Here is a 228031-nt window from a genome sequence, read left to right on the forward strand (position 1 = left end):
CTGTTGCTCAGGACCAGGATGTTGGTCGGTCCGGGGGTGATCGAGGCGACGACGGCGAACAGCAGGAAGGGCGCGAGGGATTGCATGGACGGGCTCCTGTGGCGGGGGAGCCTTCATCCTGGCGGCGCACCGGGCCTCAGTCTGGAAGCTGGGTGCACTGCCTGCGGTAGGCCGCCGGAGTCATCCCGTAGGCGCGCCGGAACCAGCGGCCGAGATGGCTCTGGTCGGCGAAGCCGAGGGCGCTGGCGAGGTCCGCCGGTTGCCCGCCGACAGCGAGCATCTGCCGCGCCTTGGCCAGCCGCAACTGGACCAGGTAGGCGTAGGGTGGCAAGCCGTAGGCGGCCTTGAATGCACGGTTCAGGCGGAAGCGGTCGGTACCGCAGGCGCTGGCCAGCTCGTCCAGGCCGATGTCCTGGTAGAAGTGCGCATGCAGGTAGTCGCGGGCTTTCTGCGCCACCAGCGGCAGGCGCGGATCGAACGGCTTCGCCTCGCGCCAGCCGAGGTGCACGCGCAGCCGCTCCAGCACCAGCTCCAGGGCGGTCTGCCGCAGCAGTCGCAGCTCGCGGCCATGCAGGACGCGGAAGGCCTGGGCGATGGCCAGGGTCAGGCGCGGGTCTTCGGTGAGGTTGGCGTGGAAGCCGGGATCGCGGTCGCTGGGCGCGTCGTCGAAGGTCGCCCGCAGTTCGCGCCGCAACCAGTCCGGCTGCAGGTACAGCATCGAGTAGGTGAAGCCGCCGGCGATCGGCGCGCGGCCGTCGTGGATCTCCCCCGGCTCGACCAGGAATACCTGGCCGGCGGTGCTGTCGTGTCGGCGTCGGCGGCAGTTGAATTGCTGCACGCCGATCTCGGTGTAGCCGATCAGGTAGCTGTCGTGCCAATGCGGATCGTAGGCGTGGCCCTCGAAATGGGCGCGCAGGGTCTCGATCCCGGTCTCGGCGTCGCGGGCCAGGTCGATCCAGTCTCGGCTGCCCATCGTGCGTCAGGTCTTCCCACTCGTTGGTTTCGTCGTCGCGACTATAACGCGCCCGTCCCGGGGTTCTAGAAGATTCGTGCAGCCGGCTGCGCTCCTCCGGAGGCGGGAATTGATCGGCGTTTCTGGACAATCTATCCAGGCCGCCACGATTACTCCGCAAGGCCGCCCTCCCTAGACTGGGTTCTCCACTCACCGCAGGAGAAACACCCCATGGTCGACCACTCCATCAAAGGCAAGACCGTACTCGTCACCGGCGGCGCCAAGAACCTGGGTGGGCTGATCGCCCGCGATCTCGCCGCCCACGGCGCGAAGGCCATCGCCATCCACTACAACAGCGCCGCGAGCAAGGCCGACGCCGACGCCACCGTCGCCGCGCTGCAGGCAGCCGGGGCCAAGGCGGTAGCGCTGCAGGGCGATCTCACCAGCGCCGCGGCCATGGAAAAGCTGTTCGCCGACGCCATCGCCGCGGTGGGCAAGCCGGACATCGCCATCAACACCGTCGGCAAGGTGTTGAAGAAGCCTTTCACCGAGATCAGCGAGGCCGAATACGACGAGATGAGCGCGGTCAATGCCAAATCTGCGTTCTTCTTCCTGCGCGAAGCCGGCAAGCACGTCAACGACAACGGCAAGATCTGCACCCTGGTGACCTCCCTGCTTGGCGCCTATACCCCGTACTACGCCGCCTATGCCGGCACCAAGGCGCCGGTGGAGCACTTCACCCGCGCCGCCTCCAAGGAATTCGGCGCGCGCGGCATTTCGGTCACCGCGGTCGGCCCGGGTCCGATGGACACGCCCTTCTTCTATCCCGCCGAGGGCGCCGACGCGGTGGCCTACCACAAGACCGCAGCGGCGCTGTCGCCCTTCTCCAGGACCGGCCTGACCGACATCGAGGACGTGGTGCCGTTCATCCGCCACCTGGTCAGCGAAGGCTGGTGGATCACCGGCCAGACCATCCTCATCAACGGCGGCTACACCACCAAGTGACCCAGCGTCCCGGTCGCCGCCACGGCGACCGGCACCTGTCCGGGAAAGACCCCATGCACGTGACCCTGGTAATCGCCGGCGGGATCATCCTGCTCGGCCTGTTCCTGCTCTTCGGCGAACTCTGGGAGGCCGGACCGGCGCCCGCTGCCGGCCTGTTCCTGCCGACCTGGCTGGCCGTCGCGCTGGTCAACCTGTGGGTCGGCGTCCAGCACGCCGGCTACGGCTTGCGCGAAGAACTGCCGATCCTGCTGCTGGTCTTCCTGGTCCCGGCGGCAGTGGCCGGCGTGGCGATCTGGCTGGCGCCGCGCTAGGCGGCGGCGCTTCAGACGCGGAAACGCCCGACCAGCCGCGCCAGTTCCGAGGACAGCTCGGACAGCCGGCGGCTGGCCCCGGTACCCTGCTCCGAATGTTCCGCCGCCTGGGCGGAAAGCTCGCGCACCTCGCTGATGTTGCGGGCGATTTCGTCGATCACCCGGCTCTGCTCCTCGCAGGCCGAGGCGATCTGCGCGGCGAGGTCGTTGATCCGCCCCACCGCGTCGCCGGTGGCCGCCAGCACGCCGTCGACCCCGGCGGCGCGCTCGACGCTGTCGCGCGCCTTGAGGCTGCCCGACTGCATGGCCCGCACGGCGTTCTGCACCCCGGCCTGGAGGCGCTCGATGCGCGCCTGGATGTCCTTGGTCGAATCCTGGGTGCGCGCCGCCAGCGCCCGCACCTCGTCGGCCACCACGGCGAAACCGCGACCCTGCTCGCCGGCCCGCGCGGCCTCGATGGCGGCGTTGAGGGCAAGCAGGTTGGTCTGTTCGGCGATGCCCTTGATCACTGTCAGCACCGCGTCGATGCTGGCGGTTTCCTGGGCCAGTTGCTGGATGCTCTCGGAACTGCTCTCCACTTCCTGCGCCAACTGGCGGATCACCTCGATGGTCGCTTCCACCACGTTGGCGCCCTCGCGCGCCTGCCGGCGGGCGTCATGGGCCACCTGCGCGGCGCTCTGGGCGTTGCGCGCCACCTCGTGGACGGCGCTGCTCATCTGCGTCGCGGCGGTGCTGACCTGGTCCACCGACGCGTGCTCGCTGTTGATCAGACGATCGTTGGCAGCGGTCATGCCGGCCAGCGAACCGGCTGAATCGGCGACCTCGCCGGTGACCCGGCCGACCTCGCGGATCAGCGGCTGCAACTTGTCGAGGAAGGCGTTGAAGGCGCTACCGAGGCGGCCGGGCTCGTCGCGCGAAGTGACCTCCAGGCGCACGCGCAGGTCGCCATCGCCGTTGGCGATCTCTTCCAGGCGTTGCAGCAGGCGCTGCAACGGACGGGTCACCAGGCCGGGGAACACCAGCACCAGCGACAGGCACACCAGCAGGCCGAACGCCACCAGCGCCACCTGCTGCCAGCGGTGGCGCTCGCCCAGCGCGGAGGACGCCTCGCCGTCAGCGGCCGCGGCCGCCTCTTCCATCTCGTCGAGCTGGTTGATCACCTCGCGCATCGCCCCGAACTGGCGATCGCTGTCACCGTAGCTGAGCTGCGCCGCGGCGCTCGGATCGCTGGCCGCCAGGCTCAGCACCCGCGCCGAGGTCGCGCTCCAGAGGGCATAGCCGCGCTCGAACTCGGCGACCTTGGCCAGTTCCGCCTCGCCCGGCTGCATCGCCGCGTACTGGCGCACCCGATCCAGGGCCTGCTGCAGGTTTTCCGCGTGATCGTTCCTCAGGCCGGCGATCTGCTCGGCGTTCAGGAGGCTATCGAGCAGGCTGCGCTCGGCGACGAAGGCCTGGTAGAGATCGCGGTCGGCGTTGAGCAGCAGGGCGATGCCGGGGAGAAAACGCTTGCCCAGGCGCTGGTTGGATTCGTTCTGCTGGGCGATGCCATGCACGCCGAGCGCGCCCACCAGCAGCAGAAGCACCGCGAGCAGGAGGATCGGCAGGGCGATTTTCCTGCGGAACGATAGGTTAGCGAACCATTGCAGCATGCCGGCATCCTCGCTCGTGGCTTTCCAGGCTATCGGTCGCAGCACGACCGATCTTGAGCGACCGTACGTCCGTGCCAGTAGGAATCAGACTAGCAGGCGCAGGGTTTCGAACAGGCGCCGGTCATCCTTCTTCGCCGAGCGGGCGTGGCGGCGGATCACCTGCAGCAGGCACTCGACGAAGCATTGCGCCGGATTGCTGAGGGCGCCGCCGCGCCGGGTGATGATGCCCAGCCGCCGTGGCTCGAAGGTTTCCCGCAGCGCCAGCGGCACCACCCGGCCGAGCAACGGCGGGGCGGCGCCGATGATCGCCGGCACCCAGGTGCACATGTCGGCCTGCTCCACCAGGGTCTGCAGGATCGCCACGGAGTGCGCACGGACGATGCGCCGCTCGTCGATCAAGGCGCCGTGGCGCCAGAACAGCTCGCGCATCAGGGTGTCGTGGCCGTCGCCGGTGTAGTTCAACGCCCAATCCTGTTCCAGCAGTTCGTGGATCGAGCCGCAACCCGCCAGCGGATGCCCCTGGCGGACCAGCACCGCGGTGTCGTAGTCGAGCAGCTTCTCGCAGGCGAATTCCTGGGCCGCCTGGGCACCGTGCAGCGGGCCGATGGCGAAATCCATGCTGCCGTCGCGAAGCAATGGCTGGGCCACCGCCATCAGGCTTTCGAAAAGCTCCAGGCGCACCTCCGGCATGCGCTCGCGGAACACCTGCACCGCCTCCGAGAGGAAGGTCAGCGCCACCCAAGGCGTCACCCCGATGCACAGCCGGCCGCTGGCCTGGCCACGCAGGTGGTCGAGTTCGACCTGCGCGTGCTCCAGTTGCTTGAGCACCAGCCGGGCGTGGATCAGCAGCGCCTTGCCGTATTCGGTGAAGGTCAGGCCGCTGGGCGTGCGGACGAACAGCGGCAGATGCTGTTCGGTTTCCAGTTCGCGCAGCGCGCGGGTCACGGCCGCCTGGGAAATCCCCAGGGCGCGGGCGGCGGCGCGGATGCCGCCGGCGTCGGCACTGGCGACCAGGGCTTGCAACTGGTGGAGTTTCACGGGCTTACCGAGGTGACAACGAAAGGTTGTCATCATAGCCAAAGCGAGCCTCCCCGCCAGTCCCCCGCTTGCCTACCATCGGCTTCGACAACGCCCTACCGCCCACCGGTCGGAGCCCTTGAGGAGAACAAGAAGAATGACCGAACCTGCCGTCCTGCCCGCCATCGCGGCGCTGCGGGAAGAGATGGTTACCTTGCGCCGCCACATCCATGCCCACCCGGAGCTGGGTTTCGAGGAACGGCGAACCGCCGCGCTGGTCGCCGAATGCCTGGAGGCCTGGGGCTACCAGGTCAGCCGTGGGGTGGGTCGCACCGGCGTGGTCGGCACCCTGTGCCGCGGCGAGGGCCCCGCGCTGGGCCTGCGCGCCGACATGGACGCACTGCCGATCCAGGAAGCCACCGGCCTGCCCTACGCCAGCCAGGTGGACGGCGTGATGCACGCCTGCGGCCACGACGGCCACACCGCGATGCTCCTCGCCGCGGCCAGGCACCTGGTCGAGTCGCCGCACTGGCGCGGCACCCTGCAACTGATCTTCCAGCCTGCCGAAGAGGGCCTCGGCGGTGCCCGCGCGATGCTCGACGACGGGCTGCTGGAGCGCTTCCCCTGCGACGCCATCTTCGCCATGCACAACGTCCCGGGATACCCCGTCGGCCACCTGGGCTTCCATCCCGGCCCCTTCATGGCCTCGGCCGACACCGTGGTCATCCGCGTGATCGGCAGCGGCGGCCACGGCGCGGTGCCGCAGCGCACCGTCGACCCGGTGGTGGTCTGCTCCGCCATCGTGCTGGCCTTGCAGAGCATCGTCTCGCGCAACGTCGATCCGCAGGACACCGCGATCGTCAGCGTCGGCGCAATCCATGCCGGGACGGTCTCCAACGTGATCCCGGCCAGCGCCGAAATGATCCTCAGCGTCCGAGCCCTGACCGCGGAAACCCGTGCCCTGCTGGAGCGCCGCATCGGCGAACTGGCCCGCGGCCAGGCCGCCAGCTTCGGCGCGCGGGCGGAGGTCGACTACCGGCATTGCCATCCGGTGCTGGTCAACCATCCCGGGCAGACCGCGTTCGCTCGCGAGGTGGCCCGCGACTGGCTGGGCGAGGAATGCCTGATCGACGGACTGCGGCCGTTCACCGCCAGCGAGGATTTCGCCTTCATCCTCGAACGCTGCCCCGGCAGCTACCTGGTGATCGGCAACGGCCAGGGCGAGAGCGGCTGCCAGTTGCACAACCCCGGCTACGACTTCAACGACGACTGCCTGGCCGTCGGCGCCAGCTACTGGGTGCGGCTGGCCGAGCGCTTCCTGGCCTGAGCCAGGGTTTTCAACGGGCGCGCGGCCTGGCGCGCGCGGATCGACAGAGGACAACCACAATGACAAGAACCCTCGGCAGCATCGCCCTCTCCCTCCTCCTCGCCGCACCGGCCGGCGCCGCCGACTGGACCGGCAAGGTCCTGCGCCTGGGCGTCGACCCGACCTACCCGCCGCTCGAATACAAGCAGCCGGACGGCCGCCTGGCAGGCTTCGGCATCGAGATCGGCGAAGCCCTCTGCGCGGAGCTGCGAGCCCGCTGCGAATGGGTCGAAAGCAACTGGGACGGCATCATCCCGGCGCTGCTGTCGCGCAAGATCGACGCCATCGTCTCGTCGATGACCATCACGCCGAAACGCGCACAGCACATCGCCTTCACCGACCGCGTCTCCAACGCACCGAGCCGCCTGGTGGTACGCCGTGGCTCGGCGCTCCTGCCCGACGCCGAGAGCCTGCGCGGCAAGCGCGTGGGGGTCGGCCAGGGCTCCAACCAGGAGGCCTACGCCAAGGCCGAATGGGCCGCCAAGGGGGTGCGGGTCGTCTCCTACCAGAACCAGGACCAGGTCTACGCCGACCTCGTCATGGGCCGCCTCGACGCCTCGCTGCAAGGCGCGGTGCAGGCCAGCTACGGCTTCCTCGACAAGCCGGTCGGCAAGGATTTCGAACTGGCCGGAGCGGTGCTGGACGACCCTCGCTACTTCGGGGTCGGCGACGGCATCGGCCTGCGCAGGGAAGACGTGGCGCTGCGCGAGGACCTGAACAAGGCGCTGGCGACGATCCGCGCCAACGGGACCTACGCGCGAATCAACGCCCGCTACTTCGATTTCGACCTCTACGGCGCGCCCTGAACGGCGTCCGGCCGCTTTTCACCTCGACCGACAACAACAAGCAATGGAGAGTGAAATGTTCCTCGACGGCTTCGGCCCGCAGATACTCGCCGGCACCCTGGTGACCCTGAAACTGGCGCTGGGCTCCCTGCTCGGCGCCGTGCTCATCGGCCTCCTCGGCGCCAGCGCCAAGCTCGCCGCCAACCGCCCGCTGCGCGCCCTGGCCAGCGGCTATACGACGCTGATCCGCAGCGTCCCCGACCTGGTCATCATGCTGTTGCTGTTCTTCAGCCTGCAGATCCTCCTCAACCGCGTCACCGACGCCCTCGGCATCGGCCAGGTCGACATCGACCCGTTCGCCGCCGGCTGCGTCACCCTGGCGTTCATCTATGGCGCCTACTTCACGGAAACCTTCCGCGGCGCCTTCCAGGCGGTCCCGGCCGGCCAGGTCGAAGCCGCGCAAGCCTACGGCATGGGGCGCTGGCGAGTGTTCCGCCGGGTACTCCTGCCGCAGATGCTGCGCTACGCCCTGCCGGGCATCGGCAACAACTGGCAGGTGCTGGTCAAGTCCACCGCGCTGGTCTCGATCATCGGCCTCGGCGACCTGGTCAAGGCCACCCAGGACGCCGGCAAGGGCACCCTGCAGTTCTTCCACTTCACCCTGGTCTGCGGGCTGATCTACCTGGCCATCACCGCAATCTCCAACGCCGCGCTGCTGTGGCTGGAGCGGCGCAGCTCGCTGGGCGTCAGGAGGCCGCTGCCATGAACGCGGTACTCGACGAATACTGGCAGGCCTACCTGTGGACCGACGGCCTGCAACTGACCGGACTGGCGATGACCCTGTGGCTGCTGATCCTCGCCGTGGCGCTTGGCTTCCTGCTGGCCATCCCGCTGGCGGTGGCGCGAACCTGCGGCAACCCGCTGCTGCGCTACCCGGTCTGGCTCTACACCTACGTGTTCCGCGGCACCCCGCTGTACATCCAGTTGCTGTTCTTCTACACCGGCGTCTACAGCCTGAATGCCATACGCGCCCAGGACTTCCTCAACGCGTTCTTCCGCGACGGCTTCAACTGCACGGTGCTGGCCTTCGTCCTCAACACCTGCGCCTACATGACGGAAATCTTCGCCGGCGCGATCAGGAACACGCCCCACGGCGAAGTGGAAGCGGCGCGCGCCTACGGCATGGGCGGCTTCACCCTCTACCGGCGCATCGTCCTGCCCTCGGCGCTGCGCCGGGCACTGCCGTACTTCAGCAACGAAGTGATCCTGATGCTGCATTCCACCTCGGTGGCGTTCACCGCCACCGTGCCGGACCTGCTCAAGGTGGCCCGCGACGTCAATTCCGCCACCTATGCGCCGTTCCTGTCCTTCGGCATCGCCGGCGCGCTCTACGCCGGCACCGCCTTCCTGCTGATCTGGCTGTTCCGCCGCGGCGAGCTGCGCTGGCTGGCCTACCTCAGACCGCAAACCCACTGACCTCTCCCGGAGACACGCGCATGTACAGCCTGCAGGTCGAAGACATCCACAAGCGCTACGGCAGCCATGAGGTGCTCAGGGGCGTTTCGCTCAGGGCCGGCAAGGGAGACGTGATCAGCATCATCGGCTCCTCCGGCTCGGGCAAGAGCACCTTCCTGCGCTGCGTCAACTTCCTGGAAAAGCCCTGTGCCGGGCGCATCCGCGTCGGCGACGAGGAACTGCGCACCCGTCCCGGCGCCCTGGGCGAGCTGCGCGCCGCCGATCCCCGGCAGTTGCAGAGGATCCGCAGCCGGCTGGCGATGGTCTTCCAGCATTTCAACCTGTGGAGCCACCTGACGGTGCTGGAGAACGTGGTCGAGTGCCCGGTCAACGTCCTGAGAATGAACCGCGACGACGCCGTGGCCCGCGCGCGCCACTACCTGGCCAAGGTCGGCCTGGCGGAGAAGGTCGAACGGCAGTATCCCTGCGAACTCTCCGGCGGCCAGCAACAGCGCGTGGCGATCGCCCGCGCCCTGGCCATGGAGCCGCAGGTGATGCTGTTCGACGAACCGACCTCGGCGCTCGATCCGGAACTGGTCGGCGAAGTGCTGAAAGTCATGCAGCAGTTGGCCGAGGAAGGTCGCACCATGGTCCTGGTCACCCACGAGATGGCCTTCGCCCGCCAGGTTTCCAGCCATGTGATCTTCCTCCACCAGGGTGTGATCGAAGAGCAAGGGACGCCCGACCAGGTGTTCGGCGCGCCGCGCAGCGAGCGCCTGCGCCAGTTCCTCGCCGGCAACCTGAAATGAGCCCGGGGCTCAGCGCGACGGCGCGAGGAAACGCACGAAGACCAGCTCCGGATCGCCTTCGTCGAGGTTGTCGATCACCCCGCTCGGCTGGAATCCCTCGCGCTCCAGCAGGCGCCGCATCGGCAGGTTGGAGTGGTTGCGGGAAGTGAACAGGCGGTCGCCGCGACAGTCGTCCCGCGCCTGCCGCAGCAAGGCGCTGGCGATGCCGCGCCGGCGGTAGTCGGGAGCGACCGCCGCATCCTAGACGTTTTCACAGGTCAGGGCACATCGCCGCGGCGCATGATCTATAGTCGCCCGGATCAGCCCCAGAGGATGCCGGACATGCCCCGTTCGATCGTCATCGTCCACGGCTGGAGCGACGATTCGAAGTCGTTCCGCCGCCTCGCCGAGCAGCTGGAAGCCTGGTTCGGCAGCGCGCCGACGCAGATCCGCCTCGCCGACTGGATCTCCCTGCAGGACGACGTCACCTACGCCGACCTCGCCGCCGCCCTGGATCGCGCCTGGACCGCCCAGGGACTGTCGCGGGCACCGCGCACGGTGGACGTGGTGGTGCACAGTACCGGCGCCCTGGTGCTGCGCGACTGGCTGACCCGCCACTTCGACCCCGCCAGCGCGCCGGTCAAGCGCTTCCTGATGCTCGCCCCGGCCAACTTCGGCTCGCCGCTGGCGCACAAGGGACGCTCCTTCATCGGTCGCGTGCTGAAAGGCTGGAACCGCTTCGTCGGGCAGACCGGCACCCAGGTGCTGAAGGGACTGGAGCTGGGCTCGCCGTACTCCTGGCAACTCGCCGAGCGCGACCTGTTCGGCGCCGAGGCCTGGTACGGCGCCGGCCGCCTGCTCGCCACGGTACTGGTGGGCAATGTCGGCTACAGCGGCGTCGAAGCCATCGCCAACGAAGCCGGCGGCGACGGCACGGTGCGGATCGCCACGGCGAACCTCAACGCCTGCCGCCTGAGCCTCGAACTGGATGTCCGCCAGCGCGCCAGGCCTGGCTGGCGCCTGGAAGAATCGCGCGGCGAGATCGCCTTCGCCATCGTCGACGGCGAGAACCACGCCAGCGTGGCGCTGAAGGACCGCGGGCCGAAGAACCCGCGTACCCTGGAGCTGATCCGCGCCGCACTGGAGGTCGAGGACGCCGATTACCGGAGCAGCGGCGCAAGCTTCCCCTGGCAGCGCCGCATCGATCAGCTCGACCCCGGCATCGAGCGCCGCTCGCCGCGCTACCTGAACCTGGTCAGCCACGTCTGCGACGACCTCGACCAGGAGGTGCGCGACTACTTCATCCAGTTCTTCCGCAAGCTGAACAGCGACCGGCGTTTCGAGCAGCGCTTCTACGAGCAGGTCATCGCCGACGTCCATCCCTACGAGGACAACCCCGCCTACCGCTCGCTGTACCTGTCGATCGACTCCCTCGACGACCTGCTCGCCGGCTTCGCCGTGGACACCCTGTCGCTCAGCGTGTCGGCCCAGCCGCCGTTCGATCCGCCGCGCCAGCCGGTCGGCTATACCGCGGTGGGCCCCGGCGACAGCGAAGGCCTGGCAATTCCGCTGGCGCAGGTGCCGCGCTTCCTCGCCGCCCACCGCACCCTGCTGCTGCGCATCCGCCTGACGCGCCTGGTGGACAGCGGCGTATTCGTCTTCAGGAACCCCTGAATCGGCGCCCGGCCCCCCCGTTGGGCAGCCACCCAGGCCGGGCGCAGGCGATCACGGTTGGCCTTCGGGCCACTCGACCCGCTGCAATGGCGCGCCGCCGCGCCCGAGGCGATGGACGATGCCGCTGCCCCGGCGCAGATCGACCCGCACCAACCGCCCGCCTTCCTCTCCACGGCCGCTGAGAAGCAGGTTGTGGGCATCCAGGCGGAACAGCCGCTCGGGACGCTCGATGGGCAGCTCCAGGGTCCAGAGCAAGCTGCCGTCGGCAGACACCGAGCTGAGCAGCAGCTCGCTACGCTCGGCCAGGCTGCGCCGGTGCAGCACCAGCCAGTTGCCGTCGACTCGCCAGGGACGGCGCGCCAACCAGGAATCGCCGCCCGGCAGCGCCGAGGCATAGCGACGGTACAACGCCTCCTCGCGCGTCTGCTCGTCGCGCCGGCGACGGTACTCGGCATCCGCCGCCGCCTCCAGGTCGGCGACCCGTTCCCGCCAGGCATCGTGCGCAGCAATCCAGCGTCGCCGTTTCTGGCGGTAGGCGTCGCGCGCCGCAAGGAACGCACGGGTACTGGGAAAACGCTCCACGCGCTCGTCGAACTCTTCCGGCGGCTGCGGCTCGGGCGGCAGCGACGGACGCTGGCGCTGCCGCTCGGACGGTCGCTCGAGCAGCCGCTGCGGCTCTTCGGCAGCGGCTGGATCGGGCAGCAGGCCAGCCTGCAGAAAGGCCGCGTCGAGCAGCGGACGCAGTCGGTTCTCTGCCGGCGACCGCCAATCCAGGGTGCCCAGTGACAGGCGCTGGCGTCGCGCCCGTTGGTTCGCTGCCGGCAGCGCCTCGCCACGCTCCAGCGCGCGGGCCTCGTGATCGCTGGCGAGGATCAGCAGGCGTCCGTCGGGCAGGCGCGTCAGGCCCGGCGCCTGCCAAGCGATCCCGGCACTCGCCGGCGGCGGCGGGTCGCCGTGGAAATACCGCGCGGCATCGACTTCCGGAGCTTCGCGCAGAGCCAGGCTGTCGCCGTCGAGGAACCAGACGCGGCCGTCCAGCGCGAGCATCAGCAATCCGCCCCGGCCTTCGTCGTAGCGATAGGCGTCCTTCCCCCAGGGCGCCGACTTCAACGGCAGGCCGCCAGTGCGCCGCTCCAGCTCGTCGAACGCCAGCGCAGGGGCGGCGTCGCGCCGGTCGAGTACGTAGAGTTCGTTGCGCAGGAAGAACAGGTAGCGCGACGACTGGCCCAGCAGTTCGCCGGAACCCCAGTCGTCGCCGCGCTCGTTGTCGGCATCCAGGCGCGCGCTCCAGCGCAGGCTGCCGTCCTCGAGATCGACCACCTGGGCATAGCTGCGGCTGCTGCCGTGCACCACGCCGTTGTCCACTTCGTTGGCGCGATAGTCGTCGAGGGTGAACGCCAGGTAGGAATGGCCCTGTTCCTCGAAGACCAGTTGCGGCCCGCTGAACCCGGCCTCGTCGTACTGGCCGAGAATGAAATGGATGGCCACCGGCAAACCGACCAGCAGGCCCAGGCCGAGTACCGCCCAGAGGACGGCGAAAAGCGTCGCTCCCTTCTTCATGCAACTCCCATGCGTCCCGCGATCCTGGGACCGTCCCTCAACTGGCGACGGCATGAACGGCGCATTCTAGGGAGCCGCCGGCCTCGCTTCAAAGGCGGCAAGCGGCCATCAGTGGTCCATGCTCATGGGCTTTTCGCCCCCAGCAGGACGCCGAAACCGACCAGCAGGGCGCCGAAAAACTGGTCGATGCGCCGGCGGAAACGCAGGAGTCGGCCGCGCACCGCCGGGCTCGAGAGAAAGCAGGCGACCAGGCCGAACCAGGCCACGTGGGCGAGCGCGATGAAGGCCCCGTAGCCCAGTTGCGCCGGCAACGCGGTATGCGGATCGATCACCTGCATGAACAGGCTGACCACGAACAGGCAGGTCTTCGGATTGAGCGCATTGGTCAGGAAGCCGCTGCGCAACATCGCCCAGGACGAAACCCCGGCGCCGCCCGCCGCCTCCTCCGCCACCGTGTCCTCTCGCGCCAGCAGCATGCGCAGGCCGAGGAACACCAGGTAGGCGGCGCCCGCCAGCTTCAGCGCGGTGAACAGCGCCAGCGACTCGCGCACCAGCACGCCGACGCCGAGGATGCTGTAGCCGACATGTACCGTCACCCCCGCGCCGATGCCCAGCGCGGTGAGCAGGCCGGCGCGGCGGGAATACAGCAGGCTGTTGCGCGAGACCATGGCGAAATCGGCGCCGGGGCTGATCACTGCAAGCACGGTGATGGTCAGGAAAGCTAGCAACTCTGTCATGCCTGGAAGGCTCCAAGGTAGAATGGATGGCACAATCTACCGGTCTCCAGCGCCGATCGAGAACGATGAATACTGACAATCATGGTGAGGAAAACTCACCATTCAGGCGCCGCCGCCTGCCCTCGCTGAACGCCCTGCGCTGCTTCGAGGCCGCCGCCCGCCTGGAGAACTTTTCCCGTGCCGCCGAGGCCCTGTGCCTGACCCACGGCGCCATCAGCCGCGCCGTGCGGACCCTGGAGGAGGAACTCGGTTGTGCGCTCTTCGAACGCCGCGGCCAGCGGGTTTTCCTCAGCGAGGCCGGCAGGCGCCTGCTCGCCGGCACCGGCCCGGCCCTCGACCTGATCGAGCGCACCGGCGAGGCCCTGCGCGCGGAGGCCGGACCCACCGCGCTGGTGCTGTCCTGCGAACCGACCTTGCTGATGCGCTGGCTGATCCCGCGGATCGCCGGATTCATGCAGGAACAGCCACGACTGTCGATCCAGCTGGTCGCCGGCGGCGGGCCGTTCGCCTTCGGCCGCGGCATCGACCTGGCGATCCGCCGCAACGACTTCCCCTGGCCGCCCGGCAGCCATGCCCACTGGCTGTTCGACGAGCAGGTCGGGCCGGTCTGCCGGGCGAGCGACGTCGAACGGCATTTCCACCTCGATGCAGGACCGCCCGGGCTTCGCGCCGTCGCACCGCGCCTGCACACGGCGACCCGCCCGCAAGCCTGGAACACCTGGACCCGTCTCGCCGGACAGGCGCCGGCGACGACCGAAGGGCAGCGCTTCGAGCACTTCTACCTGAGCCTGCAGGCGGCCGGCGCCGGACTCGGCGTAGCCATCGGCCCCTGGCAACTGGTGCGCGACGATCTGTCCGCCGGCCTGCTGGCGGCGCCGCTGGGATTCCTCGCCGACGGCAGCAGCTATCACCTGCTGACCCCGCGACCGTTGCAGGCCGGAGAGCCTGCCACTCTGCTGCTGGAATGGCTGCGCCGCAGCGCGGCGGCCTGATGCGGCCCGCTCAGGGCCAGGCGCGCAGCGCCCGTTCGACCACCGCCAGCAGGCGCTCGCAAGGCACCCGGTCCTTGGCCTGCACGCTGAGGCCGAACAGCACGGTGGCATAGAAGGTCGCCAACTCCTCCACGTCGGTGTCCGCCGCCAGGTCGCCGTCAGCGATGCCGCGCCGCATGCGCTCACGGAACAGGCGGATCGACTCGCCGCGCTCGGCGCTCAACGCGTCCCGCACCGCCTCGCTTTCCGGGGTTCCGGTCAGCGCCGCGAGCACCACCAGGCAACCGCGCGGGAACTCGTCGGAACAGAAGCGCGCGACGGTCTCGCGGAGCAGCTCGGCCACGCCCTCGCGGGCGCTCGGCGCGCCATCGAGGACATCCCGGCGATAGCGGCCGTGCTGGCCGAGATAGTGGGCCAGGGCTTCGCGGAACAGCCCTTCCTTGCTGCCGAAGGCGGCGTACAGGCTGGGCGGCCTGATTTCCATCGCCTCGGTCAGGGCCGCCAGCGAAGCGCCTTCGTAGCCACGCACCCAGAACACGTCCATGGCTCGCTGCAGGGCGGTGTCCCTGTCGAATGCCCGTGGCCTGCCTCGCGTTGCCATCCTGACCTCCATTATTTGTATCGATCACTATAAATTTACTTGACGAGCGTTGCCGTCGCCATATTATTTAGCGACCGATACAGATATTCAAGCCATCTCCCTGCCGCCTTCGAAAGGAAAAGACCATGTCCAAATTGCTCCTCTCCCCGCTCGCCGTAGGCAACCTGGCCTTGCGCAACCGCATCGTCATGGCGCCGATGACCCGCTCCCGGGCGCAACAGCCGGGCGACGTGCCGACCGCCCTGAACGCTCTCTACTATGCGCAGCGCGCCGGCGCCGGGCTGATCGTCAGCGAGGGCACGCAGATTTCCCCCCTCGGCCAGGGCTACGCCTACACCCCCGGTATCTACAGCGAGGCGCAACTGGCCGGCTGGCGCCAGGTCACCGAGGCGGTGCACGCCGCCGGCGGACTGATCGCCGCGCAGCTCTGGCATGTCGGGCGCATGTCGCATCGCTCGCTGCAGGCCGGCGGCGAGGCGCCGATCGCGCCCTCGCCGATCCAGGCCAAGGCCCAGGTGTTCATCGCCGATGGCCAGGGCGGCGGATCCATGGCGCCGGCCGACGCGCCGCGGGAAATGACCCTGGAAGACATCCGCCGGGTCCGCGACGAATTCGTCCGCGCCGCGCGCAACGCGCTCGACGCCGGCTTCGACCTGGTCGAGCTGCATGGCGCCAATGGCTACCTGATCGACCAGTTCCTCGCCAGCGCCAGCAACCGGCGCAGCGATGCCTATGGCGGTAGCCTGGAGAACCGCGCGCGGTTCCTGCTGGAGATCGTCGACGCGCTGGTCGCCGCGGTCGGTGCCGAGCGCGTCGGCCTGCGCCTGTCGCCCTGGGGCACGATCAACGACATGCACGACGACGAGCCGGAAGCGATGACCCTTTACCTCGCCGAAGCCCTGCAGCGACGCGGCATCGCCTACCTGCACCTGGCCGAGTGGGAATGGAGTGGCGGCCCGGCCTACCCGCAAGGCTTCCGCGAGCGCCTGCGCGAACGCTTCCGCGCGCCGCTGATCGTCTGCGGCAACTACGACGCCGAGCGCGCCGAAGCGATACTCCAGGCCGGACTGGCCGACGCGGTGGCGATCGGCCGGCCGTTCATCGCCAACCCCGACCTGGTCGAGCGGATCCGTCTCGGCGCGCCGCTGGCCGAGGCCAACCAGGCGCGGTTCTACGGTGGCGACGCCGCCGGCTACACCGATTACCCGACCCTCGGCCAGTCCGCTACGGCCTGATTCCCTTCCCTCCCATGCATCGTTCCCGGGCGCGGCCACGGCTGCGCTCGCGGAGGAGTCTTGCCGTGCTATTGCCCATCCTCCTGCTGGCCGCCGCCGGCTTCACCATCCTGACCACCGAGTTCGTCATCGTCGGCCTGCTCCCGGCGCTTGCCGCAGACCTCCAGGTCAGCGTCGCCCAGGCCGGCCTGCTGGTCAGCCTGTTCGCCTTCAGCGTCGCCGCCTTCGGTCCGTTCCTCACCGCCGCACTGGCGGGCGTCGAACGCAAGCGGCTGTTCGTCGCCTGCCTGCTGCTGTTCGCCGCGGCCAATGCGCTGGCCGCCGTAGCCGGCGATATCTGGACGATGGCCGTGGCGCGCTTCGTCCCGGCCCTGGCGCTCCCGGTGTTCTGGGCCATGGCCAGCGAAACCGCCGCGCACCTGGCCGGCCCCTCGCGCGAAGGACGCGCCGTGGCGCTGGTGTTCTTCGGCATCGTCGCCGCCACCGTGCTCGGCATTCCCATCGGCACGCTGATCGCCGACGCCTGGGGTTGGCGCCTGGCATTCGCCGCACTCGCCGCGCTGGCCCTGGCCAAGGCGCTGCTGCTGGCCGCCTGGCTGCCGCGCATTCCCGGACGGCCGGGCGTCTCGCTGCGCAGCCAGGCGAGCGTGTTGCGCCAACCGCTGGTGCTCGGCCACCTGTTGCTGTCGCTGCTGGTCTTCACCGGCATGTTCACCCCCTACACCTACCTGGCCGACATCCTCCAGCGCCTGGCCGGCTTCAGCGGTTCGCTGGTCGGCTGGACGCTGATGGGCTTCGGCGCGGTAGGCCTGCTCGGCAACTGGCTCGGCGGGCGCCTGGTGGATCGCAGCCCGCTGGGCGCAACCCTGCTGTTCGTCCTGCTGATGGCGCTGGGCATGCTCGCCCTGGTGCCGACCCTCGGCAACGCCTGGCTGCTCGCCGCCACCCTGGCGACCTGGGGCGTGGCCCAGGCAGCACTGTTCATCGTCGGCCAGGTGCGGGTGATGAAGTCCGCGCCGCGGGCCCCGGCGTTCGCCGCCTCGCTGAACATCTCCGCCTGCAACGCCGGGATCGGCATCGGCGCCCTCGCCGGCAGCCGGGTGATCGACGGCAGCGGCCTGGCGCCGCTCGGCGAGGTCGGCGCGCTGGTCTGCCTGGCGGCGATGGCCGTGGCCCTGCTGCTGATGCTGGCGCCACGCCAAGCTGCCACCGAGCCGTCCCTCGGCGGCCACATCCCTCACTGACCCCACCAAGGAAGCACAACCATGATCCTCGATAGACTCTGCCGCGGCCTCCTGGCCGGCATCGCCCTGACCTTCTCCCTGGGCGGCTTCGCCGCCGAGGAATTCCCCGTCCCGAATGGCTTCGAAAGCGCCTACCGGGAAGTCGACGGCGTGAAGCTGCACTACGTGAAAGGCGGCCAGGGGCCGCTGGTGATGCTGGTGCACGGCTTCGGCCAGACCTGGTACGAATGGCACCAACTGATGCCGGAACTGGCCAAGCGCTTCACCGTGATCGCGCCGGACCTGCCCGGCCTCGGCCAGTCCGAGCCGCCGAAGACCGGCTATAGCGGCGAACAGGTCGCCGTCTACCTGCACAAGCTGGCCCGGCAATTCAGCCCGGATCGCCCGTTCGACCTGGTGGCCCATGACATCGGTATCTGGAACACCTACCCGATGGTGGTGAAGAACCAGGCCGACATCGCCCGCCTGGTGTACATGGAAGCGCCGATCCCGGACGCGCGGATCTACCGCTTCCCGGCCTTCACCGCCCAGGGCGAGTCGCTGGTCTGGCACTTCAGTTTCTTCGCCGCCGACGACCGCCTGGCGGAAACCCTGATCGCCGGCAAGGAGCGCTTCTTCCTCGAGCACTTCATCAAGTCCCATGCCAGCAACACCGAGGTGTTCAGCGAGCGCCTGCTGGACCTGTACGCCAGGTCGTACGCCAAGCCGCACAGCCTGAACGCCTCGTTCGAGTACTACCGCGCGTTGAACGAGAGCGTGCGGCAGAACGCCGAACTGGCGAAGACCCGCCTGCAGATGCCGACCATGACCCTCGCCGGCGGCGGCCACGGCGGCATGGGCACGTTCCAGCTGGAGCAGATGAAAGCCTATGCGGACGACGTCGAAGGCCATGTCCTGCCCGGCTGCGGCCACTGGCTGCCGGAAGAGTGCGCCGCGCCGATGAATCGCCTGGTGATCGACTTCCTCAGCCGCGGTCGCTGAGTCGTCCCGGTCCGGGCGATCAGAACTGCTCGCCCGGGCAGAACAGGCAGCGCAGCAGCAGGGTCATGAGCACGACAGCGCCGGAAACCAGCAGGTAAGGCAACGGGGAGAACAGGTCGTCCTGGTCCTTGCCATCGTGCTCACTACTCATGCTCTCACCTCGAGAATCGTCATGGCGGAAAAGACGCAGGATATGCACTTGCCGTCCTTGAAAGTGCACGGCGAAGTGTTCGAAGACTATAGAAACGAAGCGATCGAGTTCAATTACATCTGTGTCAGCTTGCTGTCGGCAAAACGTCAGCGGAAAGACAACGGAATATATTTCCCGATAATGCTTGCGGGGTCTGCCGCGCGCCGCCCCCAGGCTCTCCCAGCGTGAGGAATAGCCTCGGCGAAGGAAAAACCCACTTACAATGATCCCGACCCGGAATTATTCCGCCAAGTGGGCTCCGTTTCGGAAAAAAGCGACTCGCAGCACTGTTTCGGTGCAATAACGTCACATGTGAAAGTTTCGATTAAGTTTTCCGTTATCGATTATCCATAAATACGTTTGATCGCTCTCCGGACGTTTCATAGATTGCACGCCTTCACTCTCTGCGAGGCATTCCCGTGACGCATCCAGCGACCGTCTACAGCCTGTCCACCCGCCTGCTGCACTGGAGCATGGCGTTCTGTTTCATCGGCGCGATCGTGCTGGCCTATTTCGTCATCTGGGTGCTCGGCCATGACCACCCGCAGCGCCTGCCGGTACTCAACCTGCACTGGGTGCTGGGCCTGCTGGTCGGCCTGCTGCTGATCCCACGGATCGTCTCGCGGCTGCGCGGGCCGCGCCTGCCAGCGGTCCCCGGGACGCCGCTGGAGCACCGCCTGGCGCACTACGCGCACCTGTCGCTGTATGCCTTGATGCTGGTGATGCCGCTCACCGGCTACGTCGGCACCCGCCTGCCCACCGACTTCGGCCTGTTCGTGGTACCCAGCTTCAAGGACACCGCGCTGTTCGCCTGGATTTCGCAAACCTGGAACCTGAACTGGGAGGCGTTCGAGAAGCCCTTCGACGCCGTTCACCGCGTGGTCGGCCTGTGGCTGAGCACCTCGGTGGTGCTGCTCCATGCGCTCGCCGCCGGCTACCACCAGTGGGTCCGCCGCGACGGCACCCTGGAGCGCATGCTCGGCCGTCGCCAGCGCCGCTGAGCGGGGCCCTTCGTCGGCTCTCGCGGCGGATCGGCGACGATCTGCTATAGAGGTAGGGACACGCAGGGAAAACCTCGCCGCCCCGAGGCTCCTCCGTGGCAACCACAGGCGTCGCGCAGGTAGCCGGGTCGGCCTCCGACAGAGAGGAGCATGCCATGGCCAGCCTGCACTGCCAGCACCGCAGCTACACCATCACCGCCGATGTCGTCGAGCATCCGGGCATTCCCACGCCCTGGGCCGGCGGCTGCCACATCACCGATCCCGAAGGCCACACCAGCAAGCGCATCGCCCTGCCCGTGCGCTTCGCCTTCCTCGCCGACCTGGAAAACGCCCAGCGCGCCTCCATCGCCCACGGCAAATGGCTGGTGGACCAGCGCCTGGACCGCGGCAAGGCGCTGTTCTGAAGCGCACAACGAAAACGGCCCTCGCAAGGAGGGCCGTCGTTCATCGCGGCGCGGCTCAGGCGCTGCCGGCTTCAGCGGTTTCGCTGCGCCGTCGCGGCGGCGCGCCATGGCTGTCGTCGCCGGCCAGCGGCACTTCGTTGCCCTGGGCGTCGTACAGCTTGCCGTCGAGGAAATAGTCGCCTTCGTGCAGGGCGGCGATGTCCTGGTAGCGCAGGGTCCGCTCGCTGGCGGCGACGAACACCGACTGCTGGTCGGAGTTGCCGGCAGTGAAGTGGTTGAACGCCAGGTTGAGCAGGATCGCCATGATCGCCGAGGAACTGATGCCGGAATGGAAGATGGTGGCGAACCAACTGGGGAAGTGATCGTAGAACGTCGGCGCGGCGATCGGGATCATGCCGAAGCCGATCGAAGTGGCGACGATGATCAGGTTCATGTTGTTGCGGTAGTCCACCTTCGACAGGGTGCGGATGCCGCTGGCGGCGACCGTGCCGAACAACACGATGCCGGCGCCGCCGAGCACGGCGGTGGGCACCGCGGCGATCACCCGGCCCATCACCGGCAGCAGGCCGAGGATCACCAGGAACAACCCGCCGGTGGCGACCACGTAGCGGCTCTTGATCCCGGTCACCGCCACCAGGCCGACGTTCTGGGCGAAGGCGCTCTGGGTGAAGGAGCCGAAGATCGGCGCCAGCATGCTGGAGAACATGTCCGCGCGCAGGCCGTTGCCCAGGCGCCGCGAGTCGACCTTGGTGTCGATGATCTCGCCTACCGCGAGGATGTCCGCCGAGGTTTCCACCAGGGTCACCATGATCACGATGCACATCGAGATGATCGCGGCGACCTGGAAGGTCGGCATGCCGAAGTGGAACGGCGTGGGAAACGCCACCAGCGGGCCTTCGGTGACCTTGGAGAAGTCGGCCATGCCGAGGAACACCGCGATGACGGTGCCGATGACCATCGCCAGGAGGATCGACAGGCGCGAGATCGAGGCGCTGCCGAGCTTGCTCAGCAGCAGCACGATGACCAGGGTGATCGCCGCCAGGCCGATGTTGGCCATGCTGCCGAAGTCCGGCGCGTGGCTGTTGCCGCCCATCGCCCAGCGCGCGGCGACCGGCATCAGGGTCAGGCCGATGGTGGTGATGACGATGCCGGTCACCAGCGGCGGGAAGAATTTGGTGATGCGCGAAAAGATCGGCGTGATCAGCAACCCGATCAGCGAGGCCGCCATCACCGCGCCGAGCACTGCGGGAATGCCGCCGCTGCCACCGCTGCCGATGATCGCCACCATGGTCGCCACGCCAGCGAAGGACACCCCCTGGACCAGCGGCAACTGACAGCCGAAGAACGGCACGCCGAGGGTTTGCAGCAGGGTCGCCAGGCCGCCGGCGAACAGCGAAGCGGCGATCAGCAGGCCGATGTCGCCGGGCGCGAGGCCAGCGGCCTGGCCGAGGATCAGGGGGACCGCGACGATACCGCCATACATGGTCAGCACATGTTGCAGGCCGTAGGCCATGTTGGCGCCGACACCGAGGTTCTCGTCTTCAGGCCGTGGAACGGATGGAGTTCCGGAGGACGTCGTTTTCATGGTGCGCTGTTCTCGCTTTTATTGTTGTGCGCACACTGTAGACAATTCGATCCGAAAATATCCAGAAGAATGTATACAAAAATTCCAACAAATCTGTGACAGCGCTGCCGCCGTTCACCTCCGCTCGCGCGCTTATCCGCGCGCCAGACGGTTTCCTTCCTGCTGCACCATCCTCCCAGCCCCGACCAACGGCCATGGGCCCGCGCCGAAGGGCATTAACGATAGAAAGCCGCCCTCCATCCCGCCAGCGAGCTATCAGCAATTCTTCCGCGAAAAGTTGATGAAATTCACATTTCAGGAATTACGCCAGGACAGCCCGGAAAGCGCTCCTAGTCTGGCAGTCAGGCCGTGCCCGAGGCGACATTTCGGGCAATAGCGCCATGCCATCAACGGCTTATCGATCATCGCCTCACAAGGAACGGAGTCTCATGAGCAACAAGAACAATCTCAGATACGCACTCGGCGCCCTCGCCCTCTCGGTTTCCGCCGCATCCCTGGCGGCACCTTCGGAAGCGCAACAGTTCACCGAGTTCTGGACCCCCGGCAAACCCAACCCGTCGATCTGCAAATCGCCGTTGCTGGTCAGCACCCCGCTTGGCCTGCCGCGCTGCCTGCAAGCCAGCAACGTGGTCAAGCGCCTGCAGAAGCTGGAAGACATCGCCAGCCTCAACGACGGCAACCGCGCCGCCGCCACGCCGGGCTACCAGGCCTCCGTCGACTACGTGAAGCAGACCCTGCAGAAAGCCGGCTACAAGGTCAGCGTGCAGCCCTTCCCGTTCACCGCCTACTACCCGAAAGGCCCGGGTAGCCTGAGCGCCACCGTGCCGCAGCCGGTCACCTACGAATGGGAGAAGGATTTCACCTACCTGTCGCAGACCGAGGCAGGCGATGTCACCGCCAAGGTGGTCCCGGTGGACCTGTCCCTCGGCGCCGGCAACACCTCCACCAGCGGTTGCGAAGCGGAAGACTTCGCCAACTTCCCGGCCGGCTCGATCGCGCTGATCCAGCGCGGCACCTGCAACTTCGAGCAGAAGGCCGAGAACGCCGCGGCTGCCGGCGCCGCCGGGGTGATCATCTTCAACCAGGGCAACACCGACGACCGCAAGGGCCTGGAGAACGTCACCGTGGGCGAGTCGTACGAGGGCGGCATCCCGGTGATCTTCGCCACCTACGACAACGGCGTGGCCTGGTCGCAGACCCCGGACCTGCAGCTGCACCTGGTGGTCGACGTGGTACGCAAGAAGACCGAGACCTACAACGTGGTCGCCGAGACCCGTCGCGGCAACCCGAACAACGTGGTGATGGTCGGCGCGCACCTCGACTCGGTGTTCGAAGGCCCCGGTATCAACGACAACGGTTCGGGCAGCGCCGCCCAACTGGAGATGGCCGTGCTGCTGGCCAAGGCGCTGCCGGTCAACAAGGTGCGCTTCGCCTGGTGGGGCGCCGAGGAAGCCGGCCTGGTGGGCTCGACCCACTACGTGCAGAACCTCGCCCCGGAAGAGAAGAAGAAGATCAAGGCCTACCTGAACTTCGACATGATCGGCTCGCCGAACTTCGGCAACTTCATCTATGACGGCGACGGTTCCGACTTCGGCCTCCAGGGTCCGCCCGGCTCGGCCGCCATCGAGCGCCTGTTCGAAGCCTACTTCCGCCTGCGCGGCCAGCAATCGGAAGGCACCGAGATCGACTTCCGCTCCGACTACGCCGAGTTCTTCAACAGCGGCATCGCCTTCGGCGGCCTGTTCACTGGCGCCGAGGGCCTGAAGACCGAAGAGCAGGCGCAGAAGTACGGCGGCACCGCCGGCAAGGCCTACGACGAGTGCTACCACAGCAAGTGCGACGGCATCGCCAACATCAACCAGGACGCCCTGGAGATCCACAGCGACGCCATGGCCTTCGTGACCAGTTGGCTGTCGCTGTCGACCAAGGTGGTCGACGACGAGATCGCCGCCGCCGGGCAGAAAGCACAATCGCGGTCGCTGCAGATGCAGAAGAGCGCCAGCCAGATCGAACGCTGGGGTCACGACTTCATCAAGTAACCGCGACTACCCTGCGCCGGGCCGCCGGCGCAGGTTCCCCATCCAGGCCCGGCTCATCCACCGGGCCTTTTTTCATTGGCGCGCGATCACTCCACCGCTTCCAGCAGGGTCGCCACGCCCTGGCCGCCGGCGATGCACTGGGTGGCGATGGCATAGCGCCCGCCGGTGCGCCGCAGCAACGCGGCGGCCTTGCCGGTGATCCGCGCGCCGGTGGCGCCCAGCGGATGGCCGATGGCCAGGGCGCCGCCATCCAGGTTGATCCTGTCCATGTCCAGCCCCAGTTCGCGGATGCAGGCGATGGATTGGCTGGCGAAGGCCTCGTTGATCTCCACCAGGTCGATGTCGGCGATGCCCAGCCCGGCCCGTTGCAGGACCTTGCGCGTCGCCTGCACCGGACCCATGCCCATGATCTCCGGCGCACAACCGGCCACCGCCACCGCCTTGATCCGCGCCAGGATCGCCAGCCCGTGGCGGCGCGCGAATTCCTCGCTACAGACCAGCAGCGCGGCGCTGCCATCGGTGAGCGGCGACGAGGTGGCGGCGGTGACGCTGCCGCCGAACGCCGGCTTCAGTTGGGCCAGGCTCTCCAGGTTGGTACCCGGGCGGATGCAGCCATCCTCGGCGACCCGGCCGGCGGGGGTGTCGATGGCGACGATCTCCTCGCGCAGCAAGCCGGCCTCGCGCGCGGCGACTGCCTTGGCGTGGGAGCGTACGGCCATCTCTTCCTGCTCGACGCGGCTGACGGCGTAGCGCTCGGCGACATTCTCGGCGGTCTGCCCCATGCTCATGTATACCGCCGGATAGTCCTGCAGCAACGCGGGATTGGGCGACAGGTTGAAGCCGCCCATCGGTACCCGGGTCATCGACTCCACCCCGGCGGCGATGAAGGCCTCCCCGGCGCCCAGCAGGACTTGCCCGGCGGCGTAGTGGACAGCGCTCATGGACGAACCGCAGAAACGGTTGAGGGTCGCGCCGCCGAGGCTCTGCGGGAAGCCGGCGCGGAAACTGGCGATGCGCGCGATGTTCATGCCCTGTTCCGCCTCCGGATAGGCGCAGCCCATGACCACGTCCTCCAGCAGAACAGGGTCGAGATCGAGTTTCTCCACCAGGCCCTTGAGCACCGCGGCGGCCAGGTCATCCGGGCGGATATCGACCAGCGCGCCTTTCCTGGCGAAGTGGAACGGCGAACGGGCGTAACCGGCGATAACGACTGAAATCGGCGACATGAGGATATCTCCGTGAGATGGATTGGCTGGATCGCAGGAAGATATTACGCGCATAATATTTATTGAATGACACTCGAAATACAATTTGACCGAAAAAGCCGCAGGGCTCGCCGAAACGCCCTCAGACTTCGTTCAATTCACTGATATGCCGATACTCGGCCCCCAGCTCCCGGGCCAGGCGCTCGGCCTTGCCCAGGCGCAACGGGCCGCTTTCGAGGTCGATCAGCAGACTCGGGCAGGCAGCCTCCGGCAGCGCCGGCCAGTCGCGCAGGCGGCCGTCGGTAAGCACCAGCAGACGCTGATGCTCGGCGGGTTTCTGCCGCTGTCGGCGCGCCAGCCAGCCAGCGGCCTGGTGCAGGGCGTCGAGCAGCGGCGTACCGCCGCCGGCGCCCAGCTGGCGTAGCCAGTCCTGCAACTCCCGCGAAGCCTTCTGCCCCTGCCAGAGCCATTGCGCCTGCTGCCCCTGCCAGAGCCATTGCGCCTGCTGCCCGGTGGCGTGCAGCACGGCCAGGCGGACGCGCTGCCGATAGGCCTCCTCGAACAGCGTCGCCAACAACCCCTTGGCCTGGGCCAGGGCGCCGTACCGGCGGGTGCTGGCGGAAGCATCGACGATCACCAGCCAGAGTTCGCCCGGGCGCCGGCTGCGCGGCTGGCGAAGCAGGTCGCGGCGCTGTCGGGGACGTCCGCGCAGCAGGGTCGGCAACCATTGGATGGCGCCCTCCGCACCCTGGCTCAGGGCGCCGCCAAGACCGCCGCGCAGGGCTCCGGGTCTGCTCCTGGCATCCGCACCCATGACCGAGCGCGGGCGGATGCTCAGGGCTTTTTTGGCCAGCGCGGCAGCTCGCGGGCGGTCCCCATGGCCACCGGCCGAGCCGGCAATTCGCCCCACTGCCCTTCGCCGTCGCCGGCGCGCTCCGGGAGCGCGGCAGGGGCTGCGGGCGGTGGCGGTGGATTGGCCGCCGATGGCGGCGGGCTCGACTGGCGACGGCGATGCAGCAGGGCGAAATGTTCCACCGCATCGATGTCCTCCGCCTCGATCCGCTCGCCGCCGCGCCAGGCCGCATGGGCGCGCGCCGCGCGCAGCCAGACCAGGTCGGCGCGCAGGCCATCGACAGCCGCCTCGAAGCAGCGTCGGGCGATGCTGTCCAGCGCCGCATCGTCCAGGGGAATCCGCGCCAGCCGCCGGCGCGCCTCGGCGCAACGGCGGCGCAGGGTGTCCTGCTGGCCTTCCCAGTGTTCGACGAAGGCCTGCGGGTCGGCATCGAAGGCCAGCCGGCGACGGATGATCTCTGCCCGCTCGGCCGGCGGCGGCTGGGTGTCGAGGCGCACGTTGAGGCCGAAACGGTCGAGCAGTTGCGGGCGCAGTTCGCCCTCTTCCGGGTTCATCGTGCCGATCAGCACGAAACGCGCCGGATGCCGGTGGGAAATGCCATCGCGCTCGACCAGGTTGACGCCACTGGCGGCGACGTCGAGCAACAAATCCACCAGGTGGTCCGGCAGCAGGTTCACTTCGTCGACGTAGAGCACGCCGCCGTCGGCCTTGGCCAGCACGCCCGGGGAAAACCGCGCGCGACCTTCGCCGAGGGCGGCGTCCAGGTCGAGGCTGCCGACGATGCGCTCCTCGCTGGCGCCCAGCGGCAGGGTAACGAACTCGCCCGCCGGCAGCAGTTCGGCGACGCCCCGCGCCAGGGTCGACTTGGCCATTCCGCGCGGCCCCTCGATCAGTACCCCGCCGATCGCCGGATCGACCGCGGCCAGGCACAGCGCCAGCTTCAGTTCGTCGGCGGCGACCACGGCGGACAGGGGGTAATGCACGGTAGCGCTCATGGGGATTCCTGCGGCGGACGGACGGAAATACGGACCGCCAAGTCTATCAGGCCGGCGGCGCCGGTATCGAACCGTGAAACAGTCGTTGAACCGGCCGCCTCGCTTGCAGTAAGCTGGGGACTCGTTCACGGGAGAAACCCATGCCGCACACCCGCCATCCGCACCTGCACTCCAGCGCCTCGCGCCCTGGCCTGTCGTTGCGCGCGCGTGCGCCGCAGGCACCCCGTGCCGCGTATTTCTTCGGGTATTGGTTTAGCCACTCCGGCGCCTGATACCCCAACGGCGCCCACGGTATACGGGACGCCTACCCTGCACACGCAAACCCCCGGTCGGCTCCCCGACCGGGGGTTTTGTTTTTCCAGCCCGATTTTCCGGCCCACAAGGCCACAACCACAGACCAACGCACAGGACATCGATCATGACCGCATACCGCTACCGCACTGGCTACCCGCTCAACACCTGGCGATTTAGCGACGGCCGCCAGCCGCTCGCCAACCCACGACATTGCCGAACACCTCGATAGGGCACGACGCGCGCGGGATGCCCGCCGCCAGCCCAGGAAGCCAGACCATGAACTCATCCGTATCCGCACTGACCGCCCTTTCGCCGAACGCCCAGGCCGTCGCCCTGCCCAGCGCCACCGCCCGTACCGCCCTGGCACGCCTGCCCAGCCCGCTCGAACTCAAGGCTCGCCAGCCGTTGCCGCTGGAGCTGGCCAGCCAGGTCGCCGCCAGCCGCGACGCCATCCGCGCCATCCTCGACGGCGACGACCCACGCCTGCTGGTGGTAGTCGGTCCCTGTTCGATCCACGATCCCCGCTCCGCCCTCGAATACACCGAACGCCTCGCCGCGCTGAGCGACGAACTCGACGGCCAGTTGCTCCTGGTGATGCGCGCCTACGTGGAAAAGCCACGCACCACGGTGGGCTGGAAGGGCCTCGCCTACGACCCGCACCTGGATGGCAGCGACGACATGGCCGCCGGCCTGGCTCTGTCCCGGCAACTGATGCTGGACATGCTGCGCCTCGGCCTGCCGCTGGCCACCGAACTCCTGCAACCGCTGGCCGCCGGCTACTTCGACGACCTGCTGAGCTGGGCGGCGATCGGCGCGCGCACCAGCGAATCGCAGATCCACCGCGAGCTGGTCAGCGGCCTCGGCCTGCCGGTGGGCTTCAAGAACGGCACCGACGGCGGCGTCGGCATCGCCTGCGACGCGATCCGTTCGGCGGCCCACGGCCACCGCCATTTCGGCCTCGACCCGCACGGTCACCCGGCGCTGATCGAGACCCGCGGCAATCCGGACACCCATGTGGTGCTGCGCGGCGGCCGCCACGGTTCGAACTACGGCCCCGAGCAGGTGCAGGCCGTACGCCAGGCCCTGGAAAGCCAGGGCGTCGCCACGCGGATGATGATCGATTGCAGTCACGCCAACAGCGGCAAGAACCCGCTGAACCAGCCCGGCGTCCTCGCCAGCGTGCTGGACCAGCGCCTGGCCGGCGCCAGCGACCTGGTCGGGGTAATGCTGGAAAGCCACCTGTTCGACGGTTGCCAGGCGCTCGGCGGCGAACTGCGCTACGGCGTCTCGATCACCGACGGCTGCCTCGGCTGGGAAGGCACCGAGCGGATTCTCCGCGACGCCGCCCGGCGGCTCGCCGAGGGGCGCTGAAAGCGGCGCGAGCGGCCATGCCGCTCCGCTATTCCTCTTCGACGTCCAGCAGCAGGTTCTCCAGGGCCTCGCGATAGGCCCCCGGCTCCTGCCAGAGCCCACGCCGCTGCGCCTCCACCAGGCGCTCGGCCATGTCGCGCAAGGCTTGCGGATTGTGCTGGCGGACGAACTCGCGGGTCTCCGCGTCGAGCAGGTAGGCGTCGGCCAGCAGCGCGTACTGGTGGTCGTCGATCAGCTCGCTGGTGGCATCGAAGGCGCACAGGTAGTCCACCGTCGCCGCCAGTTCGAAGGCGCCCTTGTAGCCGTGGCGCTTCATCCCGGCGATCCACTTCGGATTCACCGCCCGCGCCCGCACCACCCGGTTGAGTTCTTCCTTGAGCGTGCGGATGCGCGGGTTGTCCGGCTGGCTGTGGTCGCCGTGGTAACTGGCCACCGGCGCGCCGCGCAGGGTTTCCACCGCCGCCAGCATGCCGCCCTGGAACTGGTAGTAGTCGTTGGAATCGAGCAGGTCGTGCTCGCGGTTGTCCTGGTTGTGCAGCACCGCCTGCAGGCGTTCCAGGCGCTGGGCGAAGCGTTCCCGCGCCGGCGTGCCGTCGTCGGCGGCACCGTAGGCGTAGCCGCCCCAGTTCAGGTAGACCTCGGCAAGGTCGGCGCGGGTCTCCCACAGCCGCTCTTCGATTGCGCCCTGCACGCCGGCGCCGTAGGCACCCGGCTTGGCGCCGAAGATCCGCCAGCCGGCCTGCCGGCGCGCCTCCGCCGGCGCCGTACCCTGCGCCTCGAGGCGCTGGCGTTCCAGGCGTACGCGAGCGGCCAGCGGGTTCAGCTCCTCCGCCTCGTCCAGCTCGGCGACCGCCTGCACCGCCGCATCGAACAGGCGGATCAGGTTGGCGAAGGCGTCGCGGAAGAACCCGGAGACCCGCAGCGTCACGTCGACCCGCGGGCGGTCCAGCAGGGAGACCGGGAGGATCTCGAAATCGGCGACGCGCTGGCTGCCGGCCTGCCAGACCGGTCGCACGCCGAGCAGGGCCAGGGCCTGGGCGATGTCGTCGCCGCCGGTGCGCATGGTCGCCGTGCCCCACACCGAGAGGCCGAGCTGGCGCAGGTGATCGCCATGTTCCTGCAGGTGACGCTCGAGCAGCAGGTTGGCCGACTGGAAGCCGATGCGCCAGGCGGTCGGGGTCGGCAGGTTGCGCACGTCCACCGAGAAGAAGTTGCGTCCGGTGGGCAGCACATCGAGTCGCCCGCGACTCGGCGCGCCGCTCGGACCGGCCGGTACGAAGCGCCCTTCGAGGGCTGCCAGCAGTCCGTCGATCTCGGCCGCGCCACAGGCGTCCAGGGTCGGTGCCACCTGTTCGCACAAGCCGCGCAACACCTCGCCGCTGGCACGCCAGGCGGCAGGCGGCGATTCGCCGCCCAGGCAGCGTTCTATCCAGTGCAACGCCAGCAATTCCAGGCGTTCGCGGGTATCCCCGAGAGTACGCCAGGGCTCCCCGCCCCGCTCTTCCAGGCAGGCCGGCCGCGCGCCCTGCCAGGCCTCGCCCATGTCGCAGGCCAGCGGATCGAAGCCCAGGCCAAGGTCGTCCGCCAGGCTCTTCAGCAACCCGGCGTTGGCGCCCTTGCCATCGCCGCGCGGAACCCGCAGCAGCGCCAGCAGGGTATCCAGGCGCAATCGCCCGCTCGGCGATTCGCCGAACACATGCAGGCCGTCGCGGATCTGCGACTCCTTCAGGTCGCAGAGATAGGCGTCCAGCTGCGGCAGCCAGCTGTCCGGATCGTCGCTGAGCTGCAAGCCGATCTCGCGGTCGAGACGGTTGTCGCGCAGGAGGACGAGAATCTCGCCGCGCAACTGTTCGGCGCGGCGCGGGTCGAGCAGCGAGGCATCGTAGAACTCGTCGGCCAGGCGCTCCAGGTCGCGCAACGGGCCGTAGCTCTCGGCGCGGGTCAGCGGCGGCATCAGGTGGTCGATGATCACCGCCTGGGTGCGGCGCTTGGCCTGGGCGCCCTCCCCCGGGTCGTTGACGATGAACGGATAGATGTTCGGCAGCGGACCGAGCAACGCGTCCGGCCAGCATTCGGCGGACAGGCCGACTCCCTTGCCCGGCAGCCATTCCAGGTTGCCGTGCTTGCCGACGTGCAGCAGGGCATCGGCGCGGTAGGCGTGGCGCAGCCAGAAGTAGAACGCCAGGTAGCCGTGCGGCGGCACCAGGTCGGGATCGTGGTAGATCGCTGCCGGATCGAGCTGATAGCCGCGCGCCGGCTGGATGCCGACGAAGGTCAAGCCATAGCGCAGGCCGGCGACCATCATCCGCCCGTCGCGGAACATCGGGTCCTGTTGCGGCTCGCCCCAGCGCGCCAGCACCGCCTGGCGATTGCGCTCCGGCAGGCGTGCGAAGCAGGCCAGGTAGTCGTCCAGCGCCAGGCTCTGGGCGCAGGGCCGTAGGTCGAGATGCTCCAGGTCGTTGCTGACGCCGCCGAGCAACTGGCGGATCAGCTCGGTTCCGCTGGCGGGCAGTCCGTCGACCGGGTAGCCCTGCTGGCGCAGGGCACGAAGGATGTTCAGCGCCGCGGCCGGGGTGTCCAGGCCGACGCCGTTGCCGATCCGGCCATCGCGGGTCGGGTAGTTGGCCAGCACCAGCGCCACCCGTTTTTCCGCGTTTGGCTTGCGCGCCAGCTCGGCCCAACGCCGCGCCAGTTCGGCGACGAAATCCATGCGCTCGTCGTCGGCGAGGTAGCAGACCACGTCGCTCTCGCTGCGTTCGCTGCGCCAGGCCAGGCCCTTGAAACTGATCGGCCGGGTGACGATACGTCCGTCCAGCTCCGGCAGCGCCACGTGCATGGCCAGGTCGCGCGGCCCCAGGCCTTGCGGGTTGTCCAGCCAGAGCGGGCGGTTGTCCAGCGAGCAGATCGCCTGCAACACCGGCACGTCGCGACGGAACGGACGCAACTCGGGCGCCTCCGGATTGGACTGGGCGAAACCGGTGGTATTGACGATCAGCGCGGCGTCGCTGCGCTCCAGCCAGTCTTCCACCTGCGCCAGGCAGGCGCTTTCCTTGAGGCTGGCCAGCGCGATCGGCAACGGGTTGAGCCCCTGCGCCGCGAGGCGTTCGCAAAAGCGTGCGATGAAGGCGGTGTTGGCTGCCTGCAGGTGGGTGCGATAGAACAGCAACGCGACCACCGGACACCCGGCCTGCCAGTCGGCACGCCAGTGTGCCAGGGTCGCCTCGGCATGCCGTGGATGGAACAGCGCCACCCGCGGCAGCGCCTGCGGTTCGCGCCAGGCGTAGTCGCGGCCGAGGCACTGGCTGGCCAGGCAGCGGTAGAACTGCCCGGCGTTCTCAAGGCCGCCCTGGCGCAAGTATTGCCAGAAGCGCTCGGTCTGCTCTGCCGGCAGGTTGCCGAGGGCGCTCAGCTCCGGGTCGGGGCGGTCGTCGCCGGGCACCGGGATCAGCAGCGCGCCGCGCTCGGCCAGCGCCACCAGTTGCTCCACGCCGTAGCGCCAGTAGCCGATGCCGCCGTGCAGCGAAAGCAGGATCACCCGCGCGTGCCGCAGCACCTCGTCGACGTAGAGGTCCACCGAGGCGTGGTTCTGCAACTGCATGGGGTTGGCCAGGCGCAGGCTCGGGTAGTCGTCCGGCAGCGCACGGGCGGCCTCGGCCAGCAATGCGAGGTGCGAATCGCCGCTGCAGAGGATCACCAGCTCGGCGGGAGTCTGGGCCAGGTGGGCGATGCCGTCGTCGGGAACGAAGCCGCCGGGTTGGGTGCGCAACAGGTGCATGGACGTTCTACCGGTAGGACGCAAGAAGCTGGGGCCGGCGAATCGCCATCGCCGGCCCCGGCCGGGGATCACGGATCAGGCAAGCGCTGTGCGCAGCTGGTTGGCGATGGCGGCCTGGTCCAGCTCCTGGCCGATCACCACCAGCCGGGTACTGCGGGCTTCGTCGGCCAGCCACTTGCGGTCGAAATGCCTGTCGAAGCGCTTGCCGACGCCCTGCACCAACAGGCGCATGGGCTTGCCCGGAATGGCGGCGAACCCCTTGATGCGAAGTATGTCGTGACGCTCCACCAGCTCGCCGAGGGCCTCGAGCAGCGCAGCTTCCTCCACCTCGGGGAGATCGATGTGGAAGGAGTCGAACTCGTCGTGGTCGTGGTCCTCGTGGCCTTCGTGGTCGTGGTGGGTCGGCCGGCCGTCGATGTGCAGCTCGGCCTCGGCGTTGAGGCCCAGCAAGACCGGGAGCGGCAGCTCGCCCCGGCTCGCCTCGACGATCTTCACCGCCGCCGGCAGCTCCCCGGCGATCTCCGCGCGGACCCGCGCCAGGGCCTCGGCGTCGAGCTGGTCGGCCTTGTTCAGGATCACCAGGTCGGCACTGGCCAACTGGTCCTCGAACAGTTCGTGCAGCGGCGATTCATGGTCGAGGTTGGGGTCCTGGCGGCGTTGCTGGTCCACCTGCTCGGGATGGGCGGCGAAGGTGCCGGCCGCCACCGCCGGGCTGTCGACCACGGTGATCACCGCGTCGACCGTGCAGGCGTTGCGGATTTCCGGCCACTGGAAGGCCTGCACCAGCGGCTTGGGCAGGGCCAGGCCGCTGGTCTCGATGAGGATCTGGTCAAGGTCGCCGCGGCGCGCCACCAGCTCGCGCATCACCGGGAAGAACTCTTCCTGCACGGTGCAGCACAGGCAACCGTTGGCCAGCTCGAAAACGCGGCCCTGCGCCTCTTCTTCGCTGCAACCGATGGAACATTGCTTGAGGATCTCGCCGTCGATGCCGAGTTCGCCGAACTCGTTGACGATCACCGCGATGCGCCGGCCTTCGGCGTTGTCCAGCATGTGCCGGAGCAAGGTGGTCTTGCCGGCGCCGAGGAAGCCGGTGACGATGGTGACGGGGAGTTTCGCCAGGGTTTTCATGGGCAGCCCTTGTTCAGCTCGGCGGGCATGCGGACGAGTGGCGCGGACGCAGGGGCCGCGCAACGGATTCGCCACCGGATCACCCCGCCCGGTTGTATGGAAGTCTTGTCCCCGGGCATCGCGCCACGGGATCGACGAGGCAGGTCTCCTGGCTCACGGTCTGGCGTCTCCGCCGGTTCCCCGCCTTCCCGCGTCACGCAGTGGCATTGGGGAACGATCGCCGTTCACAGTTGCGGGGGCAGCCGCGGCATCGACCGCGTTCCCTCTTAGCCCCGCCGTCGCCGGCGAGGAACCTCGAACCGGCAAGGCTACGCAGTGCGCGGGCCAGGGTCAATCGGGCCGGTTGACGCCCGGCGGTCCTTCATGCTGTCCTAGGCGGGTTGTCCCAGGTGTCTCGTGCCGGCGCGCACGAGGTGAAACGGGAAGCCGGTGACGCTCTCCGAGCCAGTCCGGCGCTGCCCCCGCAACGGTAAGCGCATCGCGCGCGAGCCCGGAGACCGGCCTGGAACCTTTCGTTTGATTCACCCGCGGTGGGCGGGCGCAAGCGTGAAGCGGGCCGTCCGGGCCTGTTCCTCGTGCGTACTCCTCTGCCACGCCCATGCCAATCCAGAGGGAACGCACCATGTCCAGCAGCACCCTGGCGCACGCCAGCTCCACCACCTCCCTGTCGAAGCGACTGAGCCTGGCCATCGGCGCCGGCCTGCTCGGCGCGCTGCTGGTCTATTTCGCCGGTTTCTCGCACATCGACGCGGTACACAACGCCGCCCACGATACCCGGCACAGCTCCGGCTTCCCCTGCCACTGAGTCGCGAGAGAACCAGAATGATCAAGCGCATCGCCCAGACCGCCGGCTTCGCCGGCCTGCTCGCCGCCCTGCTGCTGACCCTGCTGCAGATTCTCTGGGTCACCCCGCTGATCCTCGAGGCGGAGACCTACGAGAAGAGCGAGCCGGTCGCGACCCAGCCCCACGAACACGCCCCCGGCGTCGCCGCCCATGTCCACGACGAGGAGGCCTGGGAGCCGGAGGACGGCTGGCAGCGTACCCTCTCCACCACCGGCGGCAACCTGGTGGTGGCGGTCGGCTTCGCCCTGATGCTCGCCGGCCTCTTCACCCTGCGCGCGCCGGGCCAGACCTGGCAGGGCCTGCTCTGGGGCCTGGCCGGCTACGCGGTGTTCTGCCTTGCGCCGTCGCTGGGCCTGCCGCCGGAGCTGCCGGGTACCGCCGCGGCCGACCTGGTGCAACGCCAGTACTGGTGGATCGCCACCGCCGCCGCCACCGCGGTGGGCCTGGCCCTGCTGGTGTTCGGCGGCAACTGGCCGCTGAAGCTGGTCGGCGCCGTCCTGCTGGCGCTGCCGCACCTGTTCGGCGCGCCGCAGCCCGAGGTCCACGCCAGCCTGGCGCCGGAAGCCCTGGCCCAGCGTTTCGTGGTCGCCTCGCTGGTCAGCAATGCGCTGTTCTGGGCCGCCCTCGGCCTGGCCGCTGCCTGGCTGTTCCGGCGCAACCGGGGCGGCGTCGACGCCTGACCGCCTGCCACCCGCGACCCTTGCCGGTCGCGGGTCCATACCATCTCCTCCGGTGCGCGCATGCCCCTGCCCATCCCCAGCCTGCTGATCGCCGGCATCGGCTGCCGCCGAGGCTGTAGCGCCGAGCATCTGCGCGCGCTGCTGGAGCGAACGCTGGGCGAACACGGGCACAGCCTGGCCGAGCTGGACGCCCTCGCCAGCATCGACGGCAAACGCGACGAACCCGGCCTGCGGCAACTGGCCACGCTGCTCGAACGCCCCGTGCATTTCCTCGCGCCCGCCGTCCTGCACGACTACGAGCCGCGCCTGCTCAGCCCCTCCGCCGTCGCGCTGCGCGAAACCGGCTGCTCCAGCGTCGCCGAGGCCGCCGCCCTGGCCCTGGCCGAACGCCTGGGCGGCGGTCGCGCCGATCTGCTCGGGGCGAAACGCAGCGACGATCGGGCGAGCATCGCCCTGGCACGTCTTCTCACCGAACGAGAACTCCCATGACCGTCTATTTCATCGGCGCCGGTCCCGGCGACCCCGACCTGATCACCGTCAAGGGGCAGCGCCTGATCCGCCAGTGCCCGGTGATCCTCTACGCCGGCTCGCTGGTTCCGCAAGCGCTGCTCGAGGGGCACCAGGCCGGCCAGGTGGTGAACACCGCCGAGCTGGACCTCGAACAGATCGTCGAGCTACTCGCGCAAGCCCATCGCCGCGGCCTCGACGTAGCCCGCGTGCATTCCGGCGATCCCTCCCTGTACGGCGCCATCGGCGAGCAGATCCGCCACCTGCGCGAACTCGGCATCCCCTATGAGATCGTCCCCGGAGTCACCGCCGCCGCCGCCTGTGCCGCCCTGCTCGGCTGCGAGCTGACCCTACCCGAAGTGTCCCAGACGCTGATCCTGACCCGCTACGCCGCACGCACGAAGATGCCGGAAGGCGAGAGCCTGGGTGACCTGGCGCGGCACCGGGCGACCCTGGCGATCCACCTGGGCGTCGCCCACCTGGCGAAGATCGTCGAGGAACTGCTGCCGCACTACGGCGCCGACTGCCCGGTCGCGGTGATCCACCGGGCCAGTTGGCCCGACCAGGAACAGGTTCGCGGCACCCTCGGCGACATCCTGCCCAAGGTCGCCGCCAGGAATTTCCGCCGCACCGCGCTGATCCTGGTCGGCGAGGTGCTGGCCGCCGAAGGCTTCGCCGACTCTTCGCTGTACCGCGCCGAGCATCGACATCTCTATCGACCCGGCGATTGAACCGCCGTCCTTAGGTTCGGCGCCGACCACCGGCAGCACGCCTAGACTCGTCGCAAGGCTTGCGACAGCGGGCCGGCACGGCTAGCGTTCAGCGCTGGCCCCTTTTTTCCTGAAGCCTTCGGACACCCATGAAACGATTCCTCCTCGGTCTGGTTCTGCTGCTGGCGGTCGCCGCCGGCGTCCTCTACTTCGTCCCGGCTACCCTCCTCGCCAGCGTACGCACCGTCGAGCGCGGCCTCGCCGGTCTCAGCGAGCACAGCGTGCAGGTCGACAACCTGGAGATCGCCTACCTGGAAGGCGGCTCGGAGAAGAACCCGACCCTGTTGCTGATCCACGGCTTCGGCGCCGACAAGGACAACTGGCTGCGCTTCGCCCGGCCGCTGACCGAGCGCTACCATGTGGTCGCCCTCGACCTGCCCGGCTTCGGCGACAGCAGCAAGCCGCAACAGGCCAGCTACGACGTCGGCACCCAGGCCGAGCGAGTCGCCAATTTCGCCGCCGCCATCGGCGTGCGCCGCCTGCACCTGGCCGGCAACTCCATGGGCGGGCACATCGCCGCGCTCTACGCGGCGCGCCATCCGGAACAGGTGCTATCGCTGGCGCTGATCGACAACGCCGGGGTAATGCCGGCGCGCAAGAGCGAACTGTTCGAGGACCTGGAGCGCGGCGAGAATCCCCTGGTGGTGCGCCAGCCGGAAGACTTCCAGAAGCTGCTCGACTTCGTGTTCGTCCAGCAACCGCCGCTGCCGGCGCCGCTCAAGCGCTACCTCGGCGAACGCGCGGTAGCTGCGTCGGCGTTCAACGCGCAGATATTCGAACAACTGCGCCAGCGCTACATCCCGCTGGAGCCGGAACTGCCGAAGATCGAGGCACCGACCCTGCTGCTATGGGGCGACCGCGACCGCGTGCTGGACGTCTCCAGCATCGAGGTGATGCGTCCGCTGCTGAAGCGGCCCAGCGTGGTGATCATGGAAAACTGCGGACACGTGCCGATGGTCGAACGCCCGGAGGAAACCGCGCAGCACTACCAGGCCTTCCTCGACGGCGTACGGAACGCCCAGGTGGCCGGTCGCTGAAAACGCGAACCGGCGCCTGGGCGCCGGTTCGGGGGAGCGGGAACCGTCGCGAGGACGGCTCGGATACAGGCCTCAGGCCTGGATCAGGTTGGCGATCTGCACGTCCGGGTTGACGTCCTGCTCGTAGTCGACCCCAGCGACCTCGAAACCGAACAGGTTGAGGAACTCGCTCTTGTAGCCGGCGAAGTCGGTCAACTCGTAAAGGTTCTCGTTGGTTACCTTGTCCCACAGCTCCTCGACACGGGACTGCACTTCCGGCTGCAGTTCCTTGTAGTCGGCACGCAGGCGGCCTTCCTCGTCGAGGCGCGGCTCGGCGCCGTACAGGCTCTCCCGGTACAGGCCGTCGACCTGCTCGATGCAACCTTCGTGGGTGCCCTGCTCCTTCATCACCTTGAACAGCAGCGACAGGTACAGCGGCATCATCGGGATCGCCGAGCTGGCCTGGGTCACCACCGCCTTGAGCACCGACACGCGCGCATCGCCGCCCAGCGGGGCGAGCTTGTCGCGGATACCGAGGACCTTCTGGTCGAGATCCTTCTTGGCCGCGCCGATGGAACCGTTCCAGTAGATGTCGTGGGTGATCTTCTCGCCCAGGTAGGTGAACGCGGTGGTCTTCGCGCCGTCGGCCAGCACGTCGGCTTCCAGCAGCGCGTCGATCCACATCTGCCAGTCCTCGCCGCCCATCACCGCAACGGTATCGGCGACTTCCTGGTCGCTGGCCGCCTCCAGGACGACGTCCTTGATCACTTCCTTGTCGGTGTCCAGGCCACGGAAGCTGACCGACTTGCCGATCGGCTTGAGGGTCGAGGAGAACACTTCGCCGCTCTTCGGATGGGTACGGCGCGGCGCGGCCAGGCTGTAGACCACCAGGTCGACCTTGCCGAGATCGCGCTTGATGGTCTCGATGGTCAACCGCTTCACCTCGTCGGAGAAAGCGTCGCCATTGATGCTGCGGGCATACAGGCCTTTCTCGTGGGCGAACTTCTCGAAGGCCGCCGAGTTGTACCAGCCGGCGGTGCCCGGCTTGCTCTCGCTGCCCGGACGCTCGAAGAACACCCCGAGGGTATCGGCGCCGGAACCGAACGCGGCGGTGATGCGGGCAGCCAGGCCATAGCCGGTGGAGGAACCGATGACCAGGACCTTCTTCGGTCCGTTGACGACGGGGCCCTTGGCCTCGACGTAGTCGATCTGTTGCTTGACGTTGGCCTCGCAGCCTGCCGGATGGGTAGTGACGCAGATGAAGCCACGCACGCGCGGTTTGATGATCATGAAAACCTCGGTTGCTAGATGCCGGAAAAGCACATTCAGGAGCTAGAGACGTCGCGCATTGTAAATGAGACACCTCCGCTTGGGCGGACCGAAGGCAGGAATCGTGACCAAAGGGTCACGCGTCGCAGCCCGGACATAAAAAAACCCGCTCCGGGGAGCGGGTCTTGTCGGCTTGGAATCGGGCTCAGACGGCCTTTTCCAGCTCCGGTACGGCGTCGAACAGGTCGGCGACCAGGCCGTAGTCGGCGACCTGGAAGATCGGCGCCTCTTCGTCCTTGTTGATCGCGACGATCACCTTCGAGTCCTTCATGCCCGCCAGGTGCTGGATGGCACCGGAGATGCCCACCGCGATGTACAGCTGCGGGGCGACGATCTTGCCGGTCTGGCCGACCTGCATGTCGTTCGGCACGAAACCGGCGTCGACCGCGGCGCGGGAAGCGCCGACTGCGGCACCCAGCTTGTCGGCCAGGGCGTAGAGGATCTTGAAGTTGTCGCCGTTCTGCATGCCGCGGCCGCCGGAGACCACGATCTTGGCAGCGGTCAGTTCCGGACGGTCGGACTTGGCCAGCTCTTCGCCGACGAAGGCGGACTTGCCGGCATCGGCCGGGCCGGAAACCTGCTCGACGGCAGCCGAACCGCCTTCGGCGGCGACGGCGTCGAAGCCGGTGGTACGCACGGTGATCACCTTGACCGCAGCCGAGGACTGCACGGTAGCGATGGCGTTACCGGCGTAGATCGGACGCTTGAAGGTGTCGGGGCTGACCACTTCGACGATCTCGGAGATCTGGTCGACGTCCAGCAGCGCGGCGACGCGCGGCAGGAAGTTCTTGCCGTTGGTGGTAGCCGGGGCCAGCACGTGGCTGTAGTTCTTGCCCAGCTCGGCGATCAGCGGCGCGACGTTTTCCGGCAGCTGGTGGGCGTAGGCGGCGTTGTCGGCGACCAGCACCTTGGAGACGCCCTCGACCTTGGCGGCGGCTTCGGCCACGGCGGCAACGTTCTGTCCGGCGACCAGCACGTGGATGTCGCCGCCAATGGCCTTGGCAGCGGCAACGGTGTTCAGGGTGGCAGCCGCCAGGGCCGCGTTGTTGTGCTCAGCGATAACCAGGATAGCCATTAGATTACCTTCGCCTCGTTCTTCAGTTTCTCTACCAGTTCAGCCACGGACTTGACCTTGATGCCAGCGGAGCGTGCAGCCGGCGCCTCGACCTTCAGGGTCTTCACGGTGGAAGCGGTGGAAACGCCCAGGGCGTCCGGGGTCACCACGTCCAGCGGCTTCTTCTTGGCTTTCATGATGTTCGGCAGCGACGCGTAGCGCGGCTCGTTCAGGCGCAGGTCGGTGGTGACGATGGCCGGCAGGTTCAGCGCGACGGTCTGCAGACCGCCATCGATCTCGCGGGTCACGTTGACCTTGTCGCCAGCGACCTCGACCTTGGAGGCGAAGGTGCCCTGGGCGTAGCCGGTCAGCGCGGCGAGCATCTGGCCGGTCTGGTTGTTGTCGCTGTCGATGGCCTGCTTGCCGAGGATCACCAGCTGCGGCTGCTCCTTGTCGACCACGGCCTTGAGCAGCTTGGCCACGGCCAGGGAGTTCAGCTCGTCGTTGCTCTCCACCAGGATCGCACGGTCAGCGCCCAGCGCCAGCGCGGTGCGCAGTTGCTCCTGGGCGGCGGTCGGGCCGACGGAGACAGCGACGATCTCGGTAGCCACGCCCTTCTCTTTCAGGCGCACGGCTTCTTCCACGGCGATTTCGCAGAAGGGGTTCATGGACATCTTGACGTTGGCGAGGTCGACGCCGGAGTTGTCCGCCTTGACGCGGACCTTGACGTTGTAGTCGACCACTCGTTTGACTGCTACAAGAACCTTCATGGATTCCTCGTTATTCTCCGGTGAATAAGGATGTCGCCAGACAGGCCTGGCCGGTGATGCTCGCCGGCCGGAAACCGACACTCTGCTAGACAGCGACCGCAAAACCGCCCGTATCTTGACCGGATCACCCTTTTCGGTCAATACGGCAAAAGGGTGGTTTCCCCCCCTCGAATGCCGATTCTATCAGGCTTCCAAAGAATTCAAACAAACGTTTGTATTGGACCTGCCCATGCAGCTATATATAATGCGCCCGCTCTGATCAGGGAAAGATCTCAGCCACCAATAAACAGATACCGTGAGCCTTGAGTAGGAGATCGATAGTGGAACGCGAATACATGGAATTCGACGTCGTCATCGTCGGCGCCGGCCCCGCCGGTCTGTCCGCCGCATGCCGACTGAAGCAGAAGGCCGCCGAAGCCGGTCAAGAGATCAGCGTCTGCGTGGTCGAGAAGGGTTCCGAAGTGGGCGCCCACATCCTCTCCGGCGCGGTGTTCGAGCCGCGCGCGCTGAACGAGCTGTTCCCCGACTGGAAGGAACTCGGCGCGCCGCTCAATACTCCGGTGACCGGCGACGACATCTACGTCCTGAAGAGCGCCGAGAGCGCTACCAAGGTGCCCAACTTCTTCGTGCCCAAGACCATGCACAACGAGGGCAACTATATCATCTCCCTGGGCAACCTCTGCCGCTGGCTGGCCCAGCAGGCCGAAGGACTGGGCGTGGAGATCTACCCGGGCTTCGCCGCCCAGGAAGCGCTGATCGACGAGAACGGCGTGGTCCGCGGCATCGTCACCGGCGACCTCGGCGTCGACCGCGAAGGCAACCCGAAAGAAGGCTACTACACCCCCGGCATGGAGCTGCGGGCCAAGTACACCCTGTTTGCCGAAGGCTGCCGCGGGCACATCGGCAAGCAACTGATCAAGAAATACAACCTGGACAGCGAGGCCGATGCCCAGCACTACGGTATCGGCATCAAGGAAATCTGGGACATCGACCCGTCCAAGCACAAGCCCGGCCTGGTGGTCCATACCGCCGGCTGGCCGCTGAACGACGAAAATACCGGCGGCTCGTTCCTCTACCACCTGGAGAACAACCAGGTGTTCGTCGGCCTGATCATCGACCTGTCCTACAGCAACCCGCACCTGTCGCCGTTCGACGAGTTCCAGCGCTACAAGCACCACCCGGTGGTCAAGCAGTACCTGGAAGGCGGCAAGCGCGTGGCCTACGGCGCCCGGGCCATCTGCAAGGGCGGCCTGAATTCGCTGCCGAAGATGGTCTTCCCCGGCGGCGCGCTGATCGGTTGCGACCTCGGCACCCTGAACTTCGCCAAGATCAAGGGCAGCCACACCGCGATGAAGTCCGGCATGCTCGCCGCCGACGCGATCGCCGAGGCCCTGGCCGCCGGCCGCGAAGGCGGCGACGAGCTGTCCAACTACGTCGATGCGTTCAAGGCCAGCTGGTTGTACGACGAACTGTTCCGCAGCCGCAACTTCGGCGCGGCCATCCACAAGTTCGGCGCTATCGGCGGCGGCGCGTTCAACTTCATCGACCAGAACATCTTCGGCGGCAAGATCCCCGTCACCCTGCATGACGACAAGCCGGACTACGCCTGCCTGAAAAAGGCCAGCGAAGCGCCGAAGATCGACTACCCGAAGCCGGACGGCAAGCTCAGCTTCGACAAGCTGTCCTCGGTGTTCCTCTCCAATACCAACCACGAGGAAGACCAGCCGATCCACCTCAAGCTGGCCGATGCGAGCATTCCGATCGAGAAGAACCTGCCGCTCTACGACGAGCCGGCCCAGCGCTACTGCCCGGCAGGCGTGTACGAAGTGGTGGCCAACGACGACGGCAGCAAGCGCTTCCAGATCAACGCGCAGAACTGCGTGCACTGCAAGACCTGCGACATCAAGGACCCGGCGCAGAACATCACCTGGGTGGCGCCGGAAGGTACCGGCGGGCCGAACTACCCCAACATGTAAGGCAAACGAAAAAGGCTCCCTCGGGAGCCTTTTTTCATGCTGCGCCTGTCAGTCCGGCTGCGGACCGATGGGAAAGAACTCGCCGTGGCTCCAGACGCCGAGCCATTCGATGCCGTCGATCCGGCGCGGCACCGCCAGCTCGACCAGTTGGTAGAACACGTTGCGATGCACCAGCGCCTCGAGGTTGTCGCGCACCCGCAGGTAGGGCGTGGGTTCCTGGGTGCGGGGGTCGATCTCGACGCGCAGCGGATGCCCGGCGTCCGCCTCGACCTCGTCCTCGACGTTGGTGGCGAAGCGCAGTACCTGCGCCCCGCCCTCGCCCTGCACCTGCAGGGTCACCGCGACGAAGGGCGCATCGTCGACGCGGATACCGACCTTTTCCACCGGAGTCACCAGGAAATAGTCGTCGCCGTCGCGGCGAATGATGCTGGAGAACAGCTTCACCATCGGCTTGCGTCCGATCGGCGTGCCCAGGTAGAACCAGCTGCCGTCGCGGGCGATGCGCATGTCGATGTCGCCGCAGAACGGCGGATTCCACAGGTGCACGGGCGGCAGGCCCTTCTTTTCGCCCCTGGGGATCTGCGCCAGCAGGTCGTTGGCCTTGCCGGTATCACTCATAGCCTGTTCCTCGACTGTTCAGGCCCAGCAATTCCTGGGCGTATTGCTCCAGCGGCGGACGCAGCAGGTCTTCCGGGGTGGCGTCGTAGAACGTCAGGAAACCGCCGCGGCTGCGAATGGTCGCGCTGTCCACCAGGAAACGGGTGCTGGTCTCGATCAGCATGACCTGGATGACACTGCGATCGCGCCCGACCCGGCCGAGTTCCTCTTCGTCTTCCCACTCCTCCCAGTTGCCGATCCTGTTGTCGCCCCGGGCGAAACGGCAGTACAGCAGGTAGTGGGCGCCGGCGGCACGCGCCTCGCGCATCGCGTCGTCCAGGCCGAGCGGCGCCTTGGCGCGGCGCACCAGCGGGAAATACTCGACGAAACCTTCGAAGGCCTGCTCGGCCACCACGTTCGGCCGCGCGTACCGGTAGCCCGGCGGCACGAACGGGCCCTGGCCGATGTAGATGAAGGAGTCGGCCTGGATCCGCCGGTTGTTGCTGCGCTGGCTGGCGCTGTGATCGAGCACCCCGGCGTCGCGCAGGTAGTAGTCGGCGCCGTCGGCCAGGTCGCTGGGCTTCATGCAGGCGGACAGGCTGCCCAGGAGGAGCATCGCCAGGGCAATACGGAACAGGTGCAACATCGGTCATCTCCCCTGCCGGCGTCGGAAAACCGGCGAATGACGAGCCGATGCAGCTTCCGCGCCATCACAGGCCACGCTGCCACTCCTGGCGCAGGGCAGCGTGCTGCGGCTGCTCGATGGCCTGGCGGACCTCGGCCAGCAGGCGCGCCTTGTCGGCACCCAGCTCGCCCTTGAGCACCAGATAGTTGGAAGCGTGGTCGCTGCGAAATACCGTGTCTTCGAGCTCCAATCCCTGCAACAGGCGTTCGACCTCGACGAACAGGGCACGCCGATCCAGCGCCTCGAAATCGGCGAAGCCAGCACGGAAACGCTGCTCGCCGGTAGGGAAACTCACCACCAGGGTCGACAGGTACTCCGGCTGGGCGGCGTTCATCAGGCGCGCGGAGTTGTCCGCGTGCTGCGCGCTCAGGGTCATTCCGCCCAGACCGTTGAGGATCATCACCGAACGACTGATCCCCGCCTCGCCAAGCTTTTCCAGCGCATCCAGGGTAGAGGAATAGGTCTCGCCCTTGTTGACCCGTGCCAGCACTTCGTCGTCGCCGGACTCGGCGCCGACATAGGCCATTCGCAGCCCGACGTCGGCCAGTTCGCGCAACTCCTCGACCGACTTCCTGCGCAGGTTGCGCGGCAGGCAGTAGCTGGATACCCGCTCCACCTCCGGCAAGTGCTCGCGAATCGCCTGCAGCACCGCGAGCAGCCGGCGGGTCGGCAATACCAGGGCGTCGCCATCGGCGAGAAACACCCGCTTGACGATCAGGCGCTCGCCGCAGCGGCGGATCTCCTCCAGTACCTCGTTCTCGTCGCGGGCGCGAAATTTCTTTTGCGGCTGGGTATACATCTCGCAAAAGCCGCATTTGTTCCAGGAACAGCCATTGGTCACCGGGAGGATCAGCGAATGCGCCTCGCTCGGGGGCCGGAACACCGGTTCGATGTAGTGGATGGGGAATTCACGGACACTCATCGGAGAACTCCTGAACGAACGTGGAGCCGCCAGCGGGACGGAGCCACCGGCGGATTCGCCGGAAATGGGCAGCCGACGTCCCGCCGGCGGATCGATGGGCGACGAGTATATCCCTGCCGGCAAAGAGTGCGCGGGGCGCAGTGACTGCGTCCCGGCACCACAGGTATCAGGCGCTGGGAGCGTCGCCTTCGCGCTTGCGCTTGTTGCCCATGCGCACGCCGATATCCATCAGGAAGTGGAAGAAACCTTCCTGGTCTTCCAGCACCTCGCGCCAGAACGGCGAGTGGTACAGCGCCACGGCGCCATGCACCAACGCCCAGGCAGCGCAATAATGGAAGTACGGCGGAACGTTCTCCAGCTTGCCGTCGGCGATACGCTCCTTGATCAGTTGGGTCAGGCGTTCGAAGTTGGAGGCGCGGATCTTGTGCAGCTCCTCGACCATCTCCGGCACCTGGCTGGTCTTCACCACCTTCTCTTCCAGGCGGTCGAACAGGCGGTAGCGCTGCGGATCGCGCATGCGGAACTCGAAGTAGGCACGCGACAGGGCTTCCTTGTCGCGGGCTACGTCTTCGGAATGGAACAGGGCGGCGAGATCGCGCTCGTAGTCCAGCATCAGGCGCAGGTAGATCTCCGCCTTGGACTTGAAGTGCTTGTAGATCGTGCCTTTGCCGATGCCGACGGCATCCGCGATCATCTCGACCGTTACGCTGTCTTCCCCCTGTTCGAGGAACAGCTTGAGGGCGGTATCGAGAATCTCCTGTTCACGGCGACGAAATTCACGAACTTTGCGAGGCTCTTTCTGCATAAAAAGACTGTCAGGTCAAAATGAGTCAAAAATCGAAGCCGCGTATTATGCCTATTCAGCACGAAAATGCACGGAACATCCGACGATGAATTGTTACCAGGACGAATTCGACCAGACCAACGGTCTGCGCTACCTCAACCACGCAGCGGTCGCACCCTGGCCTAGACGCGCCGCCGACGCGGTGAGCGCCTTCGCCCGGGAGAACGTCGCCCACGGCGCCAGCGACTATCCGGAATGGCTGAAGATAGAACATCGCCTGCGCGAGCGCCTTGCCCGACTGCTCAATGCGCGCGCCGGCAGCGACCTCGCACTGGTCAAGAACACCTCCGAGGCGCTTTCCTTCGTAGCCTTCGGCCTGGATTGGCGAGAGGGCGACCAGGTCGTCATCGGCAACGAAGAGTTCCCCTCCAATAGAGTGGTCTGGGAAGCCTTGCGCCCGCGCGGCGTCGAAGTGGTCGAGGTCAGTCTCGCCGGCGACGACCCCGAGGGCGCCCTGCTCGCCGCCTGCGGCCCACGCACCCGCCTGCTGTCGATCAGCGCGGTGCAGTACGCCAGCGGCCTGCGCCTTGACCTGGAGCGCATCGGCACGGGATGTCGCCGCCGCGGCGTGCAGTTCTGCATCGACGCGATCCAGCAGCTCGGCGCCCTGCCCTTCGACGTACAGGCCTACGATTGTGCCTTCGCCATGGCCGATGGGCACAAGTGGATGCTCGGCCCCGAAGGGCTGGGCGTCTTCTATTGCCATCCCGAGCAGCGCGAGCGCCTGGCGCTGCACGAATATGGCTGGCACATGCTGGAACATGCCCTCGATTACGAGCGTCGCGACTGGCGGCCGGCGCGCAGCGCCCGGCGCTTCGAATGCGGCAGCCCGAACATGCTCGGCGCGATGGCCCTGGAGGCCAGCCTGGGGCTGTTGGAGGAGGTCGGCATGGAGCGGGTCGGCAGAGACATCGCCGAGCGCGTCCAGTGGCTACAGGACGGTCTGTCGGGAATTCCCGGGGTACGCCTGCACAGTCCGCGGAACCCGAGCCGACGCGCGGGCATCCTGACCTTCAGCCTGGACGGCCAGGACAGCCGGACACTCTTCGAAACGCTTCGCCAGGAGCGGGTCATTTGCGCCCAGCGTGGCGGAGGTATCCGTTTTTCCCCGCACTTCTACACGAGTTCGACGGTGATCGACGACACCCTGGCGATCTTGCGCCAGGTCGCAGGCACCTAGGTGCTCAAGGACGGCGAGGGTATTCCAAATCTGTTTAAAAAACCGCCAGCCCTGTCTGGACGCCCCACGAACATGACCAATACTGAAAGGTACTGGCGCGCGGTATCTCCCCCCAAGTACCCAGCCAGTGAAGGTACCGAGGAATGCGTACCTTTGTTCCACTCCTAATGGTCTTGACCCGGATTCATCCCCCAGAACCCGGGTTTTTTTTATCCGTTTGCCGGCCTAGCGGGCCAACGGAAACAGCCGATGGAAATTGGCGGTAGTCTGCTCCGCCAGGGTTTCCAGGCTGACGTCACGCAACGTCGCGAGGAATTCGGCGACATCGCGCACGTATTCCGGCAGGTTCGGCTTGCCGCGATGGGGAATCGGCGCCAGGTAGGGCGAGTCGGTCTCCACCAGCAGCCGGTCGGCCGGTACCTGGCGAGCCACCTCGCGCAGGGCATCGGCATTGCGGAAGGTGACGATGCCGGACAGGGAAATGTAGAAGCCCAGGTCCAGCGCCGATCGCGCCATCTCCCAGTCCTCGGTGAAGCAATGCAGCACGCCGGCCTGCGGCAACGCCGCCTCGCGCAGAAGCGCCAGCGTATCGGCGCGCGCCTCGCGGGTGTGCACGATCACTGGCTTGGCGGTGATCCGCGCGGCTTCCAGGTGCAGGCGAAACGCCTCCTGCTGCAACTCGGCGGCTTCCGGTTCGTAGTGGTAGTCGAGGCCGGTCTCGCCGATCGCCACCACCCGCGGATGCGCCAGTTCGCCTAGCAGCCAGTCCAGCGCTGGCGCGCTTCCGGGCTCCAGGTCCAGCGGGTGCACGCCGACCGAACAGTGCACGTCGGCATAGCGCTCGGCCAGGGCCTTCACCGCCTGGGCATTGTCGGCGCTGACGCCGATGCAGAGGAATTGACCGACGCCACGCGCTCGCGCGGCATCCAGCGCCGCATCGAGCGAGCCGCCATGGGCGGCCAGGTCGAGGCGATCGAGGTGGCAGTGGGAATCGACCAGCATGATCCTGTCTAGCGTTACATCGTGTGGGTCGGCCGGTCCGACTTCAGCGCCCCGGCCAGGTAGGTTTCGATCTTGTTGCGGGCGGTGTTGTCACCGTCGTTGAACTGCACGCCGATGCCCGCCGCACGGTTGCCCTGAGCGCCCTTCGGGGTGATCCAGACGACCTTGCCGGCCACCGGGATCTTCTCCGGCTCTTCCATCAGGTTGAGCAGCATGAAGACCTCGTCGCCAAGCTTGTAGTTCTTGTTGGTGGGAATGAACAGCCCGCCGTTCCTGATGAACGGCATGTAGGCGGCGTAAAGCACGGACTTGTCCTTGATGGTCAAGGACAGGATGCCGTTACGCGGCCCCAGATTGGGTGGCAAACTCATGCAGGTTCCTGCCAGTCGAATATCAGCGGGATTCTAGCCCGGCCCGGGCAGGCTTGCCCACTGCACCAGCAGGGCTTCGAGAAGCAGGACACGGTTGAGGTTGGCCTTGTTCAACACTTTCTGCCGCTGTTGCAGCAGCCAGTCCTGCATGGCCAGCACCTTGGCCTGCCCGGACTTGTCGCCCAGGTACTGGATCACCTTGCGCATGTCGGCCAGCCCCAGCCCCTCCTCGTCGCGGGTCAACTGGTAGCGCAGGATGCCCAGCGTCCAGTCGCAGAACCAGTCGAACAGCAATGGCAGCGGCACGCTGTTCCAGCTTTCGGCCAGTGGGCTGGCGGCGATCTGCTGCTTGAGCAGCTTCTTCACCCCCTCGACCACCTGCGCGCGCTGCTCGCGCACACCCTGGCCGTGCAGGCGCTGGGCGGTGAGCGGCGAGCCGCCGGAAAGCGCCAACAGTTCCTCCAGGGCCTCGGCCGGCTCGTCGGGCAGGGCCCGCGCCAGCCATTCCAGACTCGCCGCCGCACCCGGCAAAGGGCAGGCCTGCTGCACGCAGCGGCTCTTGATGGTCGGCAACAGGCGGCTGGGCTGGTGGCTGATCAGCAGCAGCACGGTATCGCCCGAGGGCTCTTCGAGGCTTTTCAACAGGGCGTTGGCGGCGTTCACGTTCATCGCCTCGGCGGGCTCGAGCAACACGACCTTGCGCCCGCCCAGTTGCGCGGTCTGCACCACGAAGCCAACCAGGTCGCGGACCTGGTCGACCCGGATCGGTTTCTCCGCTTCCTCCGGCTCCAGCACGAAGTAGTCCGGATGGGTACCGGCGGCCAGCAACTGGCAGGCCTTGCACTCGCCGCATGCGCCAGCGGCGGCGGGCCGCTGGCAGAGCAGCTGGGCGGCCCAATGCTCGGCCAGGGCGCGCTTGCCGATCCCGGCGGGACCGTAGAGCAGATAGGCGTGGGCGTGCTGGGCGCGGCCGCCCAGTTGGCTCCAGAGCGCCTGCTGCCAGGGATAGATATCAGCCATTCAGACGCTCCAGCAGATTCGGCAGCAGCCGATCCAGGCCAGCCTGCACCTCGGTCAGCGGCAACCCGGCGTCGAGCACCTGGTAACGCTCCGGGGCCTGCGCGGCGCGCTGCAGGTAGGTCTGACGCACGGCCTCGAAGAAGCGTCGGTCCTCCTGCTCGAAACGGTCGAGCCGGCCACGCGCCGCCGCCCGCGCCAGGCCGATTTCCACCGGCAGGTCGAAGACCAGCGTGAGGTCGGGCCGCAGGTCGCCCTGGACGAAGCTTTCCAGCGCGGCGATGCGCACCTCCGGCAAGCCGCGCCCGCCGCCCTGGTAGGCATAGGTGGCATCGGTGAAGCGATCGCAGAGCACCACGGCCCCGCGCGCCAGTGCCGGACGGATGACCCCGGCGATATGCTGGGCCCGCGCGGCGAACATCAGCAACAGCTCGGTATCGGCGGCCATCGGCTCGTCGCTGGGCGCCAGCAGCAGCTCACGGATGCGCTCGGCGAGAGGCGTGCCGCCAGGCTCGCGGGTCAACTGCACCTCGATGCCGCGCTCGCGCAGACGCTCGGCCAGGTAGTCGCGGTTGGTGCTCTTGCCGGCCCCTTCCGGGCCCTCCAGGGTGACGAACAGGCCGGTCACACGGCACTCCTTATCTTGACTGCGCCGCTCATTGTGGCGGCGGGGTGATGGGCGCGGGGCTGGAGCGATAGTCCGAGCGACGCTTCAACTGATACTCGCGGACCGCCTTGTTGTGTTCGTCCAGGCTGCTGGAGAACACGTGGCTGCCATCGCCGCGCGCCACGAAATACAGGGTCTCGCCCTCGGCCGGATGCAGCGCGGCGCGAATAGCCTCGCGCCCGGCCAGGGCGATCGGGGTCGGCGGCATGCCCGGCACCACATAGGTATTGTAAGGGGTCGGTTCGCGCAGGTCGGCGCGGGTGATCTTGCCGTTGTAGCGCTCGCCCATGCCATAGATCACCGTCGGATCGGTCTGCAACAGCATGCCGCGCTGCAGGCGGCGGACGAAGACGCCGGCGATCTGCGAACGCTCTTCCGGCACGCCGGTTTCCTTTTCCACCAGCGAGGCCATGATCAGCGCCTGGTAGGCGTCGCGATAAGGCAGGTCCTGGCTGCGGCCATCCCATTCCTTGGCGAGGATGGTCTGCATGCGCTGGTAGGCCTTGCGCAGTATGTCGATGTCGCGCATGCCACGGGTGTAGCGGTAGGTATCGGGGAAGAAGCGCCCTTCGGCCACTTCGTCGGGCTTGCCGAGGCGCTGCATGATCTCGCCGTCGCTCAGGCCGGCCAGGGTCTGCTCCAGCTTGCCCTGCCTGGCGAGCGCTTCGCGCACCTGGCGGAAACTCCAGCCCTCGACCAGGGTCAGGCTGTACTGCACCACCTCGCCTTCGCGCCAGAGTTCCAGCAGGTCGGCGCCCTTCATCCCCGGCAAGAGGCGGTATTCGCCGCTGTGCAGGGCCTGGCCCGGCAGGTTGAAACGCCAGTAGAGGCGCAGCCAGAACGCGCCATGGAGCACCTCTTCCTGCTCCAGACGCGCGAGCATGCCGCCCGGCGTGGAGCCCGAGGAAACGTCCAGCAGGCGCTCCTCGGTCAATTGCAGGGGCTGCTCCAGCGCCCGCTGCTGCTGCCATGCAGCCAGGCCGACGCAGAGGCCAACGAACAACAGGCCACTCTCCAGCAGCACCAGCAGTTTGCGCATCAAAGTCAGAAATCCAGGTCGTCGCGAAGTTGGTCTTGCAGTTTACGGGTCAGCTCGCCGACCGGCCAGACGTGCTCGTCCAATGCCCGGACCGGCCAGATGCCGAACTGGCTGTTGCACAGAAAGACCTCGTCGGCCGTCGCCAGTTCAGCCATGGAAACATCCCGTATCGCCAGCGGGACGCCGATTCCTTCGGCGCGCTCGAGCAATTCCGCGCGCATCACTCCCGCGACGCCGCAGCGCCGCAGGTCAGGCGCCACGAGGGTGCCGTCGAGAACCAGCAGCAGGTTGCTGAACACCCCCTCCACCACCCGCTCGTGCACGTCCAGCATGAGCCCTTCGGCATGCCCGGCGTCGCCCCACTCGGCACGGGCGAGGACCTGCTCCAGGCGATTGAGGTGCTTGAGGCCGGCCAGCAGGGGCTGCTCGGCCAGGCGCGTACGGCAGGCGAACAGGCGCACGCCTTGCTGCCAGTGGCGCTCGGGATAGGCCGGACGCGGCGATCCGGAGAGGATTCGCCGCGGCGAGGCCTCGGCAGGCGGCGCGTAGCCACGCAAACCCTCGCCGCGGGTGACGATCAGCTTGGCGACACCGTCGCCCAGCGCCGCGCAGAACGCCAGCAACTCCTGGCGCAACGCTGCGGCGTCGAGAGGGATCGCCAGGCGTCGACACCCCTCTTCCAGGCGCGCCAAGTGGCGCTCCAGAAGACGCGGCGTGCCGGCGCGCACCGCCAGGGTCTCGAACAGCCCGTCGCCATAGGCCAGTCCGCGATCGCGCACGGACAGCTCGGCGGCGGGCCGGCCGTCGACCCAGTCCAGCATCAGTCGGCGAACCTGCGGAACACCAGGGTGCCGTTGGTCCCGCCGAAACCGAACGAGTTCGACAGGGCCACGTCGATCTTGCGCGGCTTGGCTTCGTGGGCCACCAGGTCGAGGTCGCAACCTTCGTCCGGGTTGTCCAGGTTGATGGTCGGCGGGGCGACCTGGTCGCGCAGAGCCAGCACGCTGAAGATCGCCTCCACCGCACCGGCGGCACCCAACAGGTGGCCGGTCATCGACTTGGTCGAACTCATCGACAGCGCATGGGCATGCTCGCCGAACACGCTCTTCACCGCGGCGATCTCGGCGATGTCGCCGGCCGGGGTGGAGGTGCCATGGGCGTTGATGTAATCGACCTGCCGAGGATCCAGGCCGGCATCGCGCAGCGCGTTCTTCATGCAGCGGGCGGCACCGGCGCCATCTTCCGGCGGCGCGGTCATGTGGAAGGCGTCGCCGCTCATGCCGAAGCCAACCAGCTCGGCATAGATCCGCGCGCCGCGGGCACGGGCGTGCTCCAGTTCTTCGAGCACCAGGGCGCCGGAACCGTCGGACAGGACGAAGCCGTCGCGATCCCGGTCCCACGGACGGCTGGCACGGGTCGGCTCGTCGTTGCGAGTGGAGAGCGCGCGAGCCGCGCCGAAACCGCCCAGGCCGAGACCGCAGGCAGCCATTTCGGAACCGCCGGCGACCATCACGTCGGCCTCGCCATAGGCGATGTTGCGAGCAGCCATGCCGATGCTGTGGGTACCGGTGGTGCAGGCGGTGGTGAGGGCGTAGTTGGGCCCCTGCAGACCCAGGTGGATCGACAGGAAGCCGGAAACCATGTTGATGATCGAACCGGGCACGAAGAACGGCGAGATGCGCCGCGGCCCCTGCTCGAACAGGGATCGGCAGTTGTTCTCGATATTGGTCAGGCCGCCGATACCGGAACCCATGGATACGCCGATACGCTCACGATTGGCGTCGGTGACCTCCAGGCCGGAATCGCGAACGGCCTGGAAGCTGGCGGCGAGACCGTACTGGATGAACAGGTCGAGCTTGCGGGCTTCCTTGGCGGACAGGTATTCCTCGACATTGAAACCCTTGACCGAACCACCGAAGCGGGTGGAATAGGCGGACAGGTCCATATGCTCGATCGGGGCGATCCCGCTGCGACCGGCGAGAATACCTTCCCAACTGCTCGGGACATCCAGGCCCAGCGGCGACAGCATGCCCATGCCAGTAATGACGACGCGTCTACGCGACACTACGACTTCCTCTTTCTCATTTCACGGGGTTGCGCCGACAGACTACCAGAGTAGGTAAGGCGCTAAAGAAAAGCCGCACGCCCTTACAGGCTGTGCGGCTTTTCCACGTCGGAAAATCCGACGACTACTTATTGCTGGTGAGCAACGATGTAGTCGATGGCTTCCTGAACGGTGGTGATCTTTTCAGCTTTCTCGTCAGGGATTTCGGTCTCGAATTCCTCTTCCAGAGCCATCACCAGCTCGACGGTGTCAAGGGAGTCGGCGCCCAGGTCTTCGACGAAGGAAGCGCTGTTGGTGACTTCTTCTTCCTTCACGCCGAGTTGTTCAGCGACGATCTTCTTAACGCGTTCTTCGATGGTGCTCATACCTTGTTTTCACTCCTATGGAAAATCCGAGCAGCTGGGCTGCGGGTAAGTGTATAGAAAGGGTTTTCTGCTTTTCAAGCTGAACGCCTCACCTTCCCACGGCCACTTCGATAATTCTATCTAATAACCCGGCTGCAATTCCGCAACGAATTCTAGACAGCGCTTATGACAGGCCCGAGAAAGGTAACGTCACATTCAGCTCATGTACATCCCACCATTGACCGGCACGGTGGCCCCGGTCACATAGGCTGCGCCGTCCGAAGCGAGGAAGCCGACCACCTTGGCGATCTCTTCCGCCTGCCCCAGGCGACCCAGCGGAATCTGGCCCAGCAGCGCTTCGCGCTGGGCTTCCGGCAGCTCGCGGGTCATGTCGGTGTCGATGAAGCCCGGCGCCACCGCATTCACGGTAATGGCACGCGAACCGACTTCCCGGGCCAGCGCACGGGTGAAGCCCTCCAGGCCGGCCTTCGCCGCGGCATAGTTGGTTTGCCCGGCATTGCCCATGGCGCCGACCACGGAACCGATGTTGATGATGCGCCCCCAGCGGGCCTTGGTCATACCGCGCAGAACGGCTTTCGACAGACGGTAGAGACTGTTCAGGTTGGTGTTGACCACATCGAACCACTCGTCGTCTTTCATGCGCACCAGCAGATTATCGCGGGTGATGCCGGCGTTATTGACCACGATCAGCGGTTGGCCGAGATGCTGCTGGATGTGCTCCAGGGTCGCGGCTACGGATTCGTCGCTGGAAACGTCCAGGACCAGGCCCGCACCCTCGACGCCATTGGCCTTGAGGGTTTCGGCGATCTTCTCGGCGCCGGACGCGCTGGTCGCGGTGCCGATGACCACGGCACCCAGGCGCCCCAGTTCCAGCGCAATCGCCTGGCCGATGCCACGGCTGGCGCCGGTTACCAATGCGACCTTACCTTGCAGACTCATGGGATTCTCTCCTTTCACTCTCTCTCAGGCCAGGGCGGCGCGCGTGGCGGCGAACGCCTCGACGCCATCCAGGCCATGGGTATTGATGCCCTTCGCACAGCGCCTGTTGAGGCCTGCCAGGACCTTGCCCGGCCCGCACTCGACCAGCTCGGTGACGCCCTTTTCCGCCAGCAGCTGGATGCTCTCCACCCAGCGAACCGGGCTGTACAGCTGTGCCAGCAGGTCGCGGCGCAGCGTATCGAGATCAGCCGGCACGGCGGCGCTGACGTTCTGCACCAGCGCAATCTTCGGCGCCTGCCACTGCAAGCTTTCGACCGAGGCAGCGAACTGCTCGGCAGCCGGACGCATCAGCTCGCAATGCGACGGCACGCTGACCGGTAGCGCCACCGCGCGCTTGGCGCCGCGCGCCTTGCACGCCTCGATGGCACGCTCAACGGCAGCCGCGGCACCGGCGATCACTACCTGCCCCGGCGCGTTGAAGTTGACCGCGCTGACCACCTCGCCCTGGGCCGCCTCGGCACAGGCCGCCAATACATCGGCGTCTTCCAGGCCAAGGATCGCGGCCATGCCGCCCTGCCCCGCCGGAACCGCCTGCTGCATCAGTTGGCCCCTACGCTCGACCAGCTTGACCGCATCGGCGAACGCCAGGCTTTCGGCCGCGACCAGCGCGGAATATTCGCCCAGGCTGTGCCCGGCGACGAACGCCGGGCGCGCGCCGCCCTCGGCCAGCCAGAGGCGCCAGAGCGCGATCGAAACCGTGAGGATGGCCGGCTGGGTCTTGTCGGTCTGGTTCAGCCGCTCTTCAGGTCCATTCTGGACCAGCGCCCAAAGGTCGTAACCGAGCGCCTCGGAGGCCTCGGCGAAGGTATCGCGCACCAGCGCCTGCTGGGCGCCCAGCTCGGCCAGCATGCCGAGGGATTGCGAACCCTGGCCGGGGAAGACGAATGCGAGGGATGCAGACATTGAATAGGTCCCTTGTGGTCTTTTGCTCGTCGGAGATAACGCGCCAGCCGCGACTGGCGCAGGAAACTGAGTGTTGGATGGCTGCCTGGACCGCCCGGTCACACATTAGAGCAGCAGATGCTCGAGACGGCCATGCAATCGTTGCGGCAGGTTTTCCCGGACTTCCAGTGCCGCGCGACGCAAGGCGCTCTGGAAACCCTCCTCGGCGGCAGACCCATGGCTTTTCACCACTATCCCCTGCAATCCGAGGAAACTGGCGCCGTTATAGCGTGCCGGAGCGATATCGCCGCGCAGCCGGCGCAGCAGCGGCAACGCCAGCGCACCGACCAGCTTCGCCGCCAGTCCATCGCGGAAGCGCTGTTCGATCCGCGCCGACACCATGGCAGCCAGGCCTTCGCTGGCCTTCAGCAGGATGTTGCCGACGAAACCGTCGCAGACCACCACGTCGGCCTCACCGCGATACAGGCCATCGCCCTCTATATATCCGCTGAAATTCAACCCCTGCGCCTTCTGCAACAGACTCGCCGCCAGCTTGACCTGCTGGTTGCCCTTGATCTCCTCGGTCCCCACGTTGAGCAGGGCGACCCGGGGCGAGACGCAGCCCAAGGCCTCTGCCGCCACCGCGCCCATCACCGCGAACTGGTAGAGATGCTCGGCACTGCAATCCACGTTGGCGCCGAGGTCGAGCAGATGACAATGCCCCTTCTCGGTCGGAACCGCCGTCACCATCGCAGGGCGGTCGATACCGGGCAGGGTCTTCAGCAGGTGCCGCGACAGCGCCATCAACGCCCCGGTATTGCCGGCGCTGACGCACGCGTGCGCCCGGCCGTCGCGGACCAGCTCCAGCGCCACGCGCATGGAGGCGTCCGGCTTGCCACGCAAGGCCTGGGAGGGACGTTCGTCTGAACCTATCACTTCGCTGGCCGCATGCACGCGCAGGCGCTGCCGGTCGAGCGACGGATAGCGGGAAAGGAGTTCTTCGAGGAGGGCAGGCTGACCGACGAGGATCAGTTGCGAAGAGGAATTCTCTGCCAGGAAGGCAATAGAGGCCGGAACAACGCAGTGGGGACCGAAGTCCCCACCCATTGCATCAATCGCGATGATTGGTGCGGACAAGGATTACTCGTCGGAGCCCTTGTCTACTACCTTACGGCCGCGATAGAAGCCGTCCGGGGATACGTGGTGGCGCAGGTGGACTTCACCGGTGCTCTTTTCCACGGACAGAGCATTGGACTCGAGCGCATCGTGGGAACGACGCATGTCACGAGCGGAACGAGACTTTTTGTTCTGCTGAACAGCCATGATTGATTAACTCCTAAACGTTTGGGTCACGCTTCAACTGTGCCAGTACGCTGAACGGATTAGGACGCTTGTCCTCGACTTCGCTCGACTCCGGCTCGTCTTCGACGACGAATCCAGCCGGGTGCTGACATACTTCGGGGTCATGGGCCGGAACGATGGGTAAGGCGAGCAACAGCTCGTCCTCGACCAGCGCCAGCAGGTCCAGGGGTTCCTCCCCCACTTCCAGCGCATCGTACCCCTTCGGCAGACCGTCGGCGGACTGACCTTCCCGAAGAATGGCGTAGGTATATTCGCCATGCACGGGAATGGCCGCCGCATCCAGGCAGCGTTGGCATACCATGCTCACCTCGGTATCGAGCTGCATATGCATGACCGCCAGCTTCTGGTGGTCGCGCTCGAAGGAAACCTTCACGCGCACCTCACCGGCATCGCTGGTCAGTTGCTCGCATACACGCGGCATATCGGCGAGCGCGTACACACCCTCGAGGGTGGCGCCGCGGTCGACCAACTTGCGCGGATCGATATGAGGTGGAATCGGCCCATTCAACATAAGCGCGCCATTATAGGGACGCCCCCGCGCCTGTCAAAGGAAATTAGCCATAAACCGCTGTAAGGACGAGTCTTTTCGTTAAAATCGGCCGCTCGCCACGGAGAACCTCATGCCCGACCTGATCCTCGCCTCCAGCTCCCCCTACCGACGCGAACTCCTGACCCGCCTGCGCCTTCCCTTCGAAAGCGCCAGCCCCGATATCGACGAAAGCCATCGCGCCGGGGAAAGTGCCGAGGAACTGGTGCGCCGCCTTTCCGCCAGCAAGGCCGAAGCGCTGGCCGGACGCTATCCGCAACACCTGGTGATCGGCTCCGACCAGGTCGCCGTACTCGACGGCGACATCCTCGGCAAGCCGCACACCCCCGAACGCGCCATCCAGCAGCTACGGGACGCCAGCGGCAAGAGCGTGACCTTCCTCACCGGACTGGCCCTCCTCAACAGCGCCAGCCGGCGCATCCAGGTGGCATGCGTGCCGTTCACCGTGCACTTCCGCCACCTCGACGAGAGCCGCATCCGCCGCTACGTCGAAGCGGAACGCCCGCTGGACTGCGCCGGCAGCTTCAAGGCGGAAGGCCTGGGCGTCAGCCTGTTCCGCGCCACCGAAGGAGAGGACGCCACCAGCCTGGTGGGCCTGCCGCTGATCCGCCTGGTCGACATGCTCCTCGAGGAAGGCGTCGAAATCCCCTGAGCCGGCATTCCCATTTCCGGCATTCCCATATAAAGAAGCCCGGCTTCAGCCGGGCTTCTTTATATAAGGAAGGGAAACGCTCTCAGCGCAGTACCGGCCCCTGCCAGCCCATCCACAGCGCGAGGCGCTCCGCCACACTGGCACCGAACTTCTTGGCGAAGCGATCGAACGGCGACTCCTGCACGGTGTAGTCCTCGATCTTCTTCTCCTTCACCACTTCGCGCGCCACATAGCTGGCATTGCCCAGACCGTCGATCAAACCGAGCTGCAATGCCTGTTCGCCGGACCAGACCAGACCCGAGAACAGCTCCGGATGCCCCTCGACCTTGAGCCGGTCGCCGCGCCCTTTTTTCACGCTGTCGATGAACTGCTTGTGGGTGGTATCCAGCACCTGCTGCCAGAACTGGGTCTCCTCGGGCTTTTGCGGCTGGAAAGGATCGAGGAACGACTTGTGCTCGCCGGAGGTATAGACGCGTCGCTCGACACCGAGCTTCTCCATGGTGCCGACGAAACCGAAGCTGGCCGCCGTCACGCCGATGGAACCGACCAGGCTGGCCTTGTCGGCGTAGATCTGGTCGGCGGCGCTGGCGATGTAGTAGGCGCCGGAGGCACCCAGGTCGCTGATCACCGCATAGACTTTGACGTTCGGGTGCTCGCCGCGCAGGCGACGAATCTCGTCATAGATATAGCCCGACTGCACCGGACTGCCGCCCGGACTGTTGATCCGCAGGACGATCCCCTTGGTACCCTCATCCTTGAACGCCGCGCGCAGGGCCGTGACGATATTGTCGGCGCTGGCCGGCTCATCGTCGGCGATCATGCCCTTCACCTCGATCAGTGCCGTGTGGCTACCGCTGCGCGAGGCCGATTTCTCCAGGCTGCCGAACGGACTGAAGGCCAGCAGCACGACAAAGAGATAGATGAAGGTCAGCGACTTGAAGAATATTCCCCAGCGCCGCGCCCGCCGCTGCTCCTGGACCCCGGCGAGAACCGCCTTCTCCAGCAGCTTCCAGCTCTTGTCGTCATTCGCCTTCGGCGTTTCCGACTTCCACTCGTCAGACATGCTCAACCACTCCTGAAACCGCCTCACGTCGAGCACCGCCCAACCAGGCGCGCAACTCGGTGAAATGCTCAACTTCCAGCCGCGGCGCATAAGGCCGCAACTGCTCCAGCGATTGGGCGCCATAGGCCACCGCAACCGAATCCATCCCCGCCCGCCGCGCCATTTCCAGGTCGAACGGCGAATCACCGATCATCAGCGCCCGCCCCGGCTCGACCCGGCAGTGCGCCAGGATCTCGTGGAGCATCAACGGGTCCGGCTTGCTGGCCGTTTCGTCGGCGCAGCGGGTGATATCGAAGAAATCGCTCCAGCCATGCCCCGCCAGCACCCGGTCCAGGCCGCGCCGACTCTTGCCGGTGGCGACCGCCAGGCGGAACCCGGCCTCGCGAAAATGCACCATGGCTTCGGCCACGCCGGGGAACAACCGCGACGGCTGCGCCTCCTGCGCCAGGTAATGCTCACTGTAGGCACGCCGGAAACGCTCGACCAGAGCAGGGTCGCCAACCTCCGGATAGAGCGAAGCGATCGCCTCGGGCAAGCCGAGGCCGATGATGCCCTTGATCCGGGTATCGTCCCGCTCCGGCAGAGCGGTTTCCCGCGCCGCCGCCTTCATCGAATCGACGATGCGCGCGATCGAGTCGACCAGGGTGCCGTCCCAATCGAATACCAGCAACGCGTAATCAGTCATTCAAACGCTCCAGCGAACGCTGCCACATCTCGTCCACCGGCGCCTCCAGCTCCAGCACCTGCCCGTCGGGCAGCGGCACGCGCAACTGCGCGGCATGCAGGAACAGGCGCTTGCCGCCCAGCTCGCGGATCTCGCGGGAGAAATCCTCGTCGCCATACTTCGGGTCGCCGGCGATGGCATGCCCGGCGTGCTTGGCATGCACGCGGATCTGGTGGGTCCGCCCGGTGATCGGGCGTGCTTCCACCAGGGTGGCGAAATCGCCGAAGCGACGCAGCACCCGGAACTCAGTCAGCGCGTCCTTGCCCTCGACGTTCACCTCTACCATTCGCTCGCCCGAACGCAGGTTGTTCTTCAGCAGCGGCGCGCGCACGTTCTTCTTGCCAGCCGGCCAGTGGCCACGGACCAGGGCGTGATAGCGCTTGTCGACGATCTTCTCGCCCCGCAGGGCCTCATGCAGGTGACGCAACATGCTGCGCTTCTTGGCGATCATCAGCAGGCCGGAGGTATCGCGATCGAGACGATGCACCAATTCGATATCCTTGGCATCGGGGCGCAACTGGCGAAACACCTCGATGACCCCGGCGCTCACGCCGCTGCCGCCATGCACGGCGATCCCGGCGGGCTTGTTGACCACGATCAGCGCCTTGTCCTCGTAGACGATCGCCGCCTCCATCCGCTCCAGCAGCCCCTGCGCCAGCGGCGCCGGCTCATCACGCTCGGCCAGGCGCAGCGGCGGCACGCGCACCTGGTCTCCGGCCTGGAGCCGATAGTCGGGCTTGATCCGCCCCTTGTTCACGCGCACTTCGCCCTTACGCAGGATGCGATAGATCAGGGTCTTGGGCGCACCCTTGAGACGGGCGATAAGGAAATTGTCGATACGTTGACCAGCCAGTTCCGGCGGCACATCGAGCAGCTGGACACCGGTGGTCGGAGAGGCGGGAGTAGTCATCCGTACATCATAACAATTTTTCATTCAATTGAAGCACTTAATCATTGCTGCTATAGTCGGGAAGCCGCCATAAGCGGCCTGGCCTGCGGATGATTGCCAACCTGCATTTCCCCCTCGCCTGCAAACACTTTGAACGGACGTCAGGCCGTCCTACAGAGGCGTTTCAGCGGAAATACGAAAATTTCCAACCCGCTAACGACTCGAAACCAAAGCCTTGAAACATGAGCCGCGACCACTTCGGTGAGCGCGAGATGCCAACCCGCTCCGGATACTGCGAGCGGCGCCCGATTCTTAAGGAACATGTGTAGGGTGGAGATGTACGGCTGTTGGACTGCGTAGCTTCTAGCTTGATCCAGACGCATTTTTCGTCCGCCTCCGACAGCCGATTCCTCCTCCTGACTCAAGTGCTTCTGAAACACAGGAAGCAGGAGACGTAGTCGCGGACCGGCACCCAGTGCCGAGCGCCGCTGGACACGGGAATGGCCCGCCATTCCTGAATACGCGCCCGAGCACCGACCGTGAGAGTCGTGTGTGCCGATCGCCGTTTCCGGTAGCCCCGGAAACCATTGGTACTACATGAAAAGAATGCTGATCAACGCGACTCAACCCGAGGAGTTGCGTGTTGCACTGGTCGACGGCCAACGCCTGTTCGACCTCGACATCGAGTCGGGCGCCCGCGAGCAGAAGAAGGCCAACATCTACAAAGGCCGCATCACTCGCGTCGAACCCAGCCTCGAAGCCGCCTTCGTCGACTTCGGCGCCGAACGCCACGGCTTCCTCCCCCTCAAAGAAATCTCCCGCGAATACTTCAAGAAATCCCCCGAAGGCCGGATCAACATCAAGGAAGTCCTGAGCGAAGGCCAGGAAGTCATCGTCCAGGTCGAGAAGGAAGAGCGCGGCAACAAGGGCGCCGCCCTGACCACCTTCATCAGCCTGGCCGGCCGTTACCTGGTGCTGATGCCGAACAACCCGCGCGCCGGCGGCATCTCCCGCCGTATCGAAGGCGAAGAACGCAACGAGCTGCGCGAGGCCCTGAACGGCCTCAACGCACCGGCCGACATGGGCCTGATCGTGCGCACCGCCGGCCTCGGCCGCAGCACCGAGGAACTGCAGTGGGACCTCGACTACCTGCTGCAACTGTGGAGCGCGATCAAGGAAGCGTCCGGCGAACGTGGCGCGCCCTTCCTGATCTACCAGGAAAGCAACGTCATCATCCGCGCCATCCGCGACTACCTGCGCCAGGACATCGGCGAAGTGCTGATCGACAGCATCGACGCCCAGGAAGAAGCCCTGAACTTCATCCGCCAGGTGATGCCGCAGTACGCCAGCAAGGTGAAGCTGTACCAGGACAGCGTTCCGCTGTTCAATCGCTTCCAGATCGAGAGCCAGATCGAGACCGCCTTCCAGCGTGAAGTGAAGCTGCCGTCCGGCGGCTCCATCGTCATCGACCCGACCGAGGCCCTGGTTTCCATCGACATCAACTCGGCGCGCGCCACCAAGGGCGGCGACATCGAGGAAACCGCCCTGCAGACCAACCTGGAAGCGGCCGAGGAAATCGCCCGCCAGCTGCGCCTGCGTGACATCGGCGGCCTGATCGTCATCGACTTCATCGACATGACCCCGGCGAAGAACCAGCGCGCCGTGGAAGAGCGTGTCCGCGAAGCCCTCGAGGCCGACCGCGCGCGCGTCCAGGTCGGTCGCATCTCGCGCTTCGGCCTGCTGGAAATGTCCCGCCAGCGCCTGCGTCCGTCCCTCGGCGAGACCAGCGGCATCGTCTGCCCGCGCTGCAACGGCCAGGGCATCATCCGCGATGTCGAGTCGCTGTCGCTGGCCATCCTGCGCCTGATCGAGGAAGAAGCCCTGAAGGACCGCACCGCGGAAGTCCGCGCCCGCGTGCCCTTCCAGGTCGCCGCCTTCCTGCTCAACGAGAAGCGCAACGCCATCACCAAGATCGAACTGCGCACCCGCGCGCGCATCTTCATCCTGCCGGACGATCATCTGGAAACCCCGCATTTCGAAGTCCAGCGTCTGCGCGATGACAGCCCCGAACTGGTTGCCGGCCAGACCAGCTACGAAATGGCCACCGTCGAGCACGAAGAAGCCCAGCCGGTCAGCTCGACCCGCACCCTGGTCCGCCAGGAAGCAGCAGTCAAGACCGTCGCTCCCCAGCAGCCCGCACCGCAACATACCGAAGCACCGGTCGAGCCGGCCAAGCCGATGCCCGAGCCGAGCCTGTTCCAGGGCCTGGTGAAGTCCCTGGTCGGCCTGTTCGCAGGCAAGGATCAACCTGCCGCCAAGCCTGCTGAAACCAGCAAGCCGGCTGCCGAGCGCCAAACCCGCCAGGACGAGCGTCGCAACGGCCGCCAGCAGAACCGCCGCCGCGATGGCCGCGATGGCAATCGCCGCGACGAAGAGCGCAAGCCCCGCGAGGAACGCGCAGAGCGCCAACCGCGCGAAGAGCGCGCCGAACGCCCGAACCGCGAAGAGCGCAGCGAACGCCGCCGCGAAGAGCGCGCCGAGCGCCCGGCTCGCGAGGAGCGCCAGCCGCGCGAAGGCCGTGAAGAGCGCGCCGAGCGGACGCCCCGCGAAGAACGCCAGCCGCGCGAAGGCCGCGAAGGTCGCGAGGAACGCAGCGAACGCCGCCGCGAAGAGCGCGCCGAACGCCCGGCTCGCGAAGAGCGCCAACCCCGCGAAGGCCGTGAAGAACGCGCCGAGCGCCCGGCCCGCGAAGAGCGCCAGCCGCGCGAGGATCGCCAGGCTCGCGACGCCGCGGCCCTGGAAGCCGAGGCGCTGCCGAACGACGAGAGCCTGGAGCAGGACGAGCAGGACGATACCGATGGCGAGCGCCCGCGCCGCCGCTCCCGCGGCCAGCGTCGTCGCAGCAACCGCCGCGAACGCCAGCGCGAGGTCAGCGGCGAGCTGGAAGGCAGCGAGGCGACCGATAACGCCGCCGCGCCGCTGAACACCGTCGCAGCCGCCGCTGCTGCCGGTATCGCTGTCGCCAGCGAAGCCGTAGAAGCAAACGTGGAGCAAGCCCCGGCCACTACCAGCGAGGCTGCCAGCGAAACCACGGCAAGCGATGAAACCAACGCACCGACCAGCGAAGCCGTCGAAACCCAGGGCGCGGACAGCGAGGCCAATGCCGGCGAAACCGCCGACATCGAAGCGCCGGTGACCGTCAGCGTGGTCCGGGACGAAGCCGACCAGAGCACCCTGCTGGTCGCGCAAGTCACTGAAGAAGCTCCCTTCGCCAGCGAAAGCGTGGAAAGCCGCGAAGACGCCGAGAGCGCCGTGCAACCGGCAACGGAAGCGGCCGAAGAAGTTGCCGCCCCGGCGCCCGTCGAGGTAGCAGCCCCTAGCGAGCCCGCAGCCACCGAGGAGCCGACCCCGGCCATCGCGGCGGTGCCGGCCAACGCGACTGGCCGTGCCCTCAACGACCCACGGGAAAAACGTCGCCTGCAACGCGAAGCCGAGCGTCTGGCACGCGAAGCCGCAGCAGCAGCCGAAGCGGCAGCTCAGGCCGCTCCCGCCGTCGAGGAGATCCCGGCTGTAGCGAGCGAGGAAGCGTCGGCCCAGGAGGAACCTGCTGCACCCCAGGCTGAAGAAATCGCCCAGGCCGACGTTCCGTCTCAGGCGGACGAAGCCCAGGAAGCGGTACAGGCCGAGCCTGAAGCTTCCGGCGAAGACGCCGCCGACACGGAGCACGCGAAAAAGACCGAGGAAAGCGAAACCTCGCGCCCGCATGCCTGAGTGACAGGCTGAAAAAAGGGGATGCCATGGCATCCCCTTTTTTTGCGCGCCATTCCGCGGCACTCCGGCATACCGCCCGTCATGACCAGAGCCGCCGAACACGCACAATGAAAAAGGGATGCCGCCGGCATCCCTTTTTCATTCTCCAGCCGCACCCTCAGTAGAGATTGGGTTCAGGCTCCAATTCGACGCCGAAACGCCGACGGACGTCCTCCTGGATACGCTCGGCCAATGCCCGGACCTGGGCACCAGTGGCGCCGCCATGGTTGACCAGGACCAGCGCCTGCTGCGCGTGTACCCCCACCGGGCCATCGCGGAAACCCTTCCAGCCGCCCTTGTCGATGAGCCAGCCTGCAGCCAGCTTCAGCCGACCGTCCGCCTGCGGATAGCCGACCAGATCCGGGAAGGCCTGACGCAAGCGTTCGGCCTGCGCCGCATCCACCAGCGGGTTCTTGAAGAAGCTGCCAGCATTGCCCAATACGGCGGGGTCGGGCAGCTTCTCCCGGCGAATGGCGCAGATTACCCGGCTTACGTCCCTGGCCGTCGGACTGGCGATGCCCTCCTCCTCCAGGCGCTGGCGTACCGGCCCGTAGTCCAGGTGCAGCCTCTCCCGCCGCGTCAGGCGCAGGCGCACGCGGAGGATCAGCCAGCGATCCGGCTCCTGCTTGAACAGGCTATCGCGGTAGCCGAAACGGCAGGCCTGGCGATCGAACTCACGCAGGGTTCCATCCTGGCGATCCAACGCCGTCAGACTGTCGAAGACGTCCTTCAGCTCCACGCCATAGGCGCCGATGTTCTGCATCGGCGCCGCACCCACGGTGCCGGGAATCAGGCTGAGATTTTCCAGACCGGCCAGGCCCCGTTCCAGGCTCCATTGCACGAATGGGTCCCAGGCCTCGCCCGCCTCCGCCTCGACCAGCACCGAATCCGCGGCATCGGAAACAATTCGCCGCCCCTGGCTGGCCATGCGCAATACCAGCGCCTCGACGTCACGGGTCAGCAGCAGGTTGCTGCCACCACCGATCACCAGCAGCGGCAATCCACGCTCCCGAGCCAGGGCCAGGGCTTCGCGCACATCAGCCTCGTCCCGGGCGTGGGCCAGCAGGCGGGCGCGCACGTCGATGCCGAAGGTGTTATAGGGCTTCAGCGAGCAATGCTCTTGCAGTTCCAGGCTCACAGTCGCCCCTTGGCTTCGATCAACAGACGGTCGCAGGCATGTTCGATCAGGTCGAGGACCTGCTCGAAGCCTTCTTCGCCGCCATAGTAGGGATCGGGTACTTCGTCCCGCTCGGATCCGTAGCGACGCAGGAACAGATCCAGTTCGGCGGCACCGCGCCCGGCACGCAGGGTCTCGAGGTCGGCCAGGTTGGACAGGTCCATGGCCAGGATCAGGTCATGGCAGGAGAAATCCTCGATGCCGACCTGGCGTCCACGCAGTGCCGACAGATCGTAGCCGCGCCTTTGCGCGGCAAGGCGGGTGCGCTGGTCAGGTGCCTTGCCGACATGCCAGCCGGCGGTGCCGGCGGAATCGACATGAATACGGGAGGCCAGCCCGGCCTCCTCGACCTTGCGCCGGAACACGCCTTCGGCGGTGGGCGACCGGCAGATGTTGCCCAGGCAGACGAACAGGACGCGCATCAGTCCCCCAGCACGCGGCGAACGCGTTCGAGGTCTTCCGGCGTATCCACGCCCGGAAGCATGGTTTCGCGGGCATCGGCCACATGGATTCGCACCCCGTGCCAGAGCGCGCGCAATTGCTCGAGGCTTTCGGCGTTCTCCAGCCAGCACGGTCCCCAGGCGACGAAATCGGCAAGGAAACCCACGCGATAGGCGTAGATGCCGATGTGGCGACGATAGGGCACGCCCTCCGGCAGGCTGTCGCGATCGCGGGCGAAGGCGTCGCGAGCCCAGGGCAAGGGCGCACGACTGAAAGTCAGGGCCAGGCCGTCGATGTCGGTGGCGACCTTGACCACGTTCGGATTGAACAGCGCGGAGACCTCATGGATCGGCTCGGCCAGGGTAGCGATGGCGGCTTCCGGGTGCGCCGCCAGGTTGGCCGCCACCTGATCGATGAGCGCAGGGGGGATCAGCGGCTCGTCGCCCTGGACGTTGACCACGATGGCATCGCTGGCCAGGCCGAGCCGGGAAGCGACTTCCTCCAGGCGATCGGTGCCGGAGTTGTGCTCGGCACGCGTCAGCAGCGCCTCGGCGCCGAACCCCTGGCACGCCGCCAGGATGCGTTCGTCGTCGGTGGCGACGACCACGCGGCTGGCGGCGCTCTTGCGGGCCTGATTCCAGACACGCTGGATCATTGGCTGGCCGGCGATATCCTGCAATGGCTTGCCGGGCAGACGAGTGGAGGCGTAGCGGGCGGGAATGACGACAGTGAACGCCTGGGTCATTACTTGTCCAGCCGCTCGTCCACGTTCAGGGAGCGAGCCTCGCTCTCCAGCATCACCGGGATGCCGTCGCGGATCGGATAGGCCAGGCCGGCCTGCTTGCTGATCAGTTCAGTCTTGTCTTCGCTGAGCACCAGCGGGCCCTTGGTCAACGGGCAGGCAAGAATATCGAGGAGTTTCGGGTCCATGGCGGAGTCCTTCATACAATGGCGGCACGGCCGCCGGTCAGCGCGCCAGGAGATGCTCGAGTCGGGCGTCGAACCAGGCGACGAATGCAGGGGAAGGCACCGCATCGACCGCCAGGTACCACCAGTCGGCCGCTGCGAAAGCCCGGCATTTAACGGCATCCTTCTCGGTCATCAGCAGCGGCAGCGGCGGGCTGAACGCCAGTTCGGCCGCCGTGTAGGTCGCGTGATCCGGGAAGGCATGCGGAATCGCTCGCCAGTGTAGCGCCTCGAGCGTCCTGAAGAAACGCTGCGGATTGCCGATCCCGGCCAGGGCGTGGACTTCCTGGCCCGCGGGAAAATGCTCCAGCGGTCGGCGCTCGCCGCTCTGCAGGTTGATCAGCGCAGTAGGCTGCAAGCGGAATGCGTAACCGCCGTCAGGATCCTCGTCGGCGCCGTTGTAAAGCAGCGCGTCGACGCTTTGCAGACGCTCCGCCGGTTCGCGCAACGGACCGGCCGGCAGGCAACGACCATTGCCGAGACCGCGCGCGGCATCGATCAGCACCAGCTCCAGATCGCGCGCCAGGCGGTAGTGCTGCAAGCCATCGTCGCAGAGGACCAGGTCCAACTGCTCTTCGGCGAGCAGCGCCTGCAGGGCGCGCGGACGATCCGGGTCGATCATCAGCGGCACGCCGCTGCGCCGGACGATCATCAGCGGTTCGTCGCCGGCCTCCGCGGCGTCCTGCTCGGCCCGCACCCGCCACGGCGTGGTGGGCGGCCGGGCACCATAGCCGCGGCTGATCACGCCAACCCGCAAGCCGCGAGCCCTGCAGTGCTCGATCATCCAGAGGATCATCGGCGTCTTGCCGGTTCCGCCGACGGTGATGTTGCCTACCACCAGCACCGGCAGCGGTGCCCGGTAGGCGGGCTTGCGCCCGGACAGGAAGTCCGCCCGGCGGCCGTTCGCCACCCGACGATAGAGAGCCTCCAACGGACGCAGCAGCGCCAGCGCCGGATGCCCCTGGTACCAGGCGGCGAGCAGTCGCTCGGAGAACGACATCAGGGCTTGGCCGCCGTGTTCTCGACCGTGGTGATGCGCAGGTGGACGAAGCCCAGCTTGCCCGCTGCGTCCATCGCCGTGACCACCGACTGGTGGGTGGACTTGGCATCGGCGCTGATCACCACCGGCAGGTTGTTGTCGCCCGCCGATTCACGCTGCATCGCCGCCATCAGGGTGGCCAGGTCGCTCTTGGCCAGCGCCTGCCCGTTCAAGGCGTAGTGCCCCTCGGCATCCACCGAGAGTTCCAGTTGCTTCTGCTCGGTGCCGGCGGTTTCGCCGCTCTCCGCCGATGGCAGCTCGATGTTGAGCTGCTCGGGGCGGGTGAAGGTGGTACTGACCACGAAGAACAGCAGCAGGACGAAGATCACGTCGATCAGCGACGCCAGGTTGATGAAGACGTCTTCACGGGCGGCACCCGCCCGTCTGCGGCGGAATTTCACGCTTTGCCTTCCTCGACGTAGTCGACTTCACGATCGCCCTGCACCACTTCCACCAGCTTGATGGCCTCCTGCTCCATGGCGATCACCAGTTCGTCGACCCGCCGCAGCAGGTAGCGATGGAAGAACACCGCCGGAATCGCCACCAGCAGGCCGGCGGCGGTGGTGATCAATGCCTTGGAGATGCCCGCGGCAAGCATCGGCGAGTTGGCCATGCCGTTGTCCATGAAGGCGCCGAAGATCTGGATCATGCCGAACACCGTACCCAGCAGGCCCAGCAGCGGCGCCATCGCGGCGATGGTGCCGAGGGCGTTGAGGTAGCGCTCCAGCTCGTGGATGACACCGGAAGCAGCCTCCTCGATGCACTCCTTCATGATCTCGCGACCGTGCTTGGAGTTGGCCAGGCCGGCGGCGAGGATCTCTCCCAGCGGCGAGTTGGCGCGCAGGTCCTTGAGCTTCTGGGCGCTCAGTTGCTTGCCCTTGATCTGCTTCCACACCTGGCCGAGCAGCTCGGGCGGCGCGACGCGGCTCTTGCGCAGCGTCCACAGGCGCTCCGCGACGATGGCGGTGGCGGCGATCGAACTCAGAATGATCGGCAGCATCATCCAGCCGCCGGCTTGAACCAGTTCCCACACAGTGGCATATCCCCGAAAAAAAAGTGGCGCCACTCTAGCACAGCGACCATTTTCCGCCGACCGCCACGGTTCTCATTTTTCCCGCCAGAAGTGCGCCGAATCACGCTCCCGGCGTGCGCCGCCACGGCTTCCGAGGAGAAACGTCAGGGCACCGTCGCGTGCCGTGTCGTGGACCTGCGCGGCGACCCTTGCGTAACGCTCCATCACTTCGCCATGGGGATGGCCGAAGGCGTTGCGCCAACCTCGCGAGACCAGCACATGGCGAGGCCGCGTACGCAACACGAAGGCGACTCCGGAGGAACTGCGGCTGCCATGATGCGGCGCCAGCAACCAGTCGACCCGGGGATCGGCCTGTCGCGCCAGCCAGGCATGCTCGGCCGCACGCGAGATGTCCCCGGTCAGCAGCAGGACTTCGCCATCGGCCTCGACCCTCAGCACGCAGGAGCGGTCGTTGCTGTCGCCGGCCTGCGCCCATGCCCACTGTTCGAAAACCACGCCATCCCAGGACCAGCGCCGCTCGTCGCAGCTGACCGCGAACAACGGCGAAGGCAGGCGCGCGGGTTCGCCGCTGACCAGCCAACCCGGCGGGAATCGGGAAGCGACCGTAGGAGCACCGCCTGCATGGTCGTTGTCGGCATGGCTCAGCAACAGGCCGTCCAGGCGCCGCAGGTCCAGGCTGCGCAGCACCGGCACCACCACCCGCTCGCCCATGTCGAACGCCCCCTGCCGCGCACCGCTGTCATAGAGCAAGGCATGCTCCCGGGTACGCACCAGCACGGCCAGCCCCTGGCCGACGTCCAGCACCCGCACTTCCGCCCGCCCCCATTCGACAGGCGGCGATGACGGCAACAACGCCGGCAGTAGCAACGCGGCACCGAGGGCACGCAACGGCAAGCCAGCCGGCGCCAGCCAGCAGAGCGCGCCGAGCATGCCCAGCGCTACGCTCCAGGCCGCTGCGGCGGGTGGCTGCCAGGCCTCGGCCAGGCCCGCCAGCAGGCCAAGCGCACGAAACAGCAGGTCCAGCGAAACGCCAGCGGCGCGAAGCAGCCCCTCGCCCAGCCCGGGCACCCATAGCAGCAGGCTCCCCGCCAGGGCCGGAGGCACTACCAGCAGTTCGATCCAAGGCACCGCCAGCAGGTTGGCCGGCGCTCCGCTCAGGCTCAACGGCAGGCCCAGCGCCAGCAGCGGCATCGCCAGCCCCAGCGCCATCCCCCACTGCGCCCGCCCCCAGGCCGCCCACCAGCGCCAGCGCCCAAGGCGCCCGGCGAACAGCCAGAGCAGCAGGGCAACCGCCAGGAACGACAGCCAGAACCCCGCCTGCAGGCTGGCCAGCGGCTCGACCAGCAAGACCAGCACCAGCGTTGCCAGCAGCGGGGTCAGCAAGCCCAGGTGGCGGAAACGCAGGCGCCAGACCAGCGCCAGGCTGACCATCAGGCAAGCACGCCGCACCGGGACCTCGAAACCCGCCATCAACCCGTAGCTCCAGGCACCAAGCAAACCCAGGGCGCAGGCACAGGGCAGCCAGGGCAGGCGCCGCGGCCAGCAGCCCAGGCGATGCAAGGCCGCCACCAGGCCATAGAGCATCCCCGCCAGCAACGAGATATGCGAACCGGAGATGACCATCAGATGCACGGTGCCGGTGTCCTGGAACATGCGCCACTCGGCCGCACTCAATCCCGAGCCATCCCCCAGCACCAGCGCCGCCAGGGCGGCGCCGCGCCCCTGTGCGTCGACCGCCAGCAGGCGTTGGCGCCAGGCATCGCGCCAGGCATCCAGGCCGCTGGCCAGCTGCAGGCGTTGGCCCGCCTTCACCGTGCCCACGGCACCGACCCGCTGCGCCAACAACCAGGCCTCGTAGTCGAAACCCGCCGCGTTCACCAGGCCGCGGGGGCGTTTCAGGGTCACCGCCAGGCGCCAGCGTTCGCCGCCCATCAGCGGCGGCGCGCCGCGCCAGCTCAGGCGCAGACGCTCGGGAAGAAGCACGCCCCGCGCAGCGCTGACCTCCTCCAGCCGGAAGCGCGTGACGCCCTCGCCGCTCGCCGGCAGATCGACCACACGCCCCTCCAGCCAAAGGGTGCGACCATCCAGCTCGGCGACGAGGCGTCCGTCCAGGGCGACTTGCGCCGAGCCGCAGGCCCAGGCGAACCCGAGCAGGAACAACCCCAGCCGGTACAGCCGGCCGAACAGCAGCAACAGTCCGGCGGCGGCCATGCCCAGCAGCCAGCCGACCGACGGCAATTCCGCCAGGAAGCGCAGGGCCAGCAGCCCCGCGGCGAGGGCTGACAATCCCAGGCGCATGAACGGTTCCTCCCATCCCCGTGGCGTGCCCTCCGCTCCCCGACATGTCACATGGGGTCATACAATGGGCAACGAAATCCTGTCATCTTGCTTGGCATAATACGCAAGCCTATATCCACCGAGAGCCCACATGCCGCGTCGCCTGTTCAAGCGCTACATGCCCGATCCGGAAAGCATCCGCTCGCAGAAGTCGCTGCGCTTTCTCGGCAAGTTGACGCACGATCCCAACCTTTGGCATCTCAATCGCCACTCGGTATCGCGCGCCATGGCCGCCGGGCTGTTCGCCGCCTTCATCCCGATGCCGATGCAGATGCTGCTGGCGGCCGGTCTGGCGGTGTGGATTCGGAGCAATCTGCCAATCTCCGTCGGATTGGTCTGGCTGACCAATCCGATCACGATGCCCCCGGTCTTCTATTGCACCTACAAGCTGGGCGCCTGGTTGATGCAGGTGCCGCCGCGCACCCTGCCGGACCATCTCACCTGGGAATGGATCAGCCAGGAGCTGTCCAGCCTCTGGCAGCCCTTCCTGCTCGGTTCGGTGGTGTGCGGCATCATCGCCGCCATCCTCGGCTACGCGCTGACGATGCTCTACTGGCGCTGGTGGGTGCAGCGCAGTTGGAGCCGACGCTGCCGGCAACGTCGCGAGCGGGTCGCCGCGAAGTGATCCGCCGGACATGAAAAAGCCGCCTCGAAGGCGGCTTTTTCTTGGGCCTTGTCCGCCCCATGCGGGGACAGGCGCAGGCCTTCTCGCTCACTCGTAGCGCAGCGACTCGGCCGGTTGTGTCCGCGCCGCGCGCCAGGATGGGTACAGGGTGGCGAGGAAGCTCATCAGCAATGCAGCGCTGCAGATCAGCACCACGTCCAGCACCTGCAGGTCGGAAGGCAGGTAGTTGATGAAGTACACGTCCGAGCTGAAGACCTTGTGCCCGACCAGCCGCTCGATGCGGTCGATCATCCCGGTGATGTTCAACGCCGCGAACACCCCGAGCACCCCGCCGATGACCGTCCCGATCACGCCGATGACGGTGCCCTGGACCATGAAGATCGCCATGATCTGCCTCGGCGTGGCGCCGAGGGTACGAAGAATCGCGATGTCGGTGCGCTTGTCGGCGACCACCATGATCAGGGTGGCGATGATGTTGAAGGCGGCGACCGCGATGATCAGCAGCAGGAGCAGGCCGATCATGGTCTTTTCCATCTTCATCGCGTTGAACAGGCTGCCCTGGGTCCTGGTCCAGTCGCTGGACCTGAAGCCCTGCCCCAACTCCTTGACCACCTTGGCGGCGACCTGCGGCGACTGGTAGAGATCCTTCAGTTCCAGGCGCACGCTCGGCACCTGGCCCGGTTGCAGGCGCAGCAACTGGCCGGCATCGGCGATGTCGATCAGCGCCAGCGAGTTGTCCAGTTCGGCGCCGACCTTGAACAGGGCGACGATGGTGAAGCGCTGCATGCGCGGAGTGATGCCGCCCGGCGCACTGGTGGCTTCCGGGACGATCAGGGTCAGCTTGTCGCCGACATTGACATGGAAGCGCCGCGCGGTGATCTCGCCGAGGACGATGCCGAACTCGCCAGGCTTGAGATCGTCCAGGCTGCCCTGGACGATGTGCTCGCCGATGATGGAAACCTTGCGCTCCTCCTGCGGGTCGATGCCGTTGACCAGCACCGGCAGCATGTTGCCCTTGTACGACAGCATGCCCTGCAGTTCGGCGAACGGCGCCGCGCCGACCACCTCGCGGTGCCGCAGCGCCGCGTTGGCGACGGTCTGCCAGTCGTCCAGCGGCTGCGTCGCGCTGATAGTGGCATGCGGCACCATGCCGAGGATCCGCGTGCGCATTTCCTTCTGGAAGCCGTTCATCACCGAGAGCACGATGATCATCGCCAGCACGCCCAGCGCCAGGCCGATCATCGAGGTCAGCGAGATGAACGAGATGTAGTGGTTGCGGCGTTTGGCGCGGGTGTAGCGCAGGCCTATGAAGAACGGTAACGGTCTGAACATGTCGCGGATGCACCGAGTCGATGGGGGATTCGCCGGACGGGAGCGGACGGCGGGCACGCCGTCGCCCCGCTACGCGGCGATCAGTCGGCCTTCTTCCAGGCGCAGGATGCGATCCATGTGCCCGGCCAGCTGGAGATCGTGGGTTACCACCAGGAACGAGGTCTGCAACGAACGGCTCAGTTCCAGCATCAGCTCCTGGATACCCTGGGCGGTATGCTGGTCGAGGTTGCCGGTGGGCTCGTCGAGCAGTACCAGCTGCGGACGGTTGACCAGCGCGCGGGCGATCGCCACCCGCTGGCGCTCGCCGCCGGACAGCTCGGCCGGCTTGTGCGACAGGCGATGCCCCAACCCGACCCGCTCCAGCAGCTCGGCCGCCCGCTGGCGGGCTTCGGCGATCGGCGTGCGGCCGATCAACAGCGGCATGCAGACGTTCTCCAGAGCGGTGAACTCCGGCAACAGGTGGTGGAACTGGTAGACGAAGCCCAACGCGCGGTTGCGCAGCAGCCCGCGGGCCGTCTCGTTCAGCGCCGAGAGTTCCTCGCCGGCGAGCCAGACGCTGCCGGCGGAGGGCGTGTCCAGGCCGCCGAGCATGTTCAGCAAGGTGCTCTTGCCCGAACCGGAGCTGCCGACGATAGCCACCCGCTCCCCAGGCAGCAGGTTCAACTCGACACCGGACAGCACCTGCACCGATTGCGGCCCCTCGTCGTAGCTCTTGCTCAGGTTGCGGCAACTCAGCACCGACTTGTCATTCATAACGCAAAGCCTCCGCAGGCTGGGTGCGAGCCGCACGCCAGGCTGGATACAAAGTGGCGAAGAAGCTGAGGACCAGGGCCGCGCCGCAGACCAGCACGACATCGTCGAGCATCAGTTGCGACGGCAGGTAATCGATGAAGTACACGTCGGACGCGAGGAACTGGTGGCCCAGCAGCTTTTCCAGGGCGGAAATCCAGGCGCTGACGTTGAGTGCCGCGACCACCCCGAGGACCCCGCCGACCAGCGTGCCGATCACCCCGATCACCGTACCCTGGACCATGAAGGTAGCCATGATCTGCCCCGGCGTGGCGCCGAGGGTACGAAGGATGGCGATGTCCGACTTCTTGTCGGTGACCACCATCACCAGGGTGGAAATGATGTTGAACGCGGCGACCGCGACGATCAGCAGCAGCAACAGGCCGATCATGGTCTTTTCCATGCGGATGGCCTGGTACAGGTTGCCGTGGCTGCGCGTCCAGTCGCGGGCGTAGAAGTCATTGTCGGTCAGGGTCCGGGCGATCTCCCAGGCCACCCGCGGCGCCTGGAACAGGTCGTCGAGCTTCAGGCGCAGCCCCTGTACCTGGTTGGTCTTCCAGCGCTGCAGGCGCGCGGCGTCTTCCAGGTGGATCAGCGACAGGCCGCCATCCAGTTCGCCGGCGCCGACGCGGAAGGTGCCGACCACGGTGAAACGCTTCATCCGCGGGAACACCCCGGCCGGGGTGACCGCCACCTCGGGGAGGATCAGGGTGACCTTGTCGCCGATGCCGACGCCAAGCTTCTGCGCCGCCAGTTGGCCGATGACGATGCCGAAGCCGCCGGCCTTGAGTTCCGCCAGCGAGCCCTGCTTGAAGAAATCGGGAATGATCGAGACCTTGGCCTCTTCCAGCGGATCGACCGCATCGACCATCACCGTCTGCACCGCGCCATTGGCGCTGAGCATGCCCTGCATCTGGGTGAACGGCGCTACCGCGCTGACATGCTCGTGGGCCTTGACCTTCTCGGCCAGGGCGCGCCAGTCATCGATGGGCTGGTACGACTCGACGGTGGCCTGCGGCACCATGCCGAGGATGCGGGTACGCATCTCGCGATCGAAGCCGTTCATCACCGAGAGCACCACGATCATCACCAGCACGCCCAGTGCCAGGCCGATCATCGAGGTCAGCGAAATGAAGGAGACGAAATGGCTGCGACGTTTGGCCCGCGTATAGCGCGTGCCGATGAAAACGGACAGGGGTCTGAACATGTCGCCCTTAGCTGGCAGAAAATGGATGCGTCGGGATGGCGAAGTGGCGAGGCATCGCCGGCGGCCTTACACTCTGACCATCACTGCCGCCGTGGGTTCGCCATGTCCACTCGTGACGCGGATGACCGCCGCGAATACTACCGTATCGAAGATACCCTCGCACTGGAATTTCGCCCTGCCGGGGCCGTCGAAGACGGCCTGGAGAGCGAGCCGGGGGCCACCCTGTTCAGCCTGCTCAGCGACCTCCACCTGATGGATTACGAGTCGCAGCACCTGCTGCGCCACATCAGCGAACGCGACCGCACGCTGGCCAACTACCTGAAGGTGATGAACAAGCGCATCGACCTGCTTGGCCAGGTCATGGTGCAGAGCCTGCTCAAGGAGATCGGCGAACCGCGCAAGGTCAGCCTGTCCGAGGGGGGCGTCAGCTTCCGCCACGACCGCGCATTGCCGGTCGGCCAATTGCTCGTCCTGCGCATGGTCCTGTTGCCGCAGGGGTTCGGCCTCGAACTGCGGGCCCGGGTAATCCACGCCCAGCCACACGACGACGAATTCGAGATCGGCACCGAGTTCGAAGCGTTGAGCGACGCACAGCGCCAGTTGCTGGCCCGGCATATCCTCCAGAAGCAGGCCCAGCAGCGCCGCCTGGCACGGGCCGGACAAGGCCCGCTCGGCGAGCCGGGCCAACCTTCTTCGACCTGAGATGTACCGATGCTCCGTTCGCTACTGCTGTGCTCCCTCCTCCTCGCCCCGCCGCTGTTCGCCGACACCCTGAGCATTCCGCTGGGCGCCCAGGGCGATACCCGGGTCGCCCTGCCCGCGCGCGGCGAAAGCCGCGAAGCCGTGCTGCAACGCTTCGGCCTGGCCGACGAGGAACATCCCGCGGTCGGCCAGCCGCCCATCGTGCGCTGGGATTACCGCGACTTCTCGGTATATTTCGAAAGCGGCCGGGTGATCGACAGCGTTCGCCATCATCGGCCGCGGAATCCCGCGCAACCCTCGAACAAGGAGCCACAGTGACTCTCATCTATGGACATCGCGGCGCCAAGGGCGAAGCGCCGGAAAACACCCTGGCCAGCTTCCAGCGCTGCCTGGAGCATGGCGTCAACCGTTGCGAACTGGACCTGCACCTGTCCCGCGACGGCGAACTGATGGTGATCCACGACCCGACCCTGAAGCGCACCACCGGCCGCCGCGGCAAGGTCGCCGAACACGACGCGGCCACCCTGGTCACCTACGACGCGCGCGAAGGCGGCCCCGGCTGGGTACGGCCGACGCCGATCCCGCGGCTGGAGGAGTTGTTCGAGAAGTGCCCGTTCGAGCACTGGCAACTGGAAGTGAAGAGCGCCTCGCGCGAACGCGCGGCGCGGACGGTAACGCGGATCAGGGAGCTGACCGAGCGCTTCGGCAACCGCGACAAGGTCACCGTCACCAGCGGTTCGCGGACCGTGCTCAAGGCCCTCAACGAACTGACCCCGGAGCTGTCGCGCGGGCTGGTCGCCGAATACGCCTGGCTCGACCCGCTGAAGGTCGCCCAGCACTATGGCTGTGCCCTGCTCGCCCTGAACTGGACCCTATGCACCCCGGAACGCCTGCTCAAGGCCCAGCGCCAGGGGCTTCACGTCTCGGTGTGGACGGTCAACGAACCGGCGCTGATGCGCCGGCTCGCCGACTTCGGCGTGGACAGCCTGATCACAGACTTTCCCGGTTTGGCCAGCGCCACCCTCGGGAATCGCTGAGCACATCCCCTCCGGCCGGCTCAGGCCGCCGGCCGGAGTCCTTCAAAAAAGCCGGTTGAGGCCGTCGAACGCCGCTACCCGATAGGCTTCCGCCATGGTCGGGTAGTTGAAGGTGGTGTTGACGAAGTACTTCAGGGTATTCAGCTCGCCCGGCTGGTTCATGATCGCCTGGCCGATGTGGACGATTTCCGAAGCCTGGTCGCCGAAGCAGTGCACGCCGAGGATCTCCAGGGTCTCGCGATGGAACAGGATCTTCAGCATGCCCACCGGCTCGTTGGAAATCTGCGCCCGGGCCATGCCCTTGAAGAACGCCTTGCCCACTTCGTAGGGAATCTTCGCCGCGGTCAGTTCGCTTTCGTTCTTGCCGATCGAGCTGATCTCCGGAATGGTGTAGATGCCGGTCGGCACATCGTTGACGAAGCGCCAGCTGTCGCTCTCGACGATGTTGCCGGCGGCCGAGCGGCCCTGGTCGTAGGCAGCGCTGGCCAGGCTCGGCCAGCCGATCACGTCGCCGGCGGCGAAGATGTTGCTCACCGAAGTGCGGTAGTTCTCGTCCACCTCGATCTGGCCACGGCTGTTGACCTTGATGCCGACGTTCTCCAGGCCGAGCTTGTCGGTATTGCCGGTCCGGCCGTTGCACCAGAGCAGCGCGTCCGCCTTGATCTTCTTGCCCGACTTCAGGTGCAGGATGACACCGTTGTCCAGCCCCTCGACGCGCTCGTACTCCTCGTTGTGGCGGATCAGCACGTTGTTGTTGCGCAGGTGGTAGCTCAGCGCATCGGAAATCTCGTCATCGAGGAAGCTGAGCAACTGGTCGCGCGTATCGATCAGGTCCACCAGCACGCCCAGGCCGCTGAAGATCGACGCGTATTCGCAGCCGATCACCCCGGCTCCGTAGATGATCAGCCGGCGCGGGGTGTGGCTCAGGGACAGGATGGTGTCGCTGTCGTAGACCCGCGGGTGGTTGAAATTGATGTCCGAAGGACGATACGGGCGCGAGCCGGTGGCGATCACGAACTGGTCGGCGACCAGGCGCTCCACCGCACCGCTCGGCGTCACCACTTCGACGGTGCGTTCGTCGACGAAGCTGGCGGTGCCGGTGAACATGTCGATGCGATTGCGCGCGTAGTAGCCGGTACGCGAGGCGACCTGCTTGGAGATCACCCGGTCGGCGCTCTTCAGCACGTCGGGAAAGGAGAACCAGCGCGGCTCGCCGATCTGGCGGAACATCGGGTTGGTGTTGAACTCGATGATCTGCTTCACCGAGTGGCGCAGGGCCTTGGAAGGAATGGTGCCGAGGTGCGTGCAGTTGCCTCCGACCACGCGACGGCTGTCGACTACCGCCAGCTTGCGTCCGTACTTGGAGGCGTTCATCGCCGCCCCTTCGCCCGCCGGACCCGTGCCCAAAATCACCACGTCGTAGTTGTAGACAGCCATGCGTACTCCTCAGAACAGGCCGAGGCGCCCACTGGCGCCTCCGGCAAAGCCGCTGCACAACATGTGCGCGGCGGATCGATTCGATCATCGGGTCGGTGCGAACGACGGCATTCGCCGGGCAAGGCTCGGTCCGACCTCGAGGCGGGCATATGTTACGCCCCGTGCGAAATGTCGCACATTAGCGTTTGGTCGCGTCGTAGGCGAGTTTTCCGGGCACTACAGATTCGTCGCGGTTGGCTTCCTCGCATTTCTGCCGGTCGCCGCCGCAGATCGAGCACTCCTTCTCGATCCCCAGGTTGGCGATGCCGCCGCAGGAACCGGCGATCGGCTTGCGGCCCATGATGACCCCGATGGACATGCCGAAGACCACCAGCAGCATGATGACGAAGACCAGTAGCCAGGTCATGGACGTTCTCCTTGGTTGCCGAACAGTTGCTCGTAGCGTGGCGTGGTGCGGCTGTCGAAACCGTTGCCCTGGCGACTGACGAACAGCGCCGCCAGTCGGTGCTTCTCGGCGAAACGGTAGCCCTCTTCCGGACCGAGCACCATCAGCAGGGTCGACAGGCCGTCGGCGTTGCGCGTCGACGGATCGATCACCGTGACCGAAGCCAAGTGATGGTCGATCGGCGCGCCGGTGCGCGGGTCGAAGGTGTGCGAATAGCGCTGGCCGTTCTCTTCGAAATAGTTGCGGTAATCGCCCGAGGTCGAGACGCCGTAGCCGTCCAGCGCCAGTACCTGCTGGGCGACCCGCTGGCCCTCGCGCGGCGCTTCGATAGCGATGCGCCAGGGCGTGCCGTCCGGCTTGCGCCCTTCGGCTTTCAACTCGCCGGTGATTTCCGCCAGGTAGCTGCGCACGCCAAGCTCCTTCAGGCGTTCGCCTACCGCGTCCACCGTATAGCCAGCGGCGATGCTGTCGAAGTCCAGCTGTACGGCGGCGTCCTTGCACAGGCGCTGGCCGTCGATGCGCAGGTGTCGATGGCCGACGTCACGGCGCACCGCGGCGATCTGCTCGGCGCTGGGAACCTTCTCCACCCGCGCCTGCGGACCGAAGCCCCAGAGGTTCATCAGCGGCTCGACGGTCATGTCGAAGGCGCCCTGGCTCTGTTCCGACAACTCGCCGCCGTAGCGCAGCAACTCCAGCATCGGTGGCGGCAGCTCCATGCAGGACTGCGCCGGCAGCGCATTGAAACGCGAGACCAGGGAATCGTCGCGGTAGGTGGACATCTGCCGGTCGACCTCGGCGAGGATCGCCTCCACCGCGGCTTTCGCCGTCTGGACGTCGGGCGCCGAGGCGCCGCGCACGTACTTGATCGAATAGGTGCTGCCCATGGTCGGGCCGCCGAAGCTTTCCAGGGTGTCGCCGCAACCGGCCAGGACCAGCGCCAGCGCTGCCAGTCCGGCCATGGCAAGCGGACGGAAACGCTCAGCCACCGAAATCGTCCAGCAGGATATTCTCGCGCTCCACGCCCAGGTCGGTGAGCATCTTGATCACCGCGGCATTCATCATCGGCGGGCCGCACATGTAGAACTCGCAGTCCTCGGGCGCCGGGTGGTCCTTCAGGTAGTTCTCGAACAGCACGTTGTGGATGAAACCGGTCAGGCCGGTCCAGTTGTCCTCCGGCTGCGGGTCGGACAGCGCCAGGTGCCACTGGAAGTTGGGGTTCTCCGCCTGCAGCTGGTCGTACTCCTCGGTATAGAAGGCCTCGCGCAGCGAGCGCGCGCCGTACCAGAAGCTGATCTTGCGGTTCGACTTGAGCCGGCGCAACTGGTCGAAGATGTGCGAACGCATCGGCGCCATGCCGGCGCCGCCGCCGATGAAGACCATCTCGGCCTCGGTGTCCTTGGCGAAGAACTCGCCGAACGGCCCGTACACGGTGACCTTGTCGCCCGGCTTGAGGTTGAACACCCAGGACGACATCTGCCCCGGCGGCAGGTCGCTGCCCGGCGGCGGCGAGGCGATGCGGATGTTGAACTTGACCACGCCCTTCTCTTCCGGGTAGTTGGCCATCGAGTAGGCGCGGATCACCGTCTCGTCGACCTTCGACACGTAGCGCCACATGTTGAACTTGTCCCAGTCGCCGCGATATTCCGGCTGGATATCGAAGTCCTTGTACTCGACCACGTGCGGCGGGCATTCCAGCTGCACGTAGCCGCCGGCACGAAAGTCCACGCTCTCGCCGTCCGGCAGGCGCAGGGTGAGTTCCTTGATGAAGGTGGCGACGTTGGGGTTGGACTCCACCGTGCACTCCCATTTCTTCACCCCGAAGACCTCTTCAGGCACGCGGATCTGCATATCCTGCTTGACCGGGGTCTGGCACGACAGGCGCCAGCCTTCCTTCGCCTGGCGCCGGGTGAAGTGCGACTCCTCGGTCGGCAGCATCTCGCCGCCGCCCTCGACCACCACGCATTTGCACTGCGCGCAGGTGCCGCCGCCGCCGCAGGCGGAAGACAGGAACACGTTGTTCGCCGCCAGGGTTTGCAGCAGCTTGCCGCCGGCCGGCACGGTCAGGCTGTGCTCGCCGTTGATCTGGATGGTCACGTCGCCACTCGACACCAGCTTGGCGCGGGCGACCAGGATGATCGCCACCAGGCCCAGGACGATGGCGGTGAACATGCCGATGGCCAGGAAAATCTCGAATCCGATCACGGGCCTCTCCTTACAACTGCACGCCGGAGAACGACATGAAGCCCAACGACATCAGGCCGATGGTGATGAAGGTGATCCCCAGGCCCTGCAGGCCCTCGGGGACGTCGCTGTACTTGAGCTTCTCGCGGATACCCGCCAGCGCGGCGATCGCCAGCGCCCAGGAAAAGCCCGAGCCGACGCCGTACACCGTGCTCTCGGCAAGGTTGTAGTCGCGCTCGACCATGAACAGCGAGCCGGCCATGATCGCGCAGTTCACCGTGATCAGCGGCAGGAACACGCCCAGCGCGTTGTAGAGGCTGGGTACGTACTTGTCGAGGAGCATCTCGAGGATCTGCACGATGGCGGCGATCACCCCGATGTAGCTGAGCAGGCCGAGGAAGCTCAGGTCCACCTCGGGCAGCCCGGCCCAGGCCAGCGCGCCGTCCTTGAGCAGGTAGGTGTAGATCAGGTTGTTGGCCGGCACGGTGATGGTCTGCACCACGATCACCGCGATACCCAGGCCGATGGCGGTCTCCACCTTCTTCGAGATGGCGATGAAGGTACACATGCCGAGGAAGAACGCCAGCGCCATGTTCTCGACGAACACGGCCTTCACGAACAGGCTGATGTAGTGCTCCATCAGTAAGCCTCCTTGCTGGATACCTGCGGGGCCATCTTGTAGGTCGGGGCCTCGACCTGGTCTTTCTTCCAGGTCCGCAGGGCCCAGATGATCAGGCCGATCAGGAAGAACGCCGAAGGCGGCAGCAGGAGCAGGCCGTTCGGCTGGTACCAGCCGCCATCGTTGACCGTCGGCAACACGCTGATGCCGTAGAGCTTGCCGGCGCCGAACAGCTCGCGGACGAAGCCGAGCACCAGCAGCATGGCGCTGTAGCCGAGACCGTTGCCGATGCCGTCGAAGAACGACACGAGCGGCGGGTTGGCCATGGCGAAGGCTTCGGCGCGGCCCATCACGATGCAGTTGGTGATGATCAGCCCGACGAACACCGAGAGCTGCTTGCTCAGGCTATAGGCATAGGCCTTGAGCACCTGGTCGACGACGATCACCAGCGAGGCGATGATCACCATCTGCACGATCATCCGGATCGAGCTGGGAATCTGCCGGCGGATCATCGAGATGAACAGGTTGGAGAAGCCGGTCACCAGGGTCAGGGCGATGGCCATGACGGTAGCGGTCTTCAGGTTCGAGGTTACCGCCAGCGCCGAGCAGATCCCGAGGATCTGCAGGCCGATCGGATTGTTCTGGAAGACCGGATTGAACAGGACTTCGCGGATCGTGGGTTGAGCAGCCATCACGCCTCCCCTTTGCGCAGATTGGCGAGGAAGGCGTCGAAACCGTCCTTGCCGAGCCAGAAATGCAGCAGGTTGTCGACACCCTTGCTGGTCAGGGTGGCGCCGGCCAGGCCGTCGACCTGGTGGGTCGCCTTCGCCGATTGCGGGTCCACCGAGCCCTTGATGATCTGTACGGCAAGATCGCCCTGGGCGTCGTAGAGGGTCTTGCCGACCCACAGCGCCTTCCATTTCGGATTGTCGACCTCACCGCCGAGACCGGGGGTCTCGCCATGCTGGTAGAAGCCGAAGCCGGCGACCGTATTGAGGTCGCCCTTGAGCGCCAGGAAGCCGTACAGGGTCGACCACAGACCGTAGCCGCGCACCGGCAGGATCAGGGTGTCGAGCTTGCCGTCGGTCTCCACCAGGTAGACCGTGGTGTAGCGCTCGCGGCGCTTGATCGAGGCGATGTCCTCGGCGGCGGGCAGCGCATCCGACAGCGCCGGGTCCTTGGCCGCTTTCAGCGGGTCGTAGCCGAGCGGGTCCTGGGCATCGCTGAAGGTGCCGCTCTGCAGGTCGACCACCTTGGCGGTGATGCGACTGTCGAACAGCGCCTTGACCTCTTTGCCGGACATGCCCGGCTCGCCGAGACCGGCGATGGCGAGGATGCTGCGCTGCTTGTCGAGCAGGCGGTTTTCCGCCTGGGTCGGCTTCAGCGCCACCGCCGCGCCGGCGACGAACACCGAGCTGACCAGGCACACCACCAGGGCTACCAGCAGTGTGCGGGTGGTGGATTCTTGATTAGCCATTGCGCGCCAGCCTCCGCTTGATGTTGGCCTGAACGACGAAATGGTCGATCAGCGGTGCGAACAGGTTGGCGAACAGGATCGCCAGCATCATGCCTTCCGGGAACGCCGGGTTGACCACCCGGATCAGCATGACCATCACTCCGATCAGGGCGCCGAACAGCCACTTGCCGGTATCGGTCATGGACGCCGAGACCGGGTCGGTGGCCATGAAGATCATGCCGAAGGCGAAGCCGCCGGTGACCAGGTGCCAATACCAGGGCATGGCGAACATCGGGTTGCTGGCCGAGCCGATGGCGTTGAACAGGTAGCTCATGGCGACCATCCCCAGCATCACCCCGGCGACGATGCGCCAGGAGGCGATGCGGGTCAGCAGCAGCACGGCGCCGCCGATGAAGATCGCCAGGGTGCTGGTCTCGCCCATCGAACCCTGCATGTGGCCGAGGAAGGCATCCATCCAGGTCAGGCCGTGGCCGAGGATGTTGTCCACCCCGCCGGCGGCGGCCAGGCTCAGCGAGGTGGCGCCGGCGAAGCCGTCCACCGAGGTCCATACCGCGTCGCCGGACATCTGCGCCGGGTAGGCGAAGAACAGGAAGGCCCGGCCGACCAGTGCCGGATTGAGGAAGTTCTTCCCGGTGCCGCCGAACACTTCCTTGCCCAGCACCACGCCGAAGCTGATCCCCAGGGCTACCTGCCACAGCGGGACGGACGGCGGCAGGGTCAGGGCGAACAGCACCGAGGTGACGAAGAAGCCTTCGTTGACCTCGTGGCGGCGGATGCTGGCGAACAGCACCTCCCAGAAACCGCCGACGATGAAGGTGGTCAGGTACACCGGCAGGAAGTACGCGGCGCCCTGGACCAGGCAATCCCACAGGCTGTTCGGGTCGAACCCGGCCAGCGCGCCGATCAGGGCGAAGCGCCAGCCATCCTGGGCGCTCAACAGGTCGGGGCTCTGGGCGAAGATCAGGTTGGCCTGGTGGCCGACGTTGTACATGCCGAAGAACATCGCCGGGAAGGTGCACAGCCAGACGATGATCATCATGCGCTTCAGGTCGATGCCGTCGCGCACGTGTGCAGTGGTGCGGGTGACGCTGCCGGGACGATAGAGGAAGGTGTCCACGGCCTCGTACAGCGGGTACCACTTCTCGTAGCGCCCGCCCTTCTCGAAATGATGCTCGACCTTGTCGAGCAGGTTACGCAAACCCATGGCTCAGCCCTCCTGCTCGATGCGTGCCAGGTTGTCCCGCAGAATCGGGCCGTATTCGTACTTGCCGGCGCAGACGTAGCTGCACAGCGCCAGGTCCTCTTCGTCGAGTTCCAGGGCGCCGAGCTTCTGGGCCATTTCCGTGTCGCCGACGATCAGGTAGCGCAGCAGTTGGGTCGGCAGGATATCCAGCGGCATCACCGCCTCGTAATTGCCTACCGGCACCATCGCCCGCGGGCTGCCGTTGGTGCTGGTGGTGAAGGCGAAACGCTTGCCGCCGAGCAGCCTGGAGACGAACACGTTGAGCAGCGAATGCTTTTCCACCCCGGCGCGCAGGTAGTGGAGGAACTCACGCTGGTCGCCCTCCTTGAGACAGGACAACTGCAGGTGGTAGCGCCCCAGGTAGGCGTAGGCGCCATGGGCGGTGCGACCGCCCAGCACGGAGCCGGAGATCAGCCGGTTGTTGCCCGGCTGCAGCTGGCCGGCGGCCAGTTCGTCGAGGTTGGCGCCCAAGCGGGTGCGCACCAGACGCGGCTTTTCCACCACCGGACCGGCCAGGGCGATCACCCGCTCGGTCCACAATTGCCCGGTCGTGAACAGCTTGCCGATGGCGATCACGTCCTGGTAGTTCAGGTTCCACACGCTCTTGCCGGCACCCACCGGGTCGAGGAAGTGGATATGGGTGCCGGGCAGGCCCGCCGGATGCGGACCGGCGAAGGCTTGCGCGGTCACGCCGGAGAGCGCCTCGCCGGGTAGCGAAACGCCTTCCGCCTTGCACAGGAACACCCGGGCCAGGCGCCCGAGCACCGTCAGCCCGGCCTGGAAGGCCTCGCCCTGCTCCGCGATAACCACCTGCGGATCGGCGGCCAGCGGCTGAGTATCGATGGCAGTGACGAAAATCGAACTAGGGCTGGACTCGGGATCGGGCACCTTGCTGAACGGCCGGGTCCGCAGCGCGGTCCACAGGCCCGACTGCAACAGGTTGTCGCGGACCTGCTCGGCGCTCAGCGTGGCGAGTTGGTCCGCGGGATAACGGGCGAACTCCAGTTGCTCGTCGCCGTCGAGATCGATGACCACCGATTGCAGGACGCGCTTCTCGCCACGATGGATGGCACTGACCACACCGGCGCCGGGTGCGGTATAGCTGACGGAGGGATTCTTCTTGTCGGTGAACAGCGCCTGCCCCAGCTTCACCCGGTCGCCTACCTGCACCGCCATGGTCGGCTTCATGCCGTGGTAGTCGAAACCGATCAACGCCACGCTGCGTACCGGGCGTGCTGCCTCGATGCGCTGTTCGGGGGCGCCGCTGATGGGCAGGTCCAGGCCACGTTTTATCTTGATCATGTCTAGTGCCTAGTGGTCGTGGACAGAAAAGACGAGGCCCAAGTCAGAAAATGACCATCATCGCGCACAACGTACTGAATTGGCACGATTGATGAATGGCCCCGCAAGGTAACTCCGGGATTATAAAGAGCCACCTCCCCGGGAGCCACCCAAGCCGCACACCGGGCCTTGAAACGCGTAACAGAAAACGACAGAAAAACTTGCCCGTGCGAAATGAAAAACGGGAGCCGAAGCTCCCGTCCCGCGCCACCCGCAGGCTCAGGCCTGCTGGCCGAGCCCGCGCCTTTCCGCCAGCGACAGCTTGACCCGGTAGCACAACCACATCAGCAGCAGCCAGAATGGGATGGCGTACACCGAGATGTTGATCCCGGGGATCATCAGCATGATGCCAAGGATGAACACCACGAAGGCCAGGCACAGGTAGTTGCTGAACGGCGACCAGAGTGCCTTGAAGAAGGTGTCCACGCCCTGCCGCTTCATCGCCGCGCGGAACTTCAAGTGCGACAGGCTGATCATCGCCCAGTTGATCACCAGCGCCGCCACCACCAGCGACATCAGCAGTTCCAGCGCCTTGTGCGGCAATACGTAGTTGACGATCACGCAGAGGAAGGTGATCAGCGCCGAGACCAGGATCGACAGCACCGGCACGCCCCGGCGGTCCACCGACATCAGCACCTTCGGCGCGTCGCCCTGGGCGGCCAGGCCGTAGAGCATCCGGCTGTTGCAGTAGACGCCGCTGTTGTAGACCGACAATGCCGCGGTGAGGACTACGAAGTTGAGGATGTTGGCCGCGGTGCCGCTGCCGATCAACGAGAAGATCTGCACGAACGGGCTGCCACTGTAGTCGTCGCCGGAAGCGTTGATGGTCTCCACCAACTGGTCCCATGGATACAGCGAGAGCAGCACCGCCAGGGCGCCGATATAGAAGATGAGGATCCGGTAGATCACCTGGTTGATCGCCTTGGGAATCACCTTCCTCGGCTCGGACGCCTCGGCGGCGGTGATGCCCACCAGCTCCAGGCCACCGAAGGAGAACATGATGATCGCCAGGGTCATCACCAGGCCGCTGAGGCCGTTGGGGAAGAAGCCGCCGCGGTCCCACAGGTTGCTCACCGAGGCTTGCGGCCCGCCACCGCCGCCGACCAGCAGGTAGATACCGAGCAGGATCATGCCGATGATCGCCGCTACCTTGATGATCGCGAACCAGAACTCGGTCTCGCCGAAGGCTTTCACGTTGGCCAGGTTGATCGCGTTGATCAGCACGAAAAACGCCGCCGCCGTGGCCCAGGTCGGCACGTCAGGCCACCAGTACTGGATGTACTTGCCCACCGCGGTCAGCTCCGACATGCCCACCAGGATGTACAGCACCCAGTAGTTCCAGCCGGAGAGGAAACCGGCGAAGCCGCCCCAGTACTTGTGTGCGAAGTGGCTGAAGGAGCCGGCCACCGGCTCCTCGACGATCATCTCGCCGAGCTGGCGCATGATCAGGAAGGCGATGAAGCCGCCAATGGCGTAACCGAGGATCATCGACGGGCCGGCCGTCTTGATGACGCCCGCCGAGCCGAGGAACAGCCCGGTGCCGATCGCCCCGCCCAGCGCGATCAACTGGATGTGGCGATTCTTCAGGCCACGCTTCAGCTCGCCCTGGTGCAGATGTTGACCATCCATTGAAAAACCCTAAATCGAAGTGAGTAGTTTCTTGTTCTGGTTATCCACAGAAATGAAAAACGGGAGCCCGAGAGCTCCCGTTTTCCTCTACGCCTCGCGCATCAACGCGGGAAGGCCGGCGGGTTGACCCCAGCCATGTCTTCCATCACGCGCACTACCTGGCAGCTGTAGCCGAACTCGTTGTCGTACCACACGTACAGGACGACACGGTTGTCGTTGCAGATGGTCGCCTCGGCGTCCACCACGCCGGCATGGCGCGAACCGACGAAGTCGGTGGAAACCACTTCCTGGGAGCTGACGAAGTCGATCTGCTTCTGCAGGTCCGAGTGCATGGCCATCTGGCGCAGGTACTCGTTGATCTCTTCGCGGGTGGTGGCCTTTTCCAGGTTCAGGTTGAGGATCGCCATGGACACGTTCGGCGTCGGCACGCGGATCGCATTGCCGGTCAGCTTGCCTTTCAGCACCGGCAGGGCCTTGGCCGCGGCGGTGGCGGCACCGGTCTCGGTGATCACCATGTTCAGCGGCGCGCTGCGGCCACGACGACTGCCCTTGTGGAAGTTGTCGATCAGGTTCTGGTCGTTGGTGTACGAGTGGACGGTCTCGACGTGACCGTTGACGATGCCGTACTGGTCGTTGACGGCCTTCAGCACCGGCACGATGGCGTTGGTGGTGCAGGAGGCGGCCGAGATGATCTTGTCGTCGGCGCCGATGTCGGTGTGGTTGATACCGTGCACGATGTTCTTCAGCGCACCCTTGCCCGGAGCGGTAAGGACCACGCGATCGATCCCCGGGCACTTCAGGTGCTGGCCGAGGCCTTCGGCGTCGCGCCACTTGCCGGTGTTGTCGACCAGCAGGGCGTTCTTGATGCCGTACTGGGTGTAGTCGATCGACGCCGGGTCGTTGGAGTAGATCACCTGGATCAGGTTGCCGTTGGCGGTCAGCGTGTTGTTTTCTTCGTCGATGGTGATGGTGCCGTCGAACGGACCATGCACCGAGTCCCGACGCAGCAGGCTGGCCCGCTTGACCAGGTCGTTCTCGGCGCCCTTGCGCACGACGATCGCGCGCAGGCGCAGGCCGTCGCCGCCGCCGGTCTTCTCGATCAGGATACGCGCCAGCAGGCGACCGATGCGGCCGAAGCCGTAGAGCACGACGTCGGTGCCTTCGCGGGCATCGCCGTTCTGCTTGCCGGCCACTTCGGCCAGCTCGGCCTTGACGAAGTCCTCGATGCTGCGGCCGTTACCTTCTGCCTTGAACTTGGCGACCATCTTGCCCAGATCGACGGAAGCGGCGCCCAGCTTGAGCTCGCTCATCGCCTTGAGGATCGGGAACGTCTCGTGAACCGACAGCTCGGCGTCATCAGCCATGCGATGACGGGCGAAACGATGCGCCTTCATGATCGCGATCACCGAGCGGTTGATCAGACCACGGCCATGGATCGAGGTCACCACATTGTTATTGCGGTAGAGCTGGCCAATCAGCGGGATCATGGCTTCCGCGATGGCTTCACGATCGATCCATTCACCGAGACACTGGTCGGGCTTCTGAGTCACGGGCAATACCTTCCACATGTAGGGGATGAAAAAAGGGGCTACATTATGACCGCGCCGGCCAGGCTCGGCAATCTGCAGCAGTCGGAAGACTGACATCCAGCAGTCGGGAAAGTTACAATCTGGCGGGTCAAATTCCCGACCGGAGCCCAGCTTGCCCGTGTCCGTACTGCGTCTTCCCAGCCTGCCGGCCAGCGCCGGCAAGCAACACTGGGGCAACCTCCCCGGTGCCGCGCTGAGCCTGGCTGTCGCCGAGGCCGCCAGTTCCGCCAAGCGCTTCACCTTGCTGCTGACCGCCGACAGCCAGAATGCCGAACGCCTGGAACAGGAACTGCGGTTCTTCGCCCCCGACCTGCCGGTATTGCATTTCCCCGATTGGGAAACCCTGCCCTACGACGTCTTTTCGCCGCACCAGGACATCATTTCCCAGCGCATCGCCGCCCTCTACCAGTTGCCGCAGCTCAAGCACGGCGTGCTGGTGGTGCCGATCTCCACCGCCCTGCACCGCCTGGCGCCGACCCGCTTCCTGCTCGGCAGCAGCCTGGTCCTCGACGTCGGCCAGAAACTCGACGTCGAGCGGATGCGCCTGCGCCTGGAAGGCGCCGGCTACCGCTGCGTCGACACGGTCTACGAGCACGGCGAGTTCGCCGTCCGCGGCGCACTGATCGACCTGTTCCCGATGGGCAGCGAGTTGCCCTTCCGTATCGACCTGTTCGACGACGAGATCGAGACCCTGCGCACCTTCGACCCGGAGACCCAGCGCTCCATCGACAAGGTCGAGTCGATCCGCCTGCTGCCGGCACGCGAATTCCCCCTGAACAAGGAAGCGGTCACCGGTTTCCGCGGCCGCTTCCGCGAGCGCTTCGACGTCGACTACCGGCGCTGCCCGATCTACCAGGACCTCGCCAGCGGTTTGACACCCTCGGGAATCGAGTACTACCTGCCGCTGTTCTTCGAGGAAACCGCGACCCTCTTCGACTACCTGCCGCAAGACACCCAGGTGTTCTCCCTGCCCGGCATCGAACAGGCCGCCGAGCAGTTCTGGAATGACGTACGCAGCCGCTACGAGGACCGCCGGGTCGATCCGGAACGGCCATTGCTGCCGCCGGCGGAAGTGTTCCTTCCGGTGGAAGACTGCTTCGCCCGGCTGAAGAACTGGCCACGGGTGGTCGCCAGCCAGGAGGACGTCGAGCCGGGCGTCGGGCGCGAGCGCTTCCCGGCCCTGCCGCTGCCGAACCTGGCGATCGAAGCCAAGGCCGCCGAGCCGCTGGCCGCGCTGCGCCGGTTCATCGAGGAGTTCCCCGGCCGCGTACTGTTCTGCGCCGAATCGCCCGGACGCCGGGAAGTCCTGCTGGAGCTGCTGGCCCGACTGAAGCTGCGCCCCGAGGAAGTCGACGGCTGGCCGGCCTTCCTCGCCAGCCAGGCACGCCTGGCGATCAGCATCGCGCCGCTGGACGAGGGCCTGCTGCTGGACCATCCGGCACTCGCCCTGGTCGCCGAAAGCCCGCTGTTCGGCCAGCGCGTCATGCAGCGCCGGCGCCGGGAAAAGACCCGCGACGGCGGCGACGCGGTGATCAAGAACCTCACCGAGCTGCGCGAAGGCGCGCCGGTGGTGCACATCGACCATGGCGTCGGCCGCTACCTGGGCCTGATCACCCTCGAGGTGGACAACCAGCAGGCGGAATTCCTCATGCTGCAATACGCCGAGGACGCCAAGCTCTACGTGCCGGTCGCCAACCTGCACCTGATCGCCCGCTACACCGGCGCCGACGACGCCCTGGCGCCGCTGCACCGGCTCGGCTCGGAAACCTGGCAGAAGGCCAAGCGCAAGGCCGCCGAACAAGTTCGCGACGTCGCCGCCGAACTGCTCGACATCTACGCCCGCCGCGCCGCCCGCGAAGGCTTCGCGTTCAAGGATCCGCAGGCCGACTACGCGACCTTCTCGGCCGGCTTCCCGTTCGAGGAGACGCCGGACCAGCAAAGCGCCATCGAGGCGGTGGTCGCCGACATGCTCGCGCCCAGGCCCATGGACCGCCTGGTCTGCGGCGACGTCGGCTTCGGCAAGACCGAAGTGGCGATGCGCGCGGCGTTCGTCGCCGTGCATAGCGGCAAGCAGGTGGCGGTGCTGGTGCCCACCACCCTGCTCGCCCAGCAGCACTACAACAGCTTCCGCGACCGCTTCGCCGACTGGCCGGTGAGCGTCGAGGTGATGAGCCGCTTCAAGAGCGCCAAGGAAGTCGAGAACGCCGCGCGGCTACTGGCCGAAGGCAAGATCGACATCCTCATCGGGACCCACAAGCTGCTCCAGGAAGACGTGAAGTTCGCCAACCTGGGGTTGGTCGTGATCGACGAGGAACACCGCTTCGGGGTGCGCCAGAAGGAGCAGCTCAAGGCCCTGCGCAGCGAAGTGGATATCCTCACCCTCACCGCCACGCCGATCCCGCGGACCCTGAACATGGCCGTCTCCGGCATGCGCGACCTGTCCATCATCGCCACGCCGCCGGCGCGCCGCCTGTCGGTGCGCACCTTCGTCATGGAGCAGCAGAACGCGGTGATCAAGGAAGCGCTGCTCCGCGAACTGCTGCGCGGCGGCCAGGTGTACTACCTGCACAACGAAGTGAAGACCATCGAGAAGTGCGCCCGCGACCTCGCCGAACTGGTCCCGGAGGCGCGCATCGGCATCGGCCACGGACAGATGCACGAGCGCGAGCTGGAACAGGTGATGAGCGACTTCTACCACAAGCGCTTCAACGTGCTGGTGGCCTCGACCATCATCGAGACCGGCATCGACGTGCCCAGCGCCAACACCATCCTCATCGAGCGCGCCGACAAGTTCGGCCTGGCCCAGTTGCACCAGTTGCGCGGCCGCGTCGGTCGCAGCCACCACCAGGCCTACGCCTACCTGCTGACACCGCCGCGCCGACAGATGACCCCGGACGCCGAGAAACGCCTGGAAGCCATCGCCAACGCCCAGGACCTGGGCGCCGGCTTCGTCCTCGCCACCCACGACCTGGAGATCCGCGGCGCCGGCGAGTTGCTCGGCGACGGCCAGAGCGGGCAGATCCAGGCGGTCGGCTTCACCCTCTACATGGAAATGCTCGAACGGGCGGTGAAGGCCATCCGCAAGGGCGAGCAGCCGAACCTCGAGCAGCCGCTGGGCGGTGGGCCGGAGGTCAACCTGCGGGTGCCTGCGCTGATCCCCGAGGATTACCTGCCCGACGTGCATGCCCGGCTGATCCTCTACAAGCGCATCGCCAACGCCCCTGACGAGGAAGGTTTGCGCGAGTTGCAGGTGGAGATGATCGACCGTTTCGGGCTCCTGCCCGATCCGGCGAAGAACCTGATGCGCCTGACCCTTCTGAAGCTGCAGGCGGAAAAACTTGGAATCCTCAAGGTCGATGCCGGACCGCAGGGCGGTCGTATAGAATTCGCCGCCGATACCCAGGTCGACCCGCTGGTACTGATCAAGCTGATCCAGGGCCAGCCGAACCGCTACAAGTTCGAAGGCGCAACCCTGTTCCGCTTCCAGGTGCCCATGGAACGACCGGAAGAACGCTTCAATACCCTGGAGGCGCTGTTCGAGCGCCTGACACCGCAAACCACCTAAGGATTAGCCTATGCGCTTGTTCCGTTGCCTTGCCCTGCTGCTCTCACTGGCCGCCCCCGCGGCATTCGCCGGCGGTCCCTACCAGGTGGAACTGGTGGTGTTCCGCCAGGCCGGCGATGCCGTGCCGTCCAGCCAGCCGGCGCCGGACGACTGGGCCACCGGCGCACAGCCGCTGGCCAGCGACGCCCTGCGCGCCACCGCGCTCGACAACCAGCTCGCCAAGCTCAGCCAGGACAACGGCTACACCGTGCTGCTGCACAAGGCCTGGCGCCAGGACATCGGCGAGACCCCGGTGAAGATCGCCCTCAGCGAAGGCCAGGAACAGGATCATCATTTCCCGGTGGAAGGTACGCTGACCCTCAGCCAGGTGCGCTTCGTCGACATGGAGGCCGATTTCTGGGTCAATCGCTTCGGCGACGACGGTTTCCTCGCCGGCAGCCAGCACATCAGGCAGGGCACGCGGCTGAAGAATGGCGAACTGACCTATCTCGACCATCCGAGCCTGGGCATCCTGATCAAGGTGGTGCCGGTCGGCGCCCGTCCCGCCGCCCCCAATCCCATGGAAATGGAAGAACAGCAGGCACCGGCGGACGCGCCTCCCGTCGAAGGCGGTTTCGACGCCGCACCTCCTGCGCAATAGCGAAAAAGGCCGCAATAGCGGCCTTTTTTTTCGTTGCGATGGCCGCCTAGCCGGCCAGGACCCGCGCCAACACCTCGCGCACCTTGCCGATGCCATCGTGCAACGCCTGTTCGATTTCGGCCATGGTGATGATCCCCGCCGACTTCCCCGCCGCGGGATTGACCACCAGCGCCAGGCAGGCGTAGGGCAGGTCCAGCTCGCGGGCCAGTGCTGCCTCGGGCATGCCGGTCATGCCGACGATATCGTTGCCGTCCCGCTCCAACCGGGCGATTTCCGCCACCGTTTCCAGGCGCGGCCCTTGGGTGCAGGCGTAGACCCCATGGCTGCTGTGCGCCAGCCCCAACGCACGCAATGCCTCGATCAGGCGCTGGCGCAACGGCTCGTCATAGGGGTGGCTGAAATCGATATGGGTGACATGCTCGATATCGCCGGCGAAATAGGTGTGCTCGCGTCCCGAGGTGTAGTCGATCAACTGGTGCGGCACGCACAGGTGCCCCGTTCCCATCGCCGCATGGATGCCACCCACCGCGTTCACCGCGATCACCGCCTCGGCACCCGCCTGCTTCAGCGCCCAGAGATTGGCGCGGTAGTTCACCTGGTGCGGCGGGAAGCGGTGCGGATGACCGTGACGCGCCAGGAACAGCACCTCGCGCCCGGCGTAGCGGCCACGCTGGAGCGGCGCGGACGGCGCGCCATACGGCGTTTCGATCGGCAGGGACTCGCTCAGCGTCAGCCCTTCCAGCTGGGTCAGGCCGGTTCCTCCGATAATCGCGTAGACACTCATCGACAGCTCCCTCAATCAATCAGTTGCGCGGCGCGCAACGCGGACAGTGCTTCCAGCCAGCGCGGCTGCTGGCGATAGTCGGTATTCGCGTAGCCCTTGCCGCGCATGCGTTGCAGACGCGACGGCGGGGTCACCTTCAGGCGTTGCAGGGCAGCCAGGGCCAGCTCGGCGGAAGCCCGGTCGTTGCACACCAGACCCATGTCGCAGCCCGCGGCCAGGGCGGCCTCGATGCGGCTGGCGGCGTCGCCGACCACATGGGCGCCGGCCATCGACAGGTCGTCGCTGAAGATCACCCCGTCGAACTTCAGCTCGCCGCGCAGGATCTCCTGCAACCAGCGCCGGGAAAAGCCGGCGGGCTGCGGGTCGACCTGCGGATAGATGACATGGGCCGGCATCAGCGCGTCGAGCTGTCCGGCCAGGCGGGCGAACGGAACCAGGTCGCTGCGCCGGATTTCCTCGAGGCTGCGCGCGTCTTCGGGAATCGCCACATGGGAGTCGGCCTCGGCCCAGCCGTGACCGGGAAAATGCTTGCCGGTGGCGGCCATCCCGGCGGCATGCATGCCGCGAATGAAAGCACCGGCAAGCAGCGCGGCACGCTCCGGGTCGCCCTCGAAGGCGCGGCTACCGACCACGGCGCTGCGCTGGTGATCGAGATCCAGCACCGGCGCGAAACTCAGGTCGAGGCCTACCGCCTGCACCTCGGTCGCCATCAGCCAGCCACAGTGCTCAGCCAACTCTTCGGCATTGGGGTTGTCGGCGATCGCGCGCATCGCCGGCAGGCGCACGAAGCCCTGGCGCAGGCGCTGCACGCGCCCTCCTTCCTGGTCGACGGCCAGCAACAGGTCGGGGCGGATAGCGCGAATGGCCGCACACAGTTCGCGAACCTGGGCAGGATGCTCGATGTTGCGAGCGAAGATGATCAGCCCGCCCACCTCGGGGTGGCGCAGGATTTGGCGGTCCTCGGCGGTCAGCCAGGTGCCGCCGATGTCGAGCATCAGAGAGCCTTGCATGAAGAGTCCTATGGCCTGGAAATCAGCGAAGCCCGCCGTCACGGGCCTCAGACAGCGCACACTGTACTGCACCCGGCAGAAAGACTTAAGTCCCGGGGCGGTACCGCGCGCCTGCCAATGGAGCCGGCCCGGCGCATGGAGTTCCGCCCGGAGCACAGAGAAAGGGGAAAGGAAAACGGCGCCCTCGGGCGCCGTCTGCAATCAGGCCTTGGCGGGCGTCTTGTTCCGCGGGCGCAGTTGCGCCCCGGCCAGCAGCGGATCGTCGATGCCGCTCTCGGCGCGCATGCCGGCGGCGAAGAACGGCACCATCAGGTGCATCACCTGCTCGGTGGAAGTGTTCACGCCGAAATCGGTTTCCGCCATCGCCCGCAGGGCCTTGATCCCCGACATGCTGAAGGCGGCCGCGCCGAGCATGAAGTGCACGCGCCAGAACAGCTCGATGGGCGGCAGCTTCGGCGCCGCCTCGTTGACCAGCAGCATGTAGCGCCGGAAGACCTTGCCGTAGACCTCTTCCAGGTACTTGCGCAGGTGCCCCTGGCTCTGGCTGAAGGCCAGGCCGAGCAAGCGCATGAAGATCGACAGGTCGTTGCCGCTGCGCGGCTTCACCGCCATCGCCTGGGACACCAGCAGGTGCAGGAGGTCCTCCAGGGTGGCGTGCTGGGCCTCGGGCTTGGCCTGGCGACGATCCAGCTCCTTCTCCAGGCTGGCGCAGAATGGCCCGAGGAAGCGCGAGAACACCGCCTGGATCAGCGCCTTCTTCGAACCGAAGTGATAATTCACCGCCGCCAGGTTGACCCCGGCCTTGCTGGTGATCAGACGCAACGAGGTTTCGGCGAAGCCTTTTTCCGCGAACAGCTGTTCCGCCGCATCGAGAATGCGTTCGACGGTTTCCGACTGGGCCATGGTTTCTCCGCCTGACAAACACTTGTTTGAAACATACGTTTCAGCCACATCCCTTGTCAAGCGGCAGATGACGCACCAGTCAGGAAAATTACAGAGAAGTCCCGAAAAACGGAAGCAAGACACTGGCCAACTTCATCGTGACGCAGGACGAAATGTCATGCGGAAAATCATTGCCACGCCTCGCTCACTGTATATAATCCCAGTCACTGGATAAAAACACAGAGCGACGACATGCAGAAGCTGACGCCCCGCCAAGCCGAGATCCTCTCCTTCATCAAGCGCTGCCTGGAAGACCACGGCTTTCCGCCGACCCGGGCGGAAATCGCCCAGGAACTCGGCTTCAAGTCGCCGAACGCCGCCGAGGAGCACCTCAAGGCGCTAGCGCGCAAGGGCGCCATCGAAATGACTCCGGGCGCCTCTCGCGGCATCCGCATTCCCGGCTTCGAACCGCATGCCGCCAACGACGATGAGGGCCTGCCGGTGATCGGACGGGTCGCCGCCGGCGCACCGATCCTCGCCGAACAGAACATCGAGGAATCCTGCCGGATCAATCCCGCCTTCTTCAATCCTCGCGCCGACTACCTGTTGCGCGTGCGCGGCATGAGCATGAAGGACATCGGCATTCTCGACGGCGACCTGCTGGCCGTCCACGTCACCCGCGAAGCGCGCAACGGCCAGGTGGTGGTCGCGCGGATCGGCGAGGAGGTCACGGTGAAACGCTTCAAGCGCGAAGGCAGCAAGGTCTGGCTGCTGGCGGAAAACCCTGAGTTCGCTCCGATCGAAGTCGATCTGAAGGAGCAGGAACTGATCATCGAAGGCTTGAGCGTCGGCGTGATCCGACGCTGACAGGAGATACCATGCAGACCTCCCACTCGCTGCCCAGCGCCCAGTTGCCACTGTTCCAGGAAGCGTTCTGGGCCAGCAACGGCGCTCCCTTGCTCGACGATGTCATCGACAGCCCTTCCAGCGCCTCCATCGAGGAACCCGCTGCCTTTAGCGAACTTTCGCTCAGCGGCCTGCCAGGGCACTGCCTGACCCTGCTCGCACCGATTCTCCGCGAGCTCAGCGAGGAACAGGATGCCCGCTGGCTGACCCTGATCGCTCCGCCGGCGAGCCTGACCCATGAATGGCTGCGCCGCGCCGGCCTGAACCGCGAGCGCATCCTGCTACTGCAGGCGAAGGACAACGCCGCTGCCCTGGCGCTCAGTTGCGAGGCCTTGCGCCTGGGCCGCAGCCACACCGTGGTCAGTTGGCTGGAACCGCTGAGCAGGGCGGCGCGCAAGCAACTGTCCCGCGCCGCCCAACTGGGCCAAGCACAGAGCCTGAATATTCGTCTGGGTTGAAAAAACGGCGGGGGACAGCGTTCAGTGCAGGACGCGGGGGCCTTCGTCGTGTTCCATCTCACCCTCGGCAAGACGACCGGCCATTTGCACGCCGACATTGAACATGGCCTTGGCCACTTCGACATGCTGGCCTTGCAGGAAATTCTTCGCGTCCCCGGAGAACTCCAGGGTCACCAACGCCTCCTCGTCATCGGCGCGACGCAGCACGATGCGCCCGTCGGGCATTTCTACGATTTCAAGGAAGGATGTTGGCATGACAGACGCTCTCTACGAAGACGCGACATTGTAACAGCCCATCCAGTGCATCCCTAGCCCGCATCCGCCTTCCGGTTCCGCTCTCGCGCCTGTAACGGCGGTTCCAGAGCGCCCGGACGGCATCCGCTAAATTTTTTTGCTGGCAAATCAACCGAGTGGAACGGTAGGAAAATTTCCTACCGCTGATCGGCGAATGACGACGGCGTTACAGCTCCGTCAAGCTCTCGCGAAAACGCAGGACCAGTTGCTTCAGCGACTGCCGCCATTCCTCGAGGGTCTCGCGAGAAAGCAAGGGGGCGTCTTCGTCGATACTCACGGCAACGATCAACGGTGTGCTGGGGTCGATCTTCGCTGCCTTGGTCGGTCGCGGCGGCAGGAACAGCTCGGAGTAGGCGCCCAGCAACTGGCCCAGCCAGGTTTCCGGCTGCGACGCCAACTCCACCAGCTCAGCCAGCTCGGGGCTGGGCGCGGCCGCCAGCACTTCGGCATTCAGCAATGCATCCACGCGAGGAGCGGCAGCCTGCGGCAGACGGTAGTAACCGGCGATCTCATGGCATACACCGAGCACTGCGCCATAAAGGTGGAACAGCGCCGATTCGCGCTCCCCCTGGATGATCGCCTGGGCATTCATCGCCCGCTCGGCATCGGCTCGCTTCCAGGCCTCCAGAGCCAACCCGGCGAAATACAGCTTCTGGTTGGTGCGGGTATAAAGCTCTTGGGCCATGCCGGTACTCCCGGTTAAAACTGGAAGGAATGCGGAGCGCAGGCCAGGTCAGCGCCCGGCCTTCGCGCAGTATAAGCGTGCCCCATGCAAGCGGGCGCGCCATCCATCAGCGCTTGTCTTCGACCTTCCACTTGCCGCCATCGTAGAAGGCGCGCCAGCCGGTGGGCTTGCCATCGACCTCGGACTGCACGTATTGCTCCTTGGTCTTGCGGCTGAAACGGATCACCGCGGGACGGCCGTCTGGGTCTTTCTGCGGGGCGTCGCAGAGGTAATGGTACTTGGGATCCAGCTCGGCCTTGTGCGGGATGATCTCGCTCACCAACGGCGCGCGGGTCTCGCGGTTCTTCGGGAACTGGCTGGCGGCCAGGAACATGCCCGAAGCGCCGTCGCGCAGCACGTAGATATCGTCCACCTTCTCGCACTTCAATTCAGGCATGCGGATGGCGTCCATCTTCGGCGGCGCCGCCTCGCCATTCTTCAGCAGCTTGCGGGTGTTCTTGCAGGTCGGATTGGTGCAACCGAAGAACTTGCCGAAACGGCCGGTCTTCAACTGCATCTCGCTGCCACACTTGTCGCATTCCAGGCTCGGCCCTTCGTAGCCCTTGATCCGGTACTGGCCTTCCTCGATCTCGTAGCCCGGACAGTCGGGATTGTTGCCGCAGATATGCAGCTTGTGTTTCTCGTCCAGCAGGTAGGCGTCCATCGCGGTACTGCAGATCGGGCAGCGATGCTTGCCACGCAACACCCGCGACTCGGACTCGCCCTCGTCGTCCGCGGCGATCTCGTCGCCGGGAATCAGGTTGACGGTCGCCTTGCAACGTTCCTTCGGCGGCAGGCTGTAGCCCGAGCAGCCGAGGAACACGCCGGTGGAGGCGGTACGAATCATCATCGGCCGGCCGCACTCGCGGCAGGGAATGTTGGTCAGGGTCGGCTGGTTGGCGCGCATCCCCTTCTCGCTGACTTCGGCCACCTCGAGCTTCTTCTTGAAATCGCCGTAGAACTCGTCGAGCAGGTGCTTCCAGTCGCGCTCGCCCTGGGCCACGTCGTCGAGATGCTCCTCCATCCCGGCGGTGAAACCGTAGTCCATCAGGTTGGCGAAGCTCTCGTTGAGCCGATCGGTGACGATGTCGCCCATCTTCTCCGCATAGAAGCGGCGGTTGTGGGTGGTTACGTAGCCGCGCTCCTGGATGGTGGAGATGATCGCCGCGTAGGTCGAGGGGCGGCCGATACCGCGCTTCTCCAGTTCCTTGACCAGGCTCGCTTCGGAGTAGCGCGCCGGCGGCTTGGTGAAGTGCTGGCTCGGATCGAGCTTGATCAGCTTGAGGTTCTCGCCTTCCTTCATTTCCGGCAGGACGTCGTCCTCGCCCGGCTTGCTCTGCTGCGGCAGTACCCGGGTATAACCGTCGAACTTGAGGATGCGGCCCTTGGCGCGCAGCTCGAAATCGCCGGCGGTGACGCTCACGCTGGTCGAGAGGTATTCGGCCGGGGTCATCTGGCACGCCACGAACTGGCGCCAGATCAGGTCGTACAGGCGCTCGGCGTCGCGCTCCATGCCGGACAGCTGGGTCGGCTTGAGGTTGACGTCGGAAGGACGGATCGCCTCGTGCGCTTCCTGGGCGCCCTCCTTGCTCGAGTAGACGTTGGCCTTGCCCGGCAGGTACTTCTGGCCGAACTCGTCTTCGATGAAACCGCGGACCATGCCAATGGCATCGGCCGACAGGTTGGTCGAGTCGGTACGCATGTAGGTGATGTAGCCGGCCTCGTAGAGACGCTGGGCCATCATCATGGTCTTCTTCACCCCGAAGCCCAGGCGGTTGCTCGCCGCCTGCTGCAGGGTGGAAGTGATGAACGGCGCCGAGGGTCGGCTGGAGGTCGGCCGGTCCTCGCGCTTGGCGACGCTATAGGCCGACGCCTTGAGCTTTTCCAGGGCCGCCATGGCCTGGGCTTCGTTGAGCGGCTTGAAGGCCTCGCCCTTCTCGCGGGTAACCTCGAAGCGCACGTTGGCGCCCTTGGCGGTACCGAGGTCGGCATGCACTTCCCAGTACTCTTCCGGGACGAAGGCGCGGATCTCGCGTTCGCGCTCCACCACCAGCTTCACCGCTACCGACTGCACGCGACCGGCGGACAACCCGCGGGCAATCTTCTGCCAGAGCAGCGGCGAGACCATGTAGCCGACCACGCGGTCGAGGAAACGCCGCGCCTGCTGGGCGTTCACCCGGTTGATATCGAGCTCGCCGGGCTGGGAGAAGGCCTCCTGAATGGCCTTCTTGGTGATTTCGTTGAATACCACGCGTTTGTAGCGGCTTTCGTCACCGCCGATGGCTTCCCGCAGGTGCCAGGCGATGGCCTCCCCTTCGCGGTCCAAGTCGGTCGCGAGATAGACGGTGTCGGCGTCCTTGGCCAGGCGGCGCAGCTCGTCGATGACCTTTTCCTTGCCGGGCAGGATCTCGTACTTGGCCTTCCAGCCATGCTCGGGGTCGACCCCCATGCGCGAGACCAGTTGGCGCCTGGCCTTCTCCTTCGGTGACAGCGCCGGCGCCTCGGAGGCGCTCTTGCGGCCCTTGGCCGCCGGCTCCTTGGAACTCGACGAACCACTGGTGGGCAGGTCACGGATGTGGCCGATGCTCGACTTCACCACGTACTGGCTACCCAGGTACTTGTTGATGGTCTTGGCCTTGGCCGGGGATTCCACGATGACCAGCGATTTACCCATGGATCGGAAGGTTCCTGCGTCGAAAAGATGAATATAAAGAAGGGAGCGACTAGCGCGGCACCGCTATATATAGTGGCGAACGAGCCAAGGTCAAGCGCGGTCTTCCCCGCCGGGAGCTTTCTGCAAGCCCAGGGGATCGGCCTCGGGACTCACCAGGACGAAGCGCGGCACCCACTCGCCATCGACCTCCACGGCCTCGGTGAACATCTCCAGCGGACGCACCCAGAGACCGAATTCGCCGTACAGCGCCTGGTAGATCACCAGCGCCTCTTCCGTCTCCGAATGCCGCGCGACACCCAGGACCCGGTAGTTCTGTCCCTTGTAATGACGATAGAGCCCAGCCTGCAGGTCCATGTTCCTTACCTTGTCTCGAAAATCGGAAAACAACGGCACAATGCCGACATACAACAGCCCGGTATAGGCACGGATCGCACAATAGGCAAACCCGCGCTCCCGGGGCGTCATTCGCTCGATGCAGCCGGAAACGACTGACACTGAAAAACGAAAGCCGGGGCACGAGGCCCCGGCTTTCCCCTTCGACGAACGCTTAGACGCGCTCGAAGACGGTGGTGATACCCTGTCCCAGGCCCACGCACATGGTGGACACGCCAAGGGTACCGCCGTTCTGCTTCATCACGTTCAACAGGGTGCCGGAAATGCGTGCACCGGAGCAACCGAACGGGTGACCCAGGGCAATGGCGCCGCCGTGGAGGTTGACCTTCTCGTCCATCTTGTCGAGCAGCTTGAGGTCCTTCAGCACCGGCAGGGCCTGGGCGGCGAAGGCTTCGTTGAGTTCGACGAAATCGATGTCGGCGATGGTCAGGCCGGCGCGCTTGAGCGCCTTGTTGGTCGACGGCACCGGGCCGTAGCCCATGATCGCCGGGTCGACACCCGCCACGGCCATGGAGCGGATCACCGCCATCGGCTGGATGCCCAGGTCCTGGGCGCGCTGGGCCGACATCACGATCATGCAGGAGGCACCGTCGGTGATCTGCGAGGAGGTCCCCGCGGTCACGGTGCCGCCTTTCGGATTGAACGCCGGCTTCAACTCGGCCAGGGTCTCGACGGTGGTTTCCGGACGAATGGTCTCGTCGAAGTCGAAGACTTTCAGGAAACCGTTCTCGTCATACCCTTCCATCGGGATGATCTCGTCCTTGAACTTGCCTTCCTGGGTGGCCTTCCAGGCCAGTTGGTGCGAACGCGCGCCGAACTTGTCCTGCGCCTCACGGCTGATACCGTGCATCTTGCCGAGCATTTCCGCGGTCAGGCCCATCATGCCCGAGGCCTTGGCGGCGTACAGGGACAGGTGCGGGTTCGGGTCGACGCCATGCATCATGCCGACGTGGCCCATGTGCTCCACGCCGCCGATGACGAATACATCGCCATTGCCGGTCTGGATCGCCTGGGCGGCGGTGTGCAGCGCGCTCATCGACGAACCGCACAGGCGGCTGACGGTCTGCGCGGCGCTGGTGTGCGGGATCTGGGTCATCAGCGACGCCATGCGCGCGATGTTCCAGCCCTGTTCCAGGGTCTGGTTGACGCAGCCCCAGATCACGTCTTCCACTTCGGCCGGGTCGACCTTCGGGTTACGCTCCAGCAGCTTGCTGATCAGGTGCGCCGACATGGTCTCGGCGCGGGTGTTGCGGTGCATGCCACCCTTGGAACGACCCATCGGGGTGCGGCCGAAGTCGACAATGACGACGTCTCTCGGATTCAGGCTCATAAATTCACTCTCGCTCTAGTCGTTCCGCGATTAACCGAAGAATTTCTGACCGTTCTTGGCCATTTCACGCAGCTTCGCGGTCGGGTGGTACAGCGCGCCCAGCTCGGCGTACTTGTCGGCCAGGGCCACGAACTCGGCGACACCGATCGAATCGATGTAGCGCAGAGCACCACCACGGAAGGGCGGGAAGCCGATGCCGTAGATCAGGCCCATATCGGCCTCGGCAGCGGTCTCGACGATGCCGTCTTCCAGGCAACGCACGGTTTCCAGGCACAGCGGGATCATCATGAAGTTGACGATGTCCTCGTCGGTCACTTCGCGCTGCTCGACCACGATCGGCTTGAGCACTTCGTAGGCCTGCGGATCGGTGACCTTCTTCGGCTTGCCGCGCTTGTCGGTCTCGTAGGCGTAGAAGCCCTTGCCGTTCTTCTGGCCCAGGCGGTTGGCCTCGTACATCACGTCGACGGCGGTCTTGCCCTCGACCGCCATGCGGTCCGGGAAGCCCTCGGCCATGACGTCGCGGCCATGGTGGCCGGTGTCGATGCCGACCACGTCGGACAGGTAGGCCGGGCCCATGGGCCAGCCAAACTTCTCCATCACCTTGTCGATGCGCACGAAGTCGACGCCGAAGCTCAGCAGCTTGGCGAAGCCGCCGAAGTACGGGAACAGCACACGGTTGACCAGGAAGCCGGGGCAATCGTTGACCACGATCGGGCTCTTGCCCATCTTCTTGGCGTAGGCGACGGTGGTGGCGATGGCGGTTTCACCGGTCTTCTCGCCACGGATCACTTCCACCAGCGGCATCATGTGCACCGGGTTGAAGAAATGCATGCCGCAGAAGTTTTCCGGACGCTTCAGCGCCTGGGCCAGCAGGCTGATGGAGATGGTCGAGGTGTTGGAGGCGATGATCGCGTCTTCCTTCACCGCGCCTTCCACTTCGGCGAGCACGGCTTGCTTGACCTTGGGGTTCTCGACGACGGCTTCGACGACGATGTCGACGTTGCCGAAGTCGCCATAGGACATGGTCGGACGGATGCCATTGAGCGCCTCGGCCATCTTCGCCGGGGTCAGGCGACCCTTCTCGACGCGCTTGCCGAGCAGCTTGGCGGCCTCGTTCAGGCCCATCTGGATACCCTCTTCGCGGATATCCTTCATCAGGATCGGGGTGCCCTTGAGCGCCGACTGATAGGCGATACCGCCGCCCATGATGCCGGCGCCGAGCACGGCGGCCAGTTTCACGTCCTTGGCGACTTCGTCGTATTTCTTGGCTTTCTTCTTCAGTTCCTGGTCATTCAGGAACAGGCCGATCAGGCTCTGCGCGACCGAGGTCTTGGCCAGCTTGACGAAGCCGGCGGCTTCGACTTCCAGTGCCTTGTCGCGGCCGAAGTTGGCGGCCTTCTGGATGCTCTTGATGGCTTCCACCGGCGCCGGGTAGTTCGGACCGGCCTGGCCGGCGACGAAGCCCTTGGCGGTTTCGAAGGCCATCATCTGCTCGATTGCATTCAGCTTCAGCTTTTCCAGCTTCGGCTGGCGCCGTGCCTTGTGGTCCAGCTCGCCGGCGACGGCGCGCTTGGCCAGGTCCAGGGCTGCGGCCTGCAGTTGCTCGGGAGCGACCACGGCGTCGACGGCGCCGACCTTCAGGGCGTCCTCGGCCTTGTTTTCCTTGCCCGAGGCGATCCACTCGACGGCGTTATCGCAGCCGATCAGGCGCGGCAGGCGGACGGTGCCGCCGAAGCCCGGGTAGATGCCCAGCTTGACTTCCGGCAGGCCGACCTTGGCGGTCGCGCTCATCACGCGGAAGTCCGCGGCCAGGCACATCTCCAGGCCGCCGCCGAGGGCGATGCCGTTGATCGCGGCAACGGTGGGTACGTCCAGGTCTTCGAAGTCGCTGAAGATCTTGTTGGCTTCGAGGTTGCCCGCCATCAGTTCCTCGTCGGGCAGCTGGAAGTTGTCAACGAACTCGGTGATGTCGGCACCAACGATGAACACGTCCTTGCCGCTGGTCACGATCACGCCCTTGACCGATGCATCGGCCTTGATCGCATCGACTGCCGCACGCAACTCACTGAGGGTGAGACGGTTGAACTTGTTGACGGACTCGCCCTTGAGATCGAAATTCAACTCGACGATGCCGCCCTCAAGAGGCTTAACCGTGATGGCTTTACCTTGGTAAATCATCAACTGATCTCCACGCTATTATGGAAGCTTGAACTTACACATCGGACGCCGTGTCGGGACCCTTTCGGCAACCGCCGAGCATAGTCCCAAACCCTTCGGCACACCCGCCGACGCGATAACCGGGTCTCTATTGTCGAGGCCTGCGCGAGGCAAACGCTCGATTCATACGCCCGTTTGACTTGGGTGCGCACACATTCCGGCAAAAGCCGGGAATTGTCAATCAGCCATCCGGAAAACACCTGCCCTCCTCCAGGCCCTCTGCGCAGGGCCATTCAGCCAGCCTCTGTCGGACCATTCAGATGTTCGATGATCGGCGCCGTGGGCGCTTGTCCCGGTGCGGAAAGGCAGGCTAGAGTCGCCGCAGATCGCCATGCGCGATCGGCCACGGGCCGTTACAAAAGAACAACAAGAAGGCCTCCAGGGCCACATGGAGATGGAACCCATGATCTGCCGTCCGTTCACTCTTTGTCTGGCCCTGCTCGGCCTGCTGAGCCTCCCCGTCTTCGCGGCAGGGACCGCCGATGACCTGCTCGCCCTGCACCAGATGCGGCTCGCCACGCAGAAATCCCTGAACGCCTTCTTCATGTACGTCGGCCAGGAAGGCGATCAACGCTACGCCAGCCTGATCGAAAGCTCGACGCAGACGGCGGAAGCCCGCCTGCAGCGACTCGACGGCGTGAACGGCAGCGAATCCCGGCGCCTGCTGGGCCAGCTTCGCGAGCAATGGCGGGACTATGCGCAAGACCTCGACAAGCTGACCGGCGCGGTGCGCAACAAGGGCTACAGCGACCTGCAACCGGTCGCCGACCTGGCACGGCGCAACCAGCAACTGATGGACCTCGGCGGCCAGTTGTATCGCAGCCTGCAACGGGAAAACGCCGCCACGGTGCCGACGCTCACCGAGCAGAGCCGCGAACAGAGCCTGCTGATGCAGGACATTGCTCTGGACTATGCCTCACGCAACGCGTCGGTGGGCGCCAGCTTCTTCGGCGGCGGCGAGGAGCGTCCACTGGACGACCTGGCCAGCCGCTTTTCGGTCAACCTGTTGAAGCTGCAGCAGGCGCCGCAGAACGACGAGGAGATCGCCAGGGCGCTGCGCAGCGTGGCGATCAAGTGGCACTACATCGAGAAGTCCCTGCGCAACTACAACCAGAACAGCGTGCCGTTCCTGGTCAACAAGAATGCAGACCGGATCATCGATGGCCTGGAGAAGGTCGCCGCGCTGTATGCCGCGCGCAACCAATGAACCTCGGCGCGCCGCCTCAGGCGCGCTGGCGGAGAAACTCGGCGATGCGCCCGAGGTCGGCGCTATCGCCGCGCTCGCCCCAATACAGGGCAAGGAACTGGGCGGTCGCCTCCACCTTGTAGACATCCCCGGGGAGGCTGCGCAGGGCGTCCAGCAACTCATCGTCCGCGCACGGCTCGCGCCACTGGTTCAGCCACTGGGCCGGGGTATTCTGCCAATAGCACCAGGCCTCCCGGCCGCGTCGGCGCGGGCAGTGGAACTGCGCGCAGGACGTCGGCGGAGCGCTCTCCAGCCAATGCGGCCAATCCTGGCGCGCGAGCTGCATGGCCAGGCCGAGACGGCGCGCCTCGAGGCGCAGGGCCATCTTGCCGCGCTGCCTGTTGGACGGCATCAGCCAGGCCAGGGGACTGAGCATGACAGCCAGCAGCAGGATCACCAGCCAAGTGGTCATAAGGAACGGACACTCGAAAAACGGTTAAGGCATTTGCCTCGATCCACGCGCGCAGGCAGGATCGGTCGCAGTCGCCAAGAGAGGCGCAGTTTACAGGCGAATGCGACCACGGCGGAGCAGCTTTTTGCCCAGCGCAACGGAACAGGTTCCACGCGCGGCGCGAAAGTCCATAATGAAAACACTATCCCCTTCTGGGAGGAGACGTTCATGCCCTATCAACACATTCTGGTCGCCGTCGACCTGACCGACGAATGCGACCCGGTGATGAAGCGTGCGGCGGCCCTGGCCACCAGCAACCAGGCCCGGCTCTCGGTGGTGCATGTGGTCGAGCCCATGGCCATGGCCTTCGGTGGGGACGTGCCGATGGACCTGTCGATGTTGCAGCAGCAGCAGTTCGACCAGGCCCGTGAACGCCTGGATGCCTTCGCCGTGCGCTATCCGGACCTCGGCAGCGAGCAGCGCCACCTGGTCTACGGGCAACCGCGCCAGGAAATCCACCGCCTCGCCGCGGAACAGGCCTGCGACCTGATCGTGGTCGGCAGCCACGGTCGCCACGGCCTGGCGCTGCTGCTCGGTTCCACTGCCAACGACGTGCTGCACGGCGCGCCCTGCGACGTGCTCGCGGTGCACCTGAAGAAAGCCTGATCTCTCCCCGCTCGGCCGGGGCCTGCGCCTCAGCCGAGCGTTTCCTCGGCGCTCATCACCAGCGGGCGGATCTTCTGCAACTGGGTTTCCAGCGAATAGCTGATGCTCGACGACAGCGAGAAGAAGGTCAGGAACGCCTTCAGGTTGGAATCGCTGACACAGGTGTCGTGGATTCGCTGCCAGAACGCCTGGTTGACCAGTTGCAACTGCTGGAACAGCCTCACCAGCCCTTTCAGTTCCCAATCGGCATGCCGCCCCTCGCGGAAGTTGAAGTACTGGCGCATCAGGTACAGCGGCACCACCCGCAGCACGAACTCCTGGTTGCTGGCGAACGGCAAGTGCTGCATGGCCATCGGCCTCAGCGGCGCCAGCAGCGGACAGGCGCTGCTGGCCATGATCAAGCCGATCAGCGCGCGCAGTCCTTCCTCCAGGCCCGCCTGCTTGATGTACTCGCGCTCCGGCGTGCGCACGCAGATGCCGGCCTTGCGGAACGCCGGCAGGTTGCGGAAATCCTCGATCACCCCATGCAGGTCGACCGCCGCCGGACAATGGCTATAGCGTTCGCGATCGAGCGGGCAGTTGCTGCAGCGATTGTGCTCCAGGCGCGTCCAGCGCGGCGCCGCGGAGGCCGCCTGCGGGTCGTAGTGCCGCTCCAGCTCGATGCGATAGTTGAGCTGATGCTGGTCGTCCAGCGTGATGCGGTACTCGATTGCCATGGACTGATCCTTTCTCGGGAGACGGCCGGCCCGTCAATGACGCCAGCCAGAGGGACCGACGGAGGACTGCACCCACCGCCGGCAAGGCCCGCAAGGATCATCGAGATGAGCCGCTATCACATTGATGCAGCTCACTTTTTCGAAATGGATCAGTCTTCCAGTTCAGCCCAGCGTTCGAGCAAGGCATCGAGTTCCTGCTGCAACGCGTCCAGCCGCGCCAGGGTTTCGCGCTGCTCGTCCTGCGGGCGCAGATAGAAATCCTGCTCCGCGATGGTTTCCTGGACACCCGCCAGCTCCGCCTCGACCGCGTCGATCTGCCCGGGCAAGGCCTCCAGCTCGCGCTGCAACTTGTAGCTGAGCTTTTTCTTCGCCGGCGCCTCGCTCGGCGCCGCGGCAGCCGGAACGGATTCGGCGGCGGGCGCCAACGCGGTATTCAGCTCGGCCTTGCCGCTCTTCGACTCGCTCACGCCGAGCAGGCGCGGCGTGCCCCCTTGGCGCAGCCAGTCCTGGTAGCCACCGACGAATTCGCGAACCTTGCCCTCGCCCTCGAAGACCAGGGTGCTGGTCACCACGTTGTCGAGGAAGGCCCGATCGTGGCTGACCATCAGCACGGTGCCCTGGAAGCCGAGCAGGACTTCCTCCAGCAGTTCCAGGGTTTCCACGTCGAGGTCGTTGGTCGGTTCGTCGAGCACCAGCAGGTTGGCCGGCTTGCTGAACAGCTTGGCCAGCAGCAGGCGCGCGCGCTCGCCGCCGGACAACGCCTTCACCGGGGTGCGGGCGCGCTGCGGACTGAACAGGAAGTCGCCGAGATAGCTGAGCACATGCCGGTTCTGGCCGTCGATGGTGATGAACTCGCGGCCTTCGGAGATATTGTCGATCACCGTCTGCTCGGGTTCGAGCTGATGGCGCAACTGGTCGAAGTAGGCCACTTCCAGCTTGGTGCCCACCTCGATCTTGCCCGAGGTCGGCTGCAGGTCGCCAAGCAGCAGCTTGAGCAAGGTGGTCTTGCCGGTACCGTTGGCGCCGAGCAGGCCGATACGGTCGCCGCGCTGCAGGACCATGGAGAAGTCGCGTACCAGCGGCTGGCCGCCGGGATGGGCGAAGCTGACGTGCTCCACCACGATCACCTGCTTGCCGGACTTGTCCGCGCTTTCCAGCTGGAAGCTGGCCTTGCCCTGGCGCTCGCGGCGCTCGGCGCGTTCGCGACGCATTTCCTTCAGTGCCCGAACCCGCCCTTCGTTGCGCGTGCGGCGGGCCTTGATGCCCTGGCGGATCCACACTTCTTCCTGGGCCAGGCGCTTGTCGAACAATGCGTTGGCGGCTTCTTCGGCGGCCAGTTGCTGTTCCTTGTGCACCAGGAAACTGGCGTAGTCGCCGTTCCAGTCGATCAGGTGGCCACGATCCAGCTCGAGGATGCGGGTCGCCAGGGATTGCAGGAAGGCGCGGTCGTGGGTAATGAACAGCACCGCGCCGTTGAAGCCCAGCAGCGCTTCCTCGAGCCAGGCGATGGCGCCGATGTCCAGGTGGTTGGTCGGTTCGTCGAGCAGCAGCAGGTCCGGCTCGGCGACCAGCGCCTGGGCCAGCAGCACGCGCCGACGCCAGCCGCCGGAGAGTTCGGCGAGGGTCTTGTCGGCCGGCAACTGCAGGCGGCTGAGGGTGCTGTCCACCAGTTGCTGCAGGCGCCAGCCATCGCGCGCCTCGAGTTCCTGCTGGACCCGCGAGAGGCGCGCCAGGTCGTCGTCGGTATGGATGTTCAGGCTCAGGTGGTGGTACTCGGCGAGCAGCTTGCCGACTTCCGCCAGGCCTTCGGCCACCACGTCGAACACTGTCCGTTCGTCGGCACGCGGCAGTTCCTGGGGCAATTCGCCGATCTTCAGCGCCGGTGCGCGCCAGACTTCGCCGTCGTCGGCCTGCTGTTCGCCCTTGACCACCTTGAACAGGCTGGACTTGCCGGTACCGTTGCGCCCGATCACGCAGACCCGCTCGCCACGGCCGATCTGCCACGACACCTTGTCCAGCAAGGGAGTGGTGCCAAAGGCAAGGGATACATCGGTGAACTTGAGCAGGGTCATGGGCGCCTCCGGAAACAGGGCGCGCATTTTACGCCGGATAGGCATCGGATGGCACGGCGCTTTCACCGCCATGCCGCAACGGCTAAGCTTAGGCGAGCCATCCGCCCGGCTTCGGGCGCGCCCCGCGACAGCGGTCGCGCGCCGGTCCCGCGAGCGGTCGAAACGCCCGTAGGCAGCCGTTGCGGACCTGCCGACGTTACCCGACATCACCTGCCCGGATAAGTCATGCGCGGTCGCCTGTTCACTCTCGTTTCCTGCCTTTTGCTCAGTATTTCCTCCGTCGACGCGGTCCACGCCGCTTCCCTGACCGAACAACGCCGTCTCTACGACCAGGCCAAGGCCGCCCTGGCCAAGGGCAACAGCGCGCCCTACATGGCCTCGCGCAGCGCCCTGCGCGATTACCCGCTGGAACCCTACCTGGCCTACGACGAGCTGACCCACCGGCTGAAGACCGCCAGCAACGAGGAGGTCGAGCGCTTCCTCACCGAACACGGCGACCTGCCGCAGATCGGCTGGCTGAAACTGCGCTGGCTGCGCCTGCTGGCCGATCGCGGCGACTGGAAGACCTTCGTCAACTACTACGATCCGAAGCTGAACTTCACCGAACTCGACTGCCTGTATGGCCAGTACCAGCTGGGCCACGGCCAGAAGGCCGAAGGTTACGCCACCAGCGAACGCCTGTGGCTGGTCGGCAAGTCGCAGCCGGCTGCCTGCGATACCCTGTTCGGCCTCTGGCAGGGCGAAGGCCAGCTCACCGAGGAAAAGGTCTGGAAACGCCTCAAGCTGGCCGCCGAAGCGCGCAACTACAGCCTCGCCTCGCACCTCGCGCAGCGCCTGCCGACCCTTGGCAACCAGGGCGCGCTGATGGTCAGCGTGGCGCAGAACCCCGCCCAGCTGAGCCAGACCGGCCGCTTCAGCCAGCGCGACCATGCCACCGCCGACGTGGTCGGTCTCGGCCTGCGCCGCCTGGCGCGGCAGGACCCGGAAAAGGCCCTGAGCCTGCTCGACTACTACAGCTCGGCGCTACCCTTCTCCAGCGACGAGAAGGTCGCCATCGCCCGCGAGATCGGTCTCAGCCTGGCCAAGCGCTTCGATCCGCGCGCACTGCCGCTGATGACCCAGTACGATCCCGGCCTGCGCGACAACACCGTCACCGAATGGCGCACCCGCCTGCTGCTGCGCCTGGGCCGCTGGGACGAAGCCTATGCGCTGACCCGCAAGCTGCCCCAGGATCTCGCCGCCACCAGCCGCTGGCGCTATTGGCAGGCACGCAGCCTGCAACTGGCACAGCCGAACAGCAAGGAGCCGATCGCGCTGTACCAGAAGCTCGCCGGCGAGCGCGACTTCTACGGTTTCCTCGCCGCCGACCGCCTGAGCGTGCCGTACAAGCTCGGCAACCGCCCTGCGCACATCGACCCGCGCGTCCTGCAACGCGTACGCAACGCCGCCAGCACGCGCCGGGCCATGGAGTTCTTCAACCGTGGCGAAGTGATCAACGCCCGCCGCGAGTGGTACCACGCCGCGCGCCTGTTCGATCGCGACGAGCTGATCGCCCAGGCCAGGCTGGCCTACGACATGCAGTGGTATTTCCCGGCGATCCGCTCGATCAGCCAGGCGCAGTACTGGGACGACCTGGACATCCGCTTCCCGATGGCGCATCGCGCCACCCTGGTGCGCGAAGCGAAGAACCGCGGCCTGCACTCCAGTTGGATCTTCGCCATCACCCGGCAGGAAAGCGCGTTCATGTCCGATGCCCGTTCCGGAGTCGGCGCCACCGGGCTGATGCAGCTGATGCCCGGCACCGCCAAGGAGACCTCGCGCAAGTTCGGCATCCCGCTGGCCTCGACCCAGCAACTGATCGTGCCCGACGTCAACATCCGCCTCGGCGCCGCCTACCTGAGCCAGGTGCATGGCCAGTTCAACGGCAACCGGGTACTCGCCTCGGCCGCCTACAACGCCGGTCCGGGCCGCGTCCGCCAGTGGCTGAAAGATACCCGCCACCTGGCCTTCGACGTGTGGATCGAGACCATTCCGTTCGACGAGACTCGCCAGTACGTGCAGAACGTGCTGTCCTATGCGGTGATCTACGGGCAGAAGCTCAATGCGCCGCAGCCCATCGTCGACTGGCACGAACGCTACTTCGACGATCTCTGACCCCCAACCCGGCCCGGACGCCCGGGCCTTTCCAGTACCTTGAAAAGGACCTCAAGATGAACAAGCCCCTCGCCACCGCCCTGCTCGCCGCCTCCAGCCTGCTGCTCGCCGACGGCGCCCTGGCCGCCGACGCCTGCGGTACGCCGCGCAACGCCTTCGACAGCGTGTACTGCCGCAGCGGCGAGTTTTCCCAGGCCGACCGCGAGCTGAACCAGCAGTTCGGCACCCTGCGCAAGCACCTGAACGACGGCCAGAAAGCCCTGCTGAAGAAGAGCCAGATCGCCTGGATCAAGGAGCGCGACGCGGCCTGCAGCGAAAGCAAGGACAACGGTTATTTCGTCAATCTCGACTGCGCCACCGAGAAGACCCGCCAGCGCCTCGACTTCCTCCGCGAACGCGAGCGCGAGTGCCTGAGCACCGGTTGCGTCGACGCCAAGCTCTGATCGCCGGCAATGGCCGCCCGCCGCAACGGCGGGCGACCGTTCCTCAGTCGAGGATTTCCACCGGCATCCCCACCTCCAGGCTGCCCTGTCCCAGCGCAATCAGGTTCTGCCCGAACAGCACCGCGCCATCCTTTTCCCGGTAGGTCTTCAGGGTCGTCAGCGGCTCGCGGTCCTCGTTGCGCTCGCCGGTCGCCGGATCCAGGGTGGTGAGGATGCAGCGGGAACAGGGCTTGGCCACGACGAACTCGACCGAGCCGATGCGGATGCGTTTCCAGCCGTCCTCGGCGAACGCGGCACTGCCTTCCACCACCAGGTTGGGACGGAAGCGCAGCATCTCCAGCGGCCGGCCGACCCGCTGGCTGAGGTCGTCGAGCGAAGCCTGGCCGATCAGCAGCAGCGGGAAGCCGTCGGCGAAATGCACCTTCTGCCCCGGCTCGGCGTAGCCGGTATCGACCTGCCGCGCGCGCGCCTCGGGAATGTGCACCAGGCGCGTCGGGCGGCCGAGGAAGCGCGTCAGCCAGTCCGCTGCGGCGTCGCCGGCATCCGGCGCCTGCAAGGTATCGCGCCAGACCGTGACGCCACGCAGGTTGGCGTCGGCTGCCGGTACTTCGAGGCTCAGCTCGGACATCCCCGGCGCATTCAGCCGCAGGACCTCCGGCGCCGCCCAGCGCGCCTGGATACGCCCCAGCTGCGGCAGCAGGCGCTGGGTGAAGAAACGTCCGGTTTCGGTGTCCACCGCCATCCAGCGTCGGTCGCCGACCACGCCCAGCGCATCGAGCGCGACGCGCTCCAGGGACTCGGCGGCGGAAGACTTGATCGGATAGCGGTACAGCGCGGAGAGACGGAACATGGAACCAGCATCCTTGGTGGAAAGATGCTGTTATACGGTGTCGCGGGAAAGGCCGACAAGACACAGACGCCACTCCAGGCAGCGGATCAGTCGGCCCCGCCCTCAGTCCTCGCGCGGCGGCTCGCGCAACAACGGCGAACCGGCCGGCAAGTGCACGCGCAGCGCGCCCGGGGAAACCGAGAAACGCAGCTTGCGTCCTTCCAGCGGCTCGCCGTCGAGATTGACGTCGAGACCTTCCGCCGCCTCCACTTCCAGCCATGGCACCCGCGCGCGGACGAACAGGCTTTCCACTCCGTTGCCACCGCCGAGCAGGGTGCCCAGGGTACCGACCATGTCCTGCGGCGTCGGCAGGATGCTCACGTCCAGCAGGCCGTCGTCCACTCGCGCTTGCGGACACAGTACGTGCCCGCCGCCGGCCTGGCGCCCGTTACCGATGCCCAGGGCGAGGAACTCGCCTTCCCACTGGAAGTCCGGGGCGCTGAAACGGCCCTGGGCGGCATGCACTTCGGAAAAACGGGTCAACCCGGTCAACAGGTAGGCGGCACCGCCGAGAACCTTCTTCAGGTCCTCCGAGGTATTCGCCGTGACCTTCGAACCGAAGCCGCCAGTGGCCATGTTGAGGAACAGCTTGCCGTTCACCTCGCCCAGGTCGATCGGCCGCGCCGTCTGGTCGAGCAGCGCCAGCGCCGCGGCCGGTTCCAGGGGAATCCCGGCGGCGCGGGCGAAATCGTTGGCGGTGCCCAGCGGCAGGATCGCCAGGCTCGCCTCGCCTCGCCCGCGCGCCAGCGCTTCGGCCACCTCGCGCAGCGTGCCGTCGCCACCGCCGGCGACCAGCGTCGCATAGCCGGCCGCCAGCGCCTCCTCGACGATGCGCCGGGCGTCGCCGTCCTCCCAGGTTACCCGGACCGCCAGCGCCCGTCCGGCCTCGCGCTGCGCCGCGACCGCGGCACGAACCTCTTCGTTGCCCGCCTGCTTGCCATGCAGGACCAGCAGAACCTTGTCCTTGTCCATCGAACCGAACCCCTCGTCGTGGCCTTGTCTTTGCCTATTGACCGCGTATCCGGGACGGAAGTGCGGCGCCCGGTTCAGGCAGGGTAGCCGGTAATCTCGCGAATGCTGCGGTAGAGCGGGCGCAACTGGCGATACATGCGCAGGTAGACCTCGCCATAGAGCCGCTGGTAAATCTGCCGGGCCTCCGCCTGGGGCAGGAAAACCCGGCCGACGCGGGTCATCCCGGCCACCGCGCTGGCGACGTCCGGATAGAGGCCGAGCCCCACCGCGCAGTCGATCGCCGCACCCAGGCCGGACGCCTCGTAGACATGCGGGCGCTCGGCCGGCAGGCCGAAGATGTCGGCGGTGAGCTGCATCGCCGCGTCGCTCTGCGAGCCGCCGCCGGCCACGCGCAGGCGCACGATCGGCGTGCCCGAACGCTTCTCGATGCGCTCCTTGCCCTGGCGCAGGGCATAGGCCAGGCCCTCGAGGATGGCCCGGTAGATGTGCGCCCGGGTATGCACGTCGCCGAAACCGATCATCGCCCCCTTGGCCTCCAGTCCCGGTTCGCGGATTCCCGGCGACCAGTAGGGTTGCAGGGTCAGGCCCATCGAGCCGGGCGGCACGCCGTTGACCAGTTCGTCGAACAGTTGCTCCGGCTCGACCCCCTGCTCGCGCGCCTGCTGCATCTCGCGCAAGCCGAACTCGCGCTTGAACCAGCTGACCATCCAGTAGCCGCGATAGATCATCACCTCGGTATTGAAATGATCGGGAATCGCCGCCGGATAGGGTGGAATCAGCGGCACGGTTTCCAGGTAGCGGGCGCGAGTGGTGTTGATGGTCGCCGTGGTGCCGTAGGAGAGGCAGGCGATGGTGGGCTCCAGCGCACCTGCGCCGAGCACCTCGCAGGCCTTGTCGGCCCCCGCGGCGATCAACGGCAGGCCTTGCGGAATGCCGGTGTGCCTGCTGGCCTCGGCGCTGATCTCGCCGAGCCGCTCGCCCGGCTTGAACAGCTCCGGCAACTGCTCGCGGCGTACCGCCAGCGCCTGCCATTTCCAGTCGCGCGGGGCGGCCCAGCGCAGGCGCTTGTAGTCGAACGGCAGGTAGGCTACGCAGCACCCCACCGAATCGACGAAACGGCCGGTCAGGCGGTGGCTGAGAAAGCCGGAAAGCAGCAACACCTTGTCGGTCTTCGCGGCGATCTCCGGCTGCTCCTGGGCCACCCAGTTGACCTCGGCCTGGGCGCGGAAATGCTCCACCGCGCCCTCGGCGCCGACCAGCTTGAACAGCCAGCCCCACGGCCCCCTGATGCGCTCGCGGACCTCCGCCCGGCGCTGGTCGAGCCAGAGGATCGCCGGACGCAACGGCCTGCCCTCGGCATCGACGTGGATCACCGTACCGCGCTGGGTGGTCAGCGACACCCCGCGGATGAGCCCGCGATCGATGTCCACCTGGTCCCAGAGCCGCCGACAGGCCTCGCCGAGCATCGCCCAGTAGTACTCGGGGTCCTGTTCGGCCCAGCCCGGATGCTTCGAGTAGTAGGCCTCCAGCTCCACCTTGCCCTTGCCCAGCAGGTTGCCCTGCAGGTCGAACAGCAGGGCGCGCACGCTCTGGGTGCCATTGTCGATCGCCAGCAGATAGTTCTTGTCGTTCATCTCGTTCTCGTCTCGGCTGGTCAGACGGGCAGGCTGTAGTGCCGGCGCCAGAGGTCCAGATAGGCCTGTTGCTCACGTTCCCAGCGCGGGTCGTCCCAGCCCAGGCGCGCTTGGCAGAGTGCGCGGATACGCGGCAGGTATGCCGCGCCGCCTCCGGGCAACAGCAGGCCGAGGCGGGTGCGGCGCAACAGCAGGTCGTCGAGATGCAGCACCATTTCCGCCTCGGCGGCGAACGCCAGTTCGGCCCAGAGCGTTTCGCTGGCACCCACGCAGTCCGTTCCCAGGGTGTCCACCAGCCGCTTGAGGCGGACCAGGTCGCGTCCGTAGCGACCGGCCAGGCGGCGTCGCTGGCCACTGCCGAGCCCGTCGATGAGCGGACCTTCGCAGGCGCCGAAGACCGCCGCGCCATCGTCCGTGACCGTGCGCCCGAGCAGCGGCGCGCAGGCTTGTAGCACCTCCACCGCCAGCGGCCGGAAGGTGGTCAGCTTGCCGCCGGCCAGGGTCACGCAGCCCGGCTCGCGCCAGAGCACATGCTCGCGTTTCTCGTCGGAAGGCTTGCCGCTGTCGTCGCCGCTGCTGACCACCGGTCGCACGCCGGCCCAGGTCGACAGCACGTCGCGCGCCTCGATGGCGGCGGCGGGAAACTGCTGGGCGCAGGCCGCCAGCAGGTAGTCGAGTTCGGCGCGGCTGATCCGCGCGTCCTCCCCAAGGCCGTCGCGATGGTCGAGATCGGTGGTGCCGACCACCGTCGCACCCTCCCAGGGGAACACGAACACCGGTCGCCGGTCCGTGGCGTGCATGAAGCTGAAGGCATGGGCCACCGGCAGGCGCCAGGCCGGCAGCAATAGATGGCTACCGCGCAGCGGGCGGATGTGCTCGCTTCCGCCGGGCTGGCGCAACTCATCGGCCCAGGCCCCGGTGGCCACCGCCAGGGCACGGCAGCGAAAGTCGAGAAGCTCGCCGCTCTCGCGGTCCTCGGCGCGCAGGCCGACCACCTGGCCGCCCTCGCGCAGCAATTCGCGCACACGCATGCCGTTGAATGCCTCGCCGCCGTCGTGACGCGCCTCGGCCAGCACCCGCAGCACCAGGCGCGCATCGTCGGTCACCGCATCGAAGAATCGCGTGCCGCCGAGCAGCCGTTGTTCCTTCAGGCCCGGCGCCAGGTAGCGCAACGCGGCGGCGTCGTAGAAACGGTGGTTGCGCCGCCCGGCAAGGGCGTCGTAGACGCTCAGCAGGCCGCCGAATAGCCGCGGGCCGGGAAAGCCGCCGCGGTAGTGGGCCATCACGAAGCTCAACGGCTCCACCAGCCCAGGCGCCTCGCCGAGCAGGCGCTGGCGCTCGCGCACCGAGTCGCGGGTCAGCCGCCACTGGCCCTTGGCGATGTAGCGCAGGCCGCCATGGACCATCTTCGACGAGCGGCTCGAGGTGCCCCAGGCGAAGTCCCGCTGCTCCAGCAGCAGGCAGCGCCAGCCGCGCCGCGCGGCTTCGCGGAGGATGCCGGCACCGCTGATGCCGCCGCCGACCACGATCAGGTCCCACTCCTGCCCCGCCAGCGCCGGCAGGCGGCGGCGACGCCACTCCTCGTTCCAGGCTGAAGTCATTCCGCTCAGTCCTGCAGCAGGGTGCCGCGGTTGAGCCGCCCGGCCGGGTCGAAGTGACCGGCCATGGCACGCAGCGCGGCGACGCCCAGTTCGCCCTTCTCGCGGGGCAGGTAGGGTGCGTGGTCCTTGCCGACGCCATGCTGGTGGCTGATGGTGCCGCGATTGTCGACGATCGCCTGGCTGGCCGCATGCTTGAGACGCTTCCAGCGCTCCAGCGTCGCCGCATAGCTCGCGGCCGGACGGAACACGTAGGTGGTATAGATGCTCGACCCCTCGCCATAGACATGCGAGAGGTGGGTGAACACATGGACCCTCTCGCCCTCGGCGGCCAGGCCGTCGCGCAGGCTGGCCTCGATCTTCTGCAGCAGGCCGTCGACGTTGCTCCAGTCGGTGGCGGTCTCCAGGGTGTCCACGGCGTAGCCCGCCTGCCACAGGGCCTCGCGCAGGTAGGGGAAGCGGAAGCGGTTCTGCGCCCACTTGCGCCCCAGCAGGGTGCCGGTGAAGACCCCGCCGAAGCGTTTCAGCAAGGCCTTCGCCTGGCTCAACGACAATCCGTTCTGCCGACGGTTGCCAGTCACGCCGAAGGTCAGCATGCACTTGCCCTCGCCCGCGCCGCGCAGTGCCAGGTATTTCTCCAGCCAGGCGATCTGTCCGGGATGGCCGGCCAGGGCCAGTTGGGTCATGGTTTCCACGGCGTTGGACAGGCGCAGCATCGACAGCGGCACGCGCGCCTGGGCCAGCTCGCGGGTGGCTTGCTGGGCCTGCTGCCAGTTCGGCAGGAAGACGCTGTAGAAGCGCTCGTCCTCGGCCAGCGGCGAGACCCGCACCTTCACCGAGGAAATGATCCCGAAGCGTCCCTCAGAGCCCAGCACCAGTTCGCGCAGGTCCGGTCCCGCCGCGGATGCCGGGAAGGTAGCGATTTCAAGCGGCCCGGCGAAGGTCTCCAGGGTCCCGCCGGCGAAAAGTTGTTCGATCCGCCCGTAGCGCAGCGACTGCTGGCCACTGGAGCGGCTGGCGACCCAGCCACCGAGGGTCGACAACTCCCAGGACTGCGGGAAATGCCCGAGCGTGTAGCCCAGCGCACGCAACTGGCTCTCCACCTGCGGGCCGGCGGCGCCGGGGCCGAAGGTCGCGACCAGGCTCTCGCGGTCCAGATCGAGCAGGCGGTTCATACGCTCCAGCGAGACCGTCAGTACCGGCCGCCGCGAGGCTTGCGGATTGATATGGCCGGCCACGGAAGTACCGCCGCCATAGGGAATCAGTTGCAGGTCGCGGGAGTCGGCCAGGGCCAGCAACTCGCGGATCTGCTCGGCGGTTTCCGGATAGGCCACGGCGTCCGGGTAGACGCCGAAGTCGCCCTCGCGCATCGCCAGCCAGTCCGGCAGGCTCTGCCCGCGGGCATGCAGCAGACGCTCACGGGGGTCGATGCTGTAGCGCGGATCGGCCTCCAGGCGCGACGCCGGGACCTTCGCCAGCGCCGCCTCCAGGCTGGCGTCCGGCAAGCGTGCGCCCTGCCCGACCAGTTCCGCCAGGAACCCACGGGCGCTGTCCGGCAATTCGACCACGGTGCTTTCTTCGCCCCAGCCATTCCAACGACGCATGAACCTCTCCCCTCGCTTGTCGCGGCAACCTGTTTATCGGAACCTTTCTGGCTGCCTATACTAGCCAGCCGCCCTCGCCTGTCACTGTCGGATCGAGACACTCCCTGTGACCGATCAAGACAGCCGGCACGCACGCCGGACGGCCTGTTCCACCCGCCACGACAAGAACAACGACCATGCAGACCCTTGGCTCCACCTCGGTTCCGGCCCTGCTGAAGTACCTGCGCCACGCCGAACGGCTCGGCCTGGACATCGCCCCTGCCCTGGCCGCCGCCGGCCTCCAGGCCGACCAGCTCAACGACAATCGCCAGCGCCTGCCGGGCGAAGCCCACGAGCGCCTGCTCGGCTATTTCTGCGAGCATTCCGGCGATCCCCTGTTCGGCCTGCATTCGGCGCGCTTCGTCCAGCCCGGCTCCTGGAGCGTGCTCGGCTACATCGCGATGAACTGCGCCACCCTGGGCGAGGCCATGAGCCGCATCACGCCCTACGAGAAGCTGGTCGGCGACATGGGCACCAGCCGCATCGAGGCGGCCGGCGGGGAGGTCCGGCTGATCTGGAACTGCCGCCACCAGACACCCCTGGTACGGCGCCACATGGTCGAGCACGTCCTGGCTTCCTGGGTCCTCTACGCGCGCTGGATAGCCGACCTGGAAGGTTCGCCGGACGAGGTCTGGCTGGAACACGACCTGCCGGACGGAACCCGCGTGGAAGACTACGAGACCTTCTTCGGCTGTCCGGTGCGCTTCACCCAACCCTGTTCGGCGCTGCTGGTACCACTGGACTACCTGGCGCTGCCGCTGCGCCAGGCCGACGCGACGCTGCTGCGCACCCTGGAAGAACATGCCCTGGCGCTGATGGCCGAGCTGGACGATGACGAGCCGCTGCCGCTGCGGGTGAAGAACGCCCTGCGCCAGCTACTCAAGGACGGCCTGCCGCGCAAGGAACGGGTGGCGGAGAAGTTCGGCATGACCGTACGCACCCTGCAACGCCACCTGCAGCAAGCCGGCAGCAGCTACCAGCAGACCCTCGACGAACTGCGCCGCGAACTGGCCGAGCACTACCTGCTGCATAGCGAGCTGCCGATCCAGGACATCGCCCAGTACCTGGGCTTCACCGAGTCCCGCTCGTTCCATCGCAGTTTCAAGGGCTGGACCGGGCAGACGCCCGGCGAGTACCGGCAACGGCGGAAGGAGCCGGCGGCGCAATGAGAACGGCGGCCATCCGGCCACCGTCGGCTCAGTCGAGCAGTTCGCTCAGCGGAATGAACGCCACGCCCTCGCCTTCCACGAGGGTACGTCCCTCGCGGACCTCCACCAGCCCCTCGGCCCAGGAAGCGCTGCGCAGTACCCCGGAACTCTGGTTCGGATAGAGCACCGCGCGGCCCTGCTCCAGGCGACCACGCAGGTACTCGCGACGCTGCCCCGCCTTGGTCCAGGCGAAGCCGGCCGGTACCTCCACCCGCAGCGGCGCGACCTGCGCCACGCCGAGCCGGCGCAGCAGGTAGGGACGCGCCAGCAGGGCGAAGGTGACCAGGGTTGAAGCCGGATTGCCCGGCAGGCCGATCACCGGGATGCCCTGGAACTGGCCGACGGTCAGCGGCTTGCCGGGTTTTATCGCCAGCTTCCAGAGGGTCAGCTCGCCGGCTTCGCGCAGCGCCATGCCGAGGAAGTCGGCCTCGCCCACCGATACGCCGCCAGTGGAAAGGATAAGGTCCACCCCGGCCAACCCGGCCAGGCGCTCGCGGGTACGTGCCAGGTCGTCGGGAAGGATACCGGCGTCGAGCACGTCGCAGCCCAGGCGTTGCAGCCAATCCTTGAGCAACGGACGGTTGCTGTTGTAGATCTGCCCGGCCTGCAGCGGCTGGCCCGCCTCGACCAGCTCGTCGCCGGTGGACAGCAGCGCCACCCGCGGCTTGCGTCGCACCTCCAGGGTCGCGCAGCCGAACGAAGCCGCCAGCCCCAGTTCGATGGAGCGCAGGCGCGTGCCGGCCGGCAGGACCAGGTCGCCCTGGCGGATTTCCTGGCCACGCGGGCGCACATGCTGGCCCGCGCGCAACGGCTGGGTGAAGCGCACGCGGCCATCGTCGAGCGCTTCGGCGTTTTCCTGCATCTCTACCAGGTCGGCGCCTTCCGGCAGCGGCGCACCGGTGAAGATCCGCGCACAGGTACCCGCTTGCAGCGGCTCCGGCGCCTGTCCGGCAAAGATCTTCTGGCTGACCGGCAGTGGCTCGCCGTTCCAGTCGGCGAGGCGCAAGGCGTAGCCGTCCATGGCGCTGTTCGGCCACGGCGGCAGGTCCAGGCCGGCCAGCAGGTCGACCGCCAGCACGCGGCCGCCAGCCTGCTCCAGGGGCACCTGCTCACACGTATCGATAGGCGTTTGCGCGGCCAGTTCGAGGAGCCGTTCCAGCGCCGTCTCGACCGGCATCAGCCCCGGCTGTTCGCAGCAGCCGCTCACCCGCGGCTCTCGCAGGGCGCCGCCTGTTTCAGGTGCGGGACGAAGTTGCACGGGCGATGACGGGCGTCCAGTTGCTCGACGAGGATGCCTTCCCAGGCAGTGCGGCAGGCATTGGTGGAGCCCGGCAGGCAACAGACCAGGGTACCGTTGGAAAGCCCGGCCAGGGCCCGCGACTGGATGGTGGAGGTACCGATGTCGGCCAGCGAAATCTGCCGGAACAGCTCGCCGAAGCCGTCCACCTGCTTGTCCAGCAGGCAGGCCACCGCTTCCGGGGTGCTGTCGCGGCCGGTGAAACCGGTGCCGCCGGTGATCAGCACGACCTGCACGCTGTCCTCGGCGATCCAGGTCGCGACCTGTGCGCGGATCCGGTACAGGTCATCCTTCAGCAGCACGCGAGCGGCCAGGTTGTGCCCGGCCTCGGTCAGGCGGTCGACGAACAACTGGCCTGAGGTATCGGTTTCCAGGGTGCGGGTATCGCTGACGGTCAGGACGGCGATGTTCAACGGCACGAATGCCGTTTCGGCCTTGTGGCTCATGGGGTTGGCCCTTGCTTGTGGACGTGATCGCGGTGTTATATCACAGGCCCGACACGGAGACCCCAGATGCCCGATAGCGCCCTGCCCCCCTGCTCCATCCTTCTCCTGGCGGGAGGCCGCGGCCAGCGCATGGGCGGTCGCGACAAGGGCCTGATCGAGTGGCAGGGCCTGCCCCTGATCGCCCACCTGCATCGCCTGGTGCGCCCACTCACCGATGACCTGATCGTCTCCTGCAACCGCAACCAGGAACGCTATGCGGCCTATGCCGACCGCCTGGTGAGCGACGACAGCCGAGACTTCCCCGGCCCGCTCGCCGGCATCCGCGCCGGCCTGGCGGTGGCCCGGCATCCCTGGCTGCTGGTGCTGCCCTGCGACGCGCCGCGCATCGACCGCGCCTTGCTGGAAACCCTGCTGCAGGCCGCCGGCCGCACACCGGCGCGCCCCTGGATGCTGCGCTGCGGCGGCCAGTGGGAACCGCTGTTCAGCCTGATCCCGACGCACCTGGCCGAAGAGATAGAACACGCCTGGCGCCAGGGCGACCGTAGCCCACGCCACGTCCTGTTGCCGCTTGGCGCGGAGGCCATCGAGCTGGCCGCGGGCGATCCGCGGCTGGCCAACCTGAACACCCCCGAGCTGTTGGCTAATCACCGCGAACTGAAGTAAAACGGAAGGGACGTCGAGTCGAATTTTCTCGAAGGTGGGGGGAACACTCGTTTTTAGGGGGGAACTCTTCCTAGAACTCGTCTGTCAGAAACTCGTAACTTCAAAGTCTGACCGCACAGGAGAACTGCGCAATGATCAAGCGGATGCTACCCGCCCTCCTCCTCGCCGTAGGCCTCGGCGCCCTCGCGGGTTGTTCCAGCCCTACCGTGATCACCCTCAACGACGGACGTGAAATCCAGGCCGTAGACACCCCTTCCTATGACGAGGATTCCGGCTTCTACGAGTTCGAACAGCTCGACGGCAAGCGCGCCCGCGTGAACAAGGACCAGGTCCGCACCGTCAAGGAACTCTGATACCGTCGCGTAACAGGTTTTCCTGAAGACCCCGTCGACTCGAACGAGCGACGGGGTCTTTGCTTTTCCGCCCGGGGAAACCGGGGCTCGAAAAAAAGTTCATCTAACCCCTTGTGTACCAAAACTTTTTCTGTAGAATGCGCCCCAACAAAACGGAGCGTAGCGCAGCTTGGTAGCGCGTCTCGTTCGGGACGAGAAGGTCGCTGGTTCGAATCCAGTCGCTCCGACCATATCCCGAAAAACCCGCCTCAACGGCGGGTTTTTTATTGCCTGCGATTCGGTCTTTCTCACAGGGTACGCAGGTAGGCCACCAGGTCGCCCTTCTCTTCCGCGGACAGCTTGCGCTCCAGCACCAGGTTGAAGAACTCCACCGTGTCCTCCAGGGTCAGCAGGCGGTCGTCGTGCAGGTACGGCGGCGAATCCTTGATCCCGCGCAACGGGAAGGTCTTGATCGGCCCGTCGGCGGACGCCATCACGCCATTGACCAGTTTCGGATCGTAGAAGCGCTCCACCTTCAGGTTGTGCATCAGGTTGTCGGTGAAGTAAGGCGGCGCATGACACCCGGCGCAGGCCGCCTTGCCGTAGAACAGCTTTTCGCCACGCAATTCCTGCTCGCTGGCCTTGCCCGGATCGAGCCGCCCCTCCACATCCAGCTTCGGTGCCGGGGGGAAGTCCAGCAGCGCCTGGAACTCACCCATGAAATGCACCTGACTGCCACGCTCGAGCACGTTCACCCCCTTCTTGGTGGCGATTACCGGATCGCCGTCGAAGTAGGCGGCGCGCTGCTCGAACTCGGTGAAGTCCTCGACGGTCTTCAGCGCCCTCTGCGAGCCGAACAGCCGCTGGATGTTCACCCCGCGCAGCGTCGGCGTGTCGATGCGGTGGCGGAACGGCTGCGGGCGCACGTCGCCGGCCAGGTGGGTAGCGGCATTGGTGTGGCCGTTCGCATGGCAGTCGAAGCAGGCCACGCCGCGGCTCGGATGCTCGCTACGGCGATCGTCGGTGAGGTTGAACTGCTGCTGCGGAAAGGCCGTTAGCAGCAGGCGCAGCCCTTCCAGTTGCTTGGGATTGAGAATCCCGTTGAACAGCTCGAAATAGTTGTCGATGGTCACCAGCTTGCCCTTGGACACATCGCCCAGGTCAGGCCGGGTGGTAAGGAACATCGGTGCCGGGAATTCCGGCAGGAAGTGGTCCGGCAGGTCGTAGTCGAGGTCGAAACGGGTCAGGTCGCGGCTTTCCTGGCGCTTGATCTCGTCGATGAGGAACTTGGGAAAGACCATCCCGCCCTCCGCATGGTTGGGGTGTGGCAGCGGCAGGAAGCCGCCGGGGAACAGCCCCTGCTTGCGGATTTCCTCGGGGCTCAGCCTGGCCAGCTCCTCCCAGCTGGTGCCGGCCGGCAGCTTCACCCGGCCCCCTTCCTGCAGCGGCTTGCCGCGCGTCATGCTGGCACCCTTGGCCGGCCTGTCGCTGAGATCGTAACGCTGCTCGAGAAGCGTCTTGTGGGCCTGCTCGATCGACGGCTTGTTCGCCGTCATGCGCTTCATGATGGTGGCGAAGTCCTCGTTGATCACCACCGGCGAATAGCTGGAAGTCTTGCTTGGCTGCTCATCCCCCGCGACCACGGCGGATTGCAGCCCCAGGGCGAGCGGCATGACCCAGAGGGCATGGCGCGTCCAGGCGGGCGTTTTCATCAGGCGTCCTCTTTCGTTATGAGGAAACGCCGAGCCTCGTCGTCCCGACCCCACACCCCGGCGGTCCGCGACAGCGGACCGAACGACCTGCGACGCGTCCTGCGCCACGCGGGTTCCCGGCTGTTTCCAGTCAGTCCTGAAGGGAACTCAGGGTTTATCCATCGCCCTTAGGCCTAGCCGAACGCAGCCTGCCGAGCCAATAGGCTCAGGCTATGAAAACCATTGAGAAACGCCTATGCATCGCTTCGCCAGCATCGCCGAAGCCAGGCACCGCGCGGCATGGGGGAAGGAAGCGGAACGCAGTCCGGTTTGCGCATAGCGCGCGGGGTTACCAGCGGTGCCGCGCTTAGCGCGAATGAATAGGCATCAGCGGCTGAGGAAGGCTGCGACCTGCTCGGCCTCGAACGGCCAGTTCAGCTCGGCGCCATTGTCGCAGCGGCGCAGCACCGGGATCCGCAGGCCATAGCGCTCGACCCAGGCTTCGTCGTCGGCGATGTCCACCAGTTCGACCAGCAGGCCATGTTCGACGAAGGGCATCAGCACCGCCTCCGCGACTTCGCAGAGGTGGCAACCGAGGGTTCCGAAGAGTTGGCATTCCGGGGGCATCGAAAGGACCTGTGCAGTGTTTCGCGGCGATGGTAGCACCCGCGCTCAGATGCCAGCGACCTGCAACAGACTTTCGGCCGCCTGCCGGGCCTCGCGGGCCTGGTCCGCCGGCCCGTGGATGTGCGCCATCACCAGGGCGCCCTCCATCAGGTATTGCAACTGCCGCGCAAGCAGTGCCGCCGAACGCACGCCCAGGCGCTCCAGCTGGCGCTGGAAGTAGGCTTCGACGAAGGCCTTTTGCTCGGCCGCCTGGCGGTGGATCGGATGCGAGCGCTCATGGAACTCGGCGGCGGCATGGATGAAGGCACAGCCACGGAACGCCTCGTCCTGGAGAAACTCCTGCAGACCATCGAACACCGCCAGGATCGCCGCGCGCGGCTGCAACCGTGCCTCGGCTTCGAGCATGCGTTCGGCGGTGCGCTGCCGACGCACCTCCAGGGCGGCCATGATCAGTTCGTCCTTCGAGCGAAAGTGTTTGTACAGCGTCATCTTCGCCACGCCGGATTCGGCCAGGATGCGGTCGATGCCGGTGGCGTGGTAACCCTCGCGATAGAACAGGTCGACGGCGGTGCTGAGCAGTTGCTCGCGTTTGCGGGATGTCATGGAAAGCCTCCTGAGCGGCCCATTATGCGCGACCCTGCCGCCCCCTTGAACCGCTCTGCGTCGCTCCCCGGACGAATACCGACGGAAAAAGGCGAACGCGTGCCTTGAAATATACAGACCTGTCTGTCTAATATCCAGACACCAATACCCGCCTGGAACCCTCAGATGAAACTCCATGACCTGGATCTCTCCGGCAACGCCTACAAGGTCCGCCTGTTCCTCTCCCTCATCGGCCGCGAGGCGACGCTGCGGCCGGTCGATTTCCTCAACCGCGAGCACAAGACCCAAGCCTTCCTCCGCATGAATCCCCGCGGGCAGATCCCAGTGCTGGAAGACGGCGAGCTGCAACTGGGCGACTCCCATGCCATCCTCGTCTATCTGGCGCGACGCCATGCCGATCCCGTGTGGTATCCGCTCGACCCCGTCAGCCAGGGCCGAATCGCCTACTGGCTCAGCTATTCGGCCAACGAGGTGCAGAACGGTCCGGCCAGCGCCCGGCTGATCGCCCGCTTCGACCTGCCGCTGGATCGCGAGCAGACCCACCAGCGAGGCCTGGAAGTGCTGCGCCTGGTCGAGCGGCACCTGGCCGAGCATCGCTGGCTGGCCCAGGGCGAACAGCCGAGCATCGCCGACGTGGCCCTCTACCCCTACCTGGCCCTGGCCCCCGAGGGCGGCCTGGCGCTGGACCACTACCCGGCGCTGAACGCCTGGATCGCCCGCATCCGCGCGCTGCCCGGCTACATCCCGATGCCCGGCCTGTAGCTCGACAGGAGGCAGCATGAGCCAGGAACAGAGCCCCTTCCACGCCGGCGAACTGGCGATCCAGGAACGCGCCGGCGTTCGCGAGCAGGTCGCCGGCTTCGGCAGCCGCGCGATCCGCACCTTCATGCCGGACCAGCATCGGGAGTTCTTCGCCCTGCTACCGCTGTTGCTGGTGGGCAGCCTCGACGCCGACGGCTACCCCAGCGCCTCGGTGCTCTGGGGCCCCCCCGGCTTCGCCCGTTCGCCGGAACCGACCCGCCTGCGCATCGACAGCCTGCCGCAAGCGGACGATCCGCTGGCGGCCAATCTCGAGGCCGGCACCCGCCTCGGCATCCTCGGCCTGGAATGGCCGACCCGCCGCCGCAACCGCATGAATGGACGGGTCCTGGCGCGGGACGGAAAGGGTTTCACGGTCGGCGTCGAGCAGTCCTTCGGCAACTGTCCCAAGTACATCCAGGCGCGCAGCCATCAGCCCGTCTCCAGGATCGCAAGTCCCGCGTTGCAGGGCGAAGGACTCGATCCGCGCTGGCTGTCGCTGGTCTCGCGCAGCGCTACGCTGTTCATCGCCAGCCAGCATGCCGACCCACTCAGGGGCGGCGTCGACGTCTCCCATCGGGGCGGGCCGCCGGGTTTTCTCCGGCTCGGCGCGGATGGCCGCCTGTGGTTGCCCGACTACGCCGGCAACCGCCTGTTCAATACCCTCGGCAACCTGCTCCAGGAGCCTCGCTGCGGCCTCCTGTTCATCGATTTCGACAACGGCGACCTGCTGCACCTGCACGCCGAGGCCGAGCTGTTCTGGCCGGGTTCGCAGCCATCCATCCCCTGGCCCGCCGGCGCCGAGCGCCTGCTGGCGTTGCGCCCCGCAGGCTGGCGCTGGCGGCGCGGCCGCCTGCCGCTGGCATTCGGCGAGCCCCAGCCATCCCCTTTTCTTCCTGCCGGTGAATCTTGATGCCTTTCCTGTATCGCCTTGCCTCGTTGTTGATCGCCCTCCTCGTCCTGCCGGTGCAGGCGGCGGAAATGCGAGTCGCCCTGTTGCGCACCTCGGGAGTGGAAACCCTCGATGCGCTCACCGTCGACGGCGGCTCCTGGGTGCGCCGGGTGCCGCTCAGCCATACCGCGGTGCTGATCGAGCACCATGCCGCCACCCTGCTCTTCGACACTGGCCTGGGGCGCGACATCGACGCCCAGTTCCGCGCCGACATGCCCTGGTGGGCGGCGCCGCTGTTCGCTTACCAGAAAGTCGCCCCGGCGCGCGACCAACTGGACGCCGCCGGTATCCGCGTCGATCGCATCCTGCTGTCCCACGCACACTGGGATCACGCCTCGGGCCTGGTCGACTTCCCCGAAGTACCGGTCTGGGCACCCTACGAGGAGATCACCTTCAGCCGCATCGCCACCCCGCCGGCCGCCTTCCCCAGCCAATTCCGCCATGGCGTGCGCTGGCGACCTTACAGCTTCGATCCGCAGCCGTTCATGGGCTTCGACGAAAGCCTCGACCTGTTTGGCGACGGCCGCCTGGTGCTGGTCCCCCTGCCCGGCCATACGCCCGGCTCGGTCGGTCTGTTCGTCACCCTCGACAGCGGGCGCCGGCTGTTCTTCAGCGGCGACACCAGTTGGCGACTCGAAGGCGTCGAAGGCCCACGGCAGAAGTTCTTCGCCGGCCGCGCCCTGGTCGATCGCGATCCCGCGCGCACCCTCGCGCAACTGGCGAAGATCCGCCTGCTGCTCCGCAGCGACCCGCGCCTGAGCGTGATTCCGGCGCACGATGCGCGGGTCCAGGCCGCCCTGGGCTACTTCCCGCACTGGCTGGAATAGCGGGAAAGCCCGTCCTAGACAGGGTTCGTGCCAATTCGCGGCCACCCTCGACTAATGTCTAACAGTGGCCGTCTTCCTGTAGTGCTTAAGTAACCGGGCTGTCACAGGCCGACGTGGCGTCACGCCGCCGCCATCGGCCTGCCCCAAGCGCTCGAGGAGACAATAACAATGAGCATGACCCCGATCGCCCGTGCCGTGGCTTTTGCCGCGCTGGGTTCCAGCATTACCGTCCCAACCCTGGCCCATGCCGAGTTCATCAAGGACAGCAAGGCCAGCATCGAACTCCGCAACTTCTACTTCAACCGTGATTTCCGCCAGGAAGGCGCCAGCCAGTCCAAGGCCGAGGAATGGGCCCAGGGCTTCCTCCTGCGCTACGAGTCCGGCTACACCGAGGGCACCATCGGTTTCGGCGTCGACGCCATCGGCCTGCTCGGGGTGAAGCTCGACTCCAGCCCCGACCGCAGCGGCACCGGCCTGCTCAAGCGCGACCGCGAGACCGGCCGCGCCCAGGACGACTATGGCGAGGCAGGGATCACCGCCAAGCTGCGGGCGTCGAAGAGCACCCTGAAGATCGGCACCCTGACCCCCAAGCTGCCGGTGATCATGCCCAACGACAGCCGCCTGCTGCCGCAGACCTTCCAGGGCGGCGCGCTGAACTCCATGGAGATCGACGGCCTGACCCTCGACGCCGGGCGCCTGAAGAAGGTCAACCAGCGCGACTCCTCGGACAACGAGGACATGACCATCACCGGCGGCGGCAAGCGCAACATCGTGGTCCGTTCCGGGCTGACCTCGGACAAGTTCGACTTCGCCGGCGGCAGCTACAAGTGGACCGACAACCTCAGCACCAGCTACCACTACGGCAAGCTCGACAACTTCTACAAGCAGCATTACCTCGGCCTGGTGCACACCCTGCCGATCGCCGACAAGCAGTCGCTGAAATCCGACATCCGCTGGGCGCGCTCCACCGACGACGGTTCCAGCAACGTCGACAACAAGGCGCTCAACGCCATGTTCACCTACAGCCTCGGCTACCACGCCTTCGGCGTCGGCTACCAGAAGATGAGCGGCGACACCGGCTTCGCCTACATCAACGGCGCCGACCCCTACCTGGTGAACTTCATCCAGATCGGCGACTTCGCCAACAAGGACGAGAAATCCTGGCAAGCGCGCTACGACTACAACTTCGCCGGCGTCGGCATTCCCGGCCTGACCTTCATGACCCGCTACGTCAAGGGCGACAACATCGACCTGCTGACCACCTCGGGCGAAGGCAAGGAATGGGAACGCGACATGGACATCGCCTACGTGTTCCAGAGCGGCCCGTTGAAGAACCTCGGGGTGAAGTGGCGCAACGCGACCATGCGCACCAACTACACCAACGACTACGACGAAAATCGCCTGATCGTCAGCTACACGCTGCCGCTCTGGTAACGGCAGGCCCCGCGGATAGCCGCGCTACGGCCATCCGCCCCTTCCCAGAGCCCCGCGGCGGAACGAAGAGGCCACCCTTGGGTGGCCTCTTTCATGGCGGGATGCCTCGCTCGCAGCGTGCAGGACGGATAGCGCCTGGGGCGTTATCCGCCGATACCCCACCGGACCAAGGAAGTCCGCCCCCTCATTCGTGGCTGATCGCGCCGATCTTGTGGATCGACAGGTCCGCGCCGTAGTACTCCTCCTCCTGGCTCAAGCGGATGCCCAGCAGCGCCTTCATCAGCCCATAGACCAACAGGCCGCCGGCGAAAGCCACCGTCACCCCCAGCAGGCTGCCGAGCGCCTGGCTGGCCAGGCTCACCCCGCCGAGCCCACCCAATGCCTGCTGGCCAAAGATGCCGCAGGCAATCCCGCCCCAGACCCCGCAAAGACCGTGCAACGGCCAGACACCGAGGACGTCGTCGATCTTCCAGCGCACCTGGGTCGCGGTGAACGCCCAGACGAACAGGGCCCCCGCCACCAGGCCGGTAGCCAGCGCGCCGATCGGATGCATCAGGTCGGAACCGGCGCACACCGCCACCAACCCGGCCAGCGGACCGTTGTGCAGGAAGCCCGGGTCGTTGCGGCCGATCAGCAGCGACGCCATGGTGCCGCCAACCATCGCCAGCAAGGAGTTGACCGCCACCAGCCCGCTGACCCCGGCGAGGGTCTGGGCGCTCATCACGTTGAAGCCGAACCAGCCGATGATCAGGATCCACGACCCCAACGCCAGGAACGGGATGCTCGACGGCGCCATCGCCACCAGCTTGCCGTCGCGATAGCGACCGTTGCGGCTGCCCAGCAATAGCACCGCCGCCAATGCCAGCCAGCCGCCCAGCGCATGCACCACCACGGAGCCGGCGAAATCGTGGAAGGGCGCGCCGAACTCCAACTTCAGCCATTCCTGCAAGCCGAAATTGCCGTTCCACACCAAGCCTTCGAAGAACGGGTACACGAAGGCCACGATCAGCGCCGTGGCGCACAACTGCGGGCCGAACCGGGCACGCTCGGCGATGCCGCCGGAAATGATCGCCGGGATTGCCGCGGCGAAGGTCAGCAGGAAGAAGAACTTCACCAGCGCATAGCCACTGTCCACGGTCAGCGCCGCTGCCGGGTGGAAGAAGGTCACGCCGTAGGCGATCCAGTAGCCGACGAAGAAATAGGCCAGCGCCGAGATGGCGAAGTCGGACAGGATCTTCGACAACGCGTTGACCTGGTTCTTCAGGCGCACGGTGCCCACCTCGAGGAAGGCGAAGCCGGCGTGCATCGCCAGCACCATCACCGCTCCGAGCAGGATGAACAGGGTATTGGAGCCGTGGATCAGGACTTGCACCGCACTATTCAAGTTATCCATGGATTGAGGCAGCCTTCGCGCGTAGAGAGAAAGCACCAGAAACGCCCACGCCCGTCCTTCAACGCACCATGACGAAGCAGTAGTCGTCGTGCGAACCGCCGCTTTTCTTCGGCGGACGTTTCGCAAGGTGCCTGAGGCAGCATGGAAAGCTCCCGGACTTTCCTTGATTTTCATTGGGTTGGACGTTCATCCCGAAGTACCCTCCGGGAGCGCCTGGCGCCCTCGCAAGGGGCATTCCGGCCGACGTGCGCACCAGGGAATTGCAAGCGCCATACCAGTTCGCGCCCCGTTGCGAGGCAGCCGGATGGGCGTCATCTCGCCGCAGCCGCGCCGACAGGCACGCTGTGGCAGTCTTTAATGAAAGGAGCGCCGGGAGCGACCGGCAACGCGCGGAAATTACCCATCGGTTGAACCTTCCGCCCCGCGCTCGGCTCGAAAAAAACACACCCCATGACCAGAGGAGCTCGTCATGCCCCGCAAGACCACTGCAAACGCTGCAAAGGATGAACTGTTGGCTGAATTCCAGGCACTGGTCGCCGATACCGAGAAACTCCTGCAAAGCACCGCCGACGTGGCGGGCGACCAGGCGGAAGAAATCCGCGGCAAGATCCACGACAGCCTCAAGCGCGCTCGCGATACCTTGCGCGACACCAAGGACTCGCTGAAGGACAACGTCCGCGAACGCAGCCAGGCCGCGGTAGACGCCACCGAGGTGTACGTCGGCGAACACCCCTGGCAGAGCATCGGCATCGCCGCCGGCGTCGGCTTCCTGCTTGGCCTGTTGGTCAGCCGGCGCTGAGCCATGAGCGAAGGAAAGGACCCGGCGGACGGCCGCCCCTCCCTGCGGCGCTTCGGCGCCGCCTTCCTCGGCCTGTTGCACGGTCACGTCGAGCTGTTCGGCATCGAGCTGCAGGAACAGAAGGCCAACACCCTGCGCCTGCTGCTGTTCGCCGGGCTGGCCCTGGTATTCGCCCTGCTCCTGCTGGTCGGCCTGTCGCTGCTGGTGCTGATCGTGTTCTGGGACACCAACCGGCTCGCAGCGGCGCTCGGGTTGTGCCTGTTCTACGTGATCGGCTCGCTGTTCTGCGGCTGGCGCCTGTACCAGTCGATCAACGACGAAAGCTCGCCGTTCAGCGCCACCCTGGAAGAACTGGCCAACGACCGCGAGCGACTGCTGCCATGACAAGGAAACGCGCATGAGCCAACTACCGGTGAACGCGACCGGCCTGTCGCGTCGCGAATTGCGCAAGGCGGTGATCCGCCTGCGCCTGGAAATGCAGCGCCAGCAATTGCGCCGCGAAAGCCAACTGCTGGTGCAACCCTTCCGCCAGGCCCAGGGGCTGGGCCACAACCTCAGCCAGCAACTGTTCGGCGGTGGCAATGCGGCGCTCTGGGGCGCCGGCGGAGCCGCACTGCTGGGCGTACTGCTTGGCAAGGGCGGACGCTGGCAGCGTCTGCTGCGCCTGGGCGTCGCCCTGGCCCCGCTGTTGCTCGGCCTGCGCACGCGGAAAGGCCGTTGAAGGATGCGCCGACCGGCAACGGTCGGCGCCCTCCGTTTCCCCAACGCGACGATTGAGCTTGCCGAGGCAAACCGTTAGCGTGTCCGCATCGCCTCAGCGCATCCCTGGAATTCCCGATGGACTGGCAGACCCTGCTCACCCGCGAACGGCTCGGAAAGCCGGTACACAGCAACGATGAACTGGGCCGCAGCGCCTTCCACAAGGACCATGACCGGATCATCTTCTCCGGCGCGTTTCGCCGCCTCGGACGCAAGACCCAGGTCCATCCGGTCTCCAGCAACGATCACATCCACACCCGCCTGACCCACTCCCTGGAAGTCGCCTGCGTCGGCCGCTCGCTGGGCATGCGGGTCGGCGAGATCCTCCGCGAGGAACTACCCGAGTGGTGCGACCCCAGCGACCTCGGGGTCATCGTCCAGTCGGCCTGCCTGGCCCACGACATCGGCAACCCACCGTTCGGGCACTCCGGCGAAGACGCGATCCGCAACTGGTTCCAGCAAGCCGCCGGACGTGGCTGGCTGGACGAGATGAGCGACGCCGAGCGTTCCGACTTTCTCCACTTCGAAGGCAACGCCCAGGGCTTCCGGGTCCTCACCCAACTGGAATACCACCAGTTCGACGGCGGCACGCGGTTGACCTACGCCACCCTGGGTACCTACCTGAAGTACCCCTGGACCTCGCGCCACGCCGAAGCGCTGGGCTACAAGAAGCACAAGTTCGGCTGCTACCAGAGCGAACTGCCGCTGCTCGAGCAGATCACCCATAAGCTCGGCATGCCGCAACTCGACGACGAGCGCTGGGCTCGCCATCCGCTGGTCTACCTGATGGAAGCGGCGGACGACATCTGCTACGGCCTGATCGACCTCGAAGACGGCCTGGAAATGGAGCTGCTCGAATACAGCGAGGTCGAGGCGCTGTTGCTCGGCCTGGTCGGCGACGACCTGCCCGACACCTATCGCCAACTCGGCCCCAGGGACTCCCGCCGGCGCAAGCTGGCGATCCTCCGCGGCAAGGCCATCGAGCACCTGACCAATGCCGCCGCCCGTGCCTTCGTCGACCAGCAGCAGGCCCTGCTCGCCGGGCAGCTTGCCGGCGACCTGGTGGAACACATGCACGGCCCGGCCAAGCTCTGCGTGCAGCGGGCCAAGGCCATCGCGCGGGAAAAGATCTTCCAGGACAAGCGCAAGACCCTCCACGAGATCGGCGCCTACACCACTCTGGAGATCCTCCTCAACGCCTTCTGTGGCGCCGCGCTGGAGCAATACGGCGGGCATACGCCGTCGTTCAAGAACCGGCGCATCCTCGACCTGCTCGGACGCAACGCGCCCGACCCGCAGTGGCCGCTGTACCGCGCCTTTCTCCAGGTGATCGATTTCATTGCCGGCATGACCGACAGCTACGCCACGGAAATGGCCCGGGAAATGACCGGACGCTCGAGCCCCTCCTGAACGGAAGGGCTCATACCGCAGCGGCCGCCAACTGCTCCTGGAGTTCCTCCTGCAACGCCTCCAGGGCCAGCCGGAGTCTTTCGCCAGGCGCCTGCAGGCACTCCCCGTCGCTACCTCGCCGGCAGGCGTCCTCCAGGGCCTCGCAGGCCTCCAGCAGGGTACGCGCCCCGATCATCCGCGCGGCGCCCTTGATGCGGTGGGCATGCTCGGCGAGCCTGGCCCTGTCGCCCTCGCGCAGGAGGATGGCAAGGCGCTGGAGGTCCTGACGGTTGCTGCCTAGCAGGGTCTCCAGCAGTTCGCGCAGCCGTTCCGGGCGGCCGCCGCCGAGGCTGCTGAGAGCGTCCGCGTCATAGAGCCCCCGGGGCTGCGCGGCGTCGCGGCCGAAAGAGGTCGCGAGGTAGTTGCGCAGGGTCTCCAGGCCGAGCGGCTTGAACAGGCAATCATCCATGCCCGCGTCGCGACAGCGCTGTACCTCGTCCGGCTCGGCGTCGGCGGTATAGCCGAGGATCAGGATCGGCGCGCGCCGCTCGCACCGTTCCTGGATGCGTATCCTGCGTGCCAACTGATAGCCGTTCAGGCGCGGCATGTTGCAGTCGCTGATCAGCACCTCGAAGCGCTCGTCGGCCCAGAGTTCCAGCGCCACCTGGCCATCCTCCGCTTCCGCCACCCGGTGGCCGAGAAATTCCAGTTGCTGGCGCAGCAGTACCCGGTTGGGCGGATAGTCGTCGGCGATGAGGATATGCAGGCGGCGAGACGGCTCCATGGATGCTGCCAGCGGGTCCTGGCCGGATTCAGGCATTTTCGGCCCGCACTGGCGCAAGAGCAGGTCGAGCGACACCCGGGTGCCTTTGCCCGGCTCGCTGTGCATCTCGACATCGCCGCCCATGAGGTCCACCAACTTCCGACAGATCGCCAGCCCAAGGCCGGTCCCGCCCTGCACCGTGCGTCCCTTGGCCACCTGGATGAAAGGCTGGAACAGGCGCGCCTGGTCCGCCGGAGCGATACCGATACCGGAATCCTCCACGTCCACCCGGACGATCGCCCTCCCCTCGTCCAGGCTCCTTTCCTGGAGACGGATCGTCACCTGTCCCCGCTCGGTGAACTTGATCGCATTGCTCACCAGGTTGGAGAGCACCTGCTTGAAGCGCAGGGGATCGATCAGCACGTCCCGTCCTGGGGCATCGTCCAGCTCCACAACGAGCCTCAGGCCTTTCTGCCGGGCCAGGCCTTCGAACATGCGGCGCACCGACTCCACGACATGGCGCAGGCGAACCCGCTCGGGCGTGAGGGTCAGGTGGCCGGACTCGATCTTGGCGACGTCGAGGATGTCGCCGATGAGCAGTTGCAGCGACCCCGCAGCCTCGTAGGCGACCTCCAGCGAGGCGCGTTCGCGCTGCTCCGGCGCCAGGCGCTGCAGGACCAGTTCGAGGATACCGATGACCGCATTCATCGGCGTACGGATCTCGTGGCTCATGGTCGCCAGGAAGACGCTCTTCGCCCGATTCGCCTCGTCCGCCTGGCGCATCGCCTCGCGCAACTGGCGGGCCAGGCGCTCCCGTTCGGTGATGTCGATCCAGCCGTTCATCAGGCCGAGCACCCGTCCCTGGCGATCCCTGTAGGGCGTGACCCAATGGTGGATCTCCAGCAATTGCCCGCCGATGCGCACCGCCATGTCGGTGAAGCTCGCCGTTCCTCCCCGAGCCACCGCCAGGCACTGCTGGTGCATGAGCCGTGCCTTGCTGCCCTCGACCCAGTCGGAATCGGTCAACAGGGTGCCGCGGGCCTGCTCACGGGTCATCCGCAGGCTTTCCAGGTAATTGCGGTTGCAGGCCAGCAGGCGACCGTCGAGCGTGCGGATGCTCACCGGGTAGGGAATCCCGTCGACCAGCGCCTGCTTCAATGCCAGGCGGCCGCTCAGGTCGGCTTCGGTACGTTGCCAACGCCTGAGCCTGAGCTGCAGGACGGTATTCCAGCCCAGGCATCCGACGCAGACCAGGCAGGCCACCAGCAGGCCGAGCACCAGGCTGGAAGGGGATGGCGAGCGCAGCCCGTCGGCAGCCTGGCGTAGCGGCGCTTCGTCGACCACATCGGCGTCCCCCGGACGATCCGGAGCGGGAATCCGGAGCATGGAAGCATATTCGCCAGCCGTCGCCCTCGCCGGAACGGCATATCCCGCCATGCAGGCGAATATGAGAAGCAGGCCGAGCATGCACGCACTGCGTTTCTGGAACTTCATTCGGTTCCGGCCCTTAGATAAGCGTATTGCGTTTGGCGAACTCGATGAGATCCACCAGCGAGCCGGCGTTCAACTTCAACAACAAGCGCGCCTTGTAAGTGCTGACGGTCTTGTTGCTGATAAACATCTGCTCGGATATCTGCTTGTTCGAATAACCCTGGCTGAGGTATTGCAATACCGATACTTCGCGATCGGACAGGCGTCCGAGCAATTCCACATCGTCGGAATAGGCGCCCTGTTGCACAGGACGCATGGCCGAGCTGGGAAAGTAACTGTATCCCGAGGCGACCGCATTCACCGCCGTCACCAGTTCGGCCAGTCCGCCCTGCTTGCAGACGAACCCGGCGGCGCCCGCCTGCATGCTGCGCAGGGCGAAGAGCGAGGCGCTCTGGCCGGTCAGGACGAGGATCTTCAGGGGCAACGCCAGCACCATCAGGCGGCTGATGACCTCGAGGCCGTCCAGCCTGGGAATGCCGATATCGAGGATGACCAGGTCCGGCTTCAGCTCCCGCCCGAGGCTGATGGCATCCACGCCATTATCGGTATCGCCGACGATCTGGTGCCCTTCGGCTTCCAGCAACATCTTCATGGCCATGCGAATCACGGGATGATCGTCGACTATCAGGATACGGCTCATTGTCTGATTTCCTTGCCAATAAAAATTCAGAAAAAATTCTCCTGAGCAAGATATAGACGGGAGCCATATTGTCGAGATATTCGATGGCAACTCATATACTTTAAGGAATATTCTCACGGAAACTTAATTTATTTCTTACGGCGAATTCAAAACCTCGTATATTGCCAAGCAATTGGCCTGGTTATCTGCATGAAAAACACCCGCATATATACGCGCTCTCCCGGCTCGTTATCTGCCAGAGCGAGTTGAATAGTTCGTCAGGGGCTTCGGAGTAATGCTATCCGCATGTACGGCCACAAGCCGCCGACATGCCTTCGGCAGGGCAAAGGGAAGCACGACGGGCGCCGGGCCAGATAGCGCCGGAGCAGGATTGAAAGGGAGGGAAGACGCGACCGCCATCCTCGGGCGGGATGGCGGCGCTATCGCTTAGAGCTTCGACAGGACAGGCTGTTCCGGGTACCAGGCGTCGACCAACGCGCCGACCTCGACGCTGGCCAGTTCCGGTTGCTGCTTCAACCAGGCCTCGATCAGGGCCCGCTGCTCTTCATTGACCGAGCCACGGCGCGCCAGGCAGACGAAACCGAATTCGTCGCAGCCGCCATAGGTCAGTTCGTTGGCTTCGATCGCCTGATCGATGAAGCGCAACATGAAAGCGTTCACCGCATCGGCATCCACGCCTTCCTTGTAGTGGAAGTTCAATTCGAAACCCAGCTCCTGGAATTCATCGACGCACAATTTCTTGCGCAGGCGGCGGGAACGATTAGTAGCCATGGCGGCATCTCCTGGATTGACGCTCCATTGGCGGAGCCTCGCATTACAGACAGTAGCCGACGCCGCTGGAGCCGCGGGCGAACCCCGGCAAGCTCCGCGCGGCGCGGCCGGATTGCCGGCGCACTCTACCAGTTCCGACCATTCGGCGATATGACGGCGAACTCCGCGAAACTCCAGCGCATCGTTATCCGCCTTGCGGCATAATGAGCAAGACGGCCTCTTCGCGTGATGCCCGTCTCTTTTTTCAGGTTCGCTTCGTTTTTCATCTTCATTTCATTTTCTACCCTCCGTCTTCAAGGGTTCTTCATTAATGTTCAAGTCGCTGCGTACTCTTGCCTTCGCCACGCTCCTGCCTTTCGCCCTTCCCACCCTCGCCCAGGTCAACGCCACCCTGCCGGCCAACGTGCAGAAAGCCCTGCAGACCAACAAGCTGACCGGCAACGATCTGTCGCTGGTGCTGATTCCGCTCGACGGCCCGGGCAACCCCACCTACTACAACGCCGACGTATCGGTGAACCCGGCCTCGACCATGAAGCTGTTCACCACCTATGCCGCCCTGGAAATGCTCGGCCCGACCTACCAGTGGAAGACCGAGTTCTACACCGACGGCCAGCTCAAGAACGGAGTGCTCAACGGCAACCTCTACCTCAAGGGCGGCGGCGATCCGAAACTGAACATGGAGAAGCTCTGGCTGCTGATGCGCGACCTGCGCGCCAATGGCGTGACCAAGGTCACCGGTGACCTGGTACTCGACCGCAGCTACTTCAACATCCCGCAGTTGCCGGTATTCAACGACGACGGCGGCGACGACACCAAGCCGTTCCTGGTCGGTCCGGACTCGCTGCTGGTCAACCTGAAGAGCGTGCGCATGGTGGTGCGCACCGACGGCAACAAGGTCAACGTGCAGATGGACCCGCCGCTGGCCAACGTACGCATCGACAACCAGGTGAAGATGACCGCGCCGGCCACCTGCCCGGCCTGGCCGAAGCTGCGCTTCAGCCCGGTGACCCAGTTCGACGGCACCACCCTGCTGGCCACCGGACAGATTCCCCAGGGCTGTAGCGCGCAGACCTACATGTCGCTGCTCGACCACCCGGGCTACACCGCCGGCGCGGTGCGCGGCATCTGGCAGGAACTGGGCGGCAGCATCCTCGGCAAGGACCGCCAGGGCAGCGTACCGCGCAACGCCACGCTGATCGCCAAGGCCTTCTCGCCAGACCTGGTCGAGATCATCCGCGACATCAACAAATACAGTAACAACACCATGGCCCGGCAGTTGTTCCTCTCCATCGGCGCGCAGTTCCGCAACAGCGCCGACGGCGACGACGCCCAGGCCGCGCAGCGGGTGGTGCGGCAGTGGCTGGCGCGCAAGGGCATCACCGCACCGCGCCTGGTGATGGAGAACGGCTCGGGACTGTCGCGCCAGGAACGGGTCAGCGCCCGTGAGATGGCGGCGATGCTGCAAGCCGCCTGGCACAGCCCCTATGCAGCGGAGTACATCTCCTCGCTGCCGCTGGCCGGCCTCGACGGCACCATGCGCAAACGCCTGCGGCGCACCGCACTGGTCGGCGAGGCGCACGTGAAGACCGGCACCCTCAACACCGTGCGCGCCCTCGCCGGCTTCAGCCGCGACGCCAGCGGCCACAACTGGGTGGTGGTGGCGATCCTCAACAGCCCGCGGCCGTGGGGCGCTTCGGCGATCCTCGACCAGGTACTGCTGAGCCTGCACGCGCGGAAATAAGGCGCAGTACGAAAAAAAAGGCCGCCAGCGGTTGCCCGCCGGCGGCCTTTTGCATGAATGCCGCTCGCCTCAGCGAACGGTGATTCTCCAGGCCCGATGGATCTTCGGATTACGCGCGAAATCCGGATCGAGGGTTTCGCCAGTGATCTCTTCGACCGCATAGCGGGCCTGCACGCTCTCGTCCAGTTCGAACTTGCGGAAGTTGTTGGAGAAATACAGCACCCCGCCCGGCGCCAGCCGCGCCATGGCCAGGTCGAGCAGTTCGACGTGGTCGCGCTGCACGTCGAATACGCCTTCCATGCGCTTGGAGTTGGAGAAGGTCGGCGGGTCGATGAAGATCAGTTCGTACTGGCCATCGTCTTCCCGCAACCACTCCATCACGTCGCCGTGCACCAGGCGCTGCTTGTCGGAAAAGCCGTTGAGCGACAGGTTGCGCCGCGCCCAGTCCAGGTAGGTCTTCGACAGGTCGACGCTGGTGGTGCTGCGCGCGCCGCCCCTGGCCGCATGTACGGTGGCCGTGGCGGTATAGCAGAACAGGTTGAGGAAGCGCTTGCCGGCCGCCTCCTTCTGGATGCGCAGGCGCATCGGCCGGTGATCGAGGAACAGCCCGGTATCCAGGTAATCGGTCAGGTTCACCAGCAGGCGCACATCGCCCTCGCCCACCTCGAGGAACTTGCCCTCGCTGCTCTGCCGTTCGTACTGCTTCTTGCCGGCCTGGCGCTCGCGGCGCTTGACCACCACCCGCTCCTGGGCAACGCCCAGGGTCTGCGGAATCGCCGCCAGGGCGTCGAACAGGCGCGCCTGGGCTTTTGCCGGATCGATCGACTTGGGCGCGGCGTACTCCTGGACGTGAACCCAATCGCCGTAGATATCCACCGCCAGGGCATACTCCGGCATGTCGGCGTCATACAGGCGATAGCACTCGATCTTGTCGCGGCGCGCCCATTTGCCCAGTTGCCGGAGGTTCTTCTGCAGGCGATTGGCGAACATCTGCCCGCCCTCGCTCAGCCGTGCCGGCTCGCTCGGCGCCCGCGCCAGGCCTTCGTCGTTGCGTTCGCCACGCTCGCCGGTGACGAACTGGCGCGGCTCGACCTGGATCATCAGCAGCTTGCAGGCCAGCGCGCCGTTCCAGAACGCGTATTGCTTATGGCTGCGGATACCCATGCGCTTGCCCAGTTCCGGCGCCCCGGTGAACACCCCGGCGCTCCAGCCGATGCAGCTCTGGCGCAGGCGCTCGCCGAGGTTCTGGTAGAGATACAGCAGGCTGGCTTCGTCGCCGAGGCGCTCGCCATAGGGCGGGTTGCAGATCACCAGGCCGGTCTGGCCCTTGTCCGGGCGCGGCTCGAAAGTCGCCAGTTCGCCCTGGTAGATCTTCACCCAGTCGGCCACTCCGGCACGCTCGATATTGTTGCGCGCCGGCTGGATCAGGCGCGGATCGGCCTCGTAGCCGCGAATCCACAACGGCGGCCTGGCCAGGCCGGCCGCCGCGCGCTGCTGGGCTTCCTCGTGGAGCTTGCGCCACAGCGCCGGCACGTGCCCCAGCCAATTGCTGAAGCCCCAGCGCTCGCGCCTGAGGTTCGGCGCGATATCGGCAGCCATCAGCGCCGCCTCGACCAGGAAGGTGCCGACGCCGCACATCGGGTCGGCCAGGGCACCGCCCTCGGCGGCGATCTTCGGCCAGCCGGCACGGATCAACACCGCCGCCGCCAGGTTCTCCTTCAGCGGCGCGGCGCCCTGCTGCAGACGATAGCCGCGCTGGTGCAGGCTATGCCCGGAGAGGTCCAGGGAAAGGGTCGCCTGGCCGCGGTCGAGGTGCAGGTGGACGCGCACGTCCGGATTGACCTTGTCCACCGACGGGCGTCGGCCGGAGCGCTCGCGCAGGTTGTCGACGATCGCATCCTTGACCTTCAGCGCCCCGAAATGGGTGTTGTCGATGCCCGAGCCCTTGCCGCTGAACTCCACCGCCAGCGTGCCGCCGGCGTCCAGGTGGTCTTCCCAGTTCACCGCGTGGACCGCCATGTACATGGACTCGGCGTTCTCCACCGGGAATCGCGCCAGCACCAGCAAGACCCGGTTGGCCAGGCGCGACCACAGGCAGAGGCGATAGGCCACCTCCAGGCTGCCCTGCCCGCGCACCGCCGACACCTGGGCGCGCGCCTCGTCCAGGCCGAGCCCCTGCGCCTCTTCGAGGAGCAGGCTTTCCAGGCCTTTCGGGCAGGTCAGAAACAATTCGTAAACATCAGCCATATCGCCTTCCCGGGCCGTAGCCCTTGTCAGTGGAAGCACCCTCATGGGCACTTCTTTGGCACCAGGTGCCGTGGTTCGATTGCCGGAACGCTCCCGGCGTTGCTCGCTGCGACCCCGAGTCGCAGTCTGGGCGACCCTTCGTCGGAATGCGAGGAAATCTCAATTGGTGGGGGTGCAAATCGTTATAAGGCGCAACCCCGCGACCCTGCGGCGTTAGCGCCGGAAACCAGGCGTCATGAGCCTGCAACATATGGCCCTATCGACGAAAGCGTTAAGTCTTTATGACAAATCGGTCATTCACACGCCTGAACGCTTTGGTTAGAACTCCAGTTAATCCGCCACCGCAACGGTGTCGGGCGAGGGTCGTCACGCCGGCAACGACCCCTTTCGGCGAAAGCTTCGCCAGGCCTCCCCTGGGGGCCAACGGGACATAACAGTCAACAAGTGAGGGCAACACCCTATGAGAAGACTTAAGCGTGATCCGTTGGAAAGAGCCTTCTTGCGTGGTTATCAGAACGGCATAACCGGTAAATCTCGTGATCTTTGTCCGTTCACCCATCCTACGACGCGGCAGTCCTGGCTCAACGGCTGGCGCGAGGGCCGTGGCGACAACTGGGACGGCCTCACTGGCACGGCCGGCTTACAACGTCTCAATCAACTCCAGCACGTGTAAGCGACAACACGGATAGCACCGATTTCCCCAAGGCACGCCCCATCCGGGCGGCGGGCGCAAGCCCAAGGGCTCCGCAAGGGGCCCTTTTCAATTCCGCCGCGGCAATGCGGCGATGGCGTCCACCGCTTCGCGGATCAACGCCGGTCCCTTGTAGATGAAACCCGAATAGATCTGCACCAGGCTCGCCCCGGCGGCGATCTTCTCCGCCGCGTGCGCGCCCTCGGTGATACCGCCGGCGGCGATGATCGGCAGCCGTCCGCCCAGCTCGCCGGCCAGCACCTTCACCGTGTGCGTGCTCTTCTCCCGCACCGGCGCGCCGGACAGGCCACCCGCCTCGTCGCCATGCGGCATGCCTTCCACACCTTCGCGGCCGAGAGTGGTATTGGTCGCGATCACCGCGTCCATCCCCGCCTCGACCAGCGCCGCGGCGACCAGCGCGGTCTCTTCGTCGGTCATGTCCGGGGCGATCTTGATCGCCAGCGGTACCCGCCGGCCATGCCGCAGCGCCAGCGCTTCCTGGCGCTGGCGCAGTGCCTCCAGCAGTTGCTTGAGCGAATCGCCGAACTGCAGGCTGCGCAGGCCGGGCGTGTTCGGCGAGCTGACGTTGACGGTGACGTAACTGGCGTCGGCGTAGACCTTGTCCAGGCAGATCAGGTAGTCGTCGACCGCGCGCTCCACCGGGGTATCGAAGTTCTTGCCGATGTTGATCCCCAGTACGCCGCGATACTTCGCCGCGCGCACCCGTGCCAGCAGGTGGTCGACGCCGTGGTTGTTGAAGCCCATGCGATTGATGATCGCGTTGGCTTGCGGCAGGCGGAACAGGCGCGGCTTGGGATTGCCCGGCTGCGGTCGCGGAGTGACGGTGCCGATCTCGATGAAGCCGAAACCGAGCTGGCCGAACCCGTCGATGGCGTCGCCGTTCTTGTCCAGGCCCGCGGCCAGCCCCACCGGATTGGGAAACTCCAGGCCCAGCACAGAGACCGGCAGGCTGGCCGGCTCGGGCGTCAGCAGGCGGTTCAGGCCCAGGCGACCGCCGGCCCCGATCAGGTCGATGGACAGTTCGTGGGAGGTTTCCGGGGACAGTTTGAACAGCAGCTGGCGGGCCAGGGTGTACATGGTCGGGTATCGGTCGGCAGAATGAAGGGTGCCGATTATAGCCGCCGAGCGCCCGCTCAGGCGAGGCGTTGCAGCGCCAGCAGGCGACCATCCTCGCTGAAATCGAGGCGGAACGTGCCATGCACGCCATCGTGGCCGATGAACGGACGCAGGTGATGGGCCGGCAGGTTCACCCGGCGACCGTCGCGGCTGCGCAGCAGGACCCGATTGGCCCTGCCGCCGTAGATGGCCTGCAGGCGTTCGCCGGACAGGGCGATATCCATGATGAGACTGGGCATGGAGCCCCCCGCTTGAATGAACCACGACAGCTTGCCACAAACCACGCGGTTGAATGTCACGCCCGAACCTGTGCTTCAATGGACGGACCGTCGCCGTCCCCTCCCGCCCCTTTCCGCGTCGGTCGCCGAGCCCGAGGAGCCCTCCGTCGATCATGAGTTCCAACTCGCGTAGCAACAGCACCTTCACCGGTCGCCTTTCCGCACTCGCCAACCGCCTGCGCCTGGGTGCCGCGCGAAGCGATGGCCGGGAGCTGCGCGAACGGGCGGCCGCCCTCGAGCTGCCGTTCCAGCCATTGCGACGGCCGGAGCCGAGCGTCTGGTGGCAGGCCGGACCGCCCCTGCACACCCTGGTCGATCTGCCGCGCGGCGCGCTGTCCGGCCCGGTCCAGGAAGACAAGGCGGAAGCCCACGCGGTCCTCAAGCGCCTGGTGCGGGTCAGTCACTCCACCCTGGAGTCGGTCGACCTGAAGACCATCGAAGGCGTATGCAGCCGCGAGATCCTCGTCCAGACACCTTGCCCACGCCTGGAAGACCTGGCCACGGCCGAGGTCTGCCGGGGCGTACGGATCATCAGCTACAAGGATTTCGTCAAGGCCCTGAGCCTGGCCCTGCCGCGTTTCACCAACGGCGACAGCATCCGCCTGCGCCAGGCCGCCTGGCACGGCGAGCGCCTGTTCTGGGCGGGCGAACGTCAGGCCTGCGCCTTCGCCGCGGCGATCGTCTACGCCCGCCGCCGCGAACTGGAACTGAAGCTGCCGGCACACCTGGAACGCTACGAACTGGAGCCCGGCGCGCTGGACGAACTGGAACAGCGCTACCACATGCTGCGGATTCCGACCCAGGCCTGGTCCGAGCCGACCTTCATGAGCCTGCTGCTGGATACCGGCCTGCCCTATGCGCGACTCGCCCTGTTCACCCCGGAAACCCCGGAGTGCCTGTTGCTGCCCCGCAACGACGAACGCGCCGATGCCCTCGGCGAAGGTCTGCGGGCGGCTGGCGCGGCAGACGTGGTGAAGTATCTGAAGCAACTGTAGGCAACCGGCCAGGACTGGCCAGCTCGCGCCCTGACGTGCATCCTCCAGCAGACCCACACAGGAGCGATCGCATGTCCCTACCCCGCCTCAGTCTCTGTCTCGCCCTCGCCTGCGGGCCGGCGCTGGCCAGCCAGGCGCCGGTCTACGGCGAACGCCTGGAAGGCTTCGACTACGCCTATCCGGTGCATTATCTGGACTTCACCTCCCAGGGCCAGCCGCTGAGCATGGCCTACCTCGACGTCGCGCCGAAGAAAGCCAACGGCCGCACCATCCTGCTCATGCACGGCAAGAATTTCTGCGCCGGGACCTGGGAGCGCACCATCGACGTGCTCGCCGACGCCGGCTACCGGGTGATCGCCGTCGACCAGGTCGGCTTCTGCAAGTCGAGCAAGCCGGCCCATTACCAGTACAGCTTCCAGCAACTGGCAGCCAACACCCACGCCCTGCTGGAACGGCTCGGCGTCGCCCGGGCCAGCGTGATCGGCCATTCCATGGGCGGCATGCTCGCTACCCGCTACGCCCTGCTCTACCCGCGGCAGGTCGAACGACTGGTGCTGGTCAACCCCATCGGTCTGGAGGACTGGAAGGCCCTGGGCGTGCCCTGGCGCAGTATCGACGACTGGTACAGGCGCGACTTGCAGATCAGCGCCGAAGGCATTCGCCAATACCAGCAAGCCACCTACTACGCCGGCGAATGGCGCCCCGAGTTCGATCGCTGGGTACAGATGCAGGCCGGCATGTATCGCGGCAAGGGGCGCGAGTCGGTGGCCTGGAACTCGGCGCTGACCTACGACATGATCTTCACCCAGCCGGTGGTCTACGAACTGGACCGGTTGCAGATGCCGACCCTGCTGCTGATCGGCGAGAAAGACAACACCGCCATCGGCAAGGACGCCGCGCCGGCAGAACTGAAAGCCAGGCTGGGCAACTACGCGCAACTGGGCAAGGACGCCGCCCGACGGATTCCCCAGGCGACCCTGGTGGAATTCCCCGACCTTGGCCATACCCCGCAAATACAGGCTCCGGAACGCTTCCACCAGGCACTGCTGAAGGGTCTGCAAACCCAGCCCTGAACCATCCACCGGCGGCGCTCTCGCCATCGGCTTCGCCGCGCCTTGCCCGGCGTCAACACCGATGCCTGCCGCCGGCGTTTCACTGCACTGGCTGCGCGACGACGCGTGGCTCGCGTCGCGCAAGCCCACCCACGCCGCGGCCGTTCCCATCCACATGGAGGTTCATCGTGTTCCCTTGCCAACCCCGTTCGCTACTCGCCGGCGTCCTGCTGGCGAGCGCCCTGCCCGCTCACGCGGAGCTGCCCCACGCGCCCGCCTACATCGATGACAGCGCCTACCCGGCCGCGGCCCGCCAGCGCATCCTGCCACCGATGTTCGAGCAGAAGCTGGGCAGCCTGCGCTACCTCGCCAAGCCCGGCGACCCCTTGATCACCCAGGCCGAGAGCAGCGACTTCCAGCGCACCAGCGACTACCGCGAGACCCGCGCCTACCTGGAGAAACTGGTAGCCGCCTCCTCCGGCCGCATCGCCCTGCGCGAGTTGCCCGAGCGCAGCGCCGAGGGTCACCCGATGCTGCTGGTGACCGCCTCCACCGAGGCCGACAAGTCCGCCGCCGGCCTGAAGCGCTCCGCCAAGCCGACCTTGCTGGTGGAAGCCGAGATCCATCCCGGCGAGGCCAACGGCAAGGACGCCATGTTCATGCTGCTGCGCGACATGAGCGCTGCCGACCGCCCGCTCGCCGGGCTGCTGGAGAAGATCAACCTGCTGTTCATCCCGGTGGTCAACGTCGACGGCGACCTGCGCCGCAGCGCCTACGGGCGGATCAACCAGAACGGCCCGCGGGAGACCGGCTGGCGGGTGAACGGCCGCAATCTCAATCTCAACCGCGACTTCACCAAGCTCGACAGCGCGGAGATCCGCAACGTCGCCTGGGTGTTCAACCACTACGAACTGAGCTTCTTCGCCGACACTCACTCCACCGACGGCGCCATGTATCCCTACGACAGCTCCTACTGCCACAACGGCAACGGCTGGTCACCGGCGAGCAGCGCGTGGATGGACCAGGTCATGCGCAAGCCGGTGTACCAGGCGCTGGAAAGCCTCGGGCACATGGTCCATGAATGCATCAGCCTGAACGACAACCAGGATCCGACCCAGGGCTACTACCCCTACCGCACCGACCTGGCGCGCTTCTCCAACCAGTACGGCGACATCCGCAACGTGCCGTCGATCCTCATCGAGCAACACGCCCTGCATCCGTACAAGACCCAGGTGCTGGGCAACTACGTGATGCTCAAGGCGATGTTCGAGGTGATCGGCGAGCAGGCTGCCAGCCTGCGCCAGGCCATCGCCAGCGACCGCGAGCGCCTGCTGCGGCAGAAGGAGGTGATCCTCACCTGGAAGCCGGGCGAGGCCGCCGAGACGCCGTTCGTGGTCGGCGACTACCGCTACGAGCAATCGCCGGTCACCGGGGCCCGCACCATCGTCTGGAGCAACCGGCCGAAGACGCTGAAACTGCCGGTGACCGACAACGGCGTACCCGACCTGGTGGTGCCGCGTCCCCAGCGTTTCATCCTCCCGGCGCAGTGGCACGAAGTGATCGCCCGGATCAAGGCCCACGGCATCCGCTACACCACCCTGGAGCGTCCGACCGAAATCGCCGTGACCCTGTACCGCATGGACGACATCAAGCTCGCCGATGGCTTCGAACCGGATCGCGTGCAAGGCAACCGGATTCCGGGCTACGAAGGTCGCCTGCTGGTCAGCGGCACGCCGAAGCCGTTCCAGCGCTTGCAGACCTTCCCGGCCGGCTCGCTGTCGATCGACACCGCCCAGCCGCTGGGCGTCCTGGCCATCGACCTGCTGCAACCGCAGAGTCCGGATTCGTTCTGGTCCTGGGGCTTCTTCAATTCCACCCTGGTGGCCGCCGAGGAGCCGGAGGAATACGTGATGGAGCCGATGGCGCGCAAGATGCTGGCGGAAGACCCGGCGCTGAAGGCCGCCTTCGACAAACGCCTGCGCGAGGACAAGGCCTTCGCCGCCGATCCGCAGGCGCGCCTGCAATGGTTCTACCAGCGCACGCCGTTCTACGACGTGAACGCCTTCGTCTATCCGGTAGGAGTGGTGTTCTGAGGCCCACCTGGGGCTGACGGCGGATAACGCTGCGCGTTATTCGCCCTACCGCTGGGCTTCGGGAGCCCCGTTCCCTCTCCCGCTTGCGGGAGAGGGAGCCGGTCTCAGGTACCGTCGGTGGGTGTGGGCAGGTTGCTTCTCGGCTTGCGCTTGCGCCTGGGTTTCAGTGGTTTTTCAGGTGGCGGCGACAGTTCCCGCTTGCGCAGCTTCTTGAGGATTTCCCGATGCTTCTCGCGCCAGGCCGGCACGTCGAGGCCGTGGAGTTCGAGCAGCTCGGGGTTGCGCTCCACCAGATAGACCGCCGCTTCCTGGGCGGCCTCGGCGATCTTCCAGGCGATCGACTGCGGTTCGATGCTGCCTTCATAGGCGATCCAGTCGCTGAACTCCGGAAAGGTCCCGCAGACCTTCTCGAAATCCTCGTCGTGCATGCGCTGCCGGCCACTCTCGATGTTCTCCAGGCGTTTGGGATCCATGCCGACCACTTCGGAAAACTGCGGTCGGTTCAACCCCGTCAGCCCGCGCAACCCGAACAGGCGCTCGCCGGCGCGAAACAGGCAGCGCTTCCTCACTACATAGACCATGTACAGATACTTCCCTTCGTTTCTGGCGCGATGCGCCTCAGTCGCCCTTGCCGCTCGCGGGCGTTTTCCTCTTCCGCTGGCGCCTGGGTTCCGGCGGCTCTTCCAGGGGCGCCGGCTCCGCCTCCGGCGCCTGTTCCGCCGCCAACAGCGCCTCGCGTATCTCGCGGTGGCGTTCGCGCCAGGCCTGCATGTCGATGCCGTGCCGCTCCAGCAGCACCGGGTTGCGCTCAACCAGGTAGACCGCGGCCGCCTGCGCCGAGTCGGCGACCTTCCAGGCGATCGACTGCGGCTCGATGCTGCCTTCATAGGCGATCCAGTCGCTGAACTCCGGGAAGGTTCCGCAGACCTTCTCGAAGTCCTCGTCGTGCATGCGCTGCAGCTCGTTCTCGATGTTCTCCAGGCGCTTGGCCGTCATCCCCACCAACTCGGCGAACTGCGGACGGCTCAAGCCCATCAGCTCGCGCAGGGCGCGCAAGCGCTTGCCAGCAGTGAACAAACGTCGATTCTTTACCATGTGTAGTCCGCGTCTGATGGTTCCCTATGCATATTGATTCACTAACTGTTAGTAGATCAATATGAATCCAAGCCCTCTAGACCGAGGGTTCCCCTCCAACATCGGACCATGGTGCAGGACGCCTGATGAAAGTGGAAGAACTCCCCCAAGAGGGTTTCGCCGAATGCCCCCGCTATATAACCCTGATGCGTTTCGCCTTCCTGACCGGCCTCAGCGACCGGCCGGACCTGCTCTATGCCTGGATAGAGAGCGGCGACCTGCCGATGCGAACCTTCGGTACGCAACGCCTGGTGGATATGCAGAAGCTGCAAAAACGCATCGAGGAAGCAAAAAAAGGGGCCGATTCAACCGGGTGAATCGGCCCTTTCTGAAAGACCCTGCCGCCGGCGAAACCCCTCAGCGATTGAGCATGAAGGTCTCGTACTCCAGGTCGTCCAGCGCGGTGGTCAGGCGGTACAGCCCGACCAGCACGCAGACCAGCAGCGACAGGGTGAAGCCGTAGCCGAAGAAGCTCGGCCCGAGCAGCAGGCTGACGAAGGTCAGGACGCCGTTGACGATCACGAACAGCACGCAGAGTTCGAGGACGATGCGGCGCTTGTCCAGGTAGAAGAAGACGTTGAGCAAGGCCATGAACACTACCTGGATGCTCACCCCGATCAGGTCGATGTAGAACAGCGGCAGGTAGTAGCGGGAAATTCCCAGCCAGCCGAGCAGTTGCGGCGCCAGCAGGAACAGCAGGACCACCGCCAGCCCCTGCACCTTGCAGATTTCCAGCAGGCCCTGGCGGATGGCGAGGATCATCTGCTCCTTGAGCAGGCCGATGTGCTGCAGGGTCTCGCCGCCGCGGATCGCCTCGTAGACCCGCTCGTACCACTCGGCGAAGTCGGTCTCGATGCGCACCAGGAACACCGCCATGCCGGGAATGATCGACAGGTAGGCGAGGAAGATCGGCAGGTCGTAGAGGATCGAGGCGCGCAGCGGGCCGATCACCAGGTCCGAGGTGGAGGGGTTGAACCAGAAGATGAACTTGTCGATCCAGATCCCCAGGTTGTAGCAGAGGCCGGTCAGCAGCAGGCTGACGAAGACCTGCCGGCGGTCGAGGAAGTCGAAGGCCACCATGCGCCTGGCCGGGTACTCGCGGAGGATGTCGTAGAGGAAGACGAACAGCAGGCTGGCGTGGCCGATCAGCAATGCCAGCAGCAGGCCGTCCATCTGCATGAAACGCAGCAGGTAGGCACAGGCGACCATCAGCGCGTAGCCGATGAACATCACCAGCAGGATGCGTTTGTAGGCCTTCATTCCCGACAGGAAGATGATCACCAGCCACAGGTTGCAGAGCACCACGAAGTTGGCCATCACCAGCAGGCGGTAGGCGAACGGCTCATCGAACAGGGTCGCCAGCAATATCGCCGAGAGCAGGCCCGCCGCCAACGTCACCAGCAACAGCACGCCCACCAGGTTGGGCAGGATCGCCTCGTGCTTGCGCTCGAACAGGCGATCGGAAATGAAGCGGGTGAAGAACAGTTGCAGTCCCCCGGTGAAGATCAGCGACAGCGCCATCAGGTAGGTCACCGTGATCAGGAACTGCCGGACCAGCACGTCCGGCACCACCACGCCGAGGCTCAGCACGCCGATCAGCATCACGCTGACGATCGACAGCACCCAGGGACCGGAGCTGATCAGCCCGGCGTAGAGGTAGGCGCGCAGGGTCGCCGTATAGGAATCGCGGGAAAGGATCTTCCGCAGTTCGAAGCCGATGCCGGCCATGTCATGCAATCTCCGTGGCTTCGCGGTACAGCCCGCGGTAACGTCCGAGCATCAGCGCCTCGGTGTAGTAGCGTTCGACCCGTTGCAGGCCGACCGCCTGGGCCGCCTGCCAGCGCTGCGGATTGCGCAGCAGGGCGAGGATCGCCCGCGAAGTGGCCTGCGGGTCGGCGATCGCCACCACCTCCCCGGCGCGACCCAGGGCGCGATCTTCGGCGTCGGCGCCTTCGATCAGTTCGCGGCAGGAGCCGACGTCGCTGCTCACCACCGGGGCGCCGGCAGCCCAGGCTTCGAGGATCACCAGCGGCTGCGCTTCGCTGATCGAGGTGAGGACCATCAGGCCGAGTTGCGGCAGGACCTCGCCGATCCGACGGAAACCGAGGAACTTCACCTTGTCCTGCAGGCCGAGGCTGGCCACCAGGCTGCGGCATTCGCTGGCATAGTCCGGATCTTCCTCCTCCGGACCGACGATCCAGCCCTCCGCCTCCGGCATCGCGCTGACCACCCCGCGCATGGCGCGGATGAAGGTCTTCACGTCCTTGATCGGCACTACCCGGCCGACCAGCCCGACCACCGGCGGAATCCCCGGCGGCCGCCGTTCGAGGGCGCCGGCCCAGGCATCGAGGTCGATGCCGTTGGGGATCACCCGGGTGCGCCGTGGCTCGGCGCCATCGAGTACCTGGCGCTGGCGGTTGCCTTCGTAGAGGGCGACGATCGGATTGGCGGCGCGATAGGTGAGCAGGCCGACACGCTCGAAGAAGCGGATCCACAAGCGACGGATGTAGCTGACCTCGGCATCCAGTCCGGTACTCAGCTGCTCGTCGGGGTTCTCCGCGATCCAGTTGGCCTGGGCCAGGTCGATCTTGCGCTCCTTGGTGTAGATGCCGTGCTCGCTGAGCAGGTAGCGGCAGCCCCAGCGACGTTGCAGGATGCAGCCCAGCAGGCCGGCGTAGCCGGTGGAGATCGAGTGCAGCATGCGCGCCCGCGGCATCCGCCGGGCCGCCTCGGCGAGCATGAACACCGGCGCCTGCATCGAGCGCAGGGTCCAGAAGTAATTGACGAAGGACGGATCGGTGCAATAGCGCTCGTAGCCTGCGGTGATCGCCTCCCAACTGGCCTTGCTGTGGAGAAAGTCCTCGCGGCCGATGCGGCCCTCGGCGAGCAGGTCGAGCAGCGCATCGCCCTCCTCCACGTCCGGCGTCTCCGGGTAGTGGAAGAAACGGTGCAGATCGCGCAACGCCTTTTCGGTCTCGCTACTGCCCTGTCGCGTCTGCGGGTTCGGCGAACTCCAGGCGGTTTCCAGGAAGTGTTCCTCGATGTGCAGCACATTGTCCGGGATCGGGTAGTGGCGCTTGCCGTAGGCATCCTTCTGGCCGCCGATGAAGAACACCGAGAAGGTCAGGTCGGGGAGACCGAGGATCAACTGGTTGACCCAGCTGGAGACGCCGCCGCGGACATAGGGCCAGGTGCCCTCCAGCAGCAGGCAGACATCGGCGACGGGCGCCGTCGGAGCGGTGTGTTCGGTCATGTCCAGTATCTCGCCAGGGCCGCGAAGGGCGGCCGTTGCAGCATGTCGTCGGGCATTCCGGCGAGAAGCCGGGGGATGTCCCGGTAGCGCCGCTGGAAGAACGCCACCTCGGCGCGGAACGGCGCCAGCTGGGCACTATCGATTCCCGCCTCCTCGGCGGCCTGGAGCGCGCGTCCGGCATCCTCCAGGCGGCCTTGTTCGAGGGCGATGCGCCCGGCCAGCAGATGCAGGTCGGCCGAGGGTGTGCCGCGCAGCGCCTGGTCGGTATGCTCGCGCGCCTGCTCGAGGATGTGCTCCAGCACGCTGCCCTGGGCCAACCCCAGGTAGGCCAGTTCCCAGTACCAGCGCGCCAGGGTCCCGTGCAACGCGCCGCGTCGCGCCGGCGTGGCGCCGGCGAGGCGGCCTAGGGCGGCCTCGATGCGCTGGTTGATCCGGCTTTCCTTCTGGTCGAGCATCGAGTAGGCCAGCAGGCGGACGTCGTCGGCAGGGTCGCGCAGGGCCAGCTTGAGGATCGGGATCGCTTCCTTGCCGGGCATCCGCCGGGTGGCGAAGATCGCCGTGAGCCGCTGGTTCGGGTCCGGCGCATGGCGCAGGACGTCCTGCAGGCCGCCGTCGCTGAACATCATGTCGAGGCGCTTTTCCTTCGGCCGGAACGGCAGCTCGGGGACGCCCATCGCCTGCCAGGCCTGCTCGCCACGCTGGCGCGGCAGGTACAGCGCCGGGAATACCGCCGCAGCGACGCCGACCGCTCCGATCAGCGGCACGAAGAAGGCCAGGCTGAAGAGGAACAGCGGGCTCCACGGCAGCGGGAACTTGTAGCGCCGCGGCAGCAGCAGCCATACGCCGACGCACAGCAGCGCGCTGCCCAGGCCGTGGGCGAACAGGTAGAGCGCCAGCGCCTGGCCGAACGGCAGGTCGGCGAAGACGCTCGCCCAACTGCTCAGCTCGAACAGGAAGGCGCCGCTAAACAGCCACTTGCTGATCATTCAGGCCGCACTCGTTGAAAAGGAAATGTCCCAGCGCCTGCCGATCGTTGCCGGCGTCCAGTTCGTACTGGCGGATGCGCACGCCCAGCGACTCCAGCTCGCGGGCCTGGCCGAAGCGTTCGGCGAAGAGAATCCTCAGGCGCTGCAGATACCCCTGGGAGCCTTCGGCGGAAGTCAGCGGCAACAACACCAGCAGGACCCGCCGGCCCTCGTCGTTGCGCAGTCGCAACTGCACGTCGAGGCCACGCTGGCTGCCTTCCAGCAGACGCTGGACCTCTTCGCCGTAGCGCGCATCGGTCAACTCGAAGGCATACAGGCAGGCCGGCAACCCATGGTCGCGGGCGTCCAGCAGGGAGCGCTTGAGGTACTGGGAGAAGCGCTGGGCGTCGATGTCGGCCAGTTGCAGTGCGCGACGGTCGCTCTGCAGCAAGTCGGCGATGTGCCCGGCGAGGATCGCCAGCAGGCTGAAGGTACGTTCGTTGAAGACGAAGAACGGCATCTGCTCCACCGCCAGCAGGGCGAGGATCCGCCCATCGGTGTCGACCAGCGGCACGCACACCTGCAGCGCGCTGTGCGCACGCTGCTCGCCGCGCTCCAGCAGTTCCTGGCGCACGCTGACCAGTTCGCCGCGCTCCAGGCAGGTGCGCACCAGCAGATCGTCGGCGTCCAGCGCCGGCATCTCGCCGAGCGTCGCCAAGGGTTGCGGCTCCGGGGTGCGGTCGTGGCGCACCCGGTAGAGTCCGGCGATGCGCAGCGAACCGTACTGGGCCAGCAGCGCCAGCACGGTTTCCGCCAGCGCATCGAGCGGTGCCTCCTCGCTCGGCAGCTCGCGCAGCAGTTGTCGCAGACCGAGCAGCGAACTGCGCAGGCTCTGGTCGTTGCCGGCGACCCGCTGTTCCAGGCGATCATGGGAGATGCGCAGGATGTGATGGGCGCGGGTGAATTCGTCGAGGCGCAACTGGCGGTACTCGTTCGCCAGCTCCAGGCGCTCCAGGCGGCGTTCCCAGATGTCGCGGAACTCGCCCACCAACATGGCGCAGAGCAGCACGCCGACGATGAAGGCCGCCGGTACCTGGGCATAGGCCTCGACGCCCTGGACGCGAAACGCGAACAGCGCCGCCACCAGCAGCGCCGCGCTGGCCAACCCGCGGACGAAGCCGTAGCGCATGCCCAGCAACAGGGGCGCGACGATCACCCAGGGAAAGGTGGCGTTGACCTGCAGCGGGTCGTCCGGGCTGAACCACCAGCCCAGGCCCAGCGCGAGCGCGCTGATGACCAGCGTCTCGACCCAGGAGACACTGCCGCTGGCGCGCGGTGCGAGGGTGAAATCCTTGTGCGCGGACATCGCCGTCACTCGAGCCGCAGGTCGCCGACCAGCTCGCGCAGAACTTTCTGCGCGGCGCCCGCCAGGCTTTCCCGGGACCAGCCGGCGCGCGCCCCGCTGGTGCTCCAGAGCACCCGCCCGGAGGCCGGCTCCAGCACCTGCAGGCTGACGCCCACCGCCGGCTCGCCGTCGAGGCCGTTCTTGTACTGCCACTCCTCGACGCTGCCGGTGACCACGTAGGCCAGCTTCTGCTGGCGTGCCCAGTCCAGCGCGCGCTGCTGGCGCTCGCGGTCGTCGACCAGTTGCAGGTCGCCTTGCGGCTGAGCCGGGTACAGGCGCGGCCGCACGCCCTCCTCGGCCAGCACGCTGAGCAGGATCTGCTCGGCACGCTCGCCGGCCTGCGGCGCCTGGGAGTAATTGAGCAGCGGCACCAGGCCCCACTGCGCGCCGCGCGCCAGCGGCGTAGCGCTTTCGCTGGTGAAGCTGGAGCAGCCCGCCATGAACAGGGCGACGGCCGCGAGAGCCAGGCAGCGGATGGATTGCATGTTGTGTTCCTCCTGTTGAATTCCGTATCCGGGCCGCGTTCAGCGGCCGAAGCGCGTGCTGTAGGTCACCCCGAGCGTGCCGCCGGCATCGCCGCCGCCCCCCTGGGGAGCCGACTGGTAGCCGAAGGTGAACGCCAGTTCGTCGTCGCCCAGCAGCTCCATGCCGATGCCGAGATCGATGCCGTAGTTGAACTCCTTCTCTGTCCACTGCCAGCCGGCCAGGGTGTCGACGATCCAGGTGTATTGCGGACGGCTGCGGTTCAGCGCGCCAGGGAAGCCACGGCGCCAGGTGCTGCCGAGGTAGACCTGGCCATAGCGGTCCTGCAGCAGGTCCTGGCTGCGCGCGCCATCGAGCACCAGCGCACCGCCATGGGCCGCCAGCAGGTCGTCCGGCACGCGGTTCTCCAGGCGATTGCGCTGGTAGTCGATGCCGCCGCGCAGTTGCCAGGCCGGGCCGTCGAAGAACAGTGTGTGGGCCCATTCCAGGGACAGCGCCTCGCCGTTGCCGAGGTCGTCGCCCTGGCGGGTGGAGAAGCGGTTGTGCGCCAGCGACCAGCTCAACTGGTCGCGCCCGCTGAGGGTGTGGCGGCCGCCGAGCCGTAGGCTGTCGCGCATGCCGAGGGCTCGCATCAGGCCGGTCTCGTCGGTCTCGCGGTGCCAATCGAGGCCCGCTTCCAGTTCGTCGCGCGAGCTCAGCCGCCAATTGCGCAGCAACCCCAGACCGTGGCGGTCCTCGTCGTCGCGCCAGCTGCCATCGAGCGTCGCCGCGGCGAAGCCATCGGCCAGTTCGCGCCGCAACGTCAGCCTGGCGTTGCGTTCGCTACCGAGGAGCGAACTATCCAGTGCGTCGCCGCGATAGCGACCGCTGCCCAGCGCCAGGTCGGCGTACCAGTCGTCGCCGAGGTGGCGCGCCGCGCGCAGCGTCGGTCCCTTGAAGTCGAGACCGCCGAAGTCGCGCTTGTTCCAACCCAGTTGCAGGCCCTGGGGCGTGCGTTCGAGGATTTCCGCCGCCTGCCGCCGCAGCTGCTCGCGGTTGTCGCGCGAGTGGCCGTCGCCCAGTGCGCCCAGGGCCTCGCCCAGCGCTTCGCCGCCATGGCCGAGACGCACCAGCGCCTCGACCCGCTGCGCCGGATCCAGCTCGCCGCGCTCCAGCAGGCGTTGCAGGGCGGCGCGATTCTGGCTGCGCAGGGCGGCCTGGATCTCTTCGTTGCGCCCGATCTTCAGGCCCCGGCCGCGCGCCCAGGCCAGCCAGTCATCCTTCAGCGGCTCCTGGTTGGTGGCGGCGAGCTGGTCGAGGAACTGCTCGAACCACAGCTGCAGCATCGCCGGCTCGCCATTCCAGGCCCGCCGCGCCTCGCCCTGGGCGAGCAGCGGCCCCTGGGCCACGGCGAGCAGGCGTAGGTAGGCGGCGAAGCTGTCCGGGGTGGCCCTGACCGCCTCGCGGTCGAGCCGCCGGAGCAGTAGTCGGCGCAGGCGCAGGGCCTTGTCCTGGTAGCCGCTGGCATCCAGTGCGTCGGCGTAGGCGGCCTGCACCAGCCAGTCGTTGGGATTGGACTTGAGGTACAGGCGGAACCAGGCCAGCGCCTGGTCGTTACGCTCGAGCAGCAGGCTGGCGCTGGCGAACGGCAGCCACAGCGTGCTGTCCCGCAGCGCCAGGCCATGCCACTGCGCCAACAGGGGCGCCAGGCTGTCGCGACGGCCACGGTCGATGTAGAACCAGAGCAGGCGTTCGCGCACCAGGTTCTCGCCGGGGAAACGCACCAGGGCTTCCCGGTACAGACGCTCGGCGACGTCGCCATGGCCTTCCTGTTCCGCCAGCCGCGCCCTGGCCACCCAGTAATAGGGGCTGCCCTGCGCTTCCGGCAGGCCTTCGGCCTCGGCCAGCAGGCTCTTCAGGGCCGGCCAGTCGTGGAGGTTCTCCGCCAGTTGCAGGGCGCTGGCCAGGCGCCGCGGATCGCGGCTGCGCTGCCAACTGCCGATAAGCACCTGCAAGGCCTGCTTCGGATTGCTGTCCCGGTACAGGGCGATCAACTGGTCCTCGTCGCTGCTGTTCAGGCGGATGTCCAGGGCCAGCATGCGCTCGTAGGCGGCGCGGGCATCGTCGTCCTGCTCCAGGGCCCAGGCCAGCGCCGCGCGCAGGCGCCAGAACTCCGGCTCGCGGATCGCGCGGGTATCCACGCCGGCGAGGACCTTCCAGGCCTGGCGCGGATCGAACAGGTTCCAGTGGGTTTCCGCCCACTGCATGCGTTCCTTGACGCTCAGCGGGAAATGCCGGGCCATCCGCGCCCAGACCCCGGTCTCTTCCTGCAACTGCTGGGTGTGTTCGAGGATCTGCTGCAAGCGCTGCCAGGCCAGGCGCTGTTTCGGATAACCCTGCACGTAGCCGCGCAGCCATGCCTCGCCCTCTTCCGGCGTGCCGCGGGTTTCATGGCTGTAGACCAGCGCATCGAGTTCCTCGTCGGTCATCTGTCGCTGCGCGCCGATGGGCGCCAGCAGCTCGATGGCGCTGTCGAAATCGAACATCTGCAGCGACAGGCGCCAGGCATGCTCGCGCAGGGCCGGGTCATCGGCGCCGGCCAGCAGTTGCTTCCACAGGCCCAGGGCCTGCGGGCCGTTGCCGGTCCATTCGCCAAGGCGCGCGAGATCGGCCAGCAGCGTCCTGTCCTGCGGGCGCAGGGCCAGCAGCTCCTGGCCGACCTCCCAGGCCCGCTCGATCCGCCCGGCGGCCATGTTCAGGCGCAGGTCGGCGGCCAGCGCCTCATGGTCCTCGGGGCGCAATTCGCGCCAGCGCCGGATGAAGCGTTCGGCCAGGTCGTAGCGCTGGCTGCCTTCGGCGGCGCGTACGCCCTCGGCGAGCCAGGCCAGGGTCGATTCATCCTCCGGCAAGGCGTCCAGCCGCTCGTCCAGCAACAACGCCGCCTGTTCGCCGCGCTCGCCAGCGAGCAGGCTGGCGAAGGCCTGGCGCAGATAGGCCAGGCGCTTCGCCGGCTCGGTTTGCGCTTCGGCCAGTTGCCGCTGGATGTCCGCCGCCGGCAGCGGCTCGCCGGAAGCCAGGTACCAGCGCGCCGCCTCGTCCAGCCAGCGCTGCCGGCCCTGCGGGTCGCGGCCGGCCAGTTCGGCAAAGGTCCGCGCCGCCAGGTCCGGCGCGTCCAGGGCCAGGGCATGACGGGCAAGTCGTTCGAGCATGGCGTCGTTCAACGAAACATGCTCGATCTTGCGCAGGCGCTCCAGCAATCGGCGCGTCTGCTCCTCATCCATGCCCTCGGGCCTGGCCAGGGCGCCGAGGATGTCCAGTTCCACCTCGTAGAACGGCGTTGCCAGGCGGTCCTTGCCGCGCAGAAGGGCGAGGTGATGACGCGCCTGCTCGAAGTCGCCGAGCTTGACCAGCAGGTCGATCAGGGTCAGGCGCAGCGCGTCGTTCTCCGGGTGCGCCTGCAACAGCAGTTCGGCGTAGTTCACCGAGACCGCGTCGGGCTCGCCATCGCCGCTGGGCATGAATACTTCTTCGCTGTTGAAGGTCAGCCACAGCACCAGCGCCACCCCGAGAGCGACCGGCAGCAGGGCCCAGGGATTCAGCAGGCGCGCCTTGGGATGCTTGTCAGCGGCAGGCGAGTTGGCCATCGCGCACCTGCTCCATCGGCAACTCGAACGTCCACAGGCCGTTGCCGGCCTTTCCCGGGAAGGCCTTGCCGGCCGCGCTAAGCCGGCAATCGCCCGCCGCGCGCACCACCAGGCGCAACGGCAGGTGCCCGGCGAAGGCGAACTCGACGCGGCCATCGTCGCGGTAGCGCCAGTGCTTCAGCGGCAGGTTGGCCTCCTCCAGCGCCGGCCGCGGATCGCGGCTGTCGCGCAGGACCAGGTGCGCATTCGCCGCACTCAGGTGTACATAGCGCCCCTGGGGCAGGTCGCGCACGCCCGCGACTCCCGTGGAGCGAGCGAGGTCCGGCCAACCCAGCGCCGGGTCCAGGCGCAGGGTGCGCAGGGCGGCGAAGCCACGCAGTTGCCAGCTGCCATCGGCACGCTTGGCCAGGCTGGCGCGATGCAGGCCTTCCAGGCGCGGGATGTAGTCGCTCATCCACAGCGACAACGGATGCTCCGCCTGCATCGCCGCGTAGATCTGGTGCATGGTGCGGATCGAGGCCTGCTTGGTCCCCGAATAGAAGTGGTAGTAGAGGTGCAGGCCGCGCAGGCGGCGCGGGCTGTCAGTCAGGGCGAAGGTATCGATGACGCCGCGGAAGCCGTAGTACGGCCCCTGCCAGAGATTGGTGTAGACGTTCTCGTTGATGATCGGCGCGTAGTACTGCACGCCGCCGCGGGTGGGCCGGATCAGCGGGTAGAGTCCGGTCAGCGAGGGAAAGGCCCGGGTCAGCGCGGTATTGCCGCCGTTGACGTTCATCAGCCCGGCGTCGTAGGCGAGCTTGATGGTGGCGGCGTCGGGCAGCGCGTCGCCGGACCAGAAGATCATCTTCACCGGCTTCCGCGGGGTGGTCAGGCGCTGCTCGATGTAGTCGCGGGCCCCGATCACCTCGCGTACGAAGTCGACCTTGTCGTAGCCCGGGATGGCCATCTTGTAGCCATACTGGGCCTCGAAGTTCTCGCCCTGCTCGGCCAGTTGCGGCTGCCAGAAGAACGGATGGCTGAAGGTATGGCTGGCGACCTCGACCTTGTCGTCGGCGAAAATGCGCCGGGCGATCGGCTCCAGCTCCCTGGCCAGGTGCGGGTACATGCCCTTCGGCCCGACCTCGCCTTCGATCACCGAGACCGAGGTGAGGAACGGATAGGGCTTGATGAAGTCCTCCAGCACCTGCTGGCCGGCATAGGGACTGCCGGGCACCTCGGCACGGGAGACGAAGCCGTCGCCATCGATGTGCACGGTGGCGATGCGCCGGCCATTCTCGGTGGTCGCGTCGGGACTCGGCAGCGGCGCAAGGCGCAAGGCCTTGCGCAGGAAAGCGAACGGATCGAGGATCCAGCGCCGGTGCTCGCTACCCTCCTCCAGCACATAGGGCGCCAGGGCGAAGCCGCCCCAGTCGGCGGTCGCCACCGGCACGTACTCCTTGCCGTCGCCCTTGAGCTTGAGCGCCGGGGCCACCCGCGCCGGGTCGAGTACGGTGAGCGCCGGCAGGTCGCGGATCCGGATCACCAGCGGCGCCTCGAAGGCGCCCAACAGCGCCTGGTCGTGGGTCTCGGTGCTCGGCTTGACCTTGAGCTTCTGCGACAGCCGGCGAATACCCAGGCGCTGCAACAGGCCGTCGTTCTCGGTGGGCAGGCCGGCGAGGAACGCCACCGGCACCTTTTCGTCGAGACGCGCAGCGATCCAGTTGTCGAAGGCGTCGCTGGCCAGCGGCGGTCCACTGGTCATCCAGGTGACTACCCCGGCGTAGAGACCGCTCAGCGGACGTTCGGGCAGCGGCTGGTCGGTGGGCAGGTAGTCGACCCGATAACCGAGGTATTCGAGCAGGCCGCCGAGGTAGACGTGGCCGGGGCTCAGGGTCAGGTCGCCCTCGCGCGGATCGTAGAGCAGCGCGATGCGCCGCGGTTGCACCTCGACGTCGCTCACCCCCAGGTAGTCCAGCGCCGGGGTGCTGACGAACGGCACGTAGCCTTCGCTACGCAGGCGCGCAGCGAGCGCGCGCGCCTCGTCGCGCCGCTCCGGCGGCAGGTAGTCGATGGCGACGATGGGCATGCCCTGGGCGCGCAGGGCATCCAGGTGACCCTTCAGCCAATCGCGATCGTCCTGGGGCACCTCGCGGTATTGCCCGGCAGCGGCGTCCCAACCGGCATGGATCGACTCCACGGCCACCGCCGACGCGACGCCGGGCAACTCCGGCAGCACTTCGAAACCGCGATTGAAAAACAGCTTGAGGCCCGGCTCCTGGCGATGCAGCTGGGCGAGGAAACTGGCCAGCGCCCGGCGCTGGCCCTCGCGGCGCTCCTCGGCCTGTAGCTGGAAGCTGTCCAGGGTATCGAGGAACAGGCCGGCGTAGCCCTGTTTGCGCAGCTCCGCGGCGCGCTTGAGCAGGTGCGCCCGCCAGCTCGGCGCGGCGAGGTCCATTACCTGGCTGTTCCAGGCTTGGTTGCGGACCGCGCTCTTGCCCCGGGCCAGGCCGCTATCGGCGATGGCGGCGGCGTCGCCGTCGAACTCGCCGACCGACAGATAGGCGAAGGGCGTGCTGCCCTGCTCTTTCAGATACCCGACATCGGCCGGCTTGAGGTGCGCCGCCTCAAGCACCACCCAGTCGAACTGGGAAAGCTCGGCCAGCGGCGGCCGCTCGGCGTACCAGAACGCCACGCTGGACGGCCCGCCGGCAGCCCCTGCGGCAGCGCCGGCACAAAGCGCCAGCGCCAGGCCGGCAAGCCAGGCGAGCGGGCGTTCGATGGGTCGAAGGATGTTACGGCGGGACGGCAGACGCAGCACGGCGATTCCTTTCTTGCTGAACCGCATGCCCAGCCTACGCGGCAGGGTCGATACCGACCGAAGCGGCAGGTCGGGAGCATGGATGCGGTTTCCGATGGCAACGTCGAATCCCTGACAGTGCGGGCACGGCCAAAGCAGCCGCAGGCGATTAACGTCAATCTAATGACTAAATATGCTAATTGCTAATTTTTTAAGCGGAAACTGTCAATTTTTAGGCACATACAGGACGCCATGGTGTCCTTTTGCCTGCTCTTGCCTCCCGCGTGACCGCCGCGACGTCATCGGAAAACTCACCGGGCGGGGAAGGAAGTACGGGCTGCCGGGGGTTTATGCGATCGACAGGATCCCGGCCAAGGCATACGAAGCGGAGAAGTCATAGATCCATATGAACCTATTAATAGAGTTTCTAATAACTAAATATTTATTAAATCTGTGAGTCAGGTTGTCCTTTCCGGGCTAACGCCGGGCGCCGGACATTTGTCGCCGCGCAGCGCCTCAGCCACCGCAAACACCGCAGGTTTTCGCCGCGCCAGAATGAAAGAGCCCCGCACTCAGGCGGGGCTCTTGCTTGCCGTCAGTCCGGTCGCATCAGGGGATGCAGACACCGTGCTGGCTGCTCTGCGCCAGGTCCATCAGCTCGCGGTTGGCCACGGCGTACATGGCGTAGTCGGTACCCGACGCGGCACGCAGTTCGACCAGCATCGCCCGCCAGCGCTCGACCAGCGGCAGGTGTTGTTCCAGCCACAGGCCGACGCGCGCCTCGACCTCCTTCGGTCCGTCCTGCATCTGCAACACCGAGACGGTGATCGCCCGCTGCTGCCAGTCGAGGTCGTCGCGGAACGCCTCGCGGGCCAGCGCCTGCCAGTTGTTCTCCACCGGCAGGTTGGTGATCTGCTGCAGGTACCAGGTCAGGTCCAGCGCACTGCCCACGGCGAAATAGGCCTTGGCCACTTCCGCGGTGTCCTGGCCGGTCACGTCGGACGCCTCGATGATCGGCAGCAGCGTATACAGGTGGCTGGTGCCGGCCACCATGCGTGCCAGCAGTTCCGGCACGCCGGCGTCGACGTAGGTCTGGTAGCGCGCCTGCCACAGCTCGCGGGTCGGCCCTTCGAGCAGCTCGTTGAGCTTCAGGCCGAGGGCGGCGATGCGCGGGCCGAAGTGGGCCACGTCGCGCGCCGCGTCCAGCTCGTTGCGGCGGCTGCGGAGGAACCAGCGGGTGGCGCGGCGACCGAGACGCATCAGTTCGTCCATCAGGGTCAGCTGGATATCAGCGGGCACCTGGTAGTCGAGGTTCTCGATCTGGCGGAACCAGTGCGGCAGGTGGAACACGTCGCGAACGATCACGTAGGCCCCGGCGACGTTGGCCGCGCTCATGCCGGTGGACTCCTTCAGGCGCTGCACGAAGGTGATGCCCATGTGGTTGACCAGGTCGTTGGCGATCTGCGTGCTGACGATCTCGCGCTTCAGGCGATGGCGGCGCATGGCGTCGCCGAACTTCTCCGCCAGCAATGCCGGGAAGGCGGTCTCCATGTCGCGGGTCAGGTAGTCGTCGTCCGGCACCAGCGATTTCAGCAGCGATTCCTTGAGGTCGATCTTGCTGTAGGAGATCAGCACCGACAGCTCGGCGCGGGTCAGCCCCTGGCCGGCACTGATGCGTTCCGCCAGCTCCTCGTCGGAAGGCAGGAACTCCAGGGCGCGATCGAGCTTGCCACGCGCCTCGAGATCGCCCATCAGCCGCTTGTACTCGGCGATCCGCTCGCGGGCGCGACGTTGCGCCAGGGACAGCGCCTGGGTCTGCTTGTAGTTGTTGCCCAGCACCAGGGCGCCGACCGCGTCGGTCATCTTCACCAGCAGCGCGTTGCGCTGCTTCTCGGTCATGTCGCCGGCCTGCACCACTTCGTTGAGCAGGATCTTGATGTTGACCTCATGGTCGGAGCAGTCCACGCCGCCGGCGTTGTCGATGAAGTCGGTATTGTTGGCGCCGCCGTGCAGGCCGAACTCGACCCGCGCCAGTTGGGTCATGCCCAGGTTGCCGCCCTCGCCCACCACCTTCGCGCGCAGCTCGCGGCCGTCGACGCGCAGACCGTCGTTGGCCTTGTCGCCGACATCGGCGTGGGTTTCCTTGCTCGACTTCACGTAGGTGCCGATCCCGCCGTTCCAGAGCAGGTCGACCGGCGCCTTGAGCAGCGCGTGGATCAGCTCGGTGGGCGCCAGCCTGTCGGCCTGGATGTCGAAGCGCGCCTGCATTTCCGGGGTGATGGCGATGCTCTTGGCGCTGCGCAGGAAGATCCCGCCGCCGGCGGAGATCAGCTTGGCGTCGTAGTCGGCCCAGCTCGAACGCGGCAGGTTGAACAGGCGCTGGCGCTCGACGAAGCTGCTGGCGGCGTCCGGGTTCGGGTCGATGAAGATATGCATGTGGTTGAAAGCGGCCACCAGTTGCAGCTTGTCCGACATCAGCAGGCCGTTGCCGAACACGTCGCCGGCCATGTCGCCGATGCCGATGACGCTGATGTTGTCCTTCTGCACGTCGATGCCGCGCTCGCGGAAATGCCGCTGCACGCTGACCCAGGCGCCCTTGGCGGTAATCCCCATGCCCTTGTGGTCGTAGCCGGCGGAGCCGCCCGAGGCGAAGGCGTCGCCGAGCCAGAAACCGTACTCGGCGGCGATGCCGTTGGCGATGTCGGAGAAGGTCGCCGTGCCCTTGTCCGCGGCGACCACCAGGTAGGGATCGTCCTCGTCGTGGCGGACCACGTTGGCCGGCGGCACCACTTCGCCTTCCTTGAGGTTGTCGGTGATATCGAGCAGGCCGGAAATGAAGATCCGGTAGCAGGCGATCGCCTCGGCCTGGATCTCGTCGCGGCTACCGCCAAGCGGCAGGCGGCGCGGGACGAAGCCGCCCTTGGCGCCGACCGGCACGATCACCGCGTTCTTCACCTGCTGGGCCTTGACCAGGCCGAGCACCTCGGTGCGGAAGTCCTCCTCGCGGTCCGACCAGCGCAAGCCGCCGCGGGCCACCTTGCCGCCGCGCAGGTGCACGCCCTCGACGCGCGGCGAGTAGACGAAGATCTCGTACTTGGGCACCGGCCTGGGCAGCTCCGGGATGGCCTTCGGGTTGAACTTGAAGCTGAAGTAGCTCTTGTTCTGGCCGTTGCCGTCGGGCTGGTAGAAGTTGGTCCGCAGGGTCGCCTTGATCAGGTCGAGGTAGCGCCGCAGGATGCGGTCCTCGTTGAGCACCTGGACTTCGTCGAGGGCACCGAGGATCGCCTGCTCCAGCTTCTGTTGCTTGTCTTCCAGGTCTTCCGCGGTGAGTTTGCGCGCCAGGTAGAAGCGGGTCTTGAACAGCCGCACCAGCTCGCGGGCGATGTCGGTGTGGGCATTCAGCGCACTGGCGATGTAGCCGAGGTCGAAGCCCAGGCGGATCTGCTTCAGGTAACGCGCGTAGGCACGCAGCAGGGCGACGTCGCGCCACGGCAGGTTGGCGGTCAGCACCAGGCGGTTGAAGGCGTCGTTCTCGGCGTCGCCGCTGACGATGTGGACGAAGGCGTCCTGGAGGATCTCGTTGAGCTGCTGGATGTCCACGTCCAGCCCTTCGGCGTAGGTGAAGGCGAAGTCGTGGATCCAGTATTCGCGGCCGTTCTGGTGGCGCAGGCGGTAGGGGAATTCGCCGAGCACGCGCAGGCCGAGGTTCTCCAGGATCGGCAGGACGTCGGACAGGGCCAGCGGGGTGTCGGCGTGGTACAGCTTGCAGTGCAGTTGCTGCTCGCCCTGCGCCAGCGGCTGGTAGAAGCTCATCACCAGCGGGCGCTGCTCGGACAGGCTGAGCAGGTGCTGCAGGTCGACCACCGCGAAGTGCGGGGCGAAGCGCTCGCGATAGCCGGCCGGGAAGCCTTTCGGGAAGTCGGCCAGGACGTTGGTGCCCTTGGCCTCGCCGAGGTTTTCCACCACCAGGCTGCTGTAGTCGTCCTGCCAGGAACGGCAGGCCTGGATCACTTCTTCCTCCAGGCGCGCCGGGTCGATGTCGATGCGCGACTTCGGGTCGACGCGGAGGATGAACTGCACGCGGGCCAGCACCGACTCGGAGAAGAAAGTCCAGAACTCGCAGTCGCTGGCTTGCAGGCGCTCCATCAGGACCTGCTGGATCTTCAGGCGCGTCTCGGTGGAATACACGTCGCGCGGCACGTAGGCCAGGCAGTAGCAGAAGCGACCGTAGGGGTCCTTGCGCAGGAACACGCGGATCTTGTTGCGCTCCTGGATGCGGACGATCGCCAGGGCGGTGCTGAACAGCTCGTCCACCGGGGTCTGGAACAGGTCGTCGCGCGGCAGCACTTCCAGCACCTGGGCGAGTTCCTTGCCGAGGTGGGCCTTGGTGTCGAAACCGGAGCGCCGCATCACTTCGGCGACCTTGCCGCGGATGAAGGGAATGTCGTTGACGCTCTCGTTGTACACCGAGGAGGTGAACAGGCCCATGAAGCGGCACTCGCGGATCACCCGGCCCTTGCCGTCCAGCTCGCGGATCGACACGTAGTCCGGGTAGGCTGGGCGGTGCACACGGCTCGGATGGGCAGCCTTGGCGAAGGACAGCAGGACCGGTTCGCGCAGGTAGGCGACGGCATAGTCCTCGATGTGCAGGTCATCCTTGCTCAGGCCGGCACGCAGCAGACGGGTAAGGCCGAGGAAGGATTTCTCGTCGTAGACCATGCGCCCGCCGTCGGCCTCGTCGGCGACGCTGAATTCCTCGTAGCCGAGGAAGGTGAAGTGGTTGTCCAGCAGCCATTCGAGATAGCTGCGCACTTCCTTCAGTTCCTCCGCCGGCACCTTCAGCTTGGCCTTGCCAAGCCAGGTCAGCAGTTCGCGGGCCTTGGCCTTCATCGGTTCGAAGTCGGCGACGGTCACGCGCACTTCGCCGAGCACCTCCAGGAGGGCCTTCTCCAGCGCCCGCAGTTCGCCGGCGTGGGCACAGCGGTCGATCTCCAGGTACATCAGCGATTCCTGGCTGACGTCCTTGCCCTGGCTACCCTTGGGCAGGATTTCCTTCAGCTCGCCCTTGGCCGAGCGGCGCACGCTGAGGACGTTGGTCTGCAGGGTATGGATGCTGTAGCCGCGACGGTTCAGTTCCATGCGCACCGAGTCGACCAGGAACGGCAGGTCCGGGTGCAGCACTTCCACCGCGGTGTGGGTGGATTGCCAGCCGTGCTTCTCGTAGTCGGGGTTGTATACGCGGACTTCGGGCTGGTCGCGGTCGAAGCGCTCCAGCAGGCGCCAGGCGGAAAGGGTGCAACCGACCAGGTCGGAAAGCCGACGCTGGGTCAGTTCATCGAGGGAGATCAGGCTGAAGAACTGTTCGGCGAACAGCGTGACTTGTGGTAACGCCTTGTCGCCGAGGTGCTGCGCCAGTGCCGTCTGCAGTTGATGCTGGAAATCGGCTTTGCTGGCCGCGGTGAAGAACGCCATGGTTGTACTCCGCTTGGCTTGTTATTTCATGGAGGCGAGCGGTTCGCGGGAAAGGTCGCGAGCAACGCACCTTCGGACCGACCCTCGCTGCGTCCATGAAGTTCAGCAGAAGCTGAGCATTAATCCAGGCAGGCAGGCGCACAGCAAAGGCTGACCGGGAACCGCCCTTTTTCGGCGAGCGACCCGCCGGTCATATCCGACAGAGCTTAACGAGCCGGCAAGGCAAAACACTTACCGTGCTGCGACATATTCGTTCACCCCGGGAGCATCGGCTCACTGCACCGGCAGGAAATGCATGAACAGCAGTCCCTGGGCGTAGTTCACGCTGATCCGCCGGTAGCGTTCGCCGAGCACCTCGGCGAGCAGGTCCAGGCGCGCGACGATCTTGGCGAACTCGCGGGCGTAGCTGAGGTTGCTGGCGTCGTCGGTGAGGGCGTTGGAAAGCAGCAACGGGGCACCCTTGTCGTCCTTGCGGGTAGCCAGCATCCAGGTGGCGACCTCGACGTTGCGCGCGGCGTTGTAGACGTACTGCGCGTCGATTCCCTGATAGACGTAGAACTCGGTGCGCCCGCCATGGGCGGTGATCAGCATGCTGGCCAGGGAGTAGATGAAGGCACCGACGCGGTCGCCCTTGAACGCCGGATCGAGGGAGTAGGACAGCGCGGCGATGTCGCGGCGGCCGCCCAGGTCGCTGAGTTCGCGGTTCTGCTCGATGGCCCGGCGGATCGCCAGCTCGGCGTCGGCCTGGCTCGGCAGGCCGGTCTTCTTCCATTCGGCGGGATTGCGCTTGTACAGCTTCCAGAGCAACTGGTAGAGGCTTTGCAGGTTGTCGCGCATGGCCAGGGTGGCCATGCGATCGGCATCGGTCTGGAGGAATTCGCCGGCGCGCATCGAACCCTGGCTGGTGTCCTCGCCGGCGGCGTTGCGCGGCGCGTTCGAACATCCGCTGGCGAGCGCGCCGAGCAGCAACAGCAGCCCGCCGACCCAGCGCCGCCACCCACGCCGGGCGCGGCCCTCCCCCTTGCGCCGGGCAAGCCCCGGCAATGTCGCTCCTGACAAACGCTCTGTCCATTCGCTGTTCGCATCGCGGAAACCGACCCGCCTGAGCCGGCGAAGTTCCCCGGGCGCGTCGATCCGCCACGCTTCGCGAGGCAGGTCACGGCGAGAGGCGGAGGCTTTTCACCGGCATACCCGCGCGGGTTCACGAATAGGCGCGGCACGAGCGTCGGAGAGTACGCTAGGCAGTCGCCGTGCGCTAACATGTGCGGGATCGGGGGGCCGTCATCCGCCGCAGAGCGGAGCCTTCTCCCCGCCCGCGCGCGCCGGCCTCGCCGTGCGCCACCGAGCGACACCCCAGCAGGCCTTGGAACCGGTAGTCCAGACAATGAGCAACGAGCCAGAAAGCACGCAGCACAAGAGCGCCCTGCAGGGACTGAAGGGCTACCTGTCGAGCCAGATCCTCGGCCAGGAAAAACTCGTCGACCGCCTGCTGATCGCGCTGCTAGCCGACGGCCACCTGCTGGTGGAAGGCGCGCCGGGACTGGCCAAGACCAAGGCCATCAAGGACCTCGCCGAAGGCCTCGAAGCCGAGTTCCACCGTATCCAGTTCACTCCCGACCTGCTCCCCGCCGACATCACCGGCACCGAGATCTACCGTCCGGAGACCGGCACCTTCGTGTTCCAGCAAGGCCCGATCTTCCATCACCTGGTGCTGGCCGACGAGATCAACCGCGCCCCGGCCAAGGTGCAATCGGCGCTGCTCGAAGCCATGGCCGAGCGCCAGGTTTCGGTCGGCCGCAGCACCTACGACCTGCCACAGCTGTTCCTGGTGATGGCGACACAGAACCCGATCGAGCAGGAAGGTACCTACCCGTTGCCGGAAGCCCAGCTCGACCGCTTCCTCATGCACGTCAAGATCGGCTACCCGGAGGCCTCGGTGGAACGCCGCATCCTCCAGCAGGCGCGTGGCGAGGCACTGAACGGCGAGGCCCGGCCGGAGCGCAGGGTGACCCAGGAAACCATCTTCGCCGCGCGCCAGGAAATCCTCGGCCTGTACATGGCCGACGCGGTGGAGGAATACCTGGTGCAACTGATCATGGCCACCCGCACCCCGGCCAAGCACGACGCGGAACTCGCCGAATGGATCTCCTACGGCGCCAGCCCGCGCGGCTCCATCGCCCTCGACCGCTGCGCGCGCGCCCACGCCTGGCTGGGCGGACGCGACTTCGTCAGCCCCGAGGACATCCAGGCGGTGCTGTTCGACGTGCTGCGCCATCGCCTGATCCTGACCTTCGAGGCGGAAGCCGCCGGCATCGACCAGGACCGGGTCGTGCAGCGCATCCTCGACGTGGTCGCCGTGGCCTGAGGCCGCCGCCATGCTGAGCGCCGCCCCTGGCGTCGAACTGGGCCTCGACGAGCTTCTGGAAATGCGCCACCGGCTCCACGAAGCGCGCCTGTTCTCCTCGCAGAACCGCCGCAGCCCGCTGGTCGGCCTGCATCACTCGCGCCTGCGCGGACGCGGCGTGGACTTCGACCAGGTGCGCATCTACCAGCCCGGCGACGACGTACGGACCATCGACTGGCGCGTCACCGCGCGCACCCGCGAGCCGCACACCAAGCTGTTCCACGAGGAACGCGAGCGACCGGTGTTCGTCCTGGTCGAACAGAGCCAGCGCCTGTTCTTCGGCTCCGGCCTGTGCTTCAAGGCGGTGCTGGCGGCACGCGCGGCGGCCTTCATCGGCTGGTCGGCGCTGGCCCACAACGACCGTATCGGCGGCCTGGTATTCAGCGACCGCGACTGCCACGAAATCAAGCCGCGACGCAGCAAGCACAGCCTGCTGCAACTGTTCAACCAGCTATTGCGGGCCAATCGCGAGCTGCGCGAGACGCCGGCCGAGCGACCTGGCGAACTGTTCGGCCTGGCCCTGCGCCGCGCCCGCGAAGTGCTGCGCCCGGGCAGCCTGATCCTGGTGCTGTGCGACGAGCGCACCCTCAATGACGTCGCCGAGCAGCAACTCAGCCTGATCGCACGCCATACCGACCTGGTGCTGCTGCCGCTGTCCGACCCGCTCGACCATGCCCTCCCCGCCGCCGGACTGCTGCGCTTCCGCGAAGGCGCCGCCGACCTCGAGCTGGACACCCACGCCGACGAGCTGCGCCAGGCCTATCGCGAGCTGGCCGAGGCGCGCCGCGCGCGCTGGCAGCGGCTGGCCCAGCGACTGGGCGTGCCGCTGCTGCCGCTGTCGACCCAGGAAGACCTGGTGGAGCAGTTGCGGGACCTGCTGGAACAACACCAGCCGGGGTATCGCGCATGAACCCGCTCGACCGGCTGGAACCGCTTATCGCCCCCCCGCCCATCGGCTGGTGGCCGCCGGCGCCCGGCTGGTGGCTGCTGGCCGCCCTGCTGCCGTTGCTCGGTTGGGGGCTCTGGCGACTGCGCCGGCACCTGCCGCGGCGCACCATCGCCACCCGCGGCGAAGCGCCGCTGGATCCGCTGCGCGAAGCGGCCCTGGCCGAACTGGCCGCGCTTGCCAAGCCCTACGGCAGGGCTTCCGCCGGGCCCTGGCTGCAAGCCATCAACGGCCTGCTCAAGCGGGTCTGCAGGGCGCGCTGGCCAGATAGCGGCAGCCACGCCCTCAGCGGCCGCGCCTGGCTGGCGTTCCTCGACAACCGTTGCCCGGCCGCCGGCCTGACCCGCTGGATGATCCTGGTGGAAGGCGGCTACCGTGCCGACTGCACCCTCGACGACAAGGCCGTGGACGGCCTCGACGCCGCCGTCGCCACCTGGATTCGCAAGCATGTTTGAGTTCGCCTGGCCCTGGGTCTTCGCCCTCGCCCCGTTGCCCTGGCTGCTGCGCCTGGTGCTGCCGGCCGCCGACAGCGGCGAGGCGGCGCTCAAGGTGAGCTTCCTCGACGAACTCGAAAGCCTCGCCGGACGCCGTGCCCGCGCACGCCTGCCGGCCTGGCGGCAGCAGGTGCGCTTCGCCCTGCTCTGGTTCCTCCTGCTGCTCGCCGCGGCCCGCCCGCAGTGGGTCGGCGAACCCCTGCCGCTCCCCGCCAGCGGCCGTGACCTGCTGCTCGCGGTGGATGTCTCCGGCTCCATGGACTACCGCGACATGCGCTGGCAGGACGACGAGATCAGCCGCCTGGAACTGATCAAGAAACTCTTCGGCGACTTCATCGAAGACCGTCGTGGCGACCGCGTCGGCCTGATCCTGTTCGGCAGCCAGGCCTACCTGCAGGCGCCGCTGACCTTCGACCGGCACACCGTGCGGGTCTGGCTGGACGAGGCGCAGATCGGCATCGCCGGCAAGAACACCGCGATCGGCGACGCCATCGGCCTGGCGGTCAAGCGCCTGCGCCAGCGGCCCGCGGAAAGCCGGGTGCTGGTGCTGATCACCGACGGCGCCAACACCGGCGGACAGATAGCCCCGCAGATCGCCGCGCAACTGGCCGCCGAGCAACAGGTGAAGATCTACACCATCGGCGTCGGCGCCGACCCGCAGCAGGGCGGCGTGCCCGGCCTGTTCGGCTTCAACCCGGGGCTCGATCTCGACGAGCCGACCCTGCGCGGTATCGCCGAGATCACTGGCGGCGAATACTTCCGCGCGCGATCCAGCGCCGAGCTGGAAAGCATTTCCGCGACCCTCGATCGCCTCGAACCGGTCGCCCAGCAGACTACCCGGGCGCGCCCGGCCCTGGCGCTGTACAGTTGGCCGCTGGCCGCCGCCCTCGGCCTGAGCGTGCTGCTGGTGGCGCTGGAACTCTGGCCACGGGAAAACCGGACCTGGCCGCGCCGCCGTTCCGGGAGGCAACCATGAACCTGTTGCTGGACGCCTGGCCGCACTGGCTGCGCCCCTACTGGCTGCTGCTGGCGCCGCTGCTTGGCTGGTTGCTGTGGAAGCTGCTGCATCGCCAGCGTCGTGCCGGACGCTGGCAATTGCTGCTGCCGACGGCCTTCCAGCCCTGGCTGCTGGTCGGCGGCGCCGGGCGGCAGAACCGCATGCCCTGGATCTGCCTCGGCATCGCCTGGCTGCTGGCCCTGCTGGCCTTGCTCGGGCCCAGTTGGCAGCAACTGGAACAGCCCTCGATGAAGCGTAGCGACCCGCTGGTGGCGATCCTCCAGCTGACTCCCGGGATGCTTGCCGGCGACCTGTCGCCGACCCGCCTGGAACAGGCCCGGCGCAAGCTGCTCGACCTGCTTCGCACGCGCAACGACGCGCAGACCGCGATCGTCGTCTACGCCGGCAGCGCGCATACCCTGGTGCCGCTGTCGGACGACCAGCTCACCGCGCGCAACCTGCTCGACGCCCTGAAACCTTCGATCATGCCCGAGCCCGGCCAGCGCGCCGACCTCGCGGTGCGCCAGGCCCTCGACCTGCTGGAACAGGGCGCCCAGGGCCGCGGCCGCCTGCTGCTGCTGACCAGCGGGCTGAGCGAACCCGAGCGCCAGGGCATCCGCAGCGCCCTCGAGCACCGGGCGGCGCGCCTCGCCGTGCTCGGCGTCGGCACGCCGAAGGGCGCTCCGGTGCAGCAGGAGGATGGCAGCTTCCTCAAGGACGATCAGGGCGGCATCCTCCTGCCCAGGCTCGACGAAAGCGGGCTGCGCCGCTTCGCCGTGGAGATCGGCGCCGGCTACCAGCGCCTGCGGCCGAACGACCGCGACCTCGACAGCCTCGGCCTGCTGGCCCGCGGCGGCACGCTGGAGGAAGACCGCGAGAACGCCCTGCTGCGCTTGCAGCGCTGGGCCGACCAGGGGTACTGGCTGCTCCTGCCGCTGCTCCTGCTGGCCGCCTGTGCCGGACGGCGCGGCTGGCTGTTCTGCCTGCCGCTGTTGATGCTGAGCCTGCCGCAACCGGCCATGGCCTTCCAGTTCGAAGACCTCTGGCTGCGTCCGGACCAGCAAGGCCAGCGCCTGTTGCAACGGGGCCAGGCGGACGAGGCGGCGAAGCGCTTCGAGGACTTCCGCTGGAAAGGCCTGTCGCTCTACCAGGCCCGCGACTACGCCGCCGCGGCCCAGGCCTTCGCCCAGGGCGACCAGGCCGACGATCACTACAACCGTGGCAACGCCCTGGCCCGCCAGGGCGAACTGGAAGCCGCCGTCGACGCCTACGAACAAGCCCTGGAGCGCCAGCCGCAACTGGTCGCCGCGCAACGCAACAAGGCCCTGGTCGAGGAACTGCTGCGCCAGCGCCAGGAACAGGCGGCGCAGCAGCAGGCCGGCGAGAACAAGGAACAGCGCCAGGAAGCGAGCCAGCAGAGCCCGCCATCCGGAAGCAGCCAGCGGCCGCCGCGCGATGCGGCGACCGTCGATGCGCAGAAGGCCCAGGCCGCGGCGCCCTCGACCAGCCTGCCGGAAGACGAAGGCGAGAAGACCGCCGGAGCACCCGGCCAAGCGCAGCCGCAGCCCGACGCCGAGGACGAGCGGACGGGTGACGAGGAAGCCGACGACGGACTCGACGACGAACGTCGCCAGGCCCTCGAGCAATGGCTGCGACAGATTCCCGACGATCCCGCCGAGTTGCTGCGGCGCAAGTTCTGGTACCAACAGCAGCAACGCCAGGAAGCCACGCCATGATCCGCCTGTTCTGCAGCCTGCTTCTCGCGCTCCTCTGCGTCTCCGCCCACGCCAGCTTCAGCGCCAGCGTCGATCGCGCCCGCCTGACCGAAGGGGAAAGCGTCGAACTGACGCTGGAATCGGACGACCCGACCCTCTTCGGCAAGCCCGACCTGAGCCCGCTGGACGCCCTCTTCGAGGTCCTCGGCACGCGCCAGGTCAACCGTCTCGCCACGCAGAACGGTCGGGCCCAGGCCACCACCCGCTGGATCGTCACCCTCCTGCCGAAGCAGAGCGGCTACGTGGCGATCCCGCCGATCAGCCTCGGCGCCAGCAGCACCCAGCCGATCAGGCTGCACGTACTGGAGGCGCGCGACCGCGCCAAGAGCAGCAAGCTGGCGCCGGTCTTCATCGATGCCAGCGTCGACCAGGAGAAGGTCTACGTGCAGGCCCAGGCGATCCTCACCCTGCGCATCTACCACTCGGTATCGCTATACGACGACAGCAGCCTGACCCCGCTGACGATGAACGACGCGAAGGTCGAACAGCTCGGCGAGGCGCGTACCTACGAGAAGGAGATCAACGGCATCCGCCACGGCGTGATCGAGGTGCGCTACGCGATCTTCCCGCAGAAGAGCGGCACCCTGGAGATTCCTGCGCAAGCCTTCAGCGCGACCCTGGTCGACCGTGGCAGCGACGACTACAACCCCTTCGGCCCGCGCCCCGGCCGGCAGATGCGGGTGACTTCGCCGAGCATCCCGCTGCAGGTCCGGCCCAAGCCTGCCGACTATCCGGCCGACGCGCCCTGGATGCCGGCCCGCGCGCTGAGCATCAGCGAAAGCTGGAGCCCGCAGCCGGAGCAGGCGCAGGTCGGCGAATCGCTGACGCGCAATGTGCTGCTGAAGGTCGAGGGGCTTTCCGGCACCCAGCTTCCGCCGTTGCCGCTGCCCGACGTGCAAGGCCTGCGGCGCTACCCGGACCAACCGCAGCTGGCCGACCAGAGCACCGACCAGGGCCTCATCGGCAGTCGCGAGGAACGCGAGGCGCTGGTGCCCGAGCAGGCCGGGCGCATCGAGTTGCCGGCGCTCGAAGTGGTCTGGTGGAACACCCGCGAAGACCGCCTGGAGCGCACCAGCCTGCCACCGCGCACCCTGGAAGTGGCCGCCGCGCCGCAGGCCGAGGCGGAGCCGCCGGCAGCGGCGCTGCCGCTCGGCGAACGCCTGGAACCGACGCTGTGGCCCTGGCAACTGGCTACCGCCGTGCTGGCCCTGACCACCCTGCTCGGCTTCGGCCTCTGGTGGCGCGCCCGCCAGCTGCCGGCGGTGATCCGCGCCGCAGCCAACGGCCCGAGCAGCCGCAGCCTGCTCGACGAGCTGCGCCGCGCCTGCCTGGCCAACGATCCCCAGGCGACCCGCCAGGCCCTGGACGCCTGGGCTCGTCAGCAACCCGATACCCTGGCCGACATGGCGGCCCGCTTCGTACCGCTGTCCGACGCCCTGGATGGCCTCAACGGCGCGCTGTACAGCGAGAGCGGCCATTCCTGGCAGGGCGAGGACCTGTGGCGGGCGATCCGCGCCCTGCCCACCACGGAACAAGCGCCGGCGGGAGCGGTCGACAATGGCGGCCTGCCACCGCTCTATCCGCGCTGAACGGCGCTATGGTTAGGACTGGCACGACATTCCGATTCCGCAAGAGGGCCCGCATGCGCTTCCGTACCCTGTACCTCGTCCTGTGCGGCCTGCTCCTGGGCCACGCCGCGACGGCCGCCGAACCGCCGACCGCGCCCACGCCGCCGACGCAGCCGGCCGAAGGGCCGGGCGGCGCGGCCTATCGCCATGCCAGCGTGCATCAGTGGCACTTCGGCGAAGGCGCTCGCGAATACTGGGTGTTCACCCCCGAGCAACCGGTCCCCGGCAACGCTCCGCTGGTGATCTTCCTGCACGGCTGGAGCGTGATGCAGCCGGACCTCTACCGCGCCTGGATCGACCATATCGTTCGCCGCGGCATGGTGGTGGTCTACCCGCGCTACCAGCCGGACCTGAAGACGCCCAACGCAGACTTCCTCGACAATGCCGCCGGCGCCCTCGGCGACGCTCTCAGGCGCCTGCAGGCCGGCGAGCTGGGGGTGCGCCCGCGGCTGAACCAGGTCGCCTACCTCGGCCACTCCGCCGGCGGACTGCTCGCCGCCAACCTGGCGGCCGCCAGCGAACGCCTGAAGCTGCCGGCGGCGAAGGCGCTGATGGTGGTCGAGCCCGGCAAGAGCCAGGGCAAGCGCTGGGACGGCGTGGCCCAGGAACGCCTGTCGGGGCTGGCCAAGGGTACCCTGCTGCTGGCGGTCTGCGGCGACGAGGACAGCCACGTGGCCTGCACCGACGCCAAGCGCATCTACCGCCAGAGCCGGCACATTCCGCCCAGCGACAAGAACCTCCTGCTGCTGCGCAGCGATCGCCACGGCGCTCCGCCGCTGCTGGCCAACCACGCGGCGCCCACCGCGCCGGTATTCGGCCCGCAGTATCCGAAGGAAGAAGACAGCGACTGGTTGCTCGACCGCGTCGAGAAGCGCCTCGAAGTCCAGCAGGCCGAAGGCCGCTATACCGGCCACGACCCGCTGGTGATCGACGCCCTCGACTGGTACGGCACCTGGAAGCTGTTCGATGGCCTCACCGACGCGGCGTTCTACAACCGCAACCGCCAGTACGCCCTGGGCGCTACGCCGGAGCAGACCGGCATGGGCCAGTGGAGCGACGGCACCCCGGTGAAGCCAATCAAGGTGCTCAAGTAGCCAGCGCTAGAAGTCGTAGCTCAGGCGCAGGTTGACGGCGCTGCCGCCGACCCGCTCGCCTTTCGTCCCCTGCAGCTCCAGGCTGCCCTGCAACGGACCGCGGCGGGCGTGCAGCGCCATCCCCGCACTGAACAGGTCGCGCCCCCGATGGGCCGAAACCTGCTTCAGGTCGACGCCCTGCAGGCTAGCCTCGGTGTGGCTCGCCGGCACTCCCAGGGCACGCTCGTAGCCCAGGTTCAGCTCCGGCTCCAGCGACCAGTCGGCCACCCGCAGGCTGCGCGCGACGCTCAGTTCCAGGGTGGCGAAGGTCGCATCCCTGGCCGCGCGGTCGACGTCCAGCGCCAGCTCGCTGTGCTTTTCGCGGAAACCTTTCCATTCCGTGCGGGTCGCCAGCAGGCCGACCCGCGGCTCGACCCGCCAATCGTCCTTGCGCCAGCGGTAGCCGCTCTTGACGCTGGCGTGGTAGAGCCAGCCCTCGCTGTCGCCCTTGGCCGTGGCAAAGCCCGGCAGGCGCCGCTTGCTGGCGGCGTCGAGGTAGCCGGCGCCGAGCATGGCACTGACGTAACCGCCCTGTTCCAGGCTGTCGAAGGCGTGTAGCAAGCCCACGGCGAGCTGGGTGATGTCCAGCTCGACCTTGCCGCCGGCGCTGTTGATCCGTCCCTTGGTCTGCGCCAGCGTCGCGCCGCCCTGGGTTCGTTCGTCGAGCGCCTGGACCAGGCCCAGGGCAATGCCGTCGCTACGCTCGCGACTGCCGCTGACGCCTGAGCGCCCCTCGTTGCGCAAGCCGGAAGCGAGCCCCTGGAACCACAACCGCGGCGCCTGCCCGGGCTGCGCCCAGGAAAGCTCGCCGAACATCGCGCGATCCACTTGCGACGGCTGCCGACTCAGGTAGGCCAGGCTGTCGGCATACACCTGGCCGCCGGCGCTGCGTGGCAGGCCAGCGAGATCGCCGCGCGCCAGGCTGGCCTGCAGCCAATCGTTGTAGGCGCCGGGGCGCAGGGCGATGGGCCGGTCACGGAGCGCGTTCAACGCCGCCGCGGAACGCCCGGCGTTGCCTTGTAGGTTGACCTGCCCCGGCAGGTCGAGCGGAGCCAGGGCCAGGGCGATGCCATCCGCAGCGAAGCGCAAGTCGTGGCGCAGGCCCCGCGCGGCCAGGCCCGGCGCCTGTTGCAAGGCATCGAAACCGCCCTGGTAGGTGGCGCCCCGCGCGACCGTCAGGAACTTCTGCCCCGCCCCCGCCGCATCGGCCGCCGTCAGTTGCAGCCGCCCGCCCAACCGGGCGAAAGCAGCCGCGCCGTCGAGGCGAATCGGCGGTTGCCCGCCCAGCGCCACCCGGGTCGTGCTCGACGGCGACAGTTCGAGCGAGCGGGTGAAACTCGGCGCGCCCGCGAGGCGGTCGGCGGCGAGCACACCGTCGATCCGGGTCGGCGCGGCAATGGTGCCGCCGCCGCCCAGCTCGCCGGCCCGGGCTACCCTCAACCCCGGTCCTTCGAGCGTGCCGTCCACCACCAGGCGCCCGCCGCGAACCTCGCTGGCGGCAGAGAACCGGTTGCGCCCGGCGAGCGCCAGTTCGCCGGCCTCGACCGCGACCCCGGCGAAACGGTTATCGCCCGACAGCCGCAGCGCGCCGCTGCCGGCCTTGCCAAGCATGCCACCGGCGCGGATGTCGTTGTTCCAGGCATCCCTGGCATTCCAGCCGCCGCGCGCCGCGTCCAGCGTCACCCGCTGATCGCCGAACAGCTGGCCTGGTCCACGTACCGCCCGGGCCAGGTCCAGCAACCCCCAGCCGAAACGCGCGTCGACCCCAGGCTCGCCAAGATCGACGGCGGTGCTCAACATGGTCATCCGCACCTGCGCCATGTCCATGTAGGGAAAACGCTCGGCCAGCAATGCCGCGCTGGCGCTGACTAGCGGCGTGGCGTAGGAGGTACCGCTCTGGTCGGCATAGGTGTAGGTCAAGCGTTCGGCCGAGGCACCGTTCGCCGCGGCCACGTACATGTCGCCGGGCGCCGCCAGGCACCAGTCTTTCGTCACCCCGCACTGGTTGGAGTAGTCGGTGAGGTCGCGGTCCGGACCCAGCGCGACCACGCTGAGGAAACCGCTTTCCAGTCCGGGCATGAAGCGCGGCAAGGTGGCGAGCAAGCCGGGCTGCGCGCGGCTTTCGTTGCCGGCTGCGAACACCAGCAGGCGCCCGTCGCGCACGCCGTCGGCCAGGGCATTCAGGTAGGGATGCGGCGCTGCGGGATCGATCGCCGCATAAGCGGCATCCACCGCGGCGGCGTCATTGCCGATAGGATCGTCGTTGTAGCTGTTGTTGATGATCCGTACCGTCGGCGCGCCCCGGTAGAGGGTGCTCAGGGCGCCATGGACGAGTTCCTCGCTGCCCGGTTGCAGCAGGCTGGCCTGGCTCGCTGCTTCGTCTTGTTCCTCCTCTATGTCGGCATCCTCGTCATCGGCTTCGTCGCTGGGCCTGATTTGCGTCTGGAAAAGCCCGACCTTCGGCGCCACGCCACCACGATAGGTGAAATCGGCAATGACCTCCGGCCTGGCCGCGATGATTCCGCTGACATTCGCGCCATGGCTGGCGACCTGGATTTCTCCGCTTTGCTCATCGCGATCGAAGAGCGGCCGGGAGGGATCGGCGATCGCTTCCTCGCCGTCGATGGCCACTCGGTTGGCCAGCGGAGTGATCGCCTGGCCGGCGAACGCCGGATGCTGCGGAAGGAAACCGCCATCGATCACCCCGACATCCACGCCTTTGCCGGTCAGGCCCAACGCGCGCGCGACCGGCACGCCGATGAAGTCCTGCTCCCAGCCGCTGGACCGGGCTTCGGCCAACGCACAGGGCGACAGCGATAGCGAAACGCCCAGCGGCACCAGTGTGCGTATCCCGCACTTTCGAACATCCTTCCAACGCGTCGTCCGCGACATGGCAAAAAATCCCCCAAAAACGAAAGGCACCCGCACTCTTCGCGGATGGCACCCGGCAATAGCCTGGCGGCTAGCGTTCCGAGCAGGCGCACGCTAGCTCCCGGGGGGTTAAAAAAGGCTTAACGCGGACACGCCGACGGGAGCGGCACGGGGTCACAGCGGAGGCGCAAACCGGGTGGGCAACTGGACAGCCCGCGCCCCGATCGACGAACATCGCTGCCCGACTCGCGAAAACCGCCGACCGCCCGCCTCTCCCGAACCGCCCATGGCGCGACGGCCATCCACCGCCAGTCGACCAGCCCATTCGTCACGCGACCCAGGCCATGCATATCCACGTACTCGTCGTCGAAGACAACTTCGATCTCGCCGGCACCGTCATCGACTACCTCGAGGCCGCCGGGGTGGTCTGCGATCACGCCCGCGACGGCCAGGCCGGCCTCAACCTGGCGCGCGCCAACCGCTACGACGTGATCCTGCTGGACATCATGCTGCCGCGCATCAACGGCCGGCAGGTCTGTCGCCAGCTGCGCGAAGCCGGCCTGCAGACCCCGGTACTCATGCTCACCGCCCTGGATACCCTGCAGGACAAGCTCGACGGCTTCGACGCCGGCGCCGACGACTATCTGCTCAAGCCCTTCGAACTGCCGGAGCTGCTGGTCCGCCTGCAAGCCCTCAGCCGGCGCCGCAGCGGCCAGGCCCAGCGCCTGCAGGTCGACGACCTGGTGATGGACCTCGACAGCCGCCAGGCCAGCCGCGGCGGCACGCCCCTGGCGCTGTCCCCCACCGCCTGGAAGATCCTCGAGTGCCTGATGCGCGCCAGCCCCGCGCTGGTCACCCGCGAGCAGCTGGGGCGCAGCGTCTGGGGCGACGAGCCGCCGGAAAGCAACACCCTCAACGTGCACATGCACCACCTGCGCAGCACCGTCGACAAGGGGTTCGCCACCCCTCTGATCCATACCCTGCACAGCGTCGGCTTCCAACTGGAGCGCAAATGAAACGCGGCCTGAGCCTGATCCCCATCGTCGGTGGCGGCGTCAGCCTGATCCTCGCCGGGGTGCTGCTGGTCTACACGCGCATGCTCGGCGACTACGGCGAGACCGGCGCCCTCTACCTGCTCAGCATGATGATGGAAGAGGAAGGGCTGTACTTCGCCCAGCGCTACCAGGAAGACCCGGCTACGCCGGCGCCGGACAGCTACTACTTCAAGGGCAGCGTCGGCACCGCGGGGCTGCCGCCGAAACTCAGGGAGATGCTCGACACCCCACCCTACAAGAGCATCGGCGCCATGCAACTGCTCGGCAACTGGGACGACGATGACGAAGAGGAGGATGACGACGCGCCCAGCGACGATGCCTACGTGGTGGTCCGCCAGCCACTGGCCGACGGCAAGACGCTCTACCTCTACGACAACGACGCCGCCGGCAGCATCGACACGCCGCTGTCCGACGCCATCATCGACGCCCGCGTCAGGCAGACCTGGATCGTCACCCTATCGGTCACCCTGCCTTCGCTGGCCGCCGTCGGCCTGCTGGTCTGGTTCATCGTCGCGCCGTTGCGCAAGCTGACGCGCTGGTCGATGACCCTCGATGACCTCGCCCCGGACAGCCAGCGGCCGCGCTTCAACTACCGCGAACTCAACGTGCTGGCGGATACCCTGTGGAACAGCGTGACCCGGATCAAGGACTTCAGCCAGCGCGAGGAGCGCTTCCTGCGCTACGCCAGCCATGAGCTGCGCACCCCGCTGGCGGTGATCGGCATGAACCTGGAGCTGCTCGACCAACCCGGCCGCGCGCCCTCCCCGCATGCCTTGCAACGCATCCGCCGCTCGGCGCTGGGCATGCAGCAGATGACCGAGACCCTGCTCTGGCTCAGCCGCGAGAGCGGCGAACTGCGCGACGACGGACACATCGAGGTCGGCCGCCTGCTGGAGGAACTGCTCGAGGAACAGCAGGCGCTGAGCCAGCGCCGCGGCCTGACCTTCCACCTCGACGTGGAGCCACACAGCCTGCCGCAGACCCGCGCACGGATCATCATCGGCAACCTGCTGCGCAACGCCCTGCAGTACAGCGACGAGGGCGTGGTGGAAATCGTCGTGCGCGACCGCAGCCTGCTGATCAGCAACCCCATCGGCGCGGCCCAGGGCACGGAGGAGTCGATGGCGTTCGGTTATGGCCTGGGCCTCGACCTGGTCCAGCGCCTGTGCCAGAAGAGCGGCTGGCGCCTGCATTACAGCAGCGACGAGCAGCGCTTCCGCTGCGAGCTGCTGTTCCCCGCCACACCGGACTGAAGCGCGGCGGCCTTCCTCCGCGCGAAAAAAACCGCGGCCGGGGCCGCGGTCTTGGCGAGGCTCGGTGCGACTCAGTGAGCGAACAGCGAGGCCTTCCTGGCCTGCAGCTTGGCCGGGTTGATCAGGAAACGCGCCAGGGCCGGCAGCAGCCAGAGGGCGCCGAACATGTTCCAGAGCAGCATGAAGGTCAGCATCAGGCCCATGTCGGCCTGGAACTTGATCGCCGAGAAGATCCAGGTGGCCACGCCGATCGCCAGGCACAGGCCGGTGAACAGCACCGCCTTGCCGGTGGAGCGGAGGGTCTCGTAGTAGGCCTCCTGCAACGGCAGGCCCATGCGCAGGAAAGACTCCAGGCGGGTGTAGATGTAGATCCCGTAGTCCACCCCGATGCCGACGCCGAGGGCGATCACCGGCAGGGTCGCGACCTTCACGCCGATGCCCAGCGCCGCCATCAGCGCGTTGCCCAGCACCGAGGTGAGGATCAGCGGCAGGACGATGCAGAGGGTCGCGGCGAAGGAACGGAAGGTGATCATGCACATGGCCGCCACGCAGATGTACACCAGCACCAGGATGATCAGTTCGGACTGCTTGATCACCTCGTTGGTGGCGGCCTCGATCCCGGCGTTGCCGGCGGCCAGCTGGAACTGCAGGTCGTCCTTGTCGTTCTCCGCGGCGAAGGCCTGCACCGCCGCCACCGCGCGGTCGAGGGTCTCGGCCTTGTGGTCGTTGAGGAAGACCAGCAGCGGCGCCAGCGAGCAGTCGGTGTTGTAGAGACCGTCGGCACGGGCGATGGAGTTGTTCAGCACGTCCTGGTTGCGCGACAGGGTCTCCCATTTCAGGTTGCCTTCGTTCATCCCCTTGATCACCTGCTTGGACACGGTGACCATCGAGATCGCCGACTGCACGCCCTCGGTGTTCTCCAGCTTCCAGGCCAGCTCGTCCATGGCCGCCAGGGCCTGGTGGGTGGAGCAGCCTTCCGGGGAGGTCTTGACCATCACCACCAGCACGTCCGAACTGGTCGAGTAGTTGCGGATGATGAAGTCGTTGTCGAGGTTGTAGCGCGAGTCGGGACGCAGTTCCGGCGCGCCCTGGTCGAGGTCGCCGATCTTCAGGTGCTTGCCGTACCAGAGGCCGCCGCCGAGCATCAGCAGGGCGATGGCGATGGACACCGGGGCCACCTTCGGGCTGGCGAAGTTCGACAGCAGGCGCCAGAACGGGTGCTCGCGCACCGCGTCGTCCTTGCTGCGCTGTACCGCCTTCTTGCTGATGCCGATGTAGGAGATCGCCACGGGCAGCAGGATCAGGTTGGTGAAGACGATCACCGCCACGCCGATCGAGGCGCCGATGGCCAGCTCGCGGATCACCCCGATGTCGATCACCAGCAGGGTGATGAAGCCGACGGCGTCGGCGAGGATCGCGATCATCCCCGGCAGGAACAGTTGGCGGAAGGTCAGCCGCGCCGCCATCAGCGCATTGTCGGCGCCGCTGGACTGCAAGGCGATGCCATTGATCTTCTGCACGCCGTGGGAAATACCGATGGCGAAGATCAGGAACGGCACCAGCATCGAATAGGGATCGAGGCCGAAACCGACCAGGTTGAGCAGGCCGAGCTGCCAGAGCACCGCCACCAGGGTGGTGATCAGCACGGCGATGGTGCTGCGGATGCACTTGGTGAACCAGTACAGCAGGACCAGGGTGATCAGCAGGCAGATACCGAAGAAGCCGACCACCATCACCAGCCCGTCGATCAGGTCGCCGACCTTCTTCGCGAAGCCGACGATGTGCACCTTCACGTTGGGGTTCTGCAACTGGTACTTGTCGCGGATCTTCTCTTCCAGCTCATGGGAGAACTGGCGGTAGTCGAGCTTGATCAGTTCGCTCTGGTTCTTCGGATTCGGGTACATCTCCAGCAGCGGTACGTCGACGATGCTCGACTTGAAGTTGTTCGCCACCAGGCGGCCGATCTGCCCGGACTTGAGCACGTTGTTGCGCAGTTCCTCCAGCGCCCGCGGCGAACCGTCGTAGGTCTGCGGGATCACCTCACCGCCGGCGAAGCCTTCCTCGGTCACTTCGGTCCAGCGCACGCTGGGGCTCCACAACGACTTCAGGCCGGAACGGTCGACGCCGGGGATGTAGAACACCTCGTCATGGATCTGCCGGAGCGTCTCCATGTACTCCTTGGTGAAGATGTCGCCGTTCACCGCCTCCACCGAGATGCGCACGGTGTTGCCGAGGTTGGCCAGGTCGTTGCGGTGCTCGAGCATTTTCTGGATGAACGGGTGCTCCAGCGGGATCATCTTCTCGAAGCTGGTGGACGGCCGCACCTGGGTGGCCTGGTAGAACAGGAAGACGCTGACCAGCAGGCAGAGGAAGATCACCACCGGCCGGTTGTTGAAGATCAGGCGTTCGAGCAGGCTCGCCTTGTTTTGCTGATGCTGGTTCATGGCACTCATGCGACCCCCGCCTTATTGTTGTTGTTCGAGCGCGGCACCGTTCGCCGCAGCGAGGTGCACGCCGCCCTGGCCGACCAGGATCAGGTGGCCGTCGCCGGTGGCGCTGACGCCGGCCAGGGACAGCCGGTCGGGACGGTTGAACACGCTGAAGCTGCGCCCGCCGTCGGTGCTTTCGAGGACGCTGCCGCCGTGGCCGACCACGACGATCCGCCCGTCCGCCAGCAGCGCGCCGTCGGAGAGACCGAATTCCAGGTCGCCGGACGCCGCCTTCAGCGGTATCTCTTCCCAGCTGTCGCCGAAATCGGCGGAGCGGAACAGGTGGCCGCGCAGGCCGTAGACCAGCACGCCGCCCGCATCGGCGGTACCGATGGCGCCGAACAGCGAGCCCTCGTAGGGGCCTTCGAGTTTTTCCCAGGTGGCGCCCCAGTCCTTCGAGCGGAACAGACTGCCGGCTTCGCCGACCACCAGCAGGCCGTTGTCCTTGACCGCGGCGATGGCGTTGAGGTGGAACTGGTCCTCGTTGTCCAGGCGCTCGCTGACGTCTTCCCAGTGCTGGCCGCCGTCGCGGGTCTCCAGCAGCGCGCCATAGGCACCGACGGCCAGGCCGTGCTGTTCGTCGGCGAACCAGATGTCCAGCAACGGCGCTTCGCGGCCGAGGTCCTCGAACTGCCTGGTCCAGGTGCTGCCGGCGTCGTCGCTGACGAGGATCTGCGCATCGTGCCCGACCGCCCAGCCCTTGCGCTCGTTGACGAAGAACACCGAGGTGAGCAACTGGCGGGTCGGCACCTTGGCCTGGGTCCAGGTCTTGCCGTCGTCGTCGGAGAGCAGGATATGCCCACGGTCGCCGACCGCGACCAGCCGCTTGCCGGCATGGGCGACGCTGAGCAGCAGGCTGCTGGCGGCCTTCGGCGATTCCACGGCGAATTGCGGCGGCGCGGCGGTTGGCGTCGACTCGGCCAGGACCGGGGTCGCGGCGAAGGTCAGAAGAGAAAGCGCCCCGAGAAACGACAGGGCCCTGCTGGCCAGGGGCGATCTGGAAGGAATGGCCGGATGCCGCGAAGCGTCCGCGGATTGGCCGGGCGAAGTGCGCCACGTCATGGGCTCACGCATGGATACCGTCCCCGTTGTTGTTATTAGTGGTTCGTGGTGAGCGTTATATAGCCAGCGTTTGGCGACGGAGACAATTGAAGCCACGTTATCTTTTGTTAAGCGTGTAAGCCGTCTGTAACGGGGGATCGGCGCCGCCCTCCTCCCCGGAGGGAAGCGGTCGGCGCCGGCGAGCGGAGCGATCAGCGGGTGCCGCGGCGGCGCAGGGCCGAGGGCTTGAAGTAGGAGTCGTCCGGTATCGCCTGGGTGAAGTCGATGGTACCCGGCTCCTCGTTGTCCAGGTTCTGCACGTGGTAGCGACGCGCCTGCAGGTCGTGGAACACGTCCAGCGCGCTCCAGGTGTACGGCAGGTCGTAGAAGTTCTTCAGGTAGGCCATGGACACCCGCCACAGTTCGCCGCGACCGTCGTACTGGTCGACCACCGCCGCGCTCCAGCTGTCCTCGTCGAGGTACAGGGTGCGCTTGGAGTAGATATGCCGCGCGCCCGGCTTCAGGGTGCCTTCCACCACCCACACGCGGTGCAGTTCGTAGCGGGTGTATTGCGGATCGAGATGGCCCGGCTTGAGCAGTTCCTCGTACTTCACCTCGGGGCTGCTGACCTTGTAGTTGTTGTAGGGAATGTAGATTTCCTTCTTGCCCAGCAGCTTCCAGTCATAGCGGTCCGGCGCGCCGTTGAACATGTCGGTGTCGTCGGCGGTGCGCAGGCCGTCGGCGGCGGCGATCGGCGTGTCGTAGGCAAGGTTCGGCGCACGCCGCACACGGCGCTGGCCGGCGTTGTAGCCCCAGGCCTGGCGCGGCTCCTTGACCTGGTCGAGGGTCTCGTGCACCAGCACCGCGCCGCCGGCCAGGCGCGCCGGGCTCTTGGTGAACGACAGGTAGTAGAACATCAGGTTGTTCAGGTCGGCGAAGCTGCCGCCCTTGAGGTAGTACTTGAACAGCGCTTCCTGCTGCGAGGTCACCAGCGAGTAGCTACCGTTGCGCTGTACCGCGACTTCCGAGGCGCGGCGCACGACATAGGTGCCGCGGTAGCGGGCGACATGGTTCCACAGCGCCTCCACGCCGCTCTTCGGAATCGGGAACGGCACCCCGCCATAGGCGTCGGCGAACCCGTTGCCGCCGTCCAGCAGCCTGGCGCTGGTGGCATTGGCGAAGGTGTTGTCGTACAGCCACTGCGGCGCCGAGCCGGAACGGCGACTGGGGTAGACCGGCATCCGGAAGCTGTCCGGGTAGGTCTTGAACAGCGCCAGCTGACCCGGGGTCAGGTGTTCCCTGTACTGCTCCAGGTTGGCCTTGTCGATGGTGAACAGCGGCTTGTCCGCGGCGAACGGGTCCGGGTGGTGCTGGCCCGGCTTGTAGCCGGCCGGCGCCTGGGTGATGCCGCCGGTCCAGGCGGGAATGCTGCCGGCGGCGTTGCCGGCCTTCTCCGCGCCCAGCGGGGTGAGGCTCGACTTCAGTTGCGCCGCCTCGCCGGCGGAAACGCCGGCCAGCGCGCCGCCGCTGCCCAGTGCCAGCGCCAGGGAAGCGCCGATCAGCAGGTGCTTGTTCAACATGAGGGTTCTCCGTGTGAGGTGCCGGGCGCTCGCGGCGCCCGTGTCGTTATCGGTTCGGTCAGAAGGAATACTTGACGGTCAGGCCGATATTGTCGCGGTCGCGGATGTTGTTGTTCTGTCCGCCGCCGTAGAACTCGGTGTACTGCAGTTCGCCTTCCAGGCTGTTCAGGTAGGTGGCCTTGACCCCCAGGGTGTAGGCCTTGCGACCTTCGATGAAGTTGCCGGTCTGGTAGGAGTTGCCTTCGAAGTCGTCCTTGTAGACCACGTAGGGCGACACGTTGACCCCGGCGAACACGTCGTTCCAGGTGCCGCTGAGCAGCAGCGTGTAGCCGTAGGCGTTGCGGTTCACCTGGTCGCCACGGTCGCCGCCGGAAACGTACGAGCTGTTGCCGCGCCCGGCGTAGTAGCGGGTGCTGCCGTCATAGGCGGTGTACTTCAGGCTGCTGCCGCGCAGGTGTTCCGAGGCCAACTCGGCGACGCCGGTCAACGAGTCGAAGCTCAGTGACGGGCCGAAGTTGTAGATGGTCCCGAGGGAGGTGTTGAACGCCTCGACCCGCTCGTAGTTGTGGATCTGCCCGCCGAGGCCGACCATCTGCCCGCCGACGTTGATCTGCCCGCCGTTGGCGGCTTCCGCCGCACCGTGGGCGAGGTCACCGATCAGGTCGTTGGTGGCGGCGATGCCGATCGGCAGGTTCGGCCGATAGGCCAGCTCGCCGAACACCGAGGCGTCGCCCACCGTGGTGTTGAAGCTGAAGCCGTACATGCGGATGTCTTCGGCGAACTCGCGGCGGGCATTGATGTTGCCCATCACGTCGGCGGTCACCAGGCCGTTGGCCAGGGCTTCGGCGAGGTTGCCGGCGATCGGCCGCAGGGTGTTGGCCAGCGCCGCCAGGTCGGCCCCGGCATAGTCGCCGATGTCGGCGTACAGGGTCGGCTCCTTGGAGTGGTAGTTGACGAAGTAGAAGCCGAACTCGGTGCTGTTCAGTTCCTCGGCGATGTAGCGGAAGGCCACGCCGAACTGGCCGTCGTTGCGCGCGTTGATGTCCTTGCCGATGGACGACACCTTCATCACGTTGCCGTAGGCCGGGGTCACGCCGTTGGCATAGAGGCCGGTGTTCTTCAGCGCGCCGCTGAGCAGCGGATTGTTGCCCAGCGCCTGGTACAGGCCGATAACGTTGCCGAAGCCGGGCACCGGGGTGTCCAGCGCGGTGCCGGTGAAGTCGCTGTAGCCGGTGTTGCCGCCGTCGGCGAACAGGTCGGTCTCGGAGAAGAAGGTTCCGACCGGGTCGAGGCGGGTTTCCTTCCAGTTCCACTGGTAGAAGGTTTCCATCGACAGGTTGTCGGTCAGGCCGATGTTGAAGCTCAGCGCTTCCACCGGCATCAGCACTTCCTTGAGCTCGGAACCGGGCAGGCGGTACTTGGCGGCGTCCACCGGGTTGGTGGTGTTGACCCCGCCACGGTAGAAGATGCCCTCGCCCCAGTTGAACACCTGGCGGCCGAAGCGCGCGCTCAGCGGCATGTTGCCGATGTCCCAACTGCCGTAGACGTAGGCGTCGAGGATTTCCGCCTTGTGCCCGGCGATGTCGCGGGTCTGGCTGGTGAAACGGTCGTCGTGGGGATAGCTCTGGCTCGGCTGCGATGGATCGTTGTGACTGTAGTAGTCGTTGCGCTTGTCCATGATCTGGGTGTCATAGAACGCCGTGCCGCGAATGAACACGCCATAGTTGCGCCAGGTCGCCTCCAGGTCCGAGGTGATCTTGTAGACCTCGGAAACCAGGCCGGTATCGAAGTTGCGGTTGCCGTCGTTGGTGTTGATGTCGTTGTTGCTCTTGTCCTGCCCCTGCACCCGCCACAGGGTGCCGTAGGACAGGGTGGTATCGAGCGAACCGGACACCTCGTTGTCGAGGAAGCTGAATTCGACGGCCTGGGCCTGGCCGCCCAGCAGCGGCAGCAGCCCGGCGAAGGCGAAGCCGGCCCGGGCCGGCGCGGAGCGCAGCCGGGGCTGGCGGTTGGGGATGTACATCGGGAACTCACTCCATGTGGTCATGCGTTGGGCGCCGCCACTGCGGGCGGTTCGCCGTTCGGCCGTTTCTCTGCGGCCTTGTTATGGGTGGTCGCGGCGTCACCGGCCTCGCGTCGACGAAAGGGAACCGCGCGACGAGGCAGTGCAACCGGGATGCCAATTCAACGGAATCCTCCAGGGAATTCAATGGATTGCGACAAAAACAGGACTTCCTGCCAGATGACTGTTCATTCACTGACCAGAAAACAGGAAGTGTCCGACAAAACGCGCCAGGCGAATGTCGCCGGTGGCGCGAAAAGTCCCTTCGCAGAGCCTGCGCAGGGTGGTTCGCGAAACACGATTAAGCGGGCTCCATCAATGGAAAACAGTGAAGCGATTCCCAGAAGTAACAAAGGGCGTTACCAGCCAGTGGCCAGTAACACCCTCTTCTGGGAGAAGCTGGCGGATCAGGCCAGGCTCTTGCTCACCACTTCGTAGACGTCGCTGGACAGCTCGCCGGAGGCCAGGATGCGTTCCAGCTCGCCGCGCATCAGCGCTTGCCGCGCCTCGTCGTACTTGCGCCAGCGGGTCAGCGGCACCAGCAGGCGCGAGGCGATCTGCGGGTTGAGTGCGTTGAGCACGATCACCTGGTCGGCGAGGAAGCGATAGCCGGCGCCGTCAGGACGATGGAAGTTGACCAGGTTCTGGTTGGCGAACGCGCCGATCAGCGCGCGCACCTTGTTCGGGTTCTTCAGGGTGAAGGCCGGGTGCTGCATCAGCGCCTGGACCCGCTCCAGCCCGCCCGGCAGCGGCGAGCCGGCCTGCACGCTGAACCACTGGTCCATCACCAGCGGGTCGTCCTTGAAGTAGTCGGCGAACATGGCCAGGGCCTTGCCCTTCTCCGCCTCGAAGCCGGAGTTGACCAGCACCGCCAGGGCGGTCAGGCGCTCGGTCATGTTGTCGCAGCCTTCGTACTGCTCCAGGCAGGCGGCGAGGATTTCCTCCCGGCCCGACAGCGACAGGTAGGACAGCGCGATATTCTGCAGGCTGCGCCGGGCGATGTGCGAGGCCTCGGCGAGGTAGGCGGTGTCGCGGGAAATCTTGCGGTTGGCCTGGTAACGCTGCCACAGCGGCTCGAACAGCGCTTCGCCGATACGCTGGCGGGCGAATTCGCGGGCGGCATGGATCGCGTCGACATCGGCGACTTCGCTGATCTCGGTGAGATAGGCCTCGCTGGGCAGCGAGAGCATCTCGGCGACCATCGCCTGGTCCAGCGCCTCGTCCGCCAGGAGGGTGCGGTAGGCCTCGATCAGGCGCGGGTCGAGTACCAGTTGCGCGCCGCGCTGGTGCTGGCCGATCAGCTCCTGCAGGACCTGCACCGAAAGCTGTTGGCCGGCCTCCCAGCGGTTGAAGCCGTCGCTGTCGTGCTGCATGAGGAACAGCAACTGGTCGCGGCTGTAGGGGAAGCTCAGTTTCACCGGCGCGGAGAAGCCGCGCAGCAGCGATGGCAGCGGCTGCTCCGGCACCTCGACGAAGACGAAGCGCTGCTCGGCCTCGGTCACCGCCAGCACACGGTTGCCGCCCTGGGCCGCGGCCTCGCCTTCCAGGCGCAGCGGAAGTTCGTGGCCCTGGCCGTCGAGCAGGCCCAGCTCCAGCGGGATGACGAAGGGTTCCTTGCTCGGCTGGCCGGGAGTCGGCGGGCAGCTCTGGCGCACCGTCAGGGTGTAGCGGCGGGCGGCGGCGTCGTACTCGCCTTCCACCGCCAGGCGCGGAGTGCCGGACTGGCTGTACCAGCGCTTGAACTGGGTCAGGTCGACGCCATTGGCGTCTTCCATGGCCTTGACGAAATCGTCGCAGGTCACCGCCTGGCCGTCGTGGCGCTGGAAGTACAGGTCCGAGCCCTTGCGGAAGCCTTCGGCGCCGAGCAGGGTGTGGATCATCCGCACCACTTCCGAGCCCTTCTCGTAGACGGTCAGGGTGTAGAAGTTGGAAATCTCGATGAACGAGTCGGGGCGCACCGGATGCGCCATCGGCCCGGCGTCCTCGGCGAACTGGTTGGTGCGCAGGAAGGCGACGTCCTCGACGCGCTTGACCGTGCGCGAGTTCATGTCGGCGGAGAATTCCGAGTCGCGGAATACGGTGAAGCCTTCCTTGAGCGACAGCTGGAACCAGTCGCGGCAGGTCACCCGGTTGCCCGACCAGTTGTGGAAATACTCATGCGCCACCACGCCCTCGACCCGCTGGTGGGCGGCGTCGGTGGCGGTTTCGGCGCGGGCCAGGACGCAACTGGAGTTGAAGATGTTGAGGCCCTTGTTCTCCATCGCGCCCATGTTGAAGTCGTTGACCGCGACGATCATGAAGATGTCCAGGTCGTACTCGCGGCCGTAGACCTCCTCGTCCCAGCGCATCGACTTCTTCAGGCTGTCCATGGCGTGCTGGACCTTGTCGATGTTCTCCGGCTCGACGTAGATGCGCAGCGCCACGTCGCGCTGGCTCATGGTGCGGAAGCTGTCCTCGACGCACCAGAGGTCGCCGGCGACCAGGGCGAACAGGTAGGCCGGCTTCTTGAACGGGTCTTCCCAGGTCGCCCAGTGCCGGCCGTTGCCTTCGGAACCGCTGGCCACCGGGTTGCCGTTGGAGAGCAGCACCGGGTAGCGCTGCTGTTCGGCACTGACGGTGGTGGTGAAGCGACTCATCACGTCGGGACGGTCGAGGTAATAGGTGATCTTGCGGAAACCCTCGGCCTCGCACTGGGTGCAGAACATCTTGCCGGACTTGTACAGGCCTTCCAGCGCGGTGTTGCTCTCCGGATGGATACGCACCGTGCTCCTGAGGACGAACTCGGCCTGCCGCGGTTGCACCCCGAGCTGCTCGTCGTCCAGCTGGTAGTCGTCCGCGCCGAGCGCCTGGCCGTCCAGTTCGAGCGCCAGCAGCTCCAGTTGCTGGCCATGCAGCAACAGCGGCGGCAGGCCGGCGCCGCGCTCGGGGTTGCGCCGCAACTTCAGCTCGGCGTGTACCAGGCTGTGGTCTTCGAACAGTTCGAACTTCAGGTGGGTCTCGTCGATCAGGTAGTCCGGCGCCTGATAGTCCTTGAGGTGGATGACTTTCGGTTGCTCGGTGCGCATGGCTTGTGGCCCTTCTGCTCAGTGATGCACGGCGATCTGGTAGGCCGTGTATTTGCGAATGTTGATCACCCCGGTGTCGAGGATCAGGTACTGGCCCTTGATACCGCGAAGCGTGCCTTCGACGATAGGCGTTTTTTCCAGGTCGAGGCTGGCGACCTTGCTCGGGTAGGCCTCGACCGGGTAGGCGATCTCGAGCGGATCGAGGTCGATAACCGGTTGGATCGCCTGCAGGCCGAAACGTTGCTGCAATTCGCGCAGGCCGTCGGCGCACTGGTCGAACAACTGCTCGCGGACTGCCGCCAGATCGACCGGCTCGGCCTCGCCCTTGAGCATGGCCCGCCAATTGGTGCGGTCGGCGACCTGGCTGCGCAGCAGGTCTTCCACCAGGCCGGACTGCTGGCGGGTGGCCACGCGCAGGATCGGCAGCGCCTGGCGCGCGCCCTGGTCGATCCAGCGGGTGGGAATCTGGCTGGCGCGGGTGATGCCGACCTTCACCCCGGAGGAGTTGGCCAGGTACACCACGTGGTCGGTCATGCAGAACCGCTCGCCCCACTCCGGTTCGCGGCAGGTGCCCTGCTCGTAGTGGCACTTCTCCGGGCTGACGATGCAACTGTCGCACTGCGCCAGCCGGGTGAAGCAGGGATAGCAATAGCCCTGGCTGAAACTCTTCTTCGTCTTGCGGCCGCAATGGGTGCAGAAGATGCTGCCGAGGTACTCCAGGCGCAGCGGCCGGCCGATCAGCGGGTTCACCGCGACTTCGCGGTCGTCGAGGCGGAAGGCGTATTGCACGGGAGCATTGCTTTCCAGGCGCGCCGTCATCTTGCTCAGCGCGCCGCGGGCGATTTCTTCCATCAGTGCACGGAGTCCGACTTGAACAGGATGTTCGGGATCGGCTCGTCGGAATGCGAGGAGCAGTGCTGCGGGCCCATGTAGCCGGTGCGCTCCTCCTCGGGGAGGTTCTGCAGCTCCCAGGCGATCACCGCCTGCAGGCAGAGTTCCTTCTGCTCCTGGGTCAGCTTGCGGCCGTCCGGCCACTTGCCGATCTCGATGGCCAGCTTGAGGTTCTGGTAGATCTCAGGAGTGATGTTCTCGATCGCTTGATTGAAGGACGACATGGCCGGCTCCGGTGAAAAGGCGTACCGGCCATTCTACCGGGCCGGGGCCGGCGGCGCACATCGAAGCTGCCGCAGCCCCTCGCTCAACGGCGACGCCGCGCCAGCAGGCCGCCCAGCAAACCGCTGAGGCAACCGACCAGCAGCCCGCCAACGTGCGCGCCGTTGGCGATGGAGCCGAAGCCGAGCAGGTCGATCACCCCGGACAGGCACACCAGCAGCCAGATCAGCATCATCGCCACGACGCCCCTGGGCAGGCGATAGGCCTGGTTCGGCGCCAGGTACTGGAAGATCCAGCAGTGCCCGAGCAGGCCATAGAGCACCCCGGACAACCCGCCGAACAGGCTGGCGCCGCTCACCGCGTACTGCACCACGTTGGACACCAGGCCGAACAACAGGGTCAGGCCGAGCAGCATCGGACGGCCCTGGCGGAATTCGATGCGCCGGCCCAGCTCCCAGAACCACATGGCGTTCATCGCCAGGTGCAGCCAGCTGAAGTGGATCAGCATCGGCGTGAACAGCCGCCACCATTGACCCGCCGCCAGGCTCTCGGCCAACGGCGTGAACAGCGCGTACTGGCCCTGGATACGGAAGTCCTGGAAGGTCAGCCAGCGCATCGTCGCGAAGTTGTCGCCAAGGTAGGTGACGGCGGCGACGACGAAGGTCAGCAGCAACACCGCGGCGGTCATCGGGCTCATCCGCAGTTGCCGGACGAAACCCTGCCCCGCCGGTCGCGGCGCGGCCTCCAGGGTCGCCTGCGGATCGCCTTCGGGATAACGCCGGTACAACTCGCGGACCTGCTCGGCGAGCCGCTCGTCGGGCACCCAGAGGACCTGCTGGCCGGATTCCTCGCTGACCCGGTGCGGCACGTTCAGACGCCGCAGCAGGCCGACGAAGCCGGCCAGGTCGACCGACAGGGGAAACTTCAGGACCTGCACCGCGCTCACTCGTCAGCCTCCGGCCGCTTCACTTCGACCCAGACGAACTTGTGCCGGTCCAGGCGGGTTTCCTCATCCAGGCGGTAGGCCGCCAGCTTGCCGTACATCACCGCGCTGTAGTCCAGGCAGGCCAGGTTCGGCCGGATCGGCGCCGGCGTGCCGCGTCGCCAGTAGTGGCCGACGAACAACAGCGGTTCGTCGGCGCCGTAGGTCAGCAGGCTGGACTTCTGCTCCTCGCTGAGCGGCTCGCGGGCGATCGCTTCGGGCAACGCGTCGGGCTGGAAGACGATATCGCCGTAGGTGCGCGGCGCCTCGTCCTCGACCCAGAACTTGGTGCGGAAGAAGGCGCGCGTATAGCCATCGCTGCTGGTCAGCGTGGCACCGTGCGGCAGGCGCATGTCGGTACCGCGCAGCAGGCGGTTGCAGGCCAGGTCGGCGAAGCTGCCGGGCTCCGCCGACTCCTGCAGGAAGGCTTCGCTGATCCGCCCGTCGGGGAACTGCCGGCGCAGGGTCGCGATCAGTTCGCCGTCCCAGCAGGCATGGACCATGCGGAAGCGCCCGGCATCGAGGAACAGCGGCAGTTGCTGGAACCAGCCGAGGAAGTCGCGCCAGTCGGCGTCGTGGCCCTCGAACTGCTCGAGGGTCTCCTTGATCAGCCGGGCATGCCGCGGCGTATGCTCGCGGACGTACTGGCGGCCGCTGCCGGGCGCCGCCGGGGTGCTCCAGCCGAGCGCGTTGAATTCGTGGTTGCCCATGATGCACAGCGCCTCGCCGGCGTCGACCATCGCGTGCACCCTGTGCAGGGCCTCGCGGATGCGCGGGCCGCGGTCGACGATGTCGCCGAGGAACAACGCCTGGCGCCGCGGATGGCGCCAGACGCCGCCCTGCAGGCGGTAGCCGAGCAGGTCGAGGAGGCGGTCCAGGGTATGCGCGCAGCCGTGGACATCGCCGATCAGGTCGTAGCCACGTCCGGGGTCGAGTTGCATCAGTCGCCTCCGCCCAGGCGGCTGCCCCAGCCGAGCTTGGTCCGGCAGATCTCGTAGTAGTTGTGGTCGATGGGGTGGATCAGGCGCAGCTTCTGCGGCTTCTTGCTGATCGTCACGGTATCGCCGGGGGCGCAGGTGAAATGGTTCTGCCCGTCGCAGGAGACCTGCGGGTAGATCTGCATGTTCGGCGACACGACGATCTTCAGCTCGCTGTTGCCGTCCACCACGATCGGGCGGCTGGAAAGCATGTGCGGGTACATCGGCACGATGACGATGGCATCCAGCTTCGGATGCATGATCGGACCGCCGGCGGACAGCGCGTAGGCGGTGGAACCGGTGGGCGTGGCGACGATCAGGCCGTCGGCCTTCTGGCTGCAGACGAACTGGCCGTCGATATACAGCTCGAACTCGATCATCCGGGTCGACTTGCCCGGGTGCAGGACCACGTCGTTGAGCGCATCGCCCTGCCCCATCGAGTCGATACCGCGACGCACCTGGGCATCGAGGAGGAAGCGGCTCTCGACGATGTACTGGCCGTCCAGCACCTCGCCGACCTTGGCCTCCAGTTCATCCGGGCGGATGTCGGTGAGGAAGCCCAGGCTACCGCGGTTGATCCCCAGCACCGGCACCTTGTGCCGGGCCAGCGCGCGGGCCGCGCCGAGCATGCTGCCATCGCCGCCGACCACCACCACCAGGTCGCAGATCTCACCCATGATCTTCCGCGAGCAGGTCTGCAGGCCGTGTCCGGGCAGGACTTCGGCGATGGTGTCCTCGAGGATCACATGCAGGTGGCGATCGATCAGGAATTTCTTCAGCCGGCGGATGGTATCCAGCACCTGGGTGCTGCCGAGGCGGCCGATGATGCCGATATTGCGAAAGGGTTCCATGCGGTTCCTGCGAAAAGCTGGCGGGCGGGATAGAGCGGATTATGGGCGAAAGCCGCGGACAGCGGCAAACCCGCGCATGTACGGGAAATCGCCGCGAGTGGCGCAACCCGGCTAACCTCTGGGTATGACGCTGCTGACCGAACTGCTCGACGAATTGCGCCACCCGGCCGTCCGCGACCTGGCCTGGACCCTGCTCGCCCCGCCGTTGCTGCGCCGGACCCCGGAGCCGCAGCGCCATCCGCTCGCCGCCAGCCGCTGGCGCCAGGAGCCGGAGCGCCTGGCCGCCTGGTTGCGCGAACAGGAGCGACAGCCGCAGCATCTCGCCGCCTGGCTCGCGCAGTGGCCACGGCAGCGTCTCGGCCTGTACTACGAACATCTCTGGCAATTCGCCCTGGAACAAGCCCCGGACGTGCGCCTGATCGCCGCCAACCTGCCGGTGCGCGACGGCGGGCATACCCTTGGCGAACTCGACCTGCTGCTGCGGGACGACGACGGCATCCACCACCTGGAACTGGCGATCAAACTCTATCTGGGGCCCCAGTCCGGCCCCGGCGACTGGCTCGGGCCCGGCGGCCAGGACCGCCTGTCACGCAAGCTGGAACACCTCTGCCGACACCAGTTGCCGCTGGCGGCGACCCGCGAGGGTCGCCAGGTGCTGGCCGCCCATGGCGCCGAATCGGCCGTTTCCGCATTGTGGCTGAGCGGCTACCTGTTCCATCCCTGGCCCGGGCCGGGCAGCCTGCCCGCCGACATCGAGCCACGGCATCTGCGTGGCCGCTGGCTCCGCCAGCGCGACTGGCCGGCGTACCTGGCCAGCCTGGCCGGACCGCAGGCCGGGCAGCATTGGCTGCATCTGTCGCGCGAGCACTGGCTGGCGCCGGCCATGCGGCGGCAGGACCCGCTCGACCCACCGCGCGACGGCGCTTGCTGGAACATCGCCTTCGCCGACGAGGCACGTCCGCAAATGCTGGTAAGGGTGGTGCCGCGCGACGGCTACTGGGTAGAGGCCGAGCGCCTGTTCCTGGCCAGCGACGACTGGCCGCCGGGGCTCAGCCTGTGGGGTAGCGCGCGCCAGGCCGCGGATGCCTGATCAGAGCAACGCCAGCAAACGCTCCTGCAATGCCCGGCGGCCCTGCAGGCCTCCGCTGTGCAGCGCCACCAACCGGCTGCCGCGAGCCACCGCGCCGCTCTCCACGGCCTCGCGCAGGGCGAGCAGCAGCTTGCCGGTGTACAGCGGTTCGAGGGCGACGCCGCTGGCCGTCTCGAACTCGACGATGAACCGCGCCAATCGCCCATCGAGGCGGGCGAAACCACCACGGCTGGCGTCCAGCAGGCGATAGCCGGCATCGGCCCAGCCCGCCTCGGCAAGGGTCGCCGCGACCTGGGCGGCGACGCCATGGTCCTCCGGCACCGCCAGCGCGCCCACCACGGGATGCCGCCCAGCCTCGCCGAGCACCAGGCCGGCCAGTGTCGTACCGGTACCGGCGGCCACCCAGATCGCGTCGTAATCGTCCCAGCCGAGCGTCGGCAACTGGGTCGCTATGCGCTCCACCAGCCCGATGCAACCGCGCGCGCCCAGCAGCCCGCCACCGCCCTCGGCGACCGGCAGCAAGCCTGGGTAACGTTCCCGCCAGGGAAGCCAGAAACCGGCGGCATGCCGCTGGCGATAGCCGCCGTAGCCGAGCCAGTGCAGTTCCATGCCGAGACTGCGCAGGTCGCGCACCGTCGGCGTATCGACTTCGTGTCCGCGCAACAGGCCGACGCAACGGAAATCGAAACGCGCGCCGGCGCCGGCCAGCGCGTGCAGGTGGTTGGAGTGGGCGCCGCCGAGGCTGATCAGGCCGTCCAGCCCCTGCTCGCGGGCCAGCGCCAGGTGTGGCGCGAGCTTGAACCCCTTGTTGCCGGAGATCAACGGATCGGCCTGGTCCAGGCGCAGCAGCGCCAGTTCGACCCCGGCCCGTTGCAGCCAGTCGAGTTCGAGACGCTGCAAGGGTGTATGCGGTGACCAGTGGGGAAACGGCAAGAAGTCAGCTCACGGTGCGCAGGCGCCCCGTGGTCTTGTGCCGGGCGCAGCAGTTGGTGTCGCCGGCGACGAAGCGCGCCGGGTTGTCGACCCGGTCGAGCGGCAGGTTGCAGCGTTCGCCGCCGGGCAGCAGCGCCTCGCAGCGCGGCTGCTGGAAGTGGTCCAGCCACTGGCGGTACTGGCTCTCGGAGACGAAGCACTTGGCCGCCGCGTAGGCCAGCGGATTGTCCTGGTAACGCGGGATGTCCTGCAAGGGGATGGTCAGGTGCCCGGCGCCGGGATGGTAGGCGACGAATACCACGCCCTGGCCGGATAGACGCTCCAGCAGTTGCTCCGGCCCCTGGGCGGCCAGACGGTCGCGCTCGGCGCGCAGCTCGGCCAGTTCCTGCTCCAGTTGCTGGTCCAGCTCGTTGCGGTAGGCCAGTTCGACGTCGCGGATCGAGACCTGCTCCTTGTAGCCGGCCACCGCCACCGCCACCCGAGCCTCCAGTTCGTCGGCGAACTCCGAGCGCAGCAGGTCGGTCTCGTTGCGCCCCTGGTTCTCGATGAAACGCAGTTGCCGGGTCAGTTCCTCGCGGTTGCGCTGGAACTGCTCGCCCTGCTCCAGCAGACGCTGCTGCAACTCGGCGTTCTCCCGCGCCTGCCGTTCCAGGGCCTGTTGCAGGCTGAGCACTTCGCTGCGCAGGATGTCCAGTTGCCCGCGGGCGTCCTGTTCGCGCCTGGCCAGTTCCTCTTCGTGCTGCCGGGCGAGCCCGGCCAGGCGCTGCTCCTGCTGCCGGGCCAGGGCGGCGAGCTGTTGCCGCTGCTGCTTGACCAGTTGCGCCAGGCGCGCCGCCTGCTCGTCCTCCTGCTTGCGCGGAGGCTCCGCGGGCGCTGCCTTCGGGGCGGCGGGACCGGCGGCGTACCATTGTTCTTCGGCGGCCATCTGCAGCCGCTGCGGCTCCACCGCGGCAGGCTCCTCGTCCACCAGCAGGCCGAGCTGGTTGCGCCTGAGCGCGTCGCGGATGAGTACGAAATGGTTGCGTCCGGCGCTGCTCTCCGGGTCCCACAGGTGCATCTGGTGCCAGGACACCGGGCACTGGCTGCGACAGGCCAGGCGGATCGGCCCGCCGCCCATGTCGGGGCCGCGTCCGGCGCGCTCGGCGAGGTTGCGCAGAGGCAGGTTCCAGCCGGTGTCGGCGCCGCCCTGCTCGTCGAAATCGAGATAGAAGAACACCGCTGCCCGCGCCTGCAGGCGCGGATTGATCAACACATAGGCCAGGTGCATCTGCCGGTCGGCGTATTCCGGCATGCGCACCAGACCATCGAGCAGCGCCTCGAATTCGGGATACAGCATTTCCTTGCAGACGCCGCTGTCGTTGAAGAACAGCACGGCCTCCGCCATCTGTGGCTTTTTCTGCATGCTCATCGCTAACCCTCGAACGCCTGGCGAGGCGGCCCGCATCCGGCAGTACCCATCTGGCATGTCACCTGAAAAACAGGCGCTATCTCGTTGTTCGGGCAAGTCTAGGGGAAAAAATGTCGCGGGCAATGTGACTGGGTTGGCAGACACCCGGGCGATGCCGGACGGCCCGCCGAGCGGTAGGGGAAATTGTGAAGCGGTCGGGTTTTGAGCGGACGGAGATCACCGTGGCAGAGCGCCACCGTTCACCAAACCGGTGCGCAGCGCCCCGCCGCGCCGACGAGCGCGGACAGGGACGATACGCAGAACCTGTGCGAGCTGGAGAAAAGCCGTTTTCAACGCAGTTTCTCCGCTACGCAACAGATCGCGGACAGGTTCTCAGAGTTCGGCAGCCAGGCGCGAACCCTGGTTGATGGCGCGCTTGGCATCCAGCTCGGCGGCGACATCGGCGCCGCCGATCAGGTGCACGCTCCGGCCGGCCGCCAGCAGGCCGTCCTGCAACTCGCGCAGCGGGTCCTGGCCGGCGCAGACGATCACGGTATCCACCGGCAGCACCTGCGGCTCGCCCTCGGCAACGCGGATATGCAGGCCGGCGTCGTCGATCCCGAGATACTCCACGGCATTCACCATCTGCACCTGCTTGTTCTTCAGGCCGGCGCGATGGATCCAGCCGGTGGTCTTGCCGAGGCCGTCGCCGACCTTGCTCTTCTTGCGTTGCAGGAGGAACACCTGGCGCGCTGCCGGATGCACCTCGGCCTTGACCCCGGCGATGCCGCCGCGGGCCTCCAGGCGGGTATCGATCCCCCACTGCTTCCAGAACGCTTCGCGCTCCAGGCTGGTGGACGGACCGGCATGGGTGATGAATTCGGAGACGTCGAAGCCGATGCCGCCGGCGCCGATCACCGCCACCTTACCGCCCACCGGCTTGCGCTCGAGGATCGCATCCAGGTAGCTGATCACCTTCGGATGCTCGATGCCGGGGATCGCCGGCGTGCGCGGAACGATGCCGGTGGCGAGGACGATCTCGTCGTAGCCGCCCGCGACCAGATCGTCCACGCCGACCCGGCGGTTCAGGTGCAGCTCGACGCCGGTGCTCTCCAGCTTGTTGCGGAAGTAGCGCAGGGTCTCGTGGAACTCTTCCTTGCCGGGAACCCGCTTGGCCACGTTGAACTGCCCGCCGATCTCGCCGGCGGCGTCGAACAGGCTGACCCGGTGCCCACGCTCGGCGGCCACGGTGGCGGCGGCCAGGCCGGCCGGGCCGGCGCCGACCACGGCGATCTTCTTCGGCCTGGCGGTGGGGATGTAGTTCAGCTCGGTTTCGTGGCAGGCGCGCGGGTTGACCAGGCAACTGGTCAGCTTGCCGCCGAAGGTGTGGTCGAGGCAGGCCTGGTTGCAGCCGATACAGGTGTTGATCCGTTCGGCGTGGCCGGCGGCGGCCTTGTTGACGAAATCCGGGTCGGCGAGGAACGGCCGGGCCATGGAGACCATGTCGGCATCGCCCTCGGCCAGGACCTTCTCCGCCACCTCGGGAGTGTTGATGCGGTTGGTGGTGATCAGCGGGATGCCGACCTCGCCACGCAGCTTGGCGGTGACCTTGGTGAAGGCCGCGCGCGGCACCTTGGTGGCGATGGTCGGGATGCGCGCCTCGTGCCAGCCGATACCGGTGTTGATCAGGGTCGCGCCGGCCTTCTCGACGGCCTTGGCCAGCAGCACGATCTCGTCCCAGCTGCTGCCGCCCTCGACCAGGTCGAGCATGGACAGGCGATAGATGATGATGAAGTTCGGCCCCACCGCCTCGCGCACCCGGCGGACGATCTCCACCGGCAGGCGCATGCGGTTCTCGTAGCTGCCGCCCCAGCGGTCGGTGCGCTGGTTGGTGTGCTGCACGAGGAACTGGTTGATGAAGTAGCCTTCCGACCCCATGATCTCGACGCCATCGTAGCCGGCGACCTGGGCCAGGCTGGCGCAGTTGACGAAGTCGGCGATCTGCTTCTCGATGCCTTCCTCGTCGAGTTCCTTGGGCTTGAACGGATTGATCGGCGCCTGGATCGCGCTCGGCGCCACCTGCTTCGGGCTGTAGGCGTAGCGGCCGGCATGCAGGATCTGCATGCAGATCTTGCCGCCCGCCTCATGCACCGCCTGGGTCACGATCCTGTGCTTCTCCGCCTCTTCCGGCGTGCTCAGCTTGGCCGCGCCGGAATACACGCCGCCCTCTTCGTTCGGGCCGATGCCGCCGGTGACCATCAGGCCGACGCCGCCACGGGCGCGTTCGGCGAAATACGCCGCCATGCGCTCGAAGCCCTGCGGCTTCTCTTCCAGACCGGTGTGCATGGACCCCATCAGGGTGCGGTTGCGCAGGGTGGTGAAGCCGAGGTCCAGCGGGGCGAGCAGGTGCGGATAGGGAACGGCGGCGGTCATCGGGGGTCTCCACATCGGGCGAAACGCGTTCACGGATATGCCGCGGCCTCGGGCGCAATGCGCGGGACGGGCAGCGGTCGGTATGGCGACGACTCTAAGGAGCGCCACCGGAGCGCTCAATGATCCTAAATGACAAGTTACTGATCGGAATGCACAGGGATGCTTGGCAAGCCGACGCCACTCCCCTACCCTGTGGGCTGCCTTGGAGACCCGCATGCGCAAGCTGATCTTCCTGATTCTGATCACCCTCTTCGCCGCCTACGCCGGCTGGGCCGAACGCCGCCCGGTAGGCCACTACCTGTCCGACCTGCGCAGCCAGGTCAGCGTGGTCCAGGGCCAGCCCGGCGAGCGCGGCAACCTGCTGGCGGTCCAACCGGAACTGTTCACGCCGGACTACCAGAGCGCCGAACGGTTGCAGCTGAAATTCCACGCCTACCTGGAAAATGCCCGCCGCCAGGGCCTGCTCAACGAGCGCACGGTGGTGGTGTTCCCCGAGCATGTCGGCACCTGGCTGGTGGCCAGCGGCGAGAAGCCCGAGGTCTATGCCGCCGCCGACTGGCCCACGGCGATGGACTGGATGGCCGCGAGCAACCCGCTGAAGGTGGCGCGCGGCTGGATCACCGCGCGCGGCGAACAGCGTCTCACCGACACCCTGTTCCGGATGAAGGCGGTGGACATGGCCCACGACTACCAGACCCTGTTCGGCGGGCTCGCCCATGATTTCAAGGTGACGGTGGTCGCCGGCTCCATCGTCCTGCCCGACCCCGAGGTCGAGGACGGCGAGCTGCGTCCCGGCACCGGCCAGCTGTACAACGTCAGCCTGACCTTCGGTCCCGACGGCCGGCCGCTCGGCCAGCCGCAACGCAAGGTATTCCCGACCCGCCACGAACTGAGCTACCTCAACAACGGTCGCGGCGAGCGCCTGCAGGTGCTGGATACGCCGGCAGGACGCCTGGGCGTGCTGATCGGCACCGACAGCTGGTACCCGGACACCTACGCCACCCTGGTCGAACAGCGCGTCGAACTGCTGGCGATCCCCGCCGCCCTGAACCAGAGCGGTCGCTGGCAGCAGCCCTGGCCCGGCTTCGATGCCGAGCTGGTTCCCGGCGACGTGCGCCTGGCGCCGAACAGCCTGAGCAACGCCGAGGCCTGGCAGCGCCTGGCGGTCGGCGAGCGCCTGCTGGCCAGCGGTGCACGCGGCGCCGCCGTGGCCTTCGCCCATAGCCGCCTGTGGAACGTCACCGAAGACGGCCAGAGCCTGCTCGGCTCGCCGCAGGGCATGCGCCAGGCCAATCCCGGCGGCGGTGCGCAACTGGTCAATCTCTGGCTATGAGCGCGCCCCGGGTTCGCCTCGGCGACCTCTCGGTCGGCTTCGTCCAGGCACTGGCCGACGCCCTGCTCGCCGCCGGCGTCGAGCCCGCGCCACTGCTCGAGCAGTACGGCCTCGACCAGCGGCGCCTGGCCGAACCCGGGGCGCGCCTGTCGATCCCTCGCTACATGCGCCTCGGCCATGCCGCCATACAGCTCAGCGGCGACCCCGCCCTCGGCCTGCAGATGGGCCGCCTGAGCCGTCTCGGACAGATGGGCCTGGCCGGCGTCAGCGTCGCCCAGGCGCCCAACCTGCGCGCCGCCGCGCGGGCAATGATCCACCTGGAACCGCTTTACGCGCAAAACTACCGGGGCCAGTCGAGCCTGGTGGAAGACGCCGGCGGCGCCTGGCTGCGCTTCTATTCGATCAGCCCCTACAACGCCTACAACCGCTTCGTCGTCGATTCGGTGCTGGCAGGCTGGATCAGCCATCTCGGCGCCCTGGCAAGGCAGCCGTTGAAAGCGGAGCGGGTGGAGATCGAATATCCAGCGCCGACTTGGGCCGAGCGCTACGAGGCATTCTTCGGCTGCCCGGTGGAATTCGGCGCGCCGACCAACCAGTTGCGCCTGAGCCAGGCCAGCCTGGCCCTGGCGAATGCCGAGCACTGTCCGAGCACCTGGAGCCAGATGCTGGAACTCTGCAACCGCGAACTGGAGCAGTTGACCCGCACCCGCAGTTGGCGCGAGCGCGTCAGCCGCCTGTTGGGGCCGATGCTCAATGGCCGCGAGCCGGACCTCGAGGAAGTCGCCGCGCGCCTCAAGTTGCCGACCTGGACCCTGCGGCGCAAGCTGGCCGAGGAAGGCACGCAGTTCCGCAGCATCCTCAACGACACCCGCCGCGACCTGGCGATGGTCTACATCCGCGAGACCGACCTGGCTTTCGGCGAAATCGCCTACCTGCTCGGCTTCGCCTCGGCGGAAGCCTTCCAGCGCGCCTTCAAGCGCTGGAGCGGACAGACGCCCGGCGAATTCCGCCGCGCCCAGCGACAGAGCGCCTGATCACATCTCGGTGGCGTCGTCCGCCGGCTCCGGCAGGTCGCATTCGGCGGCATGCTGCTCCAGCAGTTCTTCCTGGTAGTCGTCCATCGCGGATCACCTTTCGTTCGTCTGTGTCTTTCAGCTGTAGACGAGGAAGATGACAGCGGGATTACCGCGCGCGGACCGACGGAGCAGGAAATCCGGCAAACAAGGAGAAAACGGAAGACGCAGGGGACGACGGAAACGAAAAAAGCGGCCATTGGCCGCTTTCTTCGTGGCTCACCCCGCCTCGGCGTGGTGAAGATGTATGGCGCAGCGGACGGGACTCGAACCCGCGACCCCCGGCGTGACAGGCCGGTATTCTAACCGACTGAACTACCGCTGCGCGTCGGCTGGGCAAGATGCCCGGTAAAGCGACTTCCTCTCGTTGCAGCCTGGCTGCCCGCCTTCTGGCGGAAGACGGCGAGTTCGGGGTGGTGAACTCGGGAGGGGAAGTGAATGGCGCAGCGGACGGGACTCGAACCCGCGACCCCCGGCGTGACAGGCCGGTATTCTAACCGACTGAACTACCGCTGCGCGTAACTTGCGAGATTGGTGGGTGATGACGGGATCGAACCGCCGACCCTCTGCTTGTAAGGCAGATGCTCTCCCAGCTGAGCTAATCACCCTTCACTCTCGAAGTGGGGCGCATTCTACCGACCGAAAAACCTAAGTCAATGCCCTGATTGAATTTTTTTTGAAATTTCGGCGATCGCCTGTCGCCAAGGTCGGCGCCGGGGCCCATGCCGGCCCCAGCCACGGGCCGCTCACTCGACCCGCAGGCTCAGGCGCGCCGAGACCCGGCCGTCGACCTGGCGGTCCAGGCCGGCCTCCGCCACCTGCACGCCCTGCCCGTTCAACTGCTCCAGCCAGGGCAGCAGCTTGGCGAATGGCGCCGGCTGCAGGGCCACCTGCACGGCGCCCTCGCCTTCGTTGTCGAGGCGCTCGACACTCAGTCCGGCCTGGGCCGCCGAAGCCGTGACCATGCCCTGCAGCGCCGCCGGGTCGATCTGCGCCTGTGGCGCCGCGGCATCGGCCTGGCGCACGTTGGGCGCCTGCTGCTGGATGTAGGCATGCAGCGCGCGCTGTTCGGTGAAGTACTGCCGCGCCGACTGCAGATGGCGCTCGGCCGGGCGCCACAGCGCCAGGTAGAGCACCACCAGCAGGAGGAACGCACCGAGCCAGAGCAGCGCCAGGCGGTCCCGCGCCGGCAGCCCGCGCCAGCGGATCGCCAGCTGCGAGGTTTCCGCCTGGGCCCTGAGGCGCTCGTGGAATTGCGTCATCACCTTCATCTCAACCTCCTATCACCAGGCGCGCGCTGACCGTCGAGCCATCGCGGCTGGCCGAACCCAGCTGCACCGCCAACCCGGACTCGCTGAGACGCGAACGCAGCCGTTCCAACACGTCGAAACCGGGAGCCCGCACCTGGAGGGCGACGTCGCCGCGAGCGGCGCTGAAGTCCAGTTGCTCGACGCTCACCGTCGGCTCGCCGCCGATCACCGTGGCGGCCTGGCCAAGCAGGCCGAGCAACTGGCCCTCGCCGCCGCTGCTGGCGCTGTCGGCCAGGTGCTGGTCGAACTGCGCGCGCAGGTTGATCAGCTTGCGGTCCTCGGGAAACAGCTGGCGGTAGAGTTCTGCGCTCTGCGCCGCGTAGCGATCGCCTTCGCGCTGCAACTGCCAGGCCTGGACCAGGGTAAAGCCCCATTGCAACACCAGCCACAGCCCGACCAGCCCCAGCAGCGGCCGCCAACGGCGCCACTGGCTGCTCTGCTGGCGCGCGGCGAACTCGGCCTGGGCCAGGTCGGTGCCCAGCGGCTGCTCGCTCAGCCAGACGTGCGGATTGCCCGCCAGGGCCTGGACTTCCACCCCCTCCAGGGGCGCCACCTCCTGCGCGGCGAAGGCCCGCTGCGGCGGCGGGCAACTGTCGCGCAGCACCGGCCAATCCTCGCTGCCGCAGGCCAGGCGTACGGCACCGCTGCCGCCGAGCAGCCAGCGCTCTTCCAGCCAGAACAGGCAGCTGCCCTCGCCCGGCAGGCAATCGGCATCGACATGCAGCGAAGCCGGCGCCTTGCCCGCGCCCTCGGCCAGCGCCAGCCAGGCGGCGAGCCAGGTGCGCTGCACGGCGAATACCCGGTGGCGGCCGTCGGCCAGCGCCGGACCAAGGGCAAGGTGCATCTGCTCGACATCGTCGGCCAGTTGTTCCTCCACCGCAAACGGCAGCGACTGGCGCAACCAGCGCGCCTTCTGTGTAGGCAGGTTCACCGCGCAGGCGGTCACCGCCTCCACCGGCAGGTACAGCCGCCAGGGCGCGCGGATCTCCGCCAGCGCCTGGGCGAACGGCGCGCGCCGGCACTCGCCATCCTGCACCCACCATACCGCCAGTTCCCCATCGGCCCCCGCCGTGCTGGCGGGCGGCAGGAACAGCGCACTCACTCCACTCATCGCTCGTCCTTCTTCCAATCGTCGCCGCCCGTCGACGGGATGGGCAGGCCGCCCTGCCCCATGTCGCGGGCCATCACGCGTATCTTGCCGTCCTTGCCCCGCTGCAAGGTACTCACCAGCACCTGCCGGCGGTCGCCCAGGCTGACCTCGCTGATCACCTGGAAGTAGCGGGTGCCGACGGCATAACTGACGTTTCCGGTCTTCGAACCCAACTGGGTCAGATGCTTGGTGAAATCGTCCTTGCTCTGGAAACCTTCCCGACCGCGGGCGTCCACGATGTTTTCCGCCTGTCCCGGATCGATCTCGAACATGGCGGCCAGCACCGGCACGCTGGCGGTGTTCACGTTCAGCGGCGCATCCTCGGGCAAGGCGCTGACGAACGGCAGCAGGCGTCGATAGTCGGCTTCCGACAATTTCAGCAGGCGCAGCTCGGACACGTCCTTGAAACTGCGGTTGGCGGCGCGGTAGGCCGGCGCCTCCAGCAGGTACTGGTTGTCCTCGGCGCCTTGCTCGCCCTGCGGATTCTGGTCGGCATCGAGCCAGTCGGCCAGCCGGTCCGGCAAGCCCTGGACGATCTCTTCCTTCATCCCCAGGGTGGCCAGCAGGCGACGGAACTGCTTCACCGAATCCGGCTTGACCTTGCGCTTGCGCACCAGTCCGTTGAGGTTGAAACGCCCGCTGGGGTCCTCGATCCGCACCCGCAGCTCGCCGCCGTCGTCCAGCTTGAACGGCGTCATCGGTCGCGCCCAGGCCTCGCCCAGGTGGTCCACCGGCTCGCGGGTATTCTCGCCGCCCTGGCGCAGGTCGCGGCGCAGCACCGCTTCCGCCAGGCGTTCGCCGCCCAGCGCATAGTGCCAGGCCTGGCGCACGTGCAACTGGTTGGCGCTGCTGCGTATCGCCAACTGCTGGCGGATGATCAGCCCGGCGCAGACGATGGTCACCACCGCCACCACCAGCAGCACGGTAATCAGCGCGACGCCGCTCTGCCCGCGCCTCATTCCGGCGCCCCCGGCATGCCTTCCGGCGGCTGCGGCACCCCGCCCTCGCCGTTCTCGCCATTCTCGCCGCCCGGCTGGCCCTGCGGCTGGTCCTGCTTGAGCGGCGGATCGAGCAGACGCCAGACGCGCACCAGCTTGCCGTAGTGGCGGTGCTCCAGGGTCATCTCCACCGCCAGCGGCAGGCTTTCCAGGCGCTCCTCCTCGCTGCCTTCGTCGGTCGGCCAGTGGCCCTGCCAGTTGTGCTCCTTGTCGAGGAAGCGCCAGCTCAGCGCGGTAACCCCGTCCAGCACCTGCTGCACCCGTGGCTTGCTGTCCTGGGCGCGGTCCAGAACCAGCCAGTAGCGGCGTTCGAGGGTCTCCCCGGACAGCGACCAGCGCACCCGCTGCAGGCGCGAGCGCGCCTGGCCGAGCGGGTTGCGCCAGCCGCCACGGGTGAATTCGACGATCTGGTCGTTCTCGCCCTCGCTGAGGAAGGCGCCACGGTTATCGCCCAGTTCGTCGCGTACCGGACGTTCGACCGCCTGGGTCAGGTCGCGCTCCAGGGCGCCCATCGCCCGCACCAGCTCGCGCATGCGCTGCTCCTGCACGCGAGTCGCCTGGTCGGTCTGCATCACGCTGTCGAACATGCGGTAGGTGGCCAGGGCCAGCAGGGCGAAGATGGCGATGGCGATCAGCAGCTCGAGCAGGGTGAAGCCCCGCTGTAGCCTCATGGCTGGCTCCCGAGGAAACCGACGAGGCGCGCTGCGGCGCGTTCCTCGATGCTGCCACGCTCGCGGCCGAGGGGCTTCGCCGCGACCCAGACGATCACCCGCCGCATATCCTGCTCGGCGGTGCTGTCGACCTGGGTGCGCCACTCCCAGCGGCGCCCGGCGAACTCCAGCTCGCCCTGGTTGCGGCCGCTGGAGGGCGGCGTCTGTTCCAGTTGCAATTCGTTGAGACGGTTGTCGGCGATCCACATCGCCAGGGTCTTGTCTTCCAGCCGCGAGGCGTTCTGCAGGCTGCGCGCGCTGGCACTGAGCACGCTGGCCGCGACCATGGCGAAGATCGCCAGGGCCACCAGCACTTCCAGCAGGGTGAAACCACGCGCGCGCCTCATCGCCGCGCCACCTCGACCCGTGGCAGGCGGAAACCGTCGCTGCTCAGCGACAACGCCCGCCCCTCGGGTCCGCGCTCGGCCAGGCGCAGGCGGAACGGGCTGAGTTCGCCACTGGAAAGGATCAGCAATTGCGGCTGATCGGTGCCTTTCTTCTGCTCCTTCTCGCCCTTGCTGCCGGCCAGCACCAGCGGCTGGCCGTCCAGCTCGAAGGTCAGCTCCGCCCACTCCGGCAGGCGGTGGCTGTCGCGCGCCACCGGCAACCAGCGCGCCTTCGCTTCGTCGTAGCGCAGCACCTGATAGGCATCGCGCTCCAGGCGCAGGCCGTACTCGCGGTTGTCCAGCACGGCCTCGTCGGTCAGCACGCCGATCAGCCCGGCGAGCCGCTCGGCCTCGCTGTCCAGCTCCCGCGAGGTGCTGGCGAAGCCGGTGCTGAACACCGCCAGGCCGATCAGCACGCTGATGATGACCATCACCACCATCAGCTCGATGAGGGTGAAGCCGCGTGAAGCCTGCATGTCCGGTCAGTTGTCCCAGTTGCCGATTTCGGCGTCGTTGTCGCTGCCGCCTTCCTTGCCGTCGGCGCCCAGCGAATACAGGTCGAACGGGCCCTTGGTGCCCGGCGCCAGGTACTGGTAGGGATTGCCCCACGGATCGACCGGCAGCTTCTTCAGGTAGCCGTCCTTGTTCCAGTTCTTCGGCTGCGGGTTGCCGGTGGGCTTCTTCACCAGCGCCTCGAGGCCCTGCTGGGTGCTCGGATAGGCGAAGTTGTCCAGCTTGTACATGTCCAGCGCGGCAGCGATGGCCTTGATGTCGCCCTTGGCCACGGTGACCTTGGCCTGGTCGGGACGGCTCATCACCTGCGGCACCACCAGGGCGGCGAGGATGCCGAGGATGACCACCACGACCATGATTTCGATCAGGGTGAAGCCCGACTGTTGGCGACGCTGCAATGGGCGGCTCTGATTCACGCGATTACCCCACGAGTTGGTTGAGAGAAAGGATCGGAAGAAGAATGGCAAGGACGATGACCAGCACCACCGCGCCCATGAATATCAGCATGAACGGTTCGAACAGGCCGACCATCAGGCCGATCTGCGCCGCCAGGTCGTTCTCCTGGTTGCGCGCGGTGCGCGCCAGCATCTGGTCCAGCTCGCCGGAGCGCTCGCCGCTGGCGATCATGTGCAGCATCATCGGCGGGAACTGCCCGGTGGCTTCCAGCGAGCGGGTCAGGCTGGCGCCCTCGCGGACCTTCTGCGCGGCCTTGACCACTTCGTTGCGGATGATCCGGTTGGCGATCACCTCGGCGGCGATCGCCAGCGCCTCCACCAGCGGCACGCCGCTGCGGGTGAGGATCGCCAGGGTCGAGGCGAAGCGCGCGGTGTCGGTGGAACGCACCAGCCGACCGACCAGCGGCACGCGCAGCAGGAAGCCATGCCAGCGCTCGCGAAAGGCATCCTTGCGCAGCGCGTAGCGGAAGCCGATCACCCCGCCGATCGCCGCGACGAAGGCCAGCGCGCCCCAGGCCTTGACCCAGTCGCTGACGCCGATCAGCACGCGGGTCAACAGCGGCAGGGTCTGCCCGCTGTCGATGAACACCCGGACCACGTCGGGCACCACGTAGCCCAGCAGGAAGCCGACGATGGCCAGCGAAGCGACCATCAGGATCACCGGATAGAGCAGCGCCAGCTGGATCTTCTGCCGCGACTGCTGGCGCTGCTCGGTGTAGTCGGCAAGTTGCTCCAGCACCGGGCCGAGGTGCCCGGCATGCTCGCCGGCAGCAACCGTCGCCCGGTACAGCTCGGGAAAGGCGGTGGGAAACTCGCGCAGGCTGCCGGCCAGGCTATGGCCCTCGAGGACCTTGGCGCGCACGGCGAGAAGCATCGACTGGATGCGCTGCGAGGTGGACTGCGCCGCGGCGGCGCGCAGCGCCTCCTCGATCGGCAACGCGGCCTGGACCAGGGTCGCCAGTTGGCGGGTCACCAATGCCAGGTCGCGCGCGGACAGTCCGCGGGCGAACGTCAGGCGCCCGCCCTGCCCGCTCTGCTCGCGGGTACGGGTGGGCTTCACATCGAGCGGCGCCAATTGGCGCTCGCGCAGCAATTGGCGGACCTGGCGCGCGCTGTCCGCCTCCAGCACGCCCTTCTGCTGGCGACCGCTGGGGTCGAGGGCGAGGTATTCGAAGGCGGCCATTATTCTTCCCGGGTCACGCGCAGGACTTCCTCGACCGTAGTGACGCCTTCCAGCACCTTGCGCCGACCGTCGTCGCGGATGCTTGGTCCGCTGGTGCGGGCATGCCGGGTCATTTCCTGCTCGGAGGATTCGTTGTGGATCAGCGAGCGCATGTGGTCGTCGAACACCACCAGTTCATAGATACCGGTACGCCCGCGATAGCCATGCTGGTGGCACTCGCCGCAGCCGCGGGCGCGATGCAGAGTCGGCGGCGCGGCGGGATCGACGCCGAGCAGCGCGCACTCGGCCTCGTCGGCGCGGTAGGGCTCCTTGCACGCCGGGCAGAGCACCCGCACCAGGCGCTGGGCCAGCACGCCAAGCATGGAGGAGGACAGCAGGAACGGCTCGATGCCCATGTCCACCAGGCGGGTGATCGCGCCGATGGCGCTGTTGGTGTGCAGGGTCGAGAGCACCAGGTGGCCGGTCAGCGAAGCCTGCACCGCGATCTCGGCGGTCTCCCGGTCGCGGATCTCGCCGACCATCACCACGTCCGGGTCCTGCCGGAGGATCGCCCGCAGGCCGCGGGCGAAGGTCATGTCGACCTTGGCGTTGACCTGGGTCTGGCCGATGCCCTCCAGGTGGTATTCGATCGGATCCTCGACGGTGAGGATGTTCCGCGTGCGGTCGTTGAGCGTGGTCAGGCTGGCGTACAGGGTGGTGGTCTTGCCCGAGCCGGTGGGGCCGGTGACCAGCAGGATGCCGTGCGGCTTGCGCACCGTTTCGTCCATCAGCTTGCGGTCGCGCTCGCTCATGCCCAGGTGTTGCAGGTTCAGGCGCCCGGCCTGCTTGTCGAGCAGACGCAGCACCACCCGTTCGCCGTTGGCCGAGGGCAGGGTCGAGACGCGGATGTCCACCTCGCGCCCGCCGACCCGCAGGGAAATCCGCCCATCCTGGGGAATACGCTTCTCGGCGATGTCCAGCCGCGCCATGACCTTGATCCGCGATACCAGCAGGGCCGCCAGCTCGCGCTTGGGCTCCAGCACCTCGCGCAGCACGCCGTCGACGCGGAAGCGCACCACCAGGCGTTTCTCGAAGGTTTCCAGGTGGATGTCCGAGGCGTTCTCGCGGATCGCCTCGCCGAGGATCGCGTTGATCAGGCGAATGATCGGCGCGTCGTCCTCCTGCTCCATCAGGTCCTCGGTTTCCGGGACCTGGTCGGCCAGCGCGGCGAGATCCAGGCTGCCGCCGAGGTCCTCGGCGAGCTGCATGGCCGCCGAGGAATCGTGCTGGTAGGAGGCCGCCAGGGCCTGGTTGAAGGCGTCCTCGCCGAGCGCCTTGAGCGGCAGGCGGCGGCCGGCGAAGCGCTGCGCCTCGGCAATCGCCGCCAGCTCCACCTGCGGCCGGCAGGCCAGCCAGTACTGCTCCTCCAGGCACAGGAACAACAGGCCCTGGCGCTTGGCGAAGCTGAACGGCAGACGCCGTGGCGGTGCGGCCGGCGCGGCGATGTCGGGTAATGGGGCTGTCATCATGGATGCCTTATAGCGGTAACCTTACAGAAGTATCTTGGTCGTATATGACCACTGAACGGTTACCGTCAGTATTGTTAGTTGTTAGTCGTTTTGTGCGGCCGATCCCGAGTTCCTCTTGCAGAAGTATCCTGGCGAGCCGTTATCTTAAGCACAAGCGTGCCTGGCCCGGCCAGTCACACCTATTGATAGAAGTAGGTAGCCTACCGGCAACGAACTGCTATGATCCCTCGGCGATCTTCAGACATAACGATAAAGACCAGGAGTGATGTATTGCCTTTCTCCGGCGCCTCTTCCCGCTGGTTGCAGCGGTACGCCCCGGCCCTTCTGGCTGTTGCCCTGATCATCGCCATGAGCATCAGCCTCGCCTGGCAGGCGGCCGGCTGGTTGCGCCTGCAACGCAGCCCGGTAGCCGTCGCCGTCTCGCCGGTCAGCCACGAGTCGATCCGCAGCGATCCGACCCGCCTGGCGCGCCTCTTCGGCACCAGCGCCCAGGACCCCAACGCCCCGCCACCGGCCACCAACCTCGACCTGGTGCTCAAGGGCAGCTTCGTCCAGAGCGATCCCAAGCTGTCCAGCGCGATCATCCAGCGCCAGGGCGACAAGCCGCACCGCTACGCGGTCGGCGGCGAGATCAGCGACGGCGTGAAGCTGCACGCGGTCTACCGCGACCGCGTCGAACTGCAGCGCGGCGGGCGCCTGGAAAGCCTGCCCTTCCCGCACCGTTCCGGGGGACTGCTGGCCAGCGCGGACGACATTACAAGCGAGAACGACTCGATCGAACAACTGCAAAGCCTGCAGGATGAGAACGCTGCAGCATTGCGCGAGCGCCTGGACGCCTTGCGCCAGCAGATGGAAGCCACGCCCATCGCAGAACCCGCCGAAGAAGACTCGAGCGAGCCCACGACCATGCCTACGGAAAGCGACTGACCCGATGTCCCAGCCTTTGCTCCGCGCCCTGTTTACCCCTTCCAGTCGTTCGTACGTTCCCGCCGTCCTTCTCAGCCTGGCCCTCGGCATCCAGGCGGCGCACGCCGAAGACAGCGGCGGGAACGCCTTCGTCCCGGCCGGCAACCAGCAGGAGGCGCACTGGACGATCAACCTCAAGGATGCCGACATCCGCGAATTCATCGACCAGATTTCCGAAATCACCGGCGAGACCTTCGTCGTCGACCCGCGGGTCAAGGGCCAGGTCAGCGTGGTCTCCAAGGCCCAGCTCTCGTTGAGCGAGGTCTACCAGTTGTTCCTCTCGGTGATGAGCACCCACGGCTTCACCGTGGTCGCCCAGGGCGACCAGGCGCGCATCGTGCCCAACGCTGAGGCCAAGACCGAGGCCGGTGGCGGCCAGAGCGCGCCGGATCGGCTGGAGACGCGGGTGATCCAGGTGCAGCAGAGCCCGGTATCGGAACTCATCCCGCTGATCCGTCCGCTGGTCCCGCAATATGGCCACCTCGCCGCGGTGCCTTCGGCCAACGCGCTGATCATCAGCGACCGCAGCGCCAATATCGCGCGAATCGAAGACGTGATCCGCCAGCTCGACCAGAAGGGCAGCCACGACTACAGCGTGATCAACCTGCGCTACGGCTGGGTGATGGACGCCGCCGAGGTGCTCAACAACGCCATGAGCCGCGGCCAGGCCAAGGGCGCGGCGGGCGCCCAGGTGATCGCCGACGCGCGCACCAACCGCCTGATCATCCTCGGCCCGCCGCAGGCGCGCGCCAAGCTGGTGCAACTGGCGCAGTCGCTGGACACCCCGACCGCGCGCTCGGCCAACACCCGGGTGATCCGCCTGCGCCATAACGACGCCAAGACCCTCGCGGAAACCCTCGGCCAGATCTCCGAAGGCATGAAGAACAACGGCGGCCAGGGCGGCGAACAGACCGGCGGCGGCCGACCGAGCAACATCCTGATCCGTGCCGACGAAAGCACCAATGCGCTGATCCTGCTGGCCGACCCGGATACGGTCAACGCCCTCGAGGACATCGTTCGCCAGCTCGACGTGCCGCGCGCCCAGGTATTGGTGGAAGCGGCCATCGTCGAAATCTCCGGCGACATCCAGGATGCCGTCGGCGTGCAATGGGCGATCAACAAGGGCGGCATGGGCGGGACCAGGACCAACTTCGGCAATACCGGGCTGTCCATCGGCACCCTGCTGCAAGCGCTCAAGGACGACAAGCCGCCGGCGCTTCCCGACGGCGCCATCGTCGGTATCGGCAGCAGCAGCTTCGGCGCGCTGGTCACCGCGCTGTCGGCGAACAGCAAGAGCAACCTGCTGTCGACCCCGAGCCTGCTGACCCTGGACAACCAGAAAGCGGAAATACTGGTCGGTCAGAACGTCCCCTTCAATACCGGCTCCTACACTACCAACAGCGAAGGTTCGAGCAATCCTTTCACCACGGTCGAACGCAAGGACATCGGCGTCAACCTCAAGGTCACCCCGCACATCAACGACGGCGCGGCCCTGCGCCTGGAGATCGAGCAAGAAATCTCCTCCATCGCCCCCAGCGTGCAGCAGGTCAGCAACACCGACATCATCACCAACAAGCGCTCGATCAAGAGCACCATCCTCGCCGAGAACGGCCAGGTCATCGTGCTCGGCGGCCTGATCCAGGACGACGTGGTGCAGGCAGAGTCCAAGGTACCGCTGCTCGGCGACATTCCCTGGCTGGGCAAGCTATTCCGCTCGACCAAGGACACTCACACCAAGCGCAACCTGATGGTCTTCCTGCGCCCGACCGTAGTGCTCGACGGCGCAGGCCTGGCGGCGATTTCCGGGAAGAAGTACAGCGACATCCGCGTGCTCGACGGCCGTCGCAGCCCAGAAGGCCGTGGGAGCATCTTGCCGAGCAGCGCCGGACAATTGTTCGACGGTCAGACCGTCGACCTGCGCGACCTGAAAGCGGAGTAACGTTCCTCAGGCTCTCCTGCGAGACAGCGGAGGACAACAAAAAAGGCGCGGCCCCTTGCGGGTCAGCGCCTTTTTCACATCGACATGGCAACACTCAGTCGAGGTAGACCATTTTCCGGGTCATGCCGCCATCGACCAGGAATTCCTGGCCGGTGACGAAACCGGCGTCCTCGGAGAGCAGCCAGGCCACCAGCGACGCGACATCCTCCACCGTTCCGACCCGGCCGACCAGGTGTTGGTCGTGGTCCAGCTCGGTCAGCGGCGCAGCCTCGCGCTCGGCGGCCTCGCGGGTATCGATCCAGCCGGGGCTGAGCGCATTGACACGGATCTCCGGGCCCAGGCTGGCGGCCAGGGCATGGGTCAGCGCCAGCAACCCGCCCTTGCTCGCGGCGTAGGCCTCGGAGTCAGGCTCCGACTGGTGGGCACGAGTCGAGGCGATGTTGACGATGGCGCCGTTGTGCGCGCGTAGATAAGGCGTGCAGTACTTGGCCAGCAGCATCGGACCGGTCAGGTTGACCGCCAGGGTGCGGGTCCACTCGCCGAGGCTCAGCGCCTCCAGCGGCGTATTGCGCGGATTGGCGATGGCGGCGTTGCAGACCAGGCCGTCGAGGCGGCCGAACTGACCGAGCACCTCGGCCACGCTCATCGCCACCTGGCCCTCCTGGGCCACGTCCATGGCCACGAACCAGGCGTGCTCGCCCAGCGCCTCGGCCACCCTGGCACCGCGTTCACGGTCGTTGTCGGCAAGCACTACCTGCCAGCCCTCGGCGATCAGCCAGGCACTGATGCCCAGGCCAATGCCCCGGGCCGCCCCGGTGACCAGGGCGACCTTGCCGTTGCCTCGCAGATTGGGTTCGATCACAGCGCGGCCAGCCCCCGGGCCATGTCGGCCTTGAGGTCGTCGAGATCCTCCAGGCCGACCGCGACCCGGATCAGGCTGTCGCCGATCCCGGCGCGCGCGCGGTCCTCGGGGGACAGCCGACCGTGGGAGGTGGTCGCCGGGTGGGCGATGGTGGTCTTGGTGTCGCCCAGGTTGGTGGTGATCGAGACCATCCGGGTGGCGTCGATGAAGCGCCAGGCGGCATCGCGCCCGCCCTTCACGTCGAAGCTGACGACCGCGCCGAAGCCACTCTGCTGGCGCCGGGCCAACTCATGCTGAGGATGGCTCTGCAGGCCCGTGTAGTAGACCCGCTCGATGCCCGGCTGGTGCTCCAGCCATTCGGCCAGGGCCAGGGCACTGGCGCTGTGCGCCTGCATGCGGATACGCAGGGTTTCCAGGCCCTTGAGGAACAGCCAGGCGTTGAACGGGCTGAGGGTCGGTCCGGCGGTGCGGAGAAAGCCGACCACTTCCTTCATCTGCTCGCCGCGACCGGCGACCACCCCGCCCATGCCCCGGCCCTGGCCGTCGATGTACTTGGTCGCGGAGTGGATCACCACGTCCGCACCGAGCTTCAACGGCTGTTGCAGCGCCGGCGTGCAGAAGCAGTTGTCCACCGCCAGCAGTGCGCCCTTGGCGTGGGCGATCTCGGCCAGCGCGGCGATATCCACCAGCTCGGCCAGCGGGTTGGATGGCGACTCGACGAAGAACAGCTTGGTATTCGGCTTGCACGCCGCCTCCCAGGCCGCGAGATCGCTCAACGGCGGATAGTCGACCTGGATGCCGAAGCGCTTGAAGTACTTGTCGAACAGGCTGATGGTCGAGCCGAACACGCTGCGCGAGACCAGCACGTGGTCGCCGGAGCTGCACAGGCTCATCACCAGGGCGAGGATCGCCGACATGCCCGACGCCGTGGCCACCGCCTGCTCGGCTCCTTCGAGGGCGGCGATGCGCTCCTCGAAGGTGCGTACCGTGGGGTTGGTGTAGCGCGAATAGACGTTGCCCGGCACTTCGCCGGCGAACCGCGCGGCCGCGTCGGCGGCGGTGCGGAAGACGTAGCTGGAAGTGGTGAACAGCGCCTCGCCGTGCTCGCCCTCCGGCGTCCGCCGTTGCCCGGCGCGAACCGCCAGGGTGTCGAAGGCCGCGCCTTCCAGGTCGCTGTCGAGACGCCCGGCATCCCAGTCCTGAGTCATGCCGCTCTCCCCTTTGTCAGTCGTTGTACAGATCGATGATCGCGCTGACCGCCTGGCTCTTGGCCTTGGTCGCATCGTTGCGCGCCTGTTCGATCCGGTTCAGGTAGGCCTCGTTGACGTCGCCGGTCACGTACTCGCCGTCGAACACGGCGCAGTCGAAGTGATCGATCTTGATCTTGCCGCCGCCGACCGCATCGATCAGGTCGGGCAGGTCCTGGTAGACCAGCCAGTCGGCGCCGATCAGCTTGCTGACGTCCTCGGTGCTGCGATTGTGCGCGATCAGCTCGTGCGCACTCGGCATGTCGATGCCGTAGACGTTGGGGTAGCGCACGGCCGGCGCGGCGGAGCAGAAGTAGACGTTCTTCGCCCCGGCCTCGCGGGCCATCTGGATGATCTGCTTGCAGGTGGTGCCGCGGACGATGGAGTCATCCACCAGCATCACGTTCTTGCCGCGGAACTCCAGCTCGATGGCGTTGAGCTTCTGCCGCACGGATTTCTTCCGCGCCGCCTGGCCGGGCATGATGAAGGTGCGGCCGATGTAGCGGTTCTTGACGAAGCCCTCGCGGAACTTCACGCCGAGCCGGTTGGCCAGTTCCAGCGCCGCGGTGCGGCTGGTGTCCGGGATCGGGATGACCACGTCGATGTCGTGGTCGGGACGCTCGCGGAGGATCTTGTCGGCAAGCTTCTCGCCCATGCGCAGGCGCGCCTTGTACACCGAGATGCCGTCCATGATCGAATCCGGACGCGCCAGGTAGACGTGCTCGAAGATGCACGGCGCGTATTTCGGCGCCTTGGCGCACTGGCGGGTGTAGAGCTTGCCTTCCTCGGTGATGTATACCGCCTCGCCCGGCGCCAGGTCGCGGATCAGGGTGAAGCCGAGTACGTCCAAGGCCACGCTCTCGGAGGCGATCATGTATTCGACGCCATTCTCGGTATGCCGCTGGCCGAAGACGATCGGACGGATCGCATTGGGGTCGCGGAAACCGACGATGCCATGGCCGGTGATCATCGCCACCACCGCGTAGCCGCCGACGCAACGGTCGTGCACGCAGGAAACCGCGGCGAAGATGTCCTCCTCGGTGGGCTGCAGCTTGTTGCGCACCGCAAGCTCGTGGGCGAACACGTTGAGCAGCACTTCCGAATCGGAGTTGGTGTTCACGTGGCGCAGGTCGGATTCGTAGATTTCCTTGGCCAACTGCTCGACATTGGTCAGGTTGCCGTTGTGCGCCAGGGTGATGCCGTAGGGCGAGTTGACGTAGAACGGCTGCGCCTCCGCCGAGCTGGAGCTGCCGGCGGTCGGGTAACGCACATGGCCGATGCCGACGCTGCCGATCAGGCGCTGCATGTGGCGCTGCTGGAAGACGTCGCGGACCAGGCCGTTGTCCTTGCGCAGGTACAGCTTATCGTCATGGCAGGTGACGATACCGGCAGCGTCCTGGCCGCGATGTTGGAGGACGGTGAGCGCGTCATACAGCGCCTGATTGACGTTCGACTTGCCCACGATACCGACGATGCCACACATGTGACGCAACCCCTACTTGGCTCAAGCTGGAAAGATGGGAAGCGCGATCGGTCCGTCCCGGACCATCGAGCTGACCAGGGCCTCGTGGGCCGCTGGCTCCCGCGAATCGGCGACCTTCGCCGCCGACTGGCTCGCGGCACGTCCTGTGCCGCCGGCGCCGCGCCATCGACGCGCCGCCCTGGAAAACCGCGGGACCCGGCCTCGGCCAGTGTCCCGCCAAAATCACTGGCTGGGAAGCAGCCCGCCGATGCCGCTCGGCGGCGTTATCGGCGCGGCCGGCAACCACTGGCCGGCGAAACCGAGAATGAAGTTCTTCGACCAGTCGGCGACCATCAGGAAATGCGGCATCAGCACCGACTGCTGCCACCAAGGGTCCTGCTGTACCGGGGCCAGGCTGAGCAGGCCGACCAGCAGCACGACCAGCAGTACGCCGCGCGCACCGCCGAAGACCATGCCGAGGAAGCGGTCGGTGCCGGAGAGGCCGGTGACCCGGATCAGTTCGCCGATGAGGTAGTTGACCAGCGCCCCGAGCAGCAGGGTCGCGATGAACAGCAGCGCGCAGGCTGCGATGATGCGGGCCGAGGGGGTCTGGATGTACTCGCCCAGGTGCTGCGCCAGCGCCCCGCCGAACATCCAGGCCACCGCGCCGGCGACTATCCAGGTAAGCAGGGACAAGGCTTCCTTGACGAAGCCGCGACTCAGACTGATCAGGCTGGAAACGACGATGATGGCGACCATCGTCCAATCGACCCAGGTAAATGCCACTATGCAGCCCACAAGCAGAAAAGGCGCTGCATTTTAGCAGAGCGCGCCCGCGACGGTAAGCCGCGGGTCGCGGTCAACCGCGTTCCGGCTGGAAGCGCACGACGAAGCCGTTGAGCTTCTGCTGCTTGCTCAGCTGGTCGCGCAGGCGATCCGCCTCGGCGCGCTGGATCACCGGCCCGACGAAGACCCGGTTCATCCCGTCGAAGCTGCGGATGTAGGCGTTGTAGCCCTGGGAGCGCAGGGTCTTCTGCAGTTCCTCGGCGCGCGCCCGGTTGGACAGGCTGGCAAGCTGTACCGACCAGCTCTGCGGCAGGTTGTTGGCGTCCAGGCGCTTCTCCACGGGCGGCGGGCTCGGCGGCGCAGCGGGCGGTTGCGGCTGGCTTGGCGGCGGGCTGGCGGCCGGCGCCTGGGTCTGGGCAGGCGGCGGGGTCGCCGGCAGGCCGCCGATCGGCTGGCTGGGCTGGCCGGCGGCGGCCGGGGAGCCTTCCTCGACGATCTCGGGAGCGATGTCTTCTTCGCCGGGCTGCAGTTCCGGCACCTCGGTCGGCTGCACCTCGACACTGGGCATGGCCGGCGCTTGCGGGCGCGGCGGCGCTTCCACCACGACCTGGCGCGACTCGTCTTCGCGGGTGAACAGCATCGGCAGGAAGATCACCGCCAGGGCGATCAGCACCAACGCCCCGACGATGCGCTGCTTCAGCCCTCTTTCCAGCAAGGCCATGATTTACTCCCCCTTATCCGTTCTACGGGCCAGCCATTCCAGGCCTTCGGCCACGCTATAGAACGATCCGAACAGCAGAATGACATCATCCGCGGTAGCCTTGGCGCACTGCGCGTCCAGGGCGGCGGCGATATCCGCATGGCTGCTCGCCGGAACCTGGCGCAGGATCAGCGCCGCCTCCAGCTCCGCGGCCGGCCGCGAACGCGGGGTCGGCAACGGTGCAACGGCCCAATCCTGCACCAAGCCGGTCAAGGGTTCCAGTACGCCATCCAGGTCCTTGTCCGCCAGCAGGCCGAAGACCGCCAGGTAGCGTCCTCGTGGCGCTGCGGCACGCAGGCGTTGCGCCAGGTACTGGGCGGCCTGGGGATTGTGCCCGACGTCCAGCAGGAGCTGGCGTGACTGGCCGTTCCAGGACAGGTCGCGGCGATCGAGGCGACCGGTCACCCGGGTCCGCCGCAGCGCCTCGGCCAGGCGCTCCGCCTGCCAGGGCAACTCGAGCAACGCGTAGGCCTGCAGGGCCAGCGCGGCGTTTTCCATGGGCAACTCGAGCAACGGCAGATCGTGCAGCGCCAGCGCCTGGCCGTCCGCGGCCAGCCCGCGCCAGTGCCAGCCATGATCGGCGAGCGCCAGGTCGTAGTCGCGACCGCGCAGGTAAAGCGGTGCCCCCAGCGCAGCCACCTGCTCCAGCAATGGCTGCGGGGGATCGAGATCGCCGCACAGGGCCGGTTTGCCGGCGCGCAGGATACCGGCTTTCTCGAAAGCCACGCTTTCGCGGGTATCGCCCAGCCACTCGGCATGGTCCAGGCCGATGCTGGTGATCAGCGCCAGGTCGGCGTCGATCAGGTTGACCGCATCCAGGCGCCCGCCAAGGCCGACTTCCAGCACCGCGAAGTCCAGCCCGGCGCGCTCGAACAGCCAGAAGGCGGCCAGCGTGCCCATTTCGAAATAGGTCAGGGAAATCTCGCCGCGTGCGGCCTCCACCGCGGAGAAGGCGTCGCACAGTTGCGCATCGCCGGCCTCGATGCCGTCGATCCGCACCCGCTCGTTGTAGCGCAGCAGGTGCGGCGAGCTGTAGACCCCGACCGACAACCCCTGCTCACGCAGCAGCTCGGCGAGCAGGGCGCAGGTAGAGCCCTTGCCGTTGGTCCCGGTAACGGTGACCACGCGTTTCGCCGGCCTTCCCAGGCCGAGCCGGCGCGCTACCTCGCGGGAACGCTCCAGGCCCATGTCGATGGCCGTCGGATGGAGTTGTTCGAGATAGCTCAGCCAATCGGCCAGGGAACGCTGGGTCATGCGGATACGGGGCTCGGCGAATGAGTGAAGGCCGACAGCAGATTGGCCAGGCGCGGCCGCAACTCGGCACGATGCACGATCATGTCGATGGCGCCATGCTCGAGGAGGAACTCGCTACGCTGGAAGCCTTCCGGCAGCTTCTCGCGGACGGTCTGCTCGATCACGCGGGGACCGGCGAAGCCGATCAGCGCCTTGGGTTCGCCGACGATCACGTCGCCGAGCATCGCCAGGCTGGCGGAAACGCCGCCGTAGACCGGGTCGGTCAATACCGAGACGAACGGGATGCCTTCTTCGCGCAGGCGCGCCAGGACCGCCGAAGTCTTGGCCATCTGCATCAGCGAGATCAGCGCTTCCTGCATGCGCGCGCCGCCGGAGGCGGAGAAGCAGATCAGCGGGCAGCGCTTCTCCAGGGCGACGTTGGCCGCGCGAACGAAGCGCTCGCCGACGATGGCGCCCATCGAACCGCCCATGAAGGAGAACTCGAAGGCGCAGGCGACCACCGGCATACCCTGCAGCTTGCCGCTCATGGCGATCAGCGCGTCCTTCTCGCCGGTGTCCTTCTGTGCCGCGGCGAGGCGATCCTTGTACTTCTTGCTGTCGCGGAATTTCAGGCGGTCCACCGGCTCGAGGTCGGCACCCAGCTCCTCGCGACCGTCCTCATCGAGGAAGATGTCCAGGCGGGTACGCGCGTTGATGCGCATGTGGTGGTCGCACTTCGGGCAGACATCCAGGGTCTTTTCCAGCTCCGGACGGTACAGCACGGCTTCGCAGGACGGGCATTTGTGCCACAGGCCTTCCGGTACCGAACTCTTCTGGGACTCGGAACGCATGATGGAAGGGATCAGCTTGTCTACCAGCCAGTTGCTCATGCTCTTTGTTCTCCAGTGCAAGGTCGGGATGGCCGCACCGATCCGGTGACGGCGTCCCTGAGCAAATTCATCTTCGTGACCGCCGGCAGCGGTGGGCCCCACGGCTGCGAAACGTTTCGCGGCCTGTCCCATCCCCCGCCTGCGCGGTCACCTGGGCGATACCCGGCGAGCGGCTATCGCGAAATATCTGGCCTCCCTATCGGCGGCCGGGCGTTGTCGCGGAAACGGCGACACGCTAGTGGACGGCGGAGGGCCGCCCGTCGTCACATCATGTCTCGTCGCGGCGCCGCGAACGCACCGCGTCCACGAACGCGCGGACCCTCGCCGCATCCTTGATTCCCTTGCTCGCCTCGACGCCACCACTGACGTCCACCGCGTAGGGCTTGACCTGCTCGACTGCCCTGCCGACGTTATCCGGCGTCAGACCGCCGGCCAGCACCAGGGGTTTGCCCAGGTCGGCCGGCACCAGCGACCAGTCGAACGCCGCCCCCGTGCCGCCGGGCACGCCTTCCACATAGGTATCCAGGAGAATCCCGGCAGCTCCCGGATATGCCGCCGCGCGCCCGACGATGTCGTCGCCGGGCTTCATCCGCAGGGCTTTCAGGTAGGGTCGCCGATGTCCCTCGCAGTCCTCGGCGCGCTCGTCGCCATGGAATTGCAGTAGGTCCAGCGGCACCGCATCGAGAATCTCGCCCAGTTCGCAGCGGCTGGCGTTGACGAACAGGCCGACGCTGGTCACGAACGGCGGCAGGGCACGAACGATTTCCCGCGCCCGATGGATATCCACCGCCCGCGGGCTCTTCGCATAGAACACCAGGCCGATGGCATCGGCGCCCGCCGCGGCGGCGGCCAGGGCGTCCTCGACTCGGGTGATACCGCAGATCTTGATGCGAACGGCTGGCAACGACGGAGAATCCTCGGCGAGTGAGCGACGAACCGCCGGACGGCCGGTCCGGCGGGAATTCTCGATGGTAGCAAAAGCCCGATTCGACGTCAGCCGACGATATCGGGCAATCCGGAAAGGAAATGCGGCCCCAGGTAGCGCTCGGGCAACTCGAACTCCCCGGGGTACTCCACCCGCACCAGATAGAGTCCGTAGGGGTGCGCGGTGACCCCACCGGCGCGCCGGTCGCGCGCCTCGAGCACCTCCTTCGCCCATTCGATCGGCCGCTCGCCGGCACCGATGGTCATCAGGACGCCAGCGATGTTGCGCACCATATGGTGAAGGAAAGCGTTACCGCGGATGTCCAGCACGATCAACCGACCATGCTCCAGCAAGCGCACGTGATGCATGGTCTTGACCGGCGACTTGGCCTGGCACTGCACCGCCCGAAACGAGGTGAAGTCATGGGTGCCGACCAGTACCTGGGCCGCCTCGCGCATCCGCCCGATATCCAGCGGCCGATGGTTCCAGGTGACCTCCTCGGCCAGGTGCGCCGGGCGGATCGGATCGTTGTAGATGGCGTAGCGATAGCGCCGGGCCATGGCCGAGAAGCGCGCGTGGAAATGCGCCGGCATCACTCTCGCCCAGGTCACACTGATATCCGCGGGCAGGTTGGCGTTGGTGCCCATCACCCATGCTTTCAACGGGCGCTCCACCGCGGTGTCGAAATGCACCACCTGGCCGCTGGCATGAACGGCAGCGTCGGTACGGCCGGCGCAGATCACCCCGACCGGCTCGGCGGCAACCTTCGACAAGGCGCGCTCCAGCGCTTCCTGCACGGAAGGCACGCCGGCTTCCTGGCGCTGCCAGCCACGATAGCGGGAGCCCTTGTACTCGATGCCGAGGGCGATTCTGGAAACGCCAGCGGCAGCCGATTCGGCTGCCGCTGGCGGAACAACATCGTTCATGAGGGTCGCTTCATTTCCGGATCAGGCCAGGCGCTCCAGCAACTCGCGGGCTTCCGCCTGCTGGCTGTCGTTACCTTCGGCCAGGACTTCGTCGAGGATATCGCGCGCGCCTTCGCTATCGCCCATGTCGATGTAGGCGCGAGCCAGATCCAGCTTGGTCGCCGCTTCGTCGGCACCGGAGAGGAAGTCGAAGTCATCGTCGGCGTCTCCGTCCAGGGCGGAGGCGACCGCTGCATCCTCGGCGGAGAAACTCGGCGCCGCGCTCTTCGGCTCGTCAAGGTTGCTGGCCAACTCGTCCAACTGCGCACTCACCTCGTCCAACTGGGCGGCGAAACTGTCCTCGCCCTTCTCCGGAGCGGCCGGCTCCGTCGGCTCGTCGGCCAGCGACAGGTCGAAGTCGTCCGGCAGGGACAACGCCGGCTCTTCGGCAGCCTCGGTATCGAGGGTGAATTCGTTGTCGGCGGGCGCCGCGGCGGGCACCTCGTCGTTCAGCGAAAGCAGGAAGTCGTCGTCCGAAAGCTTGTCTTCCGGCGCATCGAGATCCAGGGAGAAATCGCCCAGGTCGTCATGCTTGGGTTGGCTCGGAGTCTCTGCCAACTCCGCGAAATCCAGGCCGAAGTCGAGATCGTCGACAGGCTTGTCCGCCGCGGTCGAGGCCGCCAGGTCCAGATCGCTGTCCAGGGTCAGGTCGTCCAGCGCCCCGCTGTCGGACTTGAGGTCGGCCTGCACGTCGTCGCTGCCAAGATCGCCGCCGCCCAGGTCGTCCAGGCTCAGGTCGAAGGCGTCGTCGAGATCCTGTCCTGCCGCATCCGGCTTGGCCGCGTGACCGCTGTCGTCGAGCGACAGGTCGTCGAGGCTGAAGCTATCCAGCTCGTCCTGCGCCAGCTTGGCGCCGGCCAGGCCGGCAACCGCGGCGACCGCGACCATTGCCGGGTAGCGCGACTTGAGCTGCTCGACCTGCGGCTGTGCGCCGCCGATTTCGCGCAGCTCGTTTTCCTGGCGAGCGAAACCTTCGCGATCGCCCATCTCGGCATAGACTTCCATCAGCTTGAGGCGCAGGTCGGTGCGCTGCGGCTCGTCGTAGATGGCGTTCTGCAACAGTTCGGCGGCCTGGTTGAAACGCCCGTAGGCGATATAGATGTCGGCCTCGCCCAGCGCATCGGAAGTCTGCGCAGTGGTCTTCTCGACCTGCGGCGCGACGGCTGCGACCTGCGGTTCAGGCTCGTCGAGGGTCAGGTCGTCGAAGCCGTCCTTTCCCAGGTCCAGCGCATCCTCCTGTTCCTCGCCGGCATCCGCGGCGAAAGCCTGGGCTTCTTCCTTCTCTTTCTGCGCATTGCGCCGCGACAGGATCATCAGCAGCACCAGCAACGCCAGCAGTGCGCTACCGCCGATCACCGCCAACCACAGCGGGTTGGCCAGCAGTTCGTCGAGGAAGCTCGGTGCCGGCTGCTCTGCCGCCTGAACCGGAGCGGGCGCCGGAACGGCAGGTGCCGGAGGCTTCTCGGCAGCTGGCGCGGGCGGCGGCGCCACCGGAGGCTGCGCCGGAGCGGCGGGTGCTTCTCCGGCCGGAGCAGGAGTCGGCGCTGCCGCAGCGGGAGTCCCGGGCTGAGCCGGCGCCTGCGCTGCTGCATTGGGCTGGGACGCATCCGGCAGGGCTGCGTTCGGCTGGGCTGCGCCCTGGCCTTCGGCGCCCAACTGCCCTTGCAGCTTGGCCAACTGGGCGTCCTTCAACTGGATCAACTTCTGCAGCTTGTCCAGCTGGCTCTGCAGATCCTGCATGCGGCTCTGCAGTTCTTCGTTCTCGCGGCGAGTGCTATCGAGGCTTTCCTTGGTCACCGCCAGGGTATCGGCGATCGCCTTGCTGTCGCCCTTCCCGCCCTTGTCGGCACCCTTGCTGGCCTTGCCCTCGCCAGACACCAGGCGCAGGTTGTCCGTGGCGTCGACCTTGGATGGCGCCGACCCGGCGGCATTGCGCTGGGTCGCATCCAACTGCCTGGCGCCAGCGCTGCCCGCGGCCGGATTGCGGCTGCCGCGCCAGCTCTGGTTCTGCGCCTGCACCTGGGACAGCGCCTCGCGCGGCGAGCGCTCCAGCATCTGCTGTTCGGTGGGAATGCGCAGGACCTGGCCGCTCTTCAGCCGGTTGATGTTGCCATCGACGAAGGCGCCCGGATTCAGTTCCTGGAACGCAAGCATCGCCTGGGGTACGGAAACGCGATCGGTACGGTTGCGCTGGGCGATCTCCCAGAGCGTGTCGTTGGAAACGGTGCGATAGGTGTCGCTGCCTGCCGGCGCGGTGGTACGCACCGGAGCCGGCGCCTGCGGGGCTCGCGGGGCGCCGGTCGCGCGCGGCGCGCTGACCGGCGCTTGCGGAGCGCTTGCCGCGGCCTGCGGGGAGTACAGCGGCGGATCCAGCAGGACGGTGTACTCGCGCAGCAGGCGGCCGTTCGGCCAGAGCACCTGGACCAGGAAGTTCAGGTAGGGCTCCTGCACCGGCTTCGACGAGGTCACGCGAATGACGCTCTTGCCGTTGGGCTTCACCACCGGCGTGAACTTCAGGTCGGTGAGGTAGTACAGGCGATCGACGCCCGCCTTGCTGAACTCTTCCGGCGACGCCAGGCTCGGGATCACCTCGCCCGAACCCAGGTCACGAACTTCGAGCAGCTCGATCTCGGCATCCAACGGTTGGTTCAACGCCGACTTCAGGGTGATTTCCCCCAGTCCCAATCCATGCGCCATGCCGGAAGTCAGGACCGAGGCCGCCGCGATTGCCCGAACCAGTGTACGAAGCCGAACCATAGTGTAATCCCTTGGTTTTAATATCTTTTCTCGTTTCACGAGAGGGAGTGCGTCGGTGCTTGCTGTCCGCTCGCCCAGCCATGCATGGACGGACGCTCCCCGGCAGCAGCGGATCGAACCAGTATTAACAAGCTCGAATAATTCTACAAATCTGTGGGTAAGTATCTTTTACAGATAGTGTTTTATCAACAACTCACCCAGGAGCACGGCATTCAGCGCGGCACCTTTTCGCACATTATCAGACACAATCCACAAATTGACCTGACAGGGATCAGCCTGCCCCGCCCTCACCCGGCCGACATAGGTCTCGTCCTGGCCGAGGGCATCGCCGACCACCGTCGGATAATCGCCCTCGCCGACCCATTCGATACCTTTCGTCGCATCGAGGACCCGCGTCACCGCGGCCAGGTCCACCGGTTCCGCGCACTGCAGGGTCACGCTGAGGCTATCGCCGAAGAATACCGGCGCCTGGATGCAGGTAACGTTCAACGGTCCGATACGCTCGCCAAGCAAGGCCTGCACCTCCGCGAAGATGCGCCGCTCGATGGCGCTGTGCCCCTCGGCATCCACCGCGCCGACCTGCGCCAGCAGGTTGAAGGCGATCTGGCGGTCGAAGAGACGCGGCTCCAGGGGGCGCGCATTGAGCAGTTCGGCGGTCTGCCGGGCGAGTTCCTTGACCCCTTCGCGCCCCAGGCTGGAGACGGAGAGGCAGGCTGTCAGGTTCAGTTGCCGGCAATCCAGCGTGGCCAGGAGTGGCGCCAGCACTTCGCACAGTTCGGCGGCTACGGCGCAAGGACTGGACAAAAGGAACGGCGCCGCTTGCGAGGCCAGGCGTTCGGCATTCACCGACACCATGACCGGCGGTGCGACGCTCGGTTCCAGGGCGCCGCTCAGGTCGATCACCGAACAACCCGCCGCGCGGGCGCGCTCGGCATGGGCACGCGACACCTCGGCTGCCGCGGCGAAGAAGGCCAGGCCGACACTGGAAAAATCGAAGCTATCGACATCGCCGACGCGCAGGCTGCTTTCGGCGAAACCCATGCGCTGCCCGGCCGACTCGGCGCTG

Annotated in this window: 201 protein-coding genes, 4 tRNA genes, 1 pseudogene and 2 riboswitches (2 of these 208 running past the window's edge); of the genes and pseudogenes, 69 read left to right on the forward strand and 137 right to left on the reverse strand. The window is 66.8% G+C overall.

The genetic code is table 11. From position 1 onward, the window contains the following. On the reverse strand, nucleotides 1-86 hold the 5' portion of the coding sequence (locus tag LT948_RS13885; RefSeq protein ID WP_014603924.1) for a LysE family translocator. It extends 508 nt beyond the left edge of the window; only the first 86 of its 594 coding nucleotides appear in the window; its start codon is at nucleotides 84-86; the stop codon falls past the left edge of the window. 50 nt (nucleotides 87-136) lie between these two features. Continuing rightward, complete coding sequence (locus tag LT948_RS13890) at nucleotides 137-973, reverse strand: AraC family transcriptional regulator (protein ID WP_003091026.1); 837 nt, start codon at nucleotides 971-973, stop codon at nucleotides 137-139. Between the two features lie 210 nt (nucleotides 974-1183). Between LT948_RS13890 and LT948_RS13895 the strand changes: the two genes are divergently transcribed. Together LT948_RS13895 and LT948_RS13900 are read left to right on the forward strand one after the other, a co-directional pair. After that, the gene (locus LT948_RS13895) at nucleotides 1184-1957 is read left to right on the forward strand and encodes an SDR family oxidoreductase (protein ID WP_003091027.1); all 774 of its coding nucleotides are present in this window, start codon (nucleotides 1184-1186) and stop codon (nucleotides 1955-1957) included. Between the two features lie 53 nt (nucleotides 1958-2010). Then, on the forward strand, nucleotides 2011-2268 hold the full coding sequence (locus tag LT948_RS13900) for a hypothetical protein (protein WP_033994945.1): 258 nt from the start codon (nucleotides 2011-2013) through the stop codon (nucleotides 2266-2268). Nucleotides 2269-2279: 11 nt separating this feature from the next. On the opposite strand, the gene LT948_RS13905 is transcribed toward LT948_RS13900, so the two are convergent. Both LT948_RS13905 and LT948_RS13910 read right to left on the reverse strand, forming a co-directional pair. Next, the gene (locus LT948_RS13905; protein WP_003091029.1) at nucleotides 2280-3917 is read right to left on the reverse strand and encodes a methyl-accepting chemotaxis protein; all 1638 of its coding nucleotides are present in this window, start codon (nucleotides 3915-3917) and stop codon (nucleotides 2280-2282) included. Between the two features lie 84 nt (nucleotides 3918-4001). Next, on the reverse strand, nucleotides 4002-4991 hold the full coding sequence (locus tag LT948_RS13910) for a LysR substrate-binding domain-containing protein (protein WP_052150766.1): 990 nt from the start codon (nucleotides 4989-4991) through the stop codon (nucleotides 4002-4004). Between the two features lie 100 nt (nucleotides 4992-5091). Between LT948_RS13910 and LT948_RS13915 the strand changes: the two genes are divergently transcribed. The 5 genes from LT948_RS13915 to LT948_RS13935 are packed head-to-tail and all read left to right on the forward strand — an operon-like array spanning nucleotide 5092 to nucleotide 9349. Beyond that, a complete protein-coding gene (locus tag LT948_RS13915) occupies nucleotides 5092-6261 on the forward strand; it encodes a M20 aminoacylase family protein (RefSeq protein ID WP_003114014.1) in 1170 nt (389 codons plus the stop codon). Between the two features lie 59 nt (nucleotides 6262-6320). After that, nucleotides 6321-7106: an ABC transporter substrate-binding protein gene (locus tag LT948_RS13920; protein WP_033994941.1), complete on the forward strand. Its 786-nt coding sequence runs from the start codon at nucleotides 6321-6323 to the stop codon at nucleotides 7104-7106. A gap of 55 nt (nucleotides 7107-7161) precedes the next feature. Continuing rightward, a complete protein-coding gene (locus tag LT948_RS13925) occupies nucleotides 7162-7851 on the forward strand; it encodes an ABC transporter permease (RefSeq protein ID WP_003091034.1) in 690 nt (229 codons plus the stop codon). After that, nucleotides 7848-8561 (forward strand): ABC transporter permease, encoded by a 714-nt coding sequence (locus LT948_RS13930; protein ID WP_003091035.1) that lies wholly within the window; start codon nucleotides 7848-7850, stop codon nucleotides 8559-8561. The genes LT948_RS13925 and LT948_RS13930 overlap by 4 nt, the downstream gene beginning before the upstream one ends. A gap of 20 nt (nucleotides 8562-8581) precedes the next feature. Continuing rightward, a complete protein-coding gene (locus LT948_RS13935) occupies nucleotides 8582-9349 on the forward strand; it encodes an ABC transporter ATP-binding protein (RefSeq protein WP_003091036.1) in 768 nt (255 codons plus the stop codon). A gap of 9 nt (nucleotides 9350-9358) precedes the next feature. Here LT948_RS13935 and LT948_RS13940 read toward each other — a convergent pair. Beyond that, nucleotides 9359-9571: pseudogene (locus tag LT948_RS13940) on the reverse strand (GNAT family N-acetyltransferase); the annotation flags it as partial. 99 nt (nucleotides 9572-9670) lie between these two features. Between LT948_RS13940 and LT948_RS13945 the strand changes: the two are divergent. Then, a complete protein-coding gene (locus tag LT948_RS13945) occupies nucleotides 9671-11002 on the forward strand; it encodes an esterase/lipase family protein (protein WP_003110295.1) in 1332 nt (443 codons plus the stop codon). 51 nt (nucleotides 11003-11053) lie between these two features. Here LT948_RS13945 and LT948_RS13950 read toward each other — a convergent pair whose 3' ends face one another. After that, the gene (locus tag LT948_RS13950; RefSeq protein WP_033994935.1) at nucleotides 11054-12562 is read right to left on the reverse strand and encodes a PA2928 family protein; all 1509 of its coding nucleotides are present in this window, start codon (nucleotides 12560-12562) and stop codon (nucleotides 11054-11056) included. A gap of 122 nt (nucleotides 12563-12684) precedes the next feature. Next, nucleotides 12685-13299 (reverse strand): LysE family transporter, encoded by a 615-nt coding sequence (locus LT948_RS13955; RefSeq protein ID WP_003091040.1) that lies wholly within the window; start codon nucleotides 13297-13299, stop codon nucleotides 12685-12687. Between the two features lie 65 nt (nucleotides 13300-13364). Here LT948_RS13955 and LT948_RS13960 point away from each other — a divergent pair, with 65 nt between their 5' ends. Further along, entirely contained in the window at nucleotides 13365-14291 is a 927-nt protein-coding gene (locus LT948_RS13960) for a LysR family transcriptional regulator (protein ID WP_003110292.1), read from the forward strand. A 10-nt stretch (nucleotides 14292-14301) separates the two neighbouring features. Here the strand turns inward: LT948_RS13960 and LT948_RS13965 are convergent, their stop codons facing one another. Next, entirely contained in the window at nucleotides 14302-14892 is a 591-nt protein-coding gene (locus LT948_RS13965; RefSeq protein ID WP_003119828.1) for a TetR/AcrR family transcriptional regulator, read from the reverse strand. 125 nt (nucleotides 14893-15017) lie between these two features. On the opposite strand from LT948_RS13965, the gene LT948_RS13970 reads away from it, so the two are divergent. The 3 genes from LT948_RS13970 to cif all read left to right on the forward strand — a co-directional run bounded on the left by LT948_RS13970 (nucleotide 15018) and on the right by cif (nucleotide 18352). Beyond that, nucleotides 15018-16127, forward strand: a complete 1110-nt coding sequence (locus LT948_RS13970) for an alkene reductase (RefSeq protein ID WP_023091598.1) — start codon at nucleotides 15018-15020, stop codon at nucleotides 16125-16127. Nucleotides 16128-16192: 65 nt separating this feature from the next. Further along, a complete protein-coding gene (locus LT948_RS13975; RefSeq protein WP_003091044.1) occupies nucleotides 16193-17371 on the forward strand; it encodes an MFS transporter in 1179 nt (392 codons plus the stop codon). A 21-nt stretch (nucleotides 17372-17392) separates the two neighbouring features. Next, nucleotides 17393-18352 carry a CFTR inhibitory factor Cif gene (gene cif / locus LT948_RS13980; protein WP_003091045.1) on the forward strand — a complete coding sequence of 320 codons (960 nt, stop codon included), beginning with the start codon at nucleotides 17393-17395 and terminating at the stop codon, nucleotides 18350-18352. Nucleotides 18353-18371: 19 nt separating this feature from the next. Here cif and LT948_RS33155 read toward each other — a convergent pair whose 3' ends face one another. Next, complete coding sequence (locus LT948_RS33155) at nucleotides 18372-18503, reverse strand: hypothetical protein (protein WP_003091046.1); 132 nt, start codon at nucleotides 18501-18503, stop codon at nucleotides 18372-18374. Nucleotides 18504-18961: 458 nt separating this feature from the next. Here LT948_RS33155 and LT948_RS13985 point away from each other — a divergent pair, with 458 nt between their 5' ends. Further along, nucleotides 18962-19543 (forward strand): cytochrome b, encoded by a 582-nt coding sequence (locus tag LT948_RS13985; RefSeq protein WP_009876747.1) that lies wholly within the window; start codon nucleotides 18962-18964, stop codon nucleotides 19541-19543. Between the two features lie 155 nt (nucleotides 19544-19698). Then, on the forward strand, nucleotides 19699-19947 hold the full coding sequence (locus LT948_RS13990) for a hypothetical protein (protein WP_003091048.1): 249 nt from the start codon (nucleotides 19699-19701) through the stop codon (nucleotides 19945-19947). Nucleotides 19948-20002: 55 nt separating this feature from the next. On the opposite strand, the gene LT948_RS13995 is transcribed toward LT948_RS13990, so the two are convergent. Then, on the reverse strand, nucleotides 20003-21532 hold the full coding sequence (locus LT948_RS13995) for a nucleobase:cation symporter-2 family protein (RefSeq protein WP_009313844.1): 1530 nt from the start codon (nucleotides 21530-21532) through the stop codon (nucleotides 20003-20005). 428 nt (nucleotides 21533-21960) lie between these two features. On the opposite strand from LT948_RS13995, the gene paaP reads away from it, so the two are divergent. Next, nucleotides 21961-23571 carry an aminopeptidase PaaP gene (gene paaP, locus LT948_RS14000; RefSeq protein WP_003101464.1) on the forward strand — a complete coding sequence of 537 codons (1611 nt, stop codon included), beginning with the start codon at nucleotides 21961-21963 and terminating at the stop codon, nucleotides 23569-23571. Nucleotides 23572-23657: 86 nt separating this feature from the next. Here paaP and LT948_RS14005 read toward each other — a convergent pair whose 3' ends face one another. The 3 genes from LT948_RS14005 to LT948_RS14015 all read right to left on the reverse strand — a co-directional run bounded on the left by LT948_RS14005 (nucleotide 23658) and on the right by LT948_RS14015 (nucleotide 26624). Then, entirely contained in the window at nucleotides 23658-24797 is a 1140-nt protein-coding gene (locus LT948_RS14005) for a thiolase family protein (RefSeq protein WP_003110287.1), read from the reverse strand. Between the two features lie 121 nt (nucleotides 24798-24918). Then, complete coding sequence (locus tag LT948_RS14010) at nucleotides 24919-25590, reverse strand: vWA domain-containing protein (protein WP_209364644.1); 672 nt, start codon at nucleotides 25588-25590, stop codon at nucleotides 24919-24921. A gap of 20 nt (nucleotides 25591-25610) precedes the next feature. Further along, nucleotides 25611-26624, reverse strand: a complete 1014-nt coding sequence (locus LT948_RS14015; RefSeq protein ID WP_073657008.1) for an ATP-binding protein — start codon at nucleotides 26622-26624, stop codon at nucleotides 25611-25613. Nucleotides 26625-27194: 570 nt separating this feature from the next. On the opposite strand from LT948_RS14015, the gene LT948_RS14020 reads away from it, so the two are divergent. Then, on the forward strand, nucleotides 27195-28289 hold the full coding sequence (locus LT948_RS14020) for a 3-deoxy-7-phosphoheptulonate synthase (RefSeq protein ID WP_073657007.1): 1095 nt from the start codon (nucleotides 27195-27197) through the stop codon (nucleotides 28287-28289). A 28-nt stretch (nucleotides 28290-28317) separates the two neighbouring features. Here LT948_RS14020 and cobN read toward each other — a convergent pair whose 3' ends face one another. Together cobN and cobW are read right to left on the reverse strand one after the other, a co-directional pair. Next, a complete protein-coding gene (gene cobN / locus LT948_RS14025) occupies nucleotides 28318-32064 on the reverse strand; it encodes a cobaltochelatase subunit CobN (RefSeq protein WP_073657006.1) in 3747 nt (1248 codons plus the stop codon). A 75-nt stretch (nucleotides 32065-32139) separates the two neighbouring features. Further along, nucleotides 32140-33192, reverse strand: a complete 1053-nt coding sequence (gene cobW, locus LT948_RS14030; protein ID WP_033994924.1) for a cobalamin biosynthesis protein CobW — start codon at nucleotides 33190-33192, stop codon at nucleotides 32140-32142. Nucleotides 33193-33313: 121 nt separating this feature from the next. Then, nucleotides 33314-33504, reverse strand: a riboswitch (cobalamin riboswitch). A 58-nt stretch (nucleotides 33505-33562) separates the two neighbouring features. After that, nucleotides 33563-33712, forward strand: a riboswitch (cobalamin riboswitch). A gap of 102 nt (nucleotides 33713-33814) precedes the next feature. Here cobW and LT948_RS14035 point away from each other — a divergent pair. The 5 genes from LT948_RS14035 to LT948_RS14055 all read left to right on the forward strand — a co-directional run bounded on the left by LT948_RS14035 (nucleotide 33815) and on the right by LT948_RS14055 (nucleotide 37030). Next, the gene (locus LT948_RS14035) at nucleotides 33815-33997 is read left to right on the forward strand and encodes a CbtB domain-containing protein (protein WP_003091059.1); all 183 of its coding nucleotides are present in this window, start codon (nucleotides 33815-33817) and stop codon (nucleotides 33995-33997) included. A 17-nt stretch (nucleotides 33998-34014) separates the two neighbouring features. Next, the gene (locus LT948_RS14040) at nucleotides 34015-34716 is read left to right on the forward strand and encodes a CbtA family protein (RefSeq protein ID WP_023094633.1); all 702 of its coding nucleotides are present in this window, start codon (nucleotides 34015-34017) and stop codon (nucleotides 34714-34716) included. 60 nt (nucleotides 34717-34776) lie between these two features. Continuing rightward, entirely contained in the window at nucleotides 34777-35205 is a 429-nt protein-coding gene (locus LT948_RS14045) for a cobalamin biosynthesis protein (protein WP_023099418.1), read from the forward strand. Then, entirely contained in the window at nucleotides 35202-35954 is a 753-nt protein-coding gene (gene cobM / locus LT948_RS14050; protein ID WP_033994921.1) for a precorrin-4 C(11)-methyltransferase, read from the forward strand. The genes LT948_RS14045 and cobM overlap by 4 nt, the downstream gene beginning before the upstream one ends. Before the next feature lie 128 nt (nucleotides 35955-36082). Continuing rightward, the gene (locus tag LT948_RS14055; protein ID WP_003091085.1) at nucleotides 36083-37030 is read left to right on the forward strand and encodes an alpha/beta fold hydrolase; all 948 of its coding nucleotides are present in this window, start codon (nucleotides 36083-36085) and stop codon (nucleotides 37028-37030) included. A gap of 72 nt (nucleotides 37031-37102) precedes the next feature. On the opposite strand, the gene fabV is transcribed toward LT948_RS14055, so the two are convergent. From fabV to LT948_RS14070, 3 genes are all read right to left on the reverse strand, one after another. Next, nucleotides 37103-38299 (reverse strand): enoyl-ACP reductase FabV, encoded by a 1197-nt coding sequence (gene fabV, locus LT948_RS14060; RefSeq protein ID WP_003102929.1) that lies wholly within the window; start codon nucleotides 38297-38299, stop codon nucleotides 37103-37105. 184 nt (nucleotides 38300-38483) lie between these two features. Beyond that, entirely contained in the window at nucleotides 38484-39413 is a 930-nt protein-coding gene (locus LT948_RS14065; protein ID WP_003091099.1) for an electron transfer flavoprotein subunit alpha/FixB family protein, read from the reverse strand. Further along, nucleotides 39413-40162, reverse strand: a complete 750-nt coding sequence (locus LT948_RS14070) for an electron transfer flavoprotein subunit beta/FixA family protein (protein WP_003091107.1) — start codon at nucleotides 40160-40162, stop codon at nucleotides 39413-39415. The genes LT948_RS14065 and LT948_RS14070 overlap by 1 nt, the downstream gene beginning before the upstream one ends. A 320-nt stretch (nucleotides 40163-40482) precedes the next feature. Here LT948_RS14070 and LT948_RS14075 point away from each other — a divergent pair, with 320 nt between their 5' ends. Then, nucleotides 40483-42138, forward strand: coding sequence for an electron transfer flavoprotein-ubiquinone oxidoreductase (locus tag LT948_RS14075; RefSeq protein WP_003091109.1), 1656 nt, complete (start codon nucleotides 40483-40485; stop codon nucleotides 42136-42138). Nucleotides 42139-42186: 48 nt separating this feature from the next. On the opposite strand, the gene LT948_RS14080 is transcribed toward LT948_RS14075, so the two are convergent. The 4 genes from LT948_RS14080 to LT948_RS14095 form a co-directional block, all read right to left on the reverse strand. Next, complete coding sequence (locus LT948_RS14080) at nucleotides 42187-42756, reverse strand: DUF1285 domain-containing protein (RefSeq protein WP_009313837.1); 570 nt, start codon at nucleotides 42754-42756, stop codon at nucleotides 42187-42189. After that, on the reverse strand, nucleotides 42749-43381 hold the full coding sequence (locus tag LT948_RS14085) for a DUF4823 domain-containing protein (protein WP_003091112.1): 633 nt from the start codon (nucleotides 43379-43381) through the stop codon (nucleotides 42749-42751). Before LT948_RS14085 ends, LT948_RS14080 begins: the two co-directional genes overlap by 8 nt. A 64-nt stretch (nucleotides 43382-43445) precedes the next feature. Then, complete coding sequence (locus tag LT948_RS14090) at nucleotides 43446-44342, reverse strand: radical SAM protein (RefSeq protein WP_073657004.1); 897 nt, start codon at nucleotides 44340-44342, stop codon at nucleotides 43446-43448. A gap of 166 nt (nucleotides 44343-44508) precedes the next feature. After that, complete coding sequence (locus LT948_RS14095; RefSeq protein WP_003091114.1) at nucleotides 44509-45147, reverse strand: TetR/AcrR family transcriptional regulator; 639 nt, start codon at nucleotides 45145-45147, stop codon at nucleotides 44509-44511. Between the two features lie 85 nt (nucleotides 45148-45232). Here LT948_RS14095 and LT948_RS14100 point away from each other — a divergent pair, with 85 nt between their 5' ends. Beyond that, complete coding sequence (locus tag LT948_RS14100) at nucleotides 45233-46366, forward strand: aminotransferase class V-fold PLP-dependent enzyme (protein WP_023875121.1); 1134 nt, start codon at nucleotides 45233-45235, stop codon at nucleotides 46364-46366. A gap of 225 nt (nucleotides 46367-46591) precedes the next feature. Here the strand turns inward: LT948_RS14100 and LT948_RS14105 are convergent, their stop codons facing one another. From LT948_RS14105 to LT948_RS14165, 13 genes are all read right to left on the reverse strand, one after another. Next, nucleotides 46592-47368, reverse strand: coding sequence for a TatD family hydrolase (locus LT948_RS14105; protein ID WP_023875120.1), 777 nt, complete (start codon nucleotides 47366-47368; stop codon nucleotides 46592-46594). 14 nt (nucleotides 47369-47382) lie between these two features. Next, nucleotides 47383-47739, reverse strand: coding sequence for a PilZ domain-containing protein (locus LT948_RS14110; protein WP_003091119.1), 357 nt, complete (start codon nucleotides 47737-47739; stop codon nucleotides 47383-47385). A 33-nt stretch (nucleotides 47740-47772) separates the two neighbouring features. Next, nucleotides 47773-48759: a DNA polymerase III subunit delta' gene (locus LT948_RS14115; protein ID WP_003110200.1), complete on the reverse strand. Its 987-nt coding sequence runs from the start codon at nucleotides 48757-48759 to the stop codon at nucleotides 47773-47775. Beyond that, on the reverse strand, nucleotides 48752-49384 hold the full coding sequence (gene tmk, locus LT948_RS14120) for a dTMP kinase (protein ID WP_023099415.1): 633 nt from the start codon (nucleotides 49382-49384) through the stop codon (nucleotides 48752-48754). The genes LT948_RS14115 and tmk overlap by 8 nt, the downstream gene beginning before the upstream one ends. A 28-nt stretch (nucleotides 49385-49412) precedes the next feature. Continuing rightward, nucleotides 49413-50462 (reverse strand): endolytic transglycosylase MltG, encoded by a 1050-nt coding sequence (gene mltG / locus LT948_RS14125; protein ID WP_004350892.1) that lies wholly within the window; start codon nucleotides 50460-50462, stop codon nucleotides 49413-49415. Between the two features lie 5 nt (nucleotides 50463-50467). Next, the gene (gene pabC / locus LT948_RS14130) at nucleotides 50468-51283 is read right to left on the reverse strand and encodes an aminodeoxychorismate lyase (protein ID WP_003091129.1); all 816 of its coding nucleotides are present in this window, start codon (nucleotides 51281-51283) and stop codon (nucleotides 50468-50470) included. Then, entirely contained in the window at nucleotides 51283-52527 is a 1245-nt protein-coding gene (gene fabF / locus LT948_RS14135; protein ID WP_003104132.1) for a beta-ketoacyl-ACP synthase II, read from the reverse strand. The genes pabC and fabF overlap by 1 nt, the downstream gene beginning before the upstream one ends. A gap of 128 nt (nucleotides 52528-52655) precedes the next feature. Continuing rightward, entirely contained in the window at nucleotides 52656-52892 is a 237-nt protein-coding gene (gene acpP / locus LT948_RS14140; RefSeq protein WP_003091135.1) for an acyl carrier protein, read from the reverse strand. Between the two features lie 195 nt (nucleotides 52893-53087). Continuing rightward, the gene (gene fabG / locus LT948_RS14145) at nucleotides 53088-53831 is read right to left on the reverse strand and encodes a 3-oxoacyl-ACP reductase FabG (RefSeq protein WP_003091137.1); all 744 of its coding nucleotides are present in this window, start codon (nucleotides 53829-53831) and stop codon (nucleotides 53088-53090) included. A gap of 24 nt (nucleotides 53832-53855) precedes the next feature. Next, nucleotides 53856-54794, reverse strand: a complete 939-nt coding sequence (fabD, locus tag LT948_RS14150) for an ACP S-malonyltransferase (protein ID WP_003091139.1) — start codon at nucleotides 54792-54794, stop codon at nucleotides 53856-53858. 105 nt (nucleotides 54795-54899) lie between these two features. Next, the gene (gene plsX, locus LT948_RS14155) at nucleotides 54900-55910 is read right to left on the reverse strand and encodes a phosphate acyltransferase PlsX (protein ID WP_071533934.1); all 1011 of its coding nucleotides are present in this window, start codon (nucleotides 55908-55910) and stop codon (nucleotides 54900-54902) included. Nucleotides 55911-55913: 3 nt separating this feature from the next. Next, a complete protein-coding gene (gene rpmF, locus LT948_RS14160; protein ID WP_003091143.1) occupies nucleotides 55914-56096 on the reverse strand; it encodes a 50S ribosomal protein L32 in 183 nt (60 codons plus the stop codon). Nucleotides 56097-56109: 13 nt separating this feature from the next. Beyond that, nucleotides 56110-56646 carry a YceD family protein gene (locus LT948_RS14165; protein WP_003091144.1) on the reverse strand — a complete coding sequence of 179 codons (537 nt, stop codon included), beginning with the start codon at nucleotides 56644-56646 and terminating at the stop codon, nucleotides 56110-56112. A 109-nt stretch (nucleotides 56647-56755) separates the two neighbouring features. On the opposite strand from LT948_RS14165, the gene LT948_RS14170 reads away from it, so the two are divergent. Continuing rightward, the gene (locus tag LT948_RS14170; protein ID WP_019485452.1) at nucleotides 56756-57334 is read left to right on the forward strand and encodes a Maf family protein; all 579 of its coding nucleotides are present in this window, start codon (nucleotides 56756-56758) and stop codon (nucleotides 57332-57334) included. An 82-nt stretch (nucleotides 57335-57416) separates the two neighbouring features. On the opposite strand, the gene sppA is transcribed toward LT948_RS14170, so the two are convergent. The 3 genes from sppA to rluC are packed head-to-tail and all read right to left on the reverse strand — an operon-like array spanning nucleotide 57417 to nucleotide 60031. Beyond that, nucleotides 57417-58397 (reverse strand): signal peptide peptidase SppA, encoded by a 981-nt coding sequence (gene sppA, locus LT948_RS14175; protein ID WP_003091146.1) that lies wholly within the window; start codon nucleotides 58395-58397, stop codon nucleotides 57417-57419. Further along, nucleotides 58390-59082, reverse strand: coding sequence for an HAD-IA family hydrolase (locus tag LT948_RS14180; RefSeq protein ID WP_003091148.1), 693 nt, complete (start codon nucleotides 59080-59082; stop codon nucleotides 58390-58392). Before LT948_RS14180 ends, sppA begins: the two co-directional genes overlap by 8 nt. Next, complete coding sequence (gene rluC / locus LT948_RS14185; RefSeq protein ID WP_003104143.1) at nucleotides 59075-60031, reverse strand: 23S rRNA pseudouridine(955/2504/2580) synthase RluC; 957 nt, start codon at nucleotides 60029-60031, stop codon at nucleotides 59075-59077. The genes LT948_RS14180 and rluC overlap by 8 nt, the downstream gene beginning before the upstream one ends. A gap of 576 nt (nucleotides 60032-60607) precedes the next feature. Between rluC and rne the strand changes: the two genes are divergently transcribed. Beyond that, nucleotides 60608-63781: a ribonuclease E gene (gene rne / locus LT948_RS14190; protein ID WP_023875117.1), complete on the forward strand. Its 3174-nt coding sequence runs from the start codon at nucleotides 60608-60610 to the stop codon at nucleotides 63779-63781. A 157-nt stretch (nucleotides 63782-63938) separates the two neighbouring features. Here the strand turns inward: rne and murB are convergent, their stop codons facing one another. The 8 genes from murB to LT948_RS14230 form a co-directional block, all read right to left on the reverse strand. After that, nucleotides 63939-64958, reverse strand: coding sequence for a UDP-N-acetylmuramate dehydrogenase (murB, locus tag LT948_RS14195; protein ID WP_003091153.1), 1020 nt, complete (start codon nucleotides 64956-64958; stop codon nucleotides 63939-63941). Continuing rightward, on the reverse strand, nucleotides 64955-65419 hold the full coding sequence (locus LT948_RS14200; protein WP_003091154.1) for a low molecular weight protein-tyrosine-phosphatase: 465 nt from the start codon (nucleotides 65417-65419) through the stop codon (nucleotides 64955-64957). Before LT948_RS14200 ends, murB begins: the two co-directional genes overlap by 4 nt. Continuing rightward, a complete protein-coding gene (gene kdsB, locus LT948_RS14205) occupies nucleotides 65419-66183 on the reverse strand; it encodes a 3-deoxy-manno-octulosonate cytidylyltransferase (RefSeq protein ID WP_003130694.1) in 765 nt (254 codons plus the stop codon). Before kdsB ends, LT948_RS14200 begins: the two co-directional genes overlap by 1 nt. After that, nucleotides 66183-66368 carry a Trm112 family protein gene (locus LT948_RS14210; protein WP_003091157.1) on the reverse strand — a complete coding sequence of 62 codons (186 nt, stop codon included), beginning with the start codon at nucleotides 66366-66368 and terminating at the stop codon, nucleotides 66183-66185. Before LT948_RS14210 ends, kdsB begins: the two co-directional genes overlap by 1 nt. Nucleotides 66369-66405: 37 nt before the next feature. Then, nucleotides 66406-67404 carry a tetraacyldisaccharide 4'-kinase gene (gene lpxK / locus LT948_RS14215; protein WP_003130692.1) on the reverse strand — a complete coding sequence of 333 codons (999 nt, stop codon included), beginning with the start codon at nucleotides 67402-67404 and terminating at the stop codon, nucleotides 66406-66408. Then, nucleotides 67404-67844 (reverse strand): ExbD/TolR family protein, encoded by a 441-nt coding sequence (locus tag LT948_RS14220; protein WP_003091161.1) that lies wholly within the window; start codon nucleotides 67842-67844, stop codon nucleotides 67404-67406. The genes lpxK and LT948_RS14220 overlap by 1 nt, the downstream gene beginning before the upstream one ends. Continuing rightward, complete coding sequence (locus LT948_RS14225; protein WP_003091163.1) at nucleotides 67841-68476, reverse strand: MotA/TolQ/ExbB proton channel family protein; 636 nt, start codon at nucleotides 68474-68476, stop codon at nucleotides 67841-67843. Before LT948_RS14225 ends, LT948_RS14220 begins: the two co-directional genes overlap by 4 nt. 72 nt (nucleotides 68477-68548) lie before the next feature. Beyond that, nucleotides 68549-70774 carry a DNA internalization-related competence protein ComEC/Rec2 gene (locus LT948_RS14230; protein ID WP_073657003.1) on the reverse strand — a complete coding sequence of 742 codons (2226 nt, stop codon included), beginning with the start codon at nucleotides 70772-70774 and terminating at the stop codon, nucleotides 68549-68551. 130 nt (nucleotides 70775-70904) lie between these two features. On the opposite strand from LT948_RS14230, the gene LT948_RS14235 reads away from it, so the two are divergent. After that, nucleotides 70905-71438 (forward strand): DUF2062 domain-containing protein, encoded by a 534-nt coding sequence (locus LT948_RS14235; protein ID WP_003091165.1) that lies wholly within the window; start codon nucleotides 70905-70907, stop codon nucleotides 71436-71438. Nucleotides 71439-71525: 87 nt separating this feature from the next. Here the strand turns inward: LT948_RS14235 and LT948_RS14240 are convergent, their stop codons facing one another. The 3 genes from LT948_RS14240 to LT948_RS14250 form a co-directional block, all read right to left on the reverse strand. Beyond that, nucleotides 71526-72770 (reverse strand): lipoprotein-releasing ABC transporter permease subunit, encoded by a 1245-nt coding sequence (locus LT948_RS14240; protein ID WP_003105198.1) that lies wholly within the window; start codon nucleotides 72768-72770, stop codon nucleotides 71526-71528. A 69-nt stretch (nucleotides 72771-72839) separates the two neighbouring features. Continuing rightward, on the reverse strand, nucleotides 72840-73523 hold the full coding sequence (gene lolD, locus LT948_RS14245) for a lipoprotein-releasing ABC transporter ATP-binding protein LolD (RefSeq protein WP_003091168.1): 684 nt from the start codon (nucleotides 73521-73523) through the stop codon (nucleotides 72840-72842). After that, a complete protein-coding gene (locus LT948_RS14250; protein ID WP_015502671.1) occupies nucleotides 73516-74766 on the reverse strand; it encodes a lipoprotein-releasing ABC transporter permease subunit in 1251 nt (416 codons plus the stop codon). Before LT948_RS14250 ends, lolD begins: the two co-directional genes overlap by 8 nt. A gap of 102 nt (nucleotides 74767-74868) precedes the next feature. Between LT948_RS14250 and LT948_RS14255 the strand changes: the two genes are divergently transcribed. The 3 genes from LT948_RS14255 to LT948_RS14265 are packed head-to-tail and all read left to right on the forward strand — an operon-like array spanning nucleotide 74869 to nucleotide 76505. Then, nucleotides 74869-75468, forward strand: a complete 600-nt coding sequence (locus LT948_RS14255; RefSeq protein WP_003105196.1) for a PilZ domain-containing protein — start codon at nucleotides 74869-74871, stop codon at nucleotides 75466-75468. 9 nt (nucleotides 75469-75477) lie between these two features. After that, on the forward strand, nucleotides 75478-75786 hold the full coding sequence (locus LT948_RS14260; protein ID WP_003091175.1) for a hypothetical protein: 309 nt from the start codon (nucleotides 75478-75480) through the stop codon (nucleotides 75784-75786). After that, complete coding sequence (locus LT948_RS14265; protein WP_003091176.1) at nucleotides 75783-76505, forward strand: glycerophosphodiester phosphodiesterase; 723 nt, start codon at nucleotides 75783-75785, stop codon at nucleotides 76503-76505. The genes LT948_RS14260 and LT948_RS14265 overlap by 4 nt, the downstream gene beginning before the upstream one ends. Nucleotides 76506-76547: 42 nt before the next feature. Here the strand turns inward: LT948_RS14265 and sthA are convergent, their stop codons facing one another. The 11 genes from sthA to LT948_RS14320 all read right to left on the reverse strand — a co-directional run bounded on the left by sthA (nucleotide 76548) and on the right by LT948_RS14320 (nucleotide 88445). Further along, entirely contained in the window at nucleotides 76548-77942 is a 1395-nt protein-coding gene (sthA, locus tag LT948_RS14270; protein ID WP_003091177.1) for a Si-specific NAD(P)(+) transhydrogenase, read from the reverse strand. 178 nt (nucleotides 77943-78120) lie between these two features. Beyond that, complete coding sequence (gene nqrM, locus LT948_RS14275; protein WP_003091178.1) at nucleotides 78121-78348, reverse strand: (Na+)-NQR maturation NqrM; 228 nt, start codon at nucleotides 78346-78348, stop codon at nucleotides 78121-78123. Next, nucleotides 78345-79373 (reverse strand): FAD:protein FMN transferase, encoded by a 1029-nt coding sequence (locus tag LT948_RS14280; protein ID WP_003105187.1) that lies wholly within the window; start codon nucleotides 79371-79373, stop codon nucleotides 78345-78347. Before LT948_RS14280 ends, nqrM begins: the two co-directional genes overlap by 4 nt. Then, nucleotides 79366-80589, reverse strand: coding sequence for an NADH:ubiquinone reductase (Na(+)-transporting) subunit F (gene nqrF, locus LT948_RS14285; protein WP_003113984.1), 1224 nt, complete (start codon nucleotides 80587-80589; stop codon nucleotides 79366-79368). The genes LT948_RS14280 and nqrF overlap by 8 nt, the downstream gene beginning before the upstream one ends. 10 nt (nucleotides 80590-80599) lie before the next feature. Next, nucleotides 80600-81208 (reverse strand): NADH:ubiquinone reductase (Na(+)-transporting) subunit E, encoded by a 609-nt coding sequence (gene nqrE / locus LT948_RS14290; RefSeq protein ID WP_003091182.1) that lies wholly within the window; start codon nucleotides 81206-81208, stop codon nucleotides 80600-80602. Further along, on the reverse strand, nucleotides 81208-81882 hold the full coding sequence (gene nqrD, locus LT948_RS14295; protein ID WP_003119802.1) for an NADH:ubiquinone reductase (Na(+)-transporting) subunit D: 675 nt from the start codon (nucleotides 81880-81882) through the stop codon (nucleotides 81208-81210). Before nqrD ends, nqrE begins: the two co-directional genes overlap by 1 nt. Continuing rightward, nucleotides 81879-82664, reverse strand: coding sequence for a Na(+)-translocating NADH-quinone reductase subunit C (locus tag LT948_RS14300; protein WP_003105182.1), 786 nt, complete (start codon nucleotides 82662-82664; stop codon nucleotides 81879-81881). Before LT948_RS14300 ends, nqrD begins: the two co-directional genes overlap by 4 nt. After that, nucleotides 82657-83868: an NADH:ubiquinone reductase (Na(+)-transporting) subunit B gene (locus LT948_RS14305; RefSeq protein ID WP_003109478.1), complete on the reverse strand. Its 1212-nt coding sequence runs from the start codon at nucleotides 83866-83868 to the stop codon at nucleotides 82657-82659. Before LT948_RS14305 ends, LT948_RS14300 begins: the two co-directional genes overlap by 8 nt. A 3-nt stretch (nucleotides 83869-83871) precedes the next feature. Further along, nucleotides 83872-85209, reverse strand: a complete 1338-nt coding sequence (locus LT948_RS14310) for a Na(+)-translocating NADH-quinone reductase subunit A (RefSeq protein WP_003109479.1) — start codon at nucleotides 85207-85209, stop codon at nucleotides 83872-83874. A 258-nt stretch (nucleotides 85210-85467) separates the two neighbouring features. Further along, the gene (locus LT948_RS14315; protein WP_003091187.1) at nucleotides 85468-86877 is read right to left on the reverse strand and encodes an amino acid permease; all 1410 of its coding nucleotides are present in this window, start codon (nucleotides 86875-86877) and stop codon (nucleotides 85468-85470) included. Between the two features lie 101 nt (nucleotides 86878-86978). Next, a complete protein-coding gene (locus LT948_RS14320) occupies nucleotides 86979-88445 on the reverse strand; it encodes a glyceraldehyde-3-phosphate dehydrogenase (RefSeq protein ID WP_009313820.1) in 1467 nt (488 codons plus the stop codon). A 139-nt stretch (nucleotides 88446-88584) separates the two neighbouring features. Here LT948_RS14320 and mfd point away from each other — a divergent pair, with 139 nt between their 5' ends. Both mfd and LT948_RS14330 read left to right on the forward strand, forming a co-directional pair. Then, nucleotides 88585-92031 carry a transcription-repair coupling factor gene (gene mfd, locus LT948_RS14325; protein WP_003091189.1) on the forward strand — a complete coding sequence of 1149 codons (3447 nt, stop codon included), beginning with the start codon at nucleotides 88585-88587 and terminating at the stop codon, nucleotides 92029-92031. 10 nt (nucleotides 92032-92041) lie between these two features. Then, nucleotides 92042-92671 carry a CsiV family protein gene (locus LT948_RS14330; protein ID WP_003091190.1) on the forward strand — a complete coding sequence of 210 codons (630 nt, stop codon included), beginning with the start codon at nucleotides 92042-92044 and terminating at the stop codon, nucleotides 92669-92671. 46 nt (nucleotides 92672-92717) lie between these two features. Here LT948_RS14330 and LT948_RS14335 read toward each other — a convergent pair whose 3' ends face one another. From LT948_RS14335 to psrA, 3 genes are all read right to left on the reverse strand, one after another. Further along, nucleotides 92718-93455 carry an S-methyl-5'-thioinosine phosphorylase gene (locus LT948_RS14335; RefSeq protein WP_003091193.1) on the reverse strand — a complete coding sequence of 246 codons (738 nt, stop codon included), beginning with the start codon at nucleotides 93453-93455 and terminating at the stop codon, nucleotides 92718-92720. Between the two features lie 11 nt (nucleotides 93456-93466). Then, nucleotides 93467-94465, reverse strand: coding sequence for a beta-N-acetylhexosaminidase (gene nagZ / locus LT948_RS14340; RefSeq protein WP_003118092.1), 999 nt, complete (start codon nucleotides 94463-94465; stop codon nucleotides 93467-93469). A gap of 201 nt (nucleotides 94466-94666) precedes the next feature. Continuing rightward, nucleotides 94667-95368, reverse strand: coding sequence for a transcriptional regulator PsrA (gene psrA, locus LT948_RS14345; RefSeq protein ID WP_003091195.1), 702 nt, complete (start codon nucleotides 95366-95368; stop codon nucleotides 94667-94669). Between the two features lie 231 nt (nucleotides 95369-95599). On the opposite strand from psrA, the gene lexA reads away from it, so the two are divergent. Next, nucleotides 95600-96214: a transcriptional repressor LexA gene (gene lexA / locus LT948_RS14350; protein WP_003091196.1), complete on the forward strand. Its 615-nt coding sequence runs from the start codon at nucleotides 95600-95602 to the stop codon at nucleotides 96212-96214. An 11-nt stretch (nucleotides 96215-96225) separates the two neighbouring features. Further along, nucleotides 96226-96711, forward strand: coding sequence for an SOS-induced cell division inhibitor SulA (sulA, locus tag LT948_RS14355; RefSeq protein ID WP_003091197.1), 486 nt, complete (start codon nucleotides 96226-96228; stop codon nucleotides 96709-96711). Between the two features lie 21 nt (nucleotides 96712-96732). Here sulA and LT948_RS14360 read toward each other — a convergent pair whose 3' ends face one another. The 6 genes from LT948_RS14360 to fadB form a co-directional block, all read right to left on the reverse strand. Beyond that, nucleotides 96733-96966 (reverse strand): hypothetical protein, encoded by a 234-nt coding sequence (locus tag LT948_RS14360; RefSeq protein ID WP_003109483.1) that lies wholly within the window; start codon nucleotides 96964-96966, stop codon nucleotides 96733-96735. 205 nt (nucleotides 96967-97171) lie between these two features. Continuing rightward, complete coding sequence (locus LT948_RS14365; protein WP_003091199.1) at nucleotides 97172-97690, reverse strand: DUF6586 family protein; 519 nt, start codon at nucleotides 97688-97690, stop codon at nucleotides 97172-97174. Between the two features lie 106 nt (nucleotides 97691-97796). Beyond that, on the reverse strand, nucleotides 97797-100403 hold the full coding sequence (gene topA, locus LT948_RS14370) for a type I DNA topoisomerase (protein ID WP_003091201.1): 2607 nt from the start codon (nucleotides 100401-100403) through the stop codon (nucleotides 97797-97799). Nucleotides 100404-100493: 90 nt separating this feature from the next. Further along, nucleotides 100494-100757 carry a DUF1653 domain-containing protein gene (locus LT948_RS14375; protein ID WP_003109484.1) on the reverse strand — a complete coding sequence of 88 codons (264 nt, stop codon included), beginning with the start codon at nucleotides 100755-100757 and terminating at the stop codon, nucleotides 100494-100496. A 193-nt stretch (nucleotides 100758-100950) separates the two neighbouring features. Further along, the gene (fadA, locus tag LT948_RS14380) at nucleotides 100951-102126 is read right to left on the reverse strand and encodes an acetyl-CoA C-acyltransferase FadA (protein ID WP_003091203.1); all 1176 of its coding nucleotides are present in this window, start codon (nucleotides 102124-102126) and stop codon (nucleotides 100951-100953) included. Nucleotides 102127-102156: 30 nt separating this feature from the next. Further along, a complete protein-coding gene (gene fadB / locus LT948_RS14385) occupies nucleotides 102157-104304 on the reverse strand; it encodes a fatty acid oxidation complex subunit alpha FadB (RefSeq protein WP_003091204.1) in 2148 nt (715 codons plus the stop codon). Between the two features lie 427 nt (nucleotides 104305-104731). Here fadB and LT948_RS14390 point away from each other — a divergent pair, with 427 nt between their 5' ends. Continuing rightward, nucleotides 104732-105550 carry a hypothetical protein gene (locus LT948_RS14390; RefSeq protein ID WP_029610214.1) on the forward strand — a complete coding sequence of 273 codons (819 nt, stop codon included), beginning with the start codon at nucleotides 104732-104734 and terminating at the stop codon, nucleotides 105548-105550. 16 nt (nucleotides 105551-105566) lie between these two features. Here LT948_RS14390 and LT948_RS14395 read toward each other — a convergent pair whose 3' ends face one another. Beyond that, on the reverse strand, nucleotides 105567-106001 hold the full coding sequence (locus tag LT948_RS14395; RefSeq protein WP_009313816.1) for a hypothetical protein: 435 nt from the start codon (nucleotides 105999-106001) through the stop codon (nucleotides 105567-105569). Nucleotides 106002-106208: 207 nt separating this feature from the next. On the opposite strand from LT948_RS14395, the gene LT948_RS14400 reads away from it, so the two are divergent. Continuing rightward, the gene (locus LT948_RS14400; protein WP_003091210.1) at nucleotides 106209-106646 is read left to right on the forward strand and encodes a universal stress protein; all 438 of its coding nucleotides are present in this window, start codon (nucleotides 106209-106211) and stop codon (nucleotides 106644-106646) included. Nucleotides 106647-106675: 29 nt separating this feature from the next. Here LT948_RS14400 and LT948_RS14405 read toward each other — a convergent pair whose 3' ends face one another. Then, a complete protein-coding gene (locus LT948_RS14405; RefSeq protein ID WP_003130673.1) occupies nucleotides 106676-107362 on the reverse strand; it encodes a DUF6901 family protein in 687 nt (228 codons plus the stop codon). A gap of 149 nt (nucleotides 107363-107511) precedes the next feature. After that, nucleotides 107512-109434, reverse strand: a complete 1923-nt coding sequence (locus LT948_RS14410) for an ATP-binding cassette domain-containing protein (protein ID WP_033996122.1) — start codon at nucleotides 109432-109434, stop codon at nucleotides 107512-107514. A 225-nt stretch (nucleotides 109435-109659) separates the two neighbouring features. Here LT948_RS14410 and slt point away from each other — a divergent pair, with 225 nt between their 5' ends. Next, entirely contained in the window at nucleotides 109660-111588 is a 1929-nt protein-coding gene (gene slt / locus LT948_RS14415; protein ID WP_015649145.1) for a lytic transglycosylase Slt, read from the forward strand. A gap of 56 nt (nucleotides 111589-111644) precedes the next feature. Next, a complete protein-coding gene (locus LT948_RS14420; protein ID WP_003091225.1) occupies nucleotides 111645-112031 on the forward strand; it encodes a lysozyme inhibitor LprI family protein in 387 nt (128 codons plus the stop codon). Nucleotides 112032-112074: 43 nt separating this feature from the next. On the opposite strand, the gene LT948_RS14425 is transcribed toward LT948_RS14420, so the two are convergent. From LT948_RS14425 to LT948_RS14445, 5 genes are all read right to left on the reverse strand, one after another. After that, entirely contained in the window at nucleotides 112075-112881 is an 807-nt protein-coding gene (locus LT948_RS14425; protein WP_003113973.1) for an MOSC domain-containing protein, read from the reverse strand. Nucleotides 112882-112983: 102 nt separating this feature from the next. Continuing rightward, nucleotides 112984-113892 (reverse strand): lipid kinase YegS, encoded by a 909-nt coding sequence (yegS, locus tag LT948_RS14430; protein WP_003119791.1) that lies wholly within the window; start codon nucleotides 113890-113892, stop codon nucleotides 112984-112986. A 74-nt stretch (nucleotides 113893-113966) separates the two neighbouring features. After that, nucleotides 113967-115526, reverse strand: a complete 1560-nt coding sequence (locus LT948_RS14435; protein WP_003109491.1) for an FGGY-family carbohydrate kinase — start codon at nucleotides 115524-115526, stop codon at nucleotides 113967-113969. A 20-nt stretch (nucleotides 115527-115546) separates the two neighbouring features. After that, complete coding sequence (locus tag LT948_RS14440) at nucleotides 115547-117127, reverse strand: glycerol-3-phosphate dehydrogenase/oxidase (protein WP_003091234.1); 1581 nt, start codon at nucleotides 117125-117127, stop codon at nucleotides 115547-115549. A 5-nt stretch (nucleotides 117128-117132) separates the two neighbouring features. Next, a complete protein-coding gene (locus LT948_RS14445; RefSeq protein WP_003162439.1) occupies nucleotides 117133-118728 on the reverse strand; it encodes an FAD-binding oxidoreductase in 1596 nt (531 codons plus the stop codon). Nucleotides 118729-118904: 176 nt separating this feature from the next. Between LT948_RS14445 and gliR the strand changes: the two genes are divergently transcribed. Continuing rightward, nucleotides 118905-119936 carry an AraC family transcriptional regulator GliR gene (gene gliR / locus LT948_RS14450; RefSeq protein WP_023117005.1) on the forward strand — a complete coding sequence of 344 codons (1032 nt, stop codon included), beginning with the start codon at nucleotides 118905-118907 and terminating at the stop codon, nucleotides 119934-119936. A 28-nt stretch (nucleotides 119937-119964) separates the two neighbouring features. Here gliR and LT948_RS14455 read toward each other — a convergent pair whose 3' ends face one another. Together LT948_RS14455 and moaB are read right to left on the reverse strand one after the other, a co-directional pair. Continuing rightward, nucleotides 119965-121182 (reverse strand): molybdopterin molybdotransferase MoeA, encoded by a 1218-nt coding sequence (locus LT948_RS14455; protein ID WP_073657131.1) that lies wholly within the window; start codon nucleotides 121180-121182, stop codon nucleotides 119965-119967. Next, complete coding sequence (gene moaB, locus LT948_RS14460) at nucleotides 121179-121718, reverse strand: molybdenum cofactor biosynthesis protein B (protein ID WP_003091240.1); 540 nt, start codon at nucleotides 121716-121718, stop codon at nucleotides 121179-121181. Before moaB ends, LT948_RS14455 begins: the two co-directional genes overlap by 4 nt. Nucleotides 121719-121784: 66 nt before the next feature. Here moaB and mobA point away from each other — a divergent pair, with 66 nt between their 5' ends. The 3 genes from mobA (at nucleotide 121785) to LT948_RS14475 (ending at nucleotide 122964) form a co-directional block, all read left to right on the forward strand. Next, nucleotides 121785-122381 (forward strand): molybdenum cofactor guanylyltransferase MobA, encoded by a 597-nt coding sequence (gene mobA, locus LT948_RS14465; RefSeq protein WP_003109495.1) that lies wholly within the window; start codon nucleotides 121785-121787, stop codon nucleotides 122379-122381. A gap of 131 nt (nucleotides 122382-122512) precedes the next feature. Next, nucleotides 122513-122734, forward strand: coding sequence for a YgdI/YgdR family lipoprotein (locus LT948_RS14470; RefSeq protein ID WP_003091247.1), 222 nt, complete (start codon nucleotides 122513-122515; stop codon nucleotides 122732-122734). Between the two features lie 153 nt (nucleotides 122735-122887). Beyond that, nucleotides 122888-122964 (forward strand) — tRNA-Pro (locus LT948_RS14475). 57 nt (nucleotides 122965-123021) lie between these two features. Here LT948_RS14475 and LT948_RS14480 read toward each other — a convergent pair. The 3 genes from LT948_RS14480 to LT948_RS14490 all read right to left on the reverse strand — a co-directional run bounded on the left by LT948_RS14480 (nucleotide 123022) and on the right by LT948_RS14490 (nucleotide 125634). Beyond that, the gene (locus tag LT948_RS14480) at nucleotides 123022-124425 is read right to left on the reverse strand and encodes a cytochrome b6 (RefSeq protein ID WP_009313812.1); all 1404 of its coding nucleotides are present in this window, start codon (nucleotides 124423-124425) and stop codon (nucleotides 123022-123024) included. Between the two features lie 366 nt (nucleotides 124426-124791). Beyond that, nucleotides 124792-125031, reverse strand: a complete 240-nt coding sequence (locus tag LT948_RS14485; RefSeq protein WP_003109620.1) for a glutaredoxin family protein — start codon at nucleotides 125029-125031, stop codon at nucleotides 124792-124794. A 45-nt stretch (nucleotides 125032-125076) separates the two neighbouring features. Beyond that, nucleotides 125077-125634, reverse strand: a complete 558-nt coding sequence (locus tag LT948_RS14490; RefSeq protein ID WP_003109619.1) for a TetR/AcrR family transcriptional regulator — start codon at nucleotides 125632-125634, stop codon at nucleotides 125077-125079. 165 nt (nucleotides 125635-125799) lie between these two features. On the opposite strand from LT948_RS14490, the gene LT948_RS14495 reads away from it, so the two are divergent. The 4 genes from LT948_RS14495 (at nucleotide 125800) to opdQ (ending at nucleotide 129645) form a co-directional block, all read left to right on the forward strand. Next, nucleotides 125800-126396, forward strand: a complete 597-nt coding sequence (locus LT948_RS14495; protein WP_003091251.1) for a glutathione S-transferase family protein — start codon at nucleotides 125800-125802, stop codon at nucleotides 126394-126396. 16 nt (nucleotides 126397-126412) lie between these two features. Continuing rightward, nucleotides 126413-127345 (forward strand): pyridoxamine 5'-phosphate oxidase family protein, encoded by a 933-nt coding sequence (locus LT948_RS14500; protein WP_003091252.1) that lies wholly within the window; start codon nucleotides 126413-126415, stop codon nucleotides 127343-127345. Then, a complete protein-coding gene (locus LT948_RS14505) occupies nucleotides 127345-128211 on the forward strand; it encodes an MBL fold metallo-hydrolase (protein WP_003091254.1) in 867 nt (288 codons plus the stop codon). The genes LT948_RS14500 and LT948_RS14505 overlap by 1 nt, the downstream gene beginning before the upstream one ends. Before the next feature lie 168 nt (nucleotides 128212-128379). Beyond that, nucleotides 128380-129645 (forward strand): porin OpdQ, encoded by a 1266-nt coding sequence (gene opdQ, locus LT948_RS14510; RefSeq protein WP_003091257.1) that lies wholly within the window; start codon nucleotides 128380-128382, stop codon nucleotides 129643-129645. 184 nt (nucleotides 129646-129829) lie between these two features. Here opdQ and LT948_RS14515 read toward each other — a convergent pair whose 3' ends face one another. After that, the gene (locus LT948_RS14515; protein WP_003091258.1) at nucleotides 129830-131038 is read right to left on the reverse strand and encodes an ammonium transporter; all 1209 of its coding nucleotides are present in this window, start codon (nucleotides 131036-131038) and stop codon (nucleotides 129830-129832) included. A gap of 469 nt (nucleotides 131039-131507) precedes the next feature. On the opposite strand from LT948_RS14515, the gene LT948_RS14520 reads away from it, so the two are divergent. The 4 genes from LT948_RS14520 (at nucleotide 131508) to LT948_RS14535 (ending at nucleotide 134006) form a co-directional block, all read left to right on the forward strand. Then, the gene (locus tag LT948_RS14520) at nucleotides 131508-131837 is read left to right on the forward strand and encodes a DUF883 family protein (RefSeq protein WP_003091262.1); all 330 of its coding nucleotides are present in this window, start codon (nucleotides 131508-131510) and stop codon (nucleotides 131835-131837) included. 3 nt (nucleotides 131838-131840) lie between these two features. Then, nucleotides 131841-132221, forward strand: coding sequence for a phage holin family protein (locus LT948_RS14525; RefSeq protein ID WP_003091263.1), 381 nt, complete (start codon nucleotides 131841-131843; stop codon nucleotides 132219-132221). Between the two features lie 13 nt (nucleotides 132222-132234). Continuing rightward, complete coding sequence (locus LT948_RS14530; protein ID WP_003130654.1) at nucleotides 132235-132558, forward strand: hypothetical protein; 324 nt, start codon at nucleotides 132235-132237, stop codon at nucleotides 132556-132558. A gap of 116 nt (nucleotides 132559-132674) precedes the next feature. Then, nucleotides 132675-134006 (forward strand): deoxyguanosinetriphosphate triphosphohydrolase, encoded by a 1332-nt coding sequence (locus LT948_RS14535; RefSeq protein ID WP_003091265.1) that lies wholly within the window; start codon nucleotides 132675-132677, stop codon nucleotides 134004-134006. 10 nt (nucleotides 134007-134016) lie between these two features. On the opposite strand, the gene LT948_RS14540 is transcribed toward LT948_RS14535, so the two are convergent. The 3 genes from LT948_RS14540 to LT948_RS14550 form a co-directional block, all read right to left on the reverse strand. Continuing rightward, nucleotides 134017-136242: an ATP-binding protein gene (locus LT948_RS14540; RefSeq protein WP_033996120.1), complete on the reverse strand. Its 2226-nt coding sequence runs from the start codon at nucleotides 136240-136242 to the stop codon at nucleotides 134017-134019. Between the two features lie 13 nt (nucleotides 136243-136255). Next, nucleotides 136256-136879 carry a response regulator transcription factor gene (locus tag LT948_RS14545; RefSeq protein WP_003091268.1) on the reverse strand — a complete coding sequence of 208 codons (624 nt, stop codon included), beginning with the start codon at nucleotides 136877-136879 and terminating at the stop codon, nucleotides 136256-136258. A 426-nt stretch (nucleotides 136880-137305) separates the two neighbouring features. Continuing rightward, on the reverse strand, nucleotides 137306-137650 hold the full coding sequence (locus LT948_RS14550) for a YggL family protein (RefSeq protein ID WP_023091578.1): 345 nt from the start codon (nucleotides 137648-137650) through the stop codon (nucleotides 137306-137308). A 310-nt stretch (nucleotides 137651-137960) separates the two neighbouring features. Here LT948_RS14550 and dacB point away from each other — a divergent pair, with 310 nt between their 5' ends. Beyond that, nucleotides 137961-139391 (forward strand): D-alanyl-D-alanine carboxypeptidase/D-alanyl-D-alanine endopeptidase, encoded by a 1431-nt coding sequence (gene dacB, locus LT948_RS14555; RefSeq protein WP_003091272.1) that lies wholly within the window; start codon nucleotides 137961-137963, stop codon nucleotides 139389-139391. Nucleotides 139392-139460: 69 nt separating this feature from the next. On the opposite strand, the gene rlmKL is transcribed toward dacB, so the two are convergent. Then, nucleotides 139461-141638, reverse strand: a complete 2178-nt coding sequence (gene rlmKL / locus LT948_RS14560) for a bifunctional 23S rRNA (guanine(2069)-N(7))-methyltransferase RlmK/23S rRNA (guanine(2445)-N(2))-methyltransferase RlmL (protein ID WP_003116467.1) — start codon at nucleotides 141636-141638, stop codon at nucleotides 139461-139463. A gap of 460 nt (nucleotides 141639-142098) precedes the next feature. On the opposite strand from rlmKL, the gene rmf reads away from it, so the two are divergent. After that, nucleotides 142099-142311: a ribosome modulation factor gene (gene rmf, locus LT948_RS14565; protein WP_003103238.1), complete on the forward strand. Its 213-nt coding sequence runs from the start codon at nucleotides 142099-142101 to the stop codon at nucleotides 142309-142311. 87 nt (nucleotides 142312-142398) lie between these two features. Here rmf and LT948_RS14570 read toward each other — a convergent pair whose 3' ends face one another. Both LT948_RS14570 and LT948_RS14575 read right to left on the reverse strand, forming a co-directional pair. Beyond that, the gene (locus tag LT948_RS14570; protein WP_023091577.1) at nucleotides 142399-143427 is read right to left on the reverse strand and encodes a quinone-dependent dihydroorotate dehydrogenase; all 1029 of its coding nucleotides are present in this window, start codon (nucleotides 143425-143427) and stop codon (nucleotides 142399-142401) included. 56 nt (nucleotides 143428-143483) lie between these two features. Then, complete coding sequence (locus tag LT948_RS14575) at nucleotides 143484-143705, reverse strand: DUF2835 domain-containing protein (protein ID WP_003103227.1); 222 nt, start codon at nucleotides 143703-143705, stop codon at nucleotides 143484-143486. A gap of 152 nt (nucleotides 143706-143857) precedes the next feature. Between LT948_RS14575 and LT948_RS14580 the strand changes: the two genes are divergently transcribed. The 3 genes from LT948_RS14580 (at nucleotide 143858) to LT948_RS14590 (ending at nucleotide 147884) form a co-directional block, all read left to right on the forward strand. After that, nucleotides 143858-144739, forward strand: a complete 882-nt coding sequence (locus tag LT948_RS14580; protein ID WP_003109612.1) for a DUF6685 family protein — start codon at nucleotides 143858-143860, stop codon at nucleotides 144737-144739. Between the two features lie 71 nt (nucleotides 144740-144810). Next, nucleotides 144811-145812 carry an alpha/beta fold hydrolase gene (locus LT948_RS14585; protein ID WP_033996119.1) on the forward strand — a complete coding sequence of 334 codons (1002 nt, stop codon included), beginning with the start codon at nucleotides 144811-144813 and terminating at the stop codon, nucleotides 145810-145812. A gap of 167 nt (nucleotides 145813-145979) precedes the next feature. Continuing rightward, nucleotides 145980-147884: a M14 family metallopeptidase gene (locus LT948_RS14590; RefSeq protein WP_033996118.1), complete on the forward strand. Its 1905-nt coding sequence runs from the start codon at nucleotides 145980-145982 to the stop codon at nucleotides 147882-147884. A gap of 104 nt (nucleotides 147885-147988) precedes the next feature. On the opposite strand, the gene LT948_RS14595 is transcribed toward LT948_RS14590, so the two are convergent. Together LT948_RS14595 and LT948_RS14600 are read right to left on the reverse strand one after the other, a co-directional pair. Next, nucleotides 147989-148465: a helix-turn-helix domain-containing protein gene (locus LT948_RS14595; RefSeq protein ID WP_003130642.1), complete on the reverse strand. Its 477-nt coding sequence runs from the start codon at nucleotides 148463-148465 to the stop codon at nucleotides 147989-147991. Nucleotides 148466-148502: 37 nt separating this feature from the next. Then, nucleotides 148503-148979 carry a helix-turn-helix domain-containing protein gene (locus LT948_RS14600; RefSeq protein ID WP_009313801.1) on the reverse strand — a complete coding sequence of 159 codons (477 nt, stop codon included), beginning with the start codon at nucleotides 148977-148979 and terminating at the stop codon, nucleotides 148503-148505. A gap of 125 nt (nucleotides 148980-149104) precedes the next feature. Between LT948_RS14600 and LT948_RS14605 the strand changes: the two genes are divergently transcribed. Next, nucleotides 149105-149335 carry a hypothetical protein gene (locus LT948_RS14605; RefSeq protein WP_003091282.1) on the forward strand — a complete coding sequence of 77 codons (231 nt, stop codon included), beginning with the start codon at nucleotides 149105-149107 and terminating at the stop codon, nucleotides 149333-149335. A 40-nt stretch (nucleotides 149336-149375) separates the two neighbouring features. On the opposite strand, the gene pelG is transcribed toward LT948_RS14605, so the two are convergent. The 9 genes from pelG to LT948_RS14650 form a co-directional block, all read right to left on the reverse strand. Continuing rightward, nucleotides 149376-150746, reverse strand: a complete 1371-nt coding sequence (gene pelG, locus LT948_RS14610) for an exopolysaccharide Pel transporter PelG (protein ID WP_003103470.1) — start codon at nucleotides 150744-150746, stop codon at nucleotides 149376-149378. A gap of 1 nt (nucleotide 150747) precedes the next feature. Next, a complete protein-coding gene (pelF, locus tag LT948_RS14615) occupies nucleotides 150748-152271 on the reverse strand; it encodes a GT4 family glycosyltransferase PelF (RefSeq protein ID WP_003103472.1) in 1524 nt (507 codons plus the stop codon). Then, nucleotides 152268-153257, reverse strand: coding sequence for a tetratricopeptide repeat protein (locus LT948_RS14620; protein WP_003143628.1), 990 nt, complete (start codon nucleotides 153255-153257; stop codon nucleotides 152268-152270). Before LT948_RS14620 ends, pelF begins: the two co-directional genes overlap by 4 nt. Then, complete coding sequence (locus LT948_RS14625) at nucleotides 153235-154602, reverse strand: PelD GGDEF domain-containing protein (RefSeq protein WP_023091574.1); 1368 nt, start codon at nucleotides 154600-154602, stop codon at nucleotides 153235-153237. The genes LT948_RS14620 and LT948_RS14625 overlap by 23 nt, the downstream gene beginning before the upstream one ends. 5 nt (nucleotides 154603-154607) lie before the next feature. After that, the gene (locus tag LT948_RS14630) at nucleotides 154608-155126 is read right to left on the reverse strand and encodes a pellicle/biofilm biosynthesis outer membrane protein PelC (RefSeq protein ID WP_003091288.1); all 519 of its coding nucleotides are present in this window, start codon (nucleotides 155124-155126) and stop codon (nucleotides 154608-154610) included. Between the two features lie 39 nt (nucleotides 155127-155165). After that, nucleotides 155166-158747: a tetratricopeptide repeat protein gene (locus LT948_RS14635; RefSeq protein WP_023091573.1), complete on the reverse strand. Its 3582-nt coding sequence runs from the start codon at nucleotides 158745-158747 to the stop codon at nucleotides 155166-155168. After that, nucleotides 158725-161571, reverse strand: coding sequence for a bifunctional glycoside hydrolase 114/ polysaccharide deacetylase family protein (locus tag LT948_RS14640; protein ID WP_023091572.1), 2847 nt, complete (start codon nucleotides 161569-161571; stop codon nucleotides 158725-158727). The genes LT948_RS14635 and LT948_RS14640 overlap by 23 nt, the downstream gene beginning before the upstream one ends. Nucleotides 161572-162132: 561 nt before the next feature. Beyond that, the gene (gene gdhB / locus LT948_RS14645) at nucleotides 162133-166995 is read right to left on the reverse strand and encodes an NAD-glutamate dehydrogenase GdhB (RefSeq protein ID WP_033996114.1); all 4863 of its coding nucleotides are present in this window, start codon (nucleotides 166993-166995) and stop codon (nucleotides 162133-162135) included. 273 nt (nucleotides 166996-167268) lie between these two features. After that, a complete protein-coding gene (locus tag LT948_RS14650; protein ID WP_003091293.1) occupies nucleotides 167269-168039 on the reverse strand; it encodes a hypothetical protein in 771 nt (256 codons plus the stop codon). A 340-nt stretch (nucleotides 168040-168379) separates the two neighbouring features. On the opposite strand from LT948_RS14650, the gene LT948_RS14655 reads away from it, so the two are divergent. From LT948_RS14655 to LT948_RS14685, 7 genes are read left to right on the forward strand one after another with little or no spacing between them, the layout of a single operon-like run. Beyond that, nucleotides 168380-169360, forward strand: coding sequence for an AAA family ATPase (locus LT948_RS14655; protein ID WP_003091294.1), 981 nt, complete (start codon nucleotides 168380-168382; stop codon nucleotides 169358-169360). A gap of 10 nt (nucleotides 169361-169370) precedes the next feature. After that, a complete protein-coding gene (locus tag LT948_RS14660; protein ID WP_003091295.1) occupies nucleotides 169371-170309 on the forward strand; it encodes a DUF58 domain-containing protein in 939 nt (312 codons plus the stop codon). Then, complete coding sequence (locus tag LT948_RS14665) at nucleotides 170306-170800, forward strand: DUF4381 domain-containing protein (RefSeq protein ID WP_003091296.1); 495 nt, start codon at nucleotides 170306-170308, stop codon at nucleotides 170798-170800. The genes LT948_RS14660 and LT948_RS14665 overlap by 4 nt, the downstream gene beginning before the upstream one ends. Further along, on the forward strand, nucleotides 170793-171815 hold the full coding sequence (locus LT948_RS14670) for a vWA domain-containing protein (protein WP_003091297.1): 1023 nt from the start codon (nucleotides 170793-170795) through the stop codon (nucleotides 171813-171815). The genes LT948_RS14665 and LT948_RS14670 overlap by 8 nt, the downstream gene beginning before the upstream one ends. Continuing rightward, nucleotides 171812-173572: a VWA domain-containing protein gene (locus tag LT948_RS14675; protein ID WP_003091298.1), complete on the forward strand. Its 1761-nt coding sequence runs from the start codon at nucleotides 171812-171814 to the stop codon at nucleotides 173570-173572. Before LT948_RS14670 ends, LT948_RS14675 begins: the two co-directional genes overlap by 4 nt. Next, the gene (locus LT948_RS14680; RefSeq protein ID WP_003091302.1) at nucleotides 173569-175200 is read left to right on the forward strand and encodes a BatD family protein; all 1632 of its coding nucleotides are present in this window, start codon (nucleotides 173569-173571) and stop codon (nucleotides 175198-175200) included. The genes LT948_RS14675 and LT948_RS14680 overlap by 4 nt, the downstream gene beginning before the upstream one ends. Nucleotides 175201-175253: 53 nt before the next feature. After that, nucleotides 175254-176333, forward strand: coding sequence for an alpha/beta hydrolase fold domain-containing protein (locus LT948_RS14685; RefSeq protein WP_003112115.1), 1080 nt, complete (start codon nucleotides 175254-175256; stop codon nucleotides 176331-176333). A gap of 6 nt (nucleotides 176334-176339) precedes the next feature. On the opposite strand, the gene LT948_RS14690 is transcribed toward LT948_RS14685, so the two are convergent. Then, nucleotides 176340-179210, reverse strand: coding sequence for a S8 family serine peptidase (locus LT948_RS14690; protein ID WP_003091308.1), 2871 nt, complete (start codon nucleotides 179208-179210; stop codon nucleotides 176340-176342). A 377-nt stretch (nucleotides 179211-179587) separates the two neighbouring features. Here LT948_RS14690 and cprR point away from each other — a divergent pair, with 377 nt between their 5' ends. After that, nucleotides 179588-180259 carry a cationic peptide response regulator transcription factor CprR gene (gene cprR / locus LT948_RS14695; RefSeq protein WP_003091311.1) on the forward strand — a complete coding sequence of 224 codons (672 nt, stop codon included), beginning with the start codon at nucleotides 179588-179590 and terminating at the stop codon, nucleotides 180257-180259. Further along, entirely contained in the window at nucleotides 180256-181551 is a 1296-nt protein-coding gene (cprS, locus tag LT948_RS14700; protein WP_003110077.1) for a cationic peptide sensor histidine kinase CprS, read from the forward strand. Before cprR ends, cprS begins: the two co-directional genes overlap by 4 nt. A gap of 71 nt (nucleotides 181552-181622) precedes the next feature. Here cprS and LT948_RS14705 read toward each other — a convergent pair whose 3' ends face one another. From LT948_RS14705 to LT948_RS14750, 10 genes are all read right to left on the reverse strand, one after another. After that, entirely contained in the window at nucleotides 181623-184004 is a 2382-nt protein-coding gene (locus LT948_RS14705) for an efflux RND transporter permease subunit (protein WP_003110076.1), read from the reverse strand. Nucleotides 184005-184016: 12 nt separating this feature from the next. Continuing rightward, nucleotides 184017-185114, reverse strand: coding sequence for a WD40/YVTN/BNR-like repeat-containing protein (locus LT948_RS14710; protein ID WP_010793217.1), 1098 nt, complete (start codon nucleotides 185112-185114; stop codon nucleotides 184017-184019). 179 nt (nucleotides 185115-185293) lie between these two features. Then, nucleotides 185294-186661: a DUF1329 domain-containing protein gene (locus LT948_RS14715; protein WP_003091320.1), complete on the reverse strand. Its 1368-nt coding sequence runs from the start codon at nucleotides 186659-186661 to the stop codon at nucleotides 185294-185296. 58 nt (nucleotides 186662-186719) lie between these two features. Continuing rightward, on the reverse strand, nucleotides 186720-188684 hold the full coding sequence (locus LT948_RS14720) for a DUF1302 domain-containing protein (protein WP_003110074.1): 1965 nt from the start codon (nucleotides 188682-188684) through the stop codon (nucleotides 186720-186722). A gap of 446 nt (nucleotides 188685-189130) precedes the next feature. Then, a complete protein-coding gene (gene pepN / locus LT948_RS14725; protein WP_022580539.1) occupies nucleotides 189131-191788 on the reverse strand; it encodes an aminopeptidase N in 2658 nt (885 codons plus the stop codon). An 18-nt stretch (nucleotides 191789-191806) separates the two neighbouring features. Beyond that, on the reverse strand, nucleotides 191807-192640 hold the full coding sequence (locus LT948_RS14730; RefSeq protein ID WP_003091329.1) for a DUF2797 domain-containing protein: 834 nt from the start codon (nucleotides 192638-192640) through the stop codon (nucleotides 191807-191809). Further along, entirely contained in the window at nucleotides 192640-192903 is a 264-nt protein-coding gene (locus LT948_RS14735) for a YeaC family protein (RefSeq protein ID WP_003104989.1), read from the reverse strand. Before LT948_RS14735 ends, LT948_RS14730 begins: the two co-directional genes overlap by 1 nt. A gap of 83 nt (nucleotides 192904-192986) precedes the next feature. After that, nucleotides 192987-193847: a rhomboid family intramembrane serine protease gene (locus tag LT948_RS14740; RefSeq protein ID WP_034028130.1), complete on the reverse strand. Its 861-nt coding sequence runs from the start codon at nucleotides 193845-193847 to the stop codon at nucleotides 192987-192989. Continuing rightward, nucleotides 193844-194824: a metallophosphoesterase gene (locus tag LT948_RS14745; protein ID WP_003091336.1), complete on the reverse strand. Its 981-nt coding sequence runs from the start codon at nucleotides 194822-194824 to the stop codon at nucleotides 193844-193846. Before LT948_RS14745 ends, LT948_RS14740 begins: the two co-directional genes overlap by 4 nt. Further along, the gene (locus LT948_RS14750; protein WP_003091343.1) at nucleotides 194824-195711 is read right to left on the reverse strand and encodes an NAD(+) kinase; all 888 of its coding nucleotides are present in this window, start codon (nucleotides 195709-195711) and stop codon (nucleotides 194824-194826) included. The genes LT948_RS14745 and LT948_RS14750 overlap by 1 nt, the downstream gene beginning before the upstream one ends. Nucleotides 195712-195835: 124 nt before the next feature. Here LT948_RS14750 and LT948_RS14755 point away from each other — a divergent pair, with 124 nt between their 5' ends. After that, nucleotides 195836-196801: a DUF1853 family protein gene (locus LT948_RS14755; RefSeq protein ID WP_003091344.1), complete on the forward strand. Its 966-nt coding sequence runs from the start codon at nucleotides 195836-195838 to the stop codon at nucleotides 196799-196801. Here the strand turns inward: LT948_RS14755 and LT948_RS14760 are convergent, their stop codons facing one another. From LT948_RS14760 to LT948_RS14770, 3 genes are all read right to left on the reverse strand, one after another. Then, a complete protein-coding gene (locus LT948_RS14760) occupies nucleotides 196802-197701 on the reverse strand; it encodes a 1-aminocyclopropane-1-carboxylate deaminase/D-cysteine desulfhydrase (protein WP_049874992.1) in 900 nt (299 codons plus the stop codon). A gap of 37 nt (nucleotides 197702-197738) precedes the next feature. Beyond that, nucleotides 197739-199178 (reverse strand): hypothetical protein, encoded by a 1440-nt coding sequence (locus LT948_RS14765; RefSeq protein ID WP_019486556.1) that lies wholly within the window; start codon nucleotides 199176-199178, stop codon nucleotides 197739-197741. 336 nt (nucleotides 199179-199514) lie between these two features. Next, nucleotides 199515-201554, reverse strand: a complete 2040-nt coding sequence (locus LT948_RS14770; RefSeq protein WP_003091351.1) for an NADPH-dependent 2,4-dienoyl-CoA reductase — start codon at nucleotides 201552-201554, stop codon at nucleotides 199515-199517. 214 nt (nucleotides 201555-201768) lie between these two features. Here LT948_RS14770 and LT948_RS14775 point away from each other — a divergent pair, with 214 nt between their 5' ends. Beyond that, nucleotides 201769-202887, forward strand: coding sequence for a carbon-nitrogen hydrolase family protein (locus tag LT948_RS14775; protein WP_003091364.1), 1119 nt, complete (start codon nucleotides 201769-201771; stop codon nucleotides 202885-202887). Beyond that, nucleotides 202884-203921 carry an AraC family transcriptional regulator gene (locus LT948_RS14780; protein WP_033996113.1) on the forward strand — a complete coding sequence of 346 codons (1038 nt, stop codon included), beginning with the start codon at nucleotides 202884-202886 and terminating at the stop codon, nucleotides 203919-203921. Before LT948_RS14775 ends, LT948_RS14780 begins: the two co-directional genes overlap by 4 nt. A 287-nt stretch (nucleotides 203922-204208) precedes the next feature. Here the strand turns inward: LT948_RS14780 and LT948_RS14785 are convergent. The 12 genes from LT948_RS14785 to xcpR all read right to left on the reverse strand — a co-directional run bounded on the left by LT948_RS14785 (nucleotide 204209) and on the right by xcpR (nucleotide 212173). After that, nucleotides 204209-204285 (reverse strand) — tRNA-Asp (locus LT948_RS14785). Nucleotides 204286-204399: 114 nt separating this feature from the next. Next, nucleotides 204400-204476, reverse strand: a tRNA-Asp gene (locus LT948_RS14790). A 16-nt stretch (nucleotides 204477-204492) separates the two neighbouring features. Continuing rightward, nucleotides 204493-204568 (reverse strand) — tRNA-Val (locus tag LT948_RS14795). A 138-nt stretch (nucleotides 204569-204706) separates the two neighbouring features. Next, complete coding sequence (xcpZ, locus tag LT948_RS14800) at nucleotides 204707-205231, reverse strand: GspM family type II secretion system protein XcpZ (protein ID WP_003091369.1); 525 nt, start codon at nucleotides 205229-205231, stop codon at nucleotides 204707-204709. A 1-nt stretch (nucleotide 205232) separates the two neighbouring features. Beyond that, nucleotides 205233-206381, reverse strand: a complete 1149-nt coding sequence (gene xcpY, locus LT948_RS14805; RefSeq protein WP_003103522.1) for a GspL family type II secretion system protein XcpY — start codon at nucleotides 206379-206381, stop codon at nucleotides 205233-205235. Further along, nucleotides 206378-207379: a GspK family T2SS minor pseudopilin variant XcpX gene (xcpX, locus tag LT948_RS14810; RefSeq protein ID WP_003091371.1), complete on the reverse strand. Its 1002-nt coding sequence runs from the start codon at nucleotides 207377-207379 to the stop codon at nucleotides 206378-206380. The genes xcpY and xcpX overlap by 4 nt, the downstream gene beginning before the upstream one ends. Then, on the reverse strand, nucleotides 207376-208089 hold the full coding sequence (gene xcpW / locus LT948_RS14815) for a GspJ family T2SS minor pseudopilin variant XcpW (protein WP_003110067.1): 714 nt from the start codon (nucleotides 208087-208089) through the stop codon (nucleotides 207376-207378). Before xcpW ends, xcpX begins: the two co-directional genes overlap by 4 nt. After that, complete coding sequence (gene xcpV / locus LT948_RS14820; protein WP_003091373.1) at nucleotides 208086-208475, reverse strand: GspI family T2SS minor pseudopilin variant XcpV; 390 nt, start codon at nucleotides 208473-208475, stop codon at nucleotides 208086-208088. The genes xcpW and xcpV overlap by 4 nt, the downstream gene beginning before the upstream one ends. Beyond that, nucleotides 208472-208990 carry a GspH family T2SS minor pseudopilin variant XcpU gene (gene xcpU, locus LT948_RS14825; protein WP_015502647.1) on the reverse strand — a complete coding sequence of 173 codons (519 nt, stop codon included), beginning with the start codon at nucleotides 208988-208990 and terminating at the stop codon, nucleotides 208472-208474. The genes xcpV and xcpU overlap by 4 nt, the downstream gene beginning before the upstream one ends. A gap of 6 nt (nucleotides 208991-208996) precedes the next feature. Then, nucleotides 208997-209443: a GspG family T2SS major pseudopilin variant XcpT gene (gene xcpT / locus LT948_RS14830; protein ID WP_003130409.1), complete on the reverse strand. Its 447-nt coding sequence runs from the start codon at nucleotides 209441-209443 to the stop codon at nucleotides 208997-208999. A 4-nt stretch (nucleotides 209444-209447) separates the two neighbouring features. Further along, nucleotides 209448-210665, reverse strand: a complete 1218-nt coding sequence (xcpS, locus tag LT948_RS14835) for a GspF family T2SS innner membrane protein variant XcpS (RefSeq protein ID WP_003091376.1) — start codon at nucleotides 210663-210665, stop codon at nucleotides 209448-209450. Then, entirely contained in the window at nucleotides 210665-212173 is a 1509-nt protein-coding gene (xcpR, locus tag LT948_RS14840) for a GspE family T2SS ATPase variant XcpR (protein ID WP_003091377.1), read from the reverse strand. Before xcpR ends, xcpS begins: the two co-directional genes overlap by 1 nt. Nucleotides 212174-212392: 219 nt before the next feature. Here xcpR and xcpP point away from each other — a divergent pair, with 219 nt between their 5' ends. Beyond that, the gene (gene xcpP, locus LT948_RS14845; protein ID WP_052150783.1) at nucleotides 212393-213100 is read left to right on the forward strand and encodes a type II secretion system protein N; all 708 of its coding nucleotides are present in this window, start codon (nucleotides 212393-212395) and stop codon (nucleotides 213098-213100) included. Nucleotides 213101-213104: 4 nt separating this feature from the next. Beyond that, nucleotides 213105-215078 carry a GspD family T2SS secretin variant XcpQ gene (gene xcpQ / locus LT948_RS14850; RefSeq protein ID WP_033996110.1) on the forward strand — a complete coding sequence of 658 codons (1974 nt, stop codon included), beginning with the start codon at nucleotides 213105-213107 and terminating at the stop codon, nucleotides 215076-215078. Nucleotides 215079-215172: 94 nt separating this feature from the next. On the opposite strand, the gene LT948_RS14855 is transcribed toward xcpQ, so the two are convergent. The 11 genes from LT948_RS14855 to LT948_RS14905 all read right to left on the reverse strand — a co-directional run. Further along, nucleotides 215173-215940, reverse strand: coding sequence for an SDR family oxidoreductase (locus LT948_RS14855; RefSeq protein ID WP_003091381.1), 768 nt, complete (start codon nucleotides 215938-215940; stop codon nucleotides 215173-215175). Then, nucleotides 215937-217148, reverse strand: coding sequence for an O-succinylhomoserine sulfhydrylase (locus LT948_RS14860; RefSeq protein WP_023875087.1), 1212 nt, complete (start codon nucleotides 217146-217148; stop codon nucleotides 215937-215939). The genes LT948_RS14855 and LT948_RS14860 overlap by 4 nt, the downstream gene beginning before the upstream one ends. A gap of 16 nt (nucleotides 217149-217164) precedes the next feature. Beyond that, nucleotides 217165-218670: an amidophosphoribosyltransferase gene (gene purF / locus LT948_RS14865; RefSeq protein WP_003091383.1), complete on the reverse strand. Its 1506-nt coding sequence runs from the start codon at nucleotides 218668-218670 to the stop codon at nucleotides 217165-217167. A 222-nt stretch (nucleotides 218671-218892) separates the two neighbouring features. Next, nucleotides 218893-219435, reverse strand: a complete 543-nt coding sequence (locus LT948_RS14870; RefSeq protein WP_003113932.1) for a CvpA family protein — start codon at nucleotides 219433-219435, stop codon at nucleotides 218893-218895. 73 nt (nucleotides 219436-219508) lie between these two features. After that, nucleotides 219509-220156 carry an SPOR domain-containing protein gene (locus tag LT948_RS14875; RefSeq protein ID WP_023109818.1) on the reverse strand — a complete coding sequence of 216 codons (648 nt, stop codon included), beginning with the start codon at nucleotides 220154-220156 and terminating at the stop codon, nucleotides 219509-219511. A 3-nt stretch (nucleotides 220157-220159) separates the two neighbouring features. Further along, nucleotides 220160-221449: a bifunctional tetrahydrofolate synthase/dihydrofolate synthase gene (folC, locus tag LT948_RS14880; protein WP_033996109.1), complete on the reverse strand. Its 1290-nt coding sequence runs from the start codon at nucleotides 221447-221449 to the stop codon at nucleotides 220160-220162. Next, a complete protein-coding gene (gene accD / locus LT948_RS14885) occupies nucleotides 221446-222318 on the reverse strand; it encodes an acetyl-CoA carboxylase, carboxyltransferase subunit beta (protein ID WP_003104199.1) in 873 nt (290 codons plus the stop codon). The genes folC and accD overlap by 4 nt, the downstream gene beginning before the upstream one ends. A 268-nt stretch (nucleotides 222319-222586) precedes the next feature. Further along, on the reverse strand, nucleotides 222587-223222 hold the full coding sequence (locus LT948_RS14890) for a phosphoribosylanthranilate isomerase (RefSeq protein ID WP_003091389.1): 636 nt from the start codon (nucleotides 223220-223222) through the stop codon (nucleotides 222587-222589). 89 nt (nucleotides 223223-223311) lie between these two features. Further along, nucleotides 223312-224169, reverse strand: a complete 858-nt coding sequence (truA, locus tag LT948_RS14895) for a tRNA pseudouridine(38-40) synthase TruA (protein ID WP_003091390.1) — start codon at nucleotides 224167-224169, stop codon at nucleotides 223312-223314. 21 nt (nucleotides 224170-224190) lie between these two features. Beyond that, the gene (gene fimV, locus LT948_RS14900; RefSeq protein ID WP_003130552.1) at nucleotides 224191-226965 is read right to left on the reverse strand and encodes a motility hub landmark protein FimV; all 2775 of its coding nucleotides are present in this window, start codon (nucleotides 226963-226965) and stop codon (nucleotides 224191-224193) included. A gap of 168 nt (nucleotides 226966-227133) precedes the next feature. After that, nucleotides 227134-228031 carry the 3' portion of an aspartate-semialdehyde dehydrogenase gene (locus LT948_RS14905; RefSeq protein ID WP_003115016.1) on the reverse strand. It continues 113 nt past the right edge of the window, so the window shows 898 of its 1011 coding nt (coding positions 114-1011); the start codon falls outside the window, past its right edge — the gene reads right to left on this strand; the stop codon is at nucleotides 227134-227136.

This window comes from Pseudomonas sp. CP-1, assembly GCF_021213715.1.
GTDB lineage: Bacteria > Pseudomonadota > Gammaproteobacteria > Pseudomonadales > Pseudomonadaceae > Pseudomonas > Pseudomonas aeruginosa.

Coding starts and splice junctions, on each gene's coding strand:
- LT948_RS13890 (WP_003091026.1), bottom strand. CDS start 973: ATGGGCAGCCGAGACTGGATCGACCTGGCCCGCGACGCCGAGACCGGG.
- LT948_RS13895 (WP_003091027.1), top strand. CDS start 1,184: ATGGTCGACCACTCCATCAAAGGCAAGACCGTACTCGTCACCGGCGGC.
- LT948_RS13900 (WP_033994945.1), top strand. CDS start 2,011: ATGCACGTGACCCTGGTAATCGCCGGCGGGATCATCCTGCTCGGCCTG.
- LT948_RS13905 (WP_003091029.1), bottom strand. CDS start 3,917: ATGCTGCAATGGTTCGCTAACCTATCGTTCCGCAGGAAAATCGCCCTG.
- LT948_RS13910 (WP_052150766.1), bottom strand. CDS start 4,991: ATGATGACAACCTTTCGTTGTCACCTCGGTAAGCCCGTGAAACTCCAC.
- LT948_RS13915 (WP_003114014.1), top strand. CDS start 5,092: ATGACCGAACCTGCCGTCCTGCCCGCCATCGCGGCGCTGCGGGAAGAG.
- LT948_RS13920 (WP_033994941.1), top strand. CDS start 6,321: ATGACAAGAACCCTCGGCAGCATCGCCCTCTCCCTCCTCCTCGCCGCA.
- LT948_RS13925 (WP_003091034.1), top strand. CDS start 7,162: ATGTTCCTCGACGGCTTCGGCCCGCAGATACTCGCCGGCACCCTGGTG.
- LT948_RS13930 (WP_003091035.1), top strand. CDS start 7,848: ATGAACGCGGTACTCGACGAATACTGGCAGGCCTACCTGTGGACCGAC.
- LT948_RS13935 (WP_003091036.1), top strand. CDS start 8,582: ATGTACAGCCTGCAGGTCGAAGACATCCACAAGCGCTACGGCAGCCAT.
- LT948_RS13945 (WP_003110295.1), top strand. CDS start 9,671: ATGCCCCGTTCGATCGTCATCGTCCACGGCTGGAGCGACGATTCGAAG.
- LT948_RS13950 (WP_033994935.1), bottom strand. CDS start 12,562: ATGAAGAAGGGAGCGACGCTTTTCGCCGTCCTCTGGGCGGTACTCGGC.
- LT948_RS13955 (WP_003091040.1), bottom strand. CDS start 13,299: ATGACAGAGTTGCTAGCTTTCCTGACCATCACCGTGCTTGCAGTGATC.
- LT948_RS13960 (WP_003110292.1), top strand. CDS start 13,365: ATGAATACTGACAATCATGGTGAGGAAAACTCACCATTCAGGCGCCGC.
- LT948_RS13965 (WP_003119828.1), bottom strand. CDS start 14,892: ATGGCAACGCGAGGCAGGCCACGGGCATTCGACAGGGACACCGCCCTG.
- LT948_RS13970 (WP_023091598.1), top strand. CDS start 15,018: ATGTCCAAATTGCTCCTCTCCCCGCTCGCCGTAGGCAACCTGGCCTTG.
- cif (WP_003091045.1), top strand. CDS start 17,393: ATGATCCTCGATAGACTCTGCCGCGGCCTCCTGGCCGGCATCGCCCTG.
- LT948_RS33155 (WP_003091046.1), bottom strand. CDS start 18,503: ATGAGTAGTGAGCACGATGGCAAGGACCAGGACGACCTGTTCTCCCCG.
- LT948_RS13990 (WP_003091048.1), top strand. CDS start 19,699: ATGGCCAGCCTGCACTGCCAGCACCGCAGCTACACCATCACCGCCGAT.
- LT948_RS13995 (WP_009313844.1), bottom strand. CDS start 21,532: ATGAAAACGACGTCCTCCGGAACTCCATCCGTTCCACGGCCTGAAGAC.
- paaP (WP_003101464.1), top strand. CDS start 21,961: ATGAGCAACAAGAACAATCTCAGATACGCACTCGGCGCCCTCGCCCTC.
- LT948_RS14005 (WP_003110287.1), bottom strand. CDS start 24,797: ATGTCGCCGATTTCAGTCGTTATCGCCGGTTACGCCCGTTCGCCGTTC.
- LT948_RS14010 (WP_209364644.1), bottom strand. CDS start 25,590: ATGGGTGCGGATGCCAGGAGCAGACCCGGAGCCCTGCGCGGCGGTCTT.
- LT948_RS14015 (WP_073657008.1), bottom strand. CDS start 26,624: ATGAGCGCTACCGTGCATTACCCCCTGTCCGCCGTGGTCGCCGCCGAC.
- LT948_RS14020 (WP_073657007.1), top strand. CDS start 27,195: ATGAACTCATCCGTATCCGCACTGACCGCCCTTTCGCCGAACGCCCAG.
- cobN (WP_073657006.1), bottom strand. CDS start 32,064: ATGCACCTGTTGCGCACCCAACCCGGCGGCTTCGTTCCCGACGACGGC.
- cobW (WP_033994924.1), bottom strand. CDS start 33,192: ATGAAAACCCTGGCGAAACTCCCCGTCACCATCGTCACCGGCTTCCTC.
- LT948_RS14035 (WP_003091059.1), top strand. CDS start 33,815: ATGTCCAGCAGCACCCTGGCGCACGCCAGCTCCACCACCTCCCTGTCG.
- LT948_RS14040 (WP_023094633.1), top strand. CDS start 34,015: ATGATCAAGCGCATCGCCCAGACCGCCGGCTTCGCCGGCCTGCTCGCC.
- LT948_RS14045 (WP_023099418.1), top strand. CDS start 34,777: ATGCCCCTGCCCATCCCCAGCCTGCTGATCGCCGGCATCGGCTGCCGC.
- cobM (WP_033994921.1), top strand. CDS start 35,202: ATGACCGTCTATTTCATCGGCGCCGGTCCCGGCGACCCCGACCTGATC.
- LT948_RS14055 (WP_003091085.1), top strand. CDS start 36,083: ATGAAACGATTCCTCCTCGGTCTGGTTCTGCTGCTGGCGGTCGCCGCC.
- fabV (WP_003102929.1), bottom strand. CDS start 38,299: ATGATCATCAAACCGCGCGTGCGTGGCTTCATCTGCGTCACTACCCAT.
- LT948_RS14065 (WP_003091099.1), bottom strand. CDS start 39,413: ATGGCTATCCTGGTTATCGCTGAGCACAACAACGCGGCCCTGGCGGCT.
- LT948_RS14070 (WP_003091107.1), bottom strand. CDS start 40,162: ATGAAGGTTCTTGTAGCAGTCAAACGAGTGGTCGACTACAACGTCAAG.
- LT948_RS14080 (WP_009313837.1), bottom strand. CDS start 42,756: ATGAGTGATACCGGCAAGGCCAACGACCTGCTGGCGCAGATCCCCAGG.
- LT948_RS14085 (WP_003091112.1), bottom strand. CDS start 43,381: ATGTTGCACCTGTTCCGTATTGCCCTGGCGATGCTCCTCCTGGGCAGC.
- LT948_RS14090 (WP_073657004.1), bottom strand. CDS start 44,342: ATGAGTGTCCGTGAATTCCCCATCCACTACATCGAACCGGTGTTCCGG.
- LT948_RS14095 (WP_003091114.1), bottom strand. CDS start 45,147: ATGCAGAAAGAGCCTCGCAAAGTTCGTGAATTTCGTCGCCGTGAACAG.
- LT948_RS14100 (WP_023875121.1), top strand. CDS start 45,233: ATGAATTGTTACCAGGACGAATTCGACCAGACCAACGGTCTGCGCTAC.
- LT948_RS14105 (WP_023875120.1), bottom strand. CDS start 47,368: ATGCTGGTCGATTCCCACTGCCACCTCGATCGCCTCGACCTGGCCGCC.
- LT948_RS14110 (WP_003091119.1), bottom strand. CDS start 47,739: ATGAGTTTGCCACCCAATCTGGGGCCGCGTAACGGCATCCTGTCCTTG.
- LT948_RS14115 (WP_003110200.1), bottom strand. CDS start 48,759: ATGGCTGATATCTATCCCTGGCAGCAGGCGCTCTGGAGCCAACTGGGC.
- mltG (WP_004350892.1), bottom strand. CDS start 50,462: ATGCGCAAACTGCTGGTGCTGCTGGAGAGTGGCCTGTTGTTCGTTGGC.
- pabC (WP_003091129.1), bottom strand. CDS start 51,283: ATGCTGGACTGGGTCGACGGCCGGCCCGCCGCCGAGCTGTCCGTGCGC.
- acpP (WP_003091135.1), bottom strand. CDS start 52,892: ATGAGCACCATCGAAGAACGCGTTAAGAAGATCGTCGCTGAACAACTC.
- fabG (WP_003091137.1), bottom strand. CDS start 53,831: ATGAGTCTGCAAGGTAAGGTCGCATTGGTAACCGGCGCCAGCCGTGGC.
- fabD (WP_003091139.1), bottom strand. CDS start 54,794: ATGTCTGCATCCCTCGCATTCGTCTTCCCCGGCCAGGGTTCGCAATCC.
- rpmF (WP_003091143.1), bottom strand. CDS start 56,096: ATGGCTGTTCAGCAGAACAAAAAGTCTCGTTCCGCTCGTGACATGCGT.
- LT948_RS14165 (WP_003091144.1), bottom strand. CDS start 56,646: ATGTTGAATGGGCCGATTCCACCTCATATCGATCCGCGCAAGTTGGTC.
- LT948_RS14170 (WP_019485452.1), top strand. CDS start 56,756: ATGCCCGACCTGATCCTCGCCTCCAGCTCCCCCTACCGACGCGAACTC.
- sppA (WP_003091146.1), bottom strand. CDS start 58,397: ATGTCTGACGAGTGGAAGTCGGAAACGCCGAAGGCGAATGACGACAAG.
- LT948_RS14180 (WP_003091148.1), bottom strand. CDS start 59,082: ATGACTGATTACGCGTTGCTGGTATTCGATTGGGACGGCACCCTGGTC.
- rluC (WP_003104143.1), bottom strand. CDS start 60,031: ATGACTACTCCCGCCTCTCCGACCACCGGTGTCCAGCTGCTCGATGTG.
- rne (WP_023875117.1), top strand. CDS start 60,608: ATGAAAAGAATGCTGATCAACGCGACTCAACCCGAGGAGTTGCGTGTT.
- LT948_RS14200 (WP_003091154.1), bottom strand. CDS start 65,419: ATGCGCGTCCTGTTCGTCTGCCTGGGCAACATCTGCCGGTCGCCCACC.
- kdsB (WP_003130694.1), bottom strand. CDS start 66,183: ATGACCCAGGCGTTCACTGTCGTCATTCCCGCCCGCTACGCCTCCACT.
- LT948_RS14210 (WP_003091157.1), bottom strand. CDS start 66,368: ATGGACCCGAAACTCCTCGATATTCTTGCCTGCCCGTTGACCAAGGGC.
- lpxK (WP_003130692.1), bottom strand. CDS start 67,404: ATGTCGTTCTCCGAGCGACTGCTCGCCGCCTGGTACCAGGGGCATCCG.
- LT948_RS14230 (WP_073657003.1), bottom strand. CDS start 70,774: ATGCGCCTGGGATTGTCAGCCCTCGCCGCGGGGCTGCTGGCCCTGCGC.
- LT948_RS14235 (WP_003091165.1), top strand. CDS start 70,905: ATGCCGCGTCGCCTGTTCAAGCGCTACATGCCCGATCCGGAAAGCATC.
- LT948_RS14240 (WP_003105198.1), bottom strand. CDS start 72,770: ATGTTCAGACCGTTACCGTTCTTCATAGGCCTGCGCTACACCCGCGCC.
- lolD (WP_003091168.1), bottom strand. CDS start 73,523: ATGAATGACAAGTCGGTGCTGAGTTGCCGCAACCTGAGCAAGAGCTAC.
- LT948_RS14250 (WP_015502671.1), bottom strand. CDS start 74,766: ATGTTCAGACCCCTGTCCGTTTTCATCGGCACGCGCTATACGCGGGCC.
- LT948_RS14255 (WP_003105196.1), top strand. CDS start 74,869: ATGTCCACTCGTGACGCGGATGACCGCCGCGAATACTACCGTATCGAA.
- LT948_RS14260 (WP_003091175.1), top strand. CDS start 75,478: ATGCTCCGTTCGCTACTGCTGTGCTCCCTCCTCCTCGCCCCGCCGCTG.
- sthA (WP_003091177.1), bottom strand. CDS start 77,942: ATGGCTGTCTACAACTACGACGTGGTGATTTTGGGCACGGGTCCGGCG.
- nqrM (WP_003091178.1), bottom strand. CDS start 78,348: ATGACCTGGCTACTGGTCTTCGTCATCATGCTGCTGGTGGTCTTCGGC.
- nqrE (WP_003091182.1), bottom strand. CDS start 81,208: ATGGAGCACTACATCAGCCTGTTCGTGAAGGCCGTGTTCGTCGAGAAC.
- LT948_RS14300 (WP_003105182.1), bottom strand. CDS start 82,664: ATGGCTAATCAAGAATCCACCACCCGCACACTGCTGGTAGCCCTGGTG.
- LT948_RS14305 (WP_003109478.1), bottom strand. CDS start 83,868: ATGGGTTTGCGTAACCTGCTCGACAAGGTCGAGCATCATTTCGAGAAG.
- LT948_RS14310 (WP_003109479.1), bottom strand. CDS start 85,209: ATGATCAAGATAAAACGTGGCCTGGACCTGCCCATCAGCGGCGCCCCC.
- LT948_RS14315 (WP_003091187.1), bottom strand. CDS start 86,877: ATGGATGGTCAACATCTGCACCAGGGCGAGCTGAAGCGTGGCCTGAAG.
- LT948_RS14320 (WP_009313820.1), bottom strand. CDS start 88,445: ATGTGGAAGGTATTGCCCGTGACTCAGAAGCCCGACCAGTGTCTCGGT.
- LT948_RS14330 (WP_003091190.1), top strand. CDS start 92,042: ATGCGCTTGTTCCGTTGCCTTGCCCTGCTGCTCTCACTGGCCGCCCCC.
- LT948_RS14335 (WP_003091193.1), bottom strand. CDS start 93,455: ATGAGTGTCTACGCGATTATCGGAGGAACCGGCCTGACCCAGCTGGAA.
- nagZ (WP_003118092.1), bottom strand. CDS start 94,465: ATGCAAGGCTCTCTGATGCTCGACATCGGCGGCACCTGGCTGACCGCC.
- psrA (WP_003091195.1), bottom strand. CDS start 95,368: ATGGCCCAGTCGGAAACCGTCGAACGCATTCTCGATGCGGCGGAACAG.
- lexA (WP_003091196.1), top strand. CDS start 95,600: ATGCAGAAGCTGACGCCCCGCCAAGCCGAGATCCTCTCCTTCATCAAG.
- sulA (WP_003091197.1), top strand. CDS start 96,226: ATGCAGACCTCCCACTCGCTGCCCAGCGCCCAGTTGCCACTGTTCCAG.
- LT948_RS14360 (WP_003109483.1), bottom strand. CDS start 96,966: ATGCCAACATCCTTCCTTGAAATCGTAGAAATGCCCGACGGGCGCATC.
- LT948_RS14365 (WP_003091199.1), bottom strand. CDS start 97,690: ATGGCCCAAGAGCTTTATACCCGCACCAACCAGAAGCTGTATTTCGCC.
- topA (WP_003091201.1), bottom strand. CDS start 100,403: ATGGGTAAATCGCTGGTCATCGTGGAATCCCCGGCCAAGGCCAAGACC.
- LT948_RS14375 (WP_003109484.1), bottom strand. CDS start 100,757: ATGGACCTGCAGGCTGGGCTCTATCGTCATTACAAGGGACAGAACTAC.
- fadA (WP_003091203.1), bottom strand. CDS start 102,126: ATGAGCCTGAATCCGAGAGACGTCGTCATTGTCGACTTCGGCCGCACC.
- fadB (WP_003091204.1), bottom strand. CDS start 104,304: ATGATTTACCAAGGTAAAGCCATCACGGTTAAGCCTCTTGAGGGCGGC.
- LT948_RS14390 (WP_029610214.1), top strand. CDS start 104,732: ATGGAGATGGAACCCATGATCTGCCGTCCGTTCACTCTTTGTCTGGCC.
- LT948_RS14395 (WP_009313816.1), bottom strand. CDS start 106,001: ATGACCACTTGGCTGGTGATCCTGCTGCTGGCTGTCATGCTCAGTCCC.
- LT948_RS14400 (WP_003091210.1), top strand. CDS start 106,209: ATGCCCTATCAACACATTCTGGTCGCCGTCGACCTGACCGACGAATGC.
- LT948_RS14405 (WP_003130673.1), bottom strand. CDS start 107,362: ATGGCAATCGAGTACCGCATCACGCTGGACGACCAGCATCAGCTCAAC.
- LT948_RS14410 (WP_033996122.1), bottom strand. CDS start 109,434: ATGACCCTGCTCAAGTTCACCGATGTATCCCTTGCCTTTGGCACCACT.
- slt (WP_015649145.1), top strand. CDS start 109,660: ATGCGCGGTCGCCTGTTCACTCTCGTTTCCTGCCTTTTGCTCAGTATT.
- LT948_RS14420 (WP_003091225.1), top strand. CDS start 111,645: ATGAACAAGCCCCTCGCCACCGCCCTGCTCGCCGCCTCCAGCCTGCTG.
- LT948_RS14425 (WP_003113973.1), bottom strand. CDS start 112,881: ATGTTCCGTCTCTCCGCGCTGTACCGCTATCCGATCAAGTCTTCCGCC.
- yegS (WP_003119791.1), bottom strand. CDS start 113,892: ATGGACAAGGACAAGGTTCTGCTGGTCCTGCATGGCAAGCAGGCGGGC.
- LT948_RS14435 (WP_003109491.1), bottom strand. CDS start 115,526: ATGAACGACAAGAACTATCTGCTGGCGATCGACAATGGCACCCAGAGC.
- LT948_RS14440 (WP_003091234.1), bottom strand. CDS start 117,127: ATGACTTCAGCCTGGAACGAGGAGTGGCGTCGCCGCCGCCTGCCGGCG.
- LT948_RS14445 (WP_003162439.1), bottom strand. CDS start 118,728: ATGCGTCGTTGGAATGGCTGGGGCGAAGAAAGCACCGTGGTCGAATTG.
- gliR (WP_023117005.1), top strand. CDS start 118,905: ATGCAGACCCTTGGCTCCACCTCGGTTCCGGCCCTGCTGAAGTACCTG.
- moaB (WP_003091240.1), bottom strand. CDS start 121,718: ATGAGCCACAAGGCCGAAACGGCATTCGTGCCGTTGAACATCGCCGTC.
- mobA (WP_003109495.1), top strand. CDS start 121,785: ATGCCCGATAGCGCCCTGCCCCCCTGCTCCATCCTTCTCCTGGCGGGA.
- LT948_RS14470 (WP_003091247.1), top strand. CDS start 122,513: ATGATCAAGCGGATGCTACCCGCCCTCCTCCTCGCCGTAGGCCTCGGC.
- LT948_RS14480 (WP_009313812.1), bottom strand. CDS start 124,425: ATGAAAACGCCCGCCTGGACGCGCCATGCCCTCTGGGTCATGCCGCTC.
- LT948_RS14485 (WP_003109620.1), bottom strand. CDS start 125,031: ATGCCCCCGGAATGCCAACTCTTCGGAACCCTCGGTTGCCACCTCTGC.
- LT948_RS14490 (WP_003109619.1), bottom strand. CDS start 125,634: ATGACATCCCGCAAACGCGAGCAACTGCTCAGCACCGCCGTCGACCTG.
- LT948_RS14495 (WP_003091251.1), top strand. CDS start 125,800: ATGAAACTCCATGACCTGGATCTCTCCGGCAACGCCTACAAGGTCCGC.
- LT948_RS14500 (WP_003091252.1), top strand. CDS start 126,413: ATGAGCCAGGAACAGAGCCCCTTCCACGCCGGCGAACTGGCGATCCAG.
- LT948_RS14505 (WP_003091254.1), top strand. CDS start 127,345: ATGCCTTTCCTGTATCGCCTTGCCTCGTTGTTGATCGCCCTCCTCGTC.
- opdQ (WP_003091257.1), top strand. CDS start 128,380: ATGAGCATGACCCCGATCGCCCGTGCCGTGGCTTTTGCCGCGCTGGGT.
- LT948_RS14515 (WP_003091258.1), bottom strand. CDS start 131,038: ATGGATAACTTGAATAGTGCGGTGCAAGTCCTGATCCACGGCTCCAAT.
- LT948_RS14520 (WP_003091262.1), top strand. CDS start 131,508: ATGCCCCGCAAGACCACTGCAAACGCTGCAAAGGATGAACTGTTGGCT.
- LT948_RS14525 (WP_003091263.1), top strand. CDS start 131,841: ATGAGCGAAGGAAAGGACCCGGCGGACGGCCGCCCCTCCCTGCGGCGC.
- LT948_RS14530 (WP_003130654.1), top strand. CDS start 132,235: ATGAGCCAACTACCGGTGAACGCGACCGGCCTGTCGCGTCGCGAATTG.
- LT948_RS14535 (WP_003091265.1), top strand. CDS start 132,675: ATGGACTGGCAGACCCTGCTCACCCGCGAACGGCTCGGAAAGCCGGTA.
- LT948_RS14540 (WP_033996120.1), bottom strand. CDS start 136,242: ATGAAGTTCCAGAAACGCAGTGCGTGCATGCTCGGCCTGCTTCTCATA.
- LT948_RS14545 (WP_003091268.1), bottom strand. CDS start 136,879: ATGAGCCGTATCCTGATAGTCGACGATCATCCCGTGATTCGCATGGCC.
- LT948_RS14550 (WP_023091578.1), bottom strand. CDS start 137,650: ATGGCTACTAATCGTTCCCGCCGCCTGCGCAAGAAATTGTGCGTCGAT.
- dacB (WP_003091272.1), top strand. CDS start 137,961: ATGTTCAAGTCGCTGCGTACTCTTGCCTTCGCCACGCTCCTGCCTTTC.
- rlmKL (WP_003116467.1), bottom strand. CDS start 141,638: ATGGCTGATGTTTACGAATTGTTTCTGACCTGCCCGAAAGGCCTGGAA.
- rmf (WP_003103238.1), top strand. CDS start 142,099: ATGAGAAGACTTAAGCGTGATCCGTTGGAAAGAGCCTTCTTGCGTGGT.
- LT948_RS14570 (WP_023091577.1), bottom strand. CDS start 143,427: ATGTACACCCTGGCCCGCCAGCTGCTGTTCAAACTGTCCCCGGAAACC.
- LT948_RS14575 (WP_003103227.1), bottom strand. CDS start 143,705: ATGCCCAGTCTCATCATGGATATCGCCCTGTCCGGCGAACGCCTGCAG.
- LT948_RS14580 (WP_003109612.1), top strand. CDS start 143,858: ATGAGTTCCAACTCGCGTAGCAACAGCACCTTCACCGGTCGCCTTTCC.
- LT948_RS14585 (WP_033996119.1), top strand. CDS start 144,811: ATGTCCCTACCCCGCCTCAGTCTCTGTCTCGCCCTCGCCTGCGGGCCG.
- LT948_RS14595 (WP_003130642.1), bottom strand. CDS start 148,465: ATGGTCTATGTAGTGAGGAAGCGCTGCCTGTTTCGCGCCGGCGAGCGC.
- LT948_RS14600 (WP_009313801.1), bottom strand. CDS start 148,979: ATGGTAAAGAATCGACGTTTGTTCACTGCTGGCAAGCGCTTGCGCGCC.
- LT948_RS14605 (WP_003091282.1), top strand. CDS start 149,105: ATGAAAGTGGAAGAACTCCCCCAAGAGGGTTTCGCCGAATGCCCCCGC.
- pelG (WP_003103470.1), bottom strand. CDS start 150,746: ATGGCCGGCATCGGCTTCGAACTGCGGAAGATCCTTTCCCGCGATTCC.
- pelF (WP_003103472.1), bottom strand. CDS start 152,271: ATGACCGAACACACCGCTCCGACGGCGCCCGTCGCCGATGTCTGCCTG.
- LT948_RS14620 (WP_003143628.1), bottom strand. CDS start 153,257: ATGATCAGCAAGTGGCTGTTTAGCGGCGCCTTCCTGTTCGAGCTGAGC.
- LT948_RS14625 (WP_023091574.1), bottom strand. CDS start 154,602: ATGTCCGCGCACAAGGATTTCACCCTCGCACCGCGCGCCAGCGGCAGT.
- LT948_RS14630 (WP_003091288.1), bottom strand. CDS start 155,126: ATGCAATCCATCCGCTGCCTGGCTCTCGCGGCCGTCGCCCTGTTCATG.
- LT948_RS14635 (WP_023091573.1), bottom strand. CDS start 158,747: ATGGCCAACTCGCCTGCCGCTGACAAGCATCCCAAGGCGCGCCTGCTG.
- LT948_RS14640 (WP_023091572.1), bottom strand. CDS start 161,571: ATGCGGTTCAGCAAGAAAGGAATCGCCGTGCTGCGTCTGCCGTCCCGC.
- gdhB (WP_033996114.1), bottom strand. CDS start 166,995: ATGGCGTTCTTCACCGCGGCCAGCAAAGCCGATTTCCAGCATCAACTG.
- LT948_RS14655 (WP_003091294.1), top strand. CDS start 168,380: ATGAGCAACGAGCCAGAAAGCACGCAGCACAAGAGCGCCCTGCAGGGA.
- LT948_RS14660 (WP_003091295.1), top strand. CDS start 169,371: ATGCTGAGCGCCGCCCCTGGCGTCGAACTGGGCCTCGACGAGCTTCTG.
- LT948_RS14665 (WP_003091296.1), top strand. CDS start 170,306: ATGAACCCGCTCGACCGGCTGGAACCGCTTATCGCCCCCCCGCCCATC.
- LT948_RS14670 (WP_003091297.1), top strand. CDS start 170,793: ATGTTTGAGTTCGCCTGGCCCTGGGTCTTCGCCCTCGCCCCGTTGCCC.
- LT948_RS14675 (WP_003091298.1), top strand. CDS start 171,812: ATGAACCTGTTGCTGGACGCCTGGCCGCACTGGCTGCGCCCCTACTGG.
- LT948_RS14680 (WP_003091302.1), top strand. CDS start 173,569: ATGATCCGCCTGTTCTGCAGCCTGCTTCTCGCGCTCCTCTGCGTCTCC.
- LT948_RS14685 (WP_003112115.1), top strand. CDS start 175,254: ATGCGCTTCCGTACCCTGTACCTCGTCCTGTGCGGCCTGCTCCTGGGC.
- cprR (WP_003091311.1), top strand. CDS start 179,588: ATGCATATCCACGTACTCGTCGTCGAAGACAACTTCGATCTCGCCGGC.
- cprS (WP_003110077.1), top strand. CDS start 180,256: ATGAAACGCGGCCTGAGCCTGATCCCCATCGTCGGTGGCGGCGTCAGC.
- LT948_RS14705 (WP_003110076.1), bottom strand. CDS start 184,004: ATGAGTGCCATGAACCAGCATCAGCAAAACAAGGCGAGCCTGCTCGAA.
- LT948_RS14710 (WP_010793217.1), bottom strand. CDS start 185,114: ATGCGTGAGCCCATGACGTGGCGCACTTCGCCCGGCCAATCCGCGGAC.
- LT948_RS14715 (WP_003091320.1), bottom strand. CDS start 186,661: ATGTTGAACAAGCACCTGCTGATCGGCGCTTCCCTGGCGCTGGCACTG.
- LT948_RS14720 (WP_003110074.1), bottom strand. CDS start 188,684: ATGTACATCCCCAACCGCCAGCCCCGGCTGCGCTCCGCGCCGGCCCGG.
- pepN (WP_022580539.1), bottom strand. CDS start 191,788: ATGCGCACCGAGCAACCGAAAGTCATCCACCTCAAGGACTATCAGGCG.
- LT948_RS14730 (WP_003091329.1), bottom strand. CDS start 192,640: ATGGAAGAAATCGCCCGCGGCGCGCTGAGCAAGATGACGGCGCGCCTG.
- LT948_RS14735 (WP_003104989.1), bottom strand. CDS start 192,903: ATGTCGTCCTTCAATCAAGCGATCGAGAACATCACTCCTGAGATCTAC.
- LT948_RS14745 (WP_003091336.1), bottom strand. CDS start 194,824: ATGCAACTCGACCCCGGACGTGGCTACGACCTGATCGGCGATGTCCAC.
- LT948_RS14750 (WP_003091343.1), bottom strand. CDS start 195,711: ATGGAACCCTTTCGCAATATCGGCATCATCGGCCGCCTCGGCAGCACC.
- LT948_RS14755 (WP_003091344.1), top strand. CDS start 195,836: ATGACGCTGCTGACCGAACTGCTCGACGAATTGCGCCACCCGGCCGTC.
- LT948_RS14765 (WP_019486556.1), bottom strand. CDS start 199,178: ATGCGGGCCGCCTCGCCAGGCGTTCGAGGGTTAGCGATGAGCATGCAG.
- LT948_RS14770 (WP_003091351.1), bottom strand. CDS start 201,554: ATGACCGCCGCCGTTCCCTATCCGCACCTGCTCGCCCCGCTGGACCTC.
- LT948_RS14775 (WP_003091364.1), top strand. CDS start 201,769: ATGCGCAAGCTGATCTTCCTGATTCTGATCACCCTCTTCGCCGCCTAC.
- LT948_RS14780 (WP_033996113.1), top strand. CDS start 202,884: ATGAGCGCGCCCCGGGTTCGCCTCGGCGACCTCTCGGTCGGCTTCGTC.
- xcpZ (WP_003091369.1), bottom strand. CDS start 205,231: ATGAAGGTGATGACGCAATTCCACGAGCGCCTCAGGGCCCAGGCGGAA.
- xcpY (WP_003103522.1), bottom strand. CDS start 206,381: ATGAGTGGAGTGAGTGCGCTGTTCCTGCCGCCCGCCAGCACGGCGGGG.
- xcpX (WP_003091371.1), bottom strand. CDS start 207,379: ATGAGGCGCGGGCAGAGCGGCGTCGCGCTGATTACCGTGCTGCTGGTG.
- xcpW (WP_003110067.1), bottom strand. CDS start 208,089: ATGAGGCTACAGCGGGGCTTCACCCTGCTCGAGCTGCTGATCGCCATC.
- xcpV (WP_003091373.1), bottom strand. CDS start 208,475: ATGAGGCGCGCGCGTGGTTTCACCCTGCTGGAAGTGCTGGTGGCCCTG.
- xcpU (WP_015502647.1), bottom strand. CDS start 208,990: ATGCAGGCTTCACGCGGCTTCACCCTCATCGAGCTGATGGTGGTGATG.
- xcpS (WP_003091376.1), bottom strand. CDS start 210,665: ATGGCCGCCTTCGAATACCTCGCCCTCGACCCCAGCGGTCGCCAGCAG.
- xcpR (WP_003091377.1), bottom strand. CDS start 212,173: ATGATGACAGCCCCATTACCCGACATCGCCGCGCCGGCCGCACCGCCA.
- xcpP (WP_052150783.1), top strand. CDS start 212,393: ATGATCCCTCGGCGATCTTCAGACATAACGATAAAGACCAGGAGTGAT.
- xcpQ (WP_033996110.1), top strand. CDS start 213,105: ATGTCCCAGCCTTTGCTCCGCGCCCTGTTTACCCCTTCCAGTCGTTCG.
- LT948_RS14860 (WP_023875087.1), bottom strand. CDS start 217,148: ATGACTCAGGACTGGGATGCCGGGCGTCTCGACAGCGACCTGGAAGGC.
- purF (WP_003091383.1), bottom strand. CDS start 218,670: ATGTGTGGCATCGTCGGTATCGTGGGCAAGTCGAACGTCAATCAGGCG.
- LT948_RS14875 (WP_023109818.1), bottom strand. CDS start 220,156: ATGGCCTTGCTGGAAAGAGGGCTGAAGCAGCGCATCGTCGGGGCGTTG.
- folC (WP_033996109.1), bottom strand. CDS start 221,449: ATGACCCAGCGTTCCCTGGCCGATTGGCTGAGCTATCTCGAACAACTC.
- accD (WP_003104199.1), bottom strand. CDS start 222,318: ATGAGCAACTGGCTGGTAGACAAGCTGATCCCTTCCATCATGCGTTCC.
- truA (WP_003091390.1), bottom strand. CDS start 224,169: ATGAACGATGTTGTTCCGCCAGCGGCAGCCGAATCGGCTGCCGCTGGC.
- fimV (WP_003130552.1), bottom strand. CDS start 226,965: ATGGTTCGGCTTCGTACACTGGTTCGGGCAATCGCGGCGGCCTCGGTC.